The organism is Nonomuraea roseola, from assembly GCF_039535395.1.
GTDB lineage: Bacteria > Actinomycetota > Actinomycetes > Streptosporangiales > Streptosporangiaceae > Nonomuraea > Nonomuraea roseola.
In genome coordinates this window covers 620,409-844,283 of sequence record NZ_BAAAXC010000012.1, presented here as the reverse complement: position 1 = coordinate 844,283, position 223,875 = coordinate 620,409, and the positions used below count along the sequence as shown (strand labels likewise).

The 223,875-nt window shown below is 70.3% G+C and carries 209 protein-coding genes, 6 tRNA genes and 2 pseudogenes (1 of these 217 cut by a window edge); 96 read left to right on the top strand and 121 right to left on the bottom strand.

From position 1 onward, the window contains the following. Positions 1-191: 191 nt before the first annotated feature. From ABFX55_RS16105 to ABFX55_RS16095, 3 genes are read right to left on the bottom strand one after another with little or no spacing between them, the layout of a single operon-like run. The gene (locus ABFX55_RS16105) at positions 192-737 is read right to left on the bottom strand and encodes a YciI family protein (protein WP_346121793.1); all 546 of its coding nucleotides are present in this window, start codon (positions 735-737) and stop codon (positions 192-194) included. A 7-nt stretch (positions 738-744) separates the two neighbouring features. After that, positions 745-2,238, bottom strand: coding sequence for an MDR family MFS transporter (locus ABFX55_RS16100; protein WP_346121791.1), 1,494 nt, complete (start codon positions 2,236-2,238; stop codon positions 745-747). A 6-nt stretch (positions 2,239-2,244) separates the two neighbouring features. Beyond that, positions 2,245-2,826 (bottom strand): NADPH-dependent FMN reductase, encoded by a 582-nt coding sequence (locus ABFX55_RS16095; protein WP_346121789.1) that lies wholly within the window; start codon positions 2,824-2,826, stop codon positions 2,245-2,247. 111 nt (positions 2,827-2,937) lie between these two features. Between ABFX55_RS16095 and ABFX55_RS16090 the strand changes: the two genes are divergently transcribed. After that, positions 2,938-3,654: a TetR/AcrR family transcriptional regulator C-terminal domain-containing protein gene (locus tag ABFX55_RS16090; RefSeq protein WP_346121787.1), complete on the top strand. Its 717-nt coding sequence runs from the start codon at positions 2,938-2,940 to the stop codon at positions 3,652-3,654. 576 nt (positions 3,655-4,230) lie between these two features. Then, positions 4,231-4,383 (top strand): hypothetical protein, encoded by a 153-nt coding sequence (locus tag ABFX55_RS16085; protein ID WP_346121785.1) that lies wholly within the window; start codon positions 4,231-4,233, stop codon positions 4,381-4,383. A gap of 3 nt (positions 4,384-4,386) precedes the next feature. Here ABFX55_RS16085 and ABFX55_RS16080 read toward each other — a convergent pair whose 3' ends face one another. Then, entirely contained in the window at positions 4,387-4,818 is a 432-nt protein-coding gene (locus ABFX55_RS16080) for a carboxymuconolactone decarboxylase family protein (protein ID WP_346121784.1), read from the bottom strand. Positions 4,819-5,005: 187 nt separating this feature from the next. On the opposite strand from ABFX55_RS16080, the gene ABFX55_RS16075 reads away from it, so the two are divergent. Beyond that, positions 5,006-5,401 (top strand): hypothetical protein, encoded by a 396-nt coding sequence (locus tag ABFX55_RS16075; protein WP_346121782.1) that lies wholly within the window; start codon positions 5,006-5,008, stop codon positions 5,399-5,401. A 15-nt stretch (positions 5,402-5,416) separates the two neighbouring features. On the opposite strand, the gene ABFX55_RS16070 is transcribed toward ABFX55_RS16075, so the two are convergent. Next, positions 5,417-5,803 (bottom strand): RidA family protein, encoded by a 387-nt coding sequence (locus tag ABFX55_RS16070; protein ID WP_346121780.1) that lies wholly within the window; start codon positions 5,801-5,803, stop codon positions 5,417-5,419. A gap of 448 nt (positions 5,804-6,251) precedes the next feature. Between ABFX55_RS16070 and ABFX55_RS16065 the strand changes: the two genes are divergently transcribed. The 4 genes from ABFX55_RS16065 (at position 6,252) to ABFX55_RS16050 (ending at position 9,781) form a co-directional block, all read left to right on the top strand. Then, complete coding sequence (locus tag ABFX55_RS16065; RefSeq protein WP_346121778.1) at positions 6,252-7,733, top strand: serine/threonine protein kinase; 1,482 nt, start codon at positions 6,252-6,254, stop codon at positions 7,731-7,733. Beyond that, entirely contained in the window at positions 7,733-9,160 is a 1,428-nt protein-coding gene (locus ABFX55_RS16060; protein ID WP_346121776.1) for a serine/threonine protein kinase, read from the top strand. Before ABFX55_RS16065 ends, ABFX55_RS16060 begins: the two co-directional genes overlap by 1 nt. A 72-nt stretch (positions 9,161-9,232) precedes the next feature. Then, a complete protein-coding gene (locus tag ABFX55_RS16055; protein WP_346121774.1) occupies positions 9,233-9,385 on the top strand; it encodes a hypothetical protein in 153 nt (50 codons plus the stop codon). Between the two features lie 78 nt (positions 9,386-9,463). After that, complete coding sequence (locus tag ABFX55_RS16050; protein WP_346121772.1) at positions 9,464-9,781, top strand: hypothetical protein; 318 nt, start codon at positions 9,464-9,466, stop codon at positions 9,779-9,781. A gap of 159 nt (positions 9,782-9,940) precedes the next feature. Here ABFX55_RS16050 and ABFX55_RS16045 read toward each other — a convergent pair whose 3' ends face one another. After that, entirely contained in the window at positions 9,941-10,063 is a 123-nt protein-coding gene (locus tag ABFX55_RS16045; RefSeq protein ID WP_346121770.1) for a hypothetical protein, read from the bottom strand. A gap of 423 nt (positions 10,064-10,486) precedes the next feature. Between ABFX55_RS16045 and ABFX55_RS16040 the strand changes: the two genes are divergently transcribed. Continuing rightward, complete coding sequence (locus ABFX55_RS16040) at positions 10,487-11,632, top strand: pyridoxal phosphate-dependent aminotransferase (protein WP_346121768.1); 1,146 nt, start codon at positions 10,487-10,489, stop codon at positions 11,630-11,632. A 120-nt stretch (positions 11,633-11,752) separates the two neighbouring features. Here ABFX55_RS16040 and ABFX55_RS16035 read toward each other — a convergent pair whose 3' ends face one another. The 3 genes from ABFX55_RS16035 to ABFX55_RS16025 form a co-directional block, all read right to left on the bottom strand. Next, entirely contained in the window at positions 11,753-12,361 is a 609-nt protein-coding gene (locus ABFX55_RS16035) for a hypothetical protein (protein WP_346121767.1), read from the bottom strand. A 94-nt stretch (positions 12,362-12,455) separates the two neighbouring features. Continuing rightward, positions 12,456-12,950 (bottom strand): VOC family protein, encoded by a 495-nt coding sequence (locus ABFX55_RS16030; protein ID WP_346121765.1) that lies wholly within the window; start codon positions 12,948-12,950, stop codon positions 12,456-12,458. A gap of 92 nt (positions 12,951-13,042) precedes the next feature. Further along, positions 13,043-13,903 carry an MBL fold metallo-hydrolase gene (locus tag ABFX55_RS16025; protein ID WP_346121763.1) on the bottom strand — a complete coding sequence of 287 codons (861 nt, stop codon included), beginning with the start codon at positions 13,901-13,903 and terminating at the stop codon, positions 13,043-13,045. A gap of 104 nt (positions 13,904-14,007) precedes the next feature. Here ABFX55_RS16025 and ABFX55_RS16020 point away from each other — a divergent pair, with 104 nt between their 5' ends. Then, positions 14,008-14,475, top strand: coding sequence for a MarR family winged helix-turn-helix transcriptional regulator (locus ABFX55_RS16020; protein ID WP_346121761.1), 468 nt, complete (start codon positions 14,008-14,010; stop codon positions 14,473-14,475). Positions 14,476-15,059: 584 nt separating this feature from the next. On the opposite strand, the gene ABFX55_RS16015 is transcribed toward ABFX55_RS16020, so the two are convergent. From ABFX55_RS16015 to ABFX55_RS16005, 3 genes are all read right to left on the bottom strand, one after another. Then, the gene (locus ABFX55_RS16015) at positions 15,060-15,446 is read right to left on the bottom strand and encodes a DoxX family protein (protein ID WP_346121759.1); all 387 of its coding nucleotides are present in this window, start codon (positions 15,444-15,446) and stop codon (positions 15,060-15,062) included. 75 nt (positions 15,447-15,521) lie between these two features. Continuing rightward, on the bottom strand, positions 15,522-15,797 hold the full coding sequence (locus tag ABFX55_RS16010) for a DUF6221 family protein (protein ID WP_346121757.1): 276 nt from the start codon (positions 15,795-15,797) through the stop codon (positions 15,522-15,524). Between the two features lie 259 nt (positions 15,798-16,056). Continuing rightward, entirely contained in the window at positions 16,057-16,422 is a 366-nt protein-coding gene (locus ABFX55_RS16005; protein WP_346121755.1) for a hypothetical protein, read from the bottom strand. Between the two features lie 558 nt (positions 16,423-16,980). Between ABFX55_RS16005 and ABFX55_RS16000 the strand changes: the two genes are divergently transcribed. Then, complete coding sequence (locus tag ABFX55_RS16000; RefSeq protein WP_346121753.1) at positions 16,981-17,604, top strand: VOC family protein; 624 nt, start codon at positions 16,981-16,983, stop codon at positions 17,602-17,604. A 427-nt stretch (positions 17,605-18,031) separates the two neighbouring features. Here the strand turns inward: ABFX55_RS16000 and ABFX55_RS15995 are convergent, their stop codons facing one another. Genes ABFX55_RS15995 through ABFX55_RS15985 form a run of 3 tightly spaced genes read right to left on the bottom strand, consistent with a single transcriptional unit; the run spans position 18,032 to position 19,232 of the window. Further along, positions 18,032-18,157, bottom strand: a complete 126-nt coding sequence (locus tag ABFX55_RS15995; protein WP_346121744.1) for a hypothetical protein — start codon at positions 18,155-18,157, stop codon at positions 18,032-18,034. A 45-nt stretch (positions 18,158-18,202) separates the two neighbouring features. Continuing rightward, positions 18,203-18,913, bottom strand: a complete 711-nt coding sequence (locus ABFX55_RS15990) for an ISAs1 family transposase (RefSeq protein ID WP_346121746.1) — start codon at positions 18,911-18,913, stop codon at positions 18,203-18,205. Beyond that, positions 18,858-19,232: a transposase family protein gene (locus ABFX55_RS15985; RefSeq protein ID WP_346121747.1), complete on the bottom strand. Its 375-nt coding sequence runs from the start codon at positions 19,230-19,232 to the stop codon at positions 18,858-18,860. Before ABFX55_RS15985 ends, ABFX55_RS15990 begins: the two co-directional genes overlap by 56 nt. A 372-nt stretch (positions 19,233-19,604) precedes the next feature. On the opposite strand from ABFX55_RS15985, the gene ABFX55_RS15980 reads away from it, so the two are divergent. The 10 genes from ABFX55_RS15980 to cutA all read left to right on the top strand — a co-directional run bounded on the left by ABFX55_RS15980 (position 19,605) and on the right by cutA (position 27,566). Then, on the top strand, positions 19,605-20,054 hold the full coding sequence (locus ABFX55_RS15980) for a hypothetical protein (RefSeq protein WP_346121751.1): 450 nt from the start codon (positions 19,605-19,607) through the stop codon (positions 20,052-20,054). Positions 20,055-20,304: 250 nt separating this feature from the next. After that, positions 20,305-20,880: a phospholipase D-like domain-containing protein gene (locus tag ABFX55_RS49820; RefSeq protein ID WP_428834764.1), complete on the top strand. Its 576-nt coding sequence runs from the start codon at positions 20,305-20,307 to the stop codon at positions 20,878-20,880. Then, positions 20,840-22,060 carry a phospholipase D-like domain-containing protein gene (locus ABFX55_RS15975; RefSeq protein ID WP_346121749.1) on the top strand — a complete coding sequence of 407 codons (1,221 nt, stop codon included), beginning with the start codon at positions 20,840-20,842 and terminating at the stop codon, positions 22,058-22,060. The genes ABFX55_RS49820 and ABFX55_RS15975 overlap by 41 nt, the downstream gene beginning before the upstream one ends. A gap of 141 nt (positions 22,061-22,201) precedes the next feature. Continuing rightward, positions 22,202-22,576: a transposase family protein gene (locus ABFX55_RS15970; RefSeq protein ID WP_346121747.1), complete on the top strand. Its 375-nt coding sequence runs from the start codon at positions 22,202-22,204 to the stop codon at positions 22,574-22,576. Then, entirely contained in the window at positions 22,521-23,231 is a 711-nt protein-coding gene (locus tag ABFX55_RS15965; RefSeq protein WP_346121746.1) for an ISAs1 family transposase, read from the top strand. The genes ABFX55_RS15970 and ABFX55_RS15965 overlap by 56 nt, the downstream gene beginning before the upstream one ends. Positions 23,232-23,276: 45 nt before the next feature. Next, positions 23,277-23,402 (top strand): hypothetical protein, encoded by a 126-nt coding sequence (locus ABFX55_RS15960; RefSeq protein WP_346121744.1) that lies wholly within the window; start codon positions 23,277-23,279, stop codon positions 23,400-23,402. A 151-nt stretch (positions 23,403-23,553) separates the two neighbouring features. Next, positions 23,554-24,147, top strand: a complete 594-nt coding sequence (locus tag ABFX55_RS15955) for a hypothetical protein (RefSeq protein ID WP_346121742.1) — start codon at positions 23,554-23,556, stop codon at positions 24,145-24,147. Positions 24,148-24,224: 77 nt separating this feature from the next. Beyond that, positions 24,225-24,470, top strand: a complete 246-nt coding sequence (locus tag ABFX55_RS49815) for a S1 RNA-binding domain-containing protein (protein ID WP_379479225.1) — start codon at positions 24,225-24,227, stop codon at positions 24,468-24,470. A gap of 140 nt (positions 24,471-24,610) precedes the next feature. Continuing rightward, on the top strand, positions 24,611-27,034 hold the full coding sequence (locus ABFX55_RS15950) for an nSTAND3 domain-containing NTPase (protein WP_346121740.1): 2,424 nt from the start codon (positions 24,611-24,613) through the stop codon (positions 27,032-27,034). A 202-nt stretch (positions 27,035-27,236) separates the two neighbouring features. Further along, positions 27,237-27,566, top strand: a complete 330-nt coding sequence (gene cutA / locus ABFX55_RS15945; protein ID WP_346121738.1) for a divalent-cation tolerance protein CutA — start codon at positions 27,237-27,239, stop codon at positions 27,564-27,566. On the opposite strand, the gene ABFX55_RS15940 is transcribed toward cutA, so the two are convergent. Further along, positions 27,547-28,968 (bottom strand): helix-turn-helix domain-containing protein, encoded by a 1,422-nt coding sequence (locus ABFX55_RS15940; protein WP_346121736.1) that lies wholly within the window; start codon positions 28,966-28,968, stop codon positions 27,547-27,549. The two genes, cutA and ABFX55_RS15940, sit on opposite strands and share 20 nt — an antisense overlap. 200 nt (positions 28,969-29,168) lie before the next feature. Between ABFX55_RS15940 and ABFX55_RS15935 the strand changes: the two genes are divergently transcribed. The 9 genes from ABFX55_RS15935 to ABFX55_RS15895 all read left to right on the top strand — a co-directional run bounded on the left by ABFX55_RS15935 (position 29,169) and on the right by ABFX55_RS15895 (position 35,025). After that, positions 29,169-29,489 carry a hypothetical protein gene (locus ABFX55_RS15935; protein ID WP_346121734.1) on the top strand — a complete coding sequence of 107 codons (321 nt, stop codon included), beginning with the start codon at positions 29,169-29,171 and terminating at the stop codon, positions 29,487-29,489. Between the two features lie 633 nt (positions 29,490-30,122). Beyond that, the gene (locus ABFX55_RS15930; protein ID WP_346121732.1) at positions 30,123-30,371 is read left to right on the top strand and encodes a hypothetical protein; all 249 of its coding nucleotides are present in this window, start codon (positions 30,123-30,125) and stop codon (positions 30,369-30,371) included. Positions 30,372-30,523: 152 nt separating this feature from the next. Then, entirely contained in the window at positions 30,524-30,757 is a 234-nt protein-coding gene (locus ABFX55_RS15925) for a hypothetical protein (protein ID WP_346121730.1), read from the top strand. A gap of 17 nt (positions 30,758-30,774) precedes the next feature. Continuing rightward, positions 30,775-30,963: a hypothetical protein gene (locus ABFX55_RS15920; protein WP_346121728.1), complete on the top strand. Its 189-nt coding sequence runs from the start codon at positions 30,775-30,777 to the stop codon at positions 30,961-30,963. Between the two features lie 160 nt (positions 30,964-31,123). After that, complete coding sequence (locus ABFX55_RS15915) at positions 31,124-31,339, top strand: hypothetical protein (protein WP_346121726.1); 216 nt, start codon at positions 31,124-31,126, stop codon at positions 31,337-31,339. Then, the gene (locus ABFX55_RS15910) at positions 31,336-33,180 is read left to right on the top strand and encodes a helix-turn-helix domain-containing protein (protein WP_346121724.1); all 1,845 of its coding nucleotides are present in this window, start codon (positions 31,336-31,338) and stop codon (positions 33,178-33,180) included. The genes ABFX55_RS15915 and ABFX55_RS15910 overlap by 4 nt, the downstream gene beginning before the upstream one ends. A gap of 192 nt (positions 33,181-33,372) precedes the next feature. Beyond that, a complete protein-coding gene (locus tag ABFX55_RS15905; RefSeq protein WP_346121722.1) occupies positions 33,373-33,549 on the top strand; it encodes a helix-turn-helix domain-containing protein in 177 nt (58 codons plus the stop codon). Positions 33,550-33,650: 101 nt separating this feature from the next. After that, positions 33,651-33,806, top strand: coding sequence for a CopG family ribbon-helix-helix protein (locus ABFX55_RS15900; protein ID WP_346121720.1), 156 nt, complete (start codon positions 33,651-33,653; stop codon positions 33,804-33,806). A 4-nt stretch (positions 33,807-33,810) separates the two neighbouring features. Next, entirely contained in the window at positions 33,811-35,025 is a 1,215-nt protein-coding gene (locus tag ABFX55_RS15895) for a site-specific integrase (protein WP_346121718.1), read from the top strand. Positions 35,026-35,119: 94 nt separating this feature from the next. Here ABFX55_RS15895 and ABFX55_RS15890 read toward each other — a convergent pair. After that, positions 35,120-35,191 (bottom strand) — tRNA-Val (locus tag ABFX55_RS15890). A 469-nt stretch (positions 35,192-35,660) separates the two neighbouring features. Between ABFX55_RS15890 and ABFX55_RS15885 the strand changes: the two genes are divergently transcribed. After that, complete coding sequence (locus tag ABFX55_RS15885) at positions 35,661-36,077, top strand: SsgA family sporulation/cell division regulator (protein WP_183659751.1); 417 nt, start codon at positions 35,661-35,663, stop codon at positions 36,075-36,077. 87 nt (positions 36,078-36,164) lie between these two features. Here the strand turns inward: ABFX55_RS15885 and ABFX55_RS15880 are convergent, their stop codons facing one another. After that, positions 36,165-36,692: a DUF305 domain-containing protein gene (locus ABFX55_RS15880; RefSeq protein WP_346121716.1), complete on the bottom strand. Its 528-nt coding sequence runs from the start codon at positions 36,690-36,692 to the stop codon at positions 36,165-36,167. Between the two features lie 146 nt (positions 36,693-36,838). On the opposite strand from ABFX55_RS15880, the gene ABFX55_RS15875 reads away from it, so the two are divergent. Further along, positions 36,839-38,260, top strand: coding sequence for an LVIVD repeat-containing protein (locus ABFX55_RS15875; protein ID WP_346121714.1), 1,422 nt, complete (start codon positions 36,839-36,841; stop codon positions 38,258-38,260). A gap of 183 nt (positions 38,261-38,443) precedes the next feature. Here the strand turns inward: ABFX55_RS15875 and ABFX55_RS15870 are convergent, their stop codons facing one another. The 3 genes from ABFX55_RS15870 to ABFX55_RS15860 are packed head-to-tail and all read right to left on the bottom strand — an operon-like array spanning position 38,444 to position 41,143. Further along, positions 38,444-39,277, bottom strand: a complete 834-nt coding sequence (locus ABFX55_RS15870) for an aminotransferase class IV (RefSeq protein WP_346121712.1) — start codon at positions 39,275-39,277, stop codon at positions 38,444-38,446. Continuing rightward, the gene (locus ABFX55_RS15865; RefSeq protein ID WP_346121710.1) at positions 39,274-40,269 is read right to left on the bottom strand and encodes a chorismate-binding protein; all 996 of its coding nucleotides are present in this window, start codon (positions 40,267-40,269) and stop codon (positions 39,274-39,276) included. Before ABFX55_RS15865 ends, ABFX55_RS15870 begins: the two co-directional genes overlap by 4 nt. Before the next feature lie 4 nt (positions 40,270-40,273). Beyond that, a complete protein-coding gene (locus ABFX55_RS15860; RefSeq protein WP_346121708.1) occupies positions 40,274-41,143 on the bottom strand; it encodes a LysR family transcriptional regulator in 870 nt (289 codons plus the stop codon). Between the two features lie 21 nt (positions 41,144-41,164). Here ABFX55_RS15860 and ABFX55_RS15855 point away from each other — a divergent pair, with 21 nt between their 5' ends. Next, positions 41,165-42,367 carry an NAD(P)-binding domain-containing protein gene (locus ABFX55_RS15855; RefSeq protein WP_346121706.1) on the top strand — a complete coding sequence of 401 codons (1,203 nt, stop codon included), beginning with the start codon at positions 41,165-41,167 and terminating at the stop codon, positions 42,365-42,367. A gap of 51 nt (positions 42,368-42,418) precedes the next feature. On the opposite strand, the pseudogene hutH reads toward ABFX55_RS15855, so the two are convergent. Beyond that, positions 42,419-43,970: pseudogene (gene hutH / locus ABFX55_RS15850) on the bottom strand (histidine ammonia-lyase). A gap of 162 nt (positions 43,971-44,132) precedes the next feature. Beyond that, positions 44,133-44,891 (bottom strand): class I SAM-dependent methyltransferase, encoded by a 759-nt coding sequence (locus ABFX55_RS15845; protein ID WP_346121704.1) that lies wholly within the window; start codon positions 44,889-44,891, stop codon positions 44,133-44,135. Positions 44,892-44,964: 73 nt separating this feature from the next. Here ABFX55_RS15845 and ABFX55_RS15840 point away from each other — a divergent pair, with 73 nt between their 5' ends. Continuing rightward, on the top strand, positions 44,965-45,534 hold the full coding sequence (locus tag ABFX55_RS15840; RefSeq protein ID WP_346121702.1) for a CGNR zinc finger domain-containing protein: 570 nt from the start codon (positions 44,965-44,967) through the stop codon (positions 45,532-45,534). 76 nt (positions 45,535-45,610) lie between these two features. Here the strand turns inward: ABFX55_RS15840 and ABFX55_RS15835 are convergent, their stop codons facing one another. Further along, positions 45,611-46,309, bottom strand: a complete 699-nt coding sequence (locus ABFX55_RS15835; RefSeq protein WP_346121701.1) for a DsbA family oxidoreductase — start codon at positions 46,307-46,309, stop codon at positions 45,611-45,613. Positions 46,310-46,440: 131 nt separating this feature from the next. On the opposite strand from ABFX55_RS15835, the gene ABFX55_RS15830 reads away from it, so the two are divergent. Next, positions 46,441-46,512: transfer RNA gene (locus ABFX55_RS15830), tRNA-Gly, on the top strand. 15 nt (positions 46,513-46,527) lie between these two features. Continuing rightward, a tRNA-Val gene (locus tag ABFX55_RS15825) sits at positions 46,528-46,602 on the top strand. Between the two features lie 104 nt (positions 46,603-46,706). Here ABFX55_RS15825 and ABFX55_RS15820 read toward each other — a convergent pair. Genes ABFX55_RS15820 through ABFX55_RS15790 form a run of 7 tightly spaced genes read right to left on the bottom strand, consistent with a single transcriptional unit; the run spans position 46,707 to position 56,227 of the window. Next, positions 46,707-48,317, bottom strand: a complete 1,611-nt coding sequence (locus ABFX55_RS15820; RefSeq protein WP_346121699.1) for a beta-N-acetylhexosaminidase — start codon at positions 48,315-48,317, stop codon at positions 46,707-46,709. A gap of 13 nt (positions 48,318-48,330) precedes the next feature. Further along, on the bottom strand, positions 48,331-50,274 hold the full coding sequence (locus tag ABFX55_RS15815; RefSeq protein WP_346121697.1) for an NPCBM/NEW2 domain-containing protein: 1,944 nt from the start codon (positions 50,272-50,274) through the stop codon (positions 48,331-48,333). Positions 50,275-50,285: 11 nt separating this feature from the next. Then, on the bottom strand, positions 50,286-51,830 hold the full coding sequence (locus ABFX55_RS15810; RefSeq protein WP_346121695.1) for an alkaline phosphatase D family protein: 1,545 nt from the start codon (positions 51,828-51,830) through the stop codon (positions 50,286-50,288). Beyond that, a complete protein-coding gene (locus ABFX55_RS15805; protein ID WP_346121693.1) occupies positions 51,827-53,143 on the bottom strand; it encodes an ABC transporter substrate-binding protein in 1,317 nt (438 codons plus the stop codon). Before ABFX55_RS15805 ends, ABFX55_RS15810 begins: the two co-directional genes overlap by 4 nt. Before the next feature lie 10 nt (positions 53,144-53,153). Continuing rightward, a complete protein-coding gene (locus tag ABFX55_RS15800; RefSeq protein WP_346121691.1) occupies positions 53,154-53,960 on the bottom strand; it encodes a carbohydrate ABC transporter permease in 807 nt (268 codons plus the stop codon). A 6-nt stretch (positions 53,961-53,966) separates the two neighbouring features. Further along, the gene (locus tag ABFX55_RS15795; protein ID WP_346122003.1) at positions 53,967-54,914 is read right to left on the bottom strand and encodes a carbohydrate ABC transporter permease; all 948 of its coding nucleotides are present in this window, start codon (positions 54,912-54,914) and stop codon (positions 53,967-53,969) included. Beyond that, on the bottom strand, positions 54,914-56,227 hold the full coding sequence (locus ABFX55_RS15790; RefSeq protein ID WP_346121690.1) for a glycoside hydrolase family 36 protein: 1,314 nt from the start codon (positions 56,225-56,227) through the stop codon (positions 54,914-54,916). The genes ABFX55_RS15795 and ABFX55_RS15790 overlap by 1 nt, the downstream gene beginning before the upstream one ends. Positions 56,228-56,389: 162 nt before the next feature. On the opposite strand from ABFX55_RS15790, the gene ABFX55_RS15785 reads away from it, so the two are divergent. Then, the gene (locus ABFX55_RS15785) at positions 56,390-57,559 is read left to right on the top strand and encodes an ROK family transcriptional regulator (protein ID WP_346121688.1); all 1,170 of its coding nucleotides are present in this window, start codon (positions 56,390-56,392) and stop codon (positions 57,557-57,559) included. 23 nt (positions 57,560-57,582) lie between these two features. On the opposite strand, the gene ABFX55_RS15780 is transcribed toward ABFX55_RS15785, so the two are convergent. Continuing rightward, positions 57,583-58,413 carry a phytanoyl-CoA dioxygenase family protein gene (locus ABFX55_RS15780; RefSeq protein WP_346121686.1) on the bottom strand — a complete coding sequence of 277 codons (831 nt, stop codon included), beginning with the start codon at positions 58,411-58,413 and terminating at the stop codon, positions 57,583-57,585. Between the two features lie 102 nt (positions 58,414-58,515). Here ABFX55_RS15780 and ABFX55_RS15775 point away from each other — a divergent pair, with 102 nt between their 5' ends. Then, positions 58,516-59,325, top strand: coding sequence for a helix-turn-helix domain-containing protein (locus ABFX55_RS15775; protein WP_346121684.1), 810 nt, complete (start codon positions 58,516-58,518; stop codon positions 59,323-59,325). On the opposite strand, the gene ABFX55_RS15770 is transcribed toward ABFX55_RS15775, so the two are convergent. After that, positions 59,304-60,164 (bottom strand): helix-turn-helix domain-containing protein, encoded by an 861-nt coding sequence (locus ABFX55_RS15770; protein ID WP_346121683.1) that lies wholly within the window; start codon positions 60,162-60,164, stop codon positions 59,304-59,306. The two genes, ABFX55_RS15775 and ABFX55_RS15770, sit on opposite strands and share 22 nt — an antisense overlap. A gap of 56 nt (positions 60,165-60,220) precedes the next feature. Here ABFX55_RS15770 and ABFX55_RS15765 point away from each other — a divergent pair, with 56 nt between their 5' ends. Next, on the top strand, positions 60,221-61,003 hold the full coding sequence (locus ABFX55_RS15765; protein WP_346121681.1) for a phytanoyl-CoA dioxygenase family protein: 783 nt from the start codon (positions 60,221-60,223) through the stop codon (positions 61,001-61,003). Between the two features lie 32 nt (positions 61,004-61,035). Here the strand turns inward: ABFX55_RS15765 and ABFX55_RS15760 are convergent, their stop codons facing one another. Continuing rightward, positions 61,036-61,827 (bottom strand): 6-phosphogluconolactonase, encoded by a 792-nt coding sequence (locus ABFX55_RS15760; protein ID WP_346121679.1) that lies wholly within the window; start codon positions 61,825-61,827, stop codon positions 61,036-61,038. Between the two features lie 126 nt (positions 61,828-61,953). Here ABFX55_RS15760 and ABFX55_RS15755 point away from each other — a divergent pair, with 126 nt between their 5' ends. Together ABFX55_RS15755 and ABFX55_RS15750 are read left to right on the top strand one after the other, a co-directional pair. Next, complete coding sequence (locus ABFX55_RS15755; RefSeq protein WP_346121677.1) at positions 61,954-62,682, top strand: GntR family transcriptional regulator; 729 nt, start codon at positions 61,954-61,956, stop codon at positions 62,680-62,682. Positions 62,683-62,709: 27 nt separating this feature from the next. Next, positions 62,710-63,549 (top strand): NAD-dependent epimerase/dehydratase family protein, encoded by an 840-nt coding sequence (locus tag ABFX55_RS15750; protein ID WP_346121675.1) that lies wholly within the window; start codon positions 62,710-62,712, stop codon positions 63,547-63,549. An 8-nt stretch (positions 63,550-63,557) separates the two neighbouring features. On the opposite strand, the gene ABFX55_RS15745 is transcribed toward ABFX55_RS15750, so the two are convergent. The 5 genes from ABFX55_RS15745 to ABFX55_RS15725 all read right to left on the bottom strand — a co-directional run bounded on the left by ABFX55_RS15745 (position 63,558) and on the right by ABFX55_RS15725 (position 68,343). Further along, positions 63,558-64,067 (bottom strand): pyridoxamine 5'-phosphate oxidase family protein, encoded by a 510-nt coding sequence (locus ABFX55_RS15745; RefSeq protein ID WP_346121673.1) that lies wholly within the window; start codon positions 64,065-64,067, stop codon positions 63,558-63,560. Between the two features lie 13 nt (positions 64,068-64,080). Further along, positions 64,081-64,557: a nucleoside deaminase gene (locus tag ABFX55_RS15740; protein WP_346121671.1), complete on the bottom strand. Its 477-nt coding sequence runs from the start codon at positions 64,555-64,557 to the stop codon at positions 64,081-64,083. 176 nt (positions 64,558-64,733) lie between these two features. Then, a complete protein-coding gene (locus tag ABFX55_RS15735; RefSeq protein WP_346121669.1) occupies positions 64,734-66,770 on the bottom strand; it encodes a bifunctional aldolase/short-chain dehydrogenase in 2,037 nt (678 codons plus the stop codon). A 106-nt stretch (positions 66,771-66,876) separates the two neighbouring features. Then, complete coding sequence (rhaI, locus tag ABFX55_RS15730) at positions 66,877-68,022, bottom strand: L-rhamnose isomerase (protein ID WP_346121667.1); 1,146 nt, start codon at positions 68,020-68,022, stop codon at positions 66,877-66,879. A gap of 15 nt (positions 68,023-68,037) precedes the next feature. Continuing rightward, positions 68,038-68,343 carry an L-rhamnose mutarotase gene (locus ABFX55_RS15725; protein ID WP_346121665.1) on the bottom strand — a complete coding sequence of 102 codons (306 nt, stop codon included), beginning with the start codon at positions 68,341-68,343 and terminating at the stop codon, positions 68,038-68,040. A 107-nt stretch (positions 68,344-68,450) separates the two neighbouring features. On the opposite strand from ABFX55_RS15725, the gene ABFX55_RS15720 reads away from it, so the two are divergent. From ABFX55_RS15720 to ABFX55_RS15700, 5 genes are all read left to right on the top strand, one after another. Beyond that, positions 68,451-69,794 carry a rhamnulokinase gene (locus ABFX55_RS15720; RefSeq protein ID WP_346121663.1) on the top strand — a complete coding sequence of 448 codons (1,344 nt, stop codon included), beginning with the start codon at positions 68,451-68,453 and terminating at the stop codon, positions 69,792-69,794. After that, complete coding sequence (locus ABFX55_RS15715; RefSeq protein ID WP_183659725.1) at positions 69,787-70,788, top strand: LacI family DNA-binding transcriptional regulator; 1,002 nt, start codon at positions 69,787-69,789, stop codon at positions 70,786-70,788. Before ABFX55_RS15720 ends, ABFX55_RS15715 begins: the two co-directional genes overlap by 8 nt. 18 nt (positions 70,789-70,806) lie before the next feature. Further along, the gene (locus tag ABFX55_RS15710) at positions 70,807-71,352 is read left to right on the top strand and encodes a hypothetical protein (RefSeq protein WP_346121661.1); all 546 of its coding nucleotides are present in this window, start codon (positions 70,807-70,809) and stop codon (positions 71,350-71,352) included. Positions 71,353-71,603: 251 nt separating this feature from the next. After that, positions 71,604-72,290 carry a type 1 glutamine amidotransferase gene (locus ABFX55_RS15705; protein WP_346121659.1) on the top strand — a complete coding sequence of 229 codons (687 nt, stop codon included), beginning with the start codon at positions 71,604-71,606 and terminating at the stop codon, positions 72,288-72,290. Between the two features lie 65 nt (positions 72,291-72,355). Next, positions 72,356-73,834, top strand: coding sequence for a M1 family metallopeptidase (locus ABFX55_RS15700; RefSeq protein ID WP_346121657.1), 1,479 nt, complete (start codon positions 72,356-72,358; stop codon positions 73,832-73,834). Between the two features lie 61 nt (positions 73,835-73,895). Here ABFX55_RS15700 and ABFX55_RS15695 read toward each other — a convergent pair whose 3' ends face one another. The 3 genes from ABFX55_RS15695 to ABFX55_RS15685 form a co-directional block, all read right to left on the bottom strand. Further along, on the bottom strand, positions 73,896-74,627 hold the full coding sequence (locus tag ABFX55_RS15695; protein ID WP_346121655.1) for a sulfite exporter TauE/SafE family protein: 732 nt from the start codon (positions 74,625-74,627) through the stop codon (positions 73,896-73,898). 33 nt (positions 74,628-74,660) lie between these two features. Further along, positions 74,661-75,971: an ABC1 kinase family protein gene (locus ABFX55_RS15690; protein ID WP_346121653.1), complete on the bottom strand. Its 1,311-nt coding sequence runs from the start codon at positions 75,969-75,971 to the stop codon at positions 74,661-74,663. Between the two features lie 71 nt (positions 75,972-76,042). Then, positions 76,043-76,645 carry a TetR/AcrR family transcriptional regulator gene (locus tag ABFX55_RS15685; protein ID WP_346121651.1) on the bottom strand — a complete coding sequence of 201 codons (603 nt, stop codon included), beginning with the start codon at positions 76,643-76,645 and terminating at the stop codon, positions 76,043-76,045. Between the two features lie 45 nt (positions 76,646-76,690). On the opposite strand from ABFX55_RS15685, the gene ABFX55_RS15680 reads away from it, so the two are divergent. After that, positions 76,691-77,536 carry an alpha/beta fold hydrolase gene (locus tag ABFX55_RS15680; RefSeq protein WP_346121649.1) on the top strand — a complete coding sequence of 282 codons (846 nt, stop codon included), beginning with the start codon at positions 76,691-76,693 and terminating at the stop codon, positions 77,534-77,536. Between the two features lie 23 nt (positions 77,537-77,559). Here the strand turns inward: ABFX55_RS15680 and ABFX55_RS15675 are convergent, their stop codons facing one another. Both ABFX55_RS15675 and ABFX55_RS15670 read right to left on the bottom strand, forming a co-directional pair. Next, the gene (locus ABFX55_RS15675; RefSeq protein WP_346121648.1) at positions 77,560-79,146 is read right to left on the bottom strand and encodes an AMP-binding protein; all 1,587 of its coding nucleotides are present in this window, start codon (positions 79,144-79,146) and stop codon (positions 77,560-77,562) included. Between the two features lie 55 nt (positions 79,147-79,201). Beyond that, entirely contained in the window at positions 79,202-80,551 is a 1,350-nt protein-coding gene (locus ABFX55_RS15670) for a carboxylesterase/lipase family protein (RefSeq protein ID WP_346121646.1), read from the bottom strand. Between ABFX55_RS15670 and ABFX55_RS15665 the strand changes: the two genes are divergently transcribed. From ABFX55_RS15665 to ABFX55_RS15655, 3 genes are read left to right on the top strand one after another with little or no spacing between them, the layout of a single operon-like run. Beyond that, positions 80,551-81,111: a hypothetical protein gene (locus ABFX55_RS15665; RefSeq protein ID WP_346121644.1), complete on the top strand. Its 561-nt coding sequence runs from the start codon at positions 80,551-80,553 to the stop codon at positions 81,109-81,111. The two genes, ABFX55_RS15670 and ABFX55_RS15665, sit on opposite strands and share 1 nt — an antisense overlap. Continuing rightward, the gene (locus tag ABFX55_RS15660) at positions 81,108-81,239 is read left to right on the top strand and encodes a hypothetical protein (protein WP_346121642.1); all 132 of its coding nucleotides are present in this window, start codon (positions 81,108-81,110) and stop codon (positions 81,237-81,239) included. The genes ABFX55_RS15665 and ABFX55_RS15660 overlap by 4 nt, the downstream gene beginning before the upstream one ends. Positions 81,240-81,294: 55 nt before the next feature. Further along, positions 81,295-81,861: a hemerythrin domain-containing protein gene (locus ABFX55_RS15655; protein ID WP_346121640.1), complete on the top strand. Its 567-nt coding sequence runs from the start codon at positions 81,295-81,297 to the stop codon at positions 81,859-81,861. A gap of 52 nt (positions 81,862-81,913) precedes the next feature. Here the strand turns inward: ABFX55_RS15655 and ABFX55_RS15650 are convergent, their stop codons facing one another. The 6 genes from ABFX55_RS15650 to ABFX55_RS15625 form a co-directional block, all read right to left on the bottom strand. Then, positions 81,914-83,113 carry a hypothetical protein gene (locus ABFX55_RS15650; RefSeq protein WP_346121638.1) on the bottom strand — a complete coding sequence of 400 codons (1,200 nt, stop codon included), beginning with the start codon at positions 83,111-83,113 and terminating at the stop codon, positions 81,914-81,916. 81 nt (positions 83,114-83,194) lie between these two features. Beyond that, on the bottom strand, positions 83,195-84,931 hold the full coding sequence (locus tag ABFX55_RS15645) for an ABC transporter ATP-binding protein (RefSeq protein ID WP_346121637.1): 1,737 nt from the start codon (positions 84,929-84,931) through the stop codon (positions 83,195-83,197). Positions 84,932-84,946: 15 nt separating this feature from the next. Next, complete coding sequence (locus ABFX55_RS15640; RefSeq protein ID WP_346121635.1) at positions 84,947-86,245, bottom strand: FAD-dependent oxidoreductase; 1,299 nt, start codon at positions 86,243-86,245, stop codon at positions 84,947-84,949. 131 nt (positions 86,246-86,376) lie between these two features. Continuing rightward, positions 86,377-87,552: an alpha/beta hydrolase gene (locus tag ABFX55_RS15635; RefSeq protein ID WP_346121633.1), complete on the bottom strand. Its 1,176-nt coding sequence runs from the start codon at positions 87,550-87,552 to the stop codon at positions 86,377-86,379. A 181-nt stretch (positions 87,553-87,733) separates the two neighbouring features. Next, positions 87,734-88,111, bottom strand: a complete 378-nt coding sequence (locus tag ABFX55_RS15630; protein ID WP_346121631.1) for a hypothetical protein — start codon at positions 88,109-88,111, stop codon at positions 87,734-87,736. Between the two features lie 81 nt (positions 88,112-88,192). After that, positions 88,193-88,747, bottom strand: a complete 555-nt coding sequence (locus tag ABFX55_RS15625) for an NADPH-dependent F420 reductase (RefSeq protein ID WP_346121629.1) — start codon at positions 88,745-88,747, stop codon at positions 88,193-88,195. A gap of 71 nt (positions 88,748-88,818) precedes the next feature. Here ABFX55_RS15625 and ABFX55_RS15620 point away from each other — a divergent pair, with 71 nt between their 5' ends. Beyond that, positions 88,819-89,157, top strand: coding sequence for a winged helix-turn-helix transcriptional regulator (locus tag ABFX55_RS15620; protein ID WP_346121627.1), 339 nt, complete (start codon positions 88,819-88,821; stop codon positions 89,155-89,157). On the opposite strand, the gene ABFX55_RS15615 is transcribed toward ABFX55_RS15620, so the two are convergent. Both ABFX55_RS15615 and ABFX55_RS15610 read right to left on the bottom strand, forming a co-directional pair. Next, positions 89,147-89,944 carry an HAD family hydrolase gene (locus tag ABFX55_RS15615; RefSeq protein ID WP_346121625.1) on the bottom strand — a complete coding sequence of 266 codons (798 nt, stop codon included), beginning with the start codon at positions 89,942-89,944 and terminating at the stop codon, positions 89,147-89,149. The two genes, ABFX55_RS15620 and ABFX55_RS15615, sit on opposite strands and share 11 nt — an antisense overlap. Positions 89,945-89,967: 23 nt before the next feature. Next, complete coding sequence (locus tag ABFX55_RS15610; RefSeq protein WP_346121623.1) at positions 89,968-90,759, bottom strand: alpha/beta hydrolase; 792 nt, start codon at positions 90,757-90,759, stop codon at positions 89,968-89,970. Positions 90,760-90,783: 24 nt separating this feature from the next. Between ABFX55_RS15610 and ABFX55_RS15605 the strand changes: the two genes are divergently transcribed. Further along, positions 90,784-91,128: a hypothetical protein gene (locus tag ABFX55_RS15605; protein WP_346121621.1), complete on the top strand. Its 345-nt coding sequence runs from the start codon at positions 90,784-90,786 to the stop codon at positions 91,126-91,128. On the opposite strand, the gene ABFX55_RS15600 is transcribed toward ABFX55_RS15605, so the two are convergent. Next, entirely contained in the window at positions 91,121-91,390 is a 270-nt protein-coding gene (locus tag ABFX55_RS15600; protein ID WP_346121619.1) for a DUF6968 family protein, read from the bottom strand. The genes ABFX55_RS15605 and ABFX55_RS15600 overlap by 8 nt on opposite strands. Positions 91,391-91,525: 135 nt before the next feature. Between ABFX55_RS15600 and pcp the strand changes: the two genes are divergently transcribed. Together pcp and pyrF are read left to right on the top strand one after the other, a co-directional pair. Then, a complete protein-coding gene (pcp, locus tag ABFX55_RS15595; RefSeq protein ID WP_346121617.1) occupies positions 91,526-92,143 on the top strand; it encodes a pyroglutamyl-peptidase I in 618 nt (205 codons plus the stop codon). Between the two features lie 10 nt (positions 92,144-92,153). Beyond that, positions 92,154-92,960: an orotidine-5'-phosphate decarboxylase gene (gene pyrF, locus ABFX55_RS15590; RefSeq protein ID WP_346121615.1), complete on the top strand. Its 807-nt coding sequence runs from the start codon at positions 92,154-92,156 to the stop codon at positions 92,958-92,960. A gap of 20 nt (positions 92,961-92,980) precedes the next feature. Here the strand turns inward: pyrF and rbsK are convergent, their stop codons facing one another. From rbsK to ABFX55_RS15535, 11 genes are all read right to left on the bottom strand, one after another. Beyond that, positions 92,981-93,871, bottom strand: a complete 891-nt coding sequence (rbsK, locus tag ABFX55_RS15585) for a ribokinase (RefSeq protein WP_346121613.1) — start codon at positions 93,869-93,871, stop codon at positions 92,981-92,983. Further along, a complete protein-coding gene (locus ABFX55_RS15580; protein ID WP_346121611.1) occupies positions 93,868-95,220 on the bottom strand; it encodes an ADP-ribosylglycohydrolase family protein in 1,353 nt (450 codons plus the stop codon). The genes rbsK and ABFX55_RS15580 overlap by 4 nt, the downstream gene beginning before the upstream one ends. Beyond that, complete coding sequence (locus ABFX55_RS15575; protein ID WP_346121609.1) at positions 95,217-96,356, bottom strand: ADP-ribosylglycohydrolase family protein; 1,140 nt, start codon at positions 96,354-96,356, stop codon at positions 95,217-95,219. Before ABFX55_RS15575 ends, ABFX55_RS15580 begins: the two co-directional genes overlap by 4 nt. Next, positions 96,353-97,321 (bottom strand): ADP-ribosylglycohydrolase family protein, encoded by a 969-nt coding sequence (locus ABFX55_RS15570; RefSeq protein WP_346121607.1) that lies wholly within the window; start codon positions 97,319-97,321, stop codon positions 96,353-96,355. Before ABFX55_RS15570 ends, ABFX55_RS15575 begins: the two co-directional genes overlap by 4 nt. 9 nt (positions 97,322-97,330) lie before the next feature. Further along, the gene (locus ABFX55_RS15565) at positions 97,331-98,275 is read right to left on the bottom strand and encodes an ADP-ribosylglycohydrolase family protein (protein ID WP_346121605.1); all 945 of its coding nucleotides are present in this window, start codon (positions 98,273-98,275) and stop codon (positions 97,331-97,333) included. Beyond that, the gene (locus ABFX55_RS15560; RefSeq protein ID WP_346121603.1) at positions 98,272-99,591 is read right to left on the bottom strand and encodes an ABC transporter substrate-binding protein; all 1,320 of its coding nucleotides are present in this window, start codon (positions 99,589-99,591) and stop codon (positions 98,272-98,274) included. The genes ABFX55_RS15565 and ABFX55_RS15560 overlap by 4 nt, the downstream gene beginning before the upstream one ends. A gap of 9 nt (positions 99,592-99,600) precedes the next feature. Next, positions 99,601-100,419, bottom strand: coding sequence for a carbohydrate ABC transporter permease (locus ABFX55_RS15555; protein WP_183659682.1), 819 nt, complete (start codon positions 100,417-100,419; stop codon positions 99,601-99,603). Continuing rightward, entirely contained in the window at positions 100,416-101,327 is a 912-nt protein-coding gene (locus tag ABFX55_RS15550) for a carbohydrate ABC transporter permease (RefSeq protein WP_346121601.1), read from the bottom strand. The genes ABFX55_RS15555 and ABFX55_RS15550 overlap by 4 nt, the downstream gene beginning before the upstream one ends. Beyond that, on the bottom strand, positions 101,324-102,406 hold the full coding sequence (locus tag ABFX55_RS15545; RefSeq protein ID WP_346121599.1) for a LacI family DNA-binding transcriptional regulator: 1,083 nt from the start codon (positions 102,404-102,406) through the stop codon (positions 101,324-101,326). The genes ABFX55_RS15550 and ABFX55_RS15545 overlap by 4 nt, the downstream gene beginning before the upstream one ends. A 528-nt stretch (positions 102,407-102,934) precedes the next feature. Further along, positions 102,935-103,939: a phosphotransferase enzyme family protein gene (locus ABFX55_RS15540; RefSeq protein WP_346121597.1), complete on the bottom strand. Its 1,005-nt coding sequence runs from the start codon at positions 103,937-103,939 to the stop codon at positions 102,935-102,937. Positions 103,940-104,085: 146 nt separating this feature from the next. After that, positions 104,086-105,270: an MFS transporter gene (locus ABFX55_RS15535; protein WP_346121595.1), complete on the bottom strand. Its 1,185-nt coding sequence runs from the start codon at positions 105,268-105,270 to the stop codon at positions 104,086-104,088. Between the two features lie 23 nt (positions 105,271-105,293). Here ABFX55_RS15535 and ABFX55_RS15530 point away from each other — a divergent pair, with 23 nt between their 5' ends. From ABFX55_RS15530 to mihF, 3 genes are all read left to right on the top strand, one after another. Then, entirely contained in the window at positions 105,294-106,454 is a 1,161-nt protein-coding gene (locus ABFX55_RS15530) for an ROK family protein (RefSeq protein WP_346121593.1), read from the top strand. Between the two features lie 54 nt (positions 106,455-106,508). Further along, on the top strand, positions 106,509-106,931 hold the full coding sequence (locus ABFX55_RS15525) for a GlcG/HbpS family heme-binding protein (protein WP_183659677.1): 423 nt from the start codon (positions 106,509-106,511) through the stop codon (positions 106,929-106,931). Between the two features lie 102 nt (positions 106,932-107,033). Continuing rightward, positions 107,034-107,342, top strand: coding sequence for an integration host factor, actinobacterial type (gene mihF, locus ABFX55_RS15520; RefSeq protein WP_183659676.1), 309 nt, complete (start codon positions 107,034-107,036; stop codon positions 107,340-107,342). A gap of 46 nt (positions 107,343-107,388) precedes the next feature. Here the strand turns inward: mihF and ABFX55_RS15515 are convergent, their stop codons facing one another. Continuing rightward, positions 107,389-108,036 (bottom strand): response regulator, encoded by a 648-nt coding sequence (locus tag ABFX55_RS15515; RefSeq protein WP_192776022.1) that lies wholly within the window; start codon positions 108,034-108,036, stop codon positions 107,389-107,391. Then, positions 108,027-109,274, bottom strand: coding sequence for a sensor histidine kinase (locus tag ABFX55_RS15510; protein ID WP_346121591.1), 1,248 nt, complete (start codon positions 109,272-109,274; stop codon positions 108,027-108,029). Before ABFX55_RS15510 ends, ABFX55_RS15515 begins: the two co-directional genes overlap by 10 nt. A 180-nt stretch (positions 109,275-109,454) precedes the next feature. Between ABFX55_RS15510 and ABFX55_RS15505 the strand changes: the two genes are divergently transcribed. Then, positions 109,455-110,696, top strand: coding sequence for an acyltransferase family protein (locus tag ABFX55_RS15505; protein WP_346121589.1), 1,242 nt, complete (start codon positions 109,455-109,457; stop codon positions 110,694-110,696). On the opposite strand, the gene ABFX55_RS15500 is transcribed toward ABFX55_RS15505, so the two are convergent. Further along, positions 110,606-111,640, bottom strand: coding sequence for a DUF4344 domain-containing metallopeptidase (locus ABFX55_RS15500; protein WP_346121587.1), 1,035 nt, complete (start codon positions 111,638-111,640; stop codon positions 110,606-110,608). The genes ABFX55_RS15505 and ABFX55_RS15500 overlap by 91 nt on opposite strands. 91 nt (positions 111,641-111,731) lie before the next feature. On the opposite strand from ABFX55_RS15500, the gene ABFX55_RS15495 reads away from it, so the two are divergent. After that, positions 111,732-114,236 (top strand): DEAD/DEAH box helicase, encoded by a 2,505-nt coding sequence (locus ABFX55_RS15495; protein ID WP_346121585.1) that lies wholly within the window; start codon positions 111,732-111,734, stop codon positions 114,234-114,236. On the opposite strand, the gene ABFX55_RS15490 is transcribed toward ABFX55_RS15495, so the two are convergent. Further along, a complete protein-coding gene (locus tag ABFX55_RS15490) occupies positions 114,214-117,066 on the bottom strand; it encodes an ATP-binding protein (RefSeq protein ID WP_346121583.1) in 2,853 nt (950 codons plus the stop codon). The genes ABFX55_RS15495 and ABFX55_RS15490 overlap by 23 nt on opposite strands. Positions 117,067-117,857: 791 nt before the next feature. Between ABFX55_RS15490 and ABFX55_RS15485 the strand changes: the two genes are divergently transcribed. The 6 genes from ABFX55_RS15485 to ABFX55_RS15460 all read left to right on the top strand — a co-directional run bounded on the left by ABFX55_RS15485 (position 117,858) and on the right by ABFX55_RS15460 (position 122,537). Then, positions 117,858-118,028: an LxmA leader domain family RiPP gene (locus tag ABFX55_RS15485; protein WP_346121581.1), complete on the top strand. Its 171-nt coding sequence runs from the start codon at positions 117,858-117,860 to the stop codon at positions 118,026-118,028. A gap of 112 nt (positions 118,029-118,140) precedes the next feature. Beyond that, positions 118,141-118,473 carry an LxmA leader domain family RiPP gene (locus ABFX55_RS15480; protein ID WP_346121579.1) on the top strand — a complete coding sequence of 111 codons (333 nt, stop codon included), beginning with the start codon at positions 118,141-118,143 and terminating at the stop codon, positions 118,471-118,473. A gap of 273 nt (positions 118,474-118,746) precedes the next feature. Next, a complete protein-coding gene (locus ABFX55_RS15475) occupies positions 118,747-118,932 on the top strand; it encodes an LxmA leader domain family RiPP (protein WP_346121577.1) in 186 nt (61 codons plus the stop codon). Positions 118,933-119,046: 114 nt separating this feature from the next. Then, on the top strand, positions 119,047-119,217 hold the full coding sequence (locus ABFX55_RS15470; protein WP_346121575.1) for an LxmA leader domain family RiPP: 171 nt from the start codon (positions 119,047-119,049) through the stop codon (positions 119,215-119,217). A gap of 587 nt (positions 119,218-119,804) precedes the next feature. Next, a complete protein-coding gene (locus tag ABFX55_RS15465; RefSeq protein ID WP_346121573.1) occupies positions 119,805-121,556 on the top strand; it encodes an ABC transporter ATP-binding protein in 1,752 nt (583 codons plus the stop codon). Positions 121,557-121,574: 18 nt separating this feature from the next. After that, positions 121,575-122,537: an LLM class flavin-dependent oxidoreductase gene (locus ABFX55_RS15460; RefSeq protein WP_346121571.1), complete on the top strand. Its 963-nt coding sequence runs from the start codon at positions 121,575-121,577 to the stop codon at positions 122,535-122,537. Positions 122,538-122,550: 13 nt separating this feature from the next. On the opposite strand, the gene ABFX55_RS15455 is transcribed toward ABFX55_RS15460, so the two are convergent. Then, positions 122,551-122,772 carry a hypothetical protein gene (locus tag ABFX55_RS15455; RefSeq protein ID WP_346121569.1) on the bottom strand — a complete coding sequence of 74 codons (222 nt, stop codon included), beginning with the start codon at positions 122,770-122,772 and terminating at the stop codon, positions 122,551-122,553. A gap of 211 nt (positions 122,773-122,983) precedes the next feature. On the opposite strand from ABFX55_RS15455, the gene ABFX55_RS15450 reads away from it, so the two are divergent. After that, positions 122,984-126,013: an AfsR/SARP family transcriptional regulator gene (locus ABFX55_RS15450; protein WP_346121567.1), complete on the top strand. Its 3,030-nt coding sequence runs from the start codon at positions 122,984-122,986 to the stop codon at positions 126,011-126,013. Positions 126,014-126,211: 198 nt separating this feature from the next. On the opposite strand, the gene ABFX55_RS15445 is transcribed toward ABFX55_RS15450, so the two are convergent. The 4 genes from ABFX55_RS15445 to ABFX55_RS15430 all read right to left on the bottom strand — a co-directional run bounded on the left by ABFX55_RS15445 (position 126,212) and on the right by ABFX55_RS15430 (position 132,182). Further along, the gene (locus ABFX55_RS15445; protein ID WP_346121566.1) at positions 126,212-128,827 is read right to left on the bottom strand and encodes a M16 family metallopeptidase; all 2,616 of its coding nucleotides are present in this window, start codon (positions 128,825-128,827) and stop codon (positions 126,212-126,214) included. After that, positions 128,824-129,723, bottom strand: coding sequence for a T3SS effector HopA1 family protein (locus ABFX55_RS15440; RefSeq protein WP_346121565.1), 900 nt, complete (start codon positions 129,721-129,723; stop codon positions 128,824-128,826). Before ABFX55_RS15440 ends, ABFX55_RS15445 begins: the two co-directional genes overlap by 4 nt. Before the next feature lie 59 nt (positions 129,724-129,782). Further along, complete coding sequence (gene lxmK, locus ABFX55_RS15435; protein ID WP_346121564.1) at positions 129,783-130,835, bottom strand: class V lanthionine synthetase subunit LxmK; 1,053 nt, start codon at positions 130,833-130,835, stop codon at positions 129,783-129,785. 744 nt (positions 130,836-131,579) lie between these two features. Further along, the gene (locus tag ABFX55_RS15430) at positions 131,580-132,182 is read right to left on the bottom strand and encodes a hypothetical protein (RefSeq protein ID WP_346121562.1); all 603 of its coding nucleotides are present in this window, start codon (positions 132,180-132,182) and stop codon (positions 131,580-131,582) included. A gap of 45 nt (positions 132,183-132,227) precedes the next feature. Between ABFX55_RS15430 and ABFX55_RS15425 the strand changes: the two genes are divergently transcribed. Beyond that, positions 132,228-132,722: a DUF2087 domain-containing protein gene (locus ABFX55_RS15425; RefSeq protein WP_346121560.1), complete on the top strand. Its 495-nt coding sequence runs from the start codon at positions 132,228-132,230 to the stop codon at positions 132,720-132,722. Between the two features lie 17 nt (positions 132,723-132,739). Here ABFX55_RS15425 and ABFX55_RS15420 read toward each other — a convergent pair whose 3' ends face one another. From ABFX55_RS15420 to dusB, 3 genes are all read right to left on the bottom strand, one after another. Continuing rightward, positions 132,740-133,708, bottom strand: a complete 969-nt coding sequence (locus ABFX55_RS15420) for a TAXI family TRAP transporter solute-binding subunit (protein WP_346121559.1) — start codon at positions 133,706-133,708, stop codon at positions 132,740-132,742. Beyond that, a complete protein-coding gene (locus tag ABFX55_RS15415) occupies positions 133,705-135,591 on the bottom strand; it encodes a TRAP transporter permease (protein ID WP_346121557.1) in 1,887 nt (628 codons plus the stop codon). Before ABFX55_RS15415 ends, ABFX55_RS15420 begins: the two co-directional genes overlap by 4 nt. Positions 135,592-135,660: 69 nt before the next feature. Beyond that, entirely contained in the window at positions 135,661-136,770 is a 1,110-nt protein-coding gene (dusB, locus tag ABFX55_RS15410) for a tRNA dihydrouridine synthase DusB (protein WP_346121555.1), read from the bottom strand. Between the two features lie 89 nt (positions 136,771-136,859). On the opposite strand from dusB, the gene ABFX55_RS15405 reads away from it, so the two are divergent. From ABFX55_RS15405 to ABFX55_RS15380, 6 genes are all read left to right on the top strand, one after another. Further along, positions 136,860-137,510 carry an ACT domain-containing protein gene (locus ABFX55_RS15405; RefSeq protein ID WP_346121553.1) on the top strand — a complete coding sequence of 217 codons (651 nt, stop codon included), beginning with the start codon at positions 136,860-136,862 and terminating at the stop codon, positions 137,508-137,510. A gap of 60 nt (positions 137,511-137,570) precedes the next feature. Then, positions 137,571-137,642: transfer RNA gene (locus ABFX55_RS15400), tRNA-Gly, on the top strand. Between the two features lie 28 nt (positions 137,643-137,670). Continuing rightward, positions 137,671-137,741 (top strand) — tRNA-Cys (locus ABFX55_RS15395). Position 137,742: 1 nt separating this feature from the next. Next, positions 137,743-137,817 (top strand) — tRNA-Val (locus tag ABFX55_RS15390). A gap of 119 nt (positions 137,818-137,936) precedes the next feature. Continuing rightward, positions 137,937-139,340, top strand: a complete 1,404-nt coding sequence (locus ABFX55_RS15385) for a dihydrolipoyl dehydrogenase family protein (protein WP_346121551.1) — start codon at positions 137,937-137,939, stop codon at positions 139,338-139,340. Between the two features lie 94 nt (positions 139,341-139,434). Continuing rightward, positions 139,435-139,944, top strand: a complete 510-nt coding sequence (locus ABFX55_RS15380; protein ID WP_346121549.1) for an O-acetyl-ADP-ribose deacetylase — start codon at positions 139,435-139,437, stop codon at positions 139,942-139,944. Here ABFX55_RS15380 and ABFX55_RS15375 read toward each other — a convergent pair. The 5 genes from ABFX55_RS15375 to ABFX55_RS15355 form a co-directional block, all read right to left on the bottom strand. Next, positions 139,934-140,740, bottom strand: a complete 807-nt coding sequence (locus tag ABFX55_RS15375) for an IclR family transcriptional regulator (RefSeq protein ID WP_346121547.1) — start codon at positions 140,738-140,740, stop codon at positions 139,934-139,936. The genes ABFX55_RS15380 and ABFX55_RS15375 overlap by 11 nt on opposite strands. A gap of 100 nt (positions 140,741-140,840) precedes the next feature. Beyond that, positions 140,841-141,566: an SDR family NAD(P)-dependent oxidoreductase gene (locus ABFX55_RS15370; RefSeq protein ID WP_346121545.1), complete on the bottom strand. Its 726-nt coding sequence runs from the start codon at positions 141,564-141,566 to the stop codon at positions 140,841-140,843. Next, positions 141,563-142,417, bottom strand: a complete 855-nt coding sequence (locus ABFX55_RS15365) for a dihydrodipicolinate synthase family protein (RefSeq protein WP_346121543.1) — start codon at positions 142,415-142,417, stop codon at positions 141,563-141,565. The genes ABFX55_RS15370 and ABFX55_RS15365 overlap by 4 nt, the downstream gene beginning before the upstream one ends. Continuing rightward, complete coding sequence (locus tag ABFX55_RS15360; protein ID WP_346121542.1) at positions 142,414-143,568, bottom strand: mandelate racemase/muconate lactonizing enzyme family protein; 1,155 nt, start codon at positions 143,566-143,568, stop codon at positions 142,414-142,416. Before ABFX55_RS15360 ends, ABFX55_RS15365 begins: the two co-directional genes overlap by 4 nt. A gap of 49 nt (positions 143,569-143,617) precedes the next feature. Next, positions 143,618-143,866 carry a hypothetical protein gene (locus tag ABFX55_RS15355; RefSeq protein WP_183659660.1) on the bottom strand — a complete coding sequence of 83 codons (249 nt, stop codon included), beginning with the start codon at positions 143,864-143,866 and terminating at the stop codon, positions 143,618-143,620. Positions 143,867-143,946: 80 nt separating this feature from the next. Between ABFX55_RS15355 and ABFX55_RS15350 the strand changes: the two genes are divergently transcribed. The 3 genes from ABFX55_RS15350 (at position 143,947) to ABFX55_RS15340 (ending at position 146,303) form a co-directional block, all read left to right on the top strand. Further along, entirely contained in the window at positions 143,947-144,279 is a 333-nt protein-coding gene (locus tag ABFX55_RS15350) for a DUF3140 domain-containing protein (protein ID WP_346121539.1), read from the top strand. A 42-nt stretch (positions 144,280-144,321) separates the two neighbouring features. Beyond that, on the top strand, positions 144,322-145,086 hold the full coding sequence (locus tag ABFX55_RS15345; protein ID WP_346121538.1) for a VOC family protein: 765 nt from the start codon (positions 144,322-144,324) through the stop codon (positions 145,084-145,086). Between the two features lie 248 nt (positions 145,087-145,334). Further along, a complete protein-coding gene (locus ABFX55_RS15340) occupies positions 145,335-146,303 on the top strand; it encodes an alpha/beta hydrolase (RefSeq protein WP_346121536.1) in 969 nt (322 codons plus the stop codon). Positions 146,304-146,495: 192 nt separating this feature from the next. Here the strand turns inward: ABFX55_RS15340 and ABFX55_RS15335 are convergent, their stop codons facing one another. Next, positions 146,496-147,539, bottom strand: coding sequence for a helix-turn-helix domain-containing protein (locus ABFX55_RS15335; protein WP_346121534.1), 1,044 nt, complete (start codon positions 147,537-147,539; stop codon positions 146,496-146,498). Positions 147,540-148,487: 948 nt separating this feature from the next. Between ABFX55_RS15335 and ABFX55_RS15330 the strand changes: the two genes are divergently transcribed. From ABFX55_RS15330 to ABFX55_RS15305, 6 genes are all read left to right on the top strand, one after another. After that, positions 148,488-148,829 (top strand): hypothetical protein, encoded by a 342-nt coding sequence (locus tag ABFX55_RS15330; RefSeq protein WP_346121533.1) that lies wholly within the window; start codon positions 148,488-148,490, stop codon positions 148,827-148,829. 1,285 nt (positions 148,830-150,114) lie between these two features. Beyond that, positions 150,115-151,467: an ABC transporter substrate-binding protein gene (locus ABFX55_RS15325; protein WP_346121531.1), complete on the top strand. Its 1,353-nt coding sequence runs from the start codon at positions 150,115-150,117 to the stop codon at positions 151,465-151,467. 802 nt (positions 151,468-152,269) lie between these two features. After that, positions 152,270-153,244 carry a carbohydrate ABC transporter permease gene (locus ABFX55_RS15320; protein WP_346121529.1) on the top strand — a complete coding sequence of 325 codons (975 nt, stop codon included), beginning with the start codon at positions 152,270-152,272 and terminating at the stop codon, positions 153,242-153,244. Further along, on the top strand, positions 153,241-154,134 hold the full coding sequence (locus ABFX55_RS15315; protein WP_346121527.1) for a carbohydrate ABC transporter permease: 894 nt from the start codon (positions 153,241-153,243) through the stop codon (positions 154,132-154,134). The genes ABFX55_RS15320 and ABFX55_RS15315 overlap by 4 nt, the downstream gene beginning before the upstream one ends. Positions 154,135-154,231: 97 nt before the next feature. Then, the gene (locus ABFX55_RS15310) at positions 154,232-155,668 is read left to right on the top strand and encodes a GH1 family beta-glucosidase (RefSeq protein ID WP_346121525.1); all 1,437 of its coding nucleotides are present in this window, start codon (positions 154,232-154,234) and stop codon (positions 155,666-155,668) included. A 32-nt stretch (positions 155,669-155,700) separates the two neighbouring features. Continuing rightward, complete coding sequence (locus ABFX55_RS15305; RefSeq protein WP_346121523.1) at positions 155,701-156,723, top strand: LacI family DNA-binding transcriptional regulator; 1,023 nt, start codon at positions 155,701-155,703, stop codon at positions 156,721-156,723. Positions 156,724-156,752: 29 nt separating this feature from the next. Here the strand turns inward: ABFX55_RS15305 and ABFX55_RS15300 are convergent, their stop codons facing one another. From ABFX55_RS15300 to ABFX55_RS15220, 17 genes and pseudogenes are all read right to left on the bottom strand, one after another. Then, entirely contained in the window at positions 156,753-157,394 is a 642-nt protein-coding gene (locus tag ABFX55_RS15300; protein ID WP_346121521.1) for a ribulose-phosphate 3-epimerase, read from the bottom strand. Beyond that, complete coding sequence (locus tag ABFX55_RS15295; protein ID WP_346121519.1) at positions 157,391-158,380, bottom strand: glycosyltransferase family 2 protein; 990 nt, start codon at positions 158,378-158,380, stop codon at positions 157,391-157,393. The genes ABFX55_RS15300 and ABFX55_RS15295 overlap by 4 nt, the downstream gene beginning before the upstream one ends. Continuing rightward, on the bottom strand, positions 158,373-159,581 hold the full coding sequence (locus tag ABFX55_RS15290) for a class II D-tagatose-bisphosphate aldolase non-catalytic subunit (RefSeq protein WP_346121517.1): 1,209 nt from the start codon (positions 159,579-159,581) through the stop codon (positions 158,373-158,375). Before ABFX55_RS15290 ends, ABFX55_RS15295 begins: the two co-directional genes overlap by 8 nt. Then, positions 159,578-160,414 (bottom strand): Cof-type HAD-IIB family hydrolase, encoded by an 837-nt coding sequence (locus tag ABFX55_RS15285; protein ID WP_346121515.1) that lies wholly within the window; start codon positions 160,412-160,414, stop codon positions 159,578-159,580. Before ABFX55_RS15285 ends, ABFX55_RS15290 begins: the two co-directional genes overlap by 4 nt. After that, the gene (locus ABFX55_RS15280) at positions 160,411-161,463 is read right to left on the bottom strand and encodes a methyltransferase (protein ID WP_346121513.1); all 1,053 of its coding nucleotides are present in this window, start codon (positions 161,461-161,463) and stop codon (positions 160,411-160,413) included. Before ABFX55_RS15280 ends, ABFX55_RS15285 begins: the two co-directional genes overlap by 4 nt. 22 nt (positions 161,464-161,485) lie before the next feature. Next, positions 161,486-162,802 (bottom strand): MFS transporter, encoded by a 1,317-nt coding sequence (locus ABFX55_RS15275; protein WP_346121511.1) that lies wholly within the window; start codon positions 162,800-162,802, stop codon positions 161,486-161,488. A gap of 22 nt (positions 162,803-162,824) precedes the next feature. Continuing rightward, positions 162,825-167,393 (bottom strand): annotated as a pseudogene (locus ABFX55_RS15270) (non-ribosomal peptide synthetase); the annotation flags it as partial. A 128-nt stretch (positions 167,394-167,521) separates the two neighbouring features. Further along, on the bottom strand, positions 167,522-168,199 hold the full coding sequence (locus ABFX55_RS15265; protein WP_346121507.1) for a DUF6875 domain-containing protein: 678 nt from the start codon (positions 168,197-168,199) through the stop codon (positions 167,522-167,524). Then, entirely contained in the window at positions 168,196-169,533 is a 1,338-nt protein-coding gene (locus ABFX55_RS15260; protein ID WP_346121505.1) for an FAD-dependent oxidoreductase, read from the bottom strand. Before ABFX55_RS15260 ends, ABFX55_RS15265 begins: the two co-directional genes overlap by 4 nt. Next, on the bottom strand, positions 169,533-172,682 hold the full coding sequence (locus ABFX55_RS15255; RefSeq protein WP_346121503.1) for an amino acid adenylation domain-containing protein: 3,150 nt from the start codon (positions 172,680-172,682) through the stop codon (positions 169,533-169,535). The genes ABFX55_RS15260 and ABFX55_RS15255 overlap by 1 nt, the downstream gene beginning before the upstream one ends. Continuing rightward, positions 172,679-174,523 carry a non-ribosomal peptide synthetase gene (locus ABFX55_RS15250; RefSeq protein WP_346121501.1) on the bottom strand — a complete coding sequence of 615 codons (1,845 nt, stop codon included), beginning with the start codon at positions 174,521-174,523 and terminating at the stop codon, positions 172,679-172,681. The genes ABFX55_RS15255 and ABFX55_RS15250 overlap by 4 nt, the downstream gene beginning before the upstream one ends. Continuing rightward, entirely contained in the window at positions 174,520-175,932 is a 1,413-nt protein-coding gene (locus tag ABFX55_RS15245) for a condensation domain-containing protein (RefSeq protein ID WP_346121499.1), read from the bottom strand. Before ABFX55_RS15245 ends, ABFX55_RS15250 begins: the two co-directional genes overlap by 4 nt. Next, positions 175,929-176,117 carry an MbtH family protein gene (locus ABFX55_RS15240; RefSeq protein WP_183659639.1) on the bottom strand — a complete coding sequence of 63 codons (189 nt, stop codon included), beginning with the start codon at positions 176,115-176,117 and terminating at the stop codon, positions 175,929-175,931. The genes ABFX55_RS15245 and ABFX55_RS15240 overlap by 4 nt, the downstream gene beginning before the upstream one ends. Continuing rightward, on the bottom strand, positions 176,114-177,472 hold the full coding sequence (locus ABFX55_RS15235) for a condensation domain-containing protein (RefSeq protein ID WP_346121497.1): 1,359 nt from the start codon (positions 177,470-177,472) through the stop codon (positions 176,114-176,116). Before ABFX55_RS15235 ends, ABFX55_RS15240 begins: the two co-directional genes overlap by 4 nt. Further along, positions 177,469-177,798, bottom strand: a complete 330-nt coding sequence (locus ABFX55_RS15230; RefSeq protein WP_346121495.1) for an acyl carrier protein — start codon at positions 177,796-177,798, stop codon at positions 177,469-177,471. Before ABFX55_RS15230 ends, ABFX55_RS15235 begins: the two co-directional genes overlap by 4 nt. After that, a complete protein-coding gene (locus tag ABFX55_RS15225) occupies positions 177,795-179,360 on the bottom strand; it encodes a condensation domain-containing protein (protein WP_346121493.1) in 1,566 nt (521 codons plus the stop codon). The genes ABFX55_RS15230 and ABFX55_RS15225 overlap by 4 nt, the downstream gene beginning before the upstream one ends. Position 179,361: 1 nt before the next feature. Next, a complete protein-coding gene (locus ABFX55_RS15220) occupies positions 179,362-181,419 on the bottom strand; it encodes a class I adenylate-forming enzyme family protein (RefSeq protein WP_346121491.1) in 2,058 nt (685 codons plus the stop codon). A 948-nt stretch (positions 181,420-182,367) separates the two neighbouring features. Here ABFX55_RS15220 and ABFX55_RS15215 point away from each other — a divergent pair. The 4 genes from ABFX55_RS15215 (at position 182,368) to ABFX55_RS15200 (ending at position 186,571) form a co-directional block, all read left to right on the top strand. Beyond that, positions 182,368-183,393, top strand: coding sequence for an aldose 1-epimerase family protein (locus ABFX55_RS15215; protein ID WP_346121489.1), 1,026 nt, complete (start codon positions 182,368-182,370; stop codon positions 183,391-183,393). A gap of 144 nt (positions 183,394-183,537) precedes the next feature. Beyond that, positions 183,538-184,434 carry a thiamine pyrophosphate-dependent dehydrogenase E1 component subunit alpha gene (locus ABFX55_RS15210; RefSeq protein WP_346121487.1) on the top strand — a complete coding sequence of 299 codons (897 nt, stop codon included), beginning with the start codon at positions 183,538-183,540 and terminating at the stop codon, positions 184,432-184,434. Continuing rightward, entirely contained in the window at positions 184,431-185,435 is a 1,005-nt protein-coding gene (locus ABFX55_RS15205) for an alpha-ketoacid dehydrogenase subunit beta (protein ID WP_346121485.1), read from the top strand. The genes ABFX55_RS15210 and ABFX55_RS15205 overlap by 4 nt, the downstream gene beginning before the upstream one ends. Then, a complete protein-coding gene (locus ABFX55_RS15200) occupies positions 185,432-186,571 on the top strand; it encodes a 2-oxo acid dehydrogenase subunit E2 (RefSeq protein ID WP_346121483.1) in 1,140 nt (379 codons plus the stop codon). The genes ABFX55_RS15205 and ABFX55_RS15200 overlap by 4 nt, the downstream gene beginning before the upstream one ends. A 15-nt stretch (positions 186,572-186,586) precedes the next feature. Here the strand turns inward: ABFX55_RS15200 and ABFX55_RS15195 are convergent, their stop codons facing one another. From ABFX55_RS15195 to ABFX55_RS15175, 5 genes are all read right to left on the bottom strand, one after another. Beyond that, the gene (locus ABFX55_RS15195; protein WP_346122001.1) at positions 186,587-187,510 is read right to left on the bottom strand and encodes an ATP-binding cassette domain-containing protein; all 924 of its coding nucleotides are present in this window, start codon (positions 187,508-187,510) and stop codon (positions 186,587-186,589) included. Continuing rightward, the gene (locus ABFX55_RS15190) at positions 187,510-188,454 is read right to left on the bottom strand and encodes an ABC transporter ATP-binding protein (RefSeq protein ID WP_346121481.1); all 945 of its coding nucleotides are present in this window, start codon (positions 188,452-188,454) and stop codon (positions 187,510-187,512) included. The genes ABFX55_RS15195 and ABFX55_RS15190 overlap by 1 nt, the downstream gene beginning before the upstream one ends. A gap of 1 nt (position 188,455) precedes the next feature. Then, positions 188,456-189,343, bottom strand: coding sequence for an ABC transporter permease (locus tag ABFX55_RS15185; protein WP_346121479.1), 888 nt, complete (start codon positions 189,341-189,343; stop codon positions 188,456-188,458). Next, the gene (locus ABFX55_RS15180) at positions 189,340-190,332 is read right to left on the bottom strand and encodes an ABC transporter permease (RefSeq protein ID WP_346121477.1); all 993 of its coding nucleotides are present in this window, start codon (positions 190,330-190,332) and stop codon (positions 189,340-189,342) included. Before ABFX55_RS15180 ends, ABFX55_RS15185 begins: the two co-directional genes overlap by 4 nt. Positions 190,333-190,407: 75 nt before the next feature. Then, positions 190,408-192,174, bottom strand: coding sequence for an ABC transporter substrate-binding protein (locus ABFX55_RS15175; protein ID WP_346121475.1), 1,767 nt, complete (start codon positions 192,172-192,174; stop codon positions 190,408-190,410). A gap of 327 nt (positions 192,175-192,501) precedes the next feature. Here ABFX55_RS15175 and ABFX55_RS15170 point away from each other — a divergent pair, with 327 nt between their 5' ends. From ABFX55_RS15170 to ABFX55_RS15160, 3 genes are all read left to right on the top strand, one after another. Then, positions 192,502-193,485 (top strand): phosphotransferase family protein, encoded by a 984-nt coding sequence (locus ABFX55_RS15170; protein ID WP_346121473.1) that lies wholly within the window; start codon positions 192,502-192,504, stop codon positions 193,483-193,485. A gap of 38 nt (positions 193,486-193,523) precedes the next feature. Continuing rightward, complete coding sequence (locus ABFX55_RS15165; protein ID WP_346121471.1) at positions 193,524-194,702, top strand: FAD-dependent oxidoreductase; 1,179 nt, start codon at positions 193,524-193,526, stop codon at positions 194,700-194,702. Between the two features lie 276 nt (positions 194,703-194,978). After that, positions 194,979-196,307: a class II 3-deoxy-7-phosphoheptulonate synthase gene (locus ABFX55_RS15160; RefSeq protein ID WP_346121469.1), complete on the top strand. Its 1,329-nt coding sequence runs from the start codon at positions 194,979-194,981 to the stop codon at positions 196,305-196,307. A gap of 160 nt (positions 196,308-196,467) precedes the next feature. Here ABFX55_RS15160 and ABFX55_RS15155 read toward each other — a convergent pair whose 3' ends face one another. The 7 genes from ABFX55_RS15155 to ABFX55_RS15125 all read right to left on the bottom strand — a co-directional run bounded on the left by ABFX55_RS15155 (position 196,468) and on the right by ABFX55_RS15125 (position 208,287). After that, positions 196,468-196,845: a thioredoxin domain-containing protein gene (locus ABFX55_RS15155; RefSeq protein WP_183659627.1), complete on the bottom strand. Its 378-nt coding sequence runs from the start codon at positions 196,843-196,845 to the stop codon at positions 196,468-196,470. 53 nt (positions 196,846-196,898) lie between these two features. Beyond that, positions 196,899-199,634: an FtsX-like permease family protein gene (locus ABFX55_RS15150; RefSeq protein WP_346121467.1), complete on the bottom strand. Its 2,736-nt coding sequence runs from the start codon at positions 199,632-199,634 to the stop codon at positions 196,899-196,901. Then, positions 199,631-202,819, bottom strand: a complete 3,189-nt coding sequence (locus ABFX55_RS15145; protein WP_346121465.1) for an FtsX-like permease family protein — start codon at positions 202,817-202,819, stop codon at positions 199,631-199,633. Before ABFX55_RS15145 ends, ABFX55_RS15150 begins: the two co-directional genes overlap by 4 nt. 91 nt (positions 202,820-202,910) lie before the next feature. Further along, the gene (gene cydC, locus ABFX55_RS15140; RefSeq protein ID WP_346121463.1) at positions 202,911-204,635 is read right to left on the bottom strand and encodes a thiol reductant ABC exporter subunit CydC; all 1,725 of its coding nucleotides are present in this window, start codon (positions 204,633-204,635) and stop codon (positions 202,911-202,913) included. Continuing rightward, complete coding sequence (cydD, locus tag ABFX55_RS15135; protein WP_346121461.1) at positions 204,632-206,377, bottom strand: thiol reductant ABC exporter subunit CydD; 1,746 nt, start codon at positions 206,375-206,377, stop codon at positions 204,632-204,634. Before cydD ends, cydC begins: the two co-directional genes overlap by 4 nt. Before the next feature lie 7 nt (positions 206,378-206,384). After that, a complete protein-coding gene (locus ABFX55_RS15130; RefSeq protein ID WP_346121459.1) occupies positions 206,385-207,113 on the bottom strand; it encodes a cytochrome d ubiquinol oxidase subunit II in 729 nt (242 codons plus the stop codon). A 1-nt stretch (position 207,114) separates the two neighbouring features. Beyond that, entirely contained in the window at positions 207,115-208,287 is a 1,173-nt protein-coding gene (locus tag ABFX55_RS15125) for a cytochrome ubiquinol oxidase subunit I (RefSeq protein WP_346121457.1), read from the bottom strand. Positions 208,288-208,377: 90 nt separating this feature from the next. Here ABFX55_RS15125 and ABFX55_RS15120 point away from each other — a divergent pair, with 90 nt between their 5' ends. Next, positions 208,378-208,722 (top strand): helix-turn-helix transcriptional regulator, encoded by a 345-nt coding sequence (locus tag ABFX55_RS15120; RefSeq protein WP_346121455.1) that lies wholly within the window; start codon positions 208,378-208,380, stop codon positions 208,720-208,722. Between the two features lie 27 nt (positions 208,723-208,749). On the opposite strand, the gene ABFX55_RS15115 is transcribed toward ABFX55_RS15120, so the two are convergent. Beyond that, positions 208,750-209,418, bottom strand: coding sequence for a permease prefix domain 1-containing protein (locus ABFX55_RS15115; protein WP_346121453.1), 669 nt, complete (start codon positions 209,416-209,418; stop codon positions 208,750-208,752). 91 nt (positions 209,419-209,509) lie between these two features. Between ABFX55_RS15115 and ABFX55_RS15110 the strand changes: the two genes are divergently transcribed. Next, positions 209,510-209,842 (top strand): ArsR/SmtB family transcription factor, encoded by a 333-nt coding sequence (locus ABFX55_RS15110; RefSeq protein ID WP_346121451.1) that lies wholly within the window; start codon positions 209,510-209,512, stop codon positions 209,840-209,842. Continuing rightward, positions 209,829-210,272 (top strand): SRPBCC family protein, encoded by a 444-nt coding sequence (locus ABFX55_RS15105; protein WP_346121449.1) that lies wholly within the window; start codon positions 209,829-209,831, stop codon positions 210,270-210,272. Before ABFX55_RS15110 ends, ABFX55_RS15105 begins: the two co-directional genes overlap by 14 nt. Before the next feature lies 1 nt (position 210,273). On the opposite strand, the gene ABFX55_RS15100 is transcribed toward ABFX55_RS15105, so the two are convergent. Beyond that, positions 210,274-211,413, bottom strand: coding sequence for a pentapeptide repeat-containing protein (locus tag ABFX55_RS15100; protein WP_346121447.1), 1,140 nt, complete (start codon positions 211,411-211,413; stop codon positions 210,274-210,276). A 113-nt stretch (positions 211,414-211,526) separates the two neighbouring features. Between ABFX55_RS15100 and ABFX55_RS15095 the strand changes: the two genes are divergently transcribed. The 5 genes from ABFX55_RS15095 (at position 211,527) to ABFX55_RS15075 (ending at position 216,527) form a co-directional block, all read left to right on the top strand. After that, a complete protein-coding gene (locus tag ABFX55_RS15095) occupies positions 211,527-213,887 on the top strand; it encodes an ExeM/NucH family extracellular endonuclease (protein ID WP_346121445.1) in 2,361 nt (786 codons plus the stop codon). 103 nt (positions 213,888-213,990) lie between these two features. Then, on the top strand, positions 213,991-214,617 hold the full coding sequence (locus ABFX55_RS15090) for a hypothetical protein (RefSeq protein ID WP_346121443.1): 627 nt from the start codon (positions 213,991-213,993) through the stop codon (positions 214,615-214,617). Beyond that, positions 214,614-214,916: a transcriptional regulator gene (locus ABFX55_RS15085; RefSeq protein ID WP_183659615.1), complete on the top strand. Its 303-nt coding sequence runs from the start codon at positions 214,614-214,616 to the stop codon at positions 214,914-214,916. Before ABFX55_RS15090 ends, ABFX55_RS15085 begins: the two co-directional genes overlap by 4 nt. Further along, positions 214,913-215,794, top strand: coding sequence for an ABC transporter ATP-binding protein (locus ABFX55_RS15080; RefSeq protein WP_346121441.1), 882 nt, complete (start codon positions 214,913-214,915; stop codon positions 215,792-215,794). Before ABFX55_RS15085 ends, ABFX55_RS15080 begins: the two co-directional genes overlap by 4 nt. Beyond that, a complete protein-coding gene (locus tag ABFX55_RS15075; RefSeq protein WP_346121439.1) occupies positions 215,787-216,527 on the top strand; it encodes an ABC transporter permease in 741 nt (246 codons plus the stop codon). The genes ABFX55_RS15080 and ABFX55_RS15075 overlap by 8 nt, the downstream gene beginning before the upstream one ends. Before the next feature lie 75 nt (positions 216,528-216,602). On the opposite strand, the gene ABFX55_RS15070 is transcribed toward ABFX55_RS15075, so the two are convergent. The 8 genes from ABFX55_RS15070 to ABFX55_RS15035 form a co-directional block, all read right to left on the bottom strand. Then, positions 216,603-218,036 carry a trypsin-like peptidase domain-containing protein gene (locus ABFX55_RS15070; protein ID WP_346121437.1) on the bottom strand — a complete coding sequence of 478 codons (1,434 nt, stop codon included), beginning with the start codon at positions 218,034-218,036 and terminating at the stop codon, positions 216,603-216,605. Between the two features lie 203 nt (positions 218,037-218,239). After that, the gene (locus ABFX55_RS15065; protein ID WP_346121435.1) at positions 218,240-218,893 is read right to left on the bottom strand and encodes a DUF4352 domain-containing protein; all 654 of its coding nucleotides are present in this window, start codon (positions 218,891-218,893) and stop codon (positions 218,240-218,242) included. Positions 218,894-218,989: 96 nt separating this feature from the next. Then, complete coding sequence (locus ABFX55_RS15060) at positions 218,990-220,510, bottom strand: AMP-binding protein (protein WP_346121433.1); 1,521 nt, start codon at positions 220,508-220,510, stop codon at positions 218,990-218,992. A 10-nt stretch (positions 220,511-220,520) separates the two neighbouring features. Next, positions 220,521-221,588, bottom strand: a complete 1,068-nt coding sequence (locus ABFX55_RS15055) for a C39 family peptidase (protein ID WP_346121431.1) — start codon at positions 221,586-221,588, stop codon at positions 220,521-220,523. 90 nt (positions 221,589-221,678) lie between these two features. Next, positions 221,679-222,251: a hypothetical protein gene (locus ABFX55_RS15050; RefSeq protein ID WP_346121429.1), complete on the bottom strand. Its 573-nt coding sequence runs from the start codon at positions 222,249-222,251 to the stop codon at positions 221,679-221,681. 142 nt (positions 222,252-222,393) lie between these two features. Further along, the gene (locus ABFX55_RS15045) at positions 222,394-223,200 is read right to left on the bottom strand and encodes a MetQ/NlpA family ABC transporter substrate-binding protein (protein WP_346121427.1); all 807 of its coding nucleotides are present in this window, start codon (positions 223,198-223,200) and stop codon (positions 222,394-222,396) included. A 13-nt stretch (positions 223,201-223,213) separates the two neighbouring features. Further along, positions 223,214-223,870, bottom strand: a complete 657-nt coding sequence (locus ABFX55_RS15040) for a methionine ABC transporter permease (RefSeq protein ID WP_379479222.1) — start codon at positions 223,868-223,870, stop codon at positions 223,214-223,216. Beyond that, positions 223,867-223,875 carry the 3' end of a methionine ABC transporter ATP-binding protein gene (locus ABFX55_RS15035; protein ID WP_346121426.1) on the bottom strand. 942 nt of this gene lie beyond the right edge of the window, so the window shows 9 of its 951 coding nt (coding positions 943-951); the start codon falls outside the window, past its right edge — the gene reads right to left on this strand; it ends in the stop codon at positions 223,867-223,869. The genes ABFX55_RS15040 and ABFX55_RS15035 overlap by 4 nt, the downstream gene beginning before the upstream one ends.

The following is a 223,875-nucleotide window of genomic DNA, read 5'->3' as shown; positions in this document are numbered from 1 at the left end:
GCTACGCGATCGCTTCCTCGGCCTCAGGCAAGGGCCTACGGCCGCTGGGCGCGACACCGCCGCATGACGGTGCCGCCATCGGTGTTGTGGGTAAGGACGGGCCTGAACCGCCTGCCGGGTGATCACGGTTAGCCGGGTAGGGATCGGCTCGCGCCGCTGTCCTTGTGCGTGCGGTCAGGCGGGGGTGCTGATCATCGTCGTCCGCCGAACTCCCAATCGTGAACTTCGATACCGGCATACCGGTCCTGGGCCAGGACTGTGCGGGCCGTGTCCCGATCCGTCGCCCGAATCAGGGCTGCCGTGCCCAGCCAGGTGACGCCGTCGTCGGACAACAGCGGCCCGTAGGCGATCAAGTCGTTCCGCCGGTCGGACGGTGGAACGAGGTCGGCGGCCTGGCCCGTGCCGAGGCCCAGAACCAGATAGCGGTTGCCGCCTTCGCGGCCGCCGGGAAAGTCCCACATGGTGCGCCCCAGCACGTTGCGCCACCGGCGCAGCATCACGTCCCGGTACACGCCGGCCTGAAAGTTGGGCTCGTCGAAGGCGAACGCCCGCGCGGCGGCCAGGTCCGGCAGGTCGACGATATGCACGCTGCCGGTGGCCGTGTCGCCGTCGAGGGTCGGGCCGCGGGCGATCAGCTGAGCCGCGTAGCGGTCCATGTAGGACCAGTGCTCTTCCACCAGCTTCTCGCGCAGTGCCGCGGAGCCGGGCCGGTCACGGTGGTAACAGAAGAATTGCATGTCGAGCCTATCTATCACGGGTTGCGGCAGGGGCGGGTGTGTAGGGGTCGTCGGCGGGGCCGGTGCGCAGCGGGGTTTCGCGGATCAGCCAGGCGATGGTGAAGGCGGCGACGGACAGTGCGGCGGCGCCGATGAGGATGACGTGCAGGCCTCCGGTGACGGCCAGCCGAACCGCGTCGGCCACCTGGGCGGGCAGGTCCGGCAGCAGGGCGGGGGCGAGGTCGCCCTGCGTGGTCAGTCGACCGGCGGCGGACGGTCCCAGATGGGCGGCCAGGTCGCCGCGTACCTGGGCGGCATACAGCGTGCCCAGCAGGGCGATGCCGAGCGAGCCGCCGATGGTGCGCAGCAGCGTGAGGGTGCCGCTGGCCGCGCCCATGTCGCGCGGGTCGGCGCTGTTCATGGTGATCAGGGTTGTGCTCTGCAGCACCAGGCCCAGTCCTGCTCCGATGGGGAGGGTCAGGGCCGAGGCGAGCGCAACCGGGGTGTCTCCGTCAAGTGGGAACAGTGCCAGCGCGCCGCCGGACATGAGGGCTGCGCCGAGGATCGGGTAGCTGCGGTAGCGGCCGTTCGCGCTGATGAGGCGGCCGGTGAGCAACTGGGCGCCGAGCATGCCGAACATCAGTGGGAGCAGCAGCATGCCGCTGGCCGCCGGGGAGGAGCCCTGCACGAGCTGCAGGTACTGCGGCAGGTAGTTGGTGACGGTGAGCATCACCGCGCCGACCAGGAAGCTCAGGACCTGGGCGAAGGTGAAGTTCCGGTCGGCGAACAGCCGGGGAGGGATGATCGGCTCGGCGGTGCGGTGTTCGACGGCCACGAACGCGGCCAGGGCGAACGCGCCGATCGCGCCGAGCGCCCAGGGCCAGGGGGTGCCGCCCGCCAGCAGGGTCAGGGCCACGATGGCGAGGGTCAGCAGCACGGCTCCGATGTAATCGATGCGCGGCCGGCCCCGTTTCTCGGGTGGCAGGTGGATCCGGGTGGCGATGAGCAGCAGCGCGAGGACGCCGATGGGCAGGTTGACATAGAAGGTCCAGCGCCAGCTGAGTTGGTCGGTGAGCAGCCCGCCCAGCAGCGGCCCGCCGACGTAGGCGACGGGCATGATGGCGCCGATCATCGACTGCAGCCGGCCGCTGTCGCGGGGTGGGACCAGCACGCCGATGATGGCCAGCGCGCCGACCATGAGCCCGCCCGCGCCGAGCCCCTGCACGGCGCGGAAGGCGATGAGCTGCGGCATGGTCTGCGCCAGGCCGCACAGCGCGGATCCGGCCAGGAACAGCGCGATGGAGCAGACGAAGGTGGCCTTGCGGCCGAGCAGGTCGCCGAGCTTGCCCCAGATCGGGGTGGTCGCCGCAGCGGCGAGCATGTAGGCGGTCACCACCCCCGGCAGCTGGTCCAGGCCGGCGAGGTCGCCGGCGATGGTGGGCAGCGCGGTGCCCACGATCAGGCCGTCGAGCATGGCCAGGAACATGCCGGTCAGCAGCCCGAAGACACCCAGGCGTGTCATGGCGCCTCAGACGGTGTAGGGGCGGGCGGTCCTGGCCTCGCGCAGCGCGTGCGCCCACCAGCCGAGCCGGTCCAGCATGACCTTGGCGGCCGCATCGGCAGCCGGGTCGAGAGCCTTGCCGTCGCCGTCGAACTGCGCCCACGGATGCTGCAGGCCGACGCTGTCACGCAGGGTGACGGCGTGCAGCTCAGACAGGACGAGCCTGAGCTGCTCGACCGCGCGCAGCCCGGCGGAGAAGGCGCCGTAGGAAACGAACGCGACGGGCTTGGCCTGCCATTCGACGCCGTGCCAGTCGATGGCGTTCTTCAGCGCGGCCGGGAAGCTGTGGTTGTACTCGGGTGTCACGATGACGAAGGCGTCGGCCGCCGCCAGGCGCGGCGAGACGGCCGCCAGCAGATCCCTGTCCTCTTGAGAGGCCGGTGGCTGGCCGAGCACCGGCAGGACGGTCGGCAGCGGGGTCTCGGCCAAGTCGATCAGGTCGGCGCTCATGTCGTCGCGCTGATGGAGGTGGTCCAGCAGCCAGTCCGCCACGGCGGGGCCGAAGCGTCCCTCACGGATGCTGCCGAGAATGACGGCGATCTTGAGCACTTGTCTTCCTTTGCGTACACTGTATTGAGCGAAATACAACGTACACATGAGTGTGTACGTTGTCTACTGCCGGTACGTTGTATCGGCAGGCGAGGAGAAGGGGACAACGGCATGGCCACCGACAAGAGCGCACCGCTGTGGGAGCGACTGGAACGGCCCGCACCGGCCCCCCGCCAGACGTTGTCTCCGCCGCGCATCGCCATTGCCGCCGTCGCGGTCGCCGACGCCGAAGGCCTGGAGGCCATCACCATGCGCCGCCTGGCCACAGAACTGGGCGTCGCTCCCATGGCGCCCTACCGCTACGTGTCAGGCAAGGACGACCTGCTGGAACTCATGGTCGACCATGTCTACGCAGACATGCGCCTGCCCGGCGGTCTCGGCTGGCGGGAGAGCCTGCACGCCCTGGCCGTCAGCACCCGCGAGCTGATGCTGGAGCACCGGTGGCTGGCTCAGCTCCCGCCGCAAGCCAAGCTCGCCCTGACGCCCAGCCGAATGGCCGTGGCCGAGCAGTCCCTGATGGCGCTCGACGGCCTTGGCCTGGACCCCGACATGATGATGGGCGTCTTCCGTGGCGTGGACGCCTACGTGCAGGGCGCCATGAGTTACGACAGCGCCGTCGATGAGTTCATGAGCGAGCAGAGCTTGTCCAGCGGCGACGAACTGCGCACCGAGCTCGCCCCCCTCATGGCCTGGCACATGCGCACCGGCCATTACCCCGCCTACGAGCACTACCTGCGCACCGCCACCCGCAAGGACGACAGGCAATGGCAGTTCGACCTCGGCCTCAACTGCCTCCTCGATGGCATCGCCGCCCGCCTGAAGATTTGAGGATGCCCGCATCGAGGCTCGATCAGACAGCGAACAACCCGTGGCGTGAGTGAGACCGGACAGACGAGTCGTCGCCATACGGCGATCCACGATGCAGGCGGAGCTCTTCGCCGGGGCACGGCGCCCATCCGCGCTCGGCCGTGTTCCGGTGACACCCGTCGTCCACGCCCGCACGAGCCCGTCCCCACACCCGGGTGACGTCCCTCCCCCGTTCGGACGGCGGTTCCCGTCGCCCGAGCGGCCCCAGGATTCCCCCGTCCGCCCGGTCCTCCCATCCCTGGGCGAGGCCATGGTTCCCGCCGCCCGTCGGGGCCATGGGTTCCTCCGCCCAGGCGAAGTCATAGCCTCTCGCGCCCGCCCAGGCGGGGCCGTGGTTCTCCTCGCCCAGACGAGACCTCGGTGGGTCCAGGGTCCTCACCGTTCAGGAAGCTTTCCCTGGTCCAGCGGTTCTTCCGGGTCGTAGTTGGGGGGCGGCGGCGGGCGGGGAGAGGTTTGGGGGCTGGGCGGGAGGGGAAGCGGGGGTGCGGCGTCATATCCTGGAGTGGCCCTTGCCCGCCAACCCAAACGGTGATCTTCATGTTCGAGGTCTTCTCGGCCCTCGCGCCGCCCGCGCTCGTGGCCACCGCCTTCCTGCTCGGCGTACGCGCCCTGCTCAAGCATGAGAAGGCCGCCAAGGCCGAGGAGCGCCGCCAGGCCCTCGCCGAGCGGCGGGCCGCCGCGGGACAGTAGGGCTCAGGCGACCTCCTCCTTCGCCTCCAGCCCCGCCAGGAGGTTGAAGGCGCCCGTCATCAGGTTGAGCGTGACCAGGCCGACGATCTCCGCGATCACCCGGTCGCTCCACCCGAGGGCCCGCAGCTCCGCGACGTCCGCGTCGCTGATCGAGGCGGGCTCGGCCAACACCCGGACGGCCACCGCGATCAGCGCCGCCTCTCTGGCGTCGGTCGAGACGCCCTGCCTGGCCAGCGCGATGTCGGCCTCGCTCAGGCCCGCCGTACGCGCGGCCTGGGTGTGCGCCGCCATGCACAGACCGCATCCGATCCACTCCTGCAGCGCCAGCGACACCTTCTCGCTGAGCGGGCGCGGCATCTTGACCCGCTTCATGGCGTGCGAGAAGTCAAGGTAGCCCTGGAGCAGGGCGGGTGAGTGGGCCATCGTCGAGACCATCTCCCCCGCGCTCCATGACGCTCGACGATGCCGCCGAGCAGCTCTCTCGACTTCTCGGGGGCCTGCTCGGGCTCCAGCCGGTCCAGACGTCTCATGTCTCCTCCTCGGATCAGTCGCCGTAAACCATACCCCCCTATGGTTTATTCCAGCTCTTGCCCTTCCGTGCGGGATGCACGACGATCTTGCTGTGGACCAGACGCTCCGGATGCCGCGCCCCGTCGACATCGGCCGCCTGCTCGTGACGATCCAGGCGGCGTTCGCCGCCGTCGGCGCGGTGTTCATGGGTGCGGTGACCGCGGGTGGGGGCGGCGCGCCACCGGTGGCGTGGGCGCTGGTCGCTCTGATGCTGGCGGCGGGGGTCTCCGGCTGGCTGCTGGCCGACAGAGTGGCCACCCGACGGCGACGCGTCCTCGTCCTGCTCGCCGCATGGGAGGCCGCGCTGTTCGCCGCGGGGGTGGTCACCGCACTCGATGAGTCCGACTTCGACCTTTTCAGCCTGATCAGCCCGAACCTCGTCGGGCCCGTCGTGGTGGCCGGCCTTCTGCTGGTTCCCTCGTCGGCGAGGGCCTGGTTCGACCGCTGACCCGGCGGCTCGTCCTCAGCCCGCCGCGATCACCTCGATCTCGACCAGCCACTCGCTGACCAGCGTCTGGGCCACGAGCGCGGTCGTGGGCACCGGACGTCCGCCGAGCGCGGCCACCCTCGCCTTGGCGTTGGCGTCGGCGTAGGAGGGGTCGCGGAGGTAGCTGGTGAGCCGCACGATGTTGTCGACGGTCATGCCGGCCGAGGCGAGGATGGCCCTGATGTTCGACCAGATCAGCTGCAACTGGTCGTCGAGCGTCGCTCCTGGGACGCCCTGCGCGTCGAGTCCCATGGTTCCGGCGACGAACAGCAACCGCTGCGCACCCCTGACCTCGAGGGCGTGGACGTAGTCGTCGGTGGCGGGGTAGACGCCCTCACTCGGATTGCGCGTCAAAATCTCCATATCGCCGCAATCTATCCCGGCAGGGGAGGAACGCGCGGCCCCTTTTCCCTGGCCCGAGCCCCTACCGCACACCGCGCTGACCTGGGATTCTTCCATGGGCGGCCCACTGTTCGCCCGCCGCCACCCAACACGGGCCAACCGCCCAGCACGGGGTCCGCCGCCCAACGCGGGATCGTCGATGTCAGAGGGGTGCCGGCCAAAGCGATGCCGGTCGGGCAGGGCTGCCGGTCGGATGAGGGCGCCGGTCGGACAGGGGGCTGCCGGTCGGACGAGGGTGGCCAGACAGACGAGGGTGCCGGTCGGACGAGGGTGCCGGTCGGGCGGGGGTGAGCGGCTCGGGGCGGTGGGGCGTTTTGGTGTCAGTGATCAACCGGAGACGCCTACAAATCCTGACTTATCCCGCTAAGGTGCATGGGGTTGATCTCTCCCGCCTCAGGAGTCACCCCTCATGCCGCAAGCCGCACCACTGCGTGAAGGTGATCCCGCCGCGATAGGCGCCTACCTGATCGTCGGCAGGCTCGGGGAGGGCGGCCAGGGCGTCGTGTATCTCGGCCGGGCCCCCGACGGCAGGCCCGTGGCCGTCAAGGTCCTGCGGGACGGCGTCGCCGCCGACGACCGCTTCGCCAAGGAGATCGCCGCCGCGCGCAGGGTCGAGCCGTTCTGCGTCGCCCAGGTGCTCGACGCGTCGCTGAGCGGCAGGCCGTACATCGTCACCGAGTACATCGAGGGCCCCACCCTGCAGCAGGCCGGACGCCACGGCGGGGCCGAGCTCCAGCGGCTGGCCGTGGCCACGGCGACCGCGCTGGCGGCGATCCACCAGGCGGGGGTCGTCCACAGGGACTTCAAGCCTGCGAACGTGCTGCTGGGCCCCGGCGGCCCGCGCGTCATCGACTTCGGCATCGCCCGCGCCACGGACGCGGGCGCCACGGTCACGAGCAGCATCGTCGGCACGCCCGCCTACATGGCTCCGGAGCAGCTGGCGGGCGCGCAGGTCGGTCCCCCGACGGACGTGTTCGCGTGGGCGTCGGTGATGGTCTGGGCCGGCACGGGCGCGCCGCCGTTCGGCGAGGACACGCTGCCCGCGATCATCAACCGCATCCTGAACAACGAGCCCCAGATGGGCGACCTGCCGCATCCGCTGCGCTCGATCGTCTACGACTGCCTGGCCAAGGATCCCGCCCGCAGGCCCGCCATGCAGGACGTGCTGCTGCGTCTGCTCGGCGGAGAGGGGCAGTCCACGACGCCCGCGCGCGGCGGCAGAACCGTCCGCGTCAGGCGGCGCCGCGCCGTCGTCCCGGTGGCCGCGGGCGTCGCCGTGGTGATGTCCGCGGCGCTGGTGGCCGCGGTCGTCTGGCGGACCCCCTCACCGGACGGCTCCGGCTCCCCCGCGCTCGCCGCCGTCGCCACTCCCTCCGAGTCGCCGGCCGCTAGCACGGCCGTCACGTCCAAGCGGGGCACCCCTCGCCCGAAGCGGACGCCCAAGGCCTCGCCGTCCAGCAGGACCACCCGCTCGCCCAGGCCCACGCCCTCGGACACGCCGACCACGCGCACCCCCACGCCGAGCCCGTCCCCCACGGCCACGCGCCCTACGCGGAAGCCCGTCCCCCGCGTCGACCTCGACATCCAGCCCATCCAGCTGTCCGGAGGCCCTGGCCAGGTCGAGGCGGAGGGCTGCTACATGCCGCCCGTGCACTTCCAGACCACGGTGGCGTCGAGCAGGAAGGGGATATGGATCTCCTACCGGTGGCTCGTGGACGGCATGACGAAGCGCAGCGGGAAAAGCTGGGTCCCAGAGGACGACTACACCGCGTTCGTGACCGCTGACCAGTACATGCTGAAGGCAGGCCCGCACACCGTCACCCTGCGGGTGACCTCGCCTGTCACCGTCACCAGGAGCATCTCGATCGACGTCTGCTCCGTGGACTACTGATGACGCCCTCCTTCATCGGCCCCTACCGGGTCGTCAGGCCGCTCGGCGAGGGCGGCCAGGGTGTGGTCTACCTCGCCACCGCGCCCGACGGACGTCCCGTGGCGGTCAAGACGCTCCGTGAGGGTTTCGTGGGCGACGACCGCTTCGCCAAGGAGATCGCCGCCGCGCGCAGGGTGGAACCGTTCTGCATCGCCCAGGTGCTCGACGCGTCGCTGAGCGGCAGGCCGTACATCGTCACGGAGTACGTCGAGGGCCCCTCCCTGCAGGAGGCAGGGCGCCACCTCGGCGCCGACCTGCAGCGGCTGGCGATCAGCACCGCCACCGCGCTCGCCGCCATCCACCGGGCGGGCGTGGTGCACAGGGACTTCAAGCCCGCCAACGTCCTGCTCGGCAGGGACGGCCCCCGCGTCATCGACTTCGGCATCGCCCGCGCGACGGGCTCTGCCCTCACGGTCACGAGCAGCATCGTCGGCACGCCGTCCTACATGGCCCCCGAGCAGGTGGCGGGCGAGGAAGTGGGGCCAGCGGCGGACGTGTTCGCCTGGGCGGGGGTGATGGTGTTCGCCGCCACGGGCACGCCGCCCTTCGGGAGGGGGTCGCTGCCCGAGGTGATCAGAAGGGTCCAGTACGGCGAGCCGCTGCTGGATCAGGTGCCCGACGCGCTGCGCCCGATCGTGGCCTGCTGCCTCGACAAGGACCCCGCCCGCCGTCCGACCATGCAGGACGTGCTCTTCCAGCTCATCGGCGCCCAGCCGCCCGCGCGCAGCGCGCCTGCCGGGCGGCGCCACAGGCCCGCGCTCGTGGCGGGGGCGGCCGCGCTGGCCGTGACCTGTCTCGCCGGCGCCACCTGGGGAGCGGCCGCGCTCTGGGGCGGCTCCGGCACGTACTCGTCCGCTCCCACGAACACCGCTTCCACCGGCGCCGCCGCCCTGCCCGCGACGGGAAAGTCCCCCGCGGCCACGGGGAAGCGCACGACGCCTCGGCCCGGCACGAGCAGAACCAGCGCGAAGCCCCGCTCCACTCCCACCGTGTCGCGCACCTCCGAGCCCACCGTGCGCCCTACCTCGCGGCCCACGTCGTCCCCCACCTCGCGTCCCACGGGCAGCCGTTCCGCCGAGCCGTCCCAGGCCACCGGTGGCGTGAGCTCGGTGAGTCTGCGCCCCGAGGGCATCAGGATGAGCGGCTGCTGGCGCTACGACCTGAACATCTACGCCGATGTGAAGGCCTCGGGCAGGTTCGGCTACCGGTGGCTGGTCAACGGGGAGAACAGAGGCAGGCACGAGGCCGCCCCGGGGGACAAGGTGGTGCTCCCCTCCATCACCTGGAAGGAGGCGGGCTCGTATCGCGTCGTCTTCGAGGTGTTCACCCCCTCGAGCGTACGGCGGAGCGTCACGGTCGAGATCTGCGACTTCGACGAGGGCTGGTAGGCGGCGCGCACATATCGGGGCAATAGGCCGAACCGGTGGCCGCGCCCCGCATCAGGCGCGATCCTGCACCCCATGGACGACGACACGCCACAGAGCGTGACGCGCGAGCAGACCGGCCCCGACAAGCAGCCTCCGGCACCGGCGCCGCGCGAGCCCCGGCAGGAGACGGCGCGCCGCCGGGCCCTCGCGGCCTACGAGGAACTGCGTCGCCGGGGGCCTTCCTGAAGTGTTTCGCTTGACTCTACGTAGTCATGCGATTACTAATCGGAGGGTCAATCTCCCAGCGAAAGGACCCACCCCATCATGCGCACCGCTCTCGGGACTCTCACGGCCGCAGGTCTCGTCCTCGCATCGAGCCTGCTCGCCCTCCCCGGCCAGGCCGTCGCCTCCACTGCGGCGATTCCCGCGGGCAACGCCCCGTCCTGCGTCACGGTCTGGGAGCACACCGGCCGCATCACCAAGACCGGTTACGCCAGGAACGACTGTCCCCACACGCTGAACCTCAAGATCGTATGGGCACGAGGCACCGACGGGCCCTGCAGCACCGTACGGCCAGGGCAGAGCATCAGCACGCAGGTGCCCCGTGGCGTCCGCTCGTTCGACGGCGCGAACCTCTGCTGACCTGACGCCGCCGCTCCGCTCTCCTGTCGAAGGGCCTCCTGTCGAAGGGCCTCCTGCCGGAACGTCTCCCGCAGGAGGCCCTTCTGCTGGAGGGCCTCCTGCTGAAGGGTTTTCTGCGGGAGGGTCTTCTGCCGGATGGCGGGGCCTGCGCGTCGGCTGTCAGCGCGTCAGCCACCACAGCGCCACCACGACGGCGGCGAAGACCAGGGCGACGCCGTAGCCGAGAAGTGCCCTGCCGACGCGGCGGAAGAGGTAGCCGGGCCGGTGACGGTCGACGGTCAAGGTGGGTGTTCCTCCCTGGTGGCCCGCCACTCGGGTCGGCGCGATGAGCCCCAAAGTAGAGGCGTTACCGCAGCGCCGCAAGCGCTCTGATCACGACTTGGGACATTCGCCTCGGCAGCAGCGGTACGGCGGGGTGGAATGGGTCATGGGCCTTCTCCCTGCTCCCCCAAGCCGCCCGCCCGTCCGCCCGAGCTGCGATCGCCACGCGCGATGTGGTGGTGGGTGCTCCCCGCCGCGCTGCTGATCGGCGCGGTCGCCTGGGCCACTACCGAGTGGCTGCTGCAGAGCGCGCCGAAGCGGATGCCGTGTTGCTCGGACGGCCGGATCTTGGACGTTCGGCGACCCGTCGCCCTGGAACCGGACCGACGACATCTGGACCAGGCGTCATTGACACCGAGTCTTCGTCGAGCAAGCGTGTTCCGTATGCGGAACAACTCACGCTTCGCCCAGGTGCGGTCGTTCGACATCGACCGGGTCGCCGCGGCCGCCGGGTCCGACCCCGACGTCCTGCGGATGGAGAACCTCGACACCGACGTGCCGCCGCCGCCCGCCGCCGTGGAGGCGACCGTCCAGGCGCTGACCACCGGGCAGGGCAACAGCTGGCTGCCGTTCAGCGGACTGCCTGTGCTGCGCGAGGCGATCGCCGCCGACCTGCGCCTGCGGACAGGCCTCGACTTCGACCCTGTCCGGCAGATCGTCGTCACCTCCGGCGGCACCTCGGCGGTCATGCCGGTGCTGCTCGCCACCACCGAGCCGGGCGAGCGCGTGGTGCTCACCGACCCCACGTACGCCGGTCTCTTCCAGCGCGTACGGCTGGCGGGCGCGCAGCCGTCCCTGGTGCCTCTCCGGGTCCGCGACGGATTGTGGCGGCTCGACAGGGACTCGCTGCTACGGGTGTCCGACGCGGCGGCGCTGCTCTTGATGAGCCCGTCGATGCCGTCGGGCGTCGTCCTCGACCAGGAGGACTGGGCGGCGGTCGCCCAGGTCTGCGAGCGGACCGGCGCGTACCTGATCTACGACGCGGCCATGGAGCGCATCGTCTTCGACGGGCACCCGCGCATCAACCCGTGCCGGGTCGACGGGCTGGCCGAGCGGACCATCGTGATCGGGTCGATGTCCAAGGAGTACCGGATGATCGGCTGGCGGATCGGCTGGGTGGCCGGGCCGCCGGACATCATGGCCCGCGTCATCGTGGCGGTCACCTACAACACGACGGTCTCCAGCGGGTTCGCGCAGCTCGGCGCCGCCGCGGCGCTCGCCGGTCCGAGTGGCGTCGAGGAGGCGGTGGCCGAGTACCAGCTCCGCCACCACACCGTCATCAGAGAGCTGGACGGGCTGCCGGTGGTGCGGGCGGCGGGCGGCTGGTCGTGCCTGGTGGACGCGGAGGCTCTGGGGCTGGCCGCGCCGGAGCTGTCGGCGCGGCTGCTGGCGCGTGGGCGCATCGCCGCCACCCCGATGACCGCCTGGGGCGAGGCCGTGGCGGGCCGGTACGTCCGGCTGGTCTACAGCAACGAGCCGGTCAAGCGGCTGACCGAACTCCGCGACCGCTTCACCGCCGCCCTCGCCTGACGGTCGCCCTCGAACGAGGGTCACCCGTCGCCTGGCCTCATCCATCGGCGCGGCCGAGGCCCCGCAGACGATCAAGCTGGTGGACGCCACCGACGTTTCTCACCGGAAGAACGCTCCGCCTCAGCACTCCCCTGCGGCCTGGCACAGCCGGAGGGCCATCGCCCGGGCGTCGGCCAGCGGCTTCGTGAAGTCGTGCTTGCCGATCTTGCCGTACGCCGTGAACTCGCTGTACACGAGCACGGCGCTGCCCTTCCTGACCACCACGGCCCGCTCGGCTCCGCCGAGGCTGTGCTTCGAGACGTTCTGGGCGCTGAAGGTGAAGGCCTCGTCACCCAGCTTCCCGGCCGACGCCGTCTTGACGGCCAGCCGCTTCGTGGCGCACGACGCGGCGCCGGCCCTCAACCCCCTCATGACCTGCTGCGCCGCCGCGGGGCTGGGCATGATGACCACCTGCTCGGCATAGCGGTAGTCGCTGTCGCCGCTGGCGTTGACCGTACGGGAGTCCTCGGCCTTCTGCACGCTCGGCCGCTTCGCCGGGCAGTCGGTCAGCAGGGCGAGGGGCTGGGCCTTGTCGGAGACCTCCCAGCTCATGTACTTGTCCTGGGCCTTCTTGTGCTCGTACTTCAGAAAACCCTTGGGGACCTCGCGCGGGGCGGCCGCGAAGGCGGGGGCGGTGGCGCCGAAGACGAGTACGGCACCGGCGACACCGGAGAGGACCAGCTTGATCATGGGGGGAATACCGCTTTCTTGATCAGTGAGTGTGCGACATCCCCTTTGATGCGATCAAGAAGCCAGAGGTTCGCGTCAGATGCGGCGGATTTCGTCAGGAGGAGTCCTCTCGCCGGCCCTCCTCGGTTCCGAAGCCGTCGAGCGACTCGCGCTCCTCGAGGCTGCGCAGTTCCTGGAACACCGAGATGTGCAGGCCGGCGGGCGCGTCGAACCTCGCGTTCAGCGACTGCCACGGCGTGACCGTGGGCGGCGCGACCTCCTCGGCGCCGGCCGAGAGCAGCCGGTCGGTGGCGGCCCGGGCGTCGTCGACCTCGAACGCGACCCGGATCCTGGGGGCCACCTGGCGGCCCACCTCGACATCGTCGATCATCCTCTTCTGCGCGGGATTCGCGATCTCGAGCGTGGCCCGCCCAGCGTCGAGGATCGCCACGTGCGCGCCGTCTCCACCGGAGAAGGCGGCCTGCTCCGGCAGGCCCAGGGCGTCCCGGTAGAAGGCGAGGGCGGCCTCGTAGTCCTCCGCCTCGACCACCAGCCGGAGCTGCCGGACGGCCGGCGGCTTCCCGTTCTCGGCGTCCTGGGAAAGGGTCATGGGATCTTCTCCTCAGCGTGAGTGATCGGCAGGACGAGCTCCTGTCACAACGGGACCGGCCTGCCGGTTATGCCGTCCGATCGGCCGCGGCCTCAGGCCGGCAGCCACGCGTCATCCTGCACGCGGCCGAACTGCACGTCGGCGAAGTGGTTGCCGAAGCCGAGCGTGTCCGGACCGGCCAGTTCGGCGATCAGGCGGCGGCGCGCCTCGGTGGACTCGGCGACATCGTGGTCAGGGGCGGCGTGCAGCTCGGGATGCCCGATCTGTACCGGCGAGTGCAGCGCGTCGCCGAAGGCGATGAGCCGCTGCCCGCCTGAGCTGAGCACGTAGGTGGTGTGCCCGACGGTGTGCCCGGCGGCGATCCGCACGTGGACGCCGGGGAAGATCTCCTCGCCGTCGGTGACCGTCCGGACCTGGGGCGCCATGATGTCGAGGATCTCCTGGCCGGTGCCCTCCGCGATGGCGAGGTCGGGGCGTGCCCATTCGGCCTCGGCGATGTGGATCCGCGCGCCGGCGAAGGGGAGCCGGTCGGCAGTGGGCTGCCAGAGCCAGCCGAGGTGGTCGACGTGCAGGTGGGTGACGGCCACCGCCTCGATCTCCTGCGGGGTACGGCCGAGCGCGGCGAGGTTGTCGAGGAGCGCCCCACCCTGGATTGCGCCATGCGCGTTGCCGGGCTGGGCGGGGCTCGACAGCGGGCCGAACCCGGCGTCGATCAGCATCGCCCGCTCGCCGTACTCGACCAGCAGACCGCCGATGCTGGCGATCAGGTTGCCCGCGTCGTCGAGGTATTCGGGATGCTCGGCCCAGAACTCGTCGGTCGTGGCCGGCAGCCAGGAGCGGCCGGGCAGCTGCACGTGCCCGTCGGGCACGTAGCTGACCGTGAGCCGGCCGAGCTGGATCGTGCGGATACCGGCCGGGCGGGTCAGGCGGTGGTCGATGGTGGTGCTGGTCATGGCTGTCCTCATCGCGGTGGTCGAGTTCTGCGGACAGAAACTTATAGCTAGAAAGGTTCAAGCTGCAAGTATTAAAGCTAGATGCATATTGGTAGGGTGAAGGCATGAGCGAGCTCAGTGAGCTGGAACGGCGCGCGGTCGCCGAGCGCAACCTGTGCGGGCTGGTGAGCGGGCTGGCTCGGCAGATCGAGGAGCAGGTCAGGCAGCGGGCCACCGCGCTCGGCCTGACCGGACCTCAGGCCGTTGCGCTGCGCGAGCTGACCGGGCCGATGACCATGAGGGACCTCGCGGAGCGGATGAGCTGCGAGCCGTCCAACGCGACGTTCATCGTCGACAAGCTGGAGAAGCGGGGGCTGGTCGAGCGGCACGCCCACCCGCAGGACCGGCGGGCCAAGCATCTGGTGCTCACGGCGGAGGGGGTGGAGCTGCGGGGACGCCTGCTCGAGCTCCTGACCGCGCGCTCGCCCTTGGCGGGGCTGTCGCCGCAGGAGCAGGACAGCCTGCGCGACCTGCTCCTGCGCGCCGCCTCAGACCCCGCCCCAGACCCCGCCTCGGCCGCCGACGAGCGCTGACGGGGTGCGTCGGCGCTCAGCGGGTGGTGTAGCCGCCGTTGACGAAGAAAGTCTGGCCGTTGGCCCGCCAGCCGTCGGTGAGCAGGAACCGCACCCACGGCACGATGTCCTCGATCTGGGTGAGCTCGCCGTTCATCGCCGGCGACTTGTGGTCGGCGATGGAGTCGTCCCCGGGTCCTCCAGCTTCGGCGAGCCCGTCCTCTGGACGGCCCTGTTCCGCCGCGACACCCGCCGCGTACGGCGCGCTCAGAAGATCAGGTTGAGGACGAGCGTCAGCAGCACCGACAGCAGGATCGACACGACGATCATCGTCAGGCAGCCCATCCCGCCGCCGAGCGGTCGTACCTCCCAGTTCCCGAAGCGCATGGGGGATGGCTACCCGTTCTGGCGAACCGATATCTCCAGTCCGGACCCACCTCCCCAAGGACGCCCGCTCGGCGTTCCCGCCCGCCCCCGGCGGCGGGATCGGCCAGAACCTCGAGTCAGAGAAGCCTCCCCGCGCATGCCGGTTGCCGCCGCCGGTGTTGAAGCTCTCCGTCGAAACGTGTCCGGGCGGCCCCGGAGACTGCGCGGAGAGTCGCGGGTCACGCCGTCGTGACGCTGCTGGAGCAGGCGCGCCTGGCCCAGGCCACGATCGCCACCGGCACGAGGTGGGCCAGCGGGATCAGCGACGTCACCGGGTCGAACACGACGAGCTGGGTCACGACCGCGCCCGTCAGCAGGGTTGTCAGACCGAGCGCCGCCGGACCCGCCAGTCGCGGGGTCAGGATCCCGATCGCCCCGGCGAGCTCGACGCAGGCGATGACGTACATGAACCAGCGGCCGAACCTGATCTCGTCGAACGACCTCACGGCGTCGGCCTGCGCCGCGAACTTGGTGCCCGCGGCCATCAGGAACGCGAGTGCCACGAGGATCCGCAGCGCCCGGACCACGTGGTCGGCCCTTCGGCCGGTGACGGTGAGAGTGGGCATCTTCCTGCTCCTGTCTCTTCGGTGCCTTCACCCAGACGTCGGAGCCGTCCTCCCTGTCACGACATCACCGGCGGGTCATGGCTTCCACTCTTCTCGGAAGTCGTCGTGATCGTCGTACGGCATGGCGAGCAGGCGAACGATCCCGAATGCCGTCGCCGTGTCGGCGTTGCGCTCGTCCTGGGGAAGGTACTCGGCATCGGCGACGAAACTCTCCAGCTCGTCGAGGATGCGCCGCTTGGCCTCCACCTCGCGCAGCTCGCGGCCGGGGCCGCGACAAGTGGGGTGCCCGGCCTGCGCGGCCCGCTCGTCCTCGTCGAGCCTCTCCCTCAGGAACGCGATCAGCTCATCCATCCATGCTCCCCCGCGCGTCGGTCTGTCGCCGCGCTCCCAGCCTGCGGGAACGCGCGCGCTCCAGAGCCACTTTCGCAGGCCTGGCCCGAGATGGAGCCCAGCATCGCCGACTCTCCGGCAAGGCGGCTCGCGCCCGGCCGCGCGGCGTCCACGTCGAGCGGGTCCGATCAACGCGCGAAGCGGCCCTCATGCGGACGAGAGGTCCCGCTCGCCACGTCACAGGATCACCCGATCCGGCGATCGTTCACGGTCACCGCAACTACTGGAGGCAGTCCTGACTGTTCGACACGAGGATGACGGCGAGAACCCCGTTCTTGGTGACGTTGAAAACGTAGGACGCCTTGGGGTTGCCCGGCACCTTGGCGGTGAACCCGAGCGGACCGTTCTTGACGTCGGGGTAGGCGGCCTTCAGTTGCGCGCTGCTGGAGTTCCTGCCGATGCCCTGAGGCGTCCGGACGCGGCCGGGCGCCACGATCACGGCCAGTCCGCGCTTCTTCGAGATGAAGACCCCGGCCCGGTCATTGCCGTAGCGCTGCTCTTTGAGGTCCCACGTCGTGCAGGCGGCAGGGGCGCCGATGGACTTCCGGACGATCTTTCCGGTCGCTCTCGCCTTGGCGGCGGTCATGCCGAGTTTGAGGGTGCCGTACCCCGTCGGGCCTAATGTCAGCTTCTGCTCGCCAGGGACGGAGGGGAGGCGGCCAGCATGAGCCCTCCGGCGAGCGCCGCCGCCAGTGCCGTACGGCCGATGCGCCTGGTCTGCTTTTTCATGATCGCAGACCATATACCCTGCCCCGAAGTTGTTGGGAGAACTCTCTGGGCTGCCCTTCACCGACGCCTCCCGCCTCCCCGCTCGGCGTCACCGAACCAGTTCGCCATCCGTCGCTGCGACGATCTGGACGCCCTCGAAGATGGATCGCGCGATGCCGGCTGTGGAGCGAACGAGGGTGTTGATGCAGGCGGCGGCGGGAAGACCCTGCACAACAGAACGTCTCTGCGGCGGACGGGAAGTCGTCCTCGTCGGCGGGGACGAGTCCGTGCGTGGGCGGTATGGGTCGAGGAAGCAGCCGACCGGTACGCCGCCTCATTCTGACGCATCACGACGTGAGGAGACCCCAACGAAATCGTGAGCTGACACCAACCAGGAGAGAGCACCATGAGCACCACAAACGTCAACGGCAACGACATGAAGCTCGAGGTCGTCGTCATTCCCGTCTCCGACGTCGACCGCGCGAAGGAGTTCTACGCCAAACTCGGATGGAGACTCGACGCCGACTTCGCGAGCGGCGACGACTTCCGCGTGATGCAGTTCACGCCGCCCGGCTCCGGGTGCTCGGTCATCTTCGGCAAGAACGTCACCGCCGCGAAACCCGGCTCTGCCCATGGCCTGTACTTGATCGTGTCCGACATCGGGGCGGCCCGTGACGAGCTCGTCAGTCGCGGCGTCGAAGTGAGTGAGGTGTTCCACAGCGACGGCGAATACGCCGGCACGGACGATCCCTACCTGTTCGGGCGGCGCCGGGTCAGCGGTCCGGACCCCGAGCACGGCACCTACCGCTCCTACGCCTCCTTCCGTGATCCGGACGGCAACGGCTGGCTGTTCCAGGAGGTCACGACGCGGCTGGCTGGTCGAGTCGACCCGAGAACGACGACGTTCGCGTCGGCGAACGACCTCGCGAGCGCCCTTCGACGTGCCGAGGCCGCGCACGGCAAGCACGAGGCCCGGACCGGTCAAAGAGACGAGAACTGGCCGGACTGGTACGCCGCGTACATGGTGGCGGAGCAGACGGGGAGCGAACTCCCGTCGTGATTCCACCGCGCCTTTTCGTCCTTGTTGAGCACGGCGGCCAGCGGTACATCCCTTCGTCTGCAGCGACACCCGGCGACTCCCAAGTCGTTCTTGACACTCTCGCGCCGCCCGCATGCGGGCGGCGCGGCGCCTCGCTCAGATAGTCACCTGGAAGATCAAAAAGGCCGCTTCCCGGAACGGGAAGCGGCCTTTGAGCTGGTGGGCGATACTGGGATCGAACCAGTGACCTCTTCGGTGTGAAGGAAAGCCGGGAAGTCTGAGAATGTCGGTCCGAGTCGATCGGGGGCCTCTCACCTTGCAGAACACTCCGGGGAGAACGCGGGAAGTCTGAGGGAGCCGCAGGGCGGTGGCTCCCAAAATGGCTCCCGTAGCCCCTCTATTCGCGGACTTCCTTCTTGCCCGTTCCGGGAGCAGGGCCGAAGCGTTCTCATGTTGTGAAACCGAGTAGCTGAAGGCCGTCGGCGGGGTGGCTGCGGTAGTGATCGGTGGTGGCGGCAATGTTGGTCCAGCCGATCAGGGCCAGGCCGATGGCCAGGTTGCGGAGACCGGCCATGATCCGGGGTGCGGCGCCGGTCCGGACGCGGGAGGCGTCCTCGCGCTAGGTGACGTCGCGGACGTGGTGCAGGGCTTCGATGCTCCAGTGACCGCGGATCAGCGAGGCGAGCTGGGCGTGGGTGATCCGGCCGGGTGGGAGGCTGGTGACGGCGTAGATGGTGACGATGGTGGTCTTGCCGGTGCGGTGGTCGGTGCGGCGGCGTTTGACCTGGATCGCCTGGGCGGCGTGCGGGAAGGGCAGCCCGGGGCGGACGGTGCAGATTTTCATGCGGCGGATCTCGCGGCGGCCGTGCCCTTGCTCGTCGGTGCGGTCGTTGAGGATCGTCTGGCGCCGGGGCAGGGCCTTGAGCCGGCTTAGGAGCGTGGGCTGGTTGCCCTTGACGATGAACAGGTAGTGACCTTTCGCCTCGACGATTTGCCGGGCGTGGGGGTGCTGAGTGTGCAGGGCGTCGGCGGTGACTACCACGCTCGACAGATTCATCCCGGACAGCAGGGGCGTGAACGCGGGGATCTCATTGCTCTTGGCCTCGACCTGCCGCTGCGCCACGACGATCTGGGTGTCGTGGCGGGCGGCGGCCAGCAGGTGAGTCACGCCTTCACTGGTGCGGCTGCCGCGCAGGGTCTTGCCGTCCACGGCCACGCCGGCGAGCTCGGTCCGGGCTGAGGGCCGGCAGTCTGTGATGGCGGGTGGGGCGCAGTCAGCGAGCGCGGCCAGATAGGTGCAGGTCGCGGTGTCGAAGGCGTCGCCGTCCAAGCCGGGCGAGCAGCCGGCCCAGGGTGCTGGCGGCCAGCCGTAGCGTGCCGGGTAGGCCGGCTAGGGCTCGCAGGTCTGGGTCGTATCCGGCGATTAATCGGGTGATCTTCGTGAGAGAGGTTGCTCCGCCGAGTACGGCGAGCAGGGATAACGCCAGCAGCGGGCCGAGCCGGTAGCGGCGCCCCCGGCGGCTGCGCGGGTCGGGGACGGCGTCCAGGACTTCGGCCAGGGTTGGCAGATCGAGCGGATCGGTCAGCAGGTCGGCGACGGTGACGTGCTCCAGGTGGCGGGCGAGCACGTCGATCGGGGATGATGGCACGCGAACGCTGCCCCTGTTCTTGATCGACTGGCGTAGACACCCAACGATCATGAGGGGTCGCGTTTGTCATCTGCAGCCCGGGGGTGCCCTCAGCCACCCGGCCGTCTCAGGCCCTTGTGCGTCCCACCAACCGAGAACGCTTCAGCCCTGCACCTGGCTCAGGGCAACTGCCCCTGCGCCCTGGCCTGTGCCCGATCTGAGATGGGCTGACACGGGCATCGCGTCTCGGGGGCAAGGAGTCTGTCCGACTGACTCCTTGCCAAAGCTAGGGCTATCTCGGGGGGGACACATCTTGCCCAGGTGCACGGTGACGGATGTAATGGTTTTGGGTGGGGCCCTGGGGCTTTCCGCATCGCGGTAACCATGGTGGGGGTGGACGTGATGGATCCGTGCGAGCTTTACGAGAATTGGGACCAGATGGCCGAGACGTCGGAGATACTGGACGGGCTTCAAGATCTGGCCAATGAGATCGTCGGGGCCTGGGGCCTTGAGGGCGTGACGGTCGTTATTGACGAGGTTCCGGGAAATAGTTTTGGCGAATACGATCCAAATACAAATGTGATCACTATCGATCCGGATCACCTTTCCGAAGCAGACGAAGCCTTTGACACAGTGTTCCATGAGGCAATTCACGCCGTGCACGACCAATGGGGATTTTCAGCTGAGGAAGTGGAGGCCCTCCATGAATTTACCGCCGCGGACGCCGCACATCTCGCTAAAGAACTAGTAGAGGATTGCAAGTCAACGGATCCTGTCGAATCGGCTCCACCGGACATCCCGGACATTCCGGGAGGATTTGGACTTGAGGGGGAGGCCGAATGAGCAGCAGTCGAATACTCTCAGATGAGCATGCGGATCTGGTTCTTCGCTTCGACCGGGTGCGACGCGAAAGGAGGCGGGTCGCCCTTAGGCGGGCGGCGTTGGAGTCCTCTGTCGCTTTGTCCACGGCTATTACAAAGTTCGTTCTGGCGCAGGAAGAGCTAACTGACGAACTGCAGACTCTTCTCAGTGTCGTACTCGCCCGCCAGGCAACTGCTCGCGGGCGACTTGCAGGGCGGGCGCATCCTGAACGGTGGCTCGACCTTGTCGTGGCGCATGCGGTCAAGCAAGTCAGGGCGGAAGTGCTCACGTGACACGTGTTGGCGTCCCCAATGCAAGGGTCCTACCGGTGCCAGATGGCGACTATAGCGAGGTTGCTGCCGAGTTGATCAGGAGCGCCTACAGGAGGTGCCTGTGCAGTCTGTTCATCGTCGATATTAGTCCCGTCAACGATCACGACCTTCGGGTGAGCACACTTCTTGATCACCTGGCGCGGGGGACGTGGTATGGGGCGGACGTTCGGCTCCTAATTGGCGGTTCCCACTCGAATATCGCAATCGCCGAAGCATCCTATGCGGCTCTAGGAGTTGCCAAGACGCTTGGTATCGCAACTCGTTGGCTATCAGCCCAGCCGAGGCGCGGAAGTCACATCAAGCTCGTGGTCGTTGATGACCGACTGCTTCTTGGATCGCATAATTGGTCTGGCGGAGCTCTCGGTGGACAACAACGACAGGATAGTCTTCTGATAATGAGTGCAGACCTTGCGGAGTACTACTCCGCTCTGTTTGATGAGCAGTGGAATCGAGCGGGTCGTGATGTTCTATCTTGACCCCCGCGACCTCGTCACGGATGCACTCGTTGAGCGGTGTCAGGGTGCACTGGGTTCCGAGGTGGTACTCGAGCGCACTCAACTGCTCGACGTACTCAGTGAGATTCTCGGTCGTATGGATAGCTTTCCTATGTTCGATCGCGAACCCGACAGTGTCGAAAGATCGGCGCTCGCGGAACGTCTGCTTACAGACGCCATCGTGAGAGTGCTCAAAATGAGTGGATACACTCACATCGAATTGGGGTACCTCCTAGATTCGGTATCTGTTGAACCCTTGGAGCGACGGATTCGTTCGGTGCGAGCTGTGCCGATCAACTTCGCCTCAGCTGAGGACCTCGACATGCTGCCTGGGGTCGGCAGCGCACTAGCCGAACTGATGCTTAATGAACGGCGCCGGCATGGTCCCTTCCTATCGGCTCAGGACTTGATCGACCGAGTCGATGGAATTGGATTGGACACCGGCCACCGCCTCGCTCACGCCTTGAGCTTCCGGTTCCCCGAATCTGATTTGCGCGAACTACCAGGGGAGCGCGATCTGGGTCAGGCGATTGCACTGTTGGTATCGCCGATACCGGGAGAAGATATTGTCTTGCGGCTAAAGGCTGCGCTGGATCAGTTGGCGACTGCTCTGGCGGCAGAGTCGCCCGTCGAACTCCCCGAAGTTCCCCATGCTGTTGTGTCTGATATAAATCGGGATGAGTTCCCGTCAACTGCGATCGAATCTCTTGCGGGCCCTGCCTATTTTAACCGCGTCTCGGAACTCCTTGATGGCGCCGCCCAGAGCATTGACGTGTGCATGTTCCATATCGCATTTCCATCGCCCGATCATCCAACGCGAAAGCTCCTTGATGGGCTGATCAACGCCCACGGTCGAGGTGTGACTGTCCGCGTCCTAATCGATCGAGATCGTCCGAATGATCCATATCAGTCTACGGTCGTCAACTCCCCGACACTAGCCTTCTTGAACCAGAACACCGAATTGTGCAGGTTCGACGATGAATCTGTGTTGCTGCATTCCAAGTACCTGATCATCGACGAAGAGTTGGTTGTCTTGGGCAGCCATAACTGGTCGGCTGGGTCTTTTTTCAATTTCGATGACCTCAGCGTGGTTGTCCATTCGGCAGACTACGCGGGATACATGACCACACGTTTTAGTGCTCAGTGGGCTGATCAGGGCTGAAGCGTTCTCGGTTGGTGGGACGCACAAGGGCCTGAGACGGCCGGGTGGCTGAGGGCACCCCCGGGCTGCAGATGACAAACGCGACCCCTCATGATCGTTGGGTGTCTACGCCAGTCGATCAAGAACAGGGGCAGCGTTCGCGTGCCATCATCCCCGATCGACGTGCTCGCCCGCCACCTGGAGCACGTCACCGTCGCCGACCTGCTGACCGATCCGCTCGATCTGCCAACCCTGGCCGAAGTCCTGGACGCCGTCCCCGACCCGCGCAGCCGCCGGGGGCGCCGCTACCGGCTCGGCCCGCTGCTGGCGTTATCCCTGCTCGCCGTACTCGGCGGAGCAACCTCTCTCACGAAGATCACCCGATTAATCGCCGGATACGACCCAGACCTGCGAGCCCTAGCCGGCCTACCCGGCACGCTACGGCTGGCCGCCAGCACCCTGGGCCGGCTGCTCGCCCGGCTTGGACGGCGACGCCTTCGACACCGCGACCTGCACCTATCTGGCCGCGCTCGCTGACTGCGCCCCACCCGCCATCACAGACTGCCGGCCCTCAGCCCGGACCGAGCTCGCCGGCGTGGCCGTGGACGGCAAGACCCTGCGCGGCAGCCGCACCAGTGAAGGCGTGACTCACCTGCTGGCCGCCGCCCGCCACGACACCCAGATCGTCGTGGCGCAGCGGCAGGTCGAGGCCAAGAGCAATGAGATCCCCGCGTTCACGCCCCTGCTGTCCGGGATGAATCTGTCGAGCGTGGTAGTCACCGCCGACGCCCTGCACACTCAGCACCCCCACGCCCGGCAAATCGTCGAGGCGAAAGGTCACTACCTGTTCATCGTCAAGGGCAACCAGCCCACGCTCCTAAGCCGGCTCAAGGCCCTGCCCCGGCGCCAGACGATCCTCAACGACCGCACCGACGAGCAAGGGCACGGCCGCCGCGAGATCCGCCGCATGAAAATCTGCACCGTCCGCCCCGGGCTGCCCTTCCCGCACGCCGCCCAGGCGATCCAGGTCAAACGCCGCCGCACCGACCACCGCACCGGCAAGACCACCATCGTCACCATCTACGCCGTCACCAGCCTCCCACCCGGCCGGATCACCCACGCCCAGCTCGCCTCGCTGATCCGCGGTCACTGGAGCATCGAAGCCCTGCACCACGTCCGCGACGTCACCTAGCGCGAGGACGCCTCCCGCGTCCGGACCGGCGCCGCACCCCGGATCATGGCCGGTCTCCGCAACCTGGCCATCGGCCTGGCCCTGATCGGCTGGACCAACATTGCCGCCACCACCGATCACTACCGCAGCCACCCCGCCGACGGCCTTCAGCTACTCGGTTTCACAACATGAGAACGCTTCGGCCCTGGTTCCGGGAGACCCCACTAAAGGCCAACAACCCTTCGTTGACGAGTCAGCCACGTAGCCCCACCACAGCGAAGACCCGATTCCACGAGTTGGAATCGGGTCTTCCGGTCTATCCGCCCACCACCATAATGATCACGTGATCGATCACTACCGCAGTCTTTTCACCCGGTACGGGTGGCTGGAGGACAGCCTCTGCTGGACCGTAGTGCAGCCTCTAGTTGAAGAGATCACGGTGGACGATCTCCTGTGGCGACTGAACGGGGGCCGTGACCCCGAGCAGCGCACCATGGCGTATCCCACGGAGGAGGCCCTTTACGAGGACCGCCCCGTACTCTTCGTCTTCAAAGGTGAAGGCACTTGTGCTTTCCTCGAGTACACCTACGGCTACGCCACGCCCGACCACATCCTCACGGAGCTCAGCAAGGAGTCGCGCGTGTGGATGACGACCTGGCATTTCAACGGGGGATACCCGATCCTCTGCGCGGCCGACGGCAAGATCAGGGCGCGGATGCGTGACTTCATCTTCGCCGACTTCACCCTCGAGGAAGGCGATCCCACCATCCTGGCCGACTTCCGCACCATGCTCCACAGTCTCGACCGAGAGGACTACAGCGGCAAGCGCAGCGCGGCGTTCGCCTTCATCGAAGCGACCACCAGCATGAGCCTTGAAGGTGAGTGGCTGGATGTGGAGGATGCACCCGTCATCATCCTCGACAACCCAAATGCCTGAATCAGCCGCCAGCCACCTCGTCAAGGCCATCGCCGTCCTACAGAACCACCGTGTCGCTCAGACCACCCGAGGATGCAATGGGCTCAGTGCGCCGCAGCTATCGCGAACCTGCCGACCGAAGATGCGCCACCGCAATAGGACAAAGGAGACGCCACAAGCTCCCTGGAACGGTCCGTCCATCGGAGCTCACGTCGGTGCCCGTGAAAGCTTCGCCCGCTGTCGTCCAGGTCGACGACGAGGTCACGGTCGTCGTCACCGCGATCGATCGAGAGCGACGCAGACTGTCCCTCTTTCGGCGAAAGGCCACACCCAACCGCCGGTGACTCCTCTGTGTCGTCGGGACACGGTTCTTCTGCTCGAGCGTTCCGCGACGCCAATCGCCCGCGCCCTGAAGGCGAGGCTTCTGCACCCAACACGGCGAACCTATGCGGTCACAGCACTAGACGTATGGCAAGATGCTGTTGTGTTGCAGTGGGAATCACTCTCGGATCTCGATGTCGAAGTCTTGGTTCGCGATCTTTTCGCTGCAGAGTGGAAAACTCATGTGGAGTCCTTCCGTCGAGGCCCGGACGGAGGCATTGACCTCAGAGTCCTGGGACCTACTGATCCGCCGCTCTCGCTCACGCAACATCAGGAAATCCTGGCGCAGGTAAAACACTATCCTGATGCAAATCTCTCCCGCTTGCGCACCGCATTCAAGGCAGAGGCCAGGCGAAGCATAGTCAAGCGTAGCGGAATAAAGTATATTGCCGTCACTACGGCGAAGATGTCTGTGGATGCCAAGAGCAAAATCGCGGCATTATTCAACCCGCCGCTGGATTTAGCGAATATCTATGGCCGTGAAGATCTTGAGGCTCTTCTCGTGCGCCACGAAAAGGTGAAGCTCGAGCATCTTCGACTTTGGCTAACCGATACAACCACGCTACGCGCTGTTCTACATGGACGGGAACACAAGTTTCGCGAATATCTCATGCAACAAATAGAAAGGCAGGCCCCCCTGTTGGTGCCAACTCGGCACTTCGAACAGGCTAGAACAATCTTACAACACGAGGGGTGCGTCATAGTTGCCGGACCTCCCGGTGTAGGCAAGACAAGTACTGCCTTGCTGCTGGCCGCACTTATGATTAAAGAAGGCCGCCAACTTATTGTCGCAAATGATAGTTTGGACGATGCAGAGAGGCTGATGGATCGCAGTCTCCCACAAGCCCTTTTCTATGATGACTTCCTAGGGTCTTCGCTGCACACTGCCTTCTTTTCAGGAAAGAACGAAGACAAGCGCCTGGCGAGATTGGTAGAGGAGGCCGGGGAGGGTGGGGATCTGCGTATTATTTTAACTACACGAGAATACGTACTTGCAGCTGCCCGACAAGTACACCCGCGCCTATCTGAACGTCGCATCGATCTGACCAGGCTCATTATTGATGCCAGCGAATTGGATATGCATGAGAGAGCCGAAATTCTCTATCGTCACATCTATTTCTCAGATTGGAAATCGGTGCTTGATGCGGGGTCTCCTGATAGATGGATTAAGATCTTACGGCATCCGCTATACAACCCACGACTCATATCGCTATACACTAAAGCGTATCGGCCGATGCCGGGGGCGCCAAGCGAGTTGCGCGATGAGTTCGTGAAAGGATTAACTCGCGCCTTTGAAGATCCAACGGAGCTATGGCGTAATGTCTATGACGATCACCTATCCGCGTGGCAGCGCAATCTCCTTCTAACCGTGATCACAATTCCTTACTATGCCAATGTTGATGACTTAATTGAGATTACGAGTAGTTGGAGTCAATCGGTAGGGCTCGCTCAGAAGACGACTTCCGAATGGAAGCGAGAGTTGCGCGTCCTCGACGGCGACTTCTTAAGTATGTACACTCGAGATTCGGACACGATGGCTCAAGTGTCCAACGCGTCTATCGCGACGTACATATTTTATCGTCTTAGTCGGGACTTGCCTTCGATTCTAGCGATACTGCGTAGCGCCGTGATTTTTGAACAAGTGCAGAATGTATGGAGCATCGTCGGGGCATCTTTTGACGAGCAGCTTCGAGAGGCTTGGCTTGATGACGAAGCTCGAGAGGTGGTCGGGAGCGCACCTCCCAGGGTTTACAGTACGCGCGAGCGTGACCTTCTACGTGACGCCTTTAGGGATGCCATGTTGGAGACGCTTGCGGTTGGCTACTATTCCTATCATCCGTCACTTGGGACCCGGGCTCGCCGGTGGGAACTGATATCTTCCTCTAATATCGCTCGCCGGCTTCCGATCATTCTTCATATATGCAGCAGCCTCAAAATATGGGATGATCAACTTACGTATGCAGCCATGCACGAATTTGTATCCAGTTTGAGGCACCTCTCTGGTTCTTCAGATGATGTGCTAGAGGCTATCCAAGAAATTCGCGAGGACTATCCCGATCTCCCGCTTGTTGCAGAAATGGACGCAGCTGCCGAGCGATTCTTCTTTGAGCAATTGAGTGATGGCAGCAGTTTCTCTTATGCGGTACGATTCCTACATCTCATAGGAGCCTCTGATCGAGTTGCTGGATTGGCGCAGCAGTTGCGTGATGCTATTCGTGCTTACGCGTTCGACCGCAGGTTGCTTGACTATGCCGTCCGTTGGGACGAAGAGTTGGAATATGGGGCATTTGCTGAAGCCGCAGAACTGATCGGGGCGGATGTACAAGTTGAGCTAGCAGCGCTGAAAGCAGCATTGACTGACGCTTATAGGCGGAGCACGCGAAAGAGTGCTCGTGATGAAGGGCTAGCGTCGCCGCGAGTCCATGAAAAGCAGGGCCCGACCCGCACTGATCAAGGTGATACATCGCTGCCTGCAGCTCGTCTTGCTGCACGCACCTATTTCGGTAAGAAGAGGGCCGGCCCGTGACGACCGATCCTTTTATTTCTGGTGGTCCCTGACGAAAACGGGCTTCACTGATATGACTTATGCAGTCCCGACCCCAAGGAGAAGGCGAAGAACGGGTTATGCAACATGGTTGACGAACAGCCGCACAGGTGCGCTTGATCGTGCTGAGCCGTACGAAAAACTAGTAGTACGGGTAGCCCGGTTAATCAAAATGGAGGTAGATGTGACCCACTACTTGCAAGTCGTCTCCACTGCGAGCAGCCAGGAAGAGGCTGTACGGCTTGCTCGGGGCATCACGGAAGCTCGGCTTGCTGCCTGTGTGCAGATCGTGGGCCCTATTCGATCAATATATTGGTGGGATGGGAAGATTCAAGACGCAGAGGAGTGGCAACTTGTAGTAAAGACAACCTCTGATGCCCTATCTGCGCTTGAATCATATATAAGGGCGAACCACAGCTATGAGGTTCCCGAGATCATCGCAACTTCCATCATCGGCGGGAGTGCCGAATACTTGGCGTGGGTGAGCGCCGAAACTACGCCAGACCGCTCTTAGCCTTGGCCAGGTCCTCGAGGAACACTCGGACTGCTTGTTGGTGTTGCCAGCGGCGTAGCCCCTGCGCCAGCACGTCAAAGCGTGGCAGCCAAATGGCCGACTCGATGTCGCGCGATGCGGCCAATCCTTCTCTCGCTAGCCGTGCCGCCTCGGTCACTGAGCCGCGTACGAGATGCGCGGAGGCCAGATCTCCGAGAATGATGGCCGTGCGCTTCTTGTCCAGTTCCGGAAGTCGAGCGATCATCTGCCGTGCCGCCTCTTCGGCCTCCTCCAATTTACCGATTTTGGAGTACGTGGAGATGCGGAAGGAGTCCAGGCGGTTTTCGTCGAGGAACCGCGTCCAGACGCGATCGTCTGCGGTGTCGGCGATATGGAAGGCGTCTTCGGCTTGATGCCAGGACCGGAGAGCTGTGGTTGTGTCTCCGAGCGCGCCGCTCTCCTCAGCGTGCCGTGCGGCCAGCCACGCCACGGTGGCGGGCGAGATGGAGTCTGACACCAGCTCTAGAGCGTTGCCCAACAGCGCACGGGCGCGCCCGTGGTTGCCCTTCCCGCTCGGGATGTAGCTGCGGTACCCGTACGCACAGGCCACGATCGCAGGATCCCCGGCTTCCTTCGCTGCGCGTTCGGCGGTGTCGTAGAAGTTTCGGGCCGTGGCGGTGCTGCCCATGTCGCTGGCGATCCACCCGGCAAGCACGCAGCTTTCTCCTGCGGTAGTGATGAGCCGGTTGCGCAATCCCTTCTTGGAGTGCTCGGCTGAGCCGCGTAGGAGTGTGCTCACCTCTTTGATGTGAACGGAAAGACCTCTGAAGATGACGTTGCCGGGAAGCATCTCCTCCAGACGATGGAATCCCGCAGTGCGCGCTTCCATCTCGCGGACAGTGGCCTCGCTGAGCACCATTGAATCACCGAGAGCATAATCCAGCTGCTCCCACACTTCGCTCTGTGCGGCCATCGCCGTGGCGCTGACTTTCGCGGCCATGCCGAGCATTTCGCGGCGTTTCACGTCGTCGCCCCTCTTCCCAATTGCTTCCGCGAGCAATTGCAGGTCAAACGTGTCGGTCGGCAGCTGCAGGCCGTTGCCGGTCGTGTGATTGGCCGTGCCTTGCATGCCGCCTGGTGCGGTCAAGCCCATGGCCTGACGCAACCGGGCGGGCATGGACAGGCCATCAGCAACCTTCTCAAAGGTAGCTAAATCCTCTGCCTGTCGCCTGCCGCGCTTGTACTCGCTCAGCCGGCCCTGCGCGATCCCCGTGAGTCCTGCGATCTGTCCCTGGGTGATGCCGTACTTGCTCAGAATGCGAACCATCATCCCGACGTCGCGCCGTTGACATGCCTCATACATGTCCTGACGTGCGAAGACGCCCTCTAGGGTTTCGCGAAGATCACGCTGGTCCAAGGCCATAGTGCGTGTTTTCCGTTTCGTCCAGCCCGCCCGGAGGGGGAATCTCGGCGTGCCTGTCAATCCCATCGTGATATATCACGCGCGCATTCTCCAAGGGTTCTGTCAGCCGGATTGTTGACTCTGCCACCGTGACGCAGTCACGAGCGGGGCTAGGGGAACGGCCGCGCGGCTCTTCATTTCGTCACGACCGAATTGGAGGCATGCGCATGCTGATCACGCCGAACCGCAAGCCAAGCACTCCCGCTGATGCTGCTGAGCGGCTGCGTCGCGAGCTAGAAGATTTCGATGTCGCTGCCGACGTACACGCTGACAGCAAGATCGCATTGGTGTCGGTCTGGGCGGATCTGGTCGTCTGGTGCGATACCACCTCCTACCGCTGGTGGTCGGGCCGGACATCGCCACGGGGGCGGGTCATGGCGTTCTGTCCGGCCGACGATCCGACCACCGCGGCGCGCCGCGTCGCCCGGCGGCTGATGGAGCTTCAGGACCGTCCTCCGATGACCAGCACCGACATGTCATAGGGAACTCACCATGGGGATTGCCGCCGACTATCTCGGCAGGTTTCACAGCATCCATCTACCGTCGCCGCAGCGCGGTGGTCAGCCGTGGAGGATCACATGGAATGCTCCACTGCACGCTGACCGCGTCAGAGTGCGGGCATGGACCTGTGACTGCCGTGCCGTCTTCTACGAGCTGTGTCACGCCTCCGGCCAGGGGTTCATCCGCAAGACCGTGCAAGGCGAGCACGGCCGAAGCGAGGTGTCTGAGAGTGACCGGGTACGCGTCAAAGACGCCCAAGCGCTCTGGGAAGCGCTGATCTCTGGCCACGCCCGCTAGAGCCGATGCGGCGGCACGGGTGCGCACTCCGGAAATAGCCGGGTCTGCGCCATCCTGATCCGGCTGCCGCCGCGTCTTCCAACACCCCCGGCAAGGTTCGGCAGCGCCTTTTCTGGCGCTCGTTCCCACGAACCTCGCCGGGGGCCTTTTGCGTGTTTCCCCAGGTAGAAGCCTGGATTATTACACGACGATATTTCACCTCAGGATGCGTTGATCACACCGCAATATCGCATCGCGAAATGGGTTGCTCTCTCGTCTGAATCTACCTTCACGGTGTCCGGAAAAGGTTCGCCACCGATCGAAGGGAGCGATGCGAAATGGCCCTCACCTCACTCATCGCACTTGCGGGGCTGATAGCGGCGCAGATTCTCAACAGCGCCCGTCACCCCCACGTGCTCGTGAGCGTGCGTGCCCTCGCAGAGCTCTTGGACCTCGGAACCGAAGCATTGCCTGGCGTCGCAGCGATCTCGCTGCTGGTGCTCGGGCTCCACCTGCTGGCGGACCTCCTCGAAAGCGGCGCAGAACCTACCTCACTGCGCCAGACCACCGACACGGAAGGAAGGTGATCGCAGATGCGTATCCCGGTGTCCGACAGGTTCTCAGGTACATGCGTCTGTGGCGCGATGATCGAGCGCGGAAGCCGCTCGTGCCGCAAGTGCGTGGCACGAGTGCGGTGGAAGCGGCGCAGGGTTCTCTTCGCTCTGGAGGGGACTCGCTCATGTTCGTAGCTGTCGCCATCGCCGCCGCCACGCTCCTGGTGCTGACGGTCGCGACCATCCTCATCGCTTCCCTCGTGATGAAGCACGAGGACACCCGCCTCCAGTACGGCAAGCCGCCGACGACGCTTGCCCGGCTCACCCGCCGACTCATGGGGCTGTACGTCAACACTCCGGGCCGTGGCCCAGGACGCACCCCTGCGCCGTCAGACCGTGGCTCCCACACATCTCGTTGAAAGGAGGTGAGGCATCCGTGACCGTGACGATCCCCTTGGTGCTGCTCATGGGCACCGCGTTGTTCATCGCGTGGCGCTACCTGGGGATGCGGGCGTGGCACGCGGTGATCGCCGTGCTGTTCGGCTTCCTGCTGGCCGCCACCACGTTCGCTCCCGAGATCAGGAGCGCGATCCGGTCCGCTCTGACCTGGATCACCAGCCACTGACCTTGTCCGACGACCGAAGGAGGGATGCCTAGTGCCCTACCGCCACCCCTATCCACCATCCGATCTCCAGGAGGCTCACCACCGACACCAGACCGCTTCACACCTACTAAGGATCTTCGCCCGGACCACTCCAGGACTCGATGATCTTTGGTCGCTGCTGTTGACGGCGCTCGCCGACATCCCCACCCTCGCTACCGAGATCACCGCCCTCCGCGCCGCACTGGCTGCCACACGCGCTCAGCGCGCGAACCTGGTCGCTGCCGCACGCGCCACACTGGCCGCGCATCATGAGGGCGAGCCTGACCCGCTGTATTACCTGCGTGATGAGCTGACCGCCCAGCTCGCCACCGACCAGCGAGCGGGTGAGGCGCAATGAGCCGTCACCGCGTTTCCCGCCATGAGATGCGCCGCAAGGCACGGCGTATGCGCCGCCTGGGCGTCCAGCCCATCGCCGACGTAACCGACGTCGAGTTCGCTGAACTCATCACAGCAGGCATCGCCCGCTTCCTGTGGCGCTACCGCTCCGAAGCCACACCGATCACGATCGCACTCCTGTCCCTCCTTGCGGGAACGGTCCTCCATCGCTGGTATCCCGCCTGGTGGCCCGCCGTGGCCCTCATGACCGCCACCACGGCGGGCACGCTGGCCATCGCGGGGCGGTGGGTCGATCTGACACGCGCCATTGAACGCGGCTATGCCGCCATCGCCGCAACTCTCCTCGGTGGGTGGCTGACCGCCGCCACCGTCATGGGGCCGCTCTCCAGTCCGCTGCCTGCCGTCCTGACCCTGGGATGCCTGGTGCTGGCGATCCCCTGGTGGGCGCACCGTCGCCGGCGCGCTCGCGTCCGCGTCGAGCGCACGCTTGCGGCGTGGCCTGAGATCTCTCAGGCCATCGGCCTGGCCGGATCACGCGTCCAATCGGCGATCGTGGACCTGTGGGGCTATCGCACCCGCATCGCGCTCGCCCGAGGCCAGACGGTCGAAGACGCGATAGCCAGAATCCCAGGAATCGAGTCCGCCCTGGGCACCCGCCGTGGTGCCGTCCGCATCCAACCCGTTCCCGAGAAGGCCAACCGCCTGGAACTACGGGTGATCGAAACCGATCCGCACGCCGATGCCATCTCATGGCCGGGACCGTCCGTCTCCACCATTCACGACCCAATGGAGCTGGGCGTCTTCGAAGACGGAAGCCCCGTGCGGGTGTCCTTCAAACGCCGTCACGCCCTGGTCGGTGGGGTAGCGGGCGCCGGTAAGAGCGGGGCCGTCAACGTCCTCATGGGCAACCTGTCCGCCTGCCCTGACGTGATCGTCTGGGGCATCGACCTCAAACGCGGCATGGAACTGCTGCCCTGGGAATCCTGCCTAGATCGCGTTGCCGTCACGCCCAAGGAAGCAACCGCGCTGCTCAGGGACGCGGTAAGAGTGCTGGACGGGCGCGCCGAAATGCTCGCTATGCAGGGGCTACGCGTGTGGGAGCCCGCCCATGACGCACCTGTGCTGATCATCCTGATCGACGAATACGCCGAACTGGTCGACGACGCACCCGACGCCATCCACTACGCCGACTCGATCGCCCGCCGTGGCCGCGCCGTGGCCGAGACCCTCATCGCCGCGACACAACGCCCATCCCAGAAGGCGATGGGCAACAGCGCCGTTCGCTCCCAGATGGACATCCGCATCAGCTTCCGGGTACGGGAACGCAGAGACGCCGACCTGATCCTCGGTGCGGGGATGCACAAGAGCGGATGGCACGCCGACAAGCTGGACGCACCCGGCAAGTTCCTTCTCAGCGCGCCAGAGTTCGACATCCCCCGCCGTGCTCGCACATACCTCCTCGCCGATGACACGGTCCAGCGGACAGCGATCCAGCACGCCGACCGCCGTCCTGCCCTGGATGCGATCTCACTCGCCGCCCTCCACGCGCCCCCGCACGAGCGCGAAGACGCCGTAGAGAGCTCACAACAATCCAGGGGCAGACATGCCCGCCAAGCCGCGTCACAGGCGACAGAGGACGCGTTGAGCGCAGCTCTCCGGAATGCGCCGCGCGAGGGAGCCAGCGTCGGCGTTCTCATGGAGGCTGCCGACATGAGCCGTCCCACCCTGTACCGCCGGTTGGCTCTGCTCGAAGAGCAAGGCATGGCCGTGCAGGTCTCTCGTGGCCGCTGGAGAGCCACGGCTACCGACGCCGACAGCCCGGCGTTTGGTGACGAAGGGTAATCGTCTCAATGTCTCATTGTCTCGCTGTCTCACGCGCGCCTGCACATAGGCGGGAGACAGACCGATGAGACGAGACATTGAGACGACTACGGACTGTAGCGCCAGGGGATCCGTACGCCGATCGAAAGGCGGGCGGACACCCCTGGCAGAAGGGAGCCGCATCGGCGGATCGACACGGGAGGAGGGATGCGCATGCAGGCGTACACCGTCGAACAGGTAGCCGAGATGCTCAGCATCGGCCGTGACAAGGTCTACTTCCTGCTCCGCACTGGACAGCTCAAGAGCATCAAGATCGGCAAGCTTCGCCGGATCACCGATCAGCACCTCGCCGACTTCGTCTCTTCGCTGGAAGCCATCGACCAGGCGTAGAACAGCGTGCTACGTTGCTATACAGGTCCGGGTGTGCGGCGCTAGTCGTACACCCGGGCACGCGCCTCTTGATAACTCCAGGCACAGAAAGGAAGCCGCCTATGTCGGGCGACCGTACAACGCTGCCACCCGTTCGGGTGGACGCGGAGCTGAAGGAACGTCTCCGCAGGTACGCCGCCTCACAGGAGCGTGATGTGTCGTGGGTGATCAGGAAGGCGGTGGAGGAGTACCTGGACCGTCACGAGCAGGAGGAGTGATTCCTTGGCGAAGATCCTGATCGGCACGTACGAAGCGACCATCTACCCCGAGGGAAACGGCTACACCGGTGCGATCTCTCTCGGCTTCGGTCCGGACGGCAAGCGCCAGCGACTCAAGCGCAAGGGCCGAACCAAAGCAGAGGTGAAAACCAAGCTGATCGAAGCCGCCAAAGAGCTGGAAGCCGGTGTCAAGAGCTCCGACACCTACACCGTCCGCGAAGCCGTCGAGGACTGGTTGGCCAAAGGGCTCAAGGGATGCTCGGAGGGCACGATCAGCAAGCTGACCATTCTTGGTCGCAAGCATGTCTTCCCGCTGATCGGCAAGGAGAAGCTCAAGCGGCTCAGCGCCGATCAGGTGGACGCATGGCTGGACGGTCTGGCCGGCCACCTGTCCACCAGAACCTTAGGAGACGTCCACGCGATCCTGAAGCGAGCCACCCGGCAGGCCCAAGCTCGCGACCTGGTGATGAGGAACGTCGCCGAACTCGTCCAGACGCCCAAAGGGAAGGAGGGAAGGCCCAGTAAGGCTCTGACGCAGGAACAGGCCACCGCAGTCCTGGAAGCGGCGGAGACGTCGCCCCTACACGCCTACGTGGTGCTCAGCCTGACCACGGGCATCCGCACCGAGGAAGCTCGTGCGCTGCGATGGGATCACATAGTCGCTTGGGACGAGGCCGCCCAAGGATGGCGACCCGTCACCGAGGCAGGGTTCAAGCACGAACGGTTCGCCATCTATGTATGGCGGGCCGAACGGGTTGGCGGAGACACCAAGACCCGGAAGTCTCGACGCACCTTGGAGATCCCGAAGCTCGCCACCGAGGCGCTCCGGCAGCACCACAAGCGCCAGGCAGCCGTTCGCCTCAAGGCGGGCGACGCCTGGCAGGAGCACGGTCTCGTCTTCTGCACCGGCGCCGGAACGCCGCTGGACGCTGCCAACGTGCGGCGATCGTTCCGCGCGGTCACACGGCAAGCAAAGGTAGGTGAAGACTGGACCCCTCGTGAACTACGTCATTCGTTCGTCTCGATCATGAGCGCGAACGACGTGCCTCTGGAAACCATTGCGGATCTTGTGGGGCACGCAGGGACCCGAGTCACGGAAGCTGTGTACCGCAAGCAGCTCAAGCCCGTGATCACCAAGGGTGCCGAGACCATGAACGCCGTGTTCGGCGAGCGCAAGAGCGAGAGCAAGAGCAAGAGAAGGAAGCGGGAGTCCGCGTGAGGTGGCTCCCCGTTTGGCTCCCCATCGACCTTCAGACAGCGAAAAGGGGTCCCGAATCAACTCCGGAACCCCTTGCCACCTGCTACTTTTCCTGTGGGCGATACTGGGATCGAACCAGTGACCTCTTCGGTGTGAACGAAGCGCTCTCCCCCTGAGCTAATCGCCCGCCCTGTCCGGCTCCTTGCGGCGCCGACGGGGAAAACCATACCGCACTTCCGGCTCACTCGCGAAGCGAAGCCCCGTGACGTCCGACGACACTCCACGACGCCCTCCGCGGCGACGTGGAGGGCGGCGCTGGGCGGGTTTCGGGGCAATGGGGCCGGTTGCCCGTCAGCATGGTGGCTCGTTGGCATACCATCGAGCTGTTCCGGAAGGCCCTGATCGCCCGAAAGGTCGCGGCGGGGCGCGCCGGGACGACGCCAGCACCGCGCAAAACCCTCGCAAACATCGCCCAGTTGATGATGTTTAGCCAGGTAGATGCCCAAATGTCCAGCTGTGAGTTGCGTTACAGAAGGGCCTGGAGGCGGAATCTTTCCTACAGGTTTCTTCGTTCCGCGTCATAGCTCAGGACGAAGTCCGTCAGAGCAGTGAAAGCCCCGAAGAGGGGACCGTACGACGAAAAGGTTTGGCTGACGATGAACAGCACCACCGTCTCCGCCGAGCTTGGCCTTCGGCTTGTGGTCCCCGACCGTACCACCGTCCCCCTGCTCGCCGGACTGAGCTACACAGCCGACGACCCATACGCCATACGCATGGCCTTCCACGTAGGGAACGACGAACCGGTCGAGTGGATCTTCGCCCGAGAACTGCTGACTGTTGGCATCGTGAGGCGTGTCGGCGACGGCGACGTGCAGGTTTGGCCCGCACGCGCCGACGGCGAGCGCACGCTTCACATCAGCCTGACGTCACCGTTCGGACAGGCGCTCTTCGAAGTCCCGCTGGCTCCTCTCACCGAGTTCCTGCACCGCACGTACGATCTCGTGCCCGCAGGACGGGAGACCGATTTCATGGATCTGGACGCCGAACTGACCAACATGCTCTGGCCGTCCTGACCCCCTCCGCCCTCTGAAAGCCTGGAGAGCCCACACCCCCAAGGCGCTCCACGATGCCCATGCCGCCCCCGGCATGGGCATCGTGATCTACGGGGTCAGGATCTCCTTCATGCGGGCGATCTCGATGCCCTGGCCCGCGTAGACGTCGTTGGCCATCAGGCGCATCCTCTGGTCCTGGCCACCCTTCAGCTCCTCGCTCGCCATCCGCCTGGCGCCCTCGTGATGTCTGATCATCAGCTGCAGGAAGAGCCGGTCGAAGGCGGGGCCGCGCGCCGCGCGCAGCCTGTTCATCTCCTCCAGCGAGGCCATGCCGTAGCCGTCGGCGCCGTGCGAGTCATGGCCGGGCGCCTCTCTGCCGAGGCCGCTCAGCCAGTCGGACATCAGCGTGATCTCCGGCTGCTGGGTGAGCGTGATCTGCCGCGCCACGTCGCGCACGCCCTTGGTGGTGGTGCGCGAGCCGACCAGCCCCGCCATCTCCAGCGCCTGCCGGTGGTGGGGGATCATGCCCTCGGCGAAGCGGACGTCCGCCGCCACGGCCGTCCAGTCCCTGGCCGGTAGGCTCTCCCCTGGCCTGGCCGTACGGCCCGCCTCTCCCGGCGCGCCTGGAACGATCACCGGCGGACCCGAGCCCACGGGTGAGGGTCCGGCGGGCGGAGCCGAGCATCCCGCGAGCGTCACGATAACCGTGACGACAACTGCGCCCGCTTGGACCTTGGCTGACATAGCTTCCATACTGGGCCATAATTCCGAAGGGGGCGCATGTGATCTTTTCCAGGCTGGGTGGCGTGGCGGCGTTGGCGCTGGCGTTGTCGGCGTGCGCGTCGTCTCCACCGCCCTCGCAGTCCCCGCAGGCGGCCGCCTCCTCGCCCCCGGCGTCCTCGGCCTCCCCGTCGGCCACCGCCGCGCCCGGTGACGTGATGACCAGCGACAACGTCAAGCTGGTCGCGAACATGCCGCGTGAGGCGCCGCTCGACGGCGACTCGAACCTGAACTCCGACCTGGCCTTCCAGGGCGACTACGCGTTCGTGGGCAACTTCGGCGGTTTCACCGTCTACGACATCAGCGACCCGGCCAAGCCGAAGACGGTCAGCACGGTCGCCTGCGAGTCGCAGCAGAACGACGTCTCGGTCTACGGCAACCTGCTGTTCCTGTCCGTGGACGAGCCGCGCTCGGACGAGACCTGCCAGTCCAAGCCGCTCGGCATGGAGACCGGCGAGGGCGTCAGGCCGTGGGAGGGCATCCGTGTCTTCGACATCAGCGACAAGAGCGCGCCGAAGTACGTGAGCTCGGTGGCGACCGAATGCGGCTCGCACACGCACACGATGGTGCCGGGCAAGAACTCCGACACCCTCTACATCTACGTCTCCTCGCCCGGCTCGGCGGGCCCCGACTCCGACTCTCCGACCTGCCGCTCGCCGCACGAGCTGATCCAGATCGTCGAGGTGCCGGTGAAGGACCCGAAGCAGGCCAAGGTGGTCGCCTCGCCCAACATCTTCCCCGAGGGGCAGGGCGAAGAGTCGTTCGCGGCCGGCTGCCACGACATCACCGCCTACCCGGAGAAGAACCTGGCCGCGGCCGCCTGCTTCGGTGACGGGGTGCTGCTCGACATCTCCGACCCCGTGCAGCCGAAGGTGCTCCAGCAGATCAAGGACAGGGAGAACTTCCAGATCTGGCACTCGGCGACGTTCAACAACGACGCCACGAAGGTGGTCTTCGGCGACGAGCTCGGCGGCGGCGGGATGCCGACCTGCGACGCCAAGACCCCCGTGACGAAGGGCGCCAACGCCGTCTACGACATCGTGGACGGCAAGCTGGAGCGGCGCGGGTACTTCAAGATGCCCCGCGAGCAGACGCCCGCGGAGAACTGCGTCGCGCACAACGGCTCGCTGATCCCGGTCAAGGGCAAGGACATCATGGTCCAGGCGTGGTACCAGGGCGGGGTGTCGATCTGGGACTTCACCGACTCCGACGCGCCGAAGGAGATCGGCTTCTTCGAGCGCGGTCCTGAGCCGCAGGACGGGGTGATCGCCGGCTCGTGGTCGGCGTACTACTACAACGGCTACATCTACTCCAGCGACATGCTGCGCGGCCTGGACGTCATCGAGATCACCGACCCGCTGACCGACCCGGCCAAGTCGGTGCGGATGGCCGACTTCAACGTGCAGACCCAGAAGGCCTACTGACCGCAGGGGCGGTGGTGACCGCGGCCTCCGGGCCGCGGGAGGCCCCGCCCGTACGGCAGGCCCCCCTGAGCTCCCCCGTGGTCACCACACCCGCCTGCCCGCTCGACGCCACTCGGGCGCGCGGGCGGGCCTCCGTCACATCGCCCGTGGGAGCCCGCCGGCGCCCGACCCCCTACGGGATCTCTAGCGCGGGTCGAAGTCGGCGGCAGCGCGGGCCGCGAAGATCTCCTGGGCCTTGGCCGTGACGGGGCCGGGAGCGGACGGCAGCACGGTGCCGTCGACCAGGCGGATCGGCTGGACGTCCCTGGTCGTGGAGGTGAGGAAGGCCTCGTCGGCCTCGTAGAGCGCCGAGATCGGCACGTCGACCTCCTCGCCGCCGCACCACTCCAGCGTCAGCGCGCGCGTGACGCCCGCCAGGCAGCCCGACTCCAGGGTCGGGGTGATCAGCCTGCCGCCCTGCACCAGGAAGATGTTCGACCCCGTGCCCTCGCAGAGGTTGCCTGCCAGGTTCTCGAAGATGGCCTCGCCGCCGCCGCGGGCCTTGGCGAAGGCCAGCGCCTTGGCGTTGTCGCCGTACGACGTCGACTTGACCCCCGCCAGCGCGCCGCGCTCGTTGCGCGGCCACGGGACCACGGTGACGTCCGCGGTGAGCGGGAAGGCGGCCTGCTCGCCGACGATGACGATCGCGGTGGTGCCCTGGTCGCCGCGGTCGGAGCCGAGCGGGCCCGGTCCGCTGGTGTAGGTGATGCGGATGCGGCCGAGCGGCCAGGCGGGCGCCTCGGCCAGGCAGCGGCGCACGCCGTCGGCGATGGCGTCGACGTCGGGCTCGGGCAGGTCCATGCGCTGGGCCGACAGCTTGAGCCTGTCGAGGTGCCTGGTGAGCGCGAACGACTCGCCGCCGACGCACTTGACGGTCTCGAACACGCCGTCGCCGACCATCAGCCCGTGGTCGAACACCGAGACGGTGGCCTGCGCCGGATCCAGCAGCTCCCCGTTGACCCAGACGGGAACGTTCATCGATTTCCTCCTGAGGATGCCAAAGTGATGAGCCGCGACGCCTTCAGCTCGGTCTCGCGCCACTCGCGGCGAGGGTCGCTGCCCCAGGTGATGCCCGCTCCTGTGCCGAAGCGGATCTCCCCCGCGGTGATCCAGAAGGTGCGGATCCCGACGGCCAGCGCCGCCGTGCGCCGGTCGGCGTCGACCCAGCCCACGGCCCCACAGTACGGCCCGCGCGGCTCGGGTTCGAGCTCATTGATGATGCGCAGGGCCGAAGATTTCGGTGCGCCGGTGACCGAGCCCGGGGGGAAGGTGGCGGCGAACAGCTCGGGCCATCCCATCCCCTCGGCCAGCCTGGCCCTGACGGTCGAGACCAGGTGCACCGAGCCAGGGTAGTCCTCCACGTGGTAGAGCGCGGGGACGGTGACCGAGCCGACCTCGGCGACCCTGCCCAGGTCGTTGCGGACCAGGTCGACGATCATGACGTTCTCGGCGTAGTCCTTGTCGAGCAGGTCGTCGGCGGTGACGCCGGTGCCCTTGATCGGCCTGGACTCCACCACGTCGCCGTCGCGTGACAGGTAGAGCTCGGGCGAGGCCGACACCACGCTCGTGCCCGGCACGTCGATCACGGCGGCGTAGGCGGCGGGGTTGCCGTGCCTGAGCCGGTGCGCCAGGGCCAGCGGGTCGGCCGAGGCCGGCAGCGGTGCGGACAGCACGCGGCAGAGGTTGGCCTGGTAGACCTCGCCCTGCTCGATGTAGTCGCGGATGCGCTGCACGCCTCGTTCGTAGGCGGCCTGGTCGAGCGAGCTGTGCCATGCGCCGGGCCCGGTCCACGGCCCCGCCTGGGGCAGCGGCGCGGGCCGTACGTCGTCGAAGCGAGCGCACGTCACCTTGCCCTCGTAGTCGACCACGACGGCCCACCAGCCCGCGCTGTCGAGCGCGGCCAGATCGGTGGTGAGATCACGGAGCCTGGTGGCCAGGAGCCCACCGACATGGGCGAAACTGTCGTGCACGCCCCTATTGTCCCAGGAGTTCGACGAACGCGAGCGCCGAAGGCAGCGGCACCTCGGGCAGCGCCGCGTAGACCTTCCTGCGCGGCCCCTCCTCGGAGATCGGTCGCAGCACCAGGTCGTCGGGGACGGCGCGGGCGGCGAGCTCGGGAACGAGCGTCACACCGAGGCCCGCGGCGACGTAGCCGAACTTCCCGGTCCACTCGGCCACGCGCAGCCCGCCGCGCGGCGTGAACCCGGCCCTGGCGCAGGCCGCCTGCAGGATCGTCGTCTGACCCGGCGGCGCCGCCTCGATCCAGGTCTCCTCCGCCAGGTCGCGCAGGTCGATCACCTCGCGGTCGGCGAGCCTGTGCCCAAGCGGGAGCGCCACCAGCAGCCGCTCCTCCAGCAACCGCACCGTCTCCGCCTCGGTGGGAAGGCCCGCCGGGTAGTCGCTGACCACGGCCACGTCGAGGGCTCCCGCCTCGAGCCGGTCGAGCAGGCGTCCGCTCAGCCCCTCGACCAGACGGAGCTCGACCTCGGGCCACCGCGCCCTGAACATCTTCAGCGCCTGGGGAACCAGCCACACGTTCGCGGTCGCGAACGCGCCGATCCGCAGCGTCCCCCCGCCGCCCCTGTGGATGGCGGCCAGTTCCTCCTCCGCCTTGCCGAGGCGGTCGAGGACGGCCTCCGCGTGCCTGCGCAGGGCGGCGCCCGCCGGCGTGAGCCTGACCCCCCTGGCCAGACGCACGAACAGCGGCCCTCCCGCCTGTCTCTCCAGCGCGGCGATGCGCCTGGACACCGCCGACTGCGTGTAGCCGAGCAGCTCGGCGGCGCCGGTGAAGGATCCTTCGCGGGCGACCTCGTGGAACAGTCGCAAGTCATTCGTATCAAGCATGGCTGTCATGCAATCTAGTCGGTGGTGGAATGCCTCGCATCCGGGTTGAATCAGAACGTGATTGCATTTCTCGGACAAGGACGCATGGGCGTCCCCATGGCCCGGCGACTCGTGGAGGCCGGGCACCAGGTGAAGGTGTGGCGGCGCGGCCTCGGCGCCGTCAGCGCGGCAGTGGAGGACGCCGACGTCGTCATCACCATGCTCCGTGACGGACCCGCGGTCGAGGAGGTGCTGACGCAGGCGCTGCCGGGGCTGCGTGAGGGGGCGACGGTGGTGGAGATGTCCACGATCGGGCCCGAGGCCGTCCTGTCGTTGCGGGAGCTGCTGCCGTCCTCGGTGAACCTCGTGGACGCGCCGGTGCTGGGCAGCGTCGGCCCCGCCGCCGACGGCACGCTGACGGTGCTGGCGGGCGGCGACCTCTCGGCGTGCCGCTCCGTTCTGTCGGTCTTCGGGACGGTGCGCGAGCTCGGGCCGCTCGGGGCGGGCGCGGCGATGAAGGTGGCGGTGATGGGCGCGCTGGTGCCCGCACAGGTGCTGCTGGCCGAGACCTTCGCGTACGGCGAGGCGCACGGCGTCGACAGGCAGGCGCTGGCGGAGGTGCTGGAGGAGACGCCCCTCGGGGCCCTGGCCGCACGGGTGGCGGCGCCGGCGCAGGAGACCCGGTACGCGCTGGGGCTGGCGGCGAAGGACGTGCGGCTGGGGGCCTGGGAGGGGACGACGATGGCCCGCGCGGCCGGCGCCCGTCTGGCCGCGGCCGAGGCCGCGGGTTACGCCGACCGCGACGTGACCTCGATCGCCACCTTCGTCAGCGCCGCGCCCTCCTCGGGTGACGCGGGCGGCAGGGCGGTGCGCGTCAACCCCGGCAGCGTGCCTGCCACCAACGGGATGTACTCGCACGCCGTCCGGGTCGGAGACATGCTCTACGTCTCCGGACAGGCCGCCTTCGACGAGCGGGGACAGCTGGTCGGCGAGGGCGACATGACCACGCAGGCCGAAGTGATCTTCCAGAACATCGGCAAGATCCTGGCCGACCAGGGCGCGGACTTCTCCGACATCGCCTTCATCAGGACCTACATGACGGACCTGGACATGCGTATGGAGTACGGCGCGGTGCGCAGGAAGTACCTCACAGGCACCCCGCCGGCCAGCACGACCGTGGAGGTGTCGAAGCTGTTCATGCCGGGGCTGCTGCTGGAGGTGGACCTGATCGTCGCCCTGCCGTGACAGGGCGGTGGCGGGCCGCGTGGCGCGGCCCGCCCCTGCTCCTGCGCCTGCTCAGGCGAGCGGGCCTGTCACCGACTCGACGGTGGAGACCACGCTGCCGTCGGCGACCAGGCGGACCACCGACTCGATCTCGGGGGCGAGGAAGCGGTCGGGGCCGGGGCCGGCCACGCTCTCCCTCAGCGCGCCGACCACCGCGCCCGTCGCGGGGGCGGGGCGCAGCGGGGCTCGCAGGTCGATGGCGCGGGCGGCGGTGAGCACCTCGATCGCCAGCACCCTGGTCAGGCCGTCCACCGAGCGGCGCAGCTTGCGCGCGGCCGACCAGCCCATGGAGACGTGGTCCTCCTGCATGGCCGAGCTCGGGATCGAGTCGACGCTCGCGGGGGCCGCCAGGCGCTTCATCTCCGAGACGACGGCCGCCTGGGTGTACTGGGCGATCATGTGTCCCGAGTCGACGCCAGGGTCGTCGGCGAGGAAGGCGGGCAGGCCGTGGTTGCGCGCCACGTCCAGGAAGCGGTCGGTCCTGCGCTCGGACATCGAGGCCACGTCGGCGGCGACGATGGCGAGGAAGTCGAGGACGTAGGCGACGGGGGCGCCGTGGAAGTTGCCGTTGGACTCGACGCGTCCGTCGGCCAGCACGGCCGGGTTGTCGACGGCGGAGGCCAGCTCCCAGGCCGCGACGTTGGCCGCGTGGGCGACGGTGTCACGGGCGGCACCCGCCACCTGGGGGCGCGCAGCGCAGGGAGTAGGCGTCCTGGACGCGCGTGCAGGCGTTGGGGTCGCGGTGGCTCTCCATGATGCCGGAGTCCTGAAGGATCCTGACCATGTTCGCGGCGGCCAGCGCCTGGCCCGGCTGGGGGCGCAGGGCCTGCAGTTCGGGGGCGAAGACGCGGTCGGTGCCGAGCAGCGCCTCCACGCTCATCGCCGCGCTGATGTCGGCGGTCTTGAGCAGCCTGGTCAGGTCGTCGATGGCGAGGATGAGCATGCCGAGCATGCCGTCCGTGCCGTTGATGAGGGCCAGGCCCTCCTTCGCGGCCAGCTCGACGGGCTCGAGCCCCGCCTGCTTGAGCGCCTCGGCCGACGGCCCGACGTTCCCCGACCCATCCCGCACGACGCCTTCGCCCATCAGCGTCAGGGCGACGTGCGCGAGCGGGGCGAGGTCTCCAGAGCAGCCCAGGCTGCCGTACTCGTGGACGACAGGGGTGATGTGCGCGTTCAGCAGCCCGGCCATGGCCTTGGCCGTCGTCGGGCGGATGCCGGTGTGCCCGGTGGCCAGGGTGTGCAGGCGCAGCAGCATGAGCGCGCGCACCACCTCCGTCTCCACCTCGGGCCCGCTGCCCGCCGCGTGCGAGCGCACCAGCGAGCGCTGGAGCTGGGCGCGCAGGGCGGGGTCGATGTGCCTGGTGGCCAGCGCGCCGAACCCGGTCGAGACGCCGTAGGCGGGGATCGGGCTCTCGGCCAGCTCGTCGATCCGCTGGCGCGCGGCGGAGATCGCCGCCATGGCGTCGTCGGTCAGGTGGACGGGCGCGCCGTGTCGGGCCACCCTGATGACGTCGCCGAAGCTCAACGGCTCGGGTCCTACGTTCACGACCTCGTTGTCGCGCATGTTGCCACTCTCTCGCTCAGGTAACCGGCGTATGTGATGTTAGCTCCTTACAGGACAAACACCGTCGTCCCGCTCCCCTGCCCCCGTCAGGCAGGATTCACCCGGAGCCGCCCTGCCGTGGGGGCGCCGCCCCACAGGAAACGGCGCCCCCACAGCCTTGGGTCAGGAGTTCGCGACCGCGCACAGCAGGCGGTTGTTGCCGCGCTGCCACAGCGTGCCGACCTCGGCGAACCCCGCCGCCGTCAGCGCCTGCGCATGCATGGACAGCAGGTGGGACTCCGCGCCGTTGTGTCCCGCCCCTGCGGTGGTGCGCGCGGTGTTGAACTCGGCCAGGTCGGGGTCGGCGGCGACCGCGTCCCACCAGTCCCGCCAGCCCTCCGGCAGCCCGTCGGCGAAGGCGCGCGCGGTCTGCTTGTCGTGGACGGCCCGCTCCAGCCCAGCGATGGACGGCGTGGCGTCGTCGGACTCGAAGTGGTCGCCGTTCAGCAGCAGCCCGCCCGGGCGAAGGATCGAGGCGACCTCGGCGTACATGGCGGTCAGCTCCGGGCTGGAGATCCAGTGCAGTGCGGTCGTGCTCACCGCCGCGTCCACGGGGCGGTCCAGGCCCAGCCCCTCGCTCCAGCCAGGCGTGCGGAGGTCACGCGAGAAGAAGGTCAGGTGCGGATAGGCGGCGCGCCCGAGGCCGAGCAGGAGCGGGTCGGCGTCGACGGCGATCACGGTGGCCTTCGGCAGCCTCTCCAGCAGCCTGGCGGACAGCGACCCCGGCCCGCAGCCCAGGTCGACCACGAGCGGGTCGGGACGTCCCGAGGCCTCGACGGCGTCGATCAACGCGGTGAAGCGCTCCTCGCGGTCGGGCAGGTAGCCCTCCTGCTGGCGGTCCCAGCGCGCGATCCACTCGAGTGCGGCATCGTTGGTGAGCACAGAAAGCCTCCTTGTGACCGTCGTCTATACTTTCGACAGTCACAACGTAGAACGTGAGGGTGTGACCGGTCAAGTGGATTTCAACAGTCACAACGACGGAGTGGTTCTGGTGGCCGTCGGCTTGGTCAACGCGCTCACGCCCGGTGAGCGGCGAGGGCGCCCCTTCCCCGTGCCCGCCGACCTGCCCGCCGCCGCCACCGAGGGGCTGCGCAACGGCTACCCGAACCACCGCGAGGTCGGCGAGGGCGACGCGGGCGAGCTGGCCGAGGTCGCCGAGCGGCTGCGCGTGGTGTTCGAGGCGGTCTCCTCGGGCGACGTCGACACGGCGGCAGGGCAGATCAACCGCCTGCTCGACGAGAGCCGCGCCAGGCCGCGCCTCGACCGTCACGACGGGGAGCCATGGCACCTGCACTTCCACGGCCCCGGCGGCACGATGGCGGGAGACTGGGCCGCCAGCTGCGCGACGGGGCTGGCGATCGTGCTGGGCAGCGAGTTCCACGATCGCCTCGGGGTGTGCACGGCGCCGCACTGCGACCGCGTCTACGTGGACGTCTCCCGCAACGGCACCCGCCGCTTCTGCTCCACCCCCTGCCAGAACCGGGTCAAGACGGCCGCCTTCCGCGCCCGCACCAGAACCGCCTGACGAGGGCCGGGTCGGCGCTACGTCGGCAGGAGCCGCCGACCGCGCAGACCCTTCCCCACCCCAGGGCGGCGCCACGTCAGCAGGAGCCGTCGACCGTGCAGACCCCTTCGCCGCCCAGGGGCTCGACGGGGGCGATCTCGCGCCATGACCGGTCGAGCAGGTCGGCGAAGACCTCGACCGGCTGCGCCCCCGAGACGGCGTACTTCTCGGCGAAGACGAACGTCGGCACCCCCGAGACGCCGAGCCGCCGCCCCAGCGCCTCGTCCTTCCTGACCGACTCGGTGAAGTCGGCGCTCTCCAGCATCGCCAGCGTGGCGGCGGGGTCCAGCCCGGCCTCGGCGCCGAGCCGTACCAGGGTCTCGTGGTCGGAGAGCACGGCGCCCTCGCCGGTGTAGGCCCGCAACAGCCGCTCGCGCACAGGCTCCCCCACGCCCTCCCTGGCGGCGTACTGCATGAGCCGGTGGGCGTCGAAGCTGTTGACCGGCCTGGCCAGGTCGAGCCGGTAGGTGAGGCCGGACTGCGCGGCCAGGTCGCTCAGCGCGCCGATGCGCTGCCTGGCCTGCTCGGGCGTTCCTCCCACGTCGCGTCGGTGCCGCTCGGGGAGGGTGAGGTCCGCCCGCCTGCTCCCCTGCGGGTCGAGCTCGAAGCTGCGCCAGCGCACCTGTACGGCGTCACGCCGTGCGAACCCGTCCAGCGCGCTCTCGAACCTGCGCTTCCCCAGGTAGCACCAGGGGCAGACGATGTCGGACCAGATGTCCACAATGAGTGTGCTCATACGGCTTACCCTAGGCACTGAGCTAACTTCAGGTAAGTACGCACCTTCGGGTAAGGGGCTTACCTCCAACGGTTTGGGGACTCGGCCAGGATTCGCTACAGTTCTCTACGTCGCCGCGAACACGCGGCAACGCGGAAGTGGCTCAGTGGTAGAGCATCACCTTGCCAAGGTGAGGGTCGCGGGTTCGAATCCCGTCTTCCGCTCTGAGATCCACCCGAGGACGATTAGCTCAGCGGGAGAGCGCTTCCCTGACACGGAAGAGGTCACTGGTTCAATCCCAGTATCGTCCACCACCGTTCCCCCAGGTCGCTCGACCTGGGGGTTCGCTGTTTCCTGGGCCTTGAGGCACCCGGAGGCGCTCCAGTCCCGTCGGCGGCCAGGGAAGACACCGGAGCCGTCAGGGTGCTGGTCTCAGGTTGCTCGTCCAGGCGTCGATCTTGGCCTGCCACTCCTCCGGGTCCTCCGGCCTGCCGGGGATGCCCGGCCTGCTCTGCCAGGGCAGCGGGCCGTCCTCGTGGCGGTACTCCACGCCGACGGCCGCCAGGCGTGGCAGGTGCGCGGCCAGCCGGTCCCTGAAGTCACCGAGGTCCCGCTCCGGCGTGCTCCAGACGGTCTCGGCGAAGGCCGACAGGCGGGGGAAGGCCATGTAGTCCACACGCCGGTTGGAGTCGATCAACTCGGTCCACACGGCGCACTGCGACCCGACGACGTGCGCGCCCGCAGGGTCGTCACGCAGCTCCTTGGGCAGCGGCTCGAAGGCGTAGACGTCCTCGAGCCCCAGTACGGTGCCGAAAGGGACGGGCTCCTCCTCGCCGGGGGCCTGCCGGTAGTCGAGGTAGACGGACGTGCTCGGACAGGTGATCACGTCGTGTCCCGCGCGGGCCGCCGCCACGGCGCCCAGGTCGCCGCGCCAGGAGGCCACGACGGCTCCGGGGGCCAGCCCGCCCTCCAGGATCTCGTCCCACCCGACGAGCCTCCGGCCGCGCGCGGTGAGGAACTCGTCGAACCGGTGGATGAACCAGCTCTGGAGCGCGTCCTCGTCGCGCAGCCCGAGCTCGCGCATCCTGGCCTGGGCGGAGGGACTCTCGCGCCACTGGTCCTTTCTGCACTCGTCGCCGCCCACGCAGATGAAGCGGCTGGGGAACAGGTCGAGCACCTCCTCGAAGACGTTCTCGAAGAAGGTGATCGTCGCGTCCTCGACGTTCAGCACGTTGACGCCGACGCCCCAGGTGGTGCGCACCTCGAGCGGCTCGCCGAGGTTGCCGAGCTCGGGGTAGGCGGCGATCGCGGCCTGGGTGTGGCCCGGCAGGTCGATCTCGGGCACGACCATGACGTGTCGGCGCGCCGCGTAGGCGACGATCTCGCGGATGTCGTCCTGCGTGTAGTAGCCGCCGTGCGGGCGGCCGTCCATGGCGCCGTTCCAGCCGGTCTGGCTCTCCCTGCGCCAGGCGCCCACCTCGGTGAGCCTGGGATAGCGCCTGATCTCCAGCCGCCATCCCTGGTCGTCTGTCAGGTGCAGGTGCAGGACGTTGAGCTTGTGCATCGCCATGAGGTCGATGAACCGCAGCACATCCGCTTTTGTCATGAAATGGCGGGCGACGTCGAGGAGGCAGCCGCGATAGCCGAAGCGCGGCTCGTCCTCCACGTGCACGGCGGGCAGCGCCAGTGTCCCGCCGATGCCCGCCTTCCTGAAGGCCTCGGACGGCAGCAGCTGCCGCAGCGTCTGGGCCCCGTAGAAGGCCCCCGCGGGACCGCCCGCCACGATCCGCACGCCCTCGGCCTCGACCGTGAGCCGGTAGGCCTCCGGCTCCAGGTCGCCGAGTCCGAGCGTGATCGCTCCCTGGCCCTGCCCTCCCGGGAGCAACTCGCCGCCGGTGACGGCGCCGAGTTCGCCGCGCAGCCACGCGGCCACCTCGCTCAGCGCGGGATCGGCGATGAGCGCGGTCTGCTTGCCGAGGACGAACCGCCCCGGCCTGGTCTCGTACAGGACAGGCTTGGGAATGATCATCGATTGCGACCTCCTAGGTGCAGGTGATGGTGGCGTCGGCGAAGTCGGCGTGGTCGGAGAAGACGTTGTCTCCGCCGTTGGCCGCGACCAGCCGTACGAACGTGGCGCCCTCGACCGAGGCGGTGACCTTCTTGGCGGGCTGGGCTCCGGTGAGCACGCCGGAGTGGGCGACGCGCCCGCCGTCCGCCCAGACCTCGAAGTCGACCGAGCCCGCCGCCCCTGCGCTGTCGTCGATCCCGGCCTGGAACTCGACGGTGGTGCAGCGCCCCGCCGTGTAGAACTCGATGTCGGCGCGCGCGTGCGTGCCGAGCCCCTTGGCGTGGACGACGCCCTCGATGGTGAGCGGCGCGCCGTCGCCCTGTCCCTGGCCGCCGACGCTCTGGTCCCGCTCGACCGGTCCCCAGTGGCTCGTGGACCTCAGCCACGGCAGGTCGCTCAGGTAGCTTCTGCCCGGGCCTGGCGCGTGTGCGACCCTGGCGACGGACGTGGCCTCGAGGGTGCGCGTGGCGAGGGCGGCGGTCGCGGTGAGCGTGTGCTCCGCCTGCTGCGCTCCCGCGGGAGCGGTGACGGCCCAGCTCGCCTCGCCCGTCCTCCTGGCCTGCCACCCTTCCGGTACGGCGAGCGTCACCCTGGCCTCGCCGAGCCGTCCCGTGCGGCCCACGTCGACGACCCTGGCGACGACCTCCCGTTCCAGGCCCGGCTCGAAGACGGAGGGCCTGTCGTCGCCCAGGACCGCCGCGGGGTCCAGCTCGAACAGCGCCAGCGACGGGTCCTTCCGCCCGCCGGGGCCGACCCTGTACATGACCGAGCCGTGCGCCGGCACCGAGGCGGCCAGGTCACCCGTGGTCGAGGAGACGGCCCCTGTCCACAGGTCCTCGACCCGGTAGCGGGGAGCGGCAGGCAGCTTCAGCCTGCCGCCCTTCACGGAGATCGTCGCCTGCCTGTCGCTCTCGTTGAACAGCACGATCGCGCGGTCGCCGTTCTCCAGCGGCTTGGAGATGACGTGGTACCAGCCGTCGCTCTGCACGAGGCGGCCCATCGCGCCGAGCCTGTCCTGGTCGACGGCGATCACCTTGGGGTTGGCCACGATCGAGGCCGGGGCCCTGCCAGGGTCGGCCTGGAGGATCAGCGGGGCGGCGCCGACGGCCCAGAGCGTGAACTGGCTGCGGTACTCCGCCTCCGTCATGCCGCCGCGCCCGGCCTGGATGAGGTCGGGGTCGGCCCAGCTGCCCGCACGGGCGTGGTCCGCGCGCAGGGAGTTGGTCTCCCAGATGCCGAGCATCGTGGAGTAGCTGTCGGAGATCGGCCGGTTGACGACGTTGGTGCGCCAGGTGGTGGCCAGCTGAGCGCCCCAGAGCCACGGGACGCTGTTGCCGTCCTCGTTGTTCATGGCGAAGGCCATCGAGTCGCCGACCGCCTGCCGCATCAGCGGGTAGAGCGTCTCGGCGATGTCGCGGGAGGTCCTGCCGGGGAAGTCGGCCGTGGGGATGTTGCACCAGTCGTACTTCAGGTAGTCGACGCCCCAGGCGGCGAGCAGCGCGCCGTCCGCCGCCTCGTTGCCGTAGGAGCCGGGGCCGCCTCCCGCGCACGCCTTGGTGCCGGCCGACAGGGCGAGCCCGAGCTTGAGTCCTCTGCCGTGCAGGTGGTCGGCCAGGGCCTTGATGCCGGAGGGAAAGCGCGTGGGATGGGCGGCCAGCGCTCCCGAGGCGCGCTGCGGGGCGAGCCAGCAGTCGTCGATGATCACGTAGCGGTAGCCTGCCTGGCTGAGCGCGGCCATGGCGTCGGCCGCCTGCCGTACCGAGGTCTCGGAGACCGAGCAGCCCAGCGTGCGGCTGTTCCAGCCCATCGGAGGGGCCTCGACCGCGGGTGGCGCGGCCGTACGGGCCTGCGCGCCCGACAGCGGTAAGGCGAGCACGCCGAGGAGAGCCGCCGCGAGGGCGGCCGCGGATGTGCGCATGAGACTTCCCGTCAGACTGGGTTGAGGCTCGGGCTGCCGGGCTCGATGACGAACGAGCCCGAGGTGTAGGCGGGGGCGTGCGGCTCGGTCACGCGGGACAGGGATCGGAAGTCCACCTTCATCTCGGTCTGCGAGATGCGGCTCCTGACGTAGCCGCGGCGGCCGTTGAAGAACTTCACGTGCGGGTTCTCCCGCAGGAGCGCCTCGGTGTTCCAGTACTCGTCCACGCCGTCACCCGCGCTGCTGACCGAGGTGGTGACCAGCTCGACGGCCACCGACTTCGAGCCAGGGTCCTGGTGGTCGCGCTTGAGCTCGCCCGCCCAGTGCGAGTGCACGTCGCCGGTGAGCACGACGCCGTTGCGGCCATGGTCGTCGATGGCGGCGGCCAGGCGGTTGCGGGAGGCGACGTAGCCGTCCCAGCCCTCGTTGGACCAGCCCCTCTGCTCGCCGAGGACCCAGTCCATCTCCATCATGAAGACCTGCTGGCCGAACAGGTCCCAGGTGGCCGCCGACGAGCGCAGCTCGCCCTCCAGCCAGGCCTCCTGCTCTCGGCCCAGAATCGTGCGGTTGTCGTCGAAGCGCTCCACGCACTCGGGGCCGACCGTTCCCGCCGGGATCACGCAGGCGTACAGGTCGCGGTACTGCCTGGTGTCGAGCAGGTGCAGGTTGGCCACCGCGCCCCAGCGGATGCTGCGGTAGAGGTGGAGCTTAGGGCCGTCGGGCCGCTGCGCCCTGCGCAGCGGCATGTTCTCGTAGTAGGCCTGGAAGGCGGCGGCCCTGCGCGGCAGGAACGGCGGCTCCGGCTGCTCGGGGACGTCCGCCGCCCAGCCGTTCTCGATGTCGTGGTCGTCCCACACGACCACCCATGGCGCGATGGCGTGGGCCTGCTGCAGGTCGGGATCGCTCTTGTGCTGGGCGTGCCGTAATCGGTATCCGGCCAGGTCGAGGCACTCTCCCCCGGCCTGGTCGCGCACGGGGTACTTGTAGTCGCCGTACTCGTAGAAGTAGTCACCGAGGAAGGCGACGAGGTCGGGGTGGTCCTCGGCCATCCTGCGGTAGGCGGTGAACCAGCCGACCTGGTAGTCGGCGCAGGAGGTGAAGGCGAGGTTCAGCTCTCGGCTGCGCGCGCCGGGCGCGGGCGCGGTCAGCGTGCGGCCCACGGGCGAGATCTCGTCGCCCGCGCGGAAGCGGTAGAAGTACTCGGCGCCCGAGTCCAGGCCGTCGAGCTCGACGTGCACGCTGTGCGCCGCCTCCGGCCTGGCGATCTCGGCGCCCTGCCGTACGACCTGCCTGAAGTTCTCGTCCTTGGCGACCTGCCACCGCACGGGCACCGGACGGCCCGGCATGCCGCCGAGGCCGTCGAGGGCGGTCGGGTCCATGGCGAGGCGGGTCCACAGGACCACGCCGCGCGGGTCGGGCTCGCCCGAGGCGACGCCGAGCTGGAAGGGATCGGACAGCGGGGCGCGCCGGGCCGCCGCCGCCGGGCGCACGGGTGAGACACCCGACACGGCGACGAGACCCAGGCCCCCGGCGAGGAGCGAACGCCGAGTGATCATTTGATGGTCGCGTTCCCCTCGGCCACGGCCTGGTCGGCGGCCTGCTGGGGGGTGATCTTGCCGAGGTACATCTCGTTGAAGATCTGGTTGAGCTTCGGCTCGAAGCCAGGGAAGCCGGTGGTGACCGGCAGGTTGAAGGTGGTGCCCTCGGTCTGCTTCAGGTACGGCGCGACGTCGATCTTCTTGGTCTTCCAGTAGTCGACATAGCCCTGGGAGAGACCGCCGAGGGCGGGGATGACGAACCCCTCGTCGGCCATCAGCTTCTGCGGCTCCCTGGTGGACAGGTAGGCCGCGAGCTTCATCGCCTCGTCAGGGTGCTCGGTCTTGGCGTAGACGGCCTCGGACAGGCCGTTGATGTTGACCGCGCGCCCCGCGGGGCCTTCGGGCATCATCGCGACGCCGATCTCGAAGGTGGACTCGGGCGCCACGAACGGGAGCAGCGCGTTGTTGGCGGGGAACATCGCCACCTCGCCGGCCTGGAACATCTCCGTGGCCTTGCCCGTCGGCGGGTTGGTCCGGGTGGCCGGCGGCGAGACGTGGTGCTTGTTGACCAGGTCCACCCCGAACTGCAGGGCCTGCACAGAGGCGGCGTCGTTGAAGGCGTACGCGCCGAAGGGCTTGTCGAGCAGCTTGCCGCCGTTGGAGACGACCCAGTTCATCCACTGGGTCTGGTAGTGGTTCCACGAGGCGAAGCCGTACGTCTTGACCTTGGCGGGGTCGAAGCCGTCCTCGCCCGGATGCTTGCCGCCCTCGTCGACGGTGAGCTTGCGGGCCAGGTCGAGGAAGGTGCCGCTGCCGTCGGCCTTCCAGGTGAGGGTCTCGGGCATCTCGACGCCCGCGCGCTCGAACAGGTCCTTGTTGTACAGCAGGCCGACGATGCCCAGGTCCTTGGGGACGCCGTACAGCTTGCCCTGATGGGTGTAGGACTCGACGACGTTCTTGTCGTAGGCGGCGGTGTCGAGCTTCAGCGCGGACAGGTCGGCGAGCACGCCCTTGGTGACGTACTCGGGGAACTGGCCGGTGTTCATCCAGAACAGGTCGGGCGCGGTGCCCGCGACCGCGTCGGCGGTCAGCTTGGTCCAGTACTGGTCCCATGGCAGGACCTCGATGGTGACGTCGATGGCCGGGTTGGCCTTCTCGAAGGCCGCCATGATCTTGTCGTAGCCGACCCTCTGCTGCTCGTCCCAGATGCGGTAGGTGAGCGCGACCTTGTCGCCCTCACCTCCGCCCGAGTCTCCGGAGCCGCAGGCGGTCAGGGTGAGCATGGCGGCGCCGAGCAGCGCTCCCGCCATGCGGAATCGGGGGGTGATCATGATTCGCCTTTCACTTCAGACCGGTGAGGACCACCGACCGGACGATGTAGCGCTGGAAGAAGACGAAGATGGCGATCATGGGGACCAGGGCGATGAGGCCGCCGGCCATCATGAGGTTGTAGTCGACGCCGATGCCGACCTTGAGGCCGGCGAGCGCCACGGTCATGACCTTGGTGTCGTCGCCGCTGGTGATGATCAGCGGCCACAGGAAGCTGTTCCACGACGAGATCACCGTGATGATGGCGAGGGTGCCGAGGGCGGGCCTGCACAGCGGCAGCAGGATGCGCACCAGGATCGTCATCGGCCCAGCCCCGTCGATCCTGGCCGCCTCTTCGAGGCCGCCGGGCAGAGCGCGGAAGAACTGCCGCATCAGGAAGATCCCGTACGGCGTGCCGAGGATGTACGGCGCGAGCAGCCCGTACCAGGTGTTGATGACGTCGAGCTCGCGCATGATGAGGAACAGCGGGATCATGGTCACCGCGCTGGGCACCATCATGGTCGCCACGTACAGCCAGAACAGCGCGTCCCTGCCGCGGAAGCGCAGCCTGGCGAAGGCGTAGGCGGCGAACGTGGTGAAGATGAGCTGGCCGATCGTCAGCGCGGCGGTCATCAGCACGGTGTTGCCGAGGTAGCGGGAGAAGTCGCCGCCGAGCAGCCTGGTGATGTTGGCCAGGGTCGGCGGCAGGCCGGGCAGCCACGGGTCGGTGGAGTTGAGCTGCCCCTGGGTCTTGAAGGCGGTGAGCACGACGAGCAGGTAGGGGAAGACCGAGACGAAGGCGCCGGTCAGCAGGGCGGCGTAGAGAAGGAATCGCTTCATGGCTCCTCAGCTCACGTCGTAGGTGGTGCGCCTGCCGAAGAAGCGGACCTGCGCCAGCGTCACGGCCAGGATGATCACGAAGAGCAGCATCGAGAGCGTCGAGGCGTAGCCGAAGTCGAACTCCCTGAAGGCGGTGCCGTAGATCCGGAAGTTGAGCACCTCGGTGCTCTGGCTGGGCCCGCCGTCCGTCATCACGAAGACGGTGTCGAAGACCTGGAAGGCGCCGATCAGGTTGGTCACCATGACGAAGAACATCGTGGGGTTGAGCAGCGGCAGCGTGATCCTGAAGAAGCGCTGCCGGGGGGTGGCGCCGTCGGTGGCGGCGGCCTGGTGGAGCTCGCGCGGGATGCCCTGCAGGCCGGCCAGGAAGAACAGCATGTTGTAGCCGGTGTTCTGCCAGACGGTCACCAGGGCGATCGCGGGCAGCGCCCATGTGGGGTCGGACAACCAGTCGGGCCCGGTGATCCCCACCAGGGCCAGCGCGCTGTTGATCGCGCCGTCGCGCGGGTCGAAGACCCAGTTCCAGACCAGGCCGATCACGATCGGCGTGGCCATCCACGGCACGACGAACAGCGCGCGGTAGATCTTCACGCCTTTCGCGCGCTGGTTGAGCAGGAGCGCGAGGCCGAGCGCGAGGACCGTCTGCAGCGGCACGCACAGCGACACGTACAGCAGCGTCACGACCAGCGAGTGCCAGGCCTCGCCGTCGCCCGCCAGGCGGCGGTAGTTGTCCAGGCCCACGAAGGCCGGCTCCGAGAGCAGTTCCCAGTCGAAGAAGCTGAGCCCGAAGACGATGACGACGGGCAGCAGCAGGAAGGCGAAGACGCCGAACAGGCTGGGGCCGATGAACAGGTAGGCGTACCACTCGCCGGAGCGGCGCCGCCTGGGACCCGCCCCTGGTCGGGCGGCTCCTGGCTCGGCCTTCCCTCGGTCGCGGGCCAGGAGCGTCGCCATCACGACGGCTCCGTGCGGGTGGGGACCATCAGTCGTCTGGTCGTCTCCATGCCCCAGTCGTCGAGCGCCGCGATGGGGTCGCTCGAGCCGCGCAGGCCGCCGGTGGCGTCGATGTGCGCGGCCCACTCCTCGCGCGCCTCCACCCCGGGACGGGCCATGATGCAGTCGGGGTCGTTGACCCACCAGCGCGCGTGCAGGAACTCCCTGGCCGCGCCGGTGAGCCTGGCGCCGAGCTGGGAGGGCTGGCTGATGTCGCCCGCCTTGGGCTGGAGCGTGGGGGCGATGTCGGGACTGACCCGCATGATGTCCACCAGGCCGATGCTGGGCAGCATCGGCGCGCCGCACCCGTGCAGGGTGGCGTCGGCGCCCGCGCCTTCGCGGATCAGCTCCAGGCCGAGGCGGTAGGCCGCGATGGGGTCGATGTCCCGGTGACGGCGGCCGCCGAGGGCTCCCGCGTAGACGAAGTCCAGCTTGAAGTGCGTGATACCGAGCCCTCTGAACGACCTGAAGACGTTCACCAGGTGGGCGGCGGCCTCGGGGTGGGTGACGTCGAGGACGGCCAGGCCCTGGTCCCACATGCGGCCGGCGTCCGCGCCGCCGACCAGCCACTCGGGATGCTCGCGGAAGACGCGGCTGCGCTCGCCCACAAGGAAGGGCGCGGTCCAGATGCCGGCGCGCCTGCCGGCTTCGACGACGGTGGCGCTCGCCCGCTCCAGTGAGCCGAATCCGGGACGCGGCTCCAGCCAGTCGCCGATCTCCGCCTCGTAGCCGTCGTCGATGAGGAACATGTCGGCGCCGAGGCCGTGCCGCTCGGACAGGCGCAGGTTCTCCACGACGTCGTCCTCGGTGACCTTGTCCCAGTAGCCGTACCAGGTGCACCACATGGGCGCGACCGCGGGAAAACTCGCAGGGGCGAAGCCGGTGGCCATGGTGTCGGCCCAGCCGCGCAGCGCCCGCTCCAGCCCGCCTTCGGCCCGCCAGTGCCGTACGGGGCCGTCGGAGGAGACGACCACGCGGCCGCCTTCCAGGCGGGCGCGGATGGAGGGCACCTCGAGCGGGCCCGGCGCCGACCAGACCTCCACGGGGCCCCCGTCGCCCGGGTCGAGGGCGAGCAGCCCCTCGCCCTGGAACAGCCCGTCGGGAACGGGGGTCTCAGGGCGGTAGCAGAGAGTCTGGATGATGGGGTCGGCCGCTCTGGGCGGCCGTTCGGCAAGGCGGTAGGCGCCCGTCGGGCTCCACGACTGCCAGCCGTGCTCGAACACCAGCGCCGCCCTGGGATCGCAACCGACCTCGCCGACGTCTTCAAACGGCATGAGAAGCCCTTCCTGTCGCAAAGATACGAAGGAGCACTTCATTAGTAGCATCGCGCTCAACTAAGGGTCAATGGAGACGTTTCAGGAAAAGCGCCTGGCGCAGCCCGGAGAGGTCTCCGCCTGGTGCACACTTAATGAGGAGACTTACATTAGGAGGTGGCGATGGCCGACCTGCGTGGCGGCGATCTTTCCCGGCTGCGGCAGCTGAACTCACTGTCGGCGATCAGGGCTCTTCGCGGCGCGGGACCGCTCACGCTGTCGGCGCTGGCCGAGCGCACCGGCCTGTCCAGGCCCTCCACGAAGGAGGTCGTGGACGAGCTGGCGCAGGTGGGCTGGGTGGAGGAGGTGCCGCCGAGCCCCGGCACGATGGGCAGGCCCGCGCGACGCTACCGCTTCAGGGCCAACTGCGGCTACCTGGTCGGCATCGACATAGGGGCGCACAACGTGCGGGCCGCGCTCGCCGACCTCGACGGCCAGGTCCTGGCCGAGACCAGGCAGCCGGCGCTGCCCGGCGCCCCGCTCGACGACCGGCTCGCGGCGATCGAGAGGGCGGTGTCCGGATGCCTGACGCTGAGCGGGAAGACGGTGGCCGACCTCTGGACGGTGGCCGTCGGGACCACGGGCATCGTCACCCCCGACGGCAGGGTCGCCTACTCCGCGTCGGTGCCGTCCTGGACCGGCCTCGACCTGGCAGGACGGCTGCGCGAGATGTTCCCCTGCGAGGTGCTGGTGGAGAACGACAGCAGGCTGGCCGCCCTGGCCGAGAGCAGGCGCGGGGTGGCCCGAGGCTCGCGCGACGTGGTCTTCCTGCACGTGGCCAGGCGCATGGGAGCGGCATTGATCATCGACGGGCGGCTGCACCGCGGCTTCGGCACGGCGGCGGGCGAGATCGGCATGCTGCCGGAGATGCGCTGGCTGCAGGCCACCGACCATCTGAACGAGTGCGCCATCGTGCCCGAGGAGACCGTGCCCGAGGACGCGGCGGGCTACACGCTGGCTGCGGCCAGGAGCGGCGATCCCGTGGCTCTCGCCGCGGTCGGCCGCTACCTGGACGACCTGGCTGTGGGGGCCGCCGCGATGGCGTTGCTGCTGGATCCGGAGGTCGTGGTGCTGGGCGGCGGCTTCTCCCGCGCGGCCGACGTGCTGCTGGAGCCGCTGCGTGAGCGGCTCGAGCGCTCCTGCATGCGGATGCCCGAGGTGCTGGCCTCGACGCTGGGCGAGGAGTGCGTGGTGCTCGGCGCGATCGACTACGCCGTCGACCACCTCGACCGCCAGCACTTCACGGCCGACGCGGGCCCGGTCCCGCCGCAGGCGGCCGTGACGAGCCGCTGACCCGGCCGCCCCGGCGGGGCCGGTCAGTCGTCGCGGTCGCCCGGCTCGGCGGGGCACGGGTCGCCGATGTGGACGGGCGGGACCGGCCGCAGCACCCTGCGCCGCTGCTCGGTCAGCTCCTTCAGCCAGGCCTCGTCGTAGGCGTAGCCGTACCTGCTGCTCGTCCAGACCGGCCCGTACCTGTAGATGACGACCCTGCGCTCGCCGGGGTTGGTGCGGGTGGAGCCGCCGTGCATGAGCCCGTCGACGAACAGCAGCGCGTCGCCCTTGGCCAGGTGGACGGGCACCGCGCCCGGCAGGGTGTCCATGCGGTCGCCCCTGGCGTAGTCACCGGCCAGCGGGTGCGGGAGGTTCGACTTGTGGGAGCCTGGCACGACCATCGTCGCGCCGTCGCCCTCGCCGATGTCGGTGAGGGCCAGGATGATGTTGACCTGGGCGCACCGGAAGACGCCGTGGGAATGGCCATAGCTGCCGCGCAGCGCGCCGCGGTAGCCGCCCGAGTGCACCGGGTGGTGGCCACCCGACTCGCGGATCGAGGCGATGGTCTCGTCGATGAACACGCCGGGCACGTAGCTGTCCTCCTCCCCCGCGAAGTGCTTCACGAGACCGAACCAGCTCGGGTGGTCGACCAGCTCCTCGAACGGCCGGCCGGCGGTCACGGCCTGGTGCAGCTCGAAGCCGGTCTCCGGGGTGTAGTCGCGACGCTGCGCGCCCCGGTACCAGTCGCCGCGCGCCAGGTCGCGGGGGAAGGCGTCGAACTCCGCGTTGAGCCGTGCGAGCAGGTCGCCGTCGACCGCGTTCTCGAGAATGAGGTAGCCGTTGAGGTCGAACAGGAAGTCGTCGAGTTCCGACATGGTGCGTGCCTCCAGGCGAGGTGGGGATGCCCCCACTCTGCGGTGCCGCACCCCATGAGGTCATCCGGCCCGGACCGCCGACCTGTCGCATATCCTCAAGGTGTGCGATCGCTGGTGCAGGTGGTCGGCTTGCAGACGTTCCACGTGACCTCGGGGCCGATGCCCACCTCGCACATCCACCCCGAGGTGGAGCTCAACCTCGTGCTGTCGGGCGGCGCCCGCTACGCGACCGTCTCGGGCACGCTCGACCTGCCGCAGGGACGGCTGGCCGCCTTCTGGGGCGGCTATCCGCACCGCCTGGTCTCCGAGCACGACGTCGACTTCCTCTGGGCCACCATCCCGCTGGCCGACCTCACGGGCACGCCCGCGCTGCGCGGCCCGCTGGACCGGCTGCTCCAGGGCGAGTTCCTGTACGGCACCGCCGAGGAGGGCCCGCACGACGCCTTCCTGATGGCCCGGTGGGACACCGACCTCAGGCGCGGTCCTCAGCTCGACGTGGCCGAGCTGTGCCTGCTGGAGATGCACGCCCGCCTGGCCCGTCTGGCGCGAGGGCAGCGCCCCGCGAGGACGGCGGGCGAGAGCGAGGCCAGGGCTGCCGAGCGCATGCTGGCCGTCGTCGCCCGCCGCTACACCGAGGACCTCACGGTGGACGGCATCGCCGCCGACGCCGGTGTGCACCCGACCTACGCCGCGCTGGCCTTCAAGCAGACGCTGGGCATGCCGGTGTGGCAGTACGTCACCAGGCTGCGCGTCGCCCACGCGCGCCGCCTGTTGTCGGTCACCCGCTGGGGCGTCGACAGGGTCGCGCACGAGAGCGGGTTCCAGACGCGGTCGAGCTTCTACCGCGCCTTCCGCGACGCGCTCGGCAGGACACCGACCGAGTATCGGCGTCAGCCCGACTCCATGCTGTGACGCAGGCGGCGGCGATATTCCCTCGGCGACAGCCCGAACGCCCTGCTGAAGACGCGGCTGAAGTGGAAGGGGCTGACGAATCCCGATGCGTCGGCGACCTGACCCACGTCCATGTCGGTGACCTCGAGGAGCCTGGCCGCGTGCCGTACCCTCGCCTCCCTGACCGCCTGCATCGGCGTGCGGCCCGTCTGCTCGGAGAACAGGTGCGCCAACCTCGACGGCGACAGCGCGACCACGCGGGCCAGGGAGGCGACCGTGTGCGGCGCGGAGGGCTCGGCCGCGATCAGCGCCTGGACCTGCCTGACGCGCGGATCGCCGCTCCCAGGCCGGCGAGCCGCCGCCGTGGCAAGCAGCAGCACCTCCTCGACCGCCCCCATGACCAGCTCGCGGGCCTCGGCGGCGGCCGCCACGACCGGCTGGACCGGCTGGGAAGGAGAGGCGGGCGCGCCGTGCCCCGACCACCTGGCGTCGGCGCCCGCGCGAAGAAGCGCCTGCTCCACCCGGTCGTGGCCGGCGCCGTGGATCACATGGCAGCCGGGCGCAAGCGCGTACGGCGCGAGCCACGGCAGCCAGGCGGGTCTCGGCTGGAAGTGCACCCACCAGAACCGCCACCGCTGCTGACCCGGCGCGGTCCTGTAGTACTGGGCCGCCCCGGGCCCGAGGACGACCAGGTCACCCGGGCCTGCCGTGGTGCGCACGCCCGCCTGCTCGACCAGCCCCGCCCCTGCCTGCGTCCACATCAGCAGCCAGCTGGGCGAGCCGCCGGTACGGCGCGTCGCGTATCCGGAGTGCTTGTCGAAGTGGCCGACGATCACCAGCTCGGCAGCAGGAACGGACATGTCCTCAACCGTCACGGGCATACCATCGCACGGCCGCGCTCCTTAGCGTGAGAGGCATGAGGACCGCAGACTTCCACGACCAGGGGTACGTCGTCGTGCCCGGACTGCTCGGCGCGGAGGAGGTGGCCGAGCTTCGCGACGAGTTCATGCGGATGCACGAGCGCGGCCCGATCCCCGGGCACTTCACGCCGACTCCGCAGGAGCCCGGCGGGCCGTACGACATCCTCCGCGAGTTCCCCAGGGTGATGCACCCGCACCAGGTGAACGACGTCGCCCTGCGCTACCTGCTCGACCCCAGGATCGCCGCCATCCTGCGCGAGCTGCTCGGCGAGGAGCCGATAGCAGCGCAGAGCATGTTCTACTTCAAACCGCCGGGCGCGAGGGGGCAGGCGTTGCACCAGGACAACTTCTACCTGCGGGTCGAGCCTGGCACCTGTGTCGCCGCCTGGATCGCGATCGACAGGGTCGACAGGGCCAACGGCGGGCTCGAGGTGGTGCCCGGCACGCACCTGATGGACCTGTTCTGCCCCGAGGAGGCCGACACCGAGCTCTCCTTTACCCGCGAGTACGTCCCGCCGCCGCCCGGCATGGAGCGCGCGCCCGTCGACATGGACCCCGGTGACGTGCTGTTCTTCAACGGCAGCCTGGTGCACGGCTCGGAGCCCAACTCGACGGCCGACCGGTTCAGGCGCAGCTTCATCTGCCACTACGTCGGACGGTCCACCGAGCGGATCTCCTCCTGGTACCCGACGCTCACCATGGCGGGCGAGCCCGTGGGGATCGCCGCCTCGACCGGCGGCGGCCCGTGCGGGACCGAGACGGCGGTGGGGCCTCACTAGACCGCAGGGCCCGCCCACCGCGCTCGGGGCGCTTACGGCGCGGGCCGTCCGGCGGCTGCGCGGTCGGCGTAGACGGCCGCGTCCGCGCCCTCGGTGACGACCGTGGCGGGCCAGCCGGGATCGTAGGCGTCGGCGCCGGAGATCCTGCGCAGCGCCTCCCGCTTGTGCGCGCCCGTCACGACGAGGACCAGGCGTCGCGAGAGGCCCGCGATGGTGTCGATGCCGACCGTGACGCCGTGGCCCGGCACCTCGGCCAGGTCGGCGAAGCCGGGAAAGGTGCCGAGGTTGTCGGCCTTGGTGGTCTCGGCCAGCCGCACGATCCTGGTGCGGGAGTCGCGAGGGGCGCCGGGCGGATTGAAGGCCACGTGGCCGTCGGAGCCGCCGCTGGCCAGCAGGAACAGGTCGATGCCGCCCGCCTGCTCCAGCCGTCCGTCGTAGGCAGCGGGGTCGGCGGGGTCGGGGAACCAGACGGCCTCCTCGGGGACCGGGGCGGCTGCGCCCCCGTTGAGCACGGCCGCGATCTCCTCGCGGGCGAAACGGCGGCAGCTGAAGTGCGCGTCGGCCGCCACGTGGGCGAAGCCGTCGCCGTCGGGGAGCACGTAGTCGTCCATCATCGCGATGACGACGTGGTCGAGCGCGAGCCCGCGCCGCCGTACCTCGCGGGAGAGCGCCAGGTAGGTGAGGCGGGGGGTGCGGCCGCCCGGGCAGCCGAGCACGTAGCGGGCGCCCGCGTCGCGGGCGCCCGAGATGCCGTCGGCGATCTGGCCTGCGAGGTCGGCCGCGAGGGAGCCGGCGTCGTCGAAGACGGTCACCGCGACTGCCATGGGGGTCACTCCTTGCCGAAGAGTCATGCTGACGGACCACGTAGTCTGTAACTTAGACCAGATAGTCCAGTATGTATATCTTGCCGTGATCATCCCAGCATCTGGTCTATCTGGTATCTTGCGACCGTGAAACCTGACCCCGGACCCGTGGTCGCGCTGGCCTACAGCCGGCTCGCCGACTCGTTGCGCCGCGGCGTGTACGCGGCGGGATCGCGCCTGCCCGGCGAGCGTGACCTGGCCGCGCAGCTCGGCGTCAGCAGGGCCACCCTGCGCCAGGCGCTGGCCCTGCTCGCCGAGGACGGCAGCATCACCGCCTCCGCCCAGCGCGGCTGGTACGTCTCGCGCCAGGTCATGGCCGAGCCGCCGAGCGTGCTGCAGAGCTTCAGCGAGATGGCGCGAAGCCGCGGCCTGCGGCCCTCGGCCAGGATCCTGCGCCAGGAGCTGAGGGTGGCCTCCATGGACGAGGCGTCGCGGCTGCGCGTCGCGCCCGCCTCCCGCGTGGTCACCGTCGAGAGGCTGCGCGGCCTGGACGGCGTGCCGGTCTGCACCGACGTGACCGTCGTCGTCGCGTCGAGGGCGCCCACGCTGGCCGACCTCGACCTGACCGACCGCTCCCTGTACGAGACGCTCGAGGACAGCTTCGGGGTCGTGATCGCCAGGAGCGCCTACGCGGTCCAGGCCGAGGCGGCCGACGACCGCCTCGCCGCCCTGCTCGACCTGGCGCCCGGCGCTCCCGTCCTGGTGGGCGACGAGGTCGCCTACGACGCTGAGGGGGTGCCCGTGCTGCTGGGCCGTACGGTCTACCGCGGCGACGCCTACCGCTTCGAGGCCGACCTCTACCGGCCGCTGTCCTGAAATCCCCGTGCCCTAATATTGCGGGACATGCGTGTTCTGCTCGCCGGGGCGACCGGCGCCATCGGCCGCCAGTTGCTGCCCCTTCTCCTATCGGCGGGGCACACCGTCGTCGGCACCTCGAGGTCCACCTCGGGGATGGCCGCGATCAGGGCCGCGGGCGCCGATGCCGTACGGCTGGACGTCTTCGACCGCGACGCCACCTTCCAGGCGCTCGCCGACGCCAGACCCGACGTGGTGATCCACCAGCTGACCGCGCTGGGCGAGCGGCGCTTCGACGAGAACGCCCGCATCCGGCGCGAGGGCACCCGCAACCTGGTCGACGCGGCGGTGAAGGCGGGCACGGGACAGATCGTCGCGCAGTCGATCTCGTGGGTGTACGGGCCCGGCGCCGCTCCCGCCACGGAGGACGAGCCGCTCGACGCCTCACGGGAGGGACTGGTCGGTCCCGCGAGGGCGCTGGAGGAGGCCGCCGCCTCGATGGAACGGCACGTCGTGCTCCGCTACGGCCTGCTCTACGGGCCGGGCACCTGGTACTCCCCCGGCGGGTGGGCCGAGGGCGAGCTGCGCGCGGGGCGGATGGCCGCGGGGGCCGCGGTCAGCTCGTTCGTGCACGTCATGGACGCGGCGAGGGCGGCGCTGCTGGCGCTCGACTGGCCCGAAGGAGTGGTCAACGTGGTGGACGACGAGCCTGCCGCGGCCTGGGAGTGGGTCCCCGCGCTCGCTGCCGCCCTGGACCTCCCCGCCCCCCCGCTCACGGTGGGACGACAGGGGTGGGAGCGCGGGGCCTCGAACGCCAAGGCCCGCGCGCTCGGCTGGCGGCCCGCCCACCCGTCGTGGCGGACCGGCTTCCCCGCACTCACCCGCTGATCGCCCGGTCAGAACCGCCAGCGGGTCTGGCCGTACTCGCCCTCCCTGGCGAATCCGAAAGCCTGCTCGGGCGCGACCGCGAAGACCAGCGCCCTGCCGCCCTCGCCCGCGAAGGCGCCGTCAGCCACGTCGAAGTGCCAGCTTGGGCCGTACTTCTCCTCGTAGGCGGCGGCCAGACGCCGCAGTGCCTGCTCGTCGCGCACCTGGACCGCCTCGCCCTCGACCACCACGTCGGTCCCCTCGGTGAGGGAGTTGCCGCCGGTGGTGAGGACGCAGCGGGCGTTGCTCTCCAGGTTCCTGGCCTTGCGCTCGGCCGGTCCCGTGCAGAAGTGCAGCGCGCCGTCCAGCCAGATGCCGATCAAAGGCGTGACGTGCGGTCTTCCGTCAGGGCGCACGGTCGACAGCCAGTAGATCTGCGCGCGCTCCAGCAGGCCGCGCGCGTCGGACCAGCTGACCGGGGTCGCCTTGTCGCTGCTGAACCGGGCGTCGAGCTCGGTCGTGGGCTCTTTCTCTGCCATGCCTTCCGGCATATCACTTGGGGAAGGAGCGGCGCACGAGGGCGCGCACGTCTTTCTCGAGCTCGGGGACGGGACCCTCGACCTGGACGCCGGGGACGACCTCCTGGATCGGAATCGGCCTGACCGGCGAGGCGGGCGCGCCGAGCTCGGCCCGCCATGCGGTGAGCTGGGCGGCGGAGGTCGCGTAGACGATGCGGCCCAGGCCCGCCCAGCCGTGGGCGGCCGAGCACATCGGGCAGTGCTCGCCCGAGGTGTAGAGGGTCGCGGCCGCGCGCTCCTCGGCGGGCAGGTGGGTGGCCGCCCACCTGGCCAGGTCGATCTCGGGATGCCTGGTCGGGTCGCCGGAGGTGGTCTCGTGGTTGCGTCCCTCTCCGAGGACGGTGCCGTCGGCGCCGACCAGGACCGAGCCGAACGGGTCGTCGCCCGCCTCGACGGCCTCTGCCGCCAGTTCCACACAACGTCGTAGATGCCGTAGATCGATCTCGTTCACAGGGCCATGCTAGAGGCGGCCTCCCCGGCCGCCCCCGCGACCCGCACGCCCGGGACCGGACGCGCGGGATCGCACCAGCGCAACCAGGCCCGTTGAACAGGGCCCGTGGAACCGCACGCCCGAGACCGGATCCGTGGGGCCGGACGCGCGAGTTTCGGAGCCGGCCCCGGAAGGGGTCAGCGTAGGAAGGCGGCGGCGACGCCCGCGTCCACCGGGATGTGGAGTCCCGTCGTGAGCGACAGGTCGCCGCCGGTCAGGGCGAAGACCGCCGCGGCGATGTGCTCGGGCAGCACCTCGCGCTTCAGCAGCGTCCGCTGGGCGTAGAACTCGCCGAGCTTCTCCTCCTCGACCCCGTACACCGCCGCCCTGTTGGCGCCCCACCCGGACGCGAAGATGCCCGAGCCCCGCACCACCCCGTCGGGGTTGACGCCGTTGACGCGGACTCCGTGCGCGCCGAGCTCGGCCGCCAGCAGGCGCACCTGGTGGGCCTGGTCGGCCTTGGCGGCTCCGTAGGCGACGTTGTTGGGCCCGGCGAAGACGGCGTTCTTGGAGGAGATGTAGACGATGTCGCCTCCCATCTCCTGGAGCAGCAGCACCCTGGCCGCCTCGCGCGAGACGAGGAAGGAGCCGCGGGCCATGACGTCGTGCTGGAGGTTCCAGTCGTCGAGCGTGGTCTCCAGCAGCGCCCGCGACAGGGAGAGGCCGGCGTTGTTGACGACCAGGTCGAGGCCGCCGAAGGCCAGGACGGCCTGCCGTACGGCCTCGACGACCTGCTCCTCCGAGGTGACGTCGACGGCCACGGCGACGGCGACGTCGGAGGGCCGGTGGGCGCGGGCGCCGAGCTCGGCGGCGACCTTCTCGGCGGAGCCGAGATCACGGTCGGCGACGACGACGCAGGCGCCCTCGGCGGCGAGGCGGCGGGCCGTGGCGGCGCCGATGCCCGACCCGCCGCCGGTGACCAGGGCCACGCGCCCGGCCAGCGGCTTGGGCTTGGGGAGGCGGCGGAGCTTGGCCTCCTCCAGCTCCCAGTACTCGATGCGGAACTTCTCCGACTCGGGGATCGGGGCGTAGACGGAGACGGCCTCGGCGCCGCGCATCACGTTGATGGCGTTGACGTAGAACTCCCCCGCGACGCGCGCGGTCTGCTTGTCCTTGCCGAAGGAGAACATGCCCACGCCGGGCACGAGCACGATGGCGGGGTCGGCGCCGCGCATCGCCGGTGAGGTGTCCACGGCGTGCCGCTCGTAGTAGGCGGCGTACTCCGCCCGGTAGGCGGTGTGCAGGACGCGCAGCCGCTCCGTGACCTCCTCCAGCGACGCCTCGGGCGGCAGGTCCACGACCAGGGGGGCGACCTTGGTGCGCAGGAAGTGGTCGGGGCAGGAGGTGCCGAGGGCGGCCAGGCGAGGGTGCTCGGCCCGCGAGAGGAAGTCGAGGACCTCGGGACTGTCCGTGTAGTGGCCGACCTGGCGGGCGTCGGTCGAGCACAGCCCCCTGACCAGCGGGAAGAGCGCCGCCGCGCGCTCCCTGCGGGCCGCCTCCTCGAGGGGCCGGTGGATCACAGGGCCGAAGGGCTCGGGTCTGCCGTGCTCCTCGATGTACCGCGCGGCCGTACGGATGATCTCCAGGGAGTTGGCCTGGCACTCCTGGCTCGTCTCGCCCCACGCGGTGATCCCGTGCCCGCCGAGGACGCACCCGATCGCCTGGGGGTTGGCCGCCTGCAGCGCGGCGATGTCGAGGCCGAGCTGGAAGCCGGGGCGCCGCCACGGCACCCACAGCACCCTGTCGCCGAAGATCCGCGCGGTCAGCTCGGGGCCGTCCTGCGCGGTGGCGATCGCGATGCCGGAGTCGGGGTGCAGGTGGTCGACGTGGGCGGCGTCGACGAGTCCGTGCATGGCGGTGTCGATGGACGGCGCCGCGCCGCCCTTGCCGTGCAGGCAGAAGTCGAACGCGGCGACCATCTCGTCCTCGCGCTCGACGCCCGGGTAGCCGTCGACCATGGCGCGCAGCCGGTCGAGGCGCAGGACCGCCAGCCCTTCGGCGCTCAGCGTGCCCAGGTCGCCGCCCGAGCCCTTCACCCACATGAGCTCGACGTCGCCGCCTGTCACGGGGTCGCGCTCCACCCCCTTGGCGGAGGCGTTGCCGCCCGCGAAGTTGGTGTTGCGCGGGTCCGAGCCGAGGGCGTGGGCCCGGTCGAGCAGCTCGGTTACCGTCATCAGATCTCTCCCTTGGGTGTGTGCGTGAGCCGGGCGCGGCTCGACATGCCTGTCCGTACGGCCGGCGCGGCCAGGCGTAGCGCCCGACCGCCTGAAGAAGGCGCGGTCAGGCGCCCCAGCCCGCCTGGGCGCCGCCGACCCGCTCGGCCGCGATCTTCTCGAAGTAGCCGGACCTGGCGTAGGCGGCCATGGGGTCGGGGTCGAGCCCCATCTCCTCGCGCAGCTCCCCGAGCAGCGGCCTGACGTCGGTGTTGTAGGCGTCCATCAGCGCGGCGTTGGCGCCGAGCACGTCACCTGCCCGCTGCGCGGCGGCGAGCGCCTCGCGGTCCACCAGGAGCGCCTTGGCGGTCGCCTCCTGGACGTTCATCACCGAGCGGATCTGGCCGGGGACCTTGGGCTCGATGTTGTGGCACTGGTCGAGCATGAAGGCGACGTGCGGGCCGTACCCGCCGCCGCCGATGACCTCGAACATGATCCGGAACAGCTGGAAGGGGTCGGCCGCGCCGACCATGAGGTCGTCGTCGGCGTAGAAGCGGGAGTTGAAGTCGAAGCCGCCGAGCTTCCCCTCGCGCAGCAGGAACGCGACGATGAACTCGATGTTGGTGCCGGGAGCGTGGTGTCCGGTGTCGACCACGACCTGCGCCTTGTCGCCCAGCTTGAGGCAGTGGGCGTAGGCGGTGCCCCAGTCGGGCACGTCGGTGACGTAGAAGGCGGGCTCGAACAGCTTGTACTCCAGCAGGAAGCGCTGGTCGTCACCGAGCCGCTCGTAGACGGCGGCGAGCGCCTCGGCGAGCCGGTCCTGGCGCGCCCTGATGTCGTCCTGGCCCGGGTAGTTGGTGCCGTCGGAGAACCAGAGCTTGAGCGTATCGGAGCCGGTGGCGTCCATGATGTCGACGCATTCGAGCAGGTGGCCGAGTGCCTTGCGGCGCACGACGGGGTCGGGGTGGGTGACGCTGCCCAGCTTGTAGTCGTCGTCCTGGAACACGTTGGAGTTGATGGCCCCGACGGCCACGCCGAGGTCGCGCGCGTGCCGGGCCAGCGCCGCGTAGTCGTCCACCCTGTCCCACGGGATGTGCAGCGCCACGGTGGGCGCGATCCCCGTGAAGGCGTGGACCTGCGCGGCGTCGGCCAGTTTCTCGTAGGGGTCGCGCGGCACCCCCTGCTGGGCGAACACCTTGAACCTGGTGCCCGAGTTGCCGTAGGCCCACGACGGCGTCTCGATGCGCTGCCGCCGGAGCAAATCCTTGATCACTTGTAGTCCCCGATCTCAGTCCAGGTGGAAGACTTCGTCCAGCAGGAGGAACCCTCGGTCGTCCCCCTCGAAGAAGGGCGCCATCTCGGCCTGCCAGCGCGCGTCGACGTCGGTCTCGGCCATGGCCGAGCGCGCGGTCTCGTAGTCGTCGGTCTCCAGGTAGCCGACCAGCAGGCCGTCGTCGCGCAGGAAGAGCGAGTAGTTGCGCCATCCCGTCCTGCTGAGGGCCTCGAGCATCTCCGGCCACACGTTCCTGTGACGTTCGCGGTACTCCTCCAGGCGATCCGGCTTGACCTTGAGAAGGAAACACACGCGCTGCACGGAACCTCCAAGGAATCTACCAAAACGTTTTAATGGAATCTAGGCGGGTCTCACCGCGACGTCAATGCCAGGTTCCACCAGCAAGGTTTGTACGTTTTAATCATGGGATGCGATTCACAGCTGTCGATCTGGGCGCCTCCAGCGGACGGGTGATGCGGGCCGAGATCTCCGGGGGACGGGTGGACCTCGTCGAGGCGCACCGCTTCCCCAACCGTCCCGTCAGCGTGGCGGGCACCCTGCACTGGGACGTCCTCGGCCTCTACTCCCAGATGCTGGACGGCCTGCGGCAGGCCGGGCCCGTCGAGTCGATCGGCATCGACTCGTGGGCCGTCGACTACGGCCTGCTGGACGGCGACGGCAGGCTGATCGGCAACCCCGTCCACTACAGGGACGCCCGCACCTCCGGGTACACCGAGCGCCTCGACGCCGACCGCTACGAGGTGAACGGCCTGCAGTTCCTGCCGTTCAACACCCTCTACCAGCTGCTCGAGGACCGCCTCGACCGGGCGGAGACCCTGCTCATGATCCCCGACCTGTTCGCCTACTGGCTGACGGGCGTCAGGGGCGCGGAGCTGACGAACGCCTCCACGACGGGCCTGTTCGACGTCGCGCGGAGGGACTGGGCGCGGCCCCTCATCGACCGTCTCGGGCTGCCTGCGCGCATCTTCCCCGAGATCTCGGAGCCAGGGAGCGTCGTCGGTCCCGTGACGGCCGAGCTCGGCTTCGACACCGTCGTCACCCGTGTCGCCTCGCACGACACCGCCTCAGCCGTGGCGGCCGTGCCCGCCCGCACCCCCGACTTCGCCTACATCTCGTGCGGCACCTGGTCGCTGGTGGGCGTCGAGCTCGACTCCCCGGTGCTGAGCGAAGAGAGCAGGGCGGCCAACTTCACCAACGAGGCGGGCATCGACGGCACGATCCGCTACCTGCGCAACGTCATGGGCCTGTGGATCCTGCAGGAGTGCCTGCGCGCGTGGGGCGAGAGCGACCTCGAGGGCCTGCTCCGAGCCGCCGCGCAAGCCAAGCCTGGACAGATGACCATCGACCCCGACGATCCCGCCTTCCTGCCGCCTGGCGACATGCCCTCGCGGATCGCCGCCTACTGCGAGCGCACAGGTCAGCCCGCCCCTGCCGACAGGCCGCAGGCCGTACGATGCATCCTGGAAAGCCTGGCCCTCGCCTACCAGCGAGCAATCAGCGACGCCGCGCGGCTGAGCGGACGGGAGATCGACGTCGTGCACCTGGTCGGAGGCGGCGCGCGCAACGCGCTGCTGTGCCAGCTGACGGCCGACGCCACGGGCCTGCCCGTGGTCGCGGGCCCTGTCGAGGCGGCGGCGCTGGGCAACGTGCTGGTCCAGGCCCGCGCCAGGGGGCTGGCGGGCGACCTGCGCGAGTTCGTACGGCGCAGCCAGCCGCTGCGCACCTACCACCCCGGGGGCGGGCTTGTCTGAAACGGTCAGCATCAAGGAGGTCGCCGCAAGGGCGGGCGTCTCACCCGGCACGGTGTCGAACGTGCTCAACAGGCCAGAGAAGGTCGCGGGCGCCACGCGCAGCAGGGTCGAGCAGGTGATCCGCGAGCTGGGCTTCGTCCGTCACGGATCGGCCTCCACACTGCGCGCAGGCCACAGCCGCACGATCGGCCTGTCGGTGATCGACATCGGCAACCCCTTCTTCACCGACGTCGCCGCGGGCGTGGAGGATCTCGCCAGCGACCGCGGTTACGCGGTGATCCTCGGCAACTCGGCGGGCAGCAGGTCCAAGGAGGAGCGCAACCTGCTCGTCTTCGCCGAGCAGCGGGTGCGCGGCGTGCTCATCACCCCCTCCGACGACGACCCGCACCGCCTGGAGCGGCTGAGGGCGCGCGGCATCGCCGTCGTGCTCGTCGACCACCCCGCCGATCGCGCCGACCAGTGCGCGGTCTCCGTCAACGACGTGACGGGCGGCACCATGGCCGCCGCCCACCTGCTGGAGGGCGGCGCCGAGCGGCTGGCCTACGTGGCGGGGCCCGCGACCATGCGCCAGTGCAGGGAGCGCAGGATCGGCGCCGAGCGGGCGCTCGCGGCGGCGGGGCTCGATCCAGGGCGGCTGCGCGTGCTGGAGATGACCGCGATGACCGCCAAGGCCGGGCAGCAGGCCGCCGAGTTGCTGCTCGCCGACCTGCCCGACGCGGTGTTCTGCGCCAACGACCTGCTGGCGCTCGGCCTGCTGCGCGGGCTGCTGCAGGCGGGCGTGCGGGTGCCCGAGCAGGTCTCGCTGATCGGCTACGACGACATCGACTTCGCCTCTGCCTCGACCGTGTCGCTCAGCTCGGTCCGCCAGCCGACCTACCAGCTCGGCAGGGTCGCCACCGAGTTGCTGCTCGACGAGTGTGACAATCCCGACACCCACGCCCACCAGCAGATCATGTTCCAACCCGAGCTCGTGGTCAGGGAGTCCAGCCGCTGACGCTTTAGACTGCCCCCTATGTCCAACGCTGCCCGTCATATTCTCGGAGTGGTCGCTGGACTGCTCCTGACCCCTTTGCTGATGCTCGGCCTGATGTACGGTTCCGGCCAGGTCGTGTACGCCTTCAGGACCGACTTCTCGACTTCGTGGCCAGGGGCCGCCGTGCTGGCGGCGTGCGCCGTCGCGCTGGGCTTCCTGGCCGGCTCGCGACTGTCGCCTCTCGCCTCGCTGGTGACCGGGCTCGGCTACACCGGCATGGGCACGGTGCTGCTGATGCCCATGCTCTACCCCAGCGACCTGGCCGACCTGCTGCCCGCTCCACTCCGCTGGGGTTTCGACATGCTCGGCCCGACCGGCGTGCTCTTCATCGCCGGCATCCTGCTGCTGACCGCCTCCGCCTTCCCGTCCAGGTGGCGCGCGGCCAGGCCCAAGCCGCCGGCCCCCTCGTACGGCCCGCCGCAGCAGCAACAGCAGTACCCGCCGACGTTCGACCCCTTCCAGCCCGCCCCCTTCCCGCCGGCCGGCCCCGGCGAAGACGACCAGACCCGCCCGATGCCCCGCTGACACGCCCGGCCGCGCCCCCGCTCCCCCGCTGACACGCCCGGCCGCTCCCCCGCTCCCCGCTGACACCCGCGGCCGCTCCCCCGTGCTCCGCTTTCGAGCGGTGATGCGGAAGAATGCTGGACCGTGCGCGACAAGATCCGGAACGCGTCGGTGGAGAGCGCGTCGTGAGCGGAGGGCGGTGGGTCTGCCCGCCCTCCGCTCCACCGAGGACGTGGACGAGCAGATCATCGACTGCCTGCGGGAGGCCTACGATGCGTGATGTCCTGATCGTGCAGAACGCCGCCAGCGGTGGCCCTCGCAGGCTCGGCGAATGGCTGAAGGAGGACGGCCTGGAGCTGGAGGTCGTTCGGGCCTTCGAGGGCGACGCCGTACCCGAGGAGCTGGGTGAGCGCGCGCTGGTCGTGCTGGGCGGCGGCTACCTGCCCTCCGAGGACGGCAGGGCGCCGTGGCTGGCCGCGACCAGGGCGCTGGTGCGGGAGACGCTCGACGAGGGCCGGCCGTACCTGGGGGTGTGCCTGGGCGGGCAGATGCTCGCCGAGGTCGCGGGCGGGCTGGTGAAGGGCGACGCGGGCGAGCCGGAGAACGGCAGCACGGCGATCACCCTGCGTCCCGAGGCGGCCGAGGACGCGCTCTTCCACGGCCTGCCGGAGGTCGTCACCGCGATCGAGCACCACAAGGACGCGGTCGTCGAGCTGCCGCGGGACGCGGTCTGGCTCGCCGAGACCGAGGCCTGCCCCTACCAGGCCTTCAGGGTCGGCGCGGCGGCATGGGGCGTGCAGTTCCATCCCGAGGTGTGGCCCGAGCGGATCCTGGAGTGGGACGACCGCGGCTTCGACCTGGCCGAGCTGCACAGGCGGGCGCTGCTCGACGAGCCCGCCGCCACGCCCGTGTGGCGGGAGGTCGCCAGGCGCTTCTCCGGGGTCAGCCGAAACTCGTAGACGACGCGGCGACCCTCGGTTACCTTGCGATGATGCGATTAATCCGAGCACGCTCCCTTATCGCCATGACCGCGGCGGCCGGGCTCGTCCTGGCGACCCCAGCGGCCGCAACCGACAGGGGCCCGGGGGCGCCGGGCATCGGAGACTCCTACTTCCCCAACCACGGCAACGGCGGCTACGACGCCAAGCACTACAGCCTCAACCTCGACTACCAGCCGGGGGCCGACCTGCTGCGTGGCAGGGCGAGGATCCTGGCGACGGCGACCCAGCACCTGACCCGCTTCAACCTCGACTTCCTGCTCAAGGTCGACAGCGTGAAGGTCGACGGCAGGTCCGCCACGTTCGCCAGGACGGGGCTGCACGAGCTGGAGATCACCCCGGCCCGCGCGCTGACCAGGGGCAAGCCGTTCCTCGTCGAGGTGAGCTACGCCGACACGCCGTCCAAGGTGCCGGTGCCCGACGAGACGGGCGGCTTCCAGCCCTGGATCGCCACCGCCGACGGCGCGCTCGCCCTGGGCCAGCCGCAGGTGGCGTGGTGGTGGTTCCCGAGCAACGACCACCCGCTCGACAAGGCCACCTACGACATCACGGTCAGCGTGCCCAAGGGCACCCAGGCCATCACCAACGGCATCAAGGTCAAGGAGCGCACCTCGGGCGAGAAGACCACCTCGACCTGGGTGATGGACAAGCCCATGGCCACCTACCTGGCCACGCTCTTCATCGGCCAGCTTGAGGTGCGCACGGGACAGTCCAACGGCCTGCCCGTGGTGACCGCCTACAGCAAGGACCTCGGCCAGTACGAGGCGGCGGCCAAGGAGTCGATCGAGCAGACGCCGCAGATCGTCGAGTGGCTGGCCGGCAGCTTCGGCCGCTACCCGTTCCGCTCGATGGGCGGCTCGGTCACCAGCGCCCTGCCAGGCTTCGCGCTGGAGACCCAGACGCAGCCGGTCTACGACCCCCGCTTCTTCAGGTCGGGCCCCGACACCTACGTGGTCGTGCACGAGAACGCCCACCAGTGGTTCGGCGACAGTGTCGCGGTCAAGGACTGGAAGCACATCTGGCTCAACGAGGGCTTCGCGACCTACGCCGAGTGGATGTGGTCGGAGAAGCTGGGTGAGGGCACGGCGGCGGAGGTCGCCGACTACTTCTACGGCCTGTGGCCGGCTGAGGACGAGTTCTGGCAGGTCAAGCCGGGCGACCCGGGCGCGGCCGACCTGTTCCACAACGCCACCTACTACAGGGGCGCGATGGCGCTGCAGGCGCTGAGGGTCGAGGTGGGCGACGCGGCGTTCTGGAACATCGTCAAGACCTGGCCGACCGTCAAGCGGCACGGCAACGCCGAGACGTCCGAGTTCATCGCGCTGGCCGAGCGGATCTCCGGCAAGCAGCTGGACGCGGTCTTCGACACGTGGCTGTTCACCGTGGGCAAGCCCGCCACCTCGCCGAACGGCGCGGCGGCGGCGACGGCCAAGGCAGCGGGAGGTGAGCCCGCCTCGGTCGCCAAGATCAAGGCGGTGCACGAGCTGCTGAGGCACAGCAAGTAACCCCCTGGGCCGGTACGGCGGGCGCGCCTGCCGTACCGGCCTCGGCGTGTCAGAGGGCTGGTCAGGTGAGGGCGTCGACACCCAGCTTGACCGCCACGGCCAGCCCGCACGCCGCCGCCAGGTAGCGCAGCGAATGGCCGGGCAGGCGGCGGGCGATCGACGGCCCGAGCCACCCGCCGATCAGGAACCCCGCGGCCAGCGGCGCGACGGCCCACCACACCACAGGACCGAAGAGCGCGAACCCCGCCGCCGCGACGAAGTTGGCCAGACCCGAGATGACGTTCTTGACCGCGTTCACCCTGGCGGGCGCCTGGTCGAGGATGGCGGTGAGGACGGCGAGCATGAGGATCCCGCCCGCCGCGCCGAAGTAGCCGACGTAGATCGCCACCGCGAACAGCGCCACCCTGGCCAGCACGCTGTGGTTGCCCCCCGGCCTGACCCCCGGCGGGCGGATCAGCAGCAGCGACGCGATCGCGATCAGGAAGGGCGCGATGAGCTCGAACGTCCTCGACGGGGTGATCAGCAGCAGGAGCGCGCCCGTCGCGCCGCCCAGCGCGCTGATCCAGCCCAGGCGCAGCACCGTGCCGCCCTGCCCCTTCAGCTCCGGCCTCGACCCCGCCGCCGCCCCGATGCCGGTGAACACCAGCGAGACGGTGTTGGTGACGTTGGCGGCCAGCGGCGACAGGCCGAAGGCCAGCAGCGCGGGGTAGGAGATGATCGAGGCCAGGCTGACGACGGTGCTGACCACCCCAGCCACGACACCTACCGCGAGCAGGCCGAGGAGTTCGAGCATCCCGACATGCTAGGACGTGGCCGACGACCGGCTTCAGGCAGGGTCGGGGGCGAAGCCGGGGATCCAGCGTTCGGCCTCGGCGCGGAAGCGGCCCGTGGCGGCCAGCTGCGACAGGATGCCGTAGCCGGCGGTCAGCACGCGGAAGCTCACGACGTAGTCGGGCGGCACGTTCAGCATCCTGAAGATGCTCGACCCGTCGCTGAACATGTACAGGCCGCGCTCGCGCATCCACTCGCGGGTGAAGGAGAACTCGGCCGAGGTGATCGGCTCGGCGTAGGGGGCGACGAAGGAGGCCAGCGCGTCGAGGTCCACCTCGACGCCCTCGCGGATGACGCCCTCCTGCCTGAACACCTCCGCCACGCCCTCGATGTCGCCCGCCGCTCCGCAGCGCAGCAGCGGGCCGATGGCGGGCGGGTGGCCGTCAGGCAGCCGCTTGACCGCGCCGAAGTCGAGTACGCCGAGCCGGCCGTCCTCGGTGATCTTGAAGTTGCCCGGGTGCGGGTCGCCGTGCAGCAGGCCGCAGCGGGTGGGCGAGGAGAAGGAGAAGCGCACCAGCAGCAGGGCCGCCCTGTCGCGCTCGGCCTGCGGGCCGTCCTCGATGACCTTCGACAGCGGCGTGCCGTCCAGCCACTCGGTGACGATCACGTGCTCGGAGGCGGCCACGACGAGGGGCACCGCGAAGTCGGGGTCGTCGGCGTACTCCTGGGCGAAGGCGTGCCAGGCCTCGGCCTCCAGGCCGTAGTCGAGCTCCTCGGCGACCCGCTCCTGCAGCTCCTCCACGAACGCCCGCACGTCGAGGCCGGGAAGCAGCACGCCGAACAGCTTGGCCGCCCTGCCGACCTGCCTGAGGTCGCTGCGCAGCGCCTTGGCCGCGCCGGGGTACTGCACCTTGACCGCGACGCTCCTGCCGTCGGCCCACACCGCCCTGTGCACCTGTCCGATCGAGGCGGAGGCGGCGGGCAGGTCGTCGAAGGAGGCGAAGTGCGCGCGCCAGTCCTCGCCGAAGTCCTCGGCGAGCACCCTGTGCACGCTGGCGGCGGGCATGGGGGGCGCGGAGTCCTGCAGCCTGGTCAGCGCCGCCCTGTACGGCTCGACGACGGCCGGAGGCAGCGCCGACTCCAGCACGGAGAGCAGCTGGCCGATCTTCATCGCGCCGCCCTTGAGCTCGCCGAGCACCTTGAAGATCTGTTCGGCGGTCCGCAGCTGGACCTCGGTGGCGACGAGCTCGGCGGGCCTGCCGAGGACGCGCTTGCCGAGCCCCAGCGCGGTACGTCCCGCGTAACCGAGAGGGAGCGTGGCGAGCTTGGCGGTTCGCGTCACCGCCAGACGGGGAAGGTCGGCCATGCAGCCCATTTTTTGGACTGTTTGCCAATAAGGCAACGTGACAGTCACCACACAGGACGCGGCGAAGCTCGTCACGCCTCGGTGGACTGCGCCCGCATCGCGCGGACGACGGCGGCCGCGGCCGTGGCCGCCGCCAGCACGGGCTGGGTGGAGCGCGCCGTCCTGCCGAGCATGAAGGCTCCTTCCAGCAGGCCGATGACGGACGTGGCGATGTCGCGGGCGGCGGGCCCCGCGATGCCGCAGGCCGTGTAGTAGGCGGCCAGGCCGTCGATCCAGCTGTCGAAGACCTCCGCGGCGGCCCCGCGCAGCGTCTCGTTGGTGCTGGCCACCTCCAGGGCGATGGTGGCGACCGGGCAGGGGTCGGCGTAGTCGAGTTCCCTCAGGGTCAGGGCGGCGGCGGTGAAGGCCTCGGCGGTGGCGAGGGCGGGGTCGGCACGCGGGCCTGGCTCGGGGAAGAGTTCGGCGATGAGGCCCAGGTAGGCCGCGCCGGAGGTCCTGATCACCTCCTCGCCGAGCTGCGCCTTGCCGCCGGGGAAGAAGTGGTAGGCCGAGCCGTAGGGGGCCCCGGCGTCCGCGACGATCTGCTTCATGCCGGTGGCGGCGTATCCCTGACGCCTGAAGAGCTCGGTCGCCGCCGTCAGGATGCGGGCCCTGGTATCGCCTGTCGTTCTCATGGCGGCTAGTCTCTCACTAGATCGATCTATCTAGAAGGTGGAGCCATGCCTGACATCGAACTGTCCGCCGGCCGGATCGACTACACCGACACCGGCGGCCCGGGCGAGACCGTGGTGCTCGTGCCGGGCCTCGCCTTCGACGAGTCGGTGTGGCAGGCGGTGGTGGAGGACCTGCGCGCCGACTTCAGGGTCGTCGTCCCGGTCCTGCCGATCGGGAGCCATCGCCGGCCGATGCGGCCGGAGGCCGACCTGTCGGCGCAGGGGGTCGCGGACGTCCTCGCCGAGTTCATGGAGCGGCTGGATCTGCGTGACGTCACTCTCGTCCAGAACGACGCGGGCACGGCCCAGCTGCTCGTGGGTGTGCGCGACGCGCGCATCGGCAGGCTGGTGCTCACCTCGTGCGAGGCGCTGGAGAACTATCCGCCCGGTGTCCAGGGCAGGACCCTGCACGCGGCGAGCAAGGTCCCCGGCGGACTCTTCCTCCTGCTGCAGTCCTTCAGGGTCCCCTTCCTCGTACGGATGCGGACCTCGCTCGGCGGGATGGCCAAGCGCCCCATCCCGTACGAGCTGGTGCGCCGGTGGTACGGCCCCCTGCTCACCGACGCCGAGGTGCGCAGGGACTTCGCGAAGTTCTGCAGAAGTGTCGAGAAGGACACCTATCTCAGGGCGGCCGAGCGGCTACGGGGCTTCCGCGGGCCCGCGCTGGTCGCGTGGGGAGCCGAGGACCGCATGATGCCGCCGGAGACGGGACGGCGGCTGGCCGCCCTGCTGCCGAGAGGCGAGTACGTGGAGATCCCGGGGTCGCGTACGCTCATCCCGCTCGACAACCCCGGTGGCCTGTGCGCGGAGCTGCGCCGCTTCATCAAGGAGACCAGCACCGACAGGACCTGACGCGTTCACCAGGACGGCTCGCCTCAGCCCCGTCCGAGCAGGCCGATCGAGCGCTCGCGCATCTCCACCTTCCTGATCTTGCCGGTCACGGTCATCGGGAACGCCTCGACGACGTGGACGTAGCGCGGGATCTTGTAGTGGGCGATCTCCCCCGCGCAGAACTGCCTGATCGCCTCGGCGGTGGGCGGCTCGGCCCCTTCGCGCACGACGATCCAGGCCATGAGCTCCTCGCCGTACTTGTCGTCGGGCACGCCGATGACCTGCACGTCGGCGATGTCGGGATGGCGGTAGAGGAACTCCTCGATCTCCCTGGGGTAGATGTTCTCGCCTCCCCTGATCACCATGTCCTTGATCCGGCCGACCACGTTGACGTACCCGTCGTCGTCCATGGTCGCCAGGTCGCCGGTGTGCATCCAGCGGGCCCTGTCGATCGCCTCGGCGGTCTTGCCGGGCTCCTCCCAGTAGCCGAGCATCACCGAGTAGCCGCGCGTGCACAGCTCGCCTGGCTCGCCGCGCGGGACGGTCAGGCCCGTCTCCGGGTGCACGATCTTGACCTCGACGTGCGGCATCACGCGGCCGACCGTCTCGGTGCGACGCTGCAGGCTGTCGTCGGTCCTGGTCATCGTGGAGACGGGCGAGGTCTCCGTCATGCCGTAGCAGATGGCGACCTCGGTCATGTTCATCTCGCCGACGACGCGCTTCATGACCTCGACGGGGCAGGGCGAGCCCGCCATGATGCCGGTGCGCAGGCTGGACAGGTCGTAGCCGGTGGCCGGGTTCTCCAGCAGGGCCAGCTCGGCGATGAACATGGTCGGCACGCCGTACAGGCTGGTGCAGCGCTCCTGCTCGACCGCGCGCAGGGCCGCCTCGGGGTCGAAGCCCGCCGAGGGGATGACGATGCACGCGCCGTGCGAGGTGGCGCCGAGGTTGCCCATCACCATGCCGAAGCAGTGGTAGAACGGCACCGGCAGGCAGACGCGGTCGTGCTCGGTGTAGTGGATCAGCTCGCCGACGAAGAAGCCGTTGTTCAGGATGTTGTGGTGCGACAGGGTCGCGCCCTTGGGGAAGCCCGTCGTGCCCGAGGTGTACTGGATGTTGATCGGGTCGTCGAAGGAGAGCGCGACCTCCTTCAGCGGGGCCTGCTCGGCCAGCAGCGCCTGCCAGGTGTCCTGCCCGAGGTAGACGACCTCGCCGAAGCCGATCTCCTCGATCATCGCGCGGTAGTCGCTGCCCTTGTGGGCCACGGCGCTGATCAGCAGGCGCATGCCCGACTGCCTGACCACGTACTCCAGCTCGTGGCTGCGATAGGCGGGGTTGACGTTGACGAGGATCGCGCCGATCTTGGCGGTGGCGTACTGCACGAAGACCCACTCGGCGCAGTTGGGAGCCCAGATGCCCACCCTGTCGCCCTTGGCGATGCCCCTGGCGGTCAGGGCGCGCGCCAGGCGGTCCACCTCGTCGTTCAGCTGGGCGTAGGTCCACCGGCGGCCCGTCGCCACCTCGACCAGCGCCTCCCGATCTCCGAAGCGCCGGACCGCGCGCTCGAAGTTCTCCCCGATCGTCTCGCCGAGCAGCGCGACGTCCGCGACAGCGCTGGAATAGGACTGCATGCTCACAGTCTGCGACCGGCCGCCGCCCCGCACCACCCCCTCTGCGAGCAGGCCCCTACCGGAGGATCCGCTTCACCCCCGCGGGCCAGCCAGGATCGCCGTCCCTGACGAAGCGCACCCACGCCCCGTGCATCTCGTGCGCCAGCGCCTGGGGCGGGCGGTGTCCCGCGGTGCGCGCCACGCCAGGGGCGTCGAGCACGTCGAAGACGAACGGCAGGTCGAGGTTGTGCACCGCGCCGACCCTGCCGCCACCGGCGGGGCTCTCGAGCGGCGACTCCCAGCGGAACTCGTAGGCGTAGGTGGGCGCGATGGCCGCCGAGCGCGCCCGCAGGAGCAGGCGCGTCTCCCTGATGAACAGGCGGTGGGTGACCGCCCTCGCCACCAGCTCGGCGGGTGGCGGTTCAGGGTCGGAGGAGAAGCCGAGCGCCTCGGCCGCTTCACGCGCGGTGCCCTGGTCGATGCCCTCGACCATGCGCCTGACGAAGACGTCGGCCTCCTGCGAGGTGTTGCCCGCCAGCAGCCGCAGGTGGCCGCCGATGCCTGCGGCGATCGCCTCGAGCGGGACCCCCGGCACCACCTGGCCGTCGACGACGGGCTTGATCGCCACCGACTCGCCCAGCGAACCGAGCTGTCCCGTCGTCGGCGGCGGCTGCTCGGCCAGCAGGCGTTCGGGCGGCAGCGCGGCGAAGTCCTCGCGCACCGGTCTGACGCCGAGCACGGCCGCCAGCTCCTTGGCCTGGGCCCTGGCCTCGGCCAGCGAGGTGACGAGGGTGGCCGAGCCGCTCATGACGATCGCCCTGCGGAACAGGCCCGCGGCGTCGGGCATGGTCATGAGCGTGGCCACCGCGGCCCCTCCCGCCGACTGGCCCGCGATCGTCACGTCGGCCGGGTTGCCGCCGAAGGCGGCGATGTTGGCCCGTACCCAGCGCAGGGCGGCCAGCCAGTCGAGCACGCCCAGGTTGGCAGGGACGTCGTCGAGCGCGAGGAAGCCCTCGAAGCCGAGCCGGTAGTTGACGGCCACGCACACCACGCCGTCGCGGGCGAAGCGGTGCCCGCGCTGCCACGCGGCGGAGTTCGCGCCGACGGAGAAGGCCCCTCCGTGGAACCAGACCAGGACCGGCAGCCCCGCCGCACCTGGGTCGGGGGTGTGGATGTCGAGGTTCAGGCAGTCGGCGCCGTAGCGGAAGACGTCGGGCGCGAACAGCCCGATGTCCTGGGCGGGGCGTTGCGGCGCGGCGGGGCCGTGCTCGACGGCGGGCCGCACGCCCTCCCACGGCTCGGGCGGCGCGGGGGGCCTGAAGCGGTGCTCACCGAACGGCGGCGCGGCGAAGGGCACGCCGAGGAAGGCGTGCACGTTCTCCACCCGGATGCCGGAGACCCGGCCCGAGGACGTCTTCACGATCATTGCCTGGTCCATCCCGCCGCTCCCTCGACGATCCTGATCGCCACGCGGGCCGCTGGCAAGGGGTCCCTGCCGACTGCCTGGCCGCTCTCACCGATCACCCCTTCGACCTGCCCGAGTCCGCCAGGGTCCTGATCCTGGACACTCTCGGCGCGGCTCAGCCGTACGAGATCACGGACCGAGAGGCCGACGAGCACTGGCCATGCAGCTACGACGAGTGGATCGCGGCGGCCTTCCGCCACCACGGCGTGCGCCGAGGCCCGGGGGCCGAGCCGTTCGGGGCGCTCAGGTACTACGGGCTGAAGGGGCCGCTGCTCGTGCTCTGCGTCGGCTACGGCTACCTGGCGAGCACCCGGCTGCCCGACCGCGACTGGTATGCCGTACGGCACCGCGGCGACGTGCTGGTGCTCACCGTCCTCGAGCCCACCCCCAAAGGCGGCCGAGGGGCTGGCGAGGCCGGCGGCGGAATACCCGAAGAAGCGCTTCCGCCGCCGCGCCGTCTCGCTGGACGACCTGGTCGCCTACAGGGACCGGTTGCGGGAGCTGGCCGGGGGTGGAGGTGAGCGACGGGCTGGCGCGGCTGGACGAGGGCAAGTGCCCGATCGACCTGGGCGAGCTGCCCCGTCTCACCGCCGACCCCCTCGCGGGAGCGGTCCACGGCGAGGGGTGGGAGGTGTTCGTGCTCGTGTGAGGGGTAGGCGCGGACTTCACTCGAGAGGAGGACACTCATGGGTGACCGTCACACGATGCCTGAGCTGATGGACGAGAACGACGTCGTCGATCTGCTCCTACGGCAGCACGCCATGATCAGGGACCTGTTCGCCGAGGTCGAGAGCGCGCCACCGGACGCGAGGGGCGAGCCGTTCCAGAGGCTGGTGCGGCTGCTCGCCGTCCACGAGACGGCCGAGGAGGAGGTCGTCCACCCCTACGCCCGGCGCAAGCTCGCCGGCGGTGACGAGGTCGTGGACGAGCGGCTGGCCGAGGAGAACGCGGCGAAGGACATGCTCACCCAGATGGAGAAGGCGGGTGTGGACGACCCGAGGTTCCTGGCCAACCTGGACCTGCTGCGCACCGCCGTCCTGGCCCACGCGAGGGCGGAGGAGCGCTACGAGTTCACCCACCTGCGCGCCGAGACCAGCCAGGCCGAGCGCAGGGCGATGGCGGCAGGGGTGAAGGCGGCTGAAGCGCTGGCGCCCACGCATCCGCACGCCGGTGTGGAGACCGCGACGGCGAACATGCTGATCGGTACGCCGGTCGCGATGGCCGACAGGATCCGCGACGTCCTCAGGAAGGCGATGGGCAAGCAGAGCTGATCAGGGGACAGGGCGGAACCGGCCGGGTGGGACCGGCCGGTTCCGCGCCCTCTCAGCTGAGCCGCAGCCGTTCGACGGGGTGCGGGCCCTCCGTCTCCAGCCGGTACTCCTCCCCCGACTTGGCCTTGTTCTCCTCGATGACGGCCTCGCTCGGCGGCTGCTCGCCGCCGTGGATCTGCTCCTGGAACTTCTGGAAGCGCTCGTGGGCCTCCTGCACGTAGCCCGTGCCGATCGTGGTGTGGTCGATCTGCGTGGCGATGAGGTCCCTGACGTACTCCTTGTTCGGCTCGAAGGTGACCGGCTTCGGCAGCTTCGGCGAGACGACCTCGGCGACGTCGCGGGTGTCGTGCTTGTTGAACATCTCGGCCGCCAGGCGCAGATGCTCCAGCTCCATGTTGAGGTGGAGCTCCCAGATCGCCTTCACCTTCGGATCCGACTCCGTCTCCATGAAGGAGTGGTAGAGGTAGCACTCGTTGTACTCGTGGTTGAGCAGCATCTCCCACCAGGTCTCGCCGGGGTCGACGAGCGACTCGTAGTGGGTGACGTGCTCCTCCTCGATCAGCCCGATCTCCTGGTAGAGCCGGCGGGCGATCGGCTCCATGTACTCGGGGCCCACGTTCATGTAGAAGTTCATCGTCTGCTGCTCGGCCGACATGATCGTCAGCGCGTGCAGCTTGGAGAGCGGGTCCACCGTCGCCCTGTCGTACGGCTCGCGCACGTTGTCGACGGGATCGCGGTGATGCATGATCGTCGGACGGCCCGGCATGACCTCGGTGAGCTGGTCGACGACCTTCTCGGCCTTGCGGTGCTCGATCATCTCGTACAGGTTGGCGTAGCGGTAGAGATGGTCGAAGTCCTCCAGCACGCCGAACTGGTAGGCCTGCTGGAGATACGGGTCCGGCTCCATCCTGGCCACCCAGGCGGTGAGGTCCACCGCCACCTGCTCGTAGGCCAGCGTGGTCTCCAGTACCGAGGCCAGCCCCGGCAGCAGCCAGTTGACCGCCTTCTGCTGCTGCGCCTCGATGTAGCGCACCCGCGCGAGCTGCTGCTTGATCTCGGTGTCCGGGCAGTGCCTGGCCATCTGGTGGCTGAACATCACCGCTTCGACCTCGATGCCGTTCATCGCGATGATGCGGCAGCGGGTGTAGGGGTCGGCGTGGTCGGGATCGATCGGTGTCACGTTCAGCTCGCGCCAGTTGCGCAGCTGCTTGTCCAGCGGGATGCCCCGCTCGCGCAGCGGATTGAACGTCATTGTTCGCGTCCTCCTGAATCGGCTCGATCCCTGCCGCTACCCCCGGTGTCTGAGAGCCAACAGATCGCCGCGCGGCAGCGGTCAGGAGAGGGAGGCGTAGGCGCCGTCGAGGCGCATGAGCTCCTCGTGCGTGCCGACCTCCTCGACGCGTCCGTCTCGCATGACGACGATCCTGTCGGCGTTCCTGATCGTGGACAGGCGGTGCGCGACGACGAAGACGGTACGGCCGCGCACGAGCCTGGCCAGCGCCTCCTGGATGAGCCGTTCGGAGCGGGTGTCGAGCGCCGAGGTGGCCTCGTCCAGGATCAGCACCTTGGGGTCGCGGATCAGCGCGCGGGCGATGGCCAGGCGCTGCTTCTGCCCTCCCGACAGCCTGGCGCCGCGCTCCCCCACGACCGTGTCGAGCCCCTGGGGCGTCTTGTCGATGAACTCCATGGCGTTGGCGTCGACGAGGGCCTGCCGTACGCGCTCCTCCGGCACGTCGGCCATGCCGTAGGTGACGTTCTCCCTGATGCTGCCCTCGAACAGGATCGACTCCTGCGGCACCACCGACACGAACCTGCGGTAGGCGCGCAGGTCGAGGCTCTCCATGTCGCGGCCGTCGAGCAGGATGCGGCCCCCGGTCGGGCGCAGGAAGCCGATGACGAGGTTGAGGATCGTGGACTTGCCCGCTCCCGAGGCGCCGACCAGGGCGATCGTCTCGCCCGGCCGTACCGCGAGGGTGAAGCCGGTGATCGCGGTGCCCTCGCCGTAGGAGAAGGAGACGTTCTCGAACGAGACGGCGCCGCCGACGGCGGCGACCTCCGCCTTGCCCGCGTTGTGCTCCAGGTCGGGCGCCTGCAGGACCTCACCGATGGAGCGGACGGAGGACAGGCCCTTGCTGATCACCGGGGTGAGCGACAGCAGGGAGGTGACCGAGGAGGTGAGGGTGGTGAAGAAGGCGGTCAGCATGACGACGTCGCCCGCGGTGATCGGGATGACCTGGTAGTAGGCGACCAGCGCGGAGGCGGCGAGGAAGGCCACGCCGAGCATCTGCAGCAGGATCCAGGCCAGCGAGCCGAAGCGGCCGTTCTGCAGGTCGAGCTTGAGCCCCTTGCGCAGGACCTTGTCCAGAGTGCCGTCGACGCGGTGCAGGGCGTCCTGCTCGAGGCCGTGCGCGCGGGTGATCGGGATGAGCGTGGTCATCTCGCTGACCCTGCTGGAGAGCCGCTCGACCTCGCGGCGGAAGTTCTCGTTGTCCTCGCGCAGCCGGTGACGCAGCCGCATGACCAGGAACGCGGCGGCGGGGACGACGACCATGAAGACGGGGATCGCGGCGGGGACCCTGAAGGCGATCACCCCGAGGCCGCCGACGAGCATCGTCAGCGCGCTGAGGCCGCTGTCGGCGGCCTGCTGGGTGCTCTGCTCGACGCTCTCGACGTCGCGGATGACCTTGGTCTGGAGTACGGCGGCGCTCACCCTGGAGTGGTAGCCGATGGACAGCTGCTGCATGCGGCGGCACAGGGCCGAGCGGAGGCCGGTGCCCACCTTGCGGATCGCGCCGTGCATGAGCCTGACGTACAGCAGGTGGAAGGGATAGTTGAGGGCCAGCATGACCAGCAGCAGCGTGGTGCTGATCCAGAGGTGCGCGATAGGGCCGCGGTTCACGACCACGTCGATCACGTTGGCCGTGACGAGCGGCAGCAGCCAGGTGGAGCTGTGTTTGACCAGGAAGGAGAGGACGGCGAGGAGGAGTCGGGGAAGATCGTCTCGGAAGAGGTAGGCGAGCGTGCGGACCGGATGCTCGCCCCGATAGCGGTGATCAAGTGCGCCAACCACGATCTAAATCATGACTTATCGCGATTTCTTCCAGGTGACCGCCCCGGCGATCAGCAGCGCGGCCGCGGCGGCCCCCGCCCACCGCCGCTGGCGGGCGATCCGCCGCTCCACCTCGGCGTACGGGGTCGTGGTGAAGGAGACCAGCTCGTAGCGGGAGACGTAACGCCCGGGCAGCATCCGCTCCAGCGCGTGCTCGATCCGCTTCTGCGCGAGGAACACCCTGGAGCCCACCTTGTCGCGCATCTCCACGAAGTTGTCCAGCGCGAGCCTGGCGATGACGTCGGTGTCGGCCTTGCGCCGCTGGAACAGCTCCAGCGCCCCTGCGAAGTCGTCGCCCGTCTCCTCCAGGCACCGGTCGAGCTCGACGCAGTCCTGGAAGCCGCAGTTGGCGCCCTGGCCGTAGAAGGGGACGATCGCGTGGGCCGCGTCGCCGACCAGCCCGATCAGCGTGCCGCCGACCTCGCCGTGCCACGGATCGCAGCGCATCGTGACCAGGTGGCCGACGGGGTTGCGGGCGTAGTCGGAGGCCAGGTGCGGCATCACCTCGGCGGCGTCGGGGTACTCCTGCGTGAAGTGGGCGCGGACCTGTTCAGGAGTGTCCAGCCTGGCCAGCGCCTCATGCGGCCAGAACAGCGTGCAGGTGAACGACTTGTCGGGGTTCGGCAGCGCTATCATCATCGACCTGCCGCGCGGCCAGATGTGCAGCGCTCCAGGGTCGAAGGCGAACTCGCCGAGCTTGGGCGGGATCGTCAGCTCCTTGTAGCCGTAGTCGAGGTACTCCTGGCTGAAATCGGTCCCCTGCAGGGCCTGCAACCTGGCCCTGACCGCGCTGTAGGCGCCGTCGGCGCCGATGACGACCTGCTGCCCCTTCTCGGTGACCGGCCCGCCGTCGGTCTCGAACTCCAGCGTGCCGTTGCCGATGCCGGCCAGCCGGTGGCCGAATCTGGCCGTGACGTTCGGGTGCGCGTCGGCGGCGTCGAGGAGCTTGCGGTTCAGAGCGGCCCTGCTGATGGAGTTGATCGCGTGCGAGCCGTCGGCCGAGTAGGGCTGGAAGGTGAGGGCGCCGTCGGTGGCGTGCATCATCCTGCCCGGCATCGGCAGCGCCTCGGCCAGCACCTCTTCGGCCAGGCCGAGCCTGCGCAGCGCGTCGATGCCGCGCTCGGAGATCGCCAGGTTGATCGACCTGCCGCGGTCGGCGCCCGCCGTCCTCGGGTCGGGGCGGCGCTCGTAGAGGGTGACCTCGTGACCTCGGCGTGAGAGGTAGCAGGCGAGCAGACAGCCGACCAGACCGGCTCCGACGATGGTGACCTCCACAGGGGCTCCCTTCCCTCTTCGGTGCTGGCTCCCTTCCCTTCTTTCTCCTTCGTACGGCCCGGCGAACGAAAACACCACCGCCGACGACACAGCACTGCCGCATGGCCCCTGTCGCTTCCGGGGAGCAGGGGTCAGGAGGGGCCTGGCTTCTTGGGCGGGACTCTGCGGGAGAGGTGGTCGGCGATGGCCAGGGCGGTGGTGCGCCAGATGGGCGTGCGGGGGGCGATCACCGCGAAGTGGTCGCCTGACATCTCCATGTAGGTGACCTCGTCCCCCGCCTCCTCGGCTGCCCTGGCGTACCTGCGGCTGAAGTCGACCAGATCGAGGTCGTCGCCCGAGCCCTGGACGATGAGCTGGGGCACTCCCAGGGGGAGACGGAGGAGGGGGCTGGAGGAGGTGTACCGCTCGTGCGGGACCTCGCTCTCCCCGGACGCGTGACCGCCGAGCGCCGCCGCGACCGCGCCCGAGCTGAGGTGGCGGCGGTCGCCCTCCTCCAGGTCGAGCACTCCGGCGAGGGACACGGCGAGCGCCACGCCCGCGCCGTCGGCCGCGGCTCTGAGGGCCAGCTGCGCTCCGGCCGAGTGCCCGACGACCGCCACCCGGTCGAGGTCGAGCAGCACCCCCTCCCCCGAAACCGCTCCGGACAGAGTCGTGGTCCTGGAGGCGGCCATGGAGGGGAGGGCGGCGAGGCCGGCGGCGATGTCGGCGGTGGTGGCGTCCCAGCCGTGCAGGTCGGGGCGGCGGTACTCCAGGTTCCACGCGGCGAATCCACGGGCCGTCAGGTCGGCGCAGAGCGCCTCCATCAGGTCGGCCGCCCAGATCGAGCGCCAGTATCCGCCGTGCACGAGCGTCACGACCGGCACCGCTCCCCACGCGGCGTCCGGCGTGTCCGGCAGGTGCAGGTCGCCCCACTGCTCGGCGTGCGGGCCGTACGGGACGCGCAGGGGGCGGTGCCGCAACCGGTGGACGGCGTGCCTGATCGCCCACGCGAGCCCCTCGATGCCCCTGCCGTGGATGTGCGCGGCGCCGTCCACCCTGCGGACCTTGCCGAAGTCGCACCAGACGATCTCGCCGCCCTGCTCCATGAGCGCGCGCGTCTCCCGCAAGGGTCCGGGAACGACCACGACGGCCCCGTCCTCGGCCGCGGCGGCCGTACCGCGGAGGAGAGTGTGGGTCTCGGTGGCGTCGCGGGCGTGTGTGAGCACGCCGCGCACTCCCAGGGCCGCGAACTCGCGTTCGGCGACCTCCCCCACCAGCGCCCTGTCCGCCCGCAGGCCGGGGCCGACGATCACCCGTACGTCCGTCATGAGGCAAGCATGCTGATGGACCCGCTGGAGTCAAAGCCCATATGGACTTTTATCGACCTTTCTTCCGGATATGGAGGGGTGACAGGCACCCTGGAGCCCCTGCCCAAGCAGGGGCTGAACGAGGAGGAGACCAAGAGGCTCCCTCAGCTCGGTAAGAACGGCCCGCGCGACGTCGCAGGGCTCACGATGACACACTGCGTGCCGAACGGGAGGGCGTGAACGCCCAGACCGCCAGCCACACGCTGATGCCCATGATCGCCATGCCGAGGGGCACGTGCAGGGCGACGGCGCCCGAGCCGCCTGTCGCCGACTGGACGAAGCCCAGCAGGAGGATCGCCAGGCTGGCCAGTGCGGGCCAGCCCGGGCCCCTGCCGGGGCGCCACATGAGCACGCCGGTGACGAGCAGGAGCAGCCCGGCGACATGGACGGCCCCGGCGCCCGTGCCGTGCATCGCGCTGCCCGCGCCACCGAGCAGCTGTCCGGCGGTGAAGGCCTGCAGGAGGACCGCCACCACGTTGACCGCGGTGAAGATCTTGAAGGGGGTGAGGAATCTGACCATGTGAACCAGGATCGGGCGGGCGGCGGACCCGGGCATCCGCCACCGGTCGTCATCGCGACTACATCGGCGGGTGTAGTCCTGTCACAGCGGCGGCGCGATGGCCTGGGCGTCCAGGCCCTTGAACCACAGCCCGATCATGAAGGCCGCCGTCGCCTCCAGCAGCGCGGCCCTGGCCAGCCCTCCCCCGTCATACGGCGTGCAGCCCAGATCCTCGACCAGCCGCCGCACCACCGACAGCGCCGCCTCGTCGTCCCCGCACAGCGGCACGGCCAGCGGGCGACCGCCGAACACCGGCGGCGTCATTCTCCAGACGTCCACGTGGCACAGGTTGAACGCCTTGACCACGTGCGCCCCCGTGGCGGCCGCGAGCCGCTCGGCCATGGGGTGGTCGGCCGTCAGCTCGCCGTCCTCGATCGGGTTCGTGCAGTCGATGAGCACCTTGCCGCGCAGTGACTCGTCGACCACGCCGAGCGCGGCGTGGGCGGGGACGGCGAGCAGCACGGCCTCGCCGTACGCCATCGCCTGGCCGAAGGAGCCCGAACTCCTGCCGCTGGTCATCACCTGGTGGCCCGCGCGCGTCCACTGGGTGCCGAGGGCGTCGGCCATGCCGCCCGCGCCGAGAATGCCGATACGCATCCGTCCTCCTCAAGGGTGTAAGTAAGGACGAAGATAGAAAAACCAATAGATACCGATTGGTGTGTGCCGGGATGTTCCTCGCTGACTGCCAGGCCAGGCTGGCCTTCGACCTGCTCGCCAACACCTGGAACGCGGTGGTGGTGTGGGCTCTGCGGCACGGGCCGAGCCGCCCTGCCGACCTGCGGGCCACGATCGGCGGGATCAGTCCGAAGGTGCTGAACGAGACGCTGCGCCGCCTGGAGTTCAACGGGATCGTCTCCCGCACGGCCTACGCCGAGGCGCCGCCGAGGGTGGAGTACGCGCTGACCGAGCTGGGCCTCAGCATGCTGGAGCCGATCGAGGCGTTCGGCGTGTGGGCCTTCGAGCACGCCGAGGAGGTCATGGCCGCCCAGGACGGCTTCAGGGCGTGAAGTAGCGCTCCAGGACCACCGCGACGCCGTCCTCGTCGTTGGACAGTGTGCGCCGCTCGACCGCGGCCAGCACGGTGTGGTGGGAGTTGGCCATCGCGTAGCCCGCTCCCGCGTACGTCAGCACGGCCAGGTCGTTGGGCATGTCACCGAAGGCGACCACGTCCTCGGGTTGGATGCCGCGCTCGGCACACAGCTCGGCCAGCGCGCCCGCCTTGGTCACGCCCGCCGCGCTGATCTCCAGCAGGCCGCTGCTGCCCGAGTAGGTGATCTCGGCTTGCCCGTCCAGCGCCGCGGTCGCCGCGGTGAACATCTCGTCGGCGTGCTGCTCGGCCGACCAGGCCAGCAGCTTCACCACCGGCTCCTCCCGCGTCCACACCGACTCCACCTGTGTGCGGTAGGGCGCGTCCTGCGGGATCTGCTTGCCGTAGCCCGGCTCGAACAGCACGCCGGAGCCGGTCTCGATCGCGAACGCGAGACCGGGCAGCGCCTCGGAGAGCGTCTCGGCCACCTGGCGCGCGGCCTCGCGCTCGAGGGCGCTCACCCGCACGGACGCGCGCGCGTCCAGGTCGTAGACGATCGCGCCGTTGCTGCAGATCGCGGTGCCGCCGACGCCCGCCTCCTCCGCCAGGGAGGCGATGCTCCTCGGCGGCCGGGCGGTGACGAACACCACGTCGGCCCCCGCCTCGCTGACCAGCCGCAGGGCGCGGCGGGTGCGCGGGGAGAGGGCGCCTTCGGCGTCGAGGAGCGTGCCGTCCAGGTCGGTCGCGATCAGGCGGGGAAGGCTCATGCCGGCATTATCCGGCATGGACCTCAGCGCGGGATCAGCGCTTTGATGTCGGAGAAGACCCTGTCGTGGGCCGCGGCCGCCTCGGGGGAGGCGTCCTGGATGAAGCCGTGCTCCAGCCCCGGCTCCTGCCTGTGCACCACCTTCACACCGGCCGCCGCGAGCCTGGCGGCGTAGGCGTCGCCCTCGTCGCGCAGGGCGTCGTTCTCGGCGGTGACCAGAAGCGTGGTCGGCAGGCCGTACAGGTTGGGTGACAGCAGCGGGCTGGCGGCGGCGCGAGCGGCTGGCTCCGGCACCCACTGGGCGACGAACCAGGCGAGCGTGTCGGCGTCGAGCCCCGAGCCCGAGGCGACGCTGGCGCAGGAGAGCGTGAGGTCGGTGTTCGGGCAGAGCAGCACCTGGAGAGCGGGCACCGCGCAGCCCTCGTCGCGCAGGCGCAGGCAGGCCATCGTCGCCAGGTAGCCGCCGGAGCTGTCGCCCGCGACGGCGACGGGCCTGGCCCAGCGCAGCACCTCGACGGCGTCGTCGAGCGCCGCGGGGCACGGGTGCTCGGGGGCGAGCCTGTAGTCCACCGCCAGCACCTCGACGTCGCACTCCAGCGCGATCCTGCGACAGGTCCTGTCATGGGAGTCCAGATCGCCGATCACCCAGCCGCCGCCGTGCAGGTACACCATCAGCGGGCGGGGGCGCTCGGCGGGACGGTAGCGGCGCAGGCGCAGCCCTGAGGGGCTGGTCAGGTCGAGGACCTGGGCCAGCTCCGGTCCCGGTGGGCGTTGAGGGGTACGCGCCCTGAGCTCCAGCAGTCTTGTGTCAGACATAACGGCACATAGTAGGGTTTCCGGGTGCCTGAAAAAGCCGGAATCGGCTCCGCACTTCGATTCACCACCGAGTTGGTCGCCTGGATCGCCACTCCGTGGGCCCTGGCACCACACTCCGTGCCGCTGGCCGTACTGTCGGTGATCGTGCTGATCGGGCTCCCGACCCTGTTCTCCACGCCCGGCGACAAGCGTCACGTGATCGTCGCGGTGCCCGGTGTCGTCACGATCCTGCTCGTGCTGCTCCAGCTGGTCGCCGCCGTGGTGTCGTCGTGGCTGGCGTGGGCCCCCGCGGTGGCGGTCGTCGTGTCGCTCCTCGCCGCCGCGACCGTCGTGACCGAGCTGCCCCGCTGGCGCCGCCTGCTCAGGTGAACTCCTCCCAGACCAGCAGCCCGTCGCGCGCCTCGGGCGAGCCCTCCAGCGCGCTGCGCACGACGGTCAGCACGACCTCCAGGGCCTGGATCGAGTCCGCGCCAGAGACCTTCCTCTCGTGCTCCCATCCGGCCAGCCCGTCGATGCGGTAGGGACACGACCACTCCCCCGTCGGCTCCTCGTACGGCAGGCCGACGGTCACCGTGACCTCGCGCTGCGGCTCGGTCAGCAGCGTGAGAACACGCTGGGCGATCTCGTACATGTCAGGTGATCTACCCAGTCGACCCCCTGGCGAAAGTGATCACGATGAAGCGGTCCGCACCGTTTCGTCCGATGACCGCCATGCCCGACACTCGTACCTCGGAAGGCGACGAGACCACCTCGAGGATGGGATGACATGACGCGTGTGCTGCTGACCGGGTTCGAGCCCTTCGGAGGGGAGAGGACGAACCCGTCCTATGACGCCGTCGTGCTGGTCCCCGGGGTGAGCGTGGCCGAGCTGCCCTGCACGTTCTCGGGCGCGCTGACGGCGCTGCGCGAGGCCGTCGACCTGCACGATCCCGAGCTGGTGCTCTGCACAGGGCAGGCGGGAGGGCGGGCGGCGATCTCGGTGGAGAAGGTCGCGATCAACCTCATCGAGGCGCGCATCCCCGACAACGAGGGGCGCCAGCCGTACGGCGTGCCGGTGGTGGAGGGCGGCCCCGACGCCTACCTGTCCACGCTGCCGGTCAAGGCGATGGCGCGCGCCGTGCGCGAGGAGGGGATCCCCGCCGAGGTCTCCTACACCGCGGGCACGTTCGTCTGCAACCAGGTGGCCTACGGCCTGGCGCACCTGATCGCGACCGAGCGGCCCGGCCTGCGGGGCGGCTTCGTGCACGTGCCGTACGCGCCGCACCAGGTCACCGAGTCCGGACGGCCGAGCATGGAGACCACCACGGTGGCGCGAGCCCTTGCCGCCCTGGTCAAGGCGGCTGACAGCGCCGAGGCCGAGCTCGCCGAGGGAGCCATCCAGTAGAGTCGCGGGCATGAGCGAGCCGTTCGGCGTGCGGTTGCGCGCGCAGATGGAGCGGCGAGGGCCGCTGTGCGTGGGCATCGACCCGAGCCCCGCGCTGCTGACCGCGTGGGGCCTCGACGACTCCCCCGCGGGGCTCGAACGCTTCACCTTCACCGTGGCCGAGGCGGTGTCCGGCGTGGCCGCGGCGGTCAAGCCGCAGTCGGCCTTCTTCGAGCGGTGGGGCAGCAGGGGCGTGGCGGTGCTCGAGCGCGTGATCCCCTCCCTGCGTGAGGCGGGGGCGCTGGTGATCCTCGACGTCAAGAGGGGCGACATCGACTCCACGATGGCCGGCTACGCCGAGGCGTACCTGGAGCAGGGCAGCCCCATGGCCGCCGACGCGATGACCGTCAGCCCCTACCTGGGGTTCGGCTCGCTGGCGGGCGCGATCACCACCGCGCGCGCCAACGACGCCGGCGTGTTCGTGCTGGCCCGCACCTCCAACCCCGAGGCGCTCACCCTGCAGTCGGCCGTGGCCGACCAGATCTTCGAAGGGGTGGCGGCGGCCAACGAGGGCGAGGACGACCTCGGCTCGGTCGGGGTGGTCGTGGGCGCGACGCTGGACAAGGTCGGCCACCCCCTCGACCGCCTGGGCGGGCCCATCCTGTCGCCTGGTCTCGGCGCCCAGGGCGGCTCTCCCTCCGCGGTGGCCAGGCTCTTCTCCGGCGTACGGCACGCGGTGCTGCCCTCGGTGTCGAGGGCGGTGCTCGGCGACCCCTCGCGCGTCAGGAGCCAGGTCGAGCGCTACCGCGACGAGTGCGTGGAGCACCTGAGGGGCTAGATCACCCGGAAGCCGAAGGCTCAGCCGGCGGTCAGTGCGGCGTCGATCTCGGCGCGGGTGGGCATCGAGGTGCTCGCGCCCTCGCGCTGGACCGAGATCGACGCGGCGACCGAGGCGAAGTGGAGGGCGTCGGCGGGCGCCATGCCCTCCGAGCGGGCCACAGACAGCGCGCCGACGAAGGTGTCACCCGCGGCGGTCGTGTCGACGGCCTTCACCCTGACCGCGGGCACGCGCAGGCGCGCGCCTTCGCGCGAGCCGTACAGGGCGCCCTCGGAGCCCAGGGTGATCACCGCCTCGGGGACCCGCTCGAGCAGCGCGTCCAGCGCCTTGTCCTGGTCGGTCAGTCCGGTGATCGCCGCGGCCTCGTGCTCGTTCGGCACGATGAGGCTGACCGCGTCGAGCAGCTCCTCCGGCAGCGGCTGGGCGGGCGCGGGGGTGAGGATCACCGCGACGCCCGACACCTGGGCGGCCTGGGCCGCGCCGATGACGGCCGCCATGGGCAGCTCCAGCTGGAGCAGCAGCGCGGAGGAGCCGGCGATCACGCTCAGGTCGTCGCCGGAGGGCTCCGTGACGCTGCCGTTCGCGCCGGGCACGACGATGATCGAGTTGCCGCCCGCATCCTCCACCACGATGTGCGCGATGCCGCTCGGGCCCTCGACCCGCCGCAGCGCGGCGACGTCGACCCCCGCCTCCTCCAGGGTGGCGCGCAGCGCGGCGCCGAAGGAGTCGTCGCCCACCGCGCCGAGGAAGGCGACCTCGCCGCCCGCTCGGGCGGCGGCGATCGCCTGGTTGGCCCCCTTGCCGCCGGGGATGGTACGGAAGGCCCGCCCCGTGACCGTCTCTCCGAGCTTGGGCGCCGAGGGGACGTAGGCGACCAGATCCATGTTCGCGCTGCCGAAGACCGAGATCATGACTCCATCATCCTCTCCGTGCGCTCGGCGAGCTCGCCCAGCGCGATGCCGTCGAACCCGGTCAGGCTGGAGGCCAGGCTGTCGCGCATCCTCCACCGCTCGGGCACGCCTCCGTTCAGCGCGCCGGCGATCGAGCCGACCGTCGCGCCCGCCGAGTCGGTGTCCCAGCCGCCCGCGACCGCGCCCGCGATCGAGGCGGTGAAGTCGCCCTGGGCGTGCACGAGGGTGGCGGCGACGAGGGCGGCGTTGTTGATCGTGTGCACCCAGTGCAGGTCGCCGTGCCGCTCGTGCAGGCGGTCGAGGACCTGCTCGAAGTCGGCGGCGGCCGAGGCGTCCTCGACCGCCTGCCGTACGGCCCCTGCCAGCCTGGAGCGCGGAGGGACGACGGACAGGCCCGCCTCGACCACCTCCTTCACCGAGGTGGCGACCAGCGACTGGGCGCACATGGCGGCCACGAACATCGCGCCGTAGACGCCGTTGGCGGTGTGGGTGAGGCGGGCGTCGCGCCAGGCGTACTCCGCCGCGGTCGCGGGGTCGCCCGGGTTGACCCAGCCGTAGAGGTCGGTCCTGATCAGCGCGCCGATCCACTCGCGGAAGGGGTTGCGATAGGTCGCGGTCAGCGGCGGCTCGATCCCGGCCAGCAGGTTGCGGTAGGCGACCCGCTCGGCGGTGAACGTACGGCCCGCCGGCAGCTCGTCGAGCCACAGCTTGGCGACGTCGTCGGTGGTGAAGCCGCGTCCGTGCCGCTCGAGCACCGTCAGGGCCAGCAGCGGGTAGTTGAGGTCGTCGTCCTCGGGGACGCCGTCGATGTTCTCCGCGAGGGAGTTGACCGCGCTGCGCCGGTTCCACGGCCACCGCCGGCCGATCTCGTCGGGCAGCCCGGCCGCGGTGAACCACCCCTGGATGGGCCAGTTGCCCGTGGCCTCGGCGATCTGCCTGATGCCCTCGCGCGGGATCTTCTCCACCGGCTTGCCGAGCACGCAGCCCGCCGCCCTGCCGAGCCACGCCCCGAGCACGCGGGCAGGCTCGGGCCTGGCCGCCCGCCTCCCCTCCGGGAGGACGTCCGCCTGACGGGCGGGCCAGCTCGGGCAGGCGGCGATGATGTCGGCCAGCTCCGTGGGCTCCTCCAGCGGCGACCTCAGCGTGGCCAGCTCGTCCAGCAGCTCCTCGGCCAGCCCGCGCAGCCGCAGGGCGCCGGCCTCGGAGGCCCCCGCCCTGGGCGGCGCGTCGTGGCCGCCCGCCGCGTGCCAGCGGGCGGTGATCTCCCGCACGTCGCGCCCGTCCTCGGCGGCCTGGCGCAGCTCGTGCCCCACCAGGTCCTCGGGCTGCACCCAGGTGAGCCTGATCACTGGCCGGCCAGCTCGGCGAAGGCGTCCTCGTGGGCCCTGCGCCTGGCCAGGTCGTCGCGGTGGATCCGCAGCGTGACCTCGGCGATGGCGAGCCCGGGAGCGACCAGGTCCGTACGGCTGGCGGTGCCGATCTGCTCGACCCATTCGGACGGCACGGCCGACAGCCCGCCGAGAGCGCCCGCGATCGCCCCGCCCATGGAGGCGATCGAGTCGGCGTCGCGCCCGTAGTTGACCCCGCCCAGGACCGTGTCCCTGACGTCGCCCTTGGCGATGAGCAGGAACGCCAGCGCGAGGGGAAGCTCCTCGATGCTGTGCACCCGCGAGGGCCGCCGGGCGCCGAGCCCCTGGTCGCGGTAGGTGTCGGCGACGGTGTCGTAGGGGCGCATGGCCGCGCGCAGCCCCTCGAACGACCCCTCCCAGTGGCCGAAGTCGCGCGCCCTGGAGCACACGGCCTCGATCGCGGCCCTGGTGCCGTCCTTGGCCAGCCTGATGGCGGTCGCCACGACCGAGTCGGCGCTCGCGCCGGGGCGCATCGCCTCCGCGACGGCGGCTGCCATCACGCCTGCGGCCTCGCGGCCGTAGGAGGACTGGTGGGCGCCCGTCAGATCGATCGCCTCGGCGTAGGCGGCGTCGGGGTCGCCCGCGTTGACGATGCCGACGGGCGCGACGTACATCGCCGCGCCGCAGTTGACGATGTTGCCGACGCCCGCCTCACGCGGGTCGTTGTGCCCGTAGTGCAGCCGCGCGACGATCCACTTCTCGGCCAGGAACACCCGCTGCAGGGGCAGCGCGTCGGCCTCCAGCTCGGGGATCCACTGCTTCTCGCCCATCATCTCGGGCACCATGTGCTCGGCCATGGAGTAGGCGTCGAGGTGACCGCCTGCCTTCTGGTAGACGCGGATGAGCGCGTGCGTCATCAGGGTGTCGTCGGTGATGTGGCCGTCGCCCTTGTGGTACGGCGCGATGGGCCGGGCGTTGCGCCAGTCGGTGTTGAAGGGCGGGACGACCCCCTCGACCGTCCCACCGTAGCGCTGCGTGATCTGCTCGGGAGTCCAGCCCTCGGTGGCGCCGCCGAGCGCGTCACCCACCGCTGCTCCCGCCACGCAACCAGTGGCCCTGTCCTCCAGCGGCGTCATGCGATTCCCTCCGAAATATCCAGTAGATCCCTGCCGGCCAGTTCAGGCAGGCAGCACCCGGCCAGCCTCCGTGCGGAGGCGGCCCACCCCTCAGGTATCACGCCGTATCCGCCGCAGGCGCCCGTGAGCGCCCCGGTGAGCGCGGGCGCCGAGTCGGCCACCGCCGCCAGGCACGCGGCGGCGGGCACGGCCTCGATCAGCGACCCGCCCGAGACCTCCGCCAGCGCGAGCGCCACGGGCACGGTCACCGCCGCGGAGACGGCGTAGCTGTAGACATGGTCGATCAGTTCGGCGTCGAGCGCGGGCACGGCGGCGAAGGCCCCTCCCGCCTTGCGCGCCACCCGCAGCGCCGCCCTGGCGTTCACGCCGATCGCGCTGTCCTCGGGCAGCTGGGCCAGCGCCGCCTCGACTGCGAGCGCGGCCGAGCCGCCCGACACCGCCTCGGCCACCGCCGCGGCCATCGCCCTCGCGCCGAGCACGCCGTCACCCGCGTTGGTGATCTGCGCGTCGCGCGTGGGGTCCTGTCCCACGGCGCCGAAGGCCACGGCCCTGACGGCCGCGGCGTCGTCGAAGAAGTGCGGGTTGTCGTGCCCGCTGGCGGGCGGCTCGAGGCCGCCGCGCAGGTTGCCGAGCGCGGTGGTCACCGAGATCCGCGCCCGCAGGTCGTCTCGCCCCGACAGGTCGAGAAAGGCCCGCACCCTGTCCTGCGAGAGCGTCAGCGCCGTCCACGCCAGCCACTCGGCGTCGTCGGAAGGGCCGACGGCCAGCGGCGCGGTCGGCTGGTTCAGCGCGAAGGGCACGGGCAGCGTCGTGACCCTGTGCTCCTCGGCGAAGGCGTCGAGCTCGCGGTGCAGCCGTCTGCTCCATGGCGCGTGCAGCGCCGCGCGGTGCCGCGCCGCGGGCCAGCCGGCGGCGTCGCCCACGGCCAGCCCGACGAAGGCTCCTGTGATCCTGTCCCCCGACATGTGCTGTCCTTACAGTCGTCTCGCGAGCTCATCCGCGACGTCGAGCACGTGCTTGCCCGCCACGACGGGCAGGCACTTGCCGGTGGCGGGGCCGATGCGGTCGGCCCACCTGCCTGGCACACCCGCCTCGCCGCGTCCTGCCCCTGCCACGGCGCCCGCGATGGCGCCGATGGTGTCGGCGTCCCTGCCCAGGCTCACCGCGTAGGTCACCGACTCCTCCACCTCGCCGTCGCCGTGCAGGTAGGCGGCGAAGGCCAGCGCCACGGCCTCGGGCGCGAGGTCGGTCCACGGGTAGTGCCTGATCACCACGGCCTCGTGCAGCCCTTCGGGCGAGTCCTTGAGGGGCAACGCCCTGGAGATGGTCCTGGCCGTCCACGAGTCCTGGGGGATCGCGGAGAGCCCGGCGCTCACGACCTCGTCGGGGCCGGCGCCGCTCATGGCGACCGCGACGGCAGCCGCGACCGCCCTGCCGCCGTTGATGCCCTCGCCCTCGCCGCTGACCAGGCCGTCCTGCTCGATCAGCCGGGCCGCCTCAGCGGGGTCGCCAGGGCAGAAGATGCCGTACGGCGCCGCCCGCATCGCCAGCCCGTCGGACCAGCCGTGCGCGTGGATCATCCCCGTCATGGGCGGTTCGAGCCCGCGGCGCAGTGCCGACACGGTGCCGAGCTCGGAGAAGCCCGCGCCCTTCATGGGGCCGAGCACCGCGGGGATGATCTCCCTGCGGTAGGCGTCGGCGACGTCGACACTCGTGAGGTCGTGGCCGTGCCGCACGAGCAGGGAGGCCGCGAAGATCGCGTACTCGGTGTCGTCGGTGCCGCCGCCCTCGATCTCGGTGAGCCTGCCCCACTTCTCCCGGATCTGGGCGGGCTCCATGTTCTCGGCGGGCGCCCCGAGGGCGTCGCCGGCCGCGAGGCCGAGCAGACACCCCCGGGCGCGATCCTTGAGAAGACTCACCGGGAGTACCGCTCCAGCACCTTGTTCCCCTCTTCGACGAGCTGCTTGGCCGCGTCGTCAAGGGAGATCTTGTTGGCGAAGTACTGCTGCAGGGTCGGGGTGGCGACCTTGCTCTTCCACTCGTCGAAGCCGTTGACCTTCAGGAACGGCGCGACGACGAGGTTCTTGGCGGAGGCGGTGGCGATGTCCCAGCCGTTCTCCTTGGTGGTCATCGACGGGTCGGCGGCGGCCTTCTGCGAGGTCGGCAGCAGCCAGTCGCCCTTGGCGAGCTTGGCCTGGTTCGGGCCGTTCAGGAAGAACGACATGAACTTGATGGACTCGTCGGGGTGCTTGCTGTCGGCCGAGACCGACAGGGTCTGGGAGACCGCGCCCTGGTTGGTGGTCTCGCCCTTCATCGGGGGAAGGGTGACCCACTCGAAGCCGTCGGGCGCCTGCTCGACGACCTGCTGGCGCAGGTAGACGCCGACGGGCAGCATGGCGTACTTGCCGGCGAAGAAGCCGGGCAGCGGGTCGGCGGTGCCCATGCCGAGCGCCGAGGGGTCGGCCGACTTGTCCTTGTAGAGCTGGTCGTGGATGCGCTGGAGGACCTGCTTCTCCTCCGGGCCGACCTTGACCGTGGTCTTGCCGTCCGCGCCGGTCTGGAAGAAGGTGCCGTTGAAGTTGAGCGCCAGGTTGAGCGTCTTGTTGACGGGCGACTTCATCGGCCAGGCCACGCCGAACGCCTCGCCCTTGGTCAGCTTCTTGCTGACCTCGGCGAACTCGTCCCAGGTCCAGGGGGCGTCCACGGTGGGGACGCGCACCTTCGCGGCGTCGAGCAGCTTCTTGTTGGCGATGATGACCTGCGACTCCTGCAGGAACGGCACGCCGTAGACGCCCTGGTTGCCCTTGCCGTCGTCGAAGGTGACGGTGTCCCACGCCGACTGCGGGATGTCGCTCTTCAGCTCGGCGGGCACCTTGTCCTTCAGGTCCAGCAGGTAGCCGCGCGAGGCGAAGCCGGACAGCGCGGGCGAGTCGTCGTGGATCACGTCAGGGGCGTCGCCGCCCTCGAAGGAGGTGACGAGCTGGTCGTTGACGTTGTCCCAGCTGCCCTGGACGTAGGTGACCTGGATGTTCGGGTTGGCCTTGTTCCAGGCGTCCACGATCTCCTTGTTGGCCGCCACGGACTCCTTCTGCCAGGCCAGGCTGAGGAAGTTCAGCTTCACGGGCTCGCCGCCCGACTTGGCGGGCTCGGCGGCGTCGCCGCCGCCGCCACCAGAGCCGCACGCGGCCGCCATCGCGACGATCGCCGCGGCCGCCAAAGCGGATTTGATACGCATAAGAGCCTCCTAGCCCTTGACCGCTCCGGCCATGAGGCCGGACCTCAGCCGTCGCTGGATGATTGCGAAGAAGATCAGGCTGGGGATCGTCGCCACGACCGACGCGGCGGCCAGCGGACCCAGCCTGGACACTCCCTCGGGCCCGGTGAAGCGGACCAGAGTGAGCGGCAGTGTCATCACGTCGGGGTCCTTCAGGACCACGAGCGCGAAGAGGAACTCGTTCCACGAGGAGATGAACGAGAACAACAAGGTGGCCACCACGCCGGGGGCCAGCAGCGGCGCCACCACGCTCACGATCGAGCGCACGCGTCCCGCGCCGTCGACGGAGGCGGCCTCCTCCAGCTCGGGAGGCACCGCCCGCACGTAACCCTGCAGCATCCACAGGGCGAACGGCAGCGTGAACGTCACGTGCACGATGATCAGACCGGGCAGTGTGCTCACCAGATCGAGGTTCCGCAGCACCATGAAGAGCGGGATGATGATCAGGATGAACGGGAAGACCTGGCTGACCAGCACCCACCCGACCGCGATCTTGCTGACCAGGCTGCGGTGGCGCGCGATGGCGTAGGCGGCGGGCAGGGCGACGACCACGGTGAGCACCGCGCTGCACAGCGCCACGATGAGGCTGCGCACGCCCGCGCCCACCAGGTCCTGCTCGGTGAAGGCGGCCTCGAAGTTGCTCAGGGTCGGCTCGCGCGGGATCCACGAGGGGTTCAGGTTGGCCATCTCCTGCGGCGTCTTGAACGCCGTCGAGACCAGCCAGACCAGCGGGAACACCAGGAAGATCATGTAGGCCAGCAGCGCCGCGTACTTCGGGATCTGCTTCATGACGCCTCCCTCATCTGCCGCCAGAGATAGATGCCGAGCACCGCGAGCACGACGATCATGGTCGCCACTCCGAGAGCCGCCGCGTAGCCGAAGAAGCCGTAGCGGAAGGCCTGCTCGTAGGCGAAGAGCATCGGCAGCCGCGTCTGGCCGCCGGGGCCACCCTGGGTCAGCACGTAGACGAGGCTGAACTGGTTGATGTTCCACACGAAGTCGAGCGAGGTGATGGCCACGATCACGGGGCGCAGCTGCGGCAGCGTGATGTTCCAGAACCTGCGCCAGGTGCCCGCGCCGTCGACCTCGACCGCCTCGTACAGCTCCTTGGGCACGCCCTGGAGCCCGGCCAGCAGGACCACGGTGGTCTGCGGCATGCCGCTCCAGATGCCCATCACGATGACGGCGGGCAGCGCCAGCGAGAAGTCGGCGAGCCAGTCGATGTCGGTGCCGAGCATGCTGTTGAGGATGCCCGCGTCGGGGTGGTAGACCAGGCGCCACATCAGGCCGATCACCACGGGCGGCATCGCCCACGGCACGACGGCGAGCACCCTGGCCACCCCTCTGAACCGCAGGTTCTGGTTCAGCAGGATCGCGAGGCCGAGCGAGAGCAGGAACTGCAGGCCCGTGACCGAGACCGCCCAGATCAGGCCGATCCTGAAGGAGGACCAGAAGTCGGCGTCGGACAGCAGGTCGACGAAGTTCTGCGGGCCCACGAACTCGTAGACCGCGTTGCGGCCGGCACGCGCGTCGGTGAAGGCCAGGCCGATGCCGTACAGCAGCGGGCCGACGCTGAACAGCAGGACCGGCACCAGCGCCGGGAGCATCAGCAGCAGGGTCTCGCGGCCCTGCCGCGAGCGGGGCTTGCGGCGCTTGTGCGGTGAGGTCCGCGGGGGTCTGGTCGCGACCGCCGTCATGGCGTGCCTCCCTTCGACTGGAGTGGGATGTTCACGGTTTCGCCCAACGTTTCGCCGCGGACGCCGAGGACCGCGGCTTCGCCCGCCGTGGAGGCCCTGATCACCAGCCGAGGGGCGACCGTGACCACGCGCGGCTCGCTGTCCATGTCGTTGAGCCGGTCGAGCAGCAGCTCGGCCGCGGCCTTGCCGCGCTCGGCCGAGCCGAGCGACACGCTCGTCAGCGACGGCCATGAGGCGGCGGCCAGGTCGGTGTCGTCCATGCCGACCACCGCCACGTCCTCGGGGACCCGAAGGCCCGCCGCGCGCAGCACGTCGAGCGCGCCGAGCGCGATCAGGTCGTTGGCGCACATCAGCGCGTCCACGCCGGGCGCCCGGTCAAGCAGCGCGCGAGCCGCGCGCGCTCCCTCGGCCCTGTAGAAGTCGCCCACCTCGACGATCTCCTCGTCGTACGGCAGGCCGCGCTCCTTCAGCGCCTCGCTGTAGGCGGCGGCGCGGGCCGCGCCCGGCACGGTGTCGAGCGGGCCGTTGACGAAACCGATGCGGCGGCGGCCCAGTTCGTACAGGTGGTCGATGGCCAGCCTGACGCCGGTGCGGGAGTCGGCCCTGACGTTGTCGACCCGCGTGCCCTCCGGCACCGAACCGATGATCACGACGGGCGCCCGCGCGGTCGCGATCATCTTGAGGTGCTCGTTCGTGACGCGCAGCGGGCTCATGATCAGCCCGTCGACGTAGCGCTCCCCGAGGCTGTGCAGCACGTCGATCTCGTCGGCGGCGATGGCGTCGGTGGAGTGGAGCACCAGCCGGTATCCGGCCGCCTTGAGCACCGGCTGGATCTGCCTGACCATGGCGAGGTAGACGGGGTTGCCGATGTCGGCCATGGCGAAGGCCACCTGGTGGGTACGGCGCGACTTGAGGCTCCTGGCGACGGCGTTGCGCACGTAACCGAGCTCCTCGGCGGCGGCCAGCACCTTGCGGACGGTCTCCTGCCTGGTGGGCAGGCCGTTGAGCACCCGCGAGACGGAGGCGATGGACACCCCGGCCCGCTCTGCGATCGTGTTGATCGTGGGTCCTTCGGCCAAGACAGTCCCCCCACTCAGGTGAAAACGTTTACAGCACGTTCGCTGTAAACGTTTACGGCGCTGGCCCACATGAAACATGCACGTAACGTGGCGGTCAAGTCACGATCACATAACGCCAGGTCAGAGCTCTAGCGAGGTCTCCCAGCCGGTGCCCGGCGGGAACTCGGCGCACCCGCACCCCACAACGGCATGGTCCTCGCCGTCGGCTCGGACAGCCCCATCGGGGGCACGCCCCCGAACTCCCGGCGAGAGGCTCCCTTCCCCTCGCGCTCCCCGGTCGTCATGCGTGTCTACGGTCGGATCCGCGATGCCGAACGCGTCGGCAGCCGACGATCGACTGTCGAACGAAGCGGGGGCCAGCCGTAGATCGCAGGAAGAATCCGTCAAAGACGGATCAAGTCACTCGCCGGCAGGTGGAGTGCGTTTCACTGATTCGGGAGCCCAGCGAGGTTCCAACGCGAAGAGCGCACACCAGGTGGCGCCGGCCCTGTGGAAGCGCGTCTTCCAGGGGCTCTTCGGCGTCGGCCGTCACGGGGCAGCTGTCAGGTAGCGCTCGGCGAGGTCGCAGGTGCCTCTGGTGTACCCGGCGCCCAGCTCTCTGGCGATCTCCACGCCCTGGTGCGAGCCGATCCAGGCGGTCAGCAGCAGCCGCCTGAACAGGATGAACGTCCAGATCTCCCGCTCGTCCTCCTCCGAGAACCGCTCCTCGCTGCGGTAGCCGCCCAGCCAGGAGTCGATCAGCTCGGGCACCACCGGCTCGTGCTCGATGAAGCTCAGCGCCGCCGCGAGGTCGTAGACGTGCCAGCCGAACCCGCAGTCGTCGAAGTCGATCACGCTCGGTTCGGGTCCGCCGTCGTCCAGCAGGTTGGCCAGGCGCATGTCGGCGTGGATCAGCCCGAAGCGCTCCGGTCCGTCGCCGTACCGTCCGATGCGCTCGCGCAGGCGACCTTCCAGCCGATCGAGTACGGCACGCGCCTCCGCGTCGACCCCCACGCCGTCCTGCCAGCGTCCCCAGCGCGCCTCCCTGCCGAAGGCCGCGTCCCAGCCCCAGGCGAACCGGGTGAAGCCGAGCGGCCGTCGCCACCGCCTGGCGTGCCTGTGCATGCGGGCGGTGACCGCGCCGAGCTGCTTGAAGCCGTCGACCAGGCGCTCCTCCGGCGGCTCGACGCCCGGCAGGAACTCGAACCGCACCACGTGCCGCGACCCCGCCCCCTGCGGGACGTGGACGACCCTGGCCCCGTCCCCGGCCGGGATCACCCTCGGGGTTCTGACGCCCGCCTCCCCGCGCAGCGCGGACAGCCAGGCCAGCTCCGACTCGATCGCCTCCGCCGCGTGGTAGCCGAGCCGGTGCACCCGCAGGATCGACCGCTCCCCCGTGCCGGGGTCGTCCACCAGGAACGTCGCGTTCTCCGAGACGTTGATCAGCGTGACGGTGGCCGTGGGCGACACGTCGTAGCGGGTGAGCGCCGCCCGCGCCACCTCGCCGACCTGTTCCAGGACGCCGCCTCCGGCAGAGAGATCGTGTAGCTCCACCGGCCCATTGTCCCGTGCCGGGCGACGTGACGGCGGCCCGCCGGAGTCGGATGGAGGGGCGTGCTGGACGGGGCCCGGCCACGTGCCCGCGGTGGCCTCGAGCCTGGCCTGCCGTAAAGACCGGCGGTTTGTGCAGAGGAGACAGATCAGGAGGAGACCGAGGAGACGGGGACCCGTTCGGAGGTGGCGGTGATCGCGCGGATCGCAGGGGTGCCTGCCAGGCCGACCACGGCCGCCATCACCGCGGGGATGATCAGCGCCATCGGCAGCGAGGCGCTGTCGGCCACGAACCCCAGCACCGCGGGCCCCACCAGCAGCCCCGAGTACCCGAAGGCGGTCACCACCGACAGCGCCCTGCCGACGGAGCCGCCCGCCGCCCCCACCGCGCTGAACACCACGGGCACGACGGTGGCCAGGCCGACGCCAGCGAGCGCCCACCCGATCCAGGCCCCGACGATGTTCGGCACGAGGAGCACCAGCAGGTAGCCCACCGTCGCGAACCCGCCCGCCAGCTGGATCGTCCTGACGGCTCCGAGGCGCGCCCTGATCGGGTCTCCGAGCAGCCTGATCGAGGTCATCGCCACGGCGAAGACCGTGTACGCCAGGGGCGCCGCCGCGGGATCGGCGTCGAGCACCCACCGCGCGTGCAGGGCGGCCCAGTCGATCGCCGCGCCCTCGCTCAGGTGCCCCGCGAAGGCGACCACGCCGAGGAGCGCGACGAGCCCCCACTTCATCGCCCCCATGCCACCGCCGCCCGAGCCCTGCTCCGACGCGGCGGCGGGCCTTCCTGGCAGCAGCAGGCGCGCGGCGGGCAGGAACAGCAACGGGACCGTCACCGCCGCCACCACCAGCAGGACCTGCCCGTCGGCTCCCAGCCGCAGCCCGAGGGCGGTCAGCGCGCCCGCGCTCGCGCCGCCCAGGCTCCACGTGCCGTGGAAGGCCGAGATGATCGGCCTGCCGTAGGCGTGCTCCACCTCGACCGAGTGGACGTTCATCGCCACCTCGACGCAGCCGAGCCCCAGTCCGAACACGACGGCCATGACGCACAGCATCGCGTAGTTCGGCGCCAGCGCGGGGCCGAGCAGCACCACACCCGACGCGGGCCCCGCGATCCAGCACACCCTGCGGCTCGTCCACCGGTCCACGAGGGGCCCGGCCACCAGCATCGACACCAGCGCCCCGAAGGAGACGAGCAGCAGCGCGACGCCGAGCTTGGCGGGCCCGAGGTCGAGCCGCTCGTTGAGGCCCGGCAGGCCCGCGGCCCACATCCCCATGACGAAGCCGTTGAGGAAGAAGAAACCGAATACACCGATACGCGCTCTTTTGTTCACGGCTAGAGCATAAACTGTCTTCCATGGATGTGGGAGACCTGCGGGCGCTCAACAAGCTGCGACTGCTGCGCGAGGTCCACGACGGCGGCGCCAGCCGTACCCGCTCGCAGCTGACGCGTGATCTCGAACTGGCCCGCGGCACGGCCTCGGTGCTGGTGGCAGGGCTGGTCGAGGACGAACTGCTCCAGGAGAAGCCGGCAGGGGAGCACGCCAGGGGCCGCCCGACGCAGATCCCCGGCCCGCATCCGCGCGGCCCTCTCGCCCTCGCCGCCGACCTGCGCGAGGACTCCTGGACGATCGCCGCGTGCGAGCTGGGCGGTGGGTCGACCGTCCTGGCCGCCAGCGGGCACGACGGCACGCCCGCCGCGCTGAACGACCTGGGCGCGGCTCTGCGGGCGCACCTGGGGCCGCGCGTGGTCGGCGTGGGCCTGTCGGCGTCCGGTCCCGTGCGCGAGGACGGCCTGCTGGACATCTCACACCTGGGCTGGCGCGAGGTCCCCGTGGCCGAGGCGCTCGGCCTGGGCGGCGTCCCGCTGCGGATCGGCAACGACGCCAGGCTCGCGGGGCTGGCCGAGGCGCGCAGGGGCCACCTGCGAGGGGTCAGCGTGGGCCTGCACCTGCACGTCGACTTCGATCCCGGCGGCACGCTGCTGATCGGCGGCAGCCCGCTGACAGGGGCGGGCGGTACGGCGGGCGAGTTCGGCCACATGCCCCTCACCGGCGGCGACGACCCCTGCCCCTGCGGCGCGCGAGGGTGCCTGAGCCTCGCGGTGGGCCGCAACGCGCTCCTGCGCCACCTGGGCCTGCCCGCGGGGCGGGGCCGGGGCCGTCACGACGCCGAGCGCATCATCGAGGCCGCGGCCGGAGGGGAGCCCGAGGCCGTCAAGGCCGTCGAGAGCAACGCAGGAGCCCTCGGCAAGGGCATCGGCGCTCTGATCAACGCCCTTGACCCCGCGGCCGTCACGCTGTCGGGGCTCGGCGTCGCGCTGACCGGCGACACGCTCCAGCGAGCCTGCCACGACGCGCTCATGACGATGCGCAGAGATCGTCCGCCGCCGATCCTGCCCTCGGCGCTGGGCGACAGGGGCCCCCTCGTCGGGGCGATGGAGTCGGTGTTTGACGCCTTCCTGACCCGCGAGGGGGTCGAATTCTGGCGTGCGACACGCCCGAAGAACGAAATGTGACAGAAACCACGATGATCTTGCAACGGGGACACTTCGGACGATACCCATGAGTTCATGAAATTTCGGGACGCGGTGGGGTTGGAGATCGCGCTTCGCATGTGCGAGGCGGCGATCAGGCAGGCGGCCAGAGAGGGCGCTCTCGTCTCTGTCGCGGTCGTCGACGCAGGTGGGCACCTGGTGACCTTCCAGCGCATGGAAGGCGCCGAGATCGCAGGTCCAGTCCTGGCTCCCGGCAAGGCCTACACCTCGGTGGCCCACCGCATGACGACCGCCGACCTGGCCCCGCTGGCCGCTCCAGGAGGGGAGCTCTACGGCCTCGCGGGCGACCGCTTCGTGTGCTTCGGAGGTGGCATCCCCTTGTGGGCGGGCTACGGTGAGGGAGAACGCGTGGTCGGCGGTGTGGGGGTCAGCGGAGGCACCGTCGCACAGGACGTCGCGTGCGCCGAGGCGGCCGCTTCCGTCTGGCGCACCGGTTGAGCGGCGGCTTTCCGCAACACAAGCCGCTGGCATCCGCCATGATTAGCCGCGACACCACGGGTAACAAAGTCCCGAAGCATTACTCCCCGAGGAGAGATTGAGATGGCACTTCCCACTCTGACCCCGGAGCAGCGCAAGGCGGCGCTGGAGAAGGCCGCCGAGGCCCGCGCCGCCCGCACCGCCCTGCTCGCCAAGGTCAAGGCCGGCGAGCTGACCTTCGCCGACCTGCTGGAGCGCGACGACGACATCGCCAAGAAGATCAAGGTGTCGCAGGCGCTCCGCGCCGTCAAGGGCGTCGGCCCGGCCAAGGCCACCGCGCTCATGGAGGAGGCGGGCGTCGACGAGAAGCGCCGTCTCGGCGGCCTGGGCGCCCAGCAGCGCAAGAAGCTGGTGGACGCGCTCGGGGCTTGATCCCCTCGCGGCCGGTCCGCGAGGACCGGCCGCGCGCCTCAGCGCCTCAGCTTCGCAGGTAGGCGAGTACGGCCAGCACCCTTCGGTGCTGGTCACCGTCGTCGGCGTAGAGGCCGAGCTTGGAGAAGATGCTGCGGATGTGCTTCTCCACCGCGCCGTCGCTCACCACGAGCTGCCTGCCGATGGCGGGATTCGACTTCCCCTCGGCCATCAGCTCCAGCACCTCCCGTTCGCGCGGGGTCAGCTGGGCCAGCGGATCGTCCTTGCGCCTGCGCACCATGAGCTGGGCCACCACCTGCGGATCGAAGACCGTGCCGCCGGAGGCGACGCGCCGCAGCCCCTCCATGAACTCCTCGACATCGACGACCCTGTCCTTCAGCAGGTAGCCGACCGCGCCACGGGCGTCGGCCAGCAGGTCGTCGGCGTAGGAGACCTCCACGTACTGCGACAGGATCAGCACCGGCGCCCCCGGCACCCTGCCGCGCGCCGCCACGGCGGCGCGCAGGCCCTCGTCGGTGAAGGACGGCGGCATCCGCACGTCGACCACCGACACGTCCGGCTTCAACGAGGCCACGGCTTCGACGAGAGCGTCGCCGTCGCCGACCGCCGCCACCACCTCGCAGCCGAACTCCTCCAGCAGCCTGATCAGGCCTTCCCTGATCAGGACCGCGTCATCGGCCACGACTACCCGCACGGTACCTCCGCCACGATCACTGTCGGCCCGCCCATGGGTGAGTTCACGACCAGCTCGCCGTCGACCGCGCGCAGCCGGTCGGCCAGCCCGGCCAGACCGTGTCCCTTGGCGACGTGTGCGCCGCCGACCCCATCATCCCCGATCGTCAGCATGAGCACGTTCCCCGTACGGCTGAGCTGGACCGAGCAGGTGGTGGCGCGGCTGTGCTTGGCGATGTTGGTCAGCGACTCGGCCACCACGTAGTAGACCGTGTTCTCCACCGCGGCGGTGTAGCGCTCGGCGATCTGCACGTCGAGCTCGACGGGGACGGTGCAGCGGCCCGCCAGCGCGGCCAGGGCGGACGGCAGCCCGCGGTCGGCCAGGATCGGAGGGGCGATGCCGCGCGAGAGCGCGCGCAGCTCGTCGAGCGTCTCGCGGGTGGCGGCGATGGCCTCGGCGATCGTGTCGTGCGCGGCGGCGGGGTCCTTCCTCAGCTGCCGCTGGGCGCGGGAGAGCTCCATCGCGAGGGAGACCAGGCGCTGCTGGGGACCGTCGTGGATGTCGCGCTCCAGCCTGCGCAGCGCGTCGGCCTCGGCCGAGACCGCGGCGGCGCGGCCCTGGGCCAGGTCGTCGATGCGCTCCTGCAGCTCGGCCACGGTGGTCAGCAGCGCCCTGCCGAGGCCCGAGCGCAGCAGCGCGGCTCCCCTGACCATGATCGGCAGGAGCAGCAGCCCGAGCAGGCCGATCGCGAGGTAGAAGGTGGCGTTGACCAGATAGGTGTCGCCCAGGCCGAGGAGCTCGGGCAGCTCCTGGTTGCCGGGGATCTGCGAGGTGAGCGCGACCCACAGCGGAGAGGTGAAGCCGATGATCGTGATCGCCCAGAACACCACGGTCACCACGAAGGTCACGACGGCGATGGGGAAGTTGACGATCCCGTGCAGCAGGTCCAGCCACGACTGGCCGATGGTCAGCGGGTGCACGAAGCGGCGGAAGCGTCCCGCGCCCTCGGGAGCGCCCTTGTAGCGGGGCCGCACGGCGGGGCGGTTGAGCACGTCGGACAGCCAGCCGCGCTCCACGTCGGCGAAGCCTCTCGCGATGAGCAGCGTGCCGCTCAGGATCGGCACGCCGAGCCACACCACCACGGTGCCGAGCCCGGCCGCGAAACCCGCCACGAGCAGGACGAAGGCGATGACGGCCGCGGGGAAGCCGACCAGGAGGTAGCGGGTGTCCAGCAGGACACGCCTTGTCAGGGAGCGCATGGCATCACGCTACGAGTCTCGCAGGTGTGGACTCGACCCTGCGGGCAGGCCTCAGGGGGTAGGGCCAGCCCTACCATCCTCGGTAGTGCGATCTTGACGTGAAGAGGGCGGACGGCGTCACTGTGCGCGCGGCCGCGAGACGGAAGCCTTGGGACATCACCTTCCGAATCGAGGCCCCCCATGACCGTCCTGCTCGAACGACCGGCGACACCGGTCAAGACCAGGGACACCTTCATCGACGTCCTGAGGATCGCCGGGATGGCGCTGGTGGTGCTCCAGCACTGGACGATTCCCGTACTGGCCTATGACGGTGTCCGCCTGACCACGGGCAACGCGCTGTCCACGCCGGGCGTGTGGGTGATCACCTGGATCAGTCAGGTCATGCCCCTGGTCTTCTTCGCCGGCGGCGCGGCCAACGCGATCAGCTTCCGCCGCGCCCACGGCACGGCGCCCGCATGGCTGGCCGTACGGCTGAGGCGGCTGGCCTGGCCCGTGCTGCCGCTGGCGGCGGTGTGGATCCCCTTCCCTCAGGTGCTCGCCACGCTCGGGGTGCCGGAGCAGCCGCTCGAGGTGGGCTCGCGGCTGACCGGTCAGCTGCTGTGGTTCCTCGCCGTCTACCTCGTCGCCGTCACAGCGACGCCGCTGATGCTGAGGCTGCACGACAGGTACGGCCTGCTCGCACCCCTGGCCCTGGCCGGCGGCGCGGTCGTCACCGACCTGGTCAGGTTCACCTCGGGCCTCGACGCGATCGGCTACCTCAACATCCTGTTCGTCTGGCTCGCCGTCCACCAGCTCGGCTTCCTCTACGCCGACCGCCGCCTCACGCGCCCAGGGCTGCTGGCCGTGGCGGGGTTCGGCGCGGCGGCCCTCCTGGTGGCCTTCGGCCCCTACCCGGGCAGCATGATCGGCCTGCCGGGCGCCGAGATGTCGAACATGGCGCCGCCCACGCTCGCCATGCTGGCCGTCGCCCTCGGCCAGGTGGGTCTCGCCACGCTGCTGCGTCCATGGATCACCCGGCTGCGCACCGACCGGCTGGTGGCGTGGGCGGGGCCGAGGATGATGACCGTCTACCTCTGGCACATGCCGGCGCTGTTCGCGGTGACCGGCGTGGTGGTCGTGGCGCTGGGCGCCGACACCCCCTCGCCGGGGAGCGTGGGCTGGCTGCTCGGCTGGCCGGTGTGGTTCGGCGCGCTCTGCCTGGTGCTCTGGCCGCTGCTGCGCGGGTTCGCGCGCTTCGAGGAGCCGCCCGCCCTGCCGTACGGCAGAGCCACGTGGGGCACGTCGCTGGCGGCGGCGGCGCTGGTCGGCGGCGGCCTGCTGGGCCTGACCGTCTACGGCTTCGCGCCGGGGGGCGCGCCCGTCCTGTCGACGCTGGCCATCGCGGGCGGCCTGCTGCTCACCGCTCCCCGCGCCCGGCTCTGAGCCTCACTAGTGGGCCTCGCCGAGGGGGTGGAGGTGGGCGCCGCCGAGGGGGTGAGGGACGGCGGCTCCTCTCGCAGGTGCGGCCCGAGGAGGGTGGCCCAGGCCCTGGCCATCTTGGCGTACTCCTGCTCGCAGCGCATCGCCCTGTTCACCGGCAGGGAGCCGTCGGCGACCAGGGGCAGGAAGGCGTTGTGGTTCGAGCCGTACAGATAGCACATGACGTTGTAGTAACGCTGACCGCTCAGCGAGTGGTCGTCGGCGAAGTCGCTCTGTTCCAGCGGCCTCGTCTCCGTCTCCTTCGACATCCTGCCCCACGCCTCGATCGTGCTGATGATGGAGCCGTAGTCCTTGTCCTCCTCGGCCTCGGTGATGAGCACCAGCGCCGACAGCTGGTCGACGGCGTCCTCCTCCTTACCCGTGGTCGGCAGGTCGTAGAGGTCGATCAGGGCGTGCCCGAGCTCGTGGAAGTAGATGCCGTTGAGCGCGCCCACCACGTGCTCGCCGACCTGCTGCGCGGTCGGTTTCTCCTGCCCCTTCGCGGGCTTGGCGAACAGCGCCGTCAGGTAGTCGGCCAGCTCGTAGCACATGGTGATCGTCCGCTCCTCCTCGTCGTAGAAGGCGTTGACCGTGTCGCACTGCTTGGCGATCACCGGGATGTTCTGCGGCGGGACGAACCCGGCGTTGGCCGCCTCGGCCCACCCCTCGACCAGACGGTTCTCCCGCATCTTCTTCTCCGTCGGGAGCAGCGCCTTGTCCTGCGGCGTCTCGTACGAGGGGACGAACGCGAACGTGCCCGTCGCACTGGGCGTAGGCGTGGGCGTGGGCGTGGCAGGCGCGGCGGTCGTGACGGTGGGGGTGACCGGGGTCTCCCGCGTGGGCTGCGTGGTTCCACACCCGGCGAGCGCGACGGCCAGCACGACGGCCACGAGCGGTCGAGGTCTCATCACACCATGGAATCAAATCGTTACGTTGAGCTGTCCACCGGGTGTCCCTTGACAAGATCTCGTTAACCGGTTGCCCGCTGAACTTGGCAAGATGGAGAGGGTGAGCCTCATAGACCGCCTTCCCGAAGAGATCGACGCCGATCCCGATGCCATCTTCGACGCGTTCGTCGCGTGGAACTCCGAACGGGGGCTCACTCTCTACCCCGCCCAGGAGGAGGCGCTCATAGAGGTGGTCTCCGGCAACAACCTGATCCTCTCCACCCCGACGGGGTCGGGCAAGAGCCTGGTGGCGGCGGGCGCCCACTTCGCCGCGCTCACCCGCGACCAGCGCACCTTCTACACCGCGCCGATCAAGGCGCTGGTGTCGGAGAAGTTCTTCGACCTGGTGTCGCTGTTCGGCACCGAGAACGTCGGCATGATGACGGGCGACGCCAGCGTCAACCCCGGCGCCCCGATCATCTGCTGCACCGCCGAGATCCTCGCCAACGTCGCACTCCGCGACGGCGCGGCGGCCGACATCGGTCAGGTCGTCATGGACGAGTTCCACTTCTACGCCGAGCCCGACAGGGGCTGGGCGTGGCAGGTGCCGCTGCTGGAGCTGCCCAATGTGCAGTTCGTCCTGATGTCGGCCACGCTCGGCGACGTCACGATGTTCAAGGACGACCTCACCCGCCGCACCGGCAAGGAGACCTCGGTCGTCAAGCACACCGAGCGACCCGTCCCCCTCGTCTACTCCTACCGGATGACGCCTCTTCACGAGTCTCTCGAGGAGATGCTCAGCACCGGGCAGGGCCCCGTCTACGTGGTGCACTTCACCCAGGCCTCCGCCATGGAGCGGGCCCAGGCGCTCATGTCCATCAACATGTGCACCAAGGCCGAGAAGGAAGCCATCGCCGCGATGATCGGCGGCTTCCGCTTCACCACCAGGTTCGGCAAGGCCCTGTCGCGGCTGGTGCGCCACGGCATCGGCGTCCACCACGCCGGCATGCTGCCGAAGTACCGCCGCCTGGTCGAACGCCTGGCACAGGCCGGGCTGCTGAAGGTCATCTGCGGCACCGACACCCTCGGCGTCGGCGTCAACGTGCCGATCAGGACCGTGCTGTTCACCGCGCTGTCGAAGTACGACGGCAACAAGGTGCGCCGCCTGCGCGCCCGCGAGTTCCACCAGATCGCGGGCAGGGCGGGCCGCGCGGGCTTCGACACGATCGGCTACGTCGCCTGCCAGGCCCCCGAGCACGACATCGAGAACGCCAAGGCGCTCGCCAAGATCGGCGACGATCCCAAGCGCCGCCGCGGCTACGCCCGCAAGAAGCCGCCGGAGGGCTTCGTCGGCTGGAGCGAGGAGACCTTCGAGAAGCTGCAGACCGCCGAGCCTGAGCCGCTGGCCTCCCGCTTCAAGGTCAGCAACGCCATGCTGCTGGCCGTCATCAACAGGCCGGGCGACTGCTTCGCCGCGATGAGGCACCTGCTGACCGACAACCACGAGGACCGCAAGTGGCAGCGGCGGCACATCAGCCAGGCCATCGCGATCTACCGCTCGCTGCTGGCGGGCGGCGTGGTCGAGCAGCTGACCGAGCCCGACGAGCAGGGCAGGAGGGCCAGGCTCACCATCGACCTGCAGGAGGACTTCGCGCTCAACCAGGCGCTGTCCACCTTCGCCCTCGCCGCCTTCGACCTGCTCGACACCGGCTCGCCCAGCTACGCCCTCGACATGGTCTCGATCGTGGAGTCCATCCTCGACGACCCGCGCCAGGTGCTCGCCGCCCAGCTCAAGAAGGCCAGGGGTGAGGCCGTCGCGGAGATGAAGGCCGACGGCATCGAGTACGAGGAGCGGATGGAGGCGCTGCAGGAGGTCATGTACCCGATGCCGCTCGAGACGCTCCTGCTCGGCGCCTACGAGACCTACAGGCGCGGTCACCCGTGGGTGGGCGACTACACCGTCAGCCCCAAGTCGGTGGTGCGCGACATGTACGAGCGGGCGATGACCTTCACCGAGTACATCCAGGTCTACGACCTGTCGAGGTCGGAGGGGGCGGTGCTGCGCTACCTGGCCGACGCCTACCGCACGCTGAGCCGTACGATCCCCGAGCACCTGAAGACCGAGGACCTCGTCGACCTCATCGAGTGGCTCGGCGAGCTGGTGCGTCAGGTCGACTCGTCGCTGATCGACGAGTGGGAGAAGCTCAGCAACCCCGAGAGCGCGCTGGAGGAGTCGCAGGCGCTGGAGACCAAGGTCAGGCCCGTCACCGGCAACCCCCGCGCCTTCAGGGTCCTGGTCAGGAACGCGATGTTCCGCCTGGTCGAGCTGTGCGCCGTGGAGAAGGAGGCCGAGCTGGCCGAGCTCGCCCCCGATGTCGACTGGGGCGCCGCGCTCGACGCCTACTACGACGAGCACGAGGAGATCCTCACCGACGCCGACGCGCGCGGGCCTGGCCTGCTGCGCATCACGGAGGAGAAGGAGCTCTGGAAGGTGCGGCAGGTCGTCAAGGACCCCGCGGGCGACGGCGACTGGGGCATCGACGCGCAGGTCGACCTGGCCGCCTCCGACGAGGAGGGCCGCGCCGTCCTGCACGTCATGGGCCTGAACCGGCTGTGACCGAGGCCCGCCCGGGCCACCCGCCGCGCGCCGGGCCCCCGATGAGCTCGTCGATCGCGGCGACCTGGGTCCGGTTGCCCAGCCGCTGGTAGAGCGTCCTCGCCTCCTCCCATGCCTGCCGTGCCTCCGCCGTACAGCCCAGCAGCGTCCAAGCGTGGCCAAGCGCCTTCAGCGCCATCACCTCAATGTGGTGCACGCCGTGCCTGCGGAACACACCGAGGGAGAACAGCAGGCGGTCACGGGCCTTCGCGGGACGGCCCTCGGCGAGGTCGAGGGTAGCCAGGCTGCGCAGTGCCAGGGCCCGGGCGAACTCTCCCCCTGTCTCCTCGGCCAGCGCCCACGCCCTGGCCAGGTAGTCGACACCATTGGGCCGACCGGTCAGCACCCCGCTCTCCCCGATCACCAGCAGGAACAACAGCTCCTTGAACCGCACGCCCAGTCGCTGGGCCAGGTTCAGGCCCTCCAGCAGCACCGCCCTGGACTCCTCCAGCCGGCCCTGATAGTGCCGGACCATGCCCAGCGAGCGCAGCGCCATCAGCCTCAGCCGGCAGGCCCGCCGTCCGTCAGTGAGCTCCAGGACCCGCTCCAGGTGGTTCGAGGCCGTTTCCAGCTCGCCCTGCTCCCGGTAGGCGAAGCCGAGCACGGCGTGAATGAAGATCAGGCTCACACCGTGGCCGACCGACACGGCCAGGTCCCTGGCCTGGTGCAGCCGCTGCAGCCCCTCCTCGCCCAGGCCATCGGCCGTCAGTGCGGTGCCCAGCAGCACCAAGGCCTCCGCCTCCCCTTGCGGATTCCCGGCCTGGCGGAACAGCTCCAGCGCAGACTCGGCATGCCGCCGCATGACCAGCGGCTGCACGATGGGGAGGCTGGACTGGTAGGAGAGGTTGCGGGCCAGGACCGCCCGCCCGTGCACGTCGTCCGCGCAGGCGGCCATCGCCGCCGTGTGCGTGATGCGCCATTCGTCCAGCATCTCGCGCATCTCGTAGAACCCGACGCAGGCGTCGGCCAGGTTCCAGGCCAGATCGGCGTGCCCGCCCCGGCTGGCCTGCAGGATGACGGCGGAGAGGTTGACCCGCTCGCTCTGGAACCAGCGCACGGGGTCGGCGAGCATGCCCGCCATCGTGTCGCCGGGCGGCTCGTGACGCGCCGCCGGCCCGCGCAGGGGAATCAGAGTCCGGTAGGCGAGCAGCTGGTCAGCGCTCTCGGCCAGTGCGAGCCAGGCGCCATAGGCACGGATCCGCGCGGCGCGACGGGTTTCCTCCGTGTCCTCGGCCTCGGCCAGTTCCCTGGCGTACAGCCTGATCAGGTCGTGCATCCGGTAGCGCGGCCCACCGGTGGCGTCCTCGCCGGTCATCGTCACCAGCTGCGCCTCGGCCAGGATGTCGAGGAGCCGCTCGGAACGCTCCAGAGATTCTTCGAGAAGTACGGCGAGCAGCCAGCCGGCGAAGTCGCCGATATCGAGCAGGCCGAGCAGCCGGAACCCCTGCCGGGCCGGGGCGGGCAGCGACGCGTAGCTGAGGCGGAAGGTGGCGCGCACCGTCAGGTCGCCGGTGGCCAGCTGGTCCAGCCGCCGGCTCTCGTCGGCCAGCTGCCTGCCGAACCTGGCCAGGCCGAGCCGGGGGCGGACGGCGAGCCGGGCACCGGCCACCCGGACCGCCAGCGGAATGTGGCCGCAGGCTTCGACGATGCCGCACGCCGCCTCCCCCTCTGCCCGCACCCGCTGCTCGCCGACGATCCGGCCGAGCAGCTCCAGCGCTTCCTCCGGCGCGAACACATCCAGGTCGACCCGGCGCACACCGCTCAGCCCGGTCAGCCGGGAACGGCTCGTGACCACGGCCGCGCAGCTCGGCGCGCCAGGTAGGAGCGACCGCACCTGCTCCTCCTCCGCCGCGTTGTCCAGCACGACCAAGATCCGGCGGCCGGCCACCTGGCTTCGGTAGAGCGCCACCCGGTCATCGATCTCCTTGGGGATCAGCGCCCCGTCGACGCCGAGCGCGATCAGCATGCGGCTCAGCACCGCGGCGGGATTGGCCGACCCACCGTCCGCGCCGTGGAGGTCGACGTAGAGCTGGCCGTCGGGGTAGGCGTCAGCCAGCCGGTGCGCCACGTGGACGGCCAGCGTCGTCTTGCCCACCCCGCCCATCCCGGTGATCACCGCCACCGGGGTCACACCGGCCGCCTTGCACCCGCCGAGCGCCTCGAGCAACGTCTCAACCTGCGCAAGCCTCCCGGCGAAGTCCCCGATCCCAGCTGGCAACTGAGCCGGCACGGGAAGCTGCCAGGCCTCCCGGACCCGAGCGGGCTCCGCGGACTCGGCGGCCGTGAATGGCCGAGCCGGGGCTGTCGACGGGCCTACTGGGGGCGCGGTGTGAGGGGGGTCGGTGTGGAGGGCGACGTCGTGGGCGGCTCTCAGGTCCGGGCCGGGGGCGACGCCGAGGTCGACATGGAGGCGTTCACAGACGGCCCTGTAGGTCAGGAGGGCGTCCGCGCGGCGGCCGGCGGCGTGGTAGAGACGGATCAGCGTGGCCTGGATCCGTTCATCCAGCGGCAGTGCCCGGGCGGTGCACTGCGCGAACGCGAGGACGTCGGCGGCCCGGCCGACGGTAACCACCACGTCGGCGAACCGGCTCAGCGCGGCGCCGCGCTCCACTGCGAGGTCCGACCGCCACGGGTGGCAGGCCAGGGGCGTCAGCTCGGCCAGCGGCTCACCGCGCCACAGCGCCAAGGCCTGCGTGACCGTTTCGTGGTCACGGGCGTCACGGACCAGCTCGCGGAAAAGCCACAGGTCCACGCGTGACCTGTCCACGCGCAGGCTGTAGCCGTCGCCCACCCGCGGCAGGATGTTGCTGGCTGCGCGTGCCGACCGATCCGGCTCAAGAGTACGGCGCAGCCGCTTGACGTAAGTCTGGATGACGTTGGCGGCGCTGTCCGGAGCCCGGTCCCCCCCATATCGCGTCGACCAGTTTCTGGAGCCGCACCGGCCTGCCGTCCGCGAGTACCAGCAACGCCAGAACACACCGCTGCTGTGTCGGCCCCAGATCGAGCTCCGCACCATCACGCCAGGCTCGGAGCGGCCCGAGGATCTCTATTCGCAACGACATGGATGGCAGTATGCGATGAAATTTCCATCTATGTAAGTGGATCTGGCGATTTCTGGGAGATGTCGTCACGGATAGTGACGGCTTACCAGCCACCTGAATCGCCCCTGCGAACGTGCCGGCGTCGAGGACTATGAACCGCTCGGGCAGGTCCCTGTCGAGCAGGGAGGTGAAGGTCCGCAGAATGTTCGCGGTAATGCCGATGGACGACGGTTCGGGGATGTTACGAACACGCCATATGCCCTGCTCGTCGTAGTCCAGGTTGTCGGTTGCGATAGGCGCGCCGTCAGCAGGCGCTGCTGCTCGTAGGAGCGAAGCGCGCGGGAGGTGAAACCCTGTGTCGAGCGTCGATTTCACGGAATCCGCACGGGATGACCGTTTCCAGATAACCAGATGAAAGCCTGGGAAAACATGGTGGCCGTAGCTTCCTGACCGTCGCCGCAGAGGCGTGGCGACGGAGAGCGTTGAACGTCTCCCCATAAGGCGGCCCGGCCGTCCGGGTCTGCCGAAGAAAGGAAGAAAGATGCGAAAGAACGACGCGATCATGGAACTGGTGGCGGGCTACGACGCTTACGCCGGAGCCGAGGACCTGAGCGTTTCCATGGCCGGCGACGCCCCCGCGTCCACCCCGTATTGCGTGAGCGCCGTCATCAGCTTCATCACCGGCGTCACCGTCACCCGACAGCCCGAGTAAAAGCACACGAAAACACGGCACTCCTGAATTCCCGCCGTCACCACAGGACACGGACGGCGGGAGCGAATGTGCCACCCCCCAGGGCTCCGGCATAGTAGAAGAACATGCAGGAGTGCCCGCTTCGCTCCGACGCTGGACCGAGGTTGCGACACAGGTCGTCACAGGTCTCAGCCTCAACCCGAAGCTGCCGAATCAGACAAATCTCTACTCTGTCGGCGCCCTGACCACTCCCCCACAAAAAGGCCCGGACGACAGGCTGGGAAAGGATGAAGAAATGCGGAAGAACGACGCGACCATGGAACTGGTGGCGGGATACAACGCTTACACCGGAGCCGAAGACCTGAGCGTCTCCGCGACCGGCGACGCCCCCGCTTCCACCCCGGTGTGCGTCATCATCTCCATCGGCGGCATCATCAGCGGCACCATCACCCGAATGCCCGAATAAAGCTCGCGGAAACACGGCACTCCTGAATTCCCGCCGTCACCACAGGACACGGACGGCGGGAGCGAATGTGCCACCCCCCAGGGCTCCGGCATAGTAGAAGAACATGCAGGAGTGCCCGCTTCGCTCCGACGCTGGACCGAGGTTGCGACACAGGTCGTCACAGGTCTCAGCCTCAACCCGAAGCTGCCGAATCAGACAAATCTCTACTCTGTCGGCGCCCTGACCACTCCCCCACAAAAAGGCCCGGACGACAGGCTGGGAAAGGATGAAGAAATGCGGAAGAACGACGCGATCATGGAACTGGTGGCGGGATACAACGCTTACACCGGAGCCGAGGACCTGAGCGTCTCCGCGGGCAGCTACGCCCCTGCCACCACCGCATCGTGCATCACCGTCAGCGCTTCGCTCATCTCCATCACCGTCACCATCTCCTTCACCGTCACCCGGCAGCCCGAATAAAGGCTCGCGGAAAAACGGCACTCTTGAATTCCCGCCGCCACCACAGGGCACGGACGGCGGGAGTGAATGTGCCACTCCCACAAATGTCCGGACGACAGGCCGGGAAAGGAAGAAATGCGAAAGAACGACGCGATCATGGAACTGGTGGCGGGATACAACGCTTACACCGGAGCCGAAGACCTGAGTGTCTCCATGGTCGGCGACGCCCCCGCCTCCACCACATACTGCATTAGCGCCGTCATCAGCTACATCCCCAGCATCACCGTCACCCGACAGCCCGAATAGAAGCTAGCGGAAACATCGCACCGCCACCACAGGACACTGACGGCGGGAGCGAATGCACCACTCCCTCACAGAAGGCCCGGATGACAGGCCGGGAAAGTACGGAAGAATGACGCGACCATGGAACTAGTGGCGGGATACAACGCTTACACCGGAGCCGAAGACCTGAGCGTCTCCACGACCGGCGACGCCTCCACTTCCACCGCAGAACTGCGTGAGCGCCGCCATCAGCTTCATCCCGGGCGTCACCGTCACTCGACAGTTTTTCGGGTAGCGGAACCCCGGGAATCGGAGATGGAAATTCTCTGCCTCCCGGGAACTCCACACATTCCACAGTTTCACGATCACCGCTCAGTGAAAACGAGTGGTAGAGCCGTGGCCGCCCTCGCACACGCGGGTCCATCGGGATCATGCGCCTGCGGGGGCTTTGATGTTCCCACCGTTCCTCGACCGCCCCGGCCGGCGCCCGGCCAGGACAAGCGGATGACAGCTCAGGAAAACGTCTCTGGGGCCGGCGACGCCAATCTCCGCTCAGACCATGCGAATGAAATCGCGCTTTCTTCGGGAAACTGATAGTCAAGGAGCCAAGAATGCAGGAACCGATTGCCCATCCCCTGAAGATCTCCCGCGAGTTGGTGCGGGGACACCGCCTTCACTTCGTCGCGATCGCGCTGCTGGCCCTCCTGTCGACAGCGGGAATGCTGGTCCTGCCCATAACCGTCGCAGCCCTGGTCGAAGCCCTGCAAGAGGGCGGCGAACTGGTGTCGCCCGCGGTGACGCTGGTGGCCGTGGGAGCGGGTTCCGCCATCTTCTCGGCCCTTTCCTCCTACCTGCTCGCGAAGCGAGGACAGCAGCTGCTCCACCGCCTGCGGATCCAGACCATGACCCACGCGCTGGAGCTCCCCTTGCGTGATGTCCGCCGCGAGGGGGCCGGCAACCTCTCCGCACGGCTGACGGCGGACGCTATGCATGTCAAGTCGGCGATCGACATCGGGCCCGTCCAGCTCCCCACGGCCGCCGTCACCGTCGCCGGGACACTCGTGATCATGGGGGTCCTGGACTGGGTCCTGCTGCTGGTGACCCTTGCCTCCTTCCTCGTCGCCGGTGGGATCGTCGCTGGCGTGACGATCGCGCTGCGGCGCACGTATTTCGCGATGCAGACCGAGCTCGGGGACATGGTCCAGCGGTTCGTCGCGGTCCTCGAAGCGCTGCCGACCGTCAAGGCATGCCGCGCGCAGCGGCAGGTCGCCGGCGGCCTCGCCGAGTCCGCTCGCCGGGCCGCCGTGCTCGGGACCGCGACCGCCCGGATGGAATCCCTGGTGATACCGGCGATCACTCTGAGCCAGCAGATAGCCCTGGTCAGCGTGCTCCTCGGTGGAGGCGCCCGGCTCGCCACCGGGGACCTGACGATCGCCGAGTTCGCCGCGTTCCTGCTGTACCTGCTGCAGCTCACCGCCCCGCTGGTGATGGCCGCGTCCGGGTTGGGCACGCTGCAGGCCGGGCTGGCCGCACGGGAGCGCTTCAACGAGCTCTTCGCCATGCCCACGGAGACCGGCGGGGAGCCGGCGGAGGGCGCCGTCGACGTTGAGGACCTCGCCCCCGCCGTCCGCTTCGAGCGGGTGACGTTCGCCTATGACGAGCAGCCCGTGTTGTGTGAGGTCGGCTTCACCGTGCCCAGGCGCGGGATGACCGCGATGGTGGGGCTTTCCGGCTCGGGCAAGAGCACGGTGCTGGCGCTCACCGAGCGGTTCGTCCTCCCCGACGAGGGCCGGGTGGAGGTGCTCGGGTGGGACACGTCCACGTGGCCGCTACACGAGCTGCGTGGCCGGCTCGCCTATGTGGATCAGGGATGCACCCTGCTGCGCGACACAGTGCGCGGCAACCTCACCCTGGGATGCGCGGAACCCATCTCCGACGAGCGGTTGATGGAGGTGCTCGCCGAAGTCGGCCTCGCCGACGTCATCCTGGCGCTGCCCCAGAGACTGGACACCGTCGTCGGGGGCGAGAGCGACATGTCGGGTGGGCAGCGGCAGCGGCTCGCGCTGGCCAGGGCGATCGTCGCCGATGCTCGGGTCGTCCTTCTCGACGAGCCGTCCTCCCATCTGGACAGCGTGAACGAGCAACGCCTGCGGGATGCGGTGGACCGCATCGCCCGCGACCGGGCGGTCCTCGTGGTCGCCCATCGCATCTCGACGGTGCAGCACGCCGATCACGTGATCGTCATGGACGACGGCCGGGTGGTCGCGGAAGGCGTCCACGACGTGCTGGTCGACGACTGTCCTGAATATGCGCGGCTGGTACGCGGCCAGATGGTGAAGGCCGCTCTTCCCGCGGTCGTCTGAACTCACCCAGGAGAGACCATGTCCACATTCTCAGTGCTGCTCCCTTTCATGCCGATGAGGAGCGAGCAGATCGTGCCATACGCCGCCCTCGTGCAGGCGAGCACCGCCTACCGGCTCTGGCAGGGCCAGTCCATGCTGGCCGAGACGCACCAATCATTCGCCTACGCCGCGGCCATGGGACTTCGGGTCCCGGTGGGGACCGGCGTCACTTTGATGCCGTTCCGCCACCCGCTGGAGGCCGCGCTGCAGGCCAGGTCGCTCGCCGCCGTGACGAGCAATCCCGTGGTGGCGGGACTCGGGCCTGGAGGGGCGTCGGTGCAGACGATGGTGTACGGGAAGCCGTACAAGAGCCCGATCACCGCCTGCCGGGAGTACGTCACGATCGTGCGTGGCCTGCTGGCCGGGGACGACATGGCCTGCTCCGGTGAGTACTTCTCCTTCTACGGCAGCGGCCTCGCCGCGCTGCCCGGACCGCCGGTGGAGATCGGGCTCGGCGTGCTGCGCCCGGGGATGGCCCGCCTCGCCGGTGAGATCGCCGACGTCGCGATCACCTGGCTCACTCCCCCGGGATATCTGCGCGACTGCGTGCTGCCGGCGCTGCGGGAAGGCGCAGCCGCGGCGGGGCGCACGGCGCCCCGCGTGGTGGCGATCGTGCCGGTGGCGCTGAGCAAGCCGAGCCGGGATCCGGTCAAGCTGGTGCTGGCGAGCAATCAGGGGCATCTGCATGGGCCGCACTACCAAGACATGCTGCGGCGAGCCGGGATCACCATCGACACCGGCGATCTCGCGGCCGGGGCGCGGGCGCTTCTGGACGAGAACGTGTTCGTCAGCGGCGATATGGAGAATCTCGTCAAGGGGTTCGACGCCTACCGTGAGGCCGGCGTGGACGAGATCGTGCTCAACGTGACCGGGGTGTTCCACACGGAGGGTGGCCCGGCGGCGCTGTCCGAACTGGCGGCCATCATCACACAGGTCGCCTGACGATCCGCCGGGTTCACGAGACGGGCGAGGGTCCCTGGGTGAGCCCTCCGGCGAGTTCGGCGACCTCGGCCTGGTTGTCGATCACCTCGGTGATGCACGCCGCCCGGCCGGAGCCGCCTCTGGCCAGGTCGAGTTCGCCGAGCGCGTGGATGGCCACCGCCCGGGGCGAACTCGGCGTGGAGCGCGTATACCTCGCCCGCGCACCGGTCCCGAAATATTCGATCCGGACGGGCATCACAGGCCTCCTGGCACCTGTTCGCGGCACTCATCCATGATCGTACGCAAATCGGCAGATGTGAGGTGATACGTCCAGCGATCGTCCAGTCGATGTCCACAGTCCTGAGGAAGGCTCGTCGCGTGCGGGCGGCAGCTACCGCGATTCAATCCGGTGGCTCCGCCGAGACGGTGATGCACCTTGTGGGTGCATCGTTGGGGAGGAGAAACGCGTGGGTCGACGAGTACGGATCAACGTCCTCGGTCAGGTGGAGTGCTTCATCGACGACAGAAAGGTGCCACTGAGGCAAGGTCGCGAGCAGATCGTAGCAGCGCTTTTGGGGCTGAACCTGGACATCGTTGTGACATCGAACCTCATGATCGATGCCATTTGGGGGGAGAATCCCCCCAGAACCGCCCAGAACCAGGTCGCGATCTGCGTATCCAGCCTGCGTAAGCGTCTGGCGGGACCGGGAGACACCCTGATCGCCACGGTTCGATCCGGCTACATGCTGCGCGCCGAGAACTGCGAGGTGGACTACGTCATCACGCAGGAGCGCATCCAACAGGCCCACGCCGCCCGCGCGAACGGATGTGACGAGGACGCCAGGCAGCTGCTGCGGGAGGCGATGGAGCTGTGGCACGGAGGGACACTGGCAGGGATCAGCAGTGACCTGCTGCAAGCCCGGGCCGCGGGGATAGAGCGCCAGAGAAGGTCGGTCATCGAGGAATGCCTGGGACTCGAGATCGGGCTGGGCTACTACCGGGATGCGATCAACGAGCTGACGGCCCTGCTCGCCATCTCCCCCCATGACGAGCACTCCTGCGCGCTGTTGATGAAGGCGCTCTACGGCGCCGGCCACCGGGCCGAGGCGATGGACGCCTACCAGCGAATTCAGGTGCGGTTGCGGGAAGATTTGGGAGTGGATCCAGGGAGCGACCTGCGTGCGGCCTATATGGCGATCCTCAGCGGAGAACCGATGGCCGCGCCACGCACCCCCCTACCGCTGAGACCGGCGTCCGATCCGGTTGCCGGACCGCAGGAGAGCGCCCCGGCCTCCGTCGAAAAGCATCGCAACGCCGGCCGCGAACCAGACGCCGAGCTTTCCCGGCCATCTGTGCCGCGGCAGCTCCCCGCCCGCCCGGTCTTCTTCTCAGGGCGGGATACGGAGATGGACCACCTGGACAAGGAGCTGGCCGTCCGTCAGGCGAGCGGGGCAACGCCCTGCCTGGTGATCGTCGGCATGGGCGGTGTCGGCAAGACCACCCTGGCCGTGCACTGGGCGTATCAGGTGACCGATCGCTTTCCTGATGGGCAGCTCTACTGCGACCTGCGGAGCAACGTGGGCGATCCTATGGCTCCCGGTGAGGTGCTCGACGACCTCCTGCGCGGGCTGGGCGTTCCCGGAAGCGACATACCCGACAGTCTCGACAGCCGAGCGGCGCTTTTCCGCACGCTGCTCGTGGACAAACAGATATTGATCATCCTGGACAACGCGTGGAATTCCGAGCAGGTGCGCCCGCTGCTGCCGGGAGCGGCGGGCTGTGTGGTCGTGGTGACCAGCAGGGCGGCGATGAGCGGGCTGACCGTGGTCGAAGGGGCCGCCCTTCTCCGGCTGCGGGCACTGGAGGAGGAGCAAGCCGAGCGGGTACTCGGCCTGGCACTGGGAGGAGACCCCCGCGGCAGCGACACGCACGGGATCAGAGACCTGGCCAGGCTCTGTGACGGGCTGCCGCTCGCCCTGCGGATCGTCGCGGCGAAGCTGACCGCGCGCCCGCACTGGACCGTCGCGGAGCTGGTGGAAAGGCTGCGTGACGAGAGGCGCCGCCTGCGGGAGCTGAGCCACGACGAGACGGGATTGCTTTCCGGGTTCGTCCTCAGTTACCAAGGGCTGAACACCGACGCGGCCCGTCTCTTCCGCCAACTGGGACTGATCGACGCACCCGACCTGCCGAGGTGGGTGGCCAGCCCGCTGGCAGACCTCGACATGGACAAGGCACAGGACATGCTGGAGGAGCTCGTCGCCGCCCACCTGATCGACGTGACGGGCCGGGACGGCATCGGGCAGAACCGGTACCGCATGCATGACCTGGTACGCCTGTTCGCACGCCAGCGCGTGATGGAGGAGGATACGGAGGACGAGCGCAAGGCCGCACTGGGCCGGGTCCTGGGCGCCTGGATGGGACTCGTCGAGGAGGCGCACCGCCGAGTGCGAGGAGGAGACTACCTCGTCATGCACGGTATGGCGCCACGCTGGCGGATGGAGCCCGCTCCGATGAACGTGCTGCTCCGCCAACCGCTGGAATGGCTGGAGGCCGAGCGTCGCAGCATAGTGTCCACGATCTTTCAGGCCGCCGACGCGGGGCTGGACGAGCTGTGCTGGGAGCTGACGGCCACCGCGGCCACTCTTTTCGAGATGCGAGGTTACGTCGACGACTGGCGCGCCACGCACGAACGAGCCCTGGGGGAGGCCCGTCGGGCGGGAAACCGCCAAGGCGAGGCCGCCATGCTGTCCGGACAGGCGGGGATAGAGATCACTCGTGACGGGAAACGCGCAAAGGAACTGCTCGAGCGGGCGCGGAGCATCTTTGAGGAGATAGGCGACGAGCGCGGCGTCGCGCACGTGCTGCGGAGCCTCGCCGTGCTGGACCGCCTCGGCGGCCGGTTCGACCTCGCCATGGAGCGGTACCGGCAGGCACTGAGCACGCTGCGGCGGGTCGGCGACCTGGTGGCGCAGACGCATACGCTGATCGGGCTCGCCCTGATCTACATGGAACGGCGGGATGTACGCGCGGCGAGAGAGACGCTGGCCGAGGCCCTCACCTTGGCTGAGGAGACCGGCGATTCGCGCAGCCGAGCCCAGGTGCTGTACAGGCTCGGTGAACTCCGCCTCACCGAGCAGGACTTCGAGGGGGCCATGGAGGCGTTCGCCGTCGCGATCGGTCTGGCACGCGCCCTGGATGACACCTCCGGTGAGGCGTTCCTGCTGCGCGCGCTCGGCGAGGCCGCCCTGCTCCGGGGAGATCTCCCCACGGCGCGACGAAGACTGGACCGGGCGATGGAGCTCGCGAGCAGGCTCACCGACGCCTTCCTGAACGGCAGGGTCTGCCTGACTCTGGCCGAGCTTCGCGTGGCGGACGGCGATCCCTCCGAGGCCGAGGATCTGTTGCGGCGAGCGGCTAAGGCTTTCGCCGAGGTGCCCGCCGATCACTGGGAACTACGTGCGAGAGAGCGGCTGGACGCCCTCGACGGCCGGAGCTGAACTTGGCGCCGCCCAGGTGGTCTGTCCTTTGACCGGCCCCGACCCCGTTTCCACCACGATGGTGTCGTCCCAGCCTGAGAGGTATTCCCCCAACCCGATTCCGATGCTTGCTCCGGAGAGCGTCACGACGGTGACGAGGAGAAGAAGAGCCTTACGCATGAGTTCGCCTGCCTTCTATGCGTCAATGAAACGAGTGCATCAGTTGCCGTTCGCCTGGTTCTTTGGGAAGGCCGGCCGGTTCTCCCGGGGCTCGGCCTCGGCTTCGCCGAGGAGCACGGTGATGAAAGGGCCGCCGAACAGCTCCCGCGCGGCATCGGTCACCAATGAGGCATCCACCTCTCGCAGGAGTCTCGGCAGCCGTACCAGCCAGGCGGGATCCCTGCCGACGGCGACCCCTCGGAGCAGATGGTCGGCCAGCGCGGCTGGAGAGTCGAAGACCATCAGGACGTGGCCCGCCCGGAACTCCCGTAGGGGGGCCAGCTCGTCCTCGCCGAACTCCTCTCGCCGGAGCCGGTCGAACTCCGCGTGCACAGCGTCGAGGAGGGCGTCCACCCGTTCTGCCGGTGCGCTGCCGACGAGGCAGACCTGCGGGTGGCCGAAGAACGTGTCACGCCTGGTCACCAGCTCGCATTCCGGCCCGCCGTCCCCGGCGAAGCGGTGAATCAGCCGGTTGTTCAGGGACAGCCCGACGGCCCCGGAGGCCAGGTAGCGCGCCGGGTCACCGGGATCGCCCGGGGGCTCCGGCGCGCACAACTTGATCTGCGTCGCCGGGATCCCGTGGACGGGCAGCGAGAGCCTCTCTTCGACGATGGGCATCGCGGGCCGGGATCGGCCGTTCCGGACGGGCCCCGGCCATTCCACGTGTTCGCGCACTCCAGCGATGAGATCCTCCGGATCGAGCGCCCCCACGGCGATCAGAACGGCGCCGTCAGGTGCCAGGCGGGCGGCTGCCAACGCCTCGGGGGAGTCCGCGTGTCGCGCTCCCCAGTGATGCGCCCGCAGCGCTTCGGTGAACAGACGGTCGGGAGAGCCCGCCATGACGCGCCGCGCCCTCAACAGGGCGGCTTCGCCGTCCAGGCCCGTCGCGACGCCCGTCATGGTGAGCAGGTCGGTCAGGATCGAGAGCCAGCCCGCCACGCCGTCCGGCGGGACATGGCCGCGCACGGTGATGCTCTGTCCGTCGCTGCCCAGCGTGCAGTCTCCGCCGAGATCTCGCGCTCGCCGGACGGCCCCGGTGTGGGCCGCGGCCAGCGTCGCGAAGGCGTCGAGGTGGGTGATGTGCGGTGGCAGGCTCGCGACGCGCGGAGCGTGGAGGCGGAACTCGACGGCCGGCGTCCGGTCGTCGGCCACCGCGATCACCCGTAGCCCATTGCCCACCACCTGGTCGCGCATCCCCGCGTAGCGTGGCGCGGCGTCACAGCGGACGCCTGGCACCGTCCTCGGGCCTCGGTGAGTGCGGGCAAGCTCGGTGGCGTCGCGGTACGGCCGGCCCGCGGCACCGGATCGGTCGTCATGCGTGAGGAGGGGTACGGCACTCGGCCGGGTGCGCTGCGCGCCCGGAACCATGACAATCACCGCCCGGTGGGCGCCACGCAGCGTGCGGGCCGCGTGCGCGACCGCGCCGGGGGTCACGGCCATCAGGCGGCCGGGAACCTCGTCGAGCAGTTCGGCTCGGCCGAACAGCAGTTCCATACGGCCCAGCCCCCGGCAGCGGCTCTGCAGATCACTGTGCGCGCGTCCGTGATCAATCGCAAGGCGCCGCCGGGCCCAGGAGGTCCGGCGAGCGGTTTCATCAGGTGAGGCGAACTCCTCCAGAGCCTCGTCCAGCGCCCGCAGGGCGTCGCCGGGTGAGACCTCGCGCGGCAGCATGGAAGTCAGCACCAGAGTGTCGGGATCGCGTGCGTCCAGCATGCCGAAGAACCCGCAGCTCGTCGTGATCGGCAGCACCGGGGCTCCCCCGGCCGGGCGCAGCTCGGATCCGGTCAGCGCCATCGCCAGCACGGCGTGTGCCAGGTAGGCGCCGAGCTCGTCGCAGGGATCGGGAAGCCGGTAGCCCACGGCCAGTGCGGTCCTGTTCACGCCCGGTTCGGCACAGCTCAGCAGGCTGGCCGCCGTCGGCGGCGATTCCCCGAGTCCCACCGCGGGTCTGGCGGGCCGGGCGGGGATGTCGCCGAAGTGGCGCTCGATCAGCTCGGACGCGTGCTCGGGTGAGAAGGCTCCGGCCACCGTCAGTACGGCATTGCCAGGTGTGTAGTAGCTGTCGAAGAACCACGCGCAGTCGTCCAGAGTGATCTTTTTCAGCGCGTCCACGTCGCCGTAACCGTCATGGGCGTTGGCGAAGTTTCGGTAGAGCACGCCGGGCAGCAATGGCCAGGGGAGACCGCCGTAAGGCCGTTCCCGCGTAGCCTCCCAGATCTCCTTCTCGACCCCCTCCAGTTGCTGGGCCAGATTCTCGGCGGTGAACCGGGGGGCGCGCATGCGGTCCGCCTCGCTGAACAGCGCCCGTTCCAGATAGCCAGAGGGAACCGCCTGGTAGTAGTCGGTGTAGTCCTGATGGGTGGTGCCGTTCGCCTCTCCCCCGCAGCGAAGGATGTGTTCGTAGAAACGGCCGTCGGGCAGGCTCTCGCTGCTGCGGAACATCAGATGCTCGAAGAGATGGGCGAAGCCGGCCTTGCCGGGCGGCTCCGACCTGAACCCCACCCCGTAGTGCACGCTCACCGCGATCCGCGGCCCGCGAGCGTCGGGGGCCAGCACGACGCGAAGCCCGTTCTCCAGGGTCGTGCGCAGGATCCTCCCCTGTCGTGCCGTGCTCACGGCAGATCGGGGGAGCCGATGTTGCGGGCGGGATTCACCGGGTCGACGCCCGCCTCCCGCAGCCGCTCGCCGAGCGCCTCCTCCAGAGCCACCCCCGTCTGGGCGCTGTCCAGCAGAGCCTGGGCGGTCACAGCTGCCCGGTGCTGGCCGAAGCTCATGCCTTGCCTGCTGCGACGCGGGTCGGCGGGTTCCCAGGCGACGCCGACTCCCGGGGCCAACCGCTCGACGAACGCCGACGTGGGGGACGGCACCTCATGGCGCCCGGACACCACGTCCGCGATCTCCCGGGCCAGGCCCGCTTCAGAGGCCGCCAGGTAGACCACCAGCGCGTCGCGCCGGGGGAACAGCGAGGCGGCCGACAGCACCTTCGCCTGGTACGGCACGACACGGCTCTCCAGATGGCCCAGCACGTCCGGCCACACGCCGACGGCCTGGTCGGCCGAATCCAGATGCATGTAGACCCGCAGCAAGGGAGCCCTGCCCACCGTCGTCTCCCGCGAGCGGATCACCGATCCGTGCACGAGGAAGAATCCAGGAGAGATGGCGGGGCGGCAGGCGGACACCGTCAGCAGTGTGTCCTCGTCCGCCACGCGCACGATCGCTTCGGGAACCCAGACGCGCACCCCGTCCCGCACCACCAGAACCTCGCGGCCTCGTTCGGTGTCCCGCGCGGGCTCCGGCAGTCTCGTGACCCGCACGGTGATCCGCCGATGCGGCATCCCGTCGGCCAGCCGGCGCTCCAGTTCCGGATCGCGCAGCCGACGCGGTGGCGGGCCGCTCTCCCGCTGGCCGGCGTGGTACACCTCGTACAGCGCCACGGAGAGCCGGGCCTGCAGATCCCGGACATCAGCCCCCTCCACGAGGCGGTCCTCGACCGTCGCCGACAGCTCGTCCAACCGGACGCTTACCCGCCTGGCGACGTTCAAGAGACGGCTCACAGCCGGTAGTCCTACGGTCATTCGGCGTCCTCCAGGCCGATGGTGGAGACGAAGAAGTGTGGGGTCATCAGCAGGGACCGGCCGATACCGGCCGCGGCGCGCTCGATCCCGGAGAGAGATGAGCGCTGACCGGCACCGGCGATCAGGCGGTCGATCATGTGCCAACCTGCGAATGCCGCGGCGCGCTCCACGAGGCCGGGATCGACCCGCGGCCGTGCCTGTGTGTAACCGGCCCAGAAGGCGGTGATCCGGGGCCGCAGCCGCTCGATCTTCGCTACGCCCCGCGTGATCACTTCCTCGTGGGTGAACGTGGCCCCGTGAAAGTGCTCGTCCCCGCGGGAGGTCACGATGTCGAGCACGGCGCGGTAGAGCCACTCACCGGTGAAACCGCCCACGTCGCGGGCCGGATCGGCGAACCGGAACTCCTCCCAGTCGGTCACCACGAATTCGTCCTGAGTGACCAGGATCTGATCCAGTCGCAGGTCGCAGTGGGACGGCACCTTCTCCGCCGACCGTTCCCGCTCGAGCAGCGCCTCGATCGCCTCGATCAGGGCGTCATCGGTCTGCAGCAGGCACCATGCCTCGAGTTCGGCGAAACTGGCGCTGTCGAATGTGGACGACGGCAACCCGCGCAGCAGTTCCACCGACGGCCAGGGAAAGGGCGAGTCGTCGATGGCGCCGGGATCGCTCACCGGCGTCCCGTGCAGCAAACCGATGGCCAGCCCCACAGCACGGGCGAAATCTTCGTCGAAGATCTCGTCCACCATGAGTTCGGCCCCGCTGCGGGCGTCCTTCAGGTAGTCGAAGACCACCAGCCGCGCATCCTCGTCGTAGCCCAGCAGGGCGGGTCCGCGCAGCGCTCCGGCGGGTGCGCCGGCGACGAGGCGTTCGTGGGCGAGGGTGCGGCGCAAGCGCGCAGCCGTGTCCTCGGGCGACCCGATCAGGCGCTTGACAAACACCTCCCGTCCGCTTTCGGTACGGCCTGCCCAGATATCGTTACGGCCCAGCGCTCCCCGCACGGAGTCACGGTCGAACCCTCCCAGATTCAAGCGGCGGAGCAGTTCTTCCACCGTCGGCACATGGCTCAGGTCGGGGGGAACGAAGATGTTACGCTCCCTCGATGTCCGGCCATGTCCAGCCCGGCGTTTATGAGTCGCCTGGGTTGGCACAGTTATTCCCCTCACGCCGTTTTGATCGCTTTCCGATCTTTGATTGCTCTCCGATCGCAATGGCGAGAGTAGGAACCGTGGGTTTTCTCCATGTTTTACGCAGTTATCAGACGCATCAGGCCTGCCCAGCTGATGCGGGAGAACGCCGTAGAGCGGTCGGCGGCACCGGGCACGTCGGCGTCCTCGACCCCGGGCTCGAGGTGCTCGGCGATCCGCCCCTACGGGTGGAAGGGTCTACCAGGGTGCAGCCCTCCTCCCCCAGGATGTCGGGCCGACTTGTCTCCAGGTAGCTGAGCCCCCACGCCCCACGGCTCGGTGCACTTGAGGCGCAGGTGGTCGCGCAGTCCTGGCGATCCGAGGCCCGCCACGAGCGTCCCCCACTCCGCCGCCGCCTCGCCGTCGAACGGGATCAGGCTCTCGGCTCCGTCACCCCACTGGAGGTCGTCCGCCAGCCCATCGATGGGGCGACAAATCGCGACATTAGGCGGGCGCGTGATCACCGCTCAACCGACCGCTGTGGACGTGCTCATCATGATGAACGTGTGCCGGAACGGACTGGCAAGGACGTCCCGGCACACGTCTCCCTCAAGGGTCGCCGTCAGAACCTCGCGTTGATGTCATGATCACGTCTCAAGGTCGTGACAATCAGCACGAGGCGATCGAGCAGATCTTCGCCAGCATCTTCTTGGCGTCCTTGGTCTGGGCGGCGAAGTCGCTCGCCGCCGGCTTGCCCCACTCCCCCGCCTGCGAGTAGAGCACCAGGGCGTTCCCCCTGCGCGTCACGATCGCCCGCTCACCGCCGATCGCCGCCCTGCGCCCGTCGTAGTTCTGGCCCGTCACCGCGAGCCCTTCGTCCCCGAGCGCCGCCTTCCTGCCCGAGTACCGGTAGTCGGATCCTGAGGACTTGATCGTGGCGCACGTCCGCAGCGCGGAGCGCAGCCCCGCCATCGCCTGCGCGGCGAGGTCGGCGGAGGAGAAGAGGATCACCTGCTCGGACTTCTGGAAGTCGGGCACGGAGGTGTAGATGATCGTCCGTGCCGCGGCCCTGCCCGCCGAGGCGAGCTTCGCCTTGTCGCAGGGGTTCACGGTCAACCGCGCCGACGTGCGGCCGCTGACGGCCCAGTTGGTCTCCGGGTTGTCGTCCTTCTTGGCCGCGGCCTTCTCCCACAGCAGGAAGCCCTGGGGGATGGTGGTCGAGGGAGTGGCGGTGAGCGCGAGCGCCCCGGCGAGCAGGAGGTTGGTCATCACGGAGGGTCAGACGTTCAAGGTCGTCGAATGGTTCAAAATGGCGGTATGAACGACGAAGAGATCCGGCGAGTCCTCGGGCTCCTCCACCAGGACGACACGCTCAGGGCTTTCGCCTCGCTGGTGCTCGGCCAGCCCCCTGAGCAGGGTGAGGAGTGCCTGGAGCGGCTGGGCCGCGGCGGGCTGGCCGTCAGGGACGAGGACGGCGGCTGGCGGGCTCGGCCCGAGCGCTTCCGCGAGCTGCTGAAGGCCGCCGCCCCGCCGGCGCGCAGGCTGACCGGCGAGGAGCGGGTGCTGGAGGCCTTCCTCGTCGACGGGCGGCTGAAGGAGATCCCCGCCAAGTGGGAGAAGCGCATGGTCGTGCTGCGCCACATCTCCAGGGTCTTCGAGCCCGGCGTCCGCTACCCCGAGAAGGACGTCAACGTGCTGCTGCGCGCCTTCCACGACGACCACGCCGCCCTGCGCCGCTACCTCGTCGAGTCGGAGCTGCTGTCCAGGGAGGCCAACGTCTACTGGCGCAGCGGCGGCCCCGTGGAGCTGTAGCGGGCACCGGCCGCGCCCTAGCCGCCGAGGTACTTCTTGGCGCCGTCGTGCAGCTGCACGGGATCGGTCTTGACCGCGGTCTCCTTGGTGATCTCCGAGGCCGCCTTCGAGACGGCGACCAGGTCGGCGTGGTGGTCGAAGATGAGCTTGGTGATGCTCTCGGCCAGCGCGGCGTCCATCGACTCGTTGACCACCAGCAGGTTGGGCACCACGATCGTGGCCACGTCGGCGGGCGCCTGGTAGACGTCCTTGCCGATGCTGCCCGCCGCGTAGACCTGACCGTGCTCGGCCTGGAGCTTGGGCAGCACGTCGTCGAGCGGCACGAAGACCGCCTCGGCCTTCAGGCTGGTGGTCAGGTCGGTGATGCCCGGCGTGGGCAGGCCGCCCGACCAGATGAGCGCGTCGAGGCCGCCCGACTTCATGGCGTCGACGCTCTCGGGCAGGCCGAGCGCCTGCCTGGTGACGTCCTTGTCGGGGTCGAGGCCCGCCGCCTTGAGCAGGCGCAGCGCGATCACCTCGGTGCCCGAGTTGGGCGAGCCGGTGGAGACGCGCTTGCCCTTGAGGTCGGCGATGGTCTTGATCCCCGAGTCGGCGGTGGCCACGACCTGCGTGTAGTTGTTGTAGAGCCTGGCGATCGCCCTGATCGGCTGCGGCGAGGTGAAGGCGCCCTTGCCCTGCACGGCGTCGGCGGCCGAGTCGGCGAGGGAGAAGCCGATGTCGGAGTCGCCCTTCACCACGCGCTGGATGTTCTCCACCGAGGCGCCAGTCGCCTCCGCGGTGGCCTCGTAGCCGGGCAGGTGCTTGGAGATCAGGTCGGCCAGGCCGCCGCCGAGGATGTAGTAGACGCCTGTGGTGTTGCCGGTGGCGATCGACAGCCGTTTCCCCGCTCCGGTGCTCTGCTCGGCCCTCTCGGCGCCTCGGTCGCCGCCGCAGCCGGTCAGGGCGGCGGCCAGCGCCGCCGCCACCACGATGGACAGGATCCTCATGTGCGTCTCCTCACTAGATGGACGGCCAGCGCCAGCAGGGCGAGACCCGACCCGATCGCGATCGGCACCGGCGACAGGACCAGCAGCAGCAGCGCGGCCACCCCGCACAGCACCCGCTCGACAGGGCCCGCGAGCCCGCCGGTGGCCACGGCGAGCACCACGACCGCCAGCGCGGAGGCCGCGAACGTCCAGGCGATCTGCCAGGGTGTCCCCTGCCCCAGCAGCGCCCCTCCAGCCGGCGTCAGCACGAACGCGAAGGGCACCAGGAAGGCGGGCAGGGCGTACTTCCACGTCGCGATCATCGTCCGGTAGGCGTTGCCACCGGTCAGCGCCGAGGCGGCGAACGCCGACAGCGCGGTCGGCGGGCTCACCTCCGACAGCACCGCGTAGTAGAAGATGAACATGTACGCCTCGGGGAAGCTGACCCCGAGCTTGGTCAGCGCGGGCCCGATGATGACGGCCGCGATGACGAACGACGCGGTCACCGGCACGGCGAGACCGAGCAGCAGCACCGCCACCGCGCACATCACGGCCGTGGCGATCAGGTTGCCGCCCGACAGGCCGACGATGAGCGAGCTGACCTTCAGGCCGAGCCCCGTCAGCGTGACGACCGCGACGATCGTGCCGGCCGCCGCGCAGGTCGCCGCCACGGGCAGCACACCCTTGACCCCGGCGGCCAGGGCCTCGGCGGCCCTGCGCGGGGTGAGCGCATGCTCGCGGTCGAGGAAGGACAGCGCGAAGGCCAGCAGCGTCGCGTAGACCACCGCGCGGAAGGGCGACTGGCCCATCGCCATCAGGATGACGATCACGAACAGCGAGCTGAAGTGGTAGCCGAACCGCCTGACCAGGGGCCACAGCCGGGGCGCGTCGACCTGGACGGCCCGCGTGCCGTACTTCCTCGCGTCCATCTCGATGGCCAGGAAGATGCCCAGGTAGTAGAGCACGGTCGGGATCGTGGCGTAGAGCAGCACCTGCAGGTAGCTGACCCTGAGGTACTCGGCGATGATGAACGCCGCCGCGCCCAGAGTGGGCGGCGACAGGATCGCGCCGATGCCCGAGGCCGCCAGCACGCCGCCGCCCTGCTCCCTCGGGTAGCCGGCGCGCTTGAGAATCGGCCAGGCCACGCTGCCGACGCTCACCGTGGTGGCCACGCCGGAGCCGCTGACCGTGCCGAGCAGGAAGCCCGCCATGGTGACCGTACGGCCGGGGGCGGAGCGGGACCTGCGGAAGGCGGCCATCGACACGTCCACGAAGAACTTGCCCGCGCCCGAGTGGTCGAGCACCGCGCCGTAGATGGTGAACAGGATGATGTAGGTGGCCGCCACGTCGAGCGGCACGCCGTAGACGCCCTCGGTGCCCATGGTGAAGGCGACGACGATGCGGTCGAGGTCGTAGCCCTTGTGCCCGATCGACCAGCCGACGGGGATCCAGCCGCCCCAGTAGGCGTAGGCGACGAAGGCCAGGCAGACCGCGGGCAGGATCCAGCCGACGGTCCTGCGCGCCGCCTCGAGCACCAGCACGGTGATCGCCAGCCCCGCCGCGATGTCGAGCGTGGTCGGGTCGAAGGCGCGCCTGATGAACTCGTCGAAGACGACGAGCGGGTAGAGACAGGCCACCAGCGCCAGCGCCGCCAGCAGCCAGTCGAGGACCGAGGGCCGCTCCTTGTCGCGTCCGAAGCACACGAACACCAGCGGCAGCACGACGGCGAGGAAGCCGATCCTGTACGGCTGGATCGCGCCGGGGAAGAACGTCCACCACAGGACGTAGAGGGCGAGGCCGAGCGAGATGACGGTGACGAGCGCGGAGACCCGGCCGCCGAGCTTGCGCACGGGCCGTTCGGCGTCGTATTCGGCGATCAGGTCCTCGGTGGAAGAGGCGCTCACGGTGGGCAAGTTACCCACGTGAACCGACAGTAAGTCAAGAGATCGTTTGACGGCGGGCACGCCGGGCGCTCAGCCGCCTGAGATGTCGGACTCCGCGTCCTCGGGCACGACGCAGTCGTAGGGATCGTCGAGCCAGCCGTCGGGCAGGTGCACCCTGTCGCGCTCGCCGGACTTGCCGCGAGGGGTGTCGGTGTTGGGCGGCCACGGCTGGTCGCGGTCGAGCTTGGCCAAGCTCGCGCGCAGTCCTTCGAGCGACTCGGCCGTCGCCAGCTCGCGCCGCAGGTCGGCGCCTACGGTGAAGCCCTTCAGGTACCAGCCGACATGCTTGCGGAAGTCGGCGATGGCGTAGCGCTCGATGTCGAAGCACTCGGTCAGGCCCTCGGCGTGCCTGGCCATCGTGTCGGCCACCTCGCCCAGGGTGGGCCTGGCCCGCTCGTCGCCGCCGTTGAAGGCGTTCTCCAGATCCCTGAACAGCCACGGCCTGCCCAGGCAGCCGCGGCCGACCACCACGCCGTCGCAGCCGGTCTCGGCCACCATGCGCAGCGCGTCGTCGGCGCTCCAGATGTCGCCGTTGCCGAGCACGGGGATCTCGGTGACGGCCTCCTTCAAACGCCTGATCGCCTCCCAGTCGGCGACGCCGCCGTAGTGCTGCCTGGCCGTACGGCCGTGCAGCGCGATGGCCGCCACGCCCTCCTCCACCGCGATGCGTCCCGCGTCGAGGTAGGTGAGGTGGTCGTCGTCGATGCCCTTGCGCATCTTCATCGTGACGGGCAGCGCGCCCGCGTTGGCGACGGCCGCGCGCAGGATCCGCCGCAGCAGGTTGCGCTTGTACGGCAGCGCCGACCCGCCGCCCCTGCGCGTCACCTTGGGCACCGGGCAGCCGAAGTTGAGGTCGATGTGGTCGGCGAGGCCCTCTTCGGCGATCATCTTCGCCGCCCTGCCGACGATGTCGGGGTCGACGCCGTAGAGCTGGATGCTCCTCGGGCGCTCGGAGTCGGCGAACCGGATCATGCGCATGGTCTTGGGGTTGCGCTCGACCAGGGCCCTGGTCGTGATCATCTCGCACACGAACAGCCCGGCGCCCTGCTCACGGCAGAGCACCCTGAACGGCGCGTTCGTGATGCCCGCCATCGGCGCGAGCACCACCGGCGGCCACACCTCAAGGGGCCCAATCTTCACCTGTTAAGTTCTAGCGCACGTCGAGCCGTGAGTGTTATTCGCGGATAAGGTGTGGCCAGGGATCGTCCAGCGACATTCGGAGGCAATGGATGCTTCTGCGACTGCGCATCGCGCTGCCCGACCGGCCAGGGGCCCTCGGTCAGATCACCCGCGTGCTGGGCGTCGCAGGCACCGACATCACCCAGGTCACCGTGCTCGAACGCGGTGGCGGCAGGGCGCTCGACGACTTCACGCTCTTCTGCCCCGACGGCACCTCGAAGGAGGCGCTGACCAAGAGCCTGCTGAGCGTGCCCGGTGTGACCGTCGAGGGCGTGTGGACCACCCGCGAGGCCCCCGGCACCTATCCCGAGCTGGAGATCCTCAAGTACATCACCACCGCGGGCGACAGGGCGCTGTCCACGCTCATCGACTCCATGCCCGTCCTGTTCAGCGCCGACTGGGCGGCGGCGGGCACCGACAAGGAGCCCCGCTCCCTGGTCTACTCCAGCTGGCGCGCCCCTGCGGACGTGCCGCTGCCCCAGGCCGCCCCGCCCAGGCCCGTGGCCTCCACGCTCGAGTCGGGCCTGCACATCATCGCCGCTCCCCTGCCCCCGCTGGCGCTCACCCTCATGCTGGCCCGCTCGGAGGGTCCCGCCTTCCACCGCATGGAGGTCCACCGCCTGACCAGGATCCTGGAGATCTTCCTGACCCTGCCGTCGACCGAGCGGATGGTGGCACGACAGCTGCGCAGGGGCGAGTGATGACGCATCCGCTCGGAAACTCCGCTAGAGTTTTCTCTGTCGCCGCGAACGTGCGGCAACGCGGAAGTGGCTCAGTGGTAGAGCATCACCTTGCCAAGGTGAGGGTCGCGGGTTCGAATCCCGTCTTCCGCTCGGAGAGGCCACATCGTAGGCCTCGCTCGGTGGAGTGGCCGAGAGGCGAGGCAGCGGCCTGCAAAGCCGTCCACACGGGTTCAAATCCCGTCTCCACCTCGGACGATTAGCTCAGCGGGAGAGCGCTTCCCTGACACGGAAGAGGTCACTGGTTCAATCCCAGTATCGTCCACCAGAGCAGCCCCAGGTCATCGACCTGGGGCTTTCTGCTGTCCCACCACGGGTGTCGAACGTCGGCGGCCACGGACCCCTCGCCTGAACCCCCCCGGCCGCTGAGGCCGTACCTTCGGAGGCATGACGGAACAGAGCACGGACGTGGACGTCGTCGTCATCGGCGCCGGTCCCGCGGGTGAGAACGTGGCAGGGCGGGTGGTGCGCGGCGGGCTGTCGTGCGCCGTCGTGGAGGATCATCTGGCGGGTGGTGAGTGCTCCTACTACGCCTGCATCCCCAGCAAGGCGCTGCTGCGCCCCATGGAGCTGGCCGCCGAGGTGGGCAGGGTGGGCGGGCTGAGGCTGGACGGCCCGATCGACGTGCCCACCGTCCTGGCCGCAAGGGACAAGGCGGTCGCCGGCCTCGACGACAGCGGCCAGGCCGGCTGGATCACCGGCCTGCCGGCCACCCTCGTGCGCGGCAGGGGACGCGTGGCGGGCGAGCGGCTCGTGGAGGTGACCGGCCACGACGGCACGGTCACGCGGCTGCGGGCCAGGCACGCGGTGGTCCTGGCGACCGGCAGCGTCCCCGTCGTCCCCGACGTTCCCGGGCTGGCGGCGGCGCGGCCCTGGTTCAGCAGGGACGCCACGACGGTGAGCGAGGTGCCGGGCAGGCTGGTGGTGCTCGGCGGCGGGGTGGTGGCCTGCGAGATGGCCCAGGCCCTGCACGCCCTCGGCGCCACCGAGACGACGCTCCTGGTGCGCGGCGACCGGCTGCTCGGGCGGATGGAGCGGTTCGCCGGCGAGCTGCTGGCCGACTCGATGCGCGATGCCGGCATCGACGTGCGCATGGGCGCGAAGGTCACGGGGGTCGAGCGCGCGGCGGACGGCGGGCCCGTCACGGTCCATCTGGCGGGCGGGGAGCGGGTGGAGGCCGACGAGCTGCTGGTGGCCACCGGCCGGCGTCCCGCCACCGACGGCCTCGGCCTGGACCTCGACGGCGCCGTCGAGGTGGACGACAGCATGCGGGTCCCCGGCTCCGACTGGCTGTACGCCGTGGGCGACGTCAACGGCCGCAACCTGCTCACCCACATGGGCAAGTACCAGGCGCGGGTGTGCGGCGACGTCATCGCCGCCCGCGCCGGCGGCCGCCCCGACGACGCCCCCTCGCTGCGCGACAGCGCCGACGGGCGCGGCGCTCCTCAGATCGTGTTCACCGATCCGCAGGTGTGCGCGGTCGGCCGTACGGAGGAGGCGGCCCGCGCCGAGGGCTTCGAGGTACGGGTGGTGGAGTACGACCTGGGCAACGTGGCGGGCGCCTCGCTGATGGGCGAGGGGTACAAGGGGCGCGCCAAGGCGGTCGTGGACGAGCGCCGCAGGGTGCTGCTCGGCGTCACCTTCGCGGGGCCCGCGGTCGCCGAGCTGCTGCACGCGGCCACCATCGCGGTCACGGCCGAGGTGCCGCTGGAGACGCTGTGGCACGCCGTTCCCGCCTTCCCCGCCGTCAGCGAGATCTGGCTGCGCCTGCTGGAGGAGTACGGGCTCTGACGCGTGCCTCGGCCGTGATCTGCTCGGCCGTGGCGGCGGGATCTCCCGCCCGTGGCAGCCGGTCGCCCGTTCGCCGCGGGGATAGTGTCGCCGTATGAGGATCACGATGGCGCTGGGGGACATCACCGAGCAGGACGTGGACGCCGTCGTCAACGCCGCCAACTCCTCGCTGATGGGCGGCGGCGGGGTCGACGGCGCCATCCACCGGCGCGGCGGGCCGGCCGTCCTCGACGAGTGCCGCGCCCTCAGGGCCTCCAGGTACGGCAGGGGCCTGCCGACGGGCCAGGCCGTCGCCACGACCGCGGGGAACCTGCCGGCCCGCTGGGTGATCCACACGGTCGGCCCGGTCCACTCGCGCGACGAGGACCGCAGCGCGCTGCTGGCCTCCTGCTACCGCGAGTCGCTCAAGGTCGCCGACTCCCTGGGCGCGGCGACCGTGGCCTTCCCCGCGATCTCGGCAGGCATCTACGGATGGCCGATGGACGACGCCGCCCGCGTCGCCGTCACCACGGTCAGGGCGGCGAGCACCTCGGTGGAGGAGGTGCGGTTCGTCCTGTTCAGTGCGGACGCGCTGGCCGCCTTCGAACGCGCGCTCAGCGGGTGAGCATCGGCGAGACGGCCGAGTACCCGAGCCCCGTGGAGATCTGGTCGGCGCGCTCGATCACCTTCAGCGCCAGCTCGTCCTGGCGGTTGGGCAGGTCCACGGCCGACAGCGGCCCCGAGACGGACAGCGCCGCGACCACCCTGCCCGAGCGGTCGCGCAGCGGAGCCGCCAGGCACGCCCTCCCGAACGCCAGCTCCTCCACCTCGGTGGCGTAGCCGCGGGTCCTGACCTCGTCCAGCTCGGCCGTCAGGGCCTGCAGGTCGCGGACGGTCCTGGGGGTGTAGGCGGGGTAGGCGGCGCCGATCAGGGCCTCGATGTCGTCCTTGCCGAGGTCGGACAGCAGCGCCTTGCCCATCGCGGTGGCGTGCAGCGGCCCCTTGCTGCCGATCATCGTGTACGCCCTGGGGGCCAGCCTGCCCTCGAAGTGGCACAGGTAGAACAGCGCGTCGCCGTGCCGTTCGGCCACGTTGGCGCCGAGGCCCAGCTCCCCCGCCAGCTCCTGGGCGAGGCTGCGCGCCTGGCGGTGCACGGGCGACTGGTTGAGCGCGACGCCTGCCAACCCGACGACGGTGGGTCCGAGGCGGTAGAGGCCGCTGCGCTCGTCGTGGGTGACGAAGCCGAGCGCCTCCAGGGTGCCGACCAGACGCGAGACGGTGGACTGGCCCAGGCCGGAGAGCTGGGCCAGCTCGGAGATCCTCCGTTCGGGGCTCTCGGCCGTGAACGCTTGCAGCAGCGACAGGGCGCGCTCGACGCTCTGGGTGCCGCCGCCGACCTCGCGGGTGCTGGGCCTGGCCATCGGCCTCCGATCTCATGCGTAGGAAAGTCATCCAGATGACGGATGATACATCGAATCCTGTCCCGTCCCCCGGGTGAAGGGGGACGGGGGCGCTCTGCCGTCAGAGCCAGCGTCCGCGCAGGTCCTCGCGCAGGAAGGCGGCGGGCGAGGCGATGGACAGCCCGCCGTCGACGGGCAGGACCGTCCCAGTGACGAATCCGGCGCCGGCGAGGAAGCGCACGGCCTGCGCCACCTCCTCGGGAGTGCCGGTACGGCCCAGCGGATACCCTGCCGCCGCGTCGAGGACGCCCTCGCCGCCGATCATGCCGGGGGCGACCGCGTTGACCCTGACGCCGTGCGGGCCGTACTCCAGGGCCAGCTGCCTGACCAGCCCTTCGAGCCCCGCCTTGGCCGCCGCGTAGGCGGGCAGTCCTGGCGCGGCGAGGAAGGCGTTGACCGAGCTGACGGCGACGATCGCGCCGCCGTCAGCCTGGCGGCCGGCGGCCAGCAGGGGCATGGCGGCGCGGCTGACCGCGAAGGCGGTGCCGAGCACGGCGTCGAGCGCGGCGCGCCACTGCGCGTCGGTGGTCTCGGTGATCGGCGCGACCGGCATGACGGCGGCGGCGAGCACGACCACGTCCAGGCGGCCCGCGGCGTCGGTCACGGCCTCGACGGCCGCCTCGGCCCCTTCCGCGCTCGCGCAGTCGAGCACCAGGCTCCTGGCGAAGGCGGGCTCGCCGACCTCCTCGAGCGCGACGCCGACGACCGTGTCGCCGTCGGCGGCGAAGGCCCTGCCGATGGCGCGGCCGATCGGCGAGCTGGAGCCGATGACCAGCACGCCTCTCATGCCAGGTCGTCCAGGATGTCGTCGAGCCAGGCCAGGGTGGCGGCGTCGGCGTCGACCGCGGGCGGCCTGACCGTGGCCGAGGCGATGATGCCCCTGCGGACCAGCACGTGCTTGTGGATCGACCAGGCGATGCCGGGCTGCAGGCCGTACCTGATGAGCGGCAGCAGCCGGGTGAAGGCCGCGCGCGCCCCCGCGCGGTCACCCTCCGACCAGGTGCGCAGGACGGGGGCGAGCAGGTCGGGGAACTCGCAGGCGGGCATGGTGCCGACGGCGCCGCGCGCGTACTCCTCCAGGACGAACAGGGCGTTCTGCCCCCCGAGGACGGCGAAGTCGGCGGCGAGCGCGCCGACCTTGGGCGCGGTCGGCTGGGTCTCGATCTTGACCGACTCGACGCCCTCGAGCTTCAGCAGCTCCACGAGCAGCGAGACCGGCATCGGCACGCCGGTCTGCGCGGGCGCGTCCTGGATCATCACCGGCAGGCCGCCCTCGCCGGCCACCGCGCCGAAGAAGTCGATCACCTGCGAGCCGCTTGGCTTGACCAGGTACGGCGGGAGCAGCATCACCACGTCGGCGCCGTGCTCGGCCGCGGCCCTGACCTGCTCGATCGCGTCGAGCGTGCCGGTGGAGCCGACGCCTGCGACCACGGGGACGCCGTTGCCCGCGACGACGCCGAGGATCTTGGCGCGCTCGGCCGCGGTGAGGGCGAAACCCTCGCTGGCGAAGCCGAAGACCGCCATGCCGTCCACGCCCGACTCGAGCTGGAAGTCCACCAGGCGGCGCAGCGAGGGCAGGTCGAGCGTGCCGTCGGGGTGGAAGGGGGTGGCGAGGACGGGGATCAGTCCGCGGCTCACTGCTGCTCCTCGATCTGGGAGAGGTCGACCTCGACGCCGAGGCCAGGGGTGTCGGACAGGGCGTAGCTGACGGGGCCGCCCGCGATGGGGGCGGTCAGGACGCGGTCGGCCACGGCCATCGTGCCCGGCTGGTATTCCAGGGCGGGCATCGCCTCGATGGCGGCGGCGAGGTGCACGCCCGCCGCGACCATGACGCCGAGCCCCACCGAGTGGTGCGGGGCCACGGGGACGTGGTGGGCGGCGGCGACCTCGGCGATGGCCATGGCCTCCGTGATGCCGGTGCGGCCGACGTCGGGCTGGCACAGGTCCACGGCCCTCGCCTCCAGCCAGGCGCGGAACTCGTAGCGGTTGCGCATCGCCTCGCCGACGGCGACGGGGGTGGCCAGCGCGGCGGCGAGTTCGCGGTGCGCGGCGAGGTCCTCCGGGACGAGTGGCGCCTCGAGGAACCAGGCGCCGCGCTCGTCGAGCGCCCTGCCCAGGCGCAGCGCCTGCGACAGGTCGTAGGCCCAGTGCGCGTCGACGGCGATCCTGAGGTCGGGGTGCGTGGCCGCCACCGCGTCGTAGGTCGCCAGATCCTCCTCCACGCCGTTGCCCAGGTGCAGCTTGACGGCCCTGACCCCGCGGCCCGCCCATTCGGCGGCCAGTGCGGCGCGCTCGGCGTCGGTGGGGCGCGGCAGTCCCGAGACGTAGGTCGGCACCTCGTCGCGGAAGGCGCCGCCGAGCAGGGCGTGCACGGGCGCGCCGTGCAGCTTGCCCGCCAGGTCCCACAGCGCGATGTCGACGGCGGCCATGGCGTCGGCCTGGTGCCCGACGAGGTGGCCGCGCTCGCGCATGAGGCCGCCGAGCCTGGTCCACAGCGGACGCACCCTGCGAGGGTCCTGTCCGAGCAGGGCGGGCGCGAGCAGCCTGTCGATGATCTCCTTGAGCACCTCGGGCGCGACGGGGGCCAGCCCCTCGCCCCAGCCGTACGAACCGTCGGAGCAGGTGATCCTCGTCAGCACGGTCTCGAAGCGGGAGGAGTAGAGGCTGCGCCATGGCGGGCGCAGGAAGTAGCCCCCTTCCGCCTCCCCTGGATGAGCTCCCAGGTACGCCTCGGGGGGCACGAGCTTCACCACGAAGGTGTCCACTCGCTCGATCTTCACTTGCAACATGCGCAATACTATGGCGTATTACGCATGCAAGTTCCACATTCAGCGGCGACTATGCGCCCAGATCTCTCACCACGTTGTCGAGACGATCGGCGAGCGTCTGGAGCTCCTGCTCGGTGGCGTGCTCCCCGGGGACGAACTCCCTCAGGTCGGACCTCCTGGCGATGACCAGGCCCCGGTGGGCGTCGTCGACCTCGCCGCCTGGCATGACGACGCAGTCGCCTCGCACGAACACCAGCGTGGCGTCCGGGTCTCCCGACTCCAGAAGCTTCCTGACGCACTCACTGTCGATGAGCGGCATCGTCATCCTCCCCGCTCGCGGTGGCGTTGACCGCGACCACCTACCCGGTTTCGGCGGGAAAACGCGGGTAGCGGGTGGACATGACGAGCGAAAGCGTGGACCCGGACGGTGAACTGCTGTGGGAGGAGTTCCATCGGGTCGTCAACATGACCTCGGAAGAGCTGAGGGTCTGGCTGCTGACGGACGCCTCCGACGAGGAGACCTTCCGGCCCGGCCCTTCGCTCGGGGTGGCCGAGCTCGGCAGGAAGGTGCTGCACGTGCTGGGCAAGCGCAAGGTCGACCTCACCGACGACGATCTGGCGACCATGCGGGCCACGATCGAGTTCGTCGAGGACCATGCCGGAGGACCCGCCGAGGACGACCGCAGGCGGCACGCCCTGATGTCGGTGGGGCACGACCCGCTGCGCGCTTAGCCGCTCCCGCGTTCTGTCGGAGCGCGATGTCAAGCTGGGGGCATGCTCACCACACGGTTCGTTCCAGGAGCGCCGAACTGGCTCGATCTCGGCGTGCCTGACGTGAAGTCGGCCGCCGCCTTCTACTCAGGGGTCTTCGGCTGGTCGTTCGAGCCCGCGGGCCCCTACAGCGGCGACTACGGCTTCCTGCGACACGACGGCAAGACGGTCGCGGCCATGGGGCCCCTCACCGAGGAGGGCGCCAGCCCCGCCTGGACCACCTACTTCGCCACTCCCGACGCCGACGCCACGGCGCAGCTGGTCGAGCGGCACGACGGCAGGGTGCGCGCCGCGCCGTCCGACGTCTTCACCAGAGGGCGGCTGGCCCTCTTCACCGACCCCGCGGGCGCGGAGTTCGGGGCGTGGCAGGCCGGCGACCTGGCGGGCCTCGACCTCGTCACCGAGCCGGGCTCGCTCGGCTGGCTCGAGCTCCACGTCGCGGACCCCGAGGCGGCCCTGCCGTTCTACCAGGCGGTCTTCGGGTGGAGGGCCGAGTCGGTGCCGATGGGTCCCGCGACGTACACGGTGCTGTCGACGGGTGAGAGCGAGGACACGAGCTTCGGCGGGCTCGCCGAGCTGATGGGGGGCGAGGGGCCGCACTGGAGGCCGTACTTCGAGGTCTCCGACTGCGACGGCACGGTGTCCATGACCCAGCAGCTGGGCGGCACGGTCGTGGTGCCGGCGGAGTCGGTGCAGGGGGTGGGCAGGTTCGCCACCCTCGCCGACCCGTTCGGCGCCAGGTTCTCGGTGATCACCAGCTCCCCCTGACCTCCGGCGGGGCTCGGCGGCTCACCGCCGCCCGAACCCCCCTGCCGGCCTTCGACGCCTGGTCGTGCGTGTCATTCGGGCCGCTTTGCGCACGCTCCATGCCGGCAACATTCCGGCTCCATGCCGGCTCTCCGCTGGCTCCCCGCCATTCGGCGGGCAGATGGCGGTTCATCTCCGCCGCCTTGCGGTTGTGAGGAACCACCCCCGCCACGCACGATCGAGGTGCACGTCCCCGACCGGAAGGCTGCATGCGAATGACCCACCACCCCAACCTCGACCCCGAGCTCGCCGCCGCGATCGGGGAGCTGGTGATGCCCGACGCGGCCTCGCTGACGCCCGCCGACCTGCCCTCCCTGCGGGCCCAGGCCGCCGCCATGGTCGCCGCGTCCGCGGTGGACGACCCGCTCGTCACGATCGAGGACCTGAGGGTGCCGGGTCCCGAGGGCGCCCCCGACGTACGGCTGCGCGTCTACCGTCCCTCCGGGTCCGCGCGGAGCGCCCTGCCCTGCCTGTACTGGATCCACGGCGGTGGCATGGTCATCGGCAGGCCCGAACACGACGACGCCTTCGTCGGGCGCTTCGTGAAGGAGGTCGGCTGCGCGGTGGTGTCGGTCGACTACCGTCTCGCACCCGAACACCCCGACCCCGCGCCGATCGAAGACTGCTACGCGGGCCTGCTGTGGACCGCCAAGAACGCCGCCGAGCTGGGCATCGACTCCACACGCATAGCGGTCGGCGGGGCCAGCGCGGGCGGCGGGCTCGCGGCGGGCACGGTGCTGCTGGCCAGGGACAGGGGCGGCCCCGACCTCGCCTTCCAGCTGCTGGTCGGCCCCATGCTCGACGACCGCGACAACACGCCCTCGACGGTGCAGTTCGAGACCGCGGTGGTGTGGAACAGGGCGGCCAACGTCTTCGGATGGACCTCCCTGCTCGGCGACAGGCGGGGTGGCGATGACGTCTCGCCTTACGCGGCTCCCGCCAGGGCGAACGACCTGTCGGGGCTGCCGCCGTCGTTCATCGACGTCGGGGAGCTGGAGGTGTTCCGCGACGAGTGCCTCACCTACGCCCAGCGCCTGGCCCAGGCGGGCGTCTCCACCGAGTTCCACCTCTACCCCGGGGCCTTCCACGGGTTCGACGCGATGGTTCCCGACGTGGAGATGAGCCGCGCGGCGGGAGCGGCCCGCATCACCGCCCTGCGCCGCGCCTTCCTCCGCTGAGCCGTCTCCTTTCCACACCCTCACACCCTCCACACCCTCCGCCCTCTCCGCTCGCCGGCTCCGAACTCGCCCGCGCTGCCGGGACGGCCCAGCGGCTCAGAGGAGGCGGGCCGGCGGCTCGGAGAGGAGCCAGGTCAGCGACTCAAGGGAGGAGGCGGGCCCGCAGCTCGGGAGAGGAGCCAGGTCAGCGGCTCAAGGGAGGAGGCGGGTGAGGGCGAGGGCGAGGTGGGCGCGCAGGCGGCCGGCCGGGGCGGCGAGGGAGAATCCGAGCGTGGTCTCGGCCCTGGCGATGCGAGCCGCCATCGAGCTGTGGTGGAGGTGCACGGCCGCGGCGGCCCGCCGTACCGAACCCTCCTCGCACAGCGCCCGCACCGCCGCCGCGACCTCAGGTGGCAGCGACGCCACGGCGCGTACGTCGGCCAGCTCCGCCACCGCGGCGTCCGGGACGTGGGCGGCGAACAACGCCAGCGCGCCCAGATCGGCCGAGCGCACCACGCGGTCGCGTCCGTCCTGGCCGGTGAAGCGCAGCGCGAGGCGCGCCGCCTCCCACGAGGCGGCCACCCTGGCGGCAGGCACGGGCGGGCCGACCCCAGCGCGTACGGCGGGCGGCGACTCACTCACCTCGTCCGCCGCGATGACCACGGCCAGCTCCCCCACGGTGGTGCCCCTGGCGTGATGCCCTCGGGCGCGCAACCAGGACACGAGCGCCGGGCCGTCCTCGGCTTGCCCCGCGATGACCTGCAGCTGGGCGCCCGTGCCGAAGCCGAGCAGGCGCAGCGCCCTGGCTCGTTCGGGCTCGCCGGTGGCGGCCGACAGGACCAGCTCGATCAGCGCGGGATCGGTGCCCGAGGCGGTGCGTTCCAGCGTGACCTCGGCGGCAGCGGCGAACCGCTCCATGACGATCTCGTCGAGCCCGTGCCGATCGCCCTGACATTCCATCCAGACCGTCCCGAGGGCGCCCAGGTCACGGCTGCGTTCGCCGATCTTCTCCGTGACGGCCTTCCCGCCGCTCTCCTCGGCGCCGGCGACGGCCTTCTCGCCGGGCCTCGCGCGCCAGCGCCTGCCGGACATCGCGTCGTACAGGCCCACGGGACACTGCGCCAGCGTGGCCGTGGCCTGCAGCAGGGTCGCCACACCCACGTGGTCTCTGACCAGCGAGTCGAAGTAGGCGATGACCCGGACCGCGCTCTCGGCGCCCGCGTCGAGCGTCGACAGCCGCAGCAGAAGTCCACGCACAGGGCCAGGGTAGCCAGGATTTCCCGTGGATTCGCTGGAGCGGGGCATAGTCTGTGACAAAAATCCGTCTCCTCCCCGGGGGTCGTCTTGTCCGACCAGCAGTCCTACCCGTACGGCGAACCGCCTTCGCACACGCCTGATCCCCATGGCGCCTCCGCGGAGCCGTACGGCACGCAAGCGCCCTCCGGGTCGTACGGCGCATCCCAACCGGGCGGATACGGCGCGCAGCCTCCCAGCGGCTACGGCCAGCAGCCCGCCGGCGGCTACGACGCCCAGGCTCCGGTCGCATACGGCTCCCAGCCCGCAGGGGGCTACGGCACATCGCCCGCAGGGAGTTACGGAGCCCAGCCCGCGGGGGGTTACGGAGCGCAACCCGCATCGGGTTACGGCGCGCAGCCTGGGAGCTCCCAACCTCCGGTTGGCTACGGCTCCCAGCCGTCGAGCGGCTACGGCTCCCCCGCATCGGGAGGTTACGGCGCACAGCCGTCGAGCGGTTACGGCTCATCGGCACCGGGAGGCTACGGCACGCAATCCTCCGGGGGTTACGGCGCGACCTCGTCATCCGGTTACGGCTCCCAGCCTGCCAGCGGCTACGGCGCACCCTCCGCAGACGGCTACGGCCAACCTTCAGGTGGTTACGGAGCCCAGCCCTCGAGCAGTCATGGAGCTCAACCCTCGGGTGCTCATGGAGCTCAACCCTCAGGTGGTTACGGAGCACAACCCTCAGGTGGTTACGGAGCACAACCCTCAGGTGGTCATGGAGCACAACCCTCGGGTGGTTACGGAAGCCAGCCATCGGGCGGCTACGGATCGCCGCCCTCAGCGGGCTACGGCGCGACCCCTTCAGGGGGTTACGGCTCAACCCCCTCAGGCGGTTACAGCCCCCAGCCTTCGAGTGGATACGGCTCGCAGGCGTCGGGGGCCTACGGGGCTCAGTCCGGCGCGCCCGTGCCCTACGGTCAGCAGGTTCCCGGCCCGTTCGGACACCCCGCCGTCCCCTACGGCCACCAGGGGATGCCCGTCCCACGCGCCTCCCGCAAGGAGCCCGCGATCTCCTTGCTGCTGTCGTTCTTCTTCCCCGGCGTCGGCTCGATGATCAACGGCGACACGGGCAAGGGTGTCGGCATCCTGCTGGGCTCCTTCGCGACGCTGTTCTTCGGCTTCCTGCTCACGTTCCTCATCGTCGGATTCCTGCTGCTGCCCGTCGCCTTCGGCTTGTGGATCTGGGGACTGATCGACGCCTACCAGGGCGCGGTGAAGGCCAACCAGCGCAACGGCTACCCCGGCTGACCGGCTGCCCCTGGCTGACCGGCTGACCACCCCCGGCACCTGGCGGTGATCCAGGTGCCGGCCGAATCGACGAAAGGCCCGGAGAACACCTCACCGGGTCCGCCACGCCGCCGACAGCCTGCCCAGCCTGACCCAACCGAACGCGGCCCCCATCACCGGCCCCACGTCGGCGATGATGCCCTGGGCCCGATTCGCCGGACCCACGACACCCGAAGCCACCCCCGGCCCGGACGCCACCCCATCCACGCCCGACCGGAGACGCTTCCCCAAGCCCGAACGCCGCCCAGCTCGCGCCCGCCAGCCGAACACCTCTCCGAGACCACGCGAGAGCCGCTGGAGACCTCACCGGAGCCTGCCGCCAGTTCACCTCACGGCCGGAAAGCCGACCGACGCTGGCATATCGCCGCCATGGCGAACCTCTGGCGTCTGAGTCCAGATCAAGGACCACGCCACAGGCAACGACAGCCCACGACCCCGCCGCGCCTCCCCTCATGGCCGTCACCCTGGTACATCAGTCCACCCACCACCCGAGCACCCACACGGCACGCTGACTCTGCGGCCACGCCGGTGAATCCGGCGGCACAACCGCCTCAGCCCACAAGTCACCGCGCTCACGTCGACGACGGCCTGCCAAGCCTTGGCCACCGAACGCAGCACCCCCAACAGACCCACCACACCCACCACACCCACTGCCCCCAGCGCGCAAGCGCCCCCAGCGCCCACGGCGACAGCGACAGCGACAGCGACAGCGACAGCGGCAGCGGCAGCGGCAGCGGCAGCGGCAGCGGCGCACAAAGCCTCCAACGCAACCCCGATTCACCACCACCCACGCCGGCGATGCCTTGCCCCGGCTCAACCCCCGGCTCGCCGCCAACCCGAATCACCGGCGACGGGCGGCCCGCGTGGGAGGCGAACACCACAGGACGCCTCCGCCACCGTCACGCCGTCAAACCGCAGGACGCCTCCGCCGCCGACACGCCGTCAAACCGCAGGACGCCTCCGCCACCGTCACGCTGTGGAACCGCGGGCAGGACCGCGCGGAGCCGTCCACCAAAAGCCATGACCTGGGAGCGCTCCCAGCAAATTGGGTCGCCGATTGTTACTGGCAGTGGCGATTTGGGCGGACAACTCGCCGAAACAGTAACGGTTACATCTCGGGACATTGACCTTCTCGCACAGTTCCGCCAATCTTCGTGGGAGCGCTCCCAAATACACAGTGCGGCCTGATCGTGGCATCGGGGACCGATCGCGGCGCGCCTTCCATGACTCGGATGAGGGGTTCGGAATGTTGAACAGCAAGAACCGCGGCAGGCCGCTCGCGGCCGCAGCCGTCGTGAGCGTGCTGACCGTCACCGCCGCCGCCTGCGGCTCGGGCTCCACGGGGGACGGCACCGCCGCCACCACCTCGTCCTCGGCGTCCGCTCCCGCCGAGAAGGTCACCATCACCGTGCAGACCTTCGGCAGCGGCGAGAACTTCGGTTACGACTCCGCGGTCGAGGAGTGGAACAAGAGCCACCCGAACATCCAGATCAAGTACGACAACCTCGCGGGCAACTTCGAGTCCGAGTACCTTCCGCAGGTCAACCAGTGGCTGGAGGCGGGAAGCGGCGCGGGCGACATCATCGGCATCGATGAGAGCGGCATGGGCCAGATGGCCGCCCGTCCGCAGCACTTCGTCGACCTCGCGCAGTACGGCCTCGACAGCCGCAAGGCCGACTTCCCCGAGTGGAAGTGGAACACCGGCGTCAACAAGGACGGCAAGCTGTTCGCCCTCGGCACCGACGTCGGCGGCATGGCCATGTGCTACCGCAGCGACCTGTTCAAGAAGGCGGGGCTGCCGACAGAGCGTGAGGAGGTCGCCAAGCTCTGGCCCGACTGGGACTCCTACCTGAAGGTCGGCCAGCAGCTCAAGGCCAAGCTGCCGAAGACCAGCTTCGTCGACGGCCCCGTCACCATCTTCAACACGCTGATGGTCCAGGAGGCGGGCAAGGCCGGCAACCTGACCTACTTCGACAAGGAGCAGAACCTCGTCGTCGAGTCGAACCCCGCGGTCAAGACGGCCTTCGACTTCACGAAGAAGCTGAGCGAGGCCGGGCTGAGCGCCAAGCTCGCCGCCTGGACCGACGAATGGGCGGCGGGGCAGAAGAACGGCACCTTCGCCACCATGGCCTGCCCGAGCTGGATGCTGGGCGTGATCTCGGGCAACGCCGGTGAGGAGAACGCCGGCAAGTGGGATGTCGCCGCCGTGCCCGGCGGTGCGGGCAACTGGGGCGGCTCGTGGCTGGCGGTGCCCGCACAGAGCAAGCATCCCAAGGAGGCCGCCGAGGTCCTGAACTACCTCACCGGCAAGGAGGGGCAGCTGCACGCGTTCAAGGAGGCGGGCGGCGTGCCGAGCACCCTGGCCGGCCAGAAGGACCCGGTGGTCGCCGACGCGGTCAACGACTACTTCAGCAAGGCGCCGAGCGGCAAGATCTTCGCCGAGTCGACGCAGTCGGTGAGCCCGATCTTCTTCGGAGAGAAGCACACCCAGGTCCGCGCGGCCGTCGAGCAGGTGCTGCTGGGCGCCGACCAGGGCTCGGTCAAGTGGGGCGAGGCCTGGGCGAAGTTCGTGGCCGAGGGTCAGATGGCGGCCGGCTGACCGGGCCGCCCCACGCCACCCCCGATCGGGGCGGTCGGAGCGGGCACAGTCACCGCCTCCGGCCGCCCTCCCACGAAGAGTCCCGGGGCAAGCCATCCCCTGACAGGCGACTTCCTGCGAAGACCCTTCCCACGGGAACCGTCCGTCCATGAAGGCGGGGCGCTCCTCCCACGGAGCTCACCGCCTGCGGAAGGCGCCCTCAAGGGAACCGGCCGTCTGGGCAGGGCGAGGCGGGCTTCCCACGGAGATCGCCCGCGAACGGAGACGCTCCCACGGGAACCGCCCATCCGTGCAAGGCGAGGCGCCCCTCCAACCGAGACCGCCCGCCTACGGAGACGCTTCCCACCGGACCGGCCATCCGTGCCAGGCGAGGCGCGCCTCCTACGGAGACCGCCCGCCAACGGAGACGCTTCCCACCGGACCCGCCGTCCGTGCAAGGCGAGGTGCCCCTCCCCCGGAGATCACCCGCCTGCGGAAGGCGCCCTACTGACGGAAACCGGCCTCCTCGTGGCGGCCTGAGCCCACAGCCGGCAGGCCGGCCTCCTGCGGAGACCGGCCTGCCGCAGGAGCCCACCTCTCGCGGAGGCGAGCTTCCTGGAAGCCGCTCGCCCCACCAGGGCGGGCCCCAGATCGAAAGCCGCCGAAGTACGGACACCACCGCGGGAGCGGCGTCACGGAGGCGGCGGAAGCGGTCTTCCCCCGAAGGCCACCACATCCCACGAGAAGCCGTCCACCGCAGCCGCGACCCCACGACAAGCCATTCACGAACCATCACAGCCGCCATCCCACGAAAGGGACAGCGATGAGCCTCGACGTTGACGCGGGCCGCACCAGGCTCCGTCCGGTGCCTCCAGGCCCGCATCGGCACCGCCAGTCCGGCAGGCGACACCTGCTGTCGTGGCTGGACATGCGGGCCACCCCCTACCTGTTCGTCTCGCCGTACTTCGTGCTGTTCGCCCTGTTCGGACTGTTCCCGCTGGTCTTCACCCTGTGGGTGTCGCTGCACGAGTGGCAGCTGGCCGGCGACAGGGACTTCATCGGCATGGAGAACTACACCCAGCTGCTCGCCGACACCAAGTTCTGGAACTCCGTGGGCAACACGGTGGGCATCTTCGTCCTGGCGACCGTGCCGCAGCTGCTGATCGCCCTCCTGCTGGCCAACGCGCTGAACAAGCGGCTGCGCGGCCGGCTGGTGCTGCGGCTGAGCGTGCTGATCCCGCTGGTCACCTCGGTGGTCGCGGTGGGCGTCATCTTCACCCAGCTGTACGCCAGGGACTACGGCCTGGTGAACTGGCTGCTCGGCACGCTGGGCGTGGAGCCCATCCACTGGCAGAACCAGAAGTGGTCGTCGTGGATCGCCATCGCCACCATGGTCGACTGGCGCTGGACCGGCTACAACGCGATCATCTACCTCGCCGGGATGCAGACCATCTCCAAGGACATCTACGAGGCGGCCTCGATCGACGGGGCCACGCCCCGCCGCCAGTTCTGGACGATCACGGTTCCGCTGCTCAAGCCGACGATCATCTTCACCGTGATCGTGTCGACCATCGGCGGGTTCACGCTCTTCGCCGAGCCGGTGATCTTCGGTGGCGGCGGCATGACGGGAGGCACCGTCGGCCAGTTCCAGACGGTGGCGATGTTCATCGTCAAGGAGGCCTTCCGCGACTTCGACTACGGCTACGCCGCCGCGGCCGCCTGGATCCTCTTCCTGCTGATCCTCGTCGCCGCGCTCATCAACTTCGCCATCACCCGGGGCCTTGGGAGATCACGATGACCACCCTCCAGCACAGCAGGCAGGGAGCACGACGCCGCAGGGCGCCCACGCCCGCGGCGGGCGACGTGTTCAAGGCCACGGTGCTCACCAAGGTCATGCTCGGCTTCACCGCGATCCTGTCGATCTTCCCGATCTACTGGATGATCATCATCGCGACGCGGTCGAACGCCGACGTGCACAGCATCCCGCCGCCGCTGCTGCCCGGCGGCAATCTCGGGGAGAACGTCAGGGCGGTCTTCGAGGCAGAGAACGCCCACTTCCTGACCGGCATCATCAACTCCGTGATCGTCACGGCGAGCGTGACGGCGGCCGTGGTGCTCATCTCCACGCTGGCCGGGTTCGCGTTCGCGTCGCTGCAGTTCCGCGGGCGCAACGTGCTGCTGCTGTCGGTGGTGCTGACCATGATGGTGCCGCTGCAGCAGATGGGCGTCGTGCCGCTCTACCAGATGATGGTCACGCTGGGCTGGACGAACACCCTGCAGGCGGTGATCCTGCCCTTCCTCGTCAACGGGTTCGGCGTCTTCCTGATGACCCAGTACACCCGCCAGGCCGTACCTCGTGAACTCATCGAGGCGGCCAGGGTCGACGGCGCGAGCACCCTGCGCATCTGGTGGAACGTCGTCGTGCCGGCCGTGAGGCCTGGCATGGCCGTCCTGTCGATCCAGACGTTCATGCTGATCTGGAACGAGTTCCTGTGGCCGTTGATCATCCTGCGCGCCGACAACCCGACCGTGCAGGTCGCGATCAGGGCGCTGAACGAGAAGTACTCGACCAACTACGTGCTCGTCTTCGCGGGCACCGCCCTGTCGATCATCCCGCTGCTGCTCGTGTTCGTCTTCTTCGGCCGGCAGATCATCGGCGGCCTCATGGACGGCGCGGTCAAGTCGTGAGCGGGGCAGGCACCGCGGCTCCTCGCCCGAACCCGCGCCTCGCGGTCCGACACCAGAACAGAAGCTCGGTCATGCGACCGACGAAGGAGGAGGCTGCGTGACCACGCAGGAGACTCAGACCTCGGCCGGACCGGCCATCCTGGACTTCCCCACCGGGTTCGTCTGGGGAGCCGCCACCTCGGCCTACCAGATCGAGGGCGCGGTCTCGGCCGACGGCAGGGGCACGTCGATCTGGGACACCTTCGTCTCCAGGCCGGGGCGGGTGCTGAACGGCGAGCACGCCGACCTGGCGGTCGACCACTACAACCGCTACCGCGACGACGTGAAGCTGATGGCCGAGCTCGGGCTCAAGGCCTACAGGTTCTCCGTCTCGTGGCCGAGGATCCAGCCGGACGGCAGGGGCCGGATCAACCAGTCGGGCCTCGACTTCTACCGCCGCCTGACCGACGAGCTGCTCGACCACGGCGTCGACCCGTGGCTGACGCTCTACCACTGGGACCTGCCCCAGGCGCTGGAGGACGCGGGCGGCTGGCCTTCCCGCGACACCGCGCTGCGCTTCGCTGACTACGCGGCGACCATGCACGACGCGCTCGGCGACCGCGTACGGCACTGGAGCACGGTCAACGAGCCGTGGTGCGCGGCGTTCCTGGGGTACGCCTCGGGCGAGCACGCGCCTGGGCGACGCGAGCCCGCACAGGCCGTCCGCGCCGCGCACCACCTGAACCTCGCGCACGGCCTTGCCGTGAGGGCGATGCGGGCGCAGGGCAAGGACTCGCAGATCGGCGGCTGCGTCAACCTGTACGCGGTCACGCCCGAGACCGGCTCGCCTGCCGACCTGGACGCCGCCCGCCGCATCGACGGCCTGCAGAACCGCTTCTTCCTGGACGCGCTGCTCAAGGGCCGCTACCCGCAGGACGTCCTCGAGGACCTGCGCGCGGTGGGTGGGCTCGACTTCATCAGGGACGGCGACATGGAGATCATCTCCGCGCCGCTCGACCTGCTGCTGGTCAACTACTACAGCCGCTTCACCGTGTCGGGCACGCCGGGCGGCGCGGCCTCGGCGGCCGCGGCGCCGACCGACTCGGGCTCGCCTTGGGTGGGCAGCGAGCACGTCTCCTTCGTCAACGCCGGACGCCCTGTCACCTCGATGGGATGGGAGATCGACGACTCGGGCCTGCTGGAGATCCTCACCTGGGTGGCCCGTGAGTACCCTGCCATCCCGATGGTGATCTCGGAGAACGGCGCCGCCTTCGACGACGAGCTCACCGCCGAGGACGCCGTCCATGACGGGGACCGGCTGGCCTACTTCGACGCGCACCTGGGCGCCTGCCATGCCGCGATCATGGCGGGGGTGCCGCTGCGCGGCTACTTCGCCTGGTCGCTCATGGACAACTTCGAGTGGGCGTGGGGCTACGGCAAGCGCTTCGGTCTGGTCTACGTCGACAGGGAGACGCTGCGGAGGATTCCCAAGGACAGCGCTCTCTGGTATGCCGAGACCATCAAGGCCGGTGGCTTGCGCGTTCCGGCAGAATAGGCGCTGACACTCAGGGACAGGGGAAGACATCCATGAACGGGGACCGCCACGCCGCAGTGCGCCCAACGCTGGAGGCGGTCGCCGCACTCGCAGGAGTCGGCCGCGGCACGGTGTCACGGGTGATCAACGGCTCGCCGAAGGTCAGCGACAGGGCCAGGACGGCCGTCCTGCAGGCCATCGAGGAGCTGGGCTACGTGCCGAACAGGGCGGCGCGCACGCTGGTGACGCGCCGCACCGACACCGTCGCGCTGGTGGTCTCCGAGACCCAGCAGCGGCTGTTCGACGAGCCGTTCTTCGCCGGCACGATCCGCGGCATCGGCTCGGCGCTGGCCGAGACGGGGCTGCAGCTCATCCTGGCGATGGCCCAGACCCAGGAGGAGCACCAGCGCCTGGAGCAGTACCTCACGGGGCAGCACGTCGACGGGGCGCTGCTGATCTCGCTGCACGGCGCCGATCCGCTGCCCGGCAGGCTCGAGGCGCTGGGCGTGCCGACCGTGCTGGGCGGCCGGCCTGTCGGCCTGGCGCCCTACAGCTACGTCGACATGGACAACAGGGGCGGCGCCAGGCAGGCGGTGAAGTACCTCGTCTCCAAGGGACGCAGCAGGATCGCCACGATCGCGGGCCCTCAGGACATGGGCGTGGGCGTGGACCGCCTCGCCGGCTACCGCGACGCGCTGCTGGCCACGGGGCTGCAGGAGATCGTGATCTACGGCAGCGACTTCAGCGAGGAGAGCGGCATGGCGGCCATGCGCACGCTGCTGGCCGAGCATCCCGAGCTCGACGCCGTCTTCACCGCCTCCGACCCCATGGCGCTGGGCGCGATCAGGGTGCTCAAGGAGAGCGGTAAAGACGTGCCAGGAGACGTGGCGGTGATCGGCTTCGACGACTCCCCCGCGGGGGCGCACTCCTCACCCGCGCTCACCACCGTCCACAACCCCTCGGAGGCGATGGGCCGCCAGATGGCCCATCTCCTCGTCTCCCGCATCAACGGCGAACGGCTCGAGCAGCCGGTGGTGATCCTCGATACCCACCTCGTGATCCGCGACTCGGCCTGAGCCTCCGAGCGGGAGAGCAGGGGCGCGGCTCAGCGGAGACCGTGCAGCCACGACAGGCGGGTGGCGGGGTCAGGGGCACCGTAGACGAGGCTGCCGGGGATCACGCCGTCGGCGCCCGCCGCCGCCATGAGCGCGACCGTGTGCTCCCTGATCCCGCCGTCCACGAAGAGCTCGAAGCCGCCCATGCCCTCCCGCAGCGCGACGGCCTCGCCGATCCGGCCGTAGACGCGGGGGTCGACCTCCGCCCCTTTGACGCCGATCTCGGTGCCCATGAGCAGCAGCCGGTCGAAGGCGCCCGCGAGGGCCGTGACGTCGCCCACCTGCTCGCGCGTCTCCACGGCCAGCCCTGGCGTGGCGCCGCCGTCGGCGACGCGGGCGAGCGTGGCGGGCAGGTCGCGGGTGCTTCGCCTGTGCACGGTCACGATGTCGGCTCCCGCCTCGAGGAAGGGGCCGATCCAGACGTCTGCGTCCGTGACCATGAGATGGACCTCGATCGCCAGCTCGGTCCGCTTGCGCACGGCGGCGACGAAGTCGGGACCGAACAGCAGTTGCGGGGTGAGGTGGCCGTCGGTGACGTCGATGTGGAAGCCGTCGGCCTGGCCCGCCACGCGGTCGATGTCGGCTCCGATGTCGAGCGGGTCGGCTGACCACAGCGAGACGAAGGCCTTCACGCGTCCACCTCGTAGCGCTCGCGGTAGGCGGCGAAGTCGGCGGGCGACAGCTCGCGCGCCTGCCGTACGAGATCGTCGGCGGTCTCGTGGCTGCCCTCGAGCCTCAGCATCGCCGCCACGTTGAGCAGGTACCTGGTGCGGACGGCCAGCCCGCGCGCCTCGTCGATGACGCCCCGCCGTACGGCCAGCCGCACCGCCTCCGCCAGGCCCGGCGCGGTGACCTCCACCCTCAGCCTGTTGAACGCCTCGATGCCGCCCGCCCTGAGCCGCGACTCGCTGCCCTTGGTGTCGTCGGGCACGCGATAGCGGGACGGCGTGCCGGGCGCGAACAGGATCTTGGCGCCGTGGGCGGAGTAGCGCAGCCACGTGTGGGTGTCCTCGAAGAAGCGGCAGTGCTCGGGGAAGGGCACGGCGGCCGCCAGCGAGGTGCGGACGCTGAGCGCGGAGGGGATGGTCAGGTTGTCGCGTTCGACGGCGATGGGGATCCAGCAGTCGTGGCCCTCCAGCGGGCGCCGGTCGATGTCGTCCATGATGATCCTGATGCCGCTGATCAGGCGCTCCCTCGGCACCTGGGCCCCGTCGTCTCCGATCACCGTGAAGCCCGAGTAGACCACGTCGGCCTCGGGGTCGGCGGCCAGCATCGCGCGGGCGGTCGCGGCCCTGGCGGGGTGGGCGAGGTCGTCGGAGTCGAGGAAGCAGACCAGCTCGGCCCCGGCGCGCTGGGCGGCGGCGACGCCGAGGTTGCGGCAGCGGCCTGGGCCCCTGTTGTCGGCGGCTCTGACCAGCATGAGCCGGTCGTCGCGCTCGGACCATCCGGCCAGCTCGGCCAGGTCGCGCTCGCTGTCCGAGCCGTCGTCGACGACGATGGCGAGCACGTCGGGGTCGGTCTGCGCGCAGACGCTGTCGAGCGCCTCCCGCAGGTAGCGCAGCCGGTGCGGCCGGCCGTCCGACCAGAAGGGGATGACGAAGGCGGCGGGGCTAGGCAACGCACAGCTCCTGGTTGCGTCCGGTCAGCTCGAAGGCGAACAGGTAGCGGCGCAGCCCCTCCTTGATCGAATGGCGGACGAAGCCCGCGGGGTCGGCGCAGATGCCCATGGTGGCGCAGTTGCGCATCAGGACCGCGCGCGCCTGCCGTACGGACTGGTGGCTGTCGAAGTAGTGGCCGTTGGCCAGCACGACCGCGTCGCTGGTGGCCAGGTCCGCGCCCGAGCGGACCCACTTGCGCCAGCGGTCGGAGCGGAAGACGAGGTCGGTCAGGATCTCGCCGAAGGCCGAGCCCGGCAGGCCGCGGCGGCGGCAGGCGGCGCCCTCCAGCGCCGCCAGGCGCAGCAGCGCCTCGGTCTGCAGCCTGCCGAACTCCGGTGCGACGTTGGCCATGCCGATGCCCGCGGCGGGATGCCTGGCCAGGTCGTCGAAGGGGAGGTAGTCGGCGTTGTGCTCCTTCAGCACGACCCCGTGCCGCGCGGCGGTCTCGGCCAGCGCGCCGACCGTCTCGAAGTCGACGCGGCCGGCCTGGCTCAGCCCGGTGAGTGTGCCGGTGTTGCCGACCATGAACAGCGGCCTGGGCAGCCCGTGGTGCTCGACGCGCTTCAGCAGCGTGTCCATGAAGTAGGCGAAGTCGGCGGGGGTGGAGCTGGTGCCGTTGGCCTCCTCCAGGCTGACCTCGTAGGCCACCTCGGGATGCCCGCCACCCGCGCGGAAGGCCTCGACCTCGCGCAGCACGTGGACGGCGCGGTCGGCGGCCAGGTCGAGCGGCACGCCGCGGGGGAAGGCGGGGTCCTTGGCGGTGTCGATGTGCAGGTAGTCGAAGCCGGCCTCGATGTCCTCGCGGTAGGAGCGCATCGCGCTGTCCATCGCCTCGTCCCAGCCGAGGCCCGCCCGGTGGTCGTCGTCGCGCTGCCACGGGCCGCCGTGGTCGCGCCCCACGTAGAGGGGCCCCGCGTGGCCGTGAGCCTCGGCCCGCTCACGCACGTACTCCCGCAGGTCCCTCGAGGTCCACCCCGCGACGTACCCGCCGCCGAGGTCGCGCGCCTCGACCTGGTTGCGGCTGGCGATGAACACGATGGGCGCGTCGTGCTCGGCCGCGCACTCGATGGAGGCGTCCACCACGGTCGGGCTCATCGGTCCCACGCCGAGGAGCGTGAAAGGTTCACGGGCATGGTCGTCGAACAACCGCGCCATCTTCATCGGTTTCTCCTTGTTCTCAGGTGATCGAGGACGCCTTCGTCGAGATGGCGCGGACCTGGCCAGATCCGCATGCCGGGTACGGCGGGCACGTCGCACGGCGGCACGGCCCTGAAGCTGATCACGCGGCTCCCCTGAGGCACCGCCATGGCCATGGCCACGTCGGCGCCGCCCCCGCGCACGGAGAACTGGTCGCCCCAGACCTCGACCTCGCCAGGCCCCGCGAGGCCGCAGCCGATCAGCGCGCGTACGGCGTGGCCCTTGTCCACGTGGGGCAGCACGAGGTCGACGGCGGAGGCGCCGCCGGGACGGGCCTCCACGTCGAGCCCGCTCTCCTCCAGCAGCTCGCGGGCCCTGGTGAGCACGGGGTCACGCTCGGCGGGCCCGCTCAGATCGAGGGTGACCTGCACGCCCCTGTCGTCGAGCAGCGCGGCGCCCCTGCTCGGCCGGCCCTCGGCATGGACGAGATCGAACTCCTTCATGAGCAGCTCGGCGACGTGGACCGCGCCGCGCAGCGTCGCGCGATGGGCCGCGTCGACGACCGAGAACATGACCTGCTCGCGCTGCTCGCCGCGCTCGTCGAAGCCGTACACCTCGGCGCCGTTGCAGTGCGCGACCAGGACGCCTGCCCGCAGCTCGGCGGGCAGGCGGGAGACCACTCTCTCCCTGATCCCCTCCAGTCCCGCCCCGCTGGCCAGCAGCATCCTGACCCCCGAGCCCAGCAGGGCGGTCAGCTCGTCGGCCAGCTCGTCGCCGAGGTCGTGGAAGGGCGGGGCGAGCGTGTCGTCCACGTCGGCGACGACGAGCCCCACGGAGTCGTTCCATCCGAGCGTCATCGGCGCACCTCCCGTCCGGCGGGGGTGGTGATGAAGAGCGTGTGCGTGGCCGAGCGGCTCAGCTCGTGACGGGCGAGCGCGACACAGCCCGCCTCGCCGAGCCAGTCCTCGATCGTCCGCGCGGAGCGGACCGCGCCGCCCTGCGTGTGCCAGAGGTTGAGCGAGAAGCCCGCCGTGAACGCCGCCTCCGCCCGCCCTCCCCTGTGCTCGTCCGTGGGCTCGAGCACGGTCTCCAGCACCAGCAACCGGCCGCCCTGCCGTACGGCGCCCGCCGCCCGAGCCAGCAGGCCCCTCGCCTCGTCCTCGGGGAAGCCGTGCAGGACGTTGAACAGCAGGACCACGTCGTAGTCCCCGTCGATGCCCTCCTTGGCGAGGTCGGCGGCGTGGCGGGTGACGCGCTCGTGCGCCGTGCCGTCCTCGAGCGCGCCGGGCAGGTCCACCACGGTGGCCGTCAGCCGGGGGTGGGCGCGGCAGAACGCCTCGCTGTAGAGTCCGTGGCCGCCGCCGAGGTCGAGCAGGCCGGTCGCGCCCTCCAGGGGTCCGGCCAGCTCGACGACCTCCTCGGCCAGCCAGGAGGCCAGGCCGCCCTGCAGGGTGTGGAAGGCCGCAGAGAGCCGGGGCCGCTGTTCGAGCCAGGGGTAGAAGCCGCCGGGCGGGCGGCCCGTCCGTACGGCGTCGGCCAGGCCGTCCCAGAGCTCGCCGACGATGGCGTGCCACACCGGCAGGACGTGGCCGTAGTAGGTGGGAGAGCCCGTGCACAGCGAGGCGGCGGAGGCCGCGCTGTTGGCGTAGCCGTGTTCGTCCCGCTCCAGGTATCCGGTGCGGACGAGCAGGTCGAGCAGCAGGGTCAGCGCCTCGGGGTCGGCCTTCAGCTCGGCGGACAGCCAGGGGAGGTCGCGCGCTCCCTCGGCCAGCGCGTCGAACAGGCCCAGGCGCAGCCCGGCGGTGACGGCGTGGCAGGCCATCATGCCGACCAGGTCGAGCATCGGGGCGGGCGCCTGTCCCTGGAGGAAGGCGCGGGCCTCGTCGGGCGGCAGGGCGAGCGGCATACGGGTCCTTTCTGCGGTGCGGTCAGCCGGTGGTGACGCTCTGAGGCGCGGCGTCGGGCAGGACGCTCTCCAGCGTGCGAAGCCGGGGGGCGAGGACGACGGCGGCGGCCAGCGCGGCCAGCAGCACGCCGTCGGCGAGCAGGACCAGGGCGATGCCCCTGCCTTCGCCCACACCGACGAGCGCGCCGAGGCTGCCGGCGAGCGCGCCGTCCTGCCGTAGCAGGGGGGCGGCCAGGTACTCGGCGAGTGGGGCGGCCAGCAGGTAGGCGATCGGCGTGGCCGCCGCGCCCAGCGAGTGCGCGGTGCCGAGGACCCTGCCGAGCACGTCCCGCTCGACCTTGGCCTGCATGACGGTGTGCGCGCACCCGTTGACGACGGGCAGCGTGAACAGGAAGGCGGCGGCGGCCACTCCTACGAGCAGCGGCGAGGGCCGCAGGGCGTGGGCCATCAGGAAGAGGCTGCCGAGCGCCATGAACAGCGCCATCCCGCCGACCCGACGGGCGGGCCCGCCCCACGCCGCCATGAACAGGCCGCCGGCGAACATGCCCGCACCCCCGGCGAACATCAGCACGCCGAGCACGCCGGGCGAGGCGAACGACATGATCAGGGGCTGGACGAGCACCCCCGCGACCGCGAACACGAAGTTGAACCCGGTCTGGACGAGCACCAGGCCCATCAGCGCGGGCCTGGCCCGCAGGTGCCGCCACCCCCACGCGAGGTCGGCCCCCACGGCGGGCCTGTCCCTCCCCTGGTTGGGCCGCAGGACGGCCGCGGGCAGCCTGACCAGCAGCAGCGTCAGGACGGCCACGCTGAACGTGCCCAGGTCCACGACCAGCACCCCCGCCATGCCGATGGCCACCATGAGCCCTCCGGCCAGCACCGGCGCGGCGATCTGCGAGGCCGCCGTGAGCTGCATGAGGCCGTTGGCCCTGCCGAGGTGCTTCGCGGGGATCAGCAGCGGGGTCATCGCCTGGTAGGTCGTCACGTGGAAGGTCCCGCACGCGGCGCTGATCGCCGTCGCGAGGCACAGGTGCCAGACCTCCAGCAGGTCCGCGCTCACCAGCGCGGCCACCGCGGCGGTGGGCAGCGCGGCGAGGCAGTCGGTGACGATCAGCACCCACCGCCTGTCGAACCTGTCGGCCACCATCCCCGCGAACGGGCCGATCAGGATGCCGGGCAGCAGCCCGCAGAGCATGACCAGCGCGAACTGGGTCGGCGAGCCCGTCGTCTGGTACACCCACACGCCGAGCACGAAGGCGGTCAGGCTGGAGCCGACGCCCGAGAGCAGGGAGGCGGTCCAGATCCCCGCGAAGCGGATCACGTCCGCGCGCTCACTCACGACCGGCCTCCAGGTGGCCCAGATACCTGTCCAGCAGGGCGGTGTCGGCGGGCGGGCAGGTGATGCCCGCCGCCGCCAGGAGCTTCTCGGTGCGTCCGCAGTCGAACAGCGGGCGCTCGAAGCGCGGCGTCTCCTCCGGCAGCGTCGCCGCGAACGGCGCCAGCGGCAGCCGCTCGCCCCCTTCCAGGACGGCGGACCTCCACCGGCCCCACGGCACCAGGTCGGCGCCCGTCGCCCGCGCGATGCCCGCGTAGGAGATGGTCGCGCCGTTGAAGTAGTGGTGCTCGCCGTCCGCTTCGCTCGTGACCGCCAGGTGCGCGATCCCGGCCGCGACGTAGTCGACGGGCGCGAGATCCTCCTCGAACGGCAGGTCGGGCACCGCACCCAGGGCGGCGCAGGTGGCCAGCAGGCGGCTGAAGTAGTCGCCGGCGTTGCCCCTTCCCGTACGGCTGTCGCCGCTCACCCTGGCGGGCCTGTGCACCGACACCCGCAGGCCCGCCGTCCTGCCCTCGCGGGCGAGCCTGTCGGCGACCCATTTGCTCCGGTCGTAGCCGCTGCCCAGCCCCTCGGGGTCGTCGGGAGGGTCCAGCTCGGTGACCGGCCTGCCCCTGTGGGCGTCGCCGAGGAAGACGCCGAGCGTGGAGACCAGGTGCAGGCGGGCCCCTCCGAGCGCGGCCAGCCGCATCGCCTCGACCGTGCCGGCGACGTTGACCGGGCGCAGCCTGGCGTAGCTCTCCGCGAAGTTCACCCTGCCGCCGTTGTGACAGACCACGCCGGTACGGCGGGCGAGCGCGGCGAAGGCGTCCGGCGTCATGCCGTACCGCTCCTGGGCCAGATCTCCCGGCACCCCGACGATCCTGGCGGGGTCGGCTTCCAGGCCGTGGGAGCGGAGGTTGTCCAGCACCCGCGCCGCGGCTTCGCGCTCGTCGGAGGCCCTGACGAGGCAGAGGAGGTCGGCATCGGTGCGGACGGCTAGCTGGGCGACCAGGTGCGCGCCGAGGAAGCCGGTCGCACCCGTGACGAGCACAGCAGAGGGGCTCGTCGCCGGCGTCGCGAGGACTTCACGGGTCCTCGCGAGGGTCGCGAGGTCCGCGGGGAGAACGGCCTCGGCCGTGAGGTCGGGGTCGTCCCCCGTCACGCGGTGGCCTTCGATCAGGGCGGCGAGGTCGGACAGGTCGGCGCTCTCCAGCAGGGCGCGCAGCGGGACCTCCACGCCGAGGACGCGACGCGCCTGCGCGACGACGCTCGCGGCCAGCAGGGAGTGACCGCCGAGCTCGAAGAAGTTGTCGGTCCTTCCCACCTCGGGCACGCGGAGCGCCTGAGCCCACACCCGCGCGAGAGCGGTCTCGACGGCGCCCACGGGCGGCACGTGCTCGCCGGTCCGCCGGTCGGGGGGCGGGAGCGCGGCCTGGTCCACCTTGCCGTGCGCCGTCCGCGGGATGGCGGGCACGACGATGAGCTGGGAGGGCAGCAGGTGTCCAGGCAACCGGCCCCTGAGCCGGCGCCGCAGCTCCTCGAGCACACCGCCCTCCCGCTCCCCCGCACCGCCAGATCTCCCAACGGCATCCGCCACGCTCGCGAAGATCGGCGAAGCCGAACCCTCCGGCGCCACAGACCCGCCCAGCTCGACCGCGATCGCCGGGGTCGTCGCGATGCCCAGGGGGTTCGGGGTGGCCGGTCCGGTCGCGGTCCTCGGGGTGGTCGGGGTGGTTGGGGTGGTGGCGGAGGGCGGGGAGGTGGGGGTCGTTGATGGAGTGAGGGTGAGGTAGGCGATCAGGCGGTCGTCTTTCGCGATCACGGCGGCGTCGGCGATGCCCGGGTGGGCGGCGATGGCGGCCTCCACCTCGGCCGGCTCCACCCGGTGGCCGCGGATCTTCACCTGCCGGTCGCGCCGCCCGCGGAACTCGAGGCTTCCGTCTCGCCTCATGCGGGCCAGGTCGCCCGTGCGGTAGAGGCGGCTGCCCGCCGGGCCGTACGCGTCGGGTACGAAGCGGTCGGCGGTCAGGTCCTGGCGGCCGAGATAGCCGCGGGCCAGGCAGTCGCCCCCGAGGTGCAGCTCGCCCACCACGCCCACGGGTGCGAGCCCGCCGTGTCGGTCGAGGACCCTAGCGGTCACGTGGGGCAGCGGGGTCCCGATGGGCACCCGCCACAGCGCGCCGAGGTCGTCGCCGCCCCCGAGCCTGTGGACGGTGGCGCAGACCGTGGCCTCGGTGGGTCCGTAGTGGTTGTAGAGGTCACAGCGGCCCGCGGTGATCCGCTGCCAGGCGCGGACGTCCTCTGCCCTTGCCTCCTCCCCGCCGATCATCATGATCCGCACCGGCCAGTCGTCGGGGACGTCCGTGGCCGCCAGGTCGCCGACCCAGCGTCGCCACAGCGAGGCGGCCGTGTCGACCGCGGTGACGCCGTGCTCGCGGCAGAACCTGACGAGTTCGGCGCCGTCGAGACGGGCGGGCTCGGGGTGCGGCACGACGGCGGCGCCGGTGGTGAGGGCTGGGAACAGGTCCCCTACCGAGGCGTCGAAGGTCAGCGGGGGCAGCATCAGCAGCCGCTGTCCTGGCCCGAATCCGTGGAGGTCGGCGAAGGAGCGGGTGAGCCTGTCGAGCGTGCCATGGGTGACCATCACGCCCTTGGGCGCGCCGGTGGATCCGGAGGTGTAGATCACGTACGCCAGGTCATCAGGACCCGCTTCCTGCGGGCGGCCACCTCCGGCGAACGAGGTCCCCGGCCCGGCCGACAAGGTCTCGGCCGATGCGGTCTCGAGCCGGTGCGAAGAGAACTCGGCCGATGAGATCTCGATCGATGAGATCTCGATCGATGAGATCTCGATCGATGCGGTCTCGATCGATGCCGTCTCGGTCAATGAGGTCTCGATCGATGAGGAGTCCGAGCGCAGGATGGGGCCGTCGTAGTCGCCTACCGCCGTCTCCAGGCCGGGGGCCACGATCACCGCGGCCGCCGACGCCTCGCCGAGCAGGGCCGCGAGCCTGATGGGCGGATGATTGGGGTCCAAGGGGAGGTAGGCGGCCCCCGCCCGCAGCACGGCCAGGACGGCGACGACCGCCTCCGCTCCCGCGGGCAGGACGATGCCGACGATCTGGTCGGGCTCCCCCTTGGCCAGGACCGTGCGTAACCGGTCGGCGAGCAGGTCCGCGCGCGCGAGGAGCTCGCCGTAGCCGAGCGTGCCCTCCTCGCCGACGACGGCGGGCGCGTCGGGGGTCCTGGCCGCCCAGCCGGCGATCCTGTCCACCACCGACTCCCAGGGCGCGTCCTCCGTCCGAGGTGGCTGAGCAGGTGGTTCGGGAGAGGGGAGCGGGACGTGCCACATGCGCTGGTCCTCGTCGGTGACCAGCGCCTCCAGCACCGCCGCGAGCCGTTCGGCCATCGCCGCCGCCGTGCCCTCGTCGAACAGGTCCTTGGCGTAGTCCAGGTGCAGCTCGAACGTCTCGGGGCCGGTCACCGCGACGACGGTCAGGTCGAACCGCGCGGCAGGGACGGGCGGCGCCCAGCCGTCCACCGTGAGCCCGGCCGCCGTGGAGACCCGCCGGCCAGCCGCCCGCTCGACCACCAGCATGACCTGGAAGACCGGGTTGTGGCTGAGGTCACGGCGTCCGCCGACCAGCCCGACGACCTCCTCGAACGGCGCCATCCTGTGGTCGAGCCCCTCGGTGGCCACCCTCCTGACCTGGTCGAGCACCTCGGCCAGCGTCGGGTTGCCGCCGAGTCCGAAGCGCAGCGCGACGGTGTTGGCGTACATGCCGACCGAGCGTTCGAGCTCCTGCAGGTCCCTGTTGTCGGCGGGCGTGCCGATCACGATGTCATCCTGGTCGGCGTGGCGCGCGAGCATGATCGCGAGCGCGGCCGTCACCAGCATGAACGGCGTCGACCTGCGCCGTCCGGCGAACTCGACCAGCCGGAGGGCGAGCTCGCGGGGCAGCGGGAGGGAGTGCCTGGCGCCGCGCCCGCTGGGCGCCGGGGGCCTCGGCCTGTCGGCGGGCAGGTCGAGGAGGGCGGGAGCCCCTGTCAGCTGCCGCCGCCAGTAGCGCAGGTCGGCTTCGAGCCGCTTGCCTCCCCTGCTCGCCAGCCAGGCCGCGTAGTCGGGGAACTGCACGGGAGGAGCCGGGTCCTGCCGCTCCCCCGCGAGCGCGGCGTGGACCTCCTCGAGGATCACCTCGAGGGAGGGGCCGTCGCAGACGATGTGGTGCAGGCAGAGCAGCAGGACGTGGTCGTCAGGAGCGAGCTCGACGAGCAGCGCCCGCATGAGCGGCGGCCTGTCCAGCGCGAACGGCCTGGCCACGAAGGCGTCGGCGAGGCGTCGCGCCGCCTCCTCGCCGGAGGGCGGCGGGACGGAGGCGAGCTCGAGGAGCGCGTCGAGATCGAGCTCGGATAGGTCGCGCACGACCTGGACGGGTCGTCCCGAAGGCCCCTCGACGATGGCGGTGCGCAACGCCTCGTGCCTGGCCACCACCGCCGCCAGCGCCGCGCGCAGCGCCGCCGTCTCCAGCGGCCCCCTGAGCCTGTTGCCCGCCCAGCACAGGTAGGCCGCGGCGTCCTGTCCCGCCTGGTCGAGGAACCACAGCCGCTCCTGCGTCCCTGTCAGCGGTACGGCCAGGCCAGGCTCGCGCCTGGGGATGCCCACCCCCTTCCTGCGCTCGATCAGCCTGGCCAGAGCCCCCTCGGGCAGTCCGCCAGGGCGTCCGGGGAGTTTCGGCGACGCTTCTGTCACGGCTCGCTCACCACGCTCTCGGCCAGCTCCCGCAGGTGCGCGGGAACGTGGTCGCCGAAGACCCGCCTGTAGGCCGACAGGTGTGCGGCGTCGGTCATGAGGAACGGCAGGTCGGTGGCGACCATGTGCCGGATCACCAGCATCGGGACCGGGCTGCGCAGCGGCCTGAACGCCGCGTTCCACAGCCCCTGCTTGTCGGGAGGGCCGTCGTGGAACTCTCCGATCATCAGTCCGTGGGGCACGAACTCGTCCTTCAGCTCGGCCTGGGCCGCGTCGATGGCCGCCAGGTCGTCGGCCATGCCCGGCAGGAGGACCAGGATGGTGCTGTGCAGGGACTCGGGCCGCTCCCTCGGCGCGAGCTCGGCGAACCAGTCCCTGTGCCGCTCGATCACCCGTGTGAGCTCGGCGACCCCTGCGGGCCTGCCCGGCAGTACGGCCAGCAGGAAGGCCCCCCTGTCGAGCGAGGCCTGCGTGTACGGGCAGACGGCCCCCCTGCGTCCCAGCTCGGGATGCGGCCTGCACAGGTACTCGCGCGCCCACGTGACGACGGCCCTGAGCTCGTCGCCGTGGAGGCGCAGCAGCTCGCCCGCCCGGCCGTCGCCGGCGGGCCCTGCGGGGACCAGGTCCGCCGCCTCGAAGAGGATCATCGACTCGTCCTCGGGATGGGTGATCACGAAGGACCCCTCCTGTCGCCGCGAGCCCGCCGTACGCCACGGAGGGCGGCCGCCGCCAGCAGCGCGGTGCCCGCCAGGACCGCCGCCCCCGCGACGCGGTCCTGGACACGGGCTCTGCGCAGCGCGTCGCCGTAGGGCGTGGTGGTGTGCGAGACCAGCGTGTAGAGCGGCACCCACGCGCGGGGGAAGAGCCTGTGCAGCGCGCGGTCGGCCTTCTTCCTGGCCAGATGGAGCGGCGAGCGCAGCCCGTCGCGCAGTTCGAGGAAATTCTGCGCCGACAGCTCGGCCAGCACGTCGGTGTGCGGTCTGCGCAGCTCCTGGTAGGCGGCGAAGGCCGCGGCGCGGTCGCCGGGGTGGGCGGCCATGCGCTCGTCCAGGACGACGCAGTCCTCGAAGGAGGAGTTCATGCCCTGGCCGTAGAAGGGGTAGACGGCGTGGCAGGCGTCGCCGACCAGGACGACGCGGTCACGATGCCGCCACGGCGAGGTCCGGACGGTGACCAGGTGGCCGACGGGCCCGGCCGTCACCTGGCCGGCCAGGTCGGGGACCAGATCGAGCAGTCCGGGGAAGTGCTCGAGGAACAGCGCCTCCGCCTCGTCCTCGCCGGTCAGCGCGGCGAGCCTGTCGTGAGCCATGAACAGCGTGCAGGTGAGGGAGTCGTCGAGGTTGGGGTGGCCGACGACCAGGCCCTCGCTGCCGGGCCACACGTGCAGCGCCTCGATCGGCACGCGCGGGCCGCCGCCGGGTGCGGGCGGGATGGTCAGCTCCTTGTACCCCCAGTCGAGGAACTCCTGGCGGAAGTCGGCGGGCAGTCCTCTGTGCGTCTCTGCGCGCACCACGGAGAACGCGCCGTCGGCGCCCACCACGAAGTCGGCGCGCACCTCGCGGGGCCCCGCCTGCCCCTCGACCGTGACCGCCGCCCGCTCCCTGTCGACGGCGAGGCAGCGGGTGTCGAAGAAGAAGCGCACGTCCTGCTCCTTCTCGGCCCGGGAGACGAGCAGCGTGGCCAGGGCGTCGCGCCTGATCGAGTAGAGGATCTGGGCGGGGTCCCTGCCGTAGGCGTGGAAGGCGGGCGGCCTGCCCCGTCTGTGGACGAGTCGTCCGCGCATCGGCACGGTGAGGGGCCTGACCTCCTCCCACAGCTCCGCCCTGCGCAGCGCCATGATGCCGCGGGCCGAGAGCCCGAGGTTGATCGACCGTCCCGCGTCGTGGGCGCCCGCGCGCGGGTCGCCGCGCCGTTCGAAGACCTCGACCCGGTGGCCGCGCCTGGCCAGCAGGATCGCCAGGAGCGACCCCGACAGTCCCGCGCCGACGATCGTCACGCTCTCTCCCATCAGGAGCCTCCCTCTCCGCACGGGAGCGCTCCCACTTGTCCGGTCAGCACGTCGAGCGCCTCCTCCTCGGTCAGGCCCGCGATCTCCTCGAGCAACAGCTCCTCCACGACCTCGGCCAGCGCGGCGACGGTCGTCCGCTCGAACACGGCGCGGATCGGCACCTCGACGCCGAGCATCGAGCGCAGCCTGGCCGCGAGGCGGGTGGCCAGCAGCGAGTGGGCGCCCAGCTCGAAGAGGTCGTCGAAGACGCCCAGCTCGTCGAGTCCGAGCAGCCCCGCCCAGACGTCCGCGACCAGTTGCTCGGTCTCGGTGCGTGGAGCGACGCCGTCCGCCGTCCGCGTGCGTGACGGCTCGGGCAGCGCGGCCCTGTCGAGCTTGCCGCCGGTCGTCAGCGGCAACGCGTCCAGCCGTACCCACTGGGTGGGCACCAGGCCGCGCGGCAGCGCGCGGGCGGCGTGGGCGCGCAGCTCGGCGGGTTCGGCCGCGCCCGTGTAGTAGGCCACCAGGTCGTCGCCCCTGGCGGTGACGGCCGCCGCGCCGACCCCTGGATGTTCGGTCAGCCTGGCCTCGACCTCACCCGGCTCGACGCGCACGCCGCGCACCTTGAGCTGGTCGTCGAGCCTGCCGAGGAACTCCAGCGAGCCGTCGGAGCGCAGGCGGGCCCTGTCGCCTGTGCGGTAGCGTCGCGCGCCGTGTCCCGAAGGGTCGGGGACGAAACGGTCGGCCGTCAGATCGGGGCGGCCGAGGTAGCCGCGCGCCACGCCCGCGCCGCCGACGACCAGCTCGCCCGCCACTCCCGCGGGAAGCGGACGGCCGCGCCCGTCGAGCACGAGCGCCGACGTCGCCGCGATGGGCCGCCCGATCGGTGGCCTGCGCGCCGCGTCGTCCGCGCCCAGGTCGGCGGCGGTGGCGATCACGGTGGTCTCCGTCGGGCCGTAGGTGTTGACCAGCCGTACGGCCCGGCAGGGACCTGCGCGCCAGCGGGCCACGGCGGCGGCGTCGGCCTGCTCGCCGCCGATGATCACCAGCCGCAGGCCGGGCGGCCAGGCCACCTCGTCTGCGGCCTCGGTGAGCCCGTGCCAGTAGGCGGTGGGCAGGTCGAGCACGGTGACGCCGCGGCCCGCCGGGCTGCCGAGCACGTCGGGCAGGCCGGTGGCGCCCTCGGGCAGCAGCACGAGGGAGGCTCCCGCGGCGAGCGCGGGGAAGATCTCCTCGACGTGGGCGTCGAAGCTCAGCGAGGCGAACTGCACGACGCGGTCGGCCGGTGTCAGGCCGTACTCCTCGCGCATCCAGCGCACGCGCGCGGCGAGGGCGCCGTGCTCGACCAGGACGGTCTTGGGACGACCCGTGGAGCCCGAGGTGGCGATCGCGTAAGCCGCCGACGAGGGACCGGGTGGCGCGGGCGGCCCCTGCGGCGGCCCCAGGCGCGGGGCCTTCGGGTGCGGGGCCTTCGGGTGCGGGGCCTTCGGGTGCGGGGTCGCGGGGTCGATCACCTGGATGTCGCCGGGCAGTCCGATCCTGGAGACCACGTGGGCGGCCCCCGCCGTCTCCAGGGCCCGCGCGTGCCGCTCGGGCGGATCGTCAGGGTCGAGCGGCAGGTAGGCGGCGCCCGCCCGCCAGACGGCCAGCAGGGCGATGATCGCCTCGACGGAGCGGGGCAGGCACACCCCCACCACGTCGCCCTCGCGCACGCCGTGCCCGCTCAGCGCCGCGGCCAGCTCTCCCGCCCACGCCCACAGCTCGCCGTAGGTGACGGTCCGCTCGCCGCAGAGGACGGCGGGAGCCTCCGGCCGTCCGCGCGCCGACGCCTCGATCAGCTCGGGCACGCCGCGCGCGTCCTCGCGGGCAGCGGGGCGAGGGGAGACGAGGGCCCTGATGGCGCTCTCGTCCTGGTCCGTCCAGATCCGCAGGTCGGACAGGGCCTCGTGCGGCCGGTCCACCGCGGACTCCAGCAGCCGCACGAACCTGGCGGCCAGCAACTCCACCTCGGCCCTCTCCAGCAGCCCGGTGTCGTGGCAGAAGGTGAGCGCGAGACCGCCGTCGTCCCACGCCCCCTCCACCAGCAGCCCGACCTTCGCCTGCCGGTATCCCGCCGCGAAGTCCGACACCTCCAGCCCGCCGAACGAGGCGGGCGGCGAGACGCGGTCGTGGAGGACGAGCATGGTCGGCAGCAGCGCGTCCACGGGCAGCTGGAGCCGCTCGAACGGCGGGCCCGGCCTGCCCATGGCGGCCAGCGCGTCCGCTCTCGTCCTGGTCAGGAGCTCGGCGAAGGAGGGGTCGCCGGCGAGGTCGGCTCTCAGGACGACGGTCTGGGCGAGGTAGCCGACCACCGGTTCGAGCTCGACCCTGTCGCGCCCTGCGAAGACCGCGCCGACCAGCAGGTCCCGCTGCCCGCTGTGTCGCGAGAGCAGCGCCTGGTAGGCGGCGGTCAGCACCATGAAGGGCGTGGCGCGGTGCCGTCCCGCGAGCCGCTCGACGCGCCCGGCGAGGCCGGCGTCGACGCGGACCGTGTGGAAGGCCCCCGTTCCCGACCGGCGGGCGCGGGCGAAGGGCAGCTCCGTGACGGGCGGGCGGGCCAGCCGCTCCAGCCAGTACGGCGCCGCCCGCTCGGCCCTGTGCCGCTGCCAGCGCGCGTAGTCGCTCGGCCGTACTCCCAACTTCGCCAGGACCGGCGCGCGGCCCTCGACGGCGGCTCCGTAGCACTCGCCCAGCTCGTCCAGCAGGAGGTTGAGCGAGGTGCCGTCGGCGATGATGTGGTGCAGCGTCAGGCAGAGGACGTGGTCGTCGTCGGCGAGCCTGACGACCGCGATCCTGAGCGGGACCCCCTCGGACAGGTCGAACGGCGCGTTGACGCGCTCGGCGACCAGCTCGGCGGCCTCACGCTCGCCTGCCGAGGGCAGCCACTCGACGGGCGGCACGGACGCTCCCTGTGGCTCGGCCATCGCCCACGGCACGCCGTCCTGCTCGGCGAAGGAGGTCCGCAGGCTCTCGTGGCGCGCCACGACCTGCCCGAACGCCCTGGTCAGCGCGGCCCTGTCGAGGGCACCTCGCAGGCGGCGCACCAGGTACATCGTGTACGCGGCGTCGTCGGGGTCGAGTCGCTGCAGGAGCCAGAGCCGCTCCTGCGCGGGCGACAGGGGCGCCTTCACGAGCCCTGCGCCAGTTCGTCGAAGAGCGCGTCCAGGTCCTCGGCGCTGAGCCCGTCGAGCTGGTCGTGCAGCGCGGCGACGGTGGCCAGGTCGAGCCCGCTGTCGTCGAGGTGGTCCAGCTCGCGGGCGAGGCCCGCGACGGTCGGGTTCTCGAAGAGGGCGAGAATCGGCGCCTCGACGGCGAACCTCGACTGGATCCTGGCGATGATGCGGCCCGCGGCCAGCGAGTGCCCTCCGAGGTCGAAGAAGTCGTCGTCCACGCCGACGGGTTGGCCGAGGCCGAGCACCTCGGCCCACAGCTCGGCCAGCTCGACCTCGACAGGGGTGGTGGGCGCCCGGTAGGCGGCGGCGACCGCGCGGGACCAGTCGGGGGGCGGCAGCGCGTTCCTGTCGAGCTTGCCGCCGGGGGTGAGGGGCAGCGCGGCCAGGACGACCAGGCGGCCGGGGACCATGTACTCGGGAAGAACCGCGCGCAGGCGCTCGCGCAGCGCGGGCCACAGCTCCTCCGCCTCGCACGGCTCGTTCGGGACCACATGGGCGATTAGCCTGGGCTGCCCGTCGGGGCCCTCGTGCACGCGGGCCGCGGCCTGCCGTACCTCGGGGGCGGCCCGCAGGGCGCTCTCGACCTCGCCGAGCTCGATGCGGAAGCCGCGGATCTTGACCTGCTGGTCGGCCCTGCCGAGATAGTGCAGCCTGCCGTCGGGGGTGCGCGTGGCCAGGTCGCCGGTGGCGTACATGCGGGCGCCTGGCTCGCTCGAGAACGGGTCGGGCAGGAAGCGGGCGGCGGTCAGCGCGGGCATGCCGTGGTAGCCCCTGGCCAGACCGTCGCCGCCGATGTGCAGCTCGCCCTGCTCCCCGGGAGGTACGGCTCTGCCGTCGGGGCCGAGGATGTGCAGCCGGGTGCGGGCGATCGGCAGGCCGAGGTCGACGGGGCCCGCGCCCTGCGCGACGTCGCCCGCGGTGGACCAGACCGTGGTCTCGGTCGGGCCATACACGTTGAGCAGCCGGGCGCCGCCCTCCAGCAGCCGGTCGGCCAGGTCTCTCGGCAGCGCCTCGCCGCCGCTCAGGCGCAGGCCGACACCCTCGGGCACGCCCGCCTCCAGCAGGATCCGCCAGCCCGAGGGGGTCGCCTGCATGACCGTGGCGCCCTCGGCGAGGGCGCGGGCGCGCAGCGCCCTGCCGTCGGCGGCCTCCGCCGCGGAGGCGAGGGCGACCCGCGCGCCGCACGCGAGCGGCAGCAGCAGCTCCAGGACGGAGATGTCGAACGACAGCGTGGTGACGGCCAGCCAGACGTCGCGTGAGCTGAGCCCGAGCAGGCCGGTGAAGGATTCGATCAGGTTCGTCACCGCGCGGTGCGTGACCGCCACACCCTTGGGCCTGCCGGTCGAGCCGGAGGTGTAGATCAGGTAGGCGAGGTCGCCCTGCTCCTCCACCAGGGGGAGGCGCCCCGTGGTGGCAGCCTCTCCGCCCGGGGTGAGGGTCAGCGTCGTGGACGCGCCCGCCAGCAGGCTCGGGTCCACGCCCTCCTGCGTCAGCACCAGGCCGGCGCCCGCGTCCTCGCGCATCAGCCGCAGCCGTCCTGCGGGAAAGCCGGGGTCGAGCGGCACGTACGCGCCGCCGGCCGCCCATACGGCCAGCAGCGCCACGACCATGCCGGTGGTGCGCGGCATGCACAGCCCGACGGGCACCCCCGGCCGCACGCCGTGCTCGCGCAGCAGCCCGGCCAGGGCGTCGGCGCGGCCGAGCAGCTCCTCGTAGGTCAGCTCGCCGTCCACGCCGCTGACGGCGACGGCCCGAGGGGCCTCCGCCCGCCTGTGCCTGAGCAGTTCCAGCGTCGTCACGATCGTCCTTTCAGCTCTGACAGCCGCAGGTCGGGCTCGTCGGCCAGCCGTCCGGCCAGTGCGGCGAAGTCCGCCGCGAGCCCCTCCGCCCGCCGCGTGGAGAACAGGTCGCTGTTGAACTCCAGCCACCCGCCCAGTCCTTCGGGCCCCCTGTACAGATCGGCCGAGATCTCGCTCTTGGTACGGCCCCCCTGCGGCGGCGGCCACACGGCCACGGACAGGTCGGCCATCGTGGCGCGCAGCAGGTCGGCCTTTGGCAGGTGGTGCGAGAGGTTGAACATCGCCTGGCACAGCGGCGGCCTGCTGAGGTCGCGCGGCGTCCCTGCCGCCGCGAGCACCCGCTCGAACGGCGCCTCGGCGTGCTGGAGCGCGGTCAGGGTCGCGACCCTGGTTCGGCGCAGCAGCTCACGGAGGGAGGGATCGCCCGACAGGTCGCCTCGGAGCACCAGCGTGTTGGAGAAGTAGCCGATCAGCGGCGCGAACTCGGTGCGGTCGCGGCCCGCGACGGGCACCCCGACGCAGACGTCGTCCTGGCCCGCCGCCCTGCCGAGCACGGCGTGGAAGACGGCCAGCAGGCCCATGAACAGCGTGCACCGCTCGCCCTTGAGGAGGGCCTCCAGCCTGGCCGTCCTCGCGTCGGGCAGGGTGAGGGGGCACCGTCCGCCCCTGCCCGTCCACCGGGCGGGGCGGGGACGATCGGTGGGCAGGTCCAGCACGGGCGCTCCCGCCAGCCTCTCCCTCCAGAAGCCGAGGTGTCCGCCGCCCTCGCCGTCCGCACGCTCCCTGCTCCACACCGCGTAGTCCTTGTACTGCAGGGGCAGCTCGGCCAGCTCAGGCTCCCCGCCCCGCCTCGCCGCCTCGTAGCAGGCGGCCAGCTCCCTCATCAGGACGTCCAGCGACCAGCCGTCGACGGCGACGTGGTGGACCACGATGGACAGCAGGTGGTCGTCATGGCCGAGGCGGAGCAGCGCCGCCCTGATCGGCGGGTCGTGGCGCAGGTCGAACGGCCTGCCCGTGTACGCGGCCACCGCGGCGTCAGGATCGGGCCGTGGATCCAGGTGTTCGAGCGCGAAAGGGCGAGGCTCCAGCACGACCTGTCCAGGCCTGTCCCCTTCCATCACGAACCTGGTGCGCAGCACCTCGTGCCGTTCGACGATCCGGCCCAGCGCCGCCTCCAGCGCTCCCCCGTCGGCGGGGCCGCGCAGCCTCACGGTCCACGGCACGTGGTAGCTGGTGTCGGTGGGATCGAACCTGCTGAGGAACCACAGCCGCTCCTGCCCGAACGACAGCGGCCACACCCTGCCCTCGGGCCTCGACGAGCCGAGCGACCTGCGCATGGCCGCTCGGCGCTCGGGCGGCAGCGCGGCCAGGCGGCCCAGCAGCTCCTGACGCCGGTCGGCGGAGATCAACGCTCCGTCCCCCGGGCGCTGAGCGGGCGCAGGTCGGTCCAGACGGTCGCGATGTGGTCCAGGCACTCCTGCCTGGTGCCGGCGAAGCCTGTCGGAGTCCAGCCTGAGGGCGGGTCGCGGTCGGCCCACCACACGGAGTACTGCTCCTCGTGGTTGACGACCACCAGCATCATGTCGTCGCTCATCGCGTCTCCTCGTAGATCCCGAGCCCGCCGATCCCGGCGAGCGGCACGTCCCGCGTGACGCTCGTGACGAGCAGCGTCTCGATCGCCCGCAGCATCGCCTCGGCCGCCGCCCGTGACAGCCTGGCCGTGTCGGTCAGCAGGTAGAGCTGGCAGGTGTCGGTCGCGGGGCCCGTGGACAGGAAGAACGAGGCGTCCACCTCGTCCCACGCGCCCGCGTGGAAGGTCCTGGTCCTGCCGGTGAGCTCGGCGGGATGTCCCCTCGGCCGGTTCGGCCAGCCGGGGAAGGACCGCACGTCGTTGAAGTAGGCCGACAGGTCGGGCCTGCCCGGCTCGTCGCGCAGCGCCCGCTGCTCGGCGGGGTCGTAGTGGGCGTGCCGGTAGGCGGCCATGGCCGAGGCGTGCGCGGCCCTGGCCGCGTCCGCGACGTGCCCGTCGGGGATGGCGACCACGAACAGCCCGTCCTGTACGGCGGTGCCGACCATGGCGCGCATCCGCGGGTCGTGCCTGTTGCCCACGATGAACTGCAGCGCGATGTCACGCTGTCCCGTCATCTCGCCGAGCAGGACGGCGGTGGCCGCGACCAGGACGCTGGTGGTGCTGACCGCCCAGCGCGCCGCGAGGATCTCGGCGGCGGCCGCGAGCGCGGCCGACTCCATGCCGACCTTGACGAACCTCGGCCGCTCGGGCTGCTCCTTCCGCTCGCCTAACAGCGTGGCGGGCGCCCTGTCCATGGCCTCGCGCCAGTAGCGCAGCGAGCGGGCGCCCAGCGCCGCGCCCTCCCCCTGCTCGAAGGCGGCCTGGTCGAGCGGATGCCAGAGGGGGGCGGGCAGCGGCCTGCCCGTCAGCAGCGCTCGCCACTCGGCGGCCAGCAGGTCCAGCGCCCAGCCGTCCACCGCGAAGTGCGTCAGGGCGAAGGCGAGCGCGCCAGGACGGCCGGCGCTGTCGCAGACCACCGCGCAGCGCAGCGGCAGCTCGCGGGCGTAGTCGAAGCCGGTGGCCGCCAGCTCGGCCGCCACGGTCGCGGCCGCCTCCCTGGGCTTCGCCTCCGCGGCCTCGACCACCTCGACCCTCAGCTCGCCGTGGCCTGTCACCTGCTGAACCGGCCCGCGAGGGGTGTCCTCCCAGGTGGTGCGGAGGCTCTCGTGCCTGTCGAGCAGCGCGCCCAGCGCCGAAAGGACGGTCTTCAGATCGCGCCTGCCGTGGACGGGCAGCACCCATGGCAGGTTGAAGTACGGGTCGCCGTCCTCGAGCCAGCGGGTGGAGTGCCAGATGGACTGCTGGCCCCAGGTGAGCGGGGCGCCTGCCGTCCGCTCGCCGGTGAACTCCACGCTCTCGCGGCCCACCTCTGTGATCATCGCGTCGCCCCGAGGTGGGCGACGATCTCGTCCAGGCTGTCGAGCGCGCCAGGGGGCGCCGCCAGGTCGATCTGCACGCCGTACTCCTCCTCCAGCGCGTCGATCAGGCGCAGGAATGCGAGCGAGCCGACACCGAGGGCGGTCAGCGAGCAGTCGGCGGCCATGATCTCCTCGACCTCCAGCTCACCGTCGGTCGAACGCGAGACCAGCTCCGCCACCCGCCGCCTCACGTGAGGCTCCTCCACCTGCCTGACGCGAGACTCCTCCACCGGCCTCGCGCGAGACTCCTCCGCCTGGCTCACGCGAGGCTCCTCCAGCGGCCTCATGCGAGGCTCCTCTGCCTGGCGACCTCGGCGGCGACGCCTTCGACGGTCGGATCGTCGATGAACACCTCGAACGGCAGATCGACGGCCATCGTGTCCCTGACCTTCGCGATGATCTGCGTGATGGACAGGGAGTGGCCGCCCAGATCGAACAGGTCGTCGCCGGGGTCGACGTGATCGAGGTCGAGCACCTGCCGCCAGATCTCGCCCACGGCCACGACCAGGCCGGAGTCCGTCCCTCCTGCTCTCGGCCGTTGGAGACCGGTTCCGCCTGCCGCGCCCGCGACCCTCGAAGGCAGCGGGAGGTCGTCGATCGGCGCGTGCGGCCGTTCGGCGACGCCGCGCAGCAGCGCCGTCAGGTCCGCGGCCACGCTCTCGCAGCCGGCCCTGCCGAGGTGGCGGGGGTTGTACTGCAGCCTGGCCGCCGTCCCCCTGGGACCGTCCACGACCTGCAGGTGCAGGGTGTTGCGCACGGCTCCGTTGAACATCATCCACTCCACCGAGGCGGCCAGGCCCGGGAAGACGGGCTCGGCCTCGCTCCTGGCGCGATAGCTGAGCGACACGGGGGTGAGCGCCGCGCGCGGGCTCACCCCGCCCAGCGCCCTGGCCAGCGGCACGTGCCTGTAGGCGTACATCCGGCGCAGCTCCGCCCGCACGTCGGCGGCGAACTCGGCGAAGGTGCCCGACGGTACGACGTCGAGGGGCAGCTCGTTGACGAACAGCCCGATGTGCTCCCTGGTCGCCTCCGTCCTGGTGGACAGGTCGACGGCCACGGCGGCGCGGGCGTTGCCGTACGCGTGCAGCAGCAGCCGCAGCGCCGACAGCACCACCTCGAAGCGGGTCAGTCCCAGCGGGGCGGCCGTCCTCCCCACCTCGTCGCCGAGGACGAAGTCGACGGCGTCTCCAGGCGCGGCGTGCAGGGTGGGCGTGCCCAGGCCCGGCAGGACGAGCTCCCTGGAGTCGTGCCAGCGGGCACGCCAGAACTCCGCCGCGCCAGGGAGCCTGTCACGCACGCGGGCGTTCTCGTCCTCGACGGCCTCGCCGTACGGCACGGGCAGCGGGGGCAGCGGCTCGCCCGCGTAGGCGGCGGCCAGGTCGCGTACCAGGATGTCCTTGGACATCCCGTCGAAGACGATGTGGTGGGCGGCGAACACCAGCAGGTACCGGTCCGGCCCGGTCCTCGCCAGCGTGAAGCGGGCCAGGGGGCCGGTGGCGAGGTCGAGGTGGCCTTCGCCCGCCAGGTCGAGCGGGTCGGCCGGCGCCTCGGCCAGCGTGACGGGCACCTCGGCGGTGCCGGTCAGCAGGCGCAGGACGCCGTCGCGCTCGGCGAGGGTGGAGGTGAGGACCGGGTGCCGCCGCACGACCTCGCCGCAGGCGGCCAGCATCCTGCCGACCTCCATCGGACCGTCGAACCAGACGGCCAACGGCATGCGGTAGACCGCCGGATGCCCCGGCAGTGGTGTCGTCCGGGGTGTGGGGCCTGCCGCGCCTGAGCGCTCGGTCACCCACATGCCGTGCTGGGCGAGGGACGCCAGGTCAGGACCGCCCACCAGGGGTCTCGTCATGTCACGCCTTCCCGATCATGGCTCGAAGCTCCTCTTTGACGACCTTTCCCGACCGGTTCCTCGGCAGGTCGGCCACGACCAGCACCCGGTGCGGGATCTCGTGCCTGGCCAGCCGGTCGGCCAGGAACGCGCGCAGCGCGGTCACGGAGAGGTCAGGTCCGCGCGGCACGACGGCGGCGGCGAGCGCGGTCCCCAGCACGGGGTGCTCCACTCCGACCACCGCGGCCTCGGCGACGCCGGGATGCTCGTACAGCGCGGCCTCGACCTGGAGAGTGGACACCTTGAAGGCGCCCGACTTGACCACGTCGCTCTCCCTGTCCACGAGATAGAGGTAGCCGTCACGGTCGAGGTAGCCGAGGTCCCCCATCCGCACCCATCCATCCCTGAACACCCCACCCCCGCTCCCCTCACCACTGACCCCTCCGCCCACCTCGGCGAGCCTCACGTCCCCGCCCGCCGTCCGGCCGGTGACCGCGCCGTCGGCCACCACCAGGTCACCCGCCTCACCGTCGGCGCGACCCGTGTCCGCTGTGCGACCGTCCGCGTTCTCCCCTGCCGTCCGGCTGCCGATGTATGAGCGGGGTGCGGCGGCGGAGCGGAGCCAGATCTCGCCCACCTCGCCGGGGGGCAGGCGCCTGCCGTCCTCGCCGGTCACCCGCAGCGCGCTGCCGAACCCCGCGCGCCCCAGTGCCGCGGGTCTGTCCTTGTCGAAGACCATCACGGTCTGCGCCGGCGCCGCCTCGGTCGAGGTGTAGTAGTTGACGAGCGTCGCGTTGGGGAAAGCGGCCGACAGCCGTAGGGAAAGCGCGGGAGGCAGCGCCGCCGCCGCCGACCCGAGCAGGACCACGCTCGACAGGTCGTGCCGCTCGTGCGCGCCGTGGTTGAGCAGTTCGCTGGCCATGGAGGGGACGACGAAGACCGTCCCCACTGCGTGCGACTCGATCAGCCTGGCGAACCTCGCCGCGGTGAACGTCGGCAGCGTCATGACAGTGGGGTGGGCGTCGAGCGCGTTCATCAGCATGGCCTGGGCGGCGTTCGTGCCGATGGGGAAGGCATGCAGCAGACGGGTGGAGTGGGCGAACCTGCGCCTGTTCGGCCGTAGGGCCCGGTCGTGGGTCAGGTTGGCGTGGCTGGCCCCCACCGCCTTGGGCCTGCCGGTGGTGCCGGAGGTGTAGAGAATCTGGGCCAAGTCACCGGGGTTCACCTCGACCCCGACACCACCCTGAGACGCCCACCCCCGCGCCACCCCGACACCCGAACCCCGCCCGCCCGCATCCCCGCCTTCCACGCCATGCACAAGTTCAGCCCCGCCTTGTAAGCCGCCCACGGGTCCAGCCCCGCCCTGTAAGCCGTCCGCGAGCCCAGCCCCACCTTCTGGGGTGCTCGTGACGAGGTTGTCGCCAGGGATGCGGGGAAGGGGCGCAAGGCCGCCTTTCGGCGTGCTCGTGACGAGCTCAGGCTGGGCGTCCGACGCCCAAGGCAGGTGTGCGGGCCCGTCAGCGATCTGGTGGTGCTGGCCCTGATCGGCTACGACGCCATGGCCGCCGTCCTGGGGCAGGTGTCCCCGGGCGCGTTCGCCGGCCGTACGGTGGCCAGACTCGACGTCCGGGGGACGGGGCAGGTTCTCGGGCCCGGCTTCCAGATCTGCCGCCTGGCAGGACCAGTACGCGCCCGGCGGAGGGAGAGCGCCTTCCCCGTGGAGCACCCCCACGGCCGCGCAGTCGTCCAGCAGGTAGGCGAGTTCGGCCGGTGCCAGGCGGTCCGACAGAGGCACGGCCACCGCTCCGGCCCGCTGGACGGCGCAGTAGGCGATCGCGAAGGCGATCCAGTCCTTGGCGGCGAACAGCAACCCCACGCGCTCGCCGCGCCGGAGCCCTCGGGCGAGCAGGCCACGGGCGGCGGAGTCGGCGCGCAGGTGCCACTCCCGCATGGTCAGCTCGCCATGACCGGCGACGGCTAATGCCACCCGGTCGGGTTCGAGCGCCGCGCGGGAGCGGAGAAGGTCAGGCACGGTGGTGGGGCCGGAAGAGCCCCTCGGGTGGTCCACGACTGTCGACATGAATGCCCTTTGTGAGACAGACGTTGCATCGGCGTGTGGTGCGGTGTCCTGGGCGCCCTGATGGTCCGGTGCGGCAGAGTGCCCTGGTGGTGCGGTGTCTGTTCTGCGCCCGGCGTCCGGGCTGCGCTCCTGCGCCGTACGGTCGGAACCGTCTGGACGGCGGCGGAATTCGTTCAAAGTGGGAACGCTCCCACGGATGGGAGGCTAGGAGTGTGCAGCAGATTACGTCAAGCTCTCAGCCGAAATTCCCACAACATATCCCGATTTATGGCTCTTTATGCACGTCGACGACGCGGGCTCGCCTGCGAAGACACTCAGACGTTGACATCGATCTCCACTAATCCTTACCTTGAATTGGGAGCGCTCCCATCTCTAAGGAGGACGGCCTGACCCCTTCAACGGGATCCAGGAAGGGATCTTGCGCTGTCGGATGGGCGATCCGGGGATGCCGGGTGACGTGTCCGGCACCGCAGGATGGGCAGTCCCGGATTGCCGGCGCCGTCGGATGGGCGGTCCGGAGAGGCCCGGTGAGTTGTCTGGTGCTGTCCCGAGGGGTGATCCGAGTGGCGCGTTTCGAACCTCTTCGCCGGGGGTGGCCTGAGGTCGCCTGCTGAGGCCTCCTGTCTGGTGATATGCGCCAGGCGATATCCTGCGGCCCGTCCTATCCGCCCCCGATCGACGCCCCAGGCCGGCAGCCCAACGATGAGGACTCCTGCCGACCGCCCCACCACGTGGAAACCTGTGCCGCTCCGACCGGCCTCCAGCAAGGCCCTGGGCCACTCATGTCCGCCCAGGCGAGAACCCCGTCCACCCCGCCGACCTGCCCCCACTCCCCTGAGCCGCCAGATCGGCAGTCTCATCCCCCAAGAGCCGCGCCATCCCCTCGGTCGCCCCACCCCCGCTGACCCGTTCGAGCCGCTCCAGGTTCGCCCCGTGAAAGGACCTCCCTTGACCGACCTCCTCCTTCACGGCGGCGGCTATACGGCGGCCATCGCCGAGTGCGGCGCCGCCGTACGGATGCTGCGTCACGGCGACCGCGACCTGATCACCGACTGGCCCGCCGAAGGCCCCATCCCCTACTACAGCGGCGCCCTGCTCGCCCCATGGCCGAACAGGGTCGGCGGCGCCGGCTACGCCTTCGAGGGCGACGTCCACCGGCTGCCCGTCAACGAGCCCGACAGGGGCCACGCCCTCCACGGGCTGGTCGCCGAGGCCCGCTGGAGCGTCGCCGAGCTGTTCACCGTCGAGGACGACCACGGCTTCGCCAGGCTGACCCTCGACCTCGCGCCGTCGCAGGGATACCCGTTCGCGCTGTCGTTCCAGGTCGTGCACCGGCTCGACGGCGACGGACTGACCACCACGCTGACCGTCCAGAACGTGGGTGACAGGCCCGCCCCCTACGGGTGCGGTCCGCATCCGTGGCTGCTGGCCGGCGACGACGTCACGGCCTACGAACTGCACCTGCCCGCCTCCCTCGTGGCGATGGTGGACGAGGCGCTGATCCCGGTCGCACTGGAGGACGTCGCGTCCACGCCGTACGACTTCAGGACGCCCCGGGTGATCGGCGACACGGCCATCGACCACGCGTTCACCGCCCTGGCACACGGGAACCTGGAAACGGGCAGCCGAGGGTCGGGATCGGAGAGCGGCCGCCAGGTCTCGGGCCAGGCGGGCACGGAGGGGCACGGGCGTGCGGGGCTTCACGGTGAGAGTCCGACGGACGCCGGGCGGACGGATGGCGTGGACGGGCTCGTGCGGGTGCGGGTGTGCGGGCCGGGCGGCGGGGTGGAGATGAGCTGGCAGGCGGCGGAGCTCCCATGGGTCCAGGTGTGCACGGGCACGGGCCTCGGCCACGCCGGTCTGGCCGTGGAGCCGATGACCTGCCCGCCCGACGCGTTCAACTCGAGGACCGACCTGGTGGTGCTGTCCCCTGGTGACAAGCACGAGGCCTCCTGGACCATCGCGGCCCTCTAGCGCTCGCAGGCCGGGGTGTCACAGGGCCGGAGGGATGCCGATCCCGGCCCGGAGTCTCCGGCCTCCTTGACGGGCCGTGCCGGTGACTCTTACCGTTTGGGAGCGCTCCCAAAGCCGTACCCTCCGAGGAGGACAGGTGATCACATGAGTCCGCCGGCCACCATCGAGGCCGACGACCTCGAAAGGCTGTTGCTCATCAGGCACTTCGAGCTCGCCCTGCTCCGCCTCTTCGAGCGCGGCCTGCTGCACGGCACCACCCACACGTGCCTCGGCCAGGAGCACATCCCCGTCGCCCTCTCCCCCCTGCTGCGTCCCGACGACTTCGTGTTCAGCAACCACAGGGGCCACGGGCACTTCCTGGCCCGCCACCTCGACCCCCACGCCCTGCTCGCCGAGATCATGGGCCGCGAGGGCGCGCTCTGCGGCGGCGTCGGCGGCAGCCAGCACATCTACCACCGCCGCTTCCTGTCGACGGGCGTCCAGGGCGAGAGCCTGCCCGTCGCCGTCGGCGTGGCCCTGCGCATGGCCGGGACCGGCGCGCTCACCTGCGTCTACGTCGGCGACGGCACCTGGGGCGAGGGCTCGGTCTACGAGGCGCTGAACCTCGCGAGCCTCTGGCAGGTCCCCCTCCTGCTCGTCGTGGAGAACAACGGCATCGCCCAGTCCACGCCGACCCGCCTCCAGCTCGCCGGCTCCGTCGCGGCGAGGGCGGCCGCCTTCGACGTCGACCACCTCCCCATCGACTCCACCGACGTCGCCGGGATCAGGAACGCGCTGCGCCCCGCCGTCGCCGCGGTCCGCGAGCGCGGCAGGCCGCTCGTCGTGGAGTTCGCCACGCACCGGCTGGGCCCCCACAGCAAGGGCGACGACTCCCGTCCTGAATCCGACCTCCTCCGCGCGCGTGAGGCCGACTGGTACACCAGCTACCGGCGGGCCGACCCTGAGCGATTCCTCCGCGTCGACCTCGCCCAGCGTGAGCGGGTCGAAAGGCTCGCCGACGAGGTCGCGGCCAGGCCGCCGTCCGTCTGGGACAGGGCGTGAGGGTCGCCGAGCAGCTCAACCTCGCCCTGCACGAGCTGCTGAAGTCCGACCCGAGCGTGCACCTCCTGGGCGAGGATCTCTCCGACCCGTACGGCGGAGCCTTCAAGATCACCAAGGGGCTGTCCACGGCGTTCGGCGACCGGGTTCGCTCGACCCCGCTCAGCGAGAGCGCCATCGTCGGCGTCGGCGCTGGACTGGCGCTGGCGGGCGACAAGGCGATCGTCGAGATCATGTTCGCCGACTTCGTCACGCTGGCCTTCGACCAGCTGGTCAACTTCGCGGCGAAGTCCACCACGATGTACGGCAGGCGCGTGCCCATGCCCCTCGTCGTCCGCTGCCCTTCGGGAGGCGGAAGGGGCTACGGGCCCACCCACAGCCAGAGCCCCCAGAAGCACCTCATCGGCGTGCCTGGTCTCGGCGTCCACGAGCTGTCCCCCTTCCACGACCCCGGTGTGCTGCTCACCCATCTGCTGTCGACAGGCGAGCCGTCCGTGCTGTTCGAGGACAAGATCCTCTACACCCGCCAGGCGTTCGAGAACGGCGTCGTCGACGACCTCTTCCGCTTCGAACTGCTCGGCGAGCGGCCCGGATGGGCGCGGGTGTTCCTGCCGGAGGTGGGCGCCCCCGACTGCGTGCTGGTCACGCCCGGAGGCATGGCGCACAGGGCGGTCTCGGCCATGCGCGAGCTGCTGCTCAACGACGAGGTGGCCTGCGAGCTGCTGGTCCCGGCCACGCTGTACCCGCTCGCGCTGGAGGAGGCGGTGCTCGAGAGGCTGTCGGCGGCAGGACACGTCTGCGTGGCCGACGACGGCAGCGAGGGCGGCACCTGGAGCGCCGAGGTCGCCAGGCGGCTGTACGGCCCGCTCTGGCCGACCCTTCGGCAGCCGATCGGCCTGGTCAACGCGGCCGACAGCATCCTTCCCACGGCGCTTCACCTGGAACGGGAGATCATGGTGCAGGACAGCACGATCCGCTCGGCCGTGCTCGGGGCCCTCTCGTGATCGAGGTCAGGGTCCCGAGGCTGAACAGCAACGACACCCACTACATCGTGGTGGAGTGGGTGGCCGAGGAGGGGTCGCGGGTCGCGGAGGGCGATCCGCTCGTGGTGGTGGAGACCTCCAAGGCGACCGAGGAGATCGCGGCCGAGGGGGAAGGGGTGGTGCGCCGCCTGCTTCCCGAGGGGGCCGAGATCGAGCCGGGCCAGACGGTGGCCCACCTGCTGCCCGGCTCCGAACCCCTCGCCGGGCTGGAAGACCCTCGCCGGGACGTCGCGCCCGGCCACCGGCCACAGGATGACGGGGTCGTCATCACCGAGCCCGCGCGGGCGCTCATGGCCTCGGCGGGCGTGTCCGAGGAGAGGGTGCGCGCCCTCGGCGTACGGCTGGTCCGCAGGGCCGACATCGAGCGGCTGGCCGCCAGGCCGGAGACCCAGGAGCCTCCCGCGCCGCCGTACCCGCAGCACGAGAGAGTGACCCTCGGAAGGGCGCAGCGGCGCACCGCCGAACTGGTGGCCGAGTCGCACAGGACGGTGCCCGCCGCCTTCACCGCGCTGACCGTCGAGGTGGACGCCGCGCTCGCCATGGCGAGGACGGCGACCAGGTCGTACCGCACGCTGGTCGGCCTTCCCGAGCTGCTCGTCAGAGCGGCGGGGCTGCTGCGCGACAGGTTCCCGCTGTTCTTCGCAGAAGCCGAGCCGGACGGCGTCGTCCGCCTGGCCCCCGCCGCCCACGTGGGCGTCACCTTCGACACGGGCAAGGGCCTGGCCGTCCCCGTCGTACGCGACGCGGGCACCAGGTCGCTGGCCGAGGTGTCGAAGGATCTCATGGACTTCCGCAGGGCCTCGATGGGCGACGGCTTCAGGGAGCGCGACCTGCGCGACCCCTCGACGGTGGTGACGCTGCACACCGATCCGGGCGTCGCGTTCGCCGTGCCCGTGGTCTTCCCCGGCCACACCAGCGCCCTGTCGCTGCCGGCCGTCAGGACCGAGCTCGAACTCGACGGTGAAGGAGCACCCGTCGCCAGGCAGGTCGTGAACCTGGGCGTCGCCTATGACCACAGGGTGCTCAACGGCCGCGACGCGGTGGCCTTCCTCGTCGCGGCCAGGGAGCTCCTTCGCTCACCCGAGCAGCTCGCCTGACCGCGACGGCTTCTGTCAGCGCACCAGCTCCAGGGCGGGCGCGCAGGTGCCCGAGGTGGCGCAGCCGACGAAGTGGCCTGGCTCGGCCTCCACGAGGCCGGGCCACGTGGCGTCGCGCCCCGCGGCGCCGTGGTAGAAGCAGGTCGCCTCCTCCTCGGGCGCGTCCTCCTCCTCCGACCACCTGCGGTGCAGCCGCGGGACCGAACCCAGCAGGTTCCTGGTGTAGGGGTGCAGGGGGTTGCCGAAGACCAGCTCGGTCCTGCCCATCTCGACGACCCTGCCGCCGCGCAGCACGACGGTCTTCTCGCTGACGTAGTTGCCCAGCGACAGGTCGTGGGTGATGAACAGGATGCCGAGCCCTCTCCCCTTGAGCTCGCCGAGCAGGTTGAGCACGTCGATCCTGGTCGAGGCGTCCAGCATGCTGATGATCTCGTCGGCGACCAGCATCCTGATGTCGAGCAGCAGGGCGCGGGCGATCAGCAGGCGTTGCAGCTGCCCTCCGCTGAGCTGGTGGGGGTACTTGCCGAGGACGCCGCCGGGGTCCAGCCGTACGGCCGCGAGCGAGCTCTCCACCCTGCCGCGCCAGTCGGCCGCGCCCATGCTGGGGAAGAACCTCTGCCTGATCATCTCCAGCACCCTGTCGGCCTTGAAGATGGGGTTGTAGGAGCTGAAGGGGTCCTGGAAGACGCCCTGCACCGACCTGTAGTAGTCCTTCTGCCTGGCGATGTCGACGCCGTCCAGGGTGATGGAGCCGTCCGAGACGGCGGCCAGGCGCAGGATCATCCTGCCCAGCGTGGTCTTGCCGCTGCCGCTCTCCCCGATCAGGGAGACGACCTCGCCCTGCGCGACCTCGAAGCCCACCTCCCGTACGGCGCGCAGCTCCCGCCCGCCGAACGAGCCCGTCCTGAAGGTCTTGGAGACCCTGTCCAGTCTCAGCATCACACGGCCTTCCAGCAGGCGACGGAGTGTCCAGGCGCGACCTCGGCGAAGGGCGGCTCCTCCGCGCAGCGCTCGAAGGCCAGCGGGCAGCGGCTCCTGAACCTGCAGCCCTTCGGCGGATCGAGCAGTGAGGGCGGGCGTCCTGGGATGCCCTGGAGCCTGCGCTCCTCGTAGCGGACGCCGACCTCGGGCAGCGAGGAGATCAGCGCCTGGGTGTAGGGGTGGCGCGGCGCGGAGACGATGACGTCGGCGGGCGCCTTCTCCGCCAGCTTGCCCGCGTACATCACCATGATCGTGTCGGCGATCTGGTAGACGAGCGAGATGTCGTGGGTGACCACGATCATGCTTTTGACGAGGTCGCGGTCCCTGAACTCCAGGAGCGTCTTGGCCACGGCCTTCTGCGAGGAGACGTCGAGGGCCGAGGTGACCTCGTCGGCGATCAGCAGGGAGGGGTTGAGAAGCGTGGAGATGACCATCACCATGCGCTGCTTCATCCCGCCCGACAGCTCGATCGGGTAGCGGTCGAGCACGTCGGCGGAGAGGCCGACCAACCCGACGCGCCGTTCGAGTTCCTCCCGCATGGGCGCCACGCCCCTCGACCTGAGCAGTTCGTCGACCATCCGGCCGATCTTCCTCGTCGGGTTCATGGCGCTCATGGCGTACTGCGGGATGAGCGACACCTCGTGGAACCTGAAGGGGTTCATGGCGTGGGTGTCGCCGACCGGCAGGTCCTTGCCGTCGAGCTCTGCCGAGCCGCCGATGTGGCGCATCCTGCCGTCGAGCCTGATGAGGCTCTTGCCGAGCGTCGACTTGCCCGAGCCGGACTCGCCGGCCAAACCCATGATCTCCCCGTCGGCCAGGGAGAAGGTGACGCCGTCGAGGGCCTTCACGTCCCCCTTGAGCGTCCGGTAGTAGACCCTGAGGTCCTCCACCTTCAAGGTCATGTCACATCTCCCTCAGCTTGGGGTTGAACACCTCGTCGAGTCCGACGTTCATCACGTAGAGCGAGCCGACGACGGCCGTGATGCCGAGACCGGGCGGGATGAACCACCACCACATGCCGAGGTGCAGCGCGTTGTAGCGGGCGGCGTTGTTGAGCATCAGACCCAGCGAGATCGAGTCGGTCGGGCCCAGGCCGATGAAGTCGAGGGAGGCGCCGATCAGCACGGAGCCACCGAACAGCAGGATGAAGGCCATGAACAGGTAGGAGCTCATGTTGGGCGCGATCTCCCTGGTCATGATCCGCCACGGGCGCACGCCGCTGAGCCTGGCCAGGTCCACGAACTCGCGGCTGCGCAGCGAGAACGTCTGCGCCCTGATCGCCCTGGCCACCCACGGCCAGGAGGTGAGCCCGATGAAGACGGCCTGCACGGGGATGCTGCGGATGCCGAGGTAGGCGTTGATCACCAGCAGCACCGCCAGCGCGGGGAGCACCAGGACGATGTTGGTGAGCATGTTGAGGACCTCGTCCACGATGCCGCCCCTGTACCCGGCGGTGAACCCGATCGCCATGCCGATGACCGCGGCGATGCCGCCGCCGAGCAGGCCGACCAGGAAGGTCGCCCGCAGGCCGTGGATGAACTGGGTGAAGATGTCCTGTCCGAAGATCGTGGTGCCGAACCAGTGCTCACCTGACGGCGGGGCGAACTGCGGCCCGACGTAGGCGTTGGGGTCGGCGGCGGCGACCATCGGCCCGAACAGCCCGAGGGCCAGCAGCACCAGCAGGACGGTGAGGCCGGCCAGCAGCTTCCCGTTGCGCAGCGCGAAGTGCAGCGCCTCGGCGCGCACCCCCGTGGTGGCGACGGCGGCCTTCTCGTCGGGAACGACGCTCATGCCTCAGCCCCCATCCCCGCCCTGGTACGCGGATCGACCAGGACGTAGACGATGTCGATGACGAAGTTGGCGACCAGCACGCCGATCACGATGAACAGGAAGACGCCCTGCAACAGGAAGAAGTCCTGGTTCTGGATGGCCTTGAGGATCAGGCTGCCGAGGCCCGGATAGGAGAAGACGACCTCGGTGACCAGCGCGCCTGCCACGAGCACGCCGAGTTGCAGAGCCAGCCCTGTGATCTGCGGCAGCACCGCGTTCCTGAAGGCGTAGCGGCGGATCAGCCGCTGGGGAGCGCCCAGCGCCGACAGGTAGGCCGAGTAGTCGGCCTCCAGCTCGTAGATGATCATGTTGCGCATGCCGATGGCCCAGCCGCCGAAGGCGACGAGGAAGAGCGACAGGAACGGCAGGAACCAGTGCAGGGCCAGGCTGCCGACGAACTCCCACGACAGGTTGGGCCGCATCGCGTAGCTGTAGCCGCCCGCGACGGGGAAGACGCCTGCCACGATGCCGAGCCCCCAGGCCAGCAGGATGGCCAGCCACATGTACGGCGTGGCCGTCAGGATGTAGCCGACGGGCAGGACCGTGTTGTCCAGCAGCCTGCGCCTGGCCGCGAAGGCGCCGAACCTGTTGCCTGCCCACCAGCTCAGCAGGATGGCGGGCACGAGCAGGCCCAGGGTGTACGGCACGGCGCGCGTGATCACGTCGGCCACGGGAGTGGGGAACAGCCAGATGCTGATCCCGAGGTCCCCTCGCAGCAGCGCGCCCCAGAAGTTGAGGTACTGCTGCCAGGCGGGCAGGTCCAGGCCGAACAGGCCGGTGTAGTAGGCCTGCATGGCCGCCACCGCCTCGGGCTGGGCGAGGTTGGCCCTCGACACCATCGAGGCGACGGGGTCACCCGGCATGAGCCGGGGGATCAGCCAGTTGATCGTGACCGCCGCGAAGAACGTCAGTCCGTAGATGAGCAGCTTCCTGCCGAAATAGCGTCGCACGCGATGACTCCAGGTTGGACGGCGAAGGGCGGGGAGCCGCCCCCTCCGGCGAGGGGAGGGGGCGGCGGCCAGAGGTCAGCCCTTCGCAGGCTGGATCTCGGTGAGCGTCAGGATGCCGCCCAGCTCCAGCCAGTTGCGCCACATGGTCGGCGCGGACTTGGGCGCGTCGGGGGCCGACGAGGGCCAGTTCGTCCACACCGAGCTGGTGGTCTGCGACCACAGGCCGTTGTACCAGAGCGGGATGGCCGGCATGTCCTCCAGCTGGATGCGCTGGATCTTGGACAGGACCTCCTTCATTCCCGCCTCGTCCTCGGGCTTCTTGCCGTCGAGCTCCTGGACCAGGTCCCAGACCTTCTTGTTCTCGTAGCGGCCGAAGTTGACCGTGTTCTGGGCCTTCTGGATCGGCAGCTGGAAGAGGTAGTCGTAGTACATCCACGGCGTGTTCGACAGCTGCCGCTCATTGTTGATCATCATGTCGAACTTGCCCGACGAGCGCTTGTCGACCAGCGCGTTGTAGTCGGGGAACTCGGGCGTGAGGTTGACGCCCACCGCCTTGGCGCTCTCGGCGATGACCCTGATCGACTCCATCCAGTCCGACCAGCCGGCCGGGACCTCGATCTTCAGCTGGATCTTGGAGCCGTCCTTGTTCTCGACGAAGCCGTCGCCGTCGGTGTCCTTGTAGCCCGCGTCGGCCAGCATCTTCTTGGCCTTGGCCTGGTCGAAGGAGAACCCGAGCTCGCTCACCACGCTCTGGTCGACGTACTTGTCCCACTGCGGCAGCAGGCCCGTCGGGTTGGCCGGACGCACCAGGTTGCCGTAGACGCCCTCGACGATCTTCTTGGTGTCGACGGCGCTGGCGACGGCCTTGCGGAAGGCCGGGTCGTCCATCGGCTTCTTCTGGGTGTTGAGCACCAGCCACGCGGTGTTGGCCGACAGCATGTACGGCGGCTCGGGGTAGTAGGTCTTCACCCCGAAGTTGCCCTTGACCAGGTTGGCGATGCCGGGCAGGAAGTTGTTGCTCAGGTCGAGGCCGTTCTGCAGCAGCAGGCCCATGGCGACCTCGTTGCTGGAGTTGACGATGTCGACGATGTACTTGGGCTTGACGTCCTTGTTCAGCGCCTTGGTGGCCCACCAGCCGTCACGCTTGACCCAGGCCACGCGGTCCTGGTCGTGGCTGTGGTAGCCGTAGGGGCCCGTGCCGACGGGCTTGTCGTTGACGCCGTTGACGACGTCCTCCTCCGAGCGGGCCTCCCAGACGTGCTTGGGCAGCATCACCCTGCTGTAGAGCGCGTTGGCCCACTGCTGGTAGTTGGGCTTGGTGAAGGTGAACTTCACCGTCTGGCCGTCGACCGCCTCCGCGCTCTTGAGGAAGGTCCAGAGGTTGGCGTAGGGAACCGTCTTCATCTTGCCGAGCTCGAAGGTGAACACCACGTCGTCAGCGGTCAGCGGCTTGCCGTCCGACCAGGTGACGCCCTGGCGCAGCTTGAGCTCGTAGGTGGTGTCGTCGCTCCAGGCTCCGCTCTCGGCCAGCCACGGGGTGAACTGGCCCGTGTTGGGGTCGAACAGGAACAGCGGCTCGTAGACCAGGCCGTTCGTGCCCGTGGCGTGGTCCCAGTTCCTGATGGGGTTGAAGTTGGCGGGCGCTCCCCACTGGGTCCCGCCGGTGTACAGCGTCTGGTTGCGCGGGAACGCGCCCTCGCCGCCCTGGGCGGGCGCCTGGCTCGCCGCCGCGCCAGGGGCGCTCGACTGTACGGCGGGCGTGGGCGTCTGCCCCGACGTGCAGGCTGTCACGACCAGGCAGGTCGCGAGCAGGGGCGTGAGCACGCGCCATCGGTTTCGCATGGAATCTCCTTTGTCCCCGCGCAGGGATCTCGCCCTGGCGGAGTTCTCCTCGAGCACCATCCCCCCGATGCCCTGAACCGGATTGACGCGCCTCATGACATGGGAGCGCTCCCACTCGCAAAGCCTTCCGCCGCGCCGGACAGGTAACGCGACCGTAAAATTGACGAATCCCGATGTCAATAGCGCTGCGGTACGCGTGACGTATCCGAGATATGCCGAAAAATCCGAGAAACACGGTAGCGTGGGAGCGTTTCCACAGGTCGGCTTTCTCGAAAGCCCATAACGCCTAGTTTGATCTGAAATGCCGCATGGAGGCATCATTCGAGCGTGGAAAGCAGAACCAAGCGCCGCATCAGCGCCGACGCCCTCTCCTCTCTCGCCCACAGGGCCGTCGGCTCGCACGTGCGCGAGGCGGTCGAGCTGGCCGACGGCTTCGCCAACGCCGTATGGAAGCTCGTCCTCGACGACGGCCGCCATGTCGTGCTGAAGCTGTCCCCTCCTCCCGAGCTCGACCAGCTCACCTACGAACGAGACCTGCTGCGCATGGAGGCCGCCGCCTACGCCCACGCGGCGGATGCGGGCGTGCCGGTCGCGGGCCTGCTGAAGGCGGGCTTCGACGACCCCGTGCTCGGCGGCGACTACCTCGTCATGACGGTGCTGGACGGCACGCCGTGGAACCAGGCGGAGCTCGACGACGCCGCCCAGGCCGCGCTCAGGTACGAGCTCGGCGGCCACCTGGCGCGGCTCAACGCGGTGACGGGCGACGTCTACGGCTACCCGCACAACGGCCTGACCGGCGCGACCTGGCGCGAGGCCTACCTGCGTATGACGGACGCACTCCTCGACGACGCCGTGCGCTATGAGGGGACGCCGCTCCCCCGGCCCGTCGCCGAGCTGAGGGCGTTGCTGGAGGGCGCCTCCGGGGCGCTGGACGAGGTGACCACGCCGCACCTGGTGCACTTCGACGTCTGGGCGGGCAACGTCTTCCTCGACCTGAACGCCGTGCCCAGCATCCAGGCGATCATCGACCACGAGCGTGCCTTCTGGGGTGACCCGCTCGCCGAGCTGATCACCCCGACGATCTTCAACGAGATCGAGGAGGACGACCCGCTGCTGGCGGGCTACCGCGCGGTGCGCCCGCTGGAGCTGACCCCCGGCGCGCACCGGCGGCTCGACCTCTACCGGGCCTACCTCTACCTGATCCTGCTGGTGGAGAACGGCCCCAGGCAGTACCCGGAGGAGGAGTACGCCCCGCTGCGCGATCTGGCGATGTCCTCGCTGGTCAAGGTGCTGGACCGGCTCGACGGGTGACGCTTGCGCGGCCACCCGTTTTCAGCGCATGATGAATTATGCGCTGTGTGATAGCGGGCGGCGGCCCAGCGGGCGCCGTGCTCGCTCTACTGCTGGCCAGGGCGGGCGTCGAGGTGACCCTGCTGGAGAAGCACGCCGACTTCCTGCGCGACTTCAGGGGTGACACGATCCACCCCTCCACCCTCCAGGTGCTCGACGAACTGGGGCTCGCGGAGGCCTTCCACCGGATCCCGCACCGCAAGGCGTACGGGATCGACCTGGTCACCGACACCGGCAGGACCAGGATCTCGAGCCTGCGCGACCTGCCGGGCCCCTACAACTACATCGCCTTCGTCCCGCAGTGGGACTTCCTCACCCTCATCACCGCCGAAGCCGCGACCTATCCGAACTTCCGGATGCTCATGAACGCCGAGGCCGTCGGCCTGATCCGCGAGGGCGGCGCGGTGCGCGGGCTGCGCTACCGCGACGCCGAGGGCGAGCACGAGCTCAGGGCCGAGGTGACGATCGCCGCCGACGGGCGGGGATCCACCCTGAGGGCGGCCGCGGGCCTCGTGCCGAAGGAGCTGGGCGCACCGATGGACGTCGTCTGGTTCAGGATGCCGCGCGAGGACGGCGACCCGGGCGAGACCTTCCTGCGCGTCTCGGCGGGGCACATGATGGTCGCGATCAACAGGGAGACCTACTGGCAGCTCGGCTACGTCATCCCGAAGGGCGGGGCGGACAGGCTGCGCGCCGACGGCGTCGGCGAGCTGCGCCGCCAGGTCGGGCGGCTGCTGCCCTTCCTCGGCGACCGCACGGAGGCGATCGCGGGCTTCGAGGACGTCAGCGTGCTCACCGTGGCGTTGAACCGGCTCGAGCGGTGGTACCGGCCAGGCTTCCTGTGCATCGGCGACGCGGCCCACGCCATGTCACCGGTGTTCGGGGTCGGGATCAACCTGGCCGTGCAGGACGCGGTGGCCACGGCCAACATCCTGCTCAGCGAAGGCCCCTCCGCCCTGCCCAAGGTGCAGCGGCGGCGGATGTTCCCCACGAAGGCCACGCAGCTCGCCCAGCAGGTGGCGCAGCGGCGGCTGATCCAGCCCGCGCTGAGCGGGTCGGCGAGACCGACGGGCCTGCCCGACCTCGCTGCCCTTCCCGTCGTCGGCAGGCTGGTGGGGCGGCTGCTCGCGCGCTTCGTCGGCCATGGCGTCCGCCCCGAGCACGTGAGCGCGAAGTGACGCGAAAGGCGCGCTGAAGGTCACGAGCGGCTCGCCACCCTGAAAGCAGGGCAAAGACTGCGTCGAGTCTCGCTTGCGCTTCGGCGGCGGTGTGCCCGCCCCGAAGATCCCGCTCGTACGGCCCTGCGGGGCCGTACTCACCTGCGACGCGGGCGCTGCGGGGCCTGACGGGCCGCCATGCCGCCTCGCCGAGGCGGCGATCGCCCGCGGACGGCGTTCTCACTACGTGGACATCGGTGTCCGCGCGCGGGAGCGAGTGGAATACCCTCGTATGCCGTGAGCAACCTTGATTCGTGGCGAACCATGACCGCGGCCCAGCAGCCCGACTGGCCCGACCGCAGCGAGCTCGAGAAGGTCGTCGCCGAGCTCGGCGGCCTGCCCCCGCTGGTCTTCGCCGGCGAGTGCGACCAGCTGAAGGACCAGCTGGCCGCCGTGGCCAGGGGCGAGGCGTTCGTCCTGCAGGGCGGCGACTGCGCCGAGACGTTCGCGGGCGCGACCGCCGACAACGTGCGCAACAAGCTCAAGACGCTCCTGCAGATGGCGATCGTGCTCACCTACGCCGCCAAGGTGCCGGTGGTCAAGATCGGGCGAGTGGCCGGCCAGTTCGCCAAGCCGCGCTCCAAGGGCACCGAGCTGCGCGACGGCGTCGAGCTGCCCGCCTACCGCGGCGACATGGTCAACGGCTTCGAGTTCACCCCCGAGTCGCGCAGGCCCGACCCGTGGCGGCTGCTGAGGGCCTACCACTCCTCCGCCGTCACGCTGAACCTCGCGCGGGCCTTCACCAAGGGCGGCTACGCCGACCTGCGACAGGTCCACGCCTGGAACCAGGACTTCGTGGCCGAGTCGCCCGCGGGCCGCCGCTACGAGCAGCTGGCCCGCGAGATCGACCAGGCGCTGGCGTTCATGCGCGCCTGCGGGGCCGACCCCGAGGAGTTCCACACGGTGGAGTTCTACTCCTCGCACGAGGCGCTGATCCTCGACTACGACAGGGCGCTCACCCGGGTCGACTCACGCACCGGCCTGCCGTACGACGTGTCGGCGCACATGGTCTGGATCGGCGAGCGCACCAGGCAGCTCGACGGGGCGCACGTGGAGTTCTTCTCGCGCATCCGCAACCCGATCGGCGTCAAGCTCGGCCCCACGACCTCGCCCGAGGAGGCCCTCGCGCTGATCGACAAGCTCAACCCCGACAACGAGGCGGGCCGGCTGACGTTCATCACGCGGATGGGCGCCTCCAAGATCCGCCAGCACCTTCCCACGCTGGTGGAGAAGGTGACCGCCTCGGGGGCGAAGGTGGCCTGGATCTGCGACCCGATGCACGGCAACACCTGGGAGGCGCCGAGCGGGCACAAGACGCGCCGCCTCGACGACGTGCTCGACGAGGTGGCGGGCTTCTTCGAGGTGCACCGCGCGCTCGGCACGCACCCCGGCGGCATCCACATCGAGTTCACCGGCGACGACGTGACGGAGTGCGTGGGCGGCGGCCAGGAGATCGTCGAGGGCGACCTCGCGCTGCGCTACGAGACGGCCTGCGACCCCAGGCTCAACCGGGGCCAGTCGCTCGACCTGGCCTTCAGGGTGGCCGAGCTCTACCGCTCGGTCTGACCCCGAGCCCGCCTCGGTCTGACCGCGCAACGGCCGGTCCGACCGAGGAACGGCCCCGCCTGACCCGCGGAACCGCCCGCTCCCCCTCTTCGGGAGCGGGCCTGGCCACACGTGACGCGAGCCCTCACCCCGCGGGGTGAGGGCTCTTCGCGTCATGGCGTCACTGCTGCTCGGGAGCCGTGCCCATCTCCTGCGCGAGTTCGGCCTTGATGGCCTCCATGTCGAGGGCCTTAACCTGGCCGATCAGGTCCTCGAGCGCGGGGGCGGGAAGAGCGCCCGGCTGGGCGAAGACGACGATGCCGTCGCGGATCGCCATGATCGTCGGGATCGAGGTGATCTCGAACCCCTCCGACAGCCCTCGCTGCGCCTCAGTGTCGATCTTGCCGAAGGTGACGTCGGCGTGCTTCTCCGACGCCTGCTCAAAAATCGGCCCGAACGTCCTGCACGGCCCGCACCAGGCCGCCCAGAAGTCCAGGAGGACGATCCCCTTGTCGGCGATGTCGTTGAAGTTCTGGTCGGTTACTTCGATAGTCGCCACAAGTGGCTCCTCATATCGTCGTCTCGCTTGCTTTCCTTAGAACCGTCAGCATTTCACGCTGATTCCCCGGCCCGCAGCGCCACACCGGCCTTCCTCCTCCCCGACAGCGCGACGTGCCCCACGGCGCCCAGGAGCGCGGCCAGGGTCACCCCCGCGCCCAGGAGCAACGGGGTGCTCCAGGTGACGGTGTAGCCGACGGGCAGCCCGCCCGCGTAGCCGCTCAGATCGACGCCCCCGCCGAAGAGGGCGGGGAAGAGCGTGCCCAGCGCGATGCCTGCCACCGCCGCCGTGACCACCAGCGGTGAGATCTCGCCGAGGGTGATCGCCCGCGCCTGCGCGCCCGACATGCCCATGGTGGACAGGAGGGAGATGCTGCGGTCGCGTTCCGCCGCGCCGGCGACCACGCTCACCCACACCGCCAGCAGGGAGTAGAGCGCCAGCACGATGGCCGACAGCTGGAAGGCCAGCTTGATCGTCCTGGTGAGCGGGGTCGAGACGATCGAGGCCAGGTCCCCTTCACGGGTGCTCGCGGAGGCGCCTGGTCCCGCCGCCCGCTCCAGGTCGGCGGCCGACAGCGCGTCGCCGAAGACGAGGAGGCCGTTCGGCCGCATCGCGACCTTCTGCTCGGGCAGCACGGAGGCGGGCAGCACGAGCAGCTCGCCCAGCGGGTCGGCCCCTGGGAAGCGCTCGATGTGGCCCACGTGGTCGACCACGACGGGCGCGCTCTCGCCGCCCTCCAGCACGATCGGCCTGCTGCGCGCTTTGCCGAGGCCGCCGGTGACCAGGACGGGCACGGAGGGGCCCTTGCCCGCGGTGGCGGCCCTGTTGACGGCCGCCACGGGCGCGCTGACCACGGAGGGGGCCGAGCCGAGCCGCCGCGCGTAGGCGGCGGTGTCCATGCGCAGGTAGGAGAAGGACAGTGTGCCGCCCGACAGGCGGCCCTCTCGCAGCTCCACGGGCAGGACCTCCCGCACGCCTGGCAGGGCGCGGACCTTCTCGACGGCGGCGGGCGAGATCACGCCCTCGCCGACGCCGACCTTGGCGTCGGCGCCCGTCCGCTGCCACGCGGCGGCGCGCTGCCCCGCGTCCAGCGCGTCGAGGGTGAGCGCGCTGTAGACCGACAGGGTGAGGGCGGGGACGAGGATCAGCGCGGGCAGCGTGGCGGCGGTCCTGGAGCGGGCCGCCGAGGCGACCGCCAGGAACAGCACCGCCGTCCTGCTCCTGGCCGCGCCGAAGGACAGCAGGCGCAGCAGGTACGGGTAGCCCCACAGCACGACCAGCGCGAAGGCGACGGCGACCGCGGTGGGCGCGGCGACCAGGAGCGGGTCGCCGCCTGAGGCGGACTGGGCGGTCGTCACGCCGCGCGTGACGGCGAGGTAGGCCGCCACCGCGGCGAGGAGGACGACCAGGAGGTCGATCACCAGCCTGCGCGGTGTGAACGGCCTGGCGACCAGGTCGTCGCGCTGCTCCACGAGCGGCTGCCGGTGGGTCAGCAGCAGGCGCGCCATGCCGTACAGGAGGGTGGCCAGGGCCGGCAGCGGCGCGGACAGCAGGGAGACGGTGGTGTCCAGCCCCGGCACGAGGCGGGAGAGCGCGAAACCCAGCAGCGAGCCGGGAAGGACCGCGAGGAGGATCACCGTGGAGCCGACGGCCGCGAACTGGCTCGTCGAGGCCGCCCTGGCCCTGGCCGCGACCAGGCAGGCGGCGACGCGGCCGAGCAGCAGGCCGACCACGAGCGCCACCACGCCGAACGCGACCGCGAACAGCCCGGCCAGCAGCACTCCCATGAGTGTCTGCGTGACCCCGAGCTTGCCGAGGAAGTCCTCGAGGATCTTCGGCAGCTGGCTGGTCACCTTGTACGGCATGACCGGGGTCGACAGCTTGCGCGCCGTTGCGGTGAACGCGTCGAAGGCCGACGCGGTGCCGGGCGCCTGATTGATGCTGAAGGCGGCGGGAACGGGCGCGAACCCCCACCGGTAGTGCATGGGCGCGCTGACGCCCGCCATCACGGCGACGCCCTGCTCGCCGACCAGGCCGGTGACCACGAAGGCGGCCGAGTTGGCGGCGGGGTCGGGGATGTACACGTGCGACATCGAGGGGTACGCCGACCAGAAGGGGTCGGAGGGATCGATCGGCTCGTAGAGCCCGGTGACCTTGATCAGGACTCCGGCTCCGGAGACGATCGTGTCGCCGACCTCGATTCCCATCTGCCCTGTGACGTCGCTGGGCAGCCCGGCCTCGACGGCGGTCAGCGTCGGCTTGGCCAGCATGATGCTCAGCGCGGAGTCCTGGTAGGGGTTGGGCGTCGATCGGGCGGTGAGCGGGTTGGCCCCGGTGGTGACCGCCGACGGCGCCTCGCCCCTGACGTAGCGGACCCGCTCGGCCGCCCCGCTGTTCCATGCCAGGTCGACGAAGTTGTTGCGGCGGGGTTCATGTCCGACGTGGCCGACGAGCCTGACGCGGTTCGTGCTCACGCCGTACGTCACCTCGCCGATCAACGGGGCGAGGGCCTGCGGCATGGCGGCGCGCAGCTTCCTGGTGACCGTGTCGAGGTCGGCGGCGCTGTTCGGCCTCCGCGTCGGCAACGCCGAGCGGGCGCCCACGGCGATCTCGAGCAGCTCGGGCCTGGTCTCCTGGACGGCCTGCCGCAGCGAGCGCTCGTAGGAGTCCTCGAAGACCCTGGGAAGCGCGCTGCCCAGGAACGTGACGGTGAGCACCAGCAGCGCCAGCAGCGCGCTGATGCCTCTGTGCAGCAGCGCCAGCCGACCTGCCAGCCTGAGTATGGTCATGCGTCCTCCCCCGCGTGCCTGGCCCGCACCAGGCCGCGGCGGCGCAGCGAGCCCGCCAGCGCGGCGACGATCGCGAACAGGGCCGCCGCGATGACCGTGAGCAGGATCGCGGTCTGGATCCACGGGATGTCCAGTCTCACCGGCGGCGTCACCGCGGTGACCTGGCCGGACAGCACGAGGTGCGGCACCACCACGGTCGCCATGCCGCCCGCGAGCAGGGTGCCGCCCGCCAGGCCGAGGCCGATCAGGAACGTCTGCTCCACCGCGAGCAGGCCGAGCACCTGGCGGAAGCTCACCCCGAGCGCGTGCAGCAGTCCCAGTTCGGCCGAGCGCTCGCGGGCGGCGACGGCGGCGTTGACCGCGAAACCGAGCCCTGCGAAGATCACCGCCGCGGCGAAGCCGACCAGCAGCGCGCCCTGCAGGCCGCCGGCCAGCGGGTCGTCGCGAAGCTCGGTGAAGACGGCCTTCCTGTCGAGCACGCGGGCGCTCCAGCCCGGGTGGGCGGCCAGCGCCGCGGTGGCGGCGGACGGGTCGCCGTCCACTGTCGCAGCCCACCACTCGGTGACCCTGGGCGGGGCGTTGACGGTGAGCACGTCCCTGTCGGCGATGGTCGGCAGGTCCACCAGGACGGCGGGCTCGCCGACGTCCGTGCCCGGCAGGCTGTCGACGACGGCGGCCACGACCAGGTGGGAGGTGGTGGCGTCGAAGGGCAGGAACAGCTTCGTGCCCGCGGAGAGCTTCTCCTGGGCGGCCAGCTCGTCGGTGATCACGACGGGCAGCGGCTGGGGCAGGGTCGCCCTGCCGTCCACGGTTCCGCCGAACACCTGCTCGGGCGGCGTGTCAGGCGGCACCGCCAGCACCACCGCCTTGCCCCTGGCGGGGATCGCGTCGAGGCCGAACAGCGCGCCCTCGCCCGCGCGGACCTCCTTGGCCCTGCCCTCGCCGACTCCTGCGGTCCCCTGCAGGCTCGACTGTTCGAAGCCGGTCCACACCACGTCGCCCGGCAGCGGCACCTCGGCCTGGTCCGCGGTCAGCGCGCCGAGCACGACGGGCGCGCCCGTCTCGCCGAAGGAGAAGCCGCGCAGCGCCAGCGGGTAGGCGATCTTCCCCGCCCGGCCCGCGGGGGCGGCCAGGTCGGCGACCAGGTGGCGCTCGTCGCCCGAGCCCCTGTCGGTCAGGCCGAGCCGCCAGCGCACCCCGTCGGCGTCGGTGAGCAGGATCGCGGCGTCGAGCGGCGCGGGCGCCTGGGTGCGCAGCGGCAGGCTGAGCACGGACGGGGTGCCGGGGATCGGCACGGAGCCGAGCGAGGGCCTGCCCGCCCTGAGCGCCCTCGCCAGGTCGGTGAGCGGGGTGGCCGACAGGTCCTCGCGCAGGTTCATGACCTGGGCGAGCCGGTCGGCGTCGAGCGCGAGCAGCTGGGCCGAGCCCGCGCCGATCGCCACCGAGTCGCGGAAGGCGGGGCTGATCGCGCGCACGCCTGGCAGCCGCGCGTAGACCCTGCCCGCGCCGAGCCCGCCCACCTCGCCCTGGTCGAGGACGGGAGAGATCCGCAGGTCCGCGCCGACCCTGTGGCCGGCCTGGTCGCGCTGGGACGACTCCCACGTGGTCGTGGTGGTGATCGACAGCACCCCGATGGCCACGGCCATCGTCAACAGCAGCGCGGGGCCGACGTAGCGCAGGGGGCGGCGGCTGACCTGCCACGCGCCGAGCGCGGGGGCCAGCGTCGTGCGTCGCGAGGTCAGGGCGGAGACGATCCTGGAGGTCCACGGCACCAGGCGCATGCCCAGCATCCCGCCGCTCAGCAGGGCGAGGGCGGGCCCGGTGACCAGCATGGGGTCGATGCCGAGCACGCCGCCCGCGGTCGCGGTGACGGGCGAGCCGTACCTGGTGAGCTGCCAGACGGCGAGCGCCGCCACGACGAGCAGGGCGAGGTCGCCGCCCGCCCTGGCCAGCACGCCCCTGCGGTCGCCGCGCCCGCGCGCCGCCTGCTCCTCCACGTAGGTACGGCGGGCGCTCCTGACCGCCGACGCGGCCAGCAGCGCCGCTCCGGCCAGCGCGGCGAGGGCGGCGATCGCGAACGTGACGGGCTCGGGGGCGGCCGGCACCCTGACCGCCCCCGCCTGCGCCCACAGCAGGCCGCTCACCCCGTTGAGCACGTGCGGCGCGACGAAGGGGGCGATCAGCACGCTCGGCAGCGCGATCAGCAGCGCCTCCGTCAGGCTGAGCGACACCAGCCCTCCCATGCCCGCGCCCCTGGCCCGCAGCAGCGCGACCTCCATGCGGCGGCGGTCGGCCAGCATCCTGGCCGTCAGCATCAGGGAGTAGCCGGCCAGGATGAGCAGCTGCAGCACCGGCACCAGCATCGTCGACTGGCCGACGAGGGCGCTGCGGTCGAGCTGGCCGAGGTAGGCCGACAGCTCCTCCCTGACCGTGCAGTCGGCGCAGGCCGGGCGAGCCTTGAGCTGGTCGGGCAGGCGCGCGGCCGCCGCGGCGAGGCCGGCCAGGTCGCCGGTGCTGACGCCGCTCAGGTCGGGCAGGACGTACCAGGAGCCGAGCATCTGGTCGGTGAAGCGCGCCATGAAGCTCTCCTGGGAGAGCATGAGCGAGCTCCTGGCGGGGTCCAGGCGGGGATAGAGGTCGTCGGGGGTGGCGAACACTCCGGTGACCAGCACCGTGGTGGGAGGGCCTGTCTCGCCGCGCCGTACGGTGAGCTCCTGGCCCGCGCGCACGCCGAGGCGCTGGGCGCTGTCCTGGGCCAGGGTCGCCTGGAGCGGTTCGGCGCCAGGACCGGCCCACCGGCCCTGCACCAGCTTGGCGCGATTTTCCAGGTCGGAGCGGGTGGCGAAGAAGAGCTGCGCGCCGTCCTCGCCGTGGAAGGCGCTCGAGGTGACGGACGAGACGATCTCCGGCCTGAACCTGCCGAAGGACTCGGCAGCCTGGGCGCGTACGGCCGCGTCGGCCTGGGGGAAGGTGGCGCCCTTGATCCAGGTGGAGACCTCCGCCGAGGTGTCGGCCCCGTCGGCGTGTGTCACGCTCCAGCGGACGCCGACGTCGACCACGGAGGAGATGTAGATCGACAAGGACACGAGCGTGGTGGTCGCCAGGAGGATCGCCGCGAAGGCGGTGAGGGGCAGAAGCGGCTCGCTGACGGCACGCTTGAGCACCCACGTCGTCCGGCCCCGCATCCGGTTCCCCCTCTGATCTGGTACGGGAGAACATTCGCGGGACAAAACTCACATACGCAACGATTGCCTTGATTTCATCACATAGTTGAGATCATCCCGAGACCAGCGCCTCCGACTGCCAGAGATCACGGTAGTAACCGGGCCCTGCCACCAGCTCGTCGTGGCGTCCTCGCTGGATGACCCTGCCGTGCTCCATCACCACGATCTCGTCCACCTCCTCCAGGCCCTTGAGCCTGTGGGTGACGATGAGCGTCGTACGGCCGTGCGTCACGTCGAGCAGGTCGGCCATGAGCTCGTCGGCCGTGGCCTCGTCCAGCGCCTCGGCGGGCTCGTCGAGCAGCAGCACGGGCGGGTCGTACAGGAGCGCCCTGGCGAGGGCCAGGCGCTGCAGCTGCCCGCCCGAGACCGTCCGCCCGTCCTCGCCGAGCTGGGCGTCCCAGCCGGTGCGCGACACCCAGCGCTCCAGGCGCGCCCGCCGTACGGCCCGCTCCAGGTCCTCGTCCGTGCCGTCGGGGCCCGCCAGGCGCAGGTTGTCGCGCAGGGTGGTCTGGAAGATGTAGGGGTCCTGGGTCAGGCCGGTCATGAGCGTCCTGACGTCGTCGGAGTCGAGGGACCTGAGGTCGGCGCCGTTGACGGTGATCGCTCCCGACTCGGGTTCGACCAGGCGCATCAGGGCGGCCAGCAGCGTGCTCTTGCCCGCGCCGCTGGGGCCGACCAGGGCGACGCGCTTGCCGGGGGTCAGCGTGAGGCTCACCCCGTCGACGGCCGCGGGGGCGTGGGGCGCGTGCCGTACGACGAGGTCGTCGATCTCGACGGTCAGCGGCGCTCCCGGCAGGGGCGCGGGGGTGCCGGGCTCGGTGACGGCGGGCTGCACCGAGCGGACCTCCTTCAGCCGCTTCAGCGCCGCTGAGATCCCCGCGTAACGCTCCCCCGCCGCGGCCAGCGGCAGCACAGGCTCGAAGGAGACCAGCGCGGTGAGGGCCAGGACGGCCGTCGCGACGGTGCCCGCGCCCGAGCCCTGGGCCAGCAGCACGATGGCGGCCACGGTCAGCCCCTGCACCAGCACCCCGACGGCCAGCGCCGCCGCGTGGACGCGGGACTGGCGGCGTTCGAGCGCGGCCAGGTCGGCGTCGGCGTCGAGCGCGCCTGACAGGGCTCGCTCGCCCGCGCCGTAGGCGGTCAGGTCGGCCGAGCCGTGCACCAGGTCGGCCACCCTCTCGGCGAGCGCGGCCCTGGCGGGGGCGATGCGGGCCGACCAGCGACGCGCGGCGGCCGCCGTGCCGGCGGGAAGCAGCACGCCAGCGGCGACCAGCCCCGCCAGCAGCACGAGCGCGGCCGCGGGGTGCACGGCGACGGCGATGACGACGGCCGTGAGCCCGGTGATGAGCGCGGAGGTGGCGGGCAGGAGGCAGCGCACCAGCAGGTCCTGGACGGCGTCGGTGTCGTCCACCATGCGACTGAGCAGGTCGGCGCCGCCGTGCCGGGGAGCTCTCGGCGGGATGAGCGAGCGGTAGAGGCGCTCGCGCGTGGCGGCCTGGGCGCGCAGGGCGACGTCGTGACCCGTCAGGCGCTCGGCGTAGCGGAAGACGCCCCTGCTGGTGGCGAACGCCCGCACCGCGACGATCGCCACGCTCAGCGCGGCGAGCGGCGGCTGCTCGGCTGCCCTGGTGATGAGCCAGGCGGCCGAGGCGATCAGGCCGAGCCCGGTCAGCTCGGCCGCCGCCCCGGCGAGCACGGCCCACAGCAGGCGGAGGTTCATGCGGCGGCCGGACATCGGCTCCGTCACCTCGATACCCGGGTCAGTGGTGTTCGTCATCGTTCGTCTCCCGCCTGCGCGGCGCTCGCGCCTGGGACCAGGCTCTTCGCGGCGAGGACGTCGGAGACGACCCGCCCCTCCTGGATGCGGATCACGCGGTCGGCCAGGTCGATCATCGCGGGCCGGTGCGCGACGATCACCGAGGTACGCCCTCTGCTCAGCTCGGCGGTCGCGGTGACGACGGCGGCCTCGCTGCGGCCGTCGAGGCGCGCGGTGGGCTCGTCCAGCAGCAGCAGCGAGGCGTCAGGACGGCAGAACGCGCGGGCCAGGGCCAGCCGCTGCCGCTGGCCCGCCGACAGGTTGGCGCCACGCTCCCCCACCAGCGTGTCGTAGCCGTCGGGCAGGGCGTCGACGAACTCGTCGGCGTGCGCGGCGGCGGCGGCCCGCCGTACGAGCTCGGGCGGGGCCGAGGGCGCGCCGAGCCTGATGTTGTCGGCGACCGAGGTGGCGAACAGGTGCGGGCGCTGGGGCACGAACGCCAGCCGATCGCGCCATGCGGTCAGGTCGAGCTCGGCCAGGTCGGCGCCGTCGACCAGCACGCGTCCCTCGGTGGGGGCGACGAAGCCGAGCAGCAGGTGCAGCAGGGTGCTCTTGCCGCCGCCGCTCTCCCCCACCAGCGCCACCCGTTCCCCTGGAGTGATCACCAGGGAGACCTCGCGCAGGGCGGGGTCGTCGCGGCCGGGGTAGCGGACGGTGACGTTCTCCAGGCGGATCTCGGGAGGACCGTCGGAGGCGGGGACTGCTGCGGCCCTGGCCTGCTCGGGGGCGGCGGCGGGGACAGCGGCGGCGGTCCTGGCCTGCTCGGGGGCGGCGGCGTCGTCGAGGACGGCGAAGGCCGCGTCGGCCGCCGCGACGCCCTCCATCGAGGCGTGGAAGCGGGTGCCCATCATCCGCAGCGGCAGGTACGCCTCGGGCGCGAGCAGGAGCACCAGCAGCGCGGTCGTCAGGTCGAGCGACCCGCCGAGCAGCCGCAGCCCGATCGGCACCGCGACCAGCGCGAGCGACAGCGAGGCGCACAGCTCGAGCACGAGCGAGGACAGGAAGGCCACCCGCAGCGTCCGCATGGTCGCCGACCTGTGCGAGTCGGCCACCCGCTGGATGACGCTCGCCTGGTAGCGCGCCCTGCCGAAGGCGCGCAGGGTGGGCAGGCCGCGCACCACGTCGAGGAAGTGCCCGCCGAGCAGGGACAGCGCGCGCCACTGCCGTTCGGTGACCGCCTTGGTGTGCATCCCGACGAGGGCCCCGAAGATCGGGATGAGCGGCAGCGTGATCAGCACGATGACCGCGCTGGTGAGGTCGGCCGCGAACAGCCTGACGAGGACGGCCACCGGCACCACGCCCGCCACGGCCATGGCGGGCAGGTAGCCGGTCAGGTAGGGGTCGAGCGCGTCGAGGCCGCGCCCCGTGAGCGTCACCAACTCGCCCGAGCGGTGCCCGGACAGCCTGGCGGGCCCGAGCTCCTGGAGCCTGGCCAGCAGCCTGTGGCGCAGCGCGGACTTCACTCCCGTGGAGGTGCGCGCCGCGAAGATCCCCTGCCCCCAGCCGAGCAGCGCGCGCAGCCCGACGACGGCCGCCAGGAACAGCAGCGCCCCGGTGGCGAACCTGCCCGACAGCACCCCCGCGAGCAGCTCGGCCTGGACGAGCACGAGCAGCCCCGCGATCACGGCGGCGGCCAGGGTGACGGTCAGATGCGCGCGTACCGAGCGCTCGGCTCGCATGAGCCGCAGGAGATCCTTGTGCACGAGCCCTCTAGAAGAACGACGGGATGCGGTCGGAGCCCTTGCCTGGACGGAAGGTGCGCCACACCCATACTTGCGCGCCCACCATGAGGGGTGCGAACGGGGCCACCATGAGACTGAGCACATTCAGCGTCGCGGCAGGTGCGGCGTGGTCGAGCAGGTGCGGGGCGACGGCCGCCAGCAGCACGACGACGGGCGCGGCGGCCGCGAGCCCCGACAGCGCGAGGACCCTGCCGCCGCCCCGCCCCTCCCTCCAGGCCAGGAAGGTCCTGCCGTGGAAGGCGAACAGCGCGGTGGTGAGCGCGCCGAGGCCGAGCCCGGCGATCCACGGCAGCCCTGCGACCGAGCCGATGACCATCCCCCAGCCGAAGGCCAGCACGAGCGAGCCGAGCGAGATCATCAGGTCCCAGAAGCCGCGCCACGCTCGCCCCTCGATCCTGCGGCGGAACCACAGGCCCGCGTCGCGCACGATCCAGCCCAGCAGCATGGACACGACGAACGGGTAGAGCGCGAAGATCACCTCGCCTTCCAGCACGGGGAACGCGCCGAACAGCACCCCCGCGACGGCCACCAGCCACACCTCGTTGGCCAGCACGTACGGCGCCATCGCCGCGACCATGCGGTCCCTGCGCTCCTGGGGACGGCCGGCCATCAGCAGCCCCACTCCCAGGTCGAAGCCCTCGAGGGCGAAGTAGCCCGCCAGCAGGACGGCGAAGGCGAGCAGCCAGACGACTTCCATGTCAGACCTCCAGGCGGACGGGCGCGGGGGCGGGGGTGAGGGGCCAGGCGCCGAGGGCGAGGTCGCCGGGGCCGCGCCGTACGACGCGGACGATGAGGACGTAGTCGACGACGGCGAGCAGGCCGAGCACGCCGGTGAAGCCGATCAGCGACGTGGTGACCATGCCCGAGGTCAGGCCTGGCGACATGGCGTCGGCGACGGTGAGCCGCTCCCAGATCATCCATGGCTGCCTGCCGATCTCCCTGGCCATCCAGCCGAAGACGGCGGCCAGGAACGGCAGGGGCGTCATGATGATCAGGATGGGGTGCGTCCAGCGCCAGCGTGGCAGCCAGTAGACGGTCGGCAGCATCAGGAAGACCACCACCAGCTGGAGCAGCTCGCCGATCAGCATCATGAAGCCGAGCCCGACCGCGGCCCCTGTGTTGGCCTCGAACTTGTCCTCCTGCACCAGGCCGAGCTGGGCGTAACCGCTGCCCACGGCGACCACGACCCCGATGGCCGCGACCACGACCCCCGTGCGCAGCGACTTGGTGAAGAACTCCAGGTAGGCGGTGCGGCGCAGGAGCTGGTAGGCGCTGGCGCCCATCATGACGAAGCCGCCTGCCGCGAGTCCCGCGCCGATGACGTGCGGGAAGGCCCCGACCAGGGCGCTGTTGGACATCAGCGCGCCGAAGTCGGTGAGCTCCATGTGGTCGCCCCTGACGACGGAGCCGACCGGGTTCTGCAGGAAGGCGTTGCCGATCATGATGTAGAAGGCGCTGCCGTAGGCGGTGAGGGTGACGATCCAGATGCAGGCCAGGTGCAGAGCCTTGGGCAGCCGGTGCCAGCCGAAGATCCACAGGCCGAGGAAGGTCGACTCCAGGAAGAAGGCGACCAGCGTCTCCATGGCCAGCGGCGCGCCGAAGACGTCGCCCGCGTAGTGCGACAGGCCGCTCCAGCTCAGCCCGAACTGGAACTCCATCACCAGGCCCGTGACGATGCCCAGGGCGTAGTTGATCACGTAGATCTGGCCCCAGAAGCGGGTCATGTGCTCGTGGAGGGGGTTGCCCGAGCGCACCCAGCGAGTGTGCATGATCGCCACGAGCGGCGCCAGGCCCAGCGTGAGGGCCACGAAGAGGAAGTGCAGGCTGCCTGTCAGCGCGAACTGCAGGCGGGCCAGGTCCAGGACGTCCATCGCATCAAACTCCGTCGTTGTGTCTGTCTACATATAGACAGGCTACATGTAGACTGCCTACATGACGAACGCGGACCTAGGATGGGCGATGTGAATCCCGACGCGCTTCGCGGGCACATGGACGCCCTGCTGCTCTCCGTGCTCGAGCACGAGCCGTTGCACGGCTACGCGATCATCGAGGCGCTGCAGGAGCGCAGCGGAGGCGCGCTCGCCGTCCCCACGGGGACCGTCTATCCGGCGCTGCGCAGGCTCGAGAGGGTCGGCTATCTGGCCAGCGAGTGGGCGACGGTGGGCGGGCGCAAGCGGCGCACCTACCGGCTGACCTCCTCGGGGGCCAGACAGCTGGCGGGCGAGCGGTCGGCCTGGAGGGAGTTCGCCGAGGTGATCGCGAGCGTGCTGGAGCCCGGCGCGAGGCGGGCGGAGACAACCGGGTGAGCCAGGCGTGACGGCCTGGCTTGAGGGTCAGGCTGCTCGGAGCCGGCGGGTCAGGCGCAGGCAGCGGGCGGCGGCGTACAACTGCAGGCCGTTCAGCAGGGGCGTGGTCAGCGAGAGGATCATGCCGGGCAGGAAGGTGGAGAAGCCGGCCGGACCCTGAGAGCCGTACTGCAGGGCGGCGCTGAGCAGCAGCGTCACCGGCAGCATCGTCCACACCCACACCGCGAGCAGGCGGGTCGCCCGTTCGGGCCTGCGGACCCAGCGCGAGCCCCACGTGAGCATGAGCAGGATCAGGCCGCCGAGCACACCGGTGGCCAGGTGGAACAGGTCGAGCGTGCGGGCCGCGAGCAGGAACCAGTCGGGCCTGTGCGCCCAGGCATCGGCGTCCACGGGGAAGAAGGCCCAGATGAGGCTCCACAGCAGCGTCGTCAGCGGCACGCTGACGAACAGCAGCGCGCCGAGCCTGCGCCCCGCCGTCGCGGTCAGCTCGCGCTGGTAGGCGGGCGCGATCTCGCGCAGCTCACCGAACTCCTCGACGGCCAGGCGCTCGGCCTCGACCCGGGCCATGCCCTCTTCCTGGTAGGCCTCGGCGGTGTCGACGAGGCTGTCGCGGGCCTCGACGACCAGGTCACGCTTGGGGCCGCCCGGACCGTCGAGAGCCCGCGCGAGTCCCGCCACGTAGTCGTCGATGAGCATGGTCTCCAGTGTACGAAGCCCCTCCGAGGGTCAACATCGGGGAGATCCCTGAGATTGACTGGTAGGAAATTTCCGACGTATAGTCGGCGACATGCGAGAAGACGTGTTCGCGGCGCTCGCCAGCCCGGCCAGGAGGCAGCTTCTCCAACTGCTCCTCGACGGCGGCTCCCAGCCGGTGGGCAGGCTCGCCGAACGGTTCGACATGGCGAGGCCGAGCGTCTCCGAGCACCTCAAGGTGCTCAAGGACGCCGGGCTGGTCGCCGAGAGCCGCCACGGCAGGGAGCGGCACTACCGCCTGGAGGCGGCGCCTCTCATGGAGATACGCGACTGGCTCACCCCCTACGAACGGTTCTGGCGGGAACGGCTCGCCGACCTCGGCACGGTGCTCGACGACATGGAGGACAGAGACGATGACGACCGCTGAAGACCTGCGCGCGATCCACGTGGACCAGTTCCTGGCCCACCCGCCCGCCAAGGTGTGGCGAGCGCTGACCGAGCCCGAGCACCTGAACAAGTGGCTGATGCCGGGCGACTTCCGGCCCGAGGTGGGTCACACGTTCACCTTCCAGGGCACTCCCGTCGAGGCGGCGGACTTCTCGGGGACGGTCTACTGCGAGGTGCTCGAGATCGAGAAGGAGAGACTGATCAAGCTGAGCTGGGACGACGGCAGCCGGCTCGGCTGGACGGTCACCTGGCGCCTCGAGCCCGAGGGCAGGGGAACCAGGCTCTTCCTCGACCACGAGGGCTTCGATCCCGACGACCCGAGGCAGCAGGTCTCCCGCAAGATCATGGGAGGCGGGTGGCGCTCCATGCACCTGAGGGCCATCGAGAAGGTGCTGGCCGAGATGGGGTAGCTCAGCGCTGCTCGCCGTGGATCTCGGCCAGGCCGTCGGGCGGCGGGGGGCCGTCGGGGCCCCGGGTCCAGCCGCGCCATCGGTGCTCGTCGGGCAGGGCCCTGCGGCGGGAGAACCAGCGCAGCGGGGGCCAGCGCAGGCTCAGCCGTACGCCCCTGGAGGTGAAGGCGAACGTGCAGCCGGTCAGCCGCAGGCCCGACGGGTGCGCGAGCCCCGCGAACCTGCAGGCCGACAGGTCGAGACCGAACAGCGACAGGTCGGGAGCGACGGCCCCGCGCAGGGAGCTGATCGTGCAGAACCCCCGCCCTGTCACGGTCGCGGGGCCGCGCAGCACGACCGACTCGAGGTCGGCGTGCGAGCCGGTGAGCCTGATCGCCGTCGTGCCCCGCACCTCCACCCTGCGCAGGTCGAGCGAGCAGTCCTCGACGGCCAGGTCGAGCGCGCCGTCGGCGCGGGCGCCCGTCGCGGCCAGCCGTCCCGTGGCCGACAGGTAGGCCGACGACGCGAAGTGCGCCGACTCGAAGCCGGCCCTCCCCCGCACCTTCCTGAACGACAGCGTCCTGCCGAACCTGGCGCCCCTGAAGGCGGCCAGCTCGCCGAACCAGGCGCCGTCGAAGGTGGCGTAGCCGTCGAACCTGGCCCGCTCGCACGACAGCCCGCGGGCGAAGACGGCCTCGCTGAACAGGGCGTCGCTGGCCACCACCGCCCTGTCGAAGCAGGCGTGGCCGCGCACGGTGGCGCCGTGGAAGGACAGCTGGCGGGCGAACCTGGCCCCGGTGAACGAGACGTTGCCCATGAAGGTCGCGCCGAAGAAGGAGGCGAGCCTGTCGAACCTGGCGCCGTCGAGCGACACGTCGCCCTGGAAGCGCACCTCGGTGAAGCGCGCCTCGCCGGTGAAGCGGGCCAGGTCCATGCGGGACCTGCCCGGCCTGCCTTCCGTGGCGGCCAGGATCTTGGCCAGCAGCTCGCCGTCGACAGTGGTCCCGCGGAGGTCGAGCTGCCGCCCGGGGCGGAGGCCCTCGAGCGCGTCGGTCAGTTGCTCGGGTGACAGATGTGACAGACAGCGACCGTACGGCTGACGCGCGACTCCTGTGCATGACGGGGAGTATGAACACGTGGCCCAGTCCATGTCCTTGGTCATACCCGCGTTGCTAGGTCATGAGACGACATGTCGGGGGCCGGCGTCTGGCAAGGGTAGATGATTTCATCCCTTTGTGGCGTTACGTTCGGTTATCACCATCTAAAGTGCCGGTCATGCGAGCTTTAACCGCCCTTGTCGCTCTCGGCCTCGCCGCCGCGGGCGTGGCGACCCTCTCGACCGCCCCCGCCTCAGCGGCGCCGGGGCCGGTCGTCATCAGCCAGGTCTACGGCGGCGGCGGCAACACCGGCGCGCCGCTGGCCAACGACTTCGTGGAGCTCTTCAACAGGAGCTCCGCCCCTGTGGCCATCGACGGCTGGTCGGTGCAGTACACCAGCGCCACCGGCACCGGCCACTTCGCCGCCAACGTGGCCAGACTCTCCGGCACGCTGGCGGCGGGCCAGTACTACCTGGTGCAGCTCGCCGCGGGCGCCAACCCCGGCACGGCGCTGCCCGCACCCGACGCGACCGGCTCCATCAACGTCAGCGGCAGCGCGGGCAAGGTGGCGCTGGTCCGCTCGGCCACGGGTCTGGCCTGCAACGGCAGCCCCACCGCCTGTACGCCCGAGCAGACGGCCCAGATCGCCGACCTGGTCGGCTTCGGCACCGCCAACTTCTTCGAGGGCTCGGCTGCGGCCCCTGGCCTGACGAACGGCACGGCGGCCCTGCGCAAGGCGCGCGGGTGCGCCGACACCGACGACAACTCCGCCGACCTCGAGGCGGGAGCGCCCGCCCCGCGCAACACCGCCTCTCCCGCGACGCCGTGCGGAGGCACCGAGGAGCCGACCCCCACGCCGACTCCCACCCCGTCCCCCACGGTGACACCGACGCCGTCGCCCACGGGCGAGCCCTGCGACACGGCCGCGACCCACCAGATCGCCGCCGTCCAGGGCGCGGGCGAGGCCAGCCCGCTGGCGGGTCAGACCGTACGGGTGGAGGGCGTCGTGACCGGCGACTTCCAGAAGAGCACGGAGCTGAGCGGCTTCTTCCTGCAGGACGCCACGCCCGACTCCGACCCGAAGACCTCCGAGGGCCTGTTCGCCTTCGCCCGCGACACCTTCAAGGACGTCAAGGCAGGCGACAGGGTACTGGTCACCGGCAAGGTGGTCGAGTTCAACGGCTGGACCGAGCTGTCGCCCGTCACCGCGATCGACGTCTGTGGCACGGGAACGGTCTCCGCGGAGCCCCAGCAGCTGCCGAGGGCGGAGGGGACCATTTTCGAGCCCGTCGAGAACATGCTGGTCCGCTTCGCCGAGCCGCTCACCGTCACCGAGCACTACAACCTCGGCCGCTTCGGCGAGGTCACCGTCTCCTCCGAGGGCCGGCTCTACCAGCCGACCGACAGGCCGGGTGTGGACGCGGCGCTCGACGCCCGCCGTTCGCTGCTGATCGACGACGGATCCAGCAGGGAGAACCCCGCCACGATCCCGCACACCAGCCCGCGCGTGGTGCGCACGGGCGACACCGCCCTCGGAGTGACCGGCGTGCTCGGTTACGGCTTCGGCTCCTACAGGCTGCAGCCCACCAAGCCGATCACCTTCCTGCCGACCAACCCGCGCCTGCCCAGGCCGCTGCCCGTCGGCGGCAACGTCAAGGTGGCCAGCCTGAACACGCTGAACTGGTTCACGACGCTCGGCTCGCGGGGCGCGACCACCGCCGTCGAGCAGCAGCGGCAGCTGGACAAGCTGGTGGCGACGCTGCAGGGCCTCGACGCCGACGTGGTCGGCCTCATGGAGGTCGAGAACAACGGCCAGACCGCGTTGCAGGCGCTGACGGACGCGCTGAACGCCAAGGTGGGCGCGGGCACCTACGCCGCCCTCGCGCACCCCTTCCCCGGCACGGACGAGATCCAGGTCGCGATGATCTACAAGCCGGCCAGGGTCTCCCCCGACGGCGCGGCGCGCTCCTCCGAGGACACGGTCTTCAGCAGGCCGCCGCTGATCCAGACGTTCAGGCGCGCCGGTGGCGGCCAGCCGTTCACGATGATCGTCAACCACTTCAAGTCGAAGGGGTCCTGTCCGCCCAGCGGTCCGGAGGCCGACCAGGGTGACGGGCAGTCGTGCTGGAACCCGCTGCGGGTCAGGCAGTCCGAGGCCGTCCTCGGGCTGATCTCCTCCCTCGACCTGCCCAACCCGCTGGTGCTCGGCGACCTCAACGCCTACGGCGAGGAGGACCCGATCGACAAGCTGGAGGCCGGCGGCCTGACCAGCGTGACCAAGCGGTTCGTGCCCACGCCGATGCGCTACAGCTACCTGTTCAACGGTCTTGCGGGCGAGCTGGACCACGCGCTGGTCGGCAAGCAGCTGCTCAAGCGGGTGACCGGAGCGACGATCTGGCACGTCAACTCCGACGAGCCGCGCATCCTCGACTACAACACCGAGTACAACCCGCCGGCGCTGTACCGGCCCGACGCCTTCCGCTCCTCCGACCACGACCCGCTCCTGATCGGCCTTTTCCTGCCGGGCGGCAAGAACTGAGCTGACCCGCCTCGCTGCGGCCCCTTCCCTCATGGGAAGGGGCCGCTCTTGCGTTTGCCACACAAGCAGGTTTATAGTACAAACTAGTTGACAAAATGGACCTATGGGGAGCGACGTGGACGAGGAAGACCTCAGCCCCGCCGAGATGATGCGGCTCATCGAGGAACAGAGCGCCGCCACCGCGCGCAGGCTCCAACCCGACCCCCTGCTTCTGTACGCCCCGTGGGGCGTCGCCTGGATGGTCGGGTTCGGCGCGTTCTTCCTGTCCTACGGCCTCGACGGCCGCCCGCTGGCCCCGATCAGCTGGCAGCTCGCTCTGTCCATCCTGTTCGGCGGCCAGCTGCTGGCCGGAGCCTTCCTGTTCTGGACCGCGAGGTCCGGCGGCGTCCAGGTCCGCGGGGAGTCGGCCCAGCGCGGGATGATGTACGGCTACTCATGGTTCGTCGGAATGATGTCGATGAGCCTGATCGTGAGCCGCTTCGCCCCGCTGCTCCCTCGGGAGCAGGTCGGCCTGCTCTACGCCTCGGTCTCGCTGCTGGTCGTCGCCGTCCTCTACATGGCGGGCGGCGCGGTCTGGCGCGAGTGGCCGATGTTCCTGATCGGGGTCTGGGTGGCCGTCGTCAACGCGGTCGGCGCCATGCTCGGCCCGGGCTGGCACTCCCTGCTCGTCTCCCTGCTCGTGGGCGGCGGCTTCTTCGTGGCGGGGATCGTGCTCAGGCGGCGCGGGTGAGCGTTCCCGACCTCGATCCCGTCATCCACGCCCAGGCCAGGCTGCGCGTGGTGGCCACGCTCAACGCCCTGTGCGAGGGCGACCAGATCGCCTTCCCCGGGCTGAAGGACCTGCTCGGCATGACCGCGGGCAACCTCTCGGTGCACCTGACGAAACTCGAGGACGCGGGTTACGTCGAGATCACCAAGACGCACAAGGGCCGCACCCCCGTCACCTACGTCGCGCTCACCAGGCGCGGACGGCTGGCCTTCGAGGAATACACCGTCGCGATCCGCGCCCTTCTTGGAGGAGAGCAATGACCACCCTGGCCAGGACCGTCGAAGTCAGCAAGCGCTACGGCGAGGTGAACGCCCTCGACGGCGTGTCACTGGAGATCGAGGCGGGCAGGCTCGTCGGCCTGCTCGGCCCGAACGGCGCGGGCAAGTCCACGCTCGTCAACCTCTTCGTGGGCCTGCGCAAGCCGACCAAGGGGTTGGTGGAGCTACTGGGCGGCAACCCCTCCGACCCCCGCGTACGGCAGGGCATCGGCGTGACGCCCCAGGAGACCGGTCTGCCCGAGGCGCTCAAGGTCGGCGAGATCGTCGACTTCGTCTCCTCCCACTTCCCGAACAAGCTGGACAAGTGGGAGTTGCTCGACCGCTTCGGCCTGCGAGACCTGGCCAAGCGCCAGGTGGGCGGGCTGTCGGGCGGCCAGAAGCGCCGTCTCGCGGTGGCGCTGGCCTTCGCGGGCCGTCCCCGCATCGTCTTCCTCGACGAGCCCACCACCGGGCTCGACGTCGAGGCGCGCAGGGCGCTGTGGGAGGGCATCAGGGCCTTCCACGCCGAGGGCGGCACCGTCGTGCTCACCAGCCACTACCTCGAGGAGGTCGAGGCGCTGGCCGAGCGGGTGGTGGTGATCGGCCGCGGCAGGGTGCTGGCCGACGACACCATCCAGGCCGTACGCGGCATGGTCGGCGTGCGCAGGGTCAGCCTGTCTGTCGCCGAACTGCCCGAGCTGCCGGGCGTGGTCAGCGCCGAGCGGGTGGAGGGCCGCCACCACCTGCTCACCCCCGACTCCGACCGGCTGGTGCTCGACCTGGTGGCCAGCGGCGTCGCGTTCGCCGATCTGGAGATCAGCCCCGCCACGCTCGAGGACGCCTTCCTCGCCATCACCTCGAAGGAGACCGTCGATGTCTAGCCTGGTCCTTCTCCACACCCGCTACCAGTTCCTCGAGCACCTGCGGGTCCCGATCGCCATCGTGGCCAGCGTCTTCTTCCCCACTGTCGCGATGCTCGCCTTCGTCGTGCCGTTCGCGGGGGACCACCCGCTGGCCGCGACGGTCGGCACGGCCTCGATGACCATGTTCGCCGTCATGTCCAGCAGCCTCATGGGCCTCGGCATCGGTGTCGCCGACGACAGGGGCAAGCCGTGGGATCCCTACCTTCGCACCCTGCCGGCGGGGCCCTTCCCGCGCTTCGCGGGGCGGATGCTCACCTCGCTGGCCATCACGCTGATCGCGGTCGTTCCCGTGATGCTGGTCGCCGCGCTGCTGACCGAGGCCACCGCCACCCCCCTGCAGCTGCTGCTCGGCCTCGGCGCGCTGCTCGTGGGGGCGCTGCCGTTCATGATGCTGGGGCTGCTCGTCGGCTACTCACTGCCCGCCAAGGCCGCGGTGGCGGTCTCGCAGGTGCTGTTCTTCCCGATCGCGATCGGCGGCGGGTTGCTCGGCAACCCGCTGGACCCGCCCGCCTTCATCGGCGCGGTCGCGCCGTACCTGCCCAGCAGGGGGGCGATGGAGCTGGTCTGGGCCGCGACCACCGACCTGCCCGCCACCCCGCTGGCGCTGGTCATGCTGGCGGTCTGGACGATCGTGGCAGGAGCGGCGGCGGTGTGGGCCTACCGCCGCGACGAGGGGCGCAGGTTCCAGTAGTCACGACAGAAAAGGGGGGGAGGTACCGCCGAGTCCGCAGCGATCTCGACGGTACCTCCGTTAGCGAGGGGGGTTCTACTCGGTGGTCTTCTTCTCTTCGAGGGTCACGGTCGCTTCCTGGGTCTGACCGTTCCTCATGTATGTGATCTTGACCTGCTGGCCGACTTTGAAACCTCTGACCTGTCCCACTACGGTATCTCCCCCATCGACCGGCTTGTCGCCGATCCTGGTAATGAGGTCCCCCTCCTTCAGCCCCGCCTTCGCCGCGGGGCTGCCCTGCTGCACCTGCCGCACCAGCGCGCCAGGAACGTCGCCTGTCGCGTCGGTGACGCTGACGCCGAGGTAGGCGTGGCTCACCTTGCCGCTCTCGATGAGCTGCTGGGCCACCTGGTTGGCGGTGTTGATCGGGATGGCGAAGCCGACGCCGATGTTGCCGCTGCCCGTGCCGCCCGTGGCGATGGCGGTGTTGATGCCGATCACCTCGCCCGACGCGTTGACCAGCGCGCCGCCCGAGTTGCCGGGGTTGATGGCGGCGTCGGTCTGGATCGCGCCGCCGATCGTGGTGGTGGAGCCCTGCGACTGGCTGCGCTGGTTGCCCCATCCCGGCGGCAGCTGCTGCCGTCCCTCGTCCTCGCCGCCGACGGTGAGGGTCCTGTCCAGCGCGCTGATGATGCCCGCGGTGACCGAGCCGTCCAGGCCGAGCGGGCTGCCGATGGCCAGCACCGCGTCGCCGACCCGCAGCGCGTCGCTGTCGCCGAGGGCGGCCTTGGTCAGCCCCGAGACGCCCTCGGCCCTGATGACCGCCAGGTCGGTGGCGGGGTCGGTGCCCACGACCGTGGCCTTGGCGGTCTTGCCGTCGCTGAACTTCACCGTCATCGAGCCGCCGCCCTGCCCCGCGCCGACGACCACGTGGTTGTTGGTGAGGATCAGGCCGTCGGCCGACAGGACGACGCCGGAGCCCTCCCCGGTCTGTCCCTGGATCCGCACGACCGACGGCTGCACGTTCTGGGCGACGTCGGCCACGGTCAGCGGGTTCGACACCTGCTTGAACGTGGGGTTCGGCGACGCGGCCACGGCGGTGCCCCCGCCGCCGCCGAAGACGTTGGCGGTCACCGCCCCCGCGGCGCCGCCCACCAGCGCGGTGGCCGCCAGCGCGAGCCCCGCGATCGCCTTCTGGCCCGCCGTGAACCGCGACCGCTGCTTCGGTACGGCCGGCACCGCCATGATCGTCGTGTCGTCCGAGGAGGGCGCCCCGTGCGAGAACACCCTGTCCTCGGCCGCGGGCGCCCCCGGCGCGCCGCCGTCCGTCACACTCTGAGCGCTGCTCGCAGGAGCGCCCTGCGTGCCGTGCGCGGTGGCGCCCTGCGCCTGGTCGGAAGGGGCGCCCTGCGGTGTGCCCGAGGGCGCGCCCTGCGAGAACCGCCCAGCAACGGGGGGCTGGGAACCGAACTGGGTCCATCCCCCACCCACGTTGCCTTCGCCCTGCTCACGAGGCTCGTTCGTGTTCATTTCCATCCCCAAGAGGCCACTGAGGCCCGCCACCGTGGCGTGCCGTACACCCAGGGTGTCAACGCAGCTGTAAACGCCGGTTAAGCCGGTGATCCGCGGCCCCTGCACGCCCTGACGCCGCGCTTATCACCGCAGGTCGAGCGGGGGTAGCGCTCCGAATCTCTCAGAGAAAACTCATCCGGCGAGGAGCGAGCCCCAGCCGGTCAAGACAGCGACACCCGCACGCCGCCCGAGAAGAGGGAGTCGTGGAGTTCGATCGTCTCCGGCTTCAGTGTCCTGGGGACGTCGAAGAGGACGACGCCCTTCACCACGTTGCCGGGGTTGATCGTCTCGTAGAGCGACTTGGCGTCGTCCAGGTAGATGGAGGCGCCGGAATCGGCCTCGTACTGCTTGCCTCCCGCGTGGAGCTTCTGGGCCGCGGCCATGAACGTCTGCGCCTCGTCGCCGATGTTCTCGACCGTGACATGCACAAGGAGGAACACGCCCTGAGCGTCGGCGCCGATCACGTCGCTGCCGATCCGGTCGCGTCGTTCCAGCTTGGTGACCGTGAACGAGAACTTGCCGTCGCGCACGGGCGCGCCGATCCCGGCCGCCTTCGGCTCGGCGGGCCGCTTCGACCTCTCGGCCCTGCCGCCGGCCGCCTTCCCTGTTTCGACGGCGGCCGTCGTGTCGGGCTCGCCGCCGCCGGCGGCCACGGCGATGAGGGCTGCACAGCCGCCGACGACGAGGAGCAGGACGGAGGCGATGACGATGAGGATCAGCGGCGCGTTGCTCTTGCGGCGGGGCGGGCCGCCGTACTGCGGGTGCGGGTGCCCGGGCTGGGTGTGCCGGCTCGGGTCGAAGGAAGGGTGCGCCATGGGAGCCTCCGTGTCGGTGAGAACACGGGTTGTGACGTTCCTGAGGCTCCCGTTGTTGGCGTCACCGCTGTTACATGCGGGTTCGGCATGGATGGCTCAGCGCTTGTCGAGGTACTCCTCGCGCAGCAGGCGCTTGTAGAGCTTGCCCGTCGGGTGGCGGGGCAGCTCGTCGCGGAAGTCGACGCTCTTCGGGCACTTGTAGTGGGCCAGGCGCTCCCTGCAGTACTCGATCAGCTCGGCCTCCAGCGCGGGTCCCGCCTCGGCGGGGTCGGCGGGCTGGACGACGGCCTTGACCTGCTCGCCCATCTCCTCGTCAGGCACGCCGAAGACGGCCACGTCGGCCACCTTCGGGTGGACGGACAGCACGTTCTCCGCCTCCTGGGGATAGATGTTCACCCCGCCTGAGATGATCATGTAGGAGCGGCGGTCGGTCAGGTAGAGGAAGCCGTCCTCGTCGAGGTAGCCGATGTCGCCGAGCGTGGTCCAGCCCCTGCCCCGCGGGTCCTGCGCGGAGCGGGTCTTGTCCGGGTCGCCGTGGTACTCGAAGCGCGGGCCGTCGGAGAAATAGACCGTGCCGCGCTCGCCCGGCGGCAGCTCGTCGCCCTCCTCGTCCAGGATGTGCACCACACCCAGCAGTGGGCGGCCCACCGTGCCCTTGTGGGCCAGCCAGTCGGTGGGGCCCGCGTAGAGGAAGCCGTTGCCCTCGGTTCCCGCGTAGTACTCGTGGATGATCGGCCCCCACCAGTCGAGCATCTGCTCCTTGACGGGGACGGGGCAGGGCGCGGCGGCGTGGATCGCGCACCTCAGGGACGACAGGTCGTAATCGTTCCTGGAGGGCAGCTTGAGCATCTTGATGAACATGGTCGGCACCAGCTGCGAGTGCGTCACCCCGTACCGCTCGACCAGCGCGAGGTACTCGGCGGGGTCGAAGCGCTCCATCACCACCACCGTCGCCCCGAGCCGCTGGAACTGCAGGCAGTAGCGCAGCGGCGCGGCGTGGTAGAGCGGCGCGGGCGAGAGGTAGACGCTGTCGGCCGACGGCGCAAAGAGGAACTGGATGAGCTGCAGCAGCGGCCCAGGGGTGTCGAGGGGCGCCTGGGAGAGGGTCGGCTTGACACCCTTGGGCCGTCCCGTGGTCCCCGAGGAGTAGAGCATGTCCGAGCCCTGGCACTCGTCCTCGATCGGCGTCACGGGCAGGTCCCCGACCGCCTTCTCGTAGGACTCGAAGCCTTCGGCCACGCCGTCGAGCATCAGGCGGCGCTCCACGCCAGGCGCGGAGACCGTGGTGGCCACCTCGGCCAGCCTGGCCGAGGAGATGAAGATCCTGGCCTCGCAGTTCTCGACGATGTAGTTCAGCTCCTCGCTCCGCAAGCGCGAGCTGATCGCGGTGTAGTAGAGCCCGGAGCGCTGCGCGGCCCAGGCGATGACCAGGAAGAGCGGGTGGTTCTCCAGCATGAAAGCGATATGGTCGCCCGGTTTGAGCCCGGCCGCGCGGAAGAGGTGCGCGAGCCTGTTCGACTCCTCCTCCAGTTCGCGGTAGGTGACGACCTGCCCGGAGCCCGCCATGATCACAGCGGGCTTGTCGGGGGTGACTGCTGCGATGGCTCCCGGATGCATGACCAGAACACTATTCGGTTACCACGCCGGCAGGAAGGCCCCTGCCCGGCGGGTGGATCACGTAGGCGGTGCCCGAGCTGGAGCGCACCCATGCCCGCTCGAAGGCGTCGCGGGGCAGGACCACCCGCACCCCGCGCGCGGCGGGGTCGTTGGCGATCACGTCGCCCTCGGCGGTGAAGCCGGTCACCACGACCAGGTGACCATCGCTGTCGCGCCCCAGCTCCTCTGCGGTGAACGAGAGCGAGGCCACGAAGGGGACGCCCGACGCGATCAGCGGCTCGGCCGCGGCCAGTGAGGGGAACCTGGTCACGAAGGCTTCGAGCCCGAACGCGCCCGCGTAGGCGGTGTTGAACGCCCAGTTGCCGCTGCCGCCGTACGCCCTGTCGGAGGTGTGCCTGGCGGCGTGGTCGACGGCGGGATCGGGGTCGTTCTTGCGCACCCAGGCCGTCTCCGCGGGGCGCGGGCCCCTGCCCCAGTAGCCGACCACCATGGCCGTGGAGGTGGGGCTGCACCAGGCGCGCCCTCCGTGGTCCGCGTGCGCGAGCTGCGACTTGCGCGGCACCCCGAGTTCGCGTCCCCACGCCGCCCCCGCGCTCCCCTTGGCTGGGACGCCGCGCGCCGAGGCCACCGCGCCAAGGCTGCGCAGAACCGGCCGTACGGCGGAGCCCGGCCTGCGAAGAAGGGTGGCCCTCAGCTGATAGGAGGTGACCGGCCTGCTGAGCCTGAGCACGTCGGCCACGACCGTGCCCGTCGCGTCGGCCTGGCCCTTGACCGTGGTGCGCCTGATGCCGCTCTCGCCGTAGGCCCATCTGCCCATGACGTACCAGCCCGAGCCCGGCATCCTGACCTCGACCCGCAGCCAGCTCCCCGCGGGGGTGTCGGCGGTCCAGGAGGGCACCAGCTCGTCCGCCGCGAAGCCGATCTCCCGCTCGGGCCCCGTCCACCGTGAGATCTCCCACGCGCCCGACCGGACGAAGGGGCTGAAGGCGCCGATCGCCTCCCTGCGATAGGCGGCCTGCGCCTCTCCCGGCACACCTTGCCCATAAATCGCCAGCAATATAGCGATCACAAGTTGCATATCCTGACAGCTGCCCGCCGGGGACCTCCCTGCAATCCCAACAAAAGGCCGTGATCTCACAAGGAGATCACGGCCCTTTATGGCGAGTTGTCAGGCGTGATACACGGCCTTCCAACCGGAGTGGAAGCCCTTCGGGCCGTTGTAGCTGCCCCGGCTCACATCGACGTAGATGTGCTTGGCGTTCTTGCCGGAGAAGGAGTAGTCGGCGTCGCCCTTACCGCAGTTCTTGAAGCTCTTGAGGTAGGCGGAGCCGTCGTGGTTGATGACCTTGAAGGTCTCCCAGGCGCAGACGTACTTCTTCTTGCCCCACCACTTGTGGTTGGTGAGGGTGCTGTCGACGGTGAAGAAGAAGTCGTGCTTCCACGTCCAGACCTTCTTCTTGTAGGGCTTCTTCTTCCAGACGCAGTGCTTGTTGCCGTGCTTGTCCTTCCAGCACACCTGGACCTTCTTGTAGAAGGTCTCCCAGTGCCAGGTCTTGTAGGACTTCTTGGCCACGTCGACCTGACCGGAGGCCTGCGCCTTGTGGTCGCTGGAGTGGTACGCGCCCCAGGACGTGCCGGTGGTCGCCGCGCCGGTGGTCGCCGCGCTGGCGGCCACCGGGGCGCCGACAGCCACAGCTGTGGCGATGGCGGCGCCGGTCAGGATTCGTGAAACGAATCGCATTCGGGTTCTCCTCGGGAAGAGAGTTTCTGTCACGCTCTTCCTACGCCTGGGCGATTGCCGAATGCTTACAATCCACTTGAAACGCCTGGCCGGGCCCTAAATATCAGATAAGTGGATATTCCCGATCTTTCACAGGAAAAATTCAGGCTGGGATGACGGCACCCTTGTAGGTGTCCTCAATGTACTTCTTGACCTCCGGGGACTTGAGCAGCTTGGCCAGCTTCTGCACCAGCGGGTCGTTCTGCTTGCCGTCCTGGACGACCAGGCCGTTGGCGTACGGGTTGCCCTCGGCCTTCTCGACCACGAGCGCGTCGGTGGCCGGGTTGAGCTTGGCCTCCAGCGCGTAGTTGCCGTTGATGACGGCGGCGTCCACGTCCTCGAGCGAGCGGGGCAGCTGGGCGGCGTCGAGCGGCTTGAAGGCGATGTTCTTCGGGTTGGCGGTGACGTCGCGCTCGGTGGCGGCGGTGCCGACGCCCTCCTTGAGGGTGATCACGCCGTTGTCGGCCAGCAGCTTCAGCGCGCGGCCGAGGTTGGTGGCGTCGTTGGGCACGGCCACGCTGGCGCCGGAGGCGATCGAGGCGACGTCCTTCACCTTGCTGGAGTAGAGGCCCAGCGGCTCCAGGTGCGCGCTCTCCACCCAGGTGAGCTTGGCGCCCTTCTCCTTGTTGAAGTCACCGAGGTAGGGCTGGTGCTGGAAGTAGTTGGCGTCCAGCTGGCCCTCCTGGAGCTGCGGGTTGAGCGGCACGTAGTCGCTGAACTCGACGATCTCCAGCTTCAGTCCCTCCTTGGCGGCCAGGTTGTCCGAGATGTACTTCAGGATCTCGCCGTGGGGCGTGGGGGTGGCGCCCACCTTGAGCGTGTCGTCGGCCGTACCGGCCGAGGACGATCCGCAGGCTGCCAGAACAAGCGCTAGGAAGGCTGCGGTGACAACACCAAACAACTTACGCATAGTGATTCTCCAGTTATCGCTTGGCCAGACGGTCGGCGAAGGCGTCGCCGAGGGTCTGTGCCAGTTGGACGAGGATGATGATGACCACGCAGGTCGCGATCATGAGCGGCGTCTCGAACCGCTGGTAGCCGTAGCGGATGGCCAGGTCGCCCAGGCCGCCCGCGCCGATCACCCCTGCCATGGCGGAGTACGAGACCAGCGTGATGACGGTGACGGTAACCCCCGCGACCAGCGCCGCCCTGGCCTCGGGCAGCAGCACCTTGGTCACGATGGACAGCCGGCTGACGCCCATGGCGTGCGCGGCCTGGACCACGTCGAGGCTGACCCCGCGCAGCGCGATCTCCACCAGCCTGGCGAAGAACGGCACCGCGCCGATGGTCAGCGGCACGATGGCGGCGTAGAGCCCGATCGTGGTGCCCACGAGCAGGCGGGTGAAGGGGATCACCGCGATCATCAGGATGATGAACGGCAGCGACCTGCCGATGTTGACGATGAGGCTGAGCAGCTGGTTGGCCACCCGCGAGGGGAACAGGCCGTCACGCGAGGTGCCGACCAGCGCGACGCCGAGCGGCAGCCCGAACAGGACGGTGAACAGCGTGGACCAGACGACCATCAGGACCGTCTCCCACGTCGCCTGCCCCAGCAGCGGGACCATCTCCTGCCAGGTCATGCGGC

What these genes read in the sequence shown, in the direction of transcription:
- ABFX55_RS16105 (WP_346121793.1), bottom strand. Translation starts at nt 737, where the DNA reads ATGCAATTCTTCTGTTACCACCGTGACCGGCCCGGCTCCGCGGCACTG.
- ABFX55_RS16100 (WP_346121791.1), bottom strand. Translation starts at nt 2,238, where the DNA reads ATGACACGCCTGGGTGTCTTCGGGCTGCTGACCGGCATGTTCCTGGCC.
- ABFX55_RS16090 (WP_346121787.1), top strand. Translation starts at nt 2,938, where the DNA reads ATGGCCACCGACAAGAGCGCACCGCTGTGGGAGCGACTGGAACGGCCC.
- ABFX55_RS16085 (WP_346121785.1), top strand. Translation starts at nt 4,231, where the DNA reads ATGTTCGAGGTCTTCTCGGCCCTCGCGCCGCCCGCGCTCGTGGCCACC.
- ABFX55_RS16080 (WP_346121784.1), bottom strand. Translation starts at nt 4,818, where the DNA reads ATGGTCTCGACGATGGCCCACTCACCCGCCCTGCTCCAGGGCTACCTT.
- ABFX55_RS16070 (WP_346121780.1), bottom strand. Translation starts at nt 5,803, where the DNA reads ATGGAGATTTTGACGCGCAATCCGAGTGAGGGCGTCTACCCCGCCACC.
- ABFX55_RS16065 (WP_346121778.1), top strand. Translation starts at nt 6,252, where the DNA reads ATGCCGCAAGCCGCACCACTGCGTGAAGGTGATCCCGCCGCGATAGGC.
- ABFX55_RS16060 (WP_346121776.1), top strand. Translation starts at nt 7,733, where the DNA reads ATGACGCCCTCCTTCATCGGCCCCTACCGGGTCGTCAGGCCGCTCGGC.
- ABFX55_RS16055 (WP_346121774.1), top strand. Translation starts at nt 9,233, where the DNA reads ATGGACGACGACACGCCACAGAGCGTGACGCGCGAGCAGACCGGCCCC.
- ABFX55_RS16050 (WP_346121772.1), top strand. Translation starts at nt 9,464, where the DNA reads ATGCGCACCGCTCTCGGGACTCTCACGGCCGCAGGTCTCGTCCTCGCA.
- ABFX55_RS16040 (WP_346121768.1), top strand. Translation starts at nt 10,487, where the DNA reads ATGCGGAACAACTCACGCTTCGCCCAGGTGCGGTCGTTCGACATCGAC.
- ABFX55_RS16035 (WP_346121767.1), bottom strand. Translation starts at nt 12,361, where the DNA reads ATGATCAAGCTGGTCCTCTCCGGTGTCGCCGGTGCCGTACTCGTCTTC.
- ABFX55_RS16030 (WP_346121765.1), bottom strand. Translation starts at nt 12,950, where the DNA reads ATGACCCTTTCCCAGGACGCCGAGAACGGGAAGCCGCCGGCCGTCCGG.
- ABFX55_RS16025 (WP_346121763.1), bottom strand. Translation starts at nt 13,903, where the DNA reads ATGACCAGCACCACCATCGACCACCGCCTGACCCGCCCGGCCGGTATC.
- ABFX55_RS16020 (WP_346121761.1), top strand. Translation starts at nt 14,008, where the DNA reads ATGAGCGAGCTCAGTGAGCTGGAACGGCGCGCGGTCGCCGAGCGCAAC.
- ABFX55_RS16015 (WP_346121759.1), bottom strand. Translation starts at nt 15,446, where the DNA reads ATGCCCACTCTCACCGTCACCGGCCGAAGGGCCGACCACGTGGTCCGG.
- ABFX55_RS16010 (WP_346121757.1), bottom strand. Translation starts at nt 15,797, where the DNA reads ATGGATGAGCTGATCGCGTTCCTGAGGGAGAGGCTCGACGAGGACGAG.
- ABFX55_RS16005 (WP_346121755.1), bottom strand. Translation starts at nt 16,422, where the DNA reads ATGACCGCCGCCAAGGCGAGAGCGACCGGAAAGATCGTCCGGAAGTCC.
- ABFX55_RS16000 (WP_346121753.1), top strand. Translation starts at nt 16,981, where the DNA reads ATGAAGCTCGAGGTCGTCGTCATTCCCGTCTCCGACGTCGACCGCGCG.
- ABFX55_RS15995 (WP_346121744.1), bottom strand. Translation starts at nt 18,157, where the DNA reads ATGGCCGGTCTCCGCAACCTGGCCATCGGCCTGGCCCTGATCGGCTGG.
- ABFX55_RS15975 (WP_346121749.1), top strand. Translation starts at nt 20,840, where the DNA reads ATGAGCAGTGGAATCGAGCGGGTCGTGATGTTCTATCTTGACCCCCGC.
- ABFX55_RS15960 (WP_346121744.1), top strand. Translation starts at nt 23,277, where the DNA reads ATGGCCGGTCTCCGCAACCTGGCCATCGGCCTGGCCCTGATCGGCTGG.
- ABFX55_RS49815 (WP_379479225.1), top strand. Translation starts at nt 24,225, where the DNA reads ATGGGCTCAGTGCGCCGCAGCTATCGCGAACCTGCCGACCGAAGATGC.
- ABFX55_RS15940 (WP_346121736.1), bottom strand. Translation starts at nt 28,968, where the DNA reads ATGGCCTTGGACCAGCGTGATCTTCGCGAAACCCTAGAGGGCGTCTTC.
- ABFX55_RS15935 (WP_346121734.1), top strand. Translation starts at nt 29,169, where the DNA reads ATGCGCATGCTGATCACGCCGAACCGCAAGCCAAGCACTCCCGCTGAT.
- ABFX55_RS15930 (WP_346121732.1), top strand. Translation starts at nt 30,123, where the DNA reads ATGGCCCTCACCTCACTCATCGCACTTGCGGGGCTGATAGCGGCGCAG.
- ABFX55_RS15925 (WP_346121730.1), top strand. Translation starts at nt 30,524, where the DNA reads ATGTTCGTAGCTGTCGCCATCGCCGCCGCCACGCTCCTGGTGCTGACG.
- ABFX55_RS15910 (WP_346121724.1), top strand. Translation starts at nt 31,336, where the DNA reads ATGAGCCGTCACCGCGTTTCCCGCCATGAGATGCGCCGCAAGGCACGG.
- ABFX55_RS15905 (WP_346121722.1), top strand. Translation starts at nt 33,373, where the DNA reads ATGCAGGCGTACACCGTCGAACAGGTAGCCGAGATGCTCAGCATCGGC.
- ABFX55_RS15900 (WP_346121720.1), top strand. Translation starts at nt 33,651, where the DNA reads ATGTCGGGCGACCGTACAACGCTGCCACCCGTTCGGGTGGACGCGGAG.
- ABFX55_RS15885 (WP_183659751.1), top strand. Translation starts at nt 35,661, where the DNA reads ATGAACAGCACCACCGTCTCCGCCGAGCTTGGCCTTCGGCTTGTGGTC.
- ABFX55_RS15870 (WP_346121712.1), bottom strand. Translation starts at nt 39,277, where the DNA reads ATGAACGTTCCCGTCTGGGTCAACGGGGAGCTGCTGGATCCGGCGCAG.
- ABFX55_RS15860 (WP_346121708.1), bottom strand. Translation starts at nt 41,143, where the DNA reads ATGCTTGATACGAATGACTTGCGACTGTTCCACGAGGTCGCCCGCGAA.
- ABFX55_RS15835 (WP_346121701.1), bottom strand. Translation starts at nt 46,309, where the DNA reads ATGAGCACACTCATTGTGGACATCTGGTCCGACATCGTCTGCCCCTGG.
- ABFX55_RS15820 (WP_346121699.1), bottom strand. Translation starts at nt 48,317, where the DNA reads ATGATCATTCCCAAGCCTGTCCTGTACGAGACCAGGCCGGGGCGGTTC.
- ABFX55_RS15815 (WP_346121697.1), bottom strand. Translation starts at nt 50,274, where the DNA reads ATGCGCACATCCGCGGCCGCCCTCGCGGCGGCTCTCCTCGGCGTGCTC.
- ABFX55_RS15810 (WP_346121695.1), bottom strand. Translation starts at nt 51,830, where the DNA reads ATGATCACTCGGCGTTCGCTCCTCGCCGGGGGCCTGGGTCTCGTCGCC.
- ABFX55_RS15805 (WP_346121693.1), bottom strand. Translation starts at nt 53,143, where the DNA reads ATGATCACCCCCCGATTCCGCATGGCGGGAGCGCTGCTCGGCGCCGCC.
- ABFX55_RS15800 (WP_346121691.1), bottom strand. Translation starts at nt 53,960, where the DNA reads ATGAAGCGATTCCTTCTCTACGCCGCCCTGCTGACCGGCGCCTTCGTC.
- ABFX55_RS15795 (WP_346122003.1), bottom strand. Translation starts at nt 54,914, where the DNA reads ATGGCGACGCTCCTGGCCCGCGACCGAGGGAAGGCCGAGCCAGGAGCC.
- ABFX55_RS15790 (WP_346121690.1), bottom strand. Translation starts at nt 56,227, where the DNA reads ATGCCGTTTGAAGACGTCGGCGAGGTCGGTTGCGATCCCAGGGCGGCG.
- ABFX55_RS15785 (WP_346121688.1), top strand. Translation starts at nt 56,390, where the DNA reads ATGGCCGACCTGCGTGGCGGCGATCTTTCCCGGCTGCGGCAGCTGAAC.
- ABFX55_RS15780 (WP_346121686.1), bottom strand. Translation starts at nt 58,413, where the DNA reads ATGTCGGAACTCGACGACTTCCTGTTCGACCTCAACGGCTACCTCATT.
- ABFX55_RS15770 (WP_346121683.1), bottom strand. Translation starts at nt 60,164, where the DNA reads ATGTCCGTTCCTGCTGCCGAGCTGGTGATCGTCGGCCACTTCGACAAG.
- ABFX55_RS15765 (WP_346121681.1), top strand. Translation starts at nt 60,221, where the DNA reads ATGAGGACCGCAGACTTCCACGACCAGGGGTACGTCGTCGTGCCCGGA.
- ABFX55_RS15760 (WP_346121679.1), bottom strand. Translation starts at nt 61,827, where the DNA reads ATGGCAGTCGCGGTGACCGTCTTCGACGACGCCGGCTCCCTCGCGGCC.
- ABFX55_RS15750 (WP_346121675.1), top strand. Translation starts at nt 62,710, where the DNA reads ATGCGTGTTCTGCTCGCCGGGGCGACCGGCGCCATCGGCCGCCAGTTG.
- ABFX55_RS15745 (WP_346121673.1), bottom strand. Translation starts at nt 64,067, where the DNA reads ATGGCAGAGAAAGAGCCCACGACCGAGCTCGACGCCCGGTTCAGCAGC.
- ABFX55_RS15735 (WP_346121669.1), bottom strand. Translation starts at nt 66,770, where the DNA reads ATGACGGTAACCGAGCTGCTCGACCGGGCCCACGCCCTCGGCTCGGAC.
- ABFX55_RS15720 (WP_346121663.1), top strand. Translation starts at nt 68,451, where the DNA reads ATGCGATTCACAGCTGTCGATCTGGGCGCCTCCAGCGGACGGGTGATG.
- ABFX55_RS15710 (WP_346121661.1), top strand. Translation starts at nt 70,807, where the DNA reads ATGTCCAACGCTGCCCGTCATATTCTCGGAGTGGTCGCTGGACTGCTC.
- ABFX55_RS15705 (WP_346121659.1), top strand. Translation starts at nt 71,604, where the DNA reads ATGCGTGATGTCCTGATCGTGCAGAACGCCGCCAGCGGTGGCCCTCGC.
- ABFX55_RS15700 (WP_346121657.1), top strand. Translation starts at nt 72,356, where the DNA reads ATGACCGCGGCGGCCGGGCTCGTCCTGGCGACCCCAGCGGCCGCAACC.
- ABFX55_RS15695 (WP_346121655.1), bottom strand. Translation starts at nt 74,627, where the DNA reads ATGCTCGAACTCCTCGGCCTGCTCGCGGTAGGTGTCGTGGCTGGGGTG.
- ABFX55_RS15690 (WP_346121653.1), bottom strand. Translation starts at nt 75,971, where the DNA reads ATGGCCGACCTTCCCCGTCTGGCGGTGACGCGAACCGCCAAGCTCGCC.
- ABFX55_RS15685 (WP_346121651.1), bottom strand. Translation starts at nt 76,645, where the DNA reads ATGAGAACGACAGGCGATACCAGGGCCCGCATCCTGACGGCGGCGACC.
- ABFX55_RS15680 (WP_346121649.1), top strand. Translation starts at nt 76,691, where the DNA reads ATGCCTGACATCGAACTGTCCGCCGGCCGGATCGACTACACCGACACC.
- ABFX55_RS15675 (WP_346121648.1), bottom strand. Translation starts at nt 79,146, where the DNA reads ATGCAGTCCTATTCCAGCGCTGTCGCGGACGTCGCGCTGCTCGGCGAG.
- ABFX55_RS15670 (WP_346121646.1), bottom strand. Translation starts at nt 80,551, where the DNA reads ATGATCGTGAAGACGTCCTCGGGCCGGGTCTCCGGCATCCGGGTGGAG.
- ABFX55_RS15655 (WP_346121640.1), top strand. Translation starts at nt 81,295, where the DNA reads ATGCCTGAGCTGATGGACGAGAACGACGTCGTCGATCTGCTCCTACGG.
- ABFX55_RS15650 (WP_346121638.1), bottom strand. Translation starts at nt 83,113, where the DNA reads ATGACGTTCAATCCGCTGCGCGAGCGGGGCATCCCGCTGGACAAGCAG.
- ABFX55_RS15635 (WP_346121633.1), bottom strand. Translation starts at nt 87,552, where the DNA reads ATGACGGACGTACGGGTGATCGTCGGCCCCGGCCTGCGGGCGGACAGG.
- ABFX55_RS15630 (WP_346121631.1), bottom strand. Translation starts at nt 88,111, where the DNA reads ATGGTCAGATTCCTCACCCCCTTCAAGATCTTCACCGCGGTCAACGTG.
- ABFX55_RS15625 (WP_346121629.1), bottom strand. Translation starts at nt 88,747, where the DNA reads ATGCGTATCGGCATTCTCGGCGCGGGCGGCATGGCCGACGCCCTCGGC.
- ABFX55_RS15620 (WP_346121627.1), top strand. Translation starts at nt 88,819, where the DNA reads ATGTTCCTCGCTGACTGCCAGGCCAGGCTGGCCTTCGACCTGCTCGCC.
- ABFX55_RS15615 (WP_346121625.1), bottom strand. Translation starts at nt 89,944, where the DNA reads ATGAGCCTTCCCCGCCTGATCGCGACCGACCTGGACGGCACGCTCCTC.
- ABFX55_RS15610 (WP_346121623.1), bottom strand. Translation starts at nt 90,759, where the DNA reads ATGTCTGACACAAGACTGCTGGAGCTCAGGGCGCGTACCCCTCAACGC.
- ABFX55_RS15600 (WP_346121619.1), bottom strand. Translation starts at nt 91,390, where the DNA reads ATGTACGAGATCGCCCAGCGTGTTCTCACGCTGCTGACCGAGCCGCAG.
- pcp (WP_346121617.1), top strand. Translation starts at nt 91,526, where the DNA reads ATGACGCGTGTGCTGCTGACCGGGTTCGAGCCCTTCGGAGGGGAGAGG.
- pyrF (WP_346121615.1), top strand. Translation starts at nt 92,154, where the DNA reads ATGAGCGAGCCGTTCGGCGTGCGGTTGCGCGCGCAGATGGAGCGGCGA.
- rbsK (WP_346121613.1), bottom strand. Translation starts at nt 93,871, where the DNA reads ATGATCTCGGTCTTCGGCAGCGCGAACATGGATCTGGTCGCCTACGTC.
- ABFX55_RS15575 (WP_346121609.1), bottom strand. Translation starts at nt 96,356, where the DNA reads ATGACGCCGCTGGAGGACAGGGCCACTGGTTGCGTGGCGGGAGCAGCG.
- ABFX55_RS15570 (WP_346121607.1), bottom strand. Translation starts at nt 97,321, where the DNA reads ATGTCGGGGGACAGGATCACAGGAGCCTTCGTCGGGCTGGCCGTGGGC.
- ABFX55_RS15560 (WP_346121603.1), bottom strand. Translation starts at nt 99,591, where the DNA reads ATGCGTATCAAATCCGCTTTGGCGGCCGCGGCGATCGTCGCGATGGCG.
- ABFX55_RS15555 (WP_183659682.1), bottom strand. Translation starts at nt 100,419, where the DNA reads ATGAAGCAGATCCCGAAGTACGCGGCGCTGCTGGCCTACATGATCTTC.
- ABFX55_RS15550 (WP_346121601.1), bottom strand. Translation starts at nt 101,327, where the DNA reads ATGACGGCGGTCGCGACCAGACCCCCGCGGACCTCACCGCACAAGCGC.
- ABFX55_RS15530 (WP_346121593.1), top strand. Translation starts at nt 105,294, where the DNA reads ATGGATGTGGGAGACCTGCGGGCGCTCAACAAGCTGCGACTGCTGCGC.
- ABFX55_RS15525 (WP_183659677.1), top strand. Translation starts at nt 106,509, where the DNA reads ATGAAATTTCGGGACGCGGTGGGGTTGGAGATCGCGCTTCGCATGTGC.
- mihF (WP_183659676.1), top strand. Translation starts at nt 107,034, where the DNA reads ATGGCACTTCCCACTCTGACCCCGGAGCAGCGCAAGGCGGCGCTGGAG.
- ABFX55_RS15510 (WP_346121591.1), bottom strand. Translation starts at nt 109,274, where the DNA reads ATGCGCTCCCTGACAAGGCGTGTCCTGCTGGACACCCGCTACCTCCTG.
- ABFX55_RS15505 (WP_346121589.1), top strand. Translation starts at nt 109,455, where the DNA reads ATGACCGTCCTGCTCGAACGACCGGCGACACCGGTCAAGACCAGGGAC.
- ABFX55_RS15500 (WP_346121587.1), bottom strand. Translation starts at nt 111,640, where the DNA reads ATGAGACCTCGACCGCTCGTGGCCGTCGTGCTGGCCGTCGCGCTCGCC.
- ABFX55_RS15495 (WP_346121585.1), top strand. Translation starts at nt 111,732, where the DNA reads ATGGAGAGGGTGAGCCTCATAGACCGCCTTCCCGAAGAGATCGACGCC.
- ABFX55_RS15485 (WP_346121581.1), top strand. Translation starts at nt 117,858, where the DNA reads ATGCGAAAGAACGACGCGATCATGGAACTGGTGGCGGGCTACGACGCT.
- ABFX55_RS15475 (WP_346121577.1), top strand. Translation starts at nt 118,747, where the DNA reads ATGCGGAAGAACGACGCGATCATGGAACTGGTGGCGGGATACAACGCT.
- ABFX55_RS15470 (WP_346121575.1), top strand. Translation starts at nt 119,047, where the DNA reads ATGCGAAAGAACGACGCGATCATGGAACTGGTGGCGGGATACAACGCT.
- ABFX55_RS15465 (WP_346121573.1), top strand. Translation starts at nt 119,805, where the DNA reads ATGCAGGAACCGATTGCCCATCCCCTGAAGATCTCCCGCGAGTTGGTG.
- ABFX55_RS15460 (WP_346121571.1), top strand. Translation starts at nt 121,575, where the DNA reads ATGTCCACATTCTCAGTGCTGCTCCCTTTCATGCCGATGAGGAGCGAG.
- ABFX55_RS15455 (WP_346121569.1), bottom strand. Translation starts at nt 122,772, where the DNA reads ATGCCCGTCCGGATCGAATATTTCGGGACCGGTGCGCGGGCGAGGTAT.
- ABFX55_RS15425 (WP_346121560.1), top strand. Translation starts at nt 132,228, where the DNA reads ATGAACGACGAAGAGATCCGGCGAGTCCTCGGGCTCCTCCACCAGGAC.
- ABFX55_RS15420 (WP_346121559.1), bottom strand. Translation starts at nt 133,708, where the DNA reads ATGAGGATCCTGTCCATCGTGGTGGCGGCGGCGCTGGCCGCCGCCCTG.
- ABFX55_RS15405 (WP_346121553.1), top strand. Translation starts at nt 136,860, where the DNA reads ATGCTTCTGCGACTGCGCATCGCGCTGCCCGACCGGCCAGGGGCCCTC.
- ABFX55_RS15385 (WP_346121551.1), top strand. Translation starts at nt 137,937, where the DNA reads ATGACGGAACAGAGCACGGACGTGGACGTCGTCGTCATCGGCGCCGGT.
- ABFX55_RS15380 (WP_346121549.1), top strand. Translation starts at nt 139,435, where the DNA reads ATGAGGATCACGATGGCGCTGGGGGACATCACCGAGCAGGACGTGGAC.
- ABFX55_RS15375 (WP_346121547.1), bottom strand. Translation starts at nt 140,740, where the DNA reads ATGGCCAGGCCCAGCACCCGCGAGGTCGGCGGCGGCACCCAGAGCGTC.
- ABFX55_RS15370 (WP_346121545.1), bottom strand. Translation starts at nt 141,566, where the DNA reads ATGAGAGGCGTGCTGGTCATCGGCTCCAGCTCGCCGATCGGCCGCGCC.
- ABFX55_RS15360 (WP_346121542.1), bottom strand. Translation starts at nt 143,568, where the DNA reads ATGTTGCAAGTGAAGATCGAGCGAGTGGACACCTTCGTGGTGAAGCTC.
- ABFX55_RS15355 (WP_183659660.1), bottom strand. Translation starts at nt 143,866, where the DNA reads ATGCCGCTCATCGACAGTGAGTGCGTCAGGAAGCTTCTGGAGTCGGGA.
- ABFX55_RS15350 (WP_346121539.1), top strand. Translation starts at nt 143,947, where the DNA reads ATGACGAGCGAAAGCGTGGACCCGGACGGTGAACTGCTGTGGGAGGAG.
- ABFX55_RS15345 (WP_346121538.1), top strand. Translation starts at nt 144,322, where the DNA reads ATGCTCACCACACGGTTCGTTCCAGGAGCGCCGAACTGGCTCGATCTC.
- ABFX55_RS15340 (WP_346121536.1), top strand. Translation starts at nt 145,335, where the DNA reads ATGCGAATGACCCACCACCCCAACCTCGACCCCGAGCTCGCCGCCGCG.
- ABFX55_RS15325 (WP_346121531.1), top strand. Translation starts at nt 150,115, where the DNA reads ATGTTGAACAGCAAGAACCGCGGCAGGCCGCTCGCGGCCGCAGCCGTC.
- ABFX55_RS15320 (WP_346121529.1), top strand. Translation starts at nt 152,270, where the DNA reads ATGAGCCTCGACGTTGACGCGGGCCGCACCAGGCTCCGTCCGGTGCCT.
- ABFX55_RS15315 (WP_346121527.1), top strand. Translation starts at nt 153,241, where the DNA reads ATGACCACCCTCCAGCACAGCAGGCAGGGAGCACGACGCCGCAGGGCG.
- ABFX55_RS15305 (WP_346121523.1), top strand. Translation starts at nt 155,701, where the DNA reads ATGAACGGGGACCGCCACGCCGCAGTGCGCCCAACGCTGGAGGCGGTC.
- ABFX55_RS15290 (WP_346121517.1), bottom strand. Translation starts at nt 159,581, where the DNA reads ATGAAGATGGCGCGGTTGTTCGACGACCATGCCCGTGAACCTTTCACG.
- ABFX55_RS15285 (WP_346121515.1), bottom strand. Translation starts at nt 160,414, where the DNA reads ATGACGCTCGGATGGAACGACTCCGTGGGGCTCGTCGTCGCCGACGTG.
- ABFX55_RS15280 (WP_346121513.1), bottom strand. Translation starts at nt 161,463, where the DNA reads ATGCCGCTCGCCCTGCCGCCCGACGAGGCCCGCGCCTTCCTCCAGGGA.
- ABFX55_RS15260 (WP_346121505.1), bottom strand. Translation starts at nt 169,533, where the DNA reads ATGGGAGAGAGCGTGACGATCGTCGGCGCGGGACTGTCGGGGTCGCTC.
- ABFX55_RS15240 (WP_183659639.1), bottom strand. Translation starts at nt 176,117, where the DNA reads ATGAGCGACGACATGATGCTGGTGGTCGTCAACCACGAGGAGCAGTAC.
- ABFX55_RS15235 (WP_346121497.1), bottom strand. Translation starts at nt 177,472, where the DNA reads ATGATCACAGAGGTGGGCCGCGAGAGCGTGGAGTTCACCGGCGAGCGG.
- ABFX55_RS15230 (WP_346121495.1), bottom strand. Translation starts at nt 177,798, where the DNA reads ATGAGGCCGCTGGAGGAGCCTCGCGTGAGCCAGGCGGAGGAGTCTCGC.
- ABFX55_RS15225 (WP_346121493.1), bottom strand. Translation starts at nt 179,360, where the DNA reads ATGACGAGACCCCTGGTGGGCGGTCCTGACCTGGCGTCCCTCGCCCAG.
- ABFX55_RS15220 (WP_346121491.1), bottom strand. Translation starts at nt 181,419, where the DNA reads ATGTCGACAGTCGTGGACCACCCGAGGGGCTCTTCCGGCCCCACCACC.
- ABFX55_RS15210 (WP_346121487.1), top strand. Translation starts at nt 183,538, where the DNA reads ATGAGTCCGCCGGCCACCATCGAGGCCGACGACCTCGAAAGGCTGTTG.
- ABFX55_RS15195 (WP_346122001.1), bottom strand. Translation starts at nt 187,510, where the DNA reads ATGCTGAGACTGGACAGGGTCTCCAAGACCTTCAGGACGGGCTCGTTC.
- ABFX55_RS15190 (WP_346121481.1), bottom strand. Translation starts at nt 188,454, where the DNA reads ATGACCTTGAAGGTGGAGGACCTCAGGGTCTACTACCGGACGCTCAAG.
- ABFX55_RS15185 (WP_346121479.1), bottom strand. Translation starts at nt 189,343, where the DNA reads ATGAGCGTCGTTCCCGACGAGAAGGCCGCCGTCGCCACCACGGGGGTG.
- ABFX55_RS15175 (WP_346121475.1), bottom strand. Translation starts at nt 192,174, where the DNA reads ATGCGAAACCGATGGCGCGTGCTCACGCCCCTGCTCGCGACCTGCCTG.
- ABFX55_RS15165 (WP_346121471.1), top strand. Translation starts at nt 193,524, where the DNA reads ATGCGCTGTGTGATAGCGGGCGGCGGCCCAGCGGGCGCCGTGCTCGCT.
- ABFX55_RS15150 (WP_346121467.1), bottom strand. Translation starts at nt 199,634, where the DNA reads ATGACCATACTCAGGCTGGCAGGTCGGCTGGCGCTGCTGCACAGAGGC.
- ABFX55_RS15145 (WP_346121465.1), bottom strand. Translation starts at nt 202,819, where the DNA reads ATGCGGGGCCGGACGACGTGGGTGCTCAAGCGTGCCGTCAGCGAGCCG.
- cydC (WP_346121463.1), bottom strand. Translation starts at nt 204,635, where the DNA reads ATGACGAACACCACTGACCCGGGTATCGAGGTGACGGAGCCGATGTCC.
- ABFX55_RS15130 (WP_346121459.1), bottom strand. Translation starts at nt 207,113, where the DNA reads ATGGAAGTCGTCTGGCTGCTCGCCTTCGCCGTCCTGCTGGCGGGCTAC.
- ABFX55_RS15125 (WP_346121457.1), bottom strand. Translation starts at nt 208,287, where the DNA reads ATGGACGTCCTGGACCTGGCCCGCCTGCAGTTCGCGCTGACAGGCAGC.
- ABFX55_RS15115 (WP_346121453.1), bottom strand. Translation starts at nt 209,418, where the DNA reads ATGCTCATCGACGACTACGTGGCGGGACTCGCGCGGGCTCTCGACGGT.
- ABFX55_RS15110 (WP_346121451.1), top strand. Translation starts at nt 209,510, where the DNA reads ATGCGAGAAGACGTGTTCGCGGCGCTCGCCAGCCCGGCCAGGAGGCAG.
- ABFX55_RS15105 (WP_346121449.1), top strand. Translation starts at nt 209,829, where the DNA reads ATGACGACCGCTGAAGACCTGCGCGCGATCCACGTGGACCAGTTCCTG.
- ABFX55_RS15100 (WP_346121447.1), bottom strand. Translation starts at nt 211,413, where the DNA reads ATGACCAAGGACATGGACTGGGCCACGTGTTCATACTCCCCGTCATGC.
- ABFX55_RS15095 (WP_346121445.1), top strand. Translation starts at nt 211,527, where the DNA reads ATGCGAGCTTTAACCGCCCTTGTCGCTCTCGGCCTCGCCGCCGCGGGC.
- ABFX55_RS15090 (WP_346121443.1), top strand. Translation starts at nt 213,991, where the DNA reads ATGGGGAGCGACGTGGACGAGGAAGACCTCAGCCCCGCCGAGATGATG.
- ABFX55_RS15080 (WP_346121441.1), top strand. Translation starts at nt 214,913, where the DNA reads ATGACCACCCTGGCCAGGACCGTCGAAGTCAGCAAGCGCTACGGCGAG.
- ABFX55_RS15075 (WP_346121439.1), top strand. Translation starts at nt 215,787, where the DNA reads ATGTCTAGCCTGGTCCTTCTCCACACCCGCTACCAGTTCCTCGAGCAC.
- ABFX55_RS15070 (WP_346121437.1), bottom strand. Translation starts at nt 218,036, where the DNA reads ATGAACACGAACGAGCCTCGTGAGCAGGGCGAAGGCAACGTGGGTGGG.
- ABFX55_RS15065 (WP_346121435.1), bottom strand. Translation starts at nt 218,893, where the DNA reads ATGGCGCACCCTTCCTTCGACCCGAGCCGGCACACCCAGCCCGGGCAC.
- ABFX55_RS15060 (WP_346121433.1), bottom strand. Translation starts at nt 220,510, where the DNA reads ATGCATCCGGGAGCCATCGCAGCAGTCACCCCCGACAAGCCCGCTGTG.
- ABFX55_RS15055 (WP_346121431.1), bottom strand. Translation starts at nt 221,588, where the DNA reads ATGCAACTTGTGATCGCTATATTGCTGGCGATTTATGGGCAAGGTGTG.
- ABFX55_RS15050 (WP_346121429.1), bottom strand. Translation starts at nt 222,251, where the DNA reads ATGCGATTCGTTTCACGAATCCTGACCGGCGCCGCCATCGCCACAGCT.
- ABFX55_RS15045 (WP_346121427.1), bottom strand. Translation starts at nt 223,200, where the DNA reads ATGCGTAAGTTGTTTGGTGTTGTCACCGCAGCCTTCCTAGCGCTTGTT.
- ABFX55_RS15040 (WP_379479222.1), bottom strand. Translation starts at nt 223,870, where the DNA reads ATGACCTGGCAGGAGATGGTCCCGCTGCTGGGGCAGGCGACGTGGGAG.